This window comes from Fodinicurvata fenggangensis DSM 21160 (genome assembly GCF_000686045.1).
GTDB classification, from domain to species: Bacteria; Pseudomonadota; Alphaproteobacteria; order Kiloniellales; family DSM-21159; genus Fodinicurvata; species Fodinicurvata fenggangensis.
In genome coordinates this window covers 228,799-459,484 of sequence record NZ_JMLV01000001.1, presented here as the reverse complement: position 1 = coordinate 459,484, position 230,686 = coordinate 228,799, and the positions used below count along the sequence as shown (strand labels likewise).

The 230,686-nt window shown below is 56.6% G+C and carries 210 protein-coding genes, 7 tRNA genes and 1 riboswitch (2 of these 218 running past the window's edge); of the genes, 105 read left to right on the top strand and 112 right to left on the bottom strand.

The window, feature by feature from the left end; genetic code table 11:
- The 7 genes from BP38_RS0102175 to BP38_RS23365 all read left to right on the top strand — a co-directional run.
- Positions 1 to 160, top strand: the end of a protein-coding gene (locus tag BP38_RS0102175) for an ABC transporter permease subunit (protein WP_026986388.1). The gene continues 761 nt to the left of window position 1, outside the view; only the last 160 of its 921 coding nucleotides appear in the window; its start codon lies beyond the left edge, outside the window; it ends in the stop codon at positions 158 to 160.
- A gap of 3 nt (positions 161 to 163) precedes the next feature.
- The gene (gene livM / locus BP38_RS0102170) at positions 164 to 1,675 is read left to right on the top strand and encodes a high-affinity branched-chain amino acid ABC transporter permease LivM (protein ID WP_026986387.1); all 1,512 of its coding nucleotides are present in this window, start codon (positions 164 to 166) and stop codon (positions 1,673 to 1,675) included.
- Complete coding sequence (locus BP38_RS0102165) at positions 1,672 to 2,538, top strand: ABC transporter ATP-binding protein (RefSeq protein WP_026986386.1); 867 nt, start codon at positions 1,672 to 1,674, stop codon at positions 2,536 to 2,538. Before livM ends, BP38_RS0102165 begins: the two co-directional genes overlap by 4 nt.
- Positions 2,538 to 3,248: an ABC transporter ATP-binding protein gene (locus BP38_RS0102160; protein ID WP_026986385.1), complete on the top strand. Its 711-nt coding sequence runs from the start codon at positions 2,538 to 2,540 to the stop codon at positions 3,246 to 3,248. Before BP38_RS0102165 ends, BP38_RS0102160 begins: the two co-directional genes overlap by 1 nt.
- Before the next feature lie 11 nt (positions 3,249 to 3,259).
- On the top strand, positions 3,260 to 3,604 hold the full coding sequence (locus BP38_RS0102155; protein ID WP_026986384.1) for a DUF6867 family protein: 345 nt from the start codon (positions 3,260 to 3,262) through the stop codon (positions 3,602 to 3,604).
- A gap of 159 nt (positions 3,605 to 3,763) precedes the next feature.
- Positions 3,764 to 4,876: a branched-chain amino acid ABC transporter substrate-binding protein gene (locus BP38_RS0102150; RefSeq protein ID WP_026986383.1), complete on the top strand. Its 1,113-nt coding sequence runs from the start codon at positions 3,764 to 3,766 to the stop codon at positions 4,874 to 4,876.
- 124 nt (positions 4,877 to 5,000) lie between these two features.
- Positions 5,001 to 5,225, top strand: coding sequence for a DUF6898 family protein (locus BP38_RS23365; RefSeq protein WP_081816395.1), 225 nt, complete (start codon positions 5,001 to 5,003; stop codon positions 5,223 to 5,225).
- Here the strand turns inward: BP38_RS23365 and BP38_RS0102145 are convergent.
- From BP38_RS0102145 to BP38_RS0102095, 11 genes are all read right to left on the bottom strand, one after another.
- Positions 5,191 to 5,964 carry an amino acid ABC transporter ATP-binding protein gene (locus BP38_RS0102145; RefSeq protein WP_026986382.1) on the bottom strand — a complete coding sequence of 258 codons (774 nt, stop codon included), beginning with the start codon at positions 5,962 to 5,964 and terminating at the stop codon, positions 5,191 to 5,193. The two genes, BP38_RS23365 and BP38_RS0102145, sit on opposite strands and share 35 nt — an antisense overlap.
- A 13-nt stretch (positions 5,965 to 5,977) precedes the next feature.
- The gene (locus BP38_RS0102140) at positions 5,978 to 7,084 is read right to left on the bottom strand and encodes an amino acid ABC transporter permease (RefSeq protein ID WP_245602294.1); all 1,107 of its coding nucleotides are present in this window, start codon (positions 7,082 to 7,084) and stop codon (positions 5,978 to 5,980) included.
- A gap of 3 nt (positions 7,085 to 7,087) precedes the next feature.
- The gene (locus tag BP38_RS0102135; protein ID WP_051608864.1) at positions 7,088 to 8,278 is read right to left on the bottom strand and encodes an amino acid ABC transporter permease; all 1,191 of its coding nucleotides are present in this window, start codon (positions 8,276 to 8,278) and stop codon (positions 7,088 to 7,090) included.
- 135 nt (positions 8,279 to 8,413) lie between these two features.
- Positions 8,414 to 9,439 carry an amino acid ABC transporter substrate-binding protein gene (locus tag BP38_RS0102130; protein WP_026986379.1) on the bottom strand — a complete coding sequence of 342 codons (1,026 nt, stop codon included), beginning with the start codon at positions 9,437 to 9,439 and terminating at the stop codon, positions 8,414 to 8,416.
- Between the two features lie 182 nt (positions 9,440 to 9,621).
- Positions 9,622 to 10,611: a GNAT family acetyltransferase gene (locus BP38_RS23060; RefSeq protein WP_281174341.1), complete on the bottom strand. Its 990-nt coding sequence runs from the start codon at positions 10,609 to 10,611 to the stop codon at positions 9,622 to 9,624.
- Between the two features lie 32 nt (positions 10,612 to 10,643).
- The gene (gene sseA / locus BP38_RS0102120) at positions 10,644 to 11,528 is read right to left on the bottom strand and encodes a 3-mercaptopyruvate sulfurtransferase (RefSeq protein WP_026986378.1); all 885 of its coding nucleotides are present in this window, start codon (positions 11,526 to 11,528) and stop codon (positions 10,644 to 10,646) included.
- Complete coding sequence (locus tag BP38_RS0102115) at positions 11,525 to 12,250, bottom strand: alanyl-tRNA editing protein (RefSeq protein ID WP_026986377.1); 726 nt, start codon at positions 12,248 to 12,250, stop codon at positions 11,525 to 11,527. The genes sseA and BP38_RS0102115 overlap by 4 nt, the downstream gene beginning before the upstream one ends.
- A gap of 13 nt (positions 12,251 to 12,263) precedes the next feature.
- A complete protein-coding gene (locus tag BP38_RS0102110) occupies positions 12,264 to 13,262 on the bottom strand; it encodes a cysteine synthase A (RefSeq protein WP_026986376.1) in 999 nt (332 codons plus the stop codon).
- A gap of 67 nt (positions 13,263 to 13,329) precedes the next feature.
- A complete protein-coding gene (locus BP38_RS0102105; protein ID WP_051608862.1) occupies positions 13,330 to 13,938 on the bottom strand; it encodes an NUDIX domain-containing protein in 609 nt (202 codons plus the stop codon).
- Complete coding sequence (locus BP38_RS0102100; protein WP_211250217.1) at positions 13,931 to 14,965, bottom strand: TAXI family TRAP transporter solute-binding subunit; 1,035 nt, start codon at positions 14,963 to 14,965, stop codon at positions 13,931 to 13,933. Before BP38_RS0102100 ends, BP38_RS0102105 begins: the two co-directional genes overlap by 8 nt.
- A 332-nt stretch (positions 14,966 to 15,297) precedes the next feature.
- A tRNA-Ser gene (locus BP38_RS0102095) sits at positions 15,298 to 15,388 on the bottom strand.
- Positions 15,389 to 15,537: 149 nt separating this feature from the next.
- Between BP38_RS0102095 and BP38_RS21590 the strand changes: the two genes are divergently transcribed.
- Together BP38_RS21590 and BP38_RS0102085 are read left to right on the top strand one after the other, a co-directional pair.
- On the top strand, positions 15,538 to 15,849 hold the full coding sequence (locus BP38_RS21590) for a hypothetical protein (RefSeq protein ID WP_051608861.1): 312 nt from the start codon (positions 15,538 to 15,540) through the stop codon (positions 15,847 to 15,849).
- A gap of 90 nt (positions 15,850 to 15,939) precedes the next feature.
- Positions 15,940 to 16,986, top strand: a complete 1,047-nt coding sequence (locus BP38_RS0102085) for an agmatine deiminase family protein (protein WP_026986373.1) — start codon at positions 15,940 to 15,942, stop codon at positions 16,984 to 16,986.
- A gap of 33 nt (positions 16,987 to 17,019) precedes the next feature.
- On the opposite strand, the gene BP38_RS0102080 is transcribed toward BP38_RS0102085, so the two are convergent.
- The 4 genes from BP38_RS0102080 to BP38_RS0102065 form a co-directional block, all read right to left on the bottom strand.
- Positions 17,020 to 18,831 carry an acyl-CoA dehydrogenase gene (locus BP38_RS0102080; protein WP_026986372.1) on the bottom strand — a complete coding sequence of 604 codons (1,812 nt, stop codon included), beginning with the start codon at positions 18,829 to 18,831 and terminating at the stop codon, positions 17,020 to 17,022.
- A 99-nt stretch (positions 18,832 to 18,930) separates the two neighbouring features.
- Positions 18,931 to 20,928, bottom strand: a complete 1,998-nt coding sequence (locus tag BP38_RS0102075; RefSeq protein WP_081816393.1) for a PAS domain-containing sensor histidine kinase — start codon at positions 20,926 to 20,928, stop codon at positions 18,931 to 18,933.
- Between the two features lie 77 nt (positions 20,929 to 21,005).
- Complete coding sequence (locus BP38_RS0102070) at positions 21,006 to 22,424, bottom strand: FAD-binding oxidoreductase (protein WP_026986370.1); 1,419 nt, start codon at positions 22,422 to 22,424, stop codon at positions 21,006 to 21,008.
- 25 nt (positions 22,425 to 22,449) lie between these two features.
- Positions 22,450 to 24,294 (bottom strand): SLC13 family permease, encoded by a 1,845-nt coding sequence (locus BP38_RS0102065; RefSeq protein WP_026986369.1) that lies wholly within the window; start codon positions 24,292 to 24,294, stop codon positions 22,450 to 22,452.
- A gap of 807 nt (positions 24,295 to 25,101) precedes the next feature.
- Between BP38_RS0102065 and BP38_RS0102060 the strand changes: the two genes are divergently transcribed.
- The 5 genes from BP38_RS0102060 (at position 25,102) to BP38_RS0102045 (ending at position 29,655) form a co-directional block, all read left to right on the top strand.
- A complete protein-coding gene (locus tag BP38_RS0102060) occupies positions 25,102 to 25,872 on the top strand; it encodes a response regulator transcription factor (protein ID WP_245602293.1) in 771 nt (256 codons plus the stop codon).
- Between the two features lie 171 nt (positions 25,873 to 26,043).
- Positions 26,044 to 27,393 (top strand): sensor histidine kinase, encoded by a 1,350-nt coding sequence (locus tag BP38_RS0102055; RefSeq protein WP_245602303.1) that lies wholly within the window; start codon positions 26,044 to 26,046, stop codon positions 27,391 to 27,393.
- 124 nt (positions 27,394 to 27,517) lie between these two features.
- The gene (locus tag BP38_RS0102050) at positions 27,518 to 28,021 is read left to right on the top strand and encodes a hypothetical protein (protein ID WP_026986366.1); all 504 of its coding nucleotides are present in this window, start codon (positions 27,518 to 27,520) and stop codon (positions 28,019 to 28,021) included.
- Between the two features lie 71 nt (positions 28,022 to 28,092).
- On the top strand, positions 28,093 to 28,329 hold the full coding sequence (locus BP38_RS22040; RefSeq protein WP_155992149.1) for a YMGG-like glycine zipper-containing protein: 237 nt from the start codon (positions 28,093 to 28,095) through the stop codon (positions 28,327 to 28,329).
- 180 nt (positions 28,330 to 28,509) lie between these two features.
- Entirely contained in the window at positions 28,510 to 29,655 is a 1,146-nt protein-coding gene (locus BP38_RS0102045; RefSeq protein WP_026986365.1) for a mitochondrial fission ELM1 family protein, read from the top strand.
- 52 nt (positions 29,656 to 29,707) lie between these two features.
- Here BP38_RS0102045 and BP38_RS18545 read toward each other — a convergent pair whose 3' ends face one another.
- Together BP38_RS18545 and BP38_RS18540 are read right to left on the bottom strand one after the other, a co-directional pair.
- On the bottom strand, positions 29,708 to 30,610 hold the full coding sequence (locus BP38_RS18545) for a glycosyltransferase family protein (protein WP_035723144.1): 903 nt from the start codon (positions 30,608 to 30,610) through the stop codon (positions 29,708 to 29,710).
- A gap of 93 nt (positions 30,611 to 30,703) precedes the next feature.
- Positions 30,704 to 31,639: a sulfotransferase domain-containing protein gene (locus BP38_RS18540; RefSeq protein WP_051608858.1), complete on the bottom strand. Its 936-nt coding sequence runs from the start codon at positions 31,637 to 31,639 to the stop codon at positions 30,704 to 30,706.
- Positions 31,640 to 31,895: 256 nt separating this feature from the next.
- On the opposite strand from BP38_RS18540, the gene cysD reads away from it, so the two are divergent.
- Both cysD and cysC read left to right on the top strand, forming a co-directional pair.
- The gene (gene cysD, locus BP38_RS0102030; protein ID WP_026986364.1) at positions 31,896 to 32,690 is read left to right on the top strand and encodes a sulfate adenylyltransferase subunit CysD; all 795 of its coding nucleotides are present in this window, start codon (positions 31,896 to 31,898) and stop codon (positions 32,688 to 32,690) included.
- Positions 32,690 to 34,582, top strand: coding sequence for an adenylyl-sulfate kinase (gene cysC / locus BP38_RS0102025; protein ID WP_035723141.1), 1,893 nt, complete (start codon positions 32,690 to 32,692; stop codon positions 34,580 to 34,582). Before cysD ends, cysC begins: the two co-directional genes overlap by 1 nt.
- A 54-nt stretch (positions 34,583 to 34,636) precedes the next feature.
- On the opposite strand, the gene BP38_RS0102020 is transcribed toward cysC, so the two are convergent.
- The gene (locus BP38_RS0102020) at positions 34,637 to 35,632 is read right to left on the bottom strand and encodes a threonine ammonia-lyase (protein ID WP_026986362.1); all 996 of its coding nucleotides are present in this window, start codon (positions 35,630 to 35,632) and stop codon (positions 34,637 to 34,639) included.
- Positions 35,629 to 37,641 carry a lytic transglycosylase domain-containing protein gene (locus BP38_RS0102015; RefSeq protein WP_026986361.1) on the bottom strand — a complete coding sequence of 671 codons (2,013 nt, stop codon included), beginning with the start codon at positions 37,639 to 37,641 and terminating at the stop codon, positions 35,629 to 35,631. The genes BP38_RS0102020 and BP38_RS0102015 overlap by 4 nt, the downstream gene beginning before the upstream one ends.
- 191 nt (positions 37,642 to 37,832) lie before the next feature.
- On the opposite strand from BP38_RS0102015, the gene dapA reads away from it, so the two are divergent.
- Positions 37,833 to 38,723 carry a 4-hydroxy-tetrahydrodipicolinate synthase gene (dapA, locus tag BP38_RS0102010; RefSeq protein ID WP_026986360.1) on the top strand — a complete coding sequence of 297 codons (891 nt, stop codon included), beginning with the start codon at positions 37,833 to 37,835 and terminating at the stop codon, positions 38,721 to 38,723.
- Between the two features lie 24 nt (positions 38,724 to 38,747).
- The gene (gene smpB, locus BP38_RS0102005; protein WP_026986359.1) at positions 38,748 to 39,212 is read left to right on the top strand and encodes an SsrA-binding protein SmpB; all 465 of its coding nucleotides are present in this window, start codon (positions 38,748 to 38,750) and stop codon (positions 39,210 to 39,212) included.
- Here smpB and BP38_RS0102000 read toward each other — a convergent pair whose 3' ends face one another.
- Positions 39,213 to 39,863: a uracil-DNA glycosylase gene (locus BP38_RS0102000; RefSeq protein WP_026986358.1), complete on the bottom strand. Its 651-nt coding sequence runs from the start codon at positions 39,861 to 39,863 to the stop codon at positions 39,213 to 39,215.
- A gap of 37 nt (positions 39,864 to 39,900) precedes the next feature.
- Positions 39,901 to 40,554, bottom strand: a complete 654-nt coding sequence (locus BP38_RS0101995) for a LabA-like NYN domain-containing protein (RefSeq protein ID WP_026986357.1) — start codon at positions 40,552 to 40,554, stop codon at positions 39,901 to 39,903.
- A gap of 107 nt (positions 40,555 to 40,661) precedes the next feature.
- Between BP38_RS0101995 and folK the strand changes: the two genes are divergently transcribed.
- The 13 genes from folK to BP38_RS0101930 all read left to right on the top strand — a co-directional run bounded on the left by folK (position 40,662) and on the right by BP38_RS0101930 (position 53,741).
- Positions 40,662 to 41,219, top strand: a complete 558-nt coding sequence (folK, locus tag BP38_RS0101990) for a 2-amino-4-hydroxy-6-hydroxymethyldihydropteridine diphosphokinase (RefSeq protein WP_211250216.1) — start codon at positions 40,662 to 40,664, stop codon at positions 41,217 to 41,219.
- 60 nt (positions 41,220 to 41,279) lie between these two features.
- A complete protein-coding gene (gene rpoZ, locus BP38_RS18535) occupies positions 41,280 to 41,639 on the top strand; it encodes a DNA-directed RNA polymerase subunit omega (RefSeq protein ID WP_035723137.1) in 360 nt (119 codons plus the stop codon).
- A gap of 147 nt (positions 41,640 to 41,786) precedes the next feature.
- Positions 41,787 to 43,937: a RelA/SpoT family protein gene (locus tag BP38_RS0101980; RefSeq protein WP_026986355.1), complete on the top strand. Its 2,151-nt coding sequence runs from the start codon at positions 41,787 to 41,789 to the stop codon at positions 43,935 to 43,937.
- A gap of 53 nt (positions 43,938 to 43,990) precedes the next feature.
- Positions 43,991 to 44,587, top strand: a complete 597-nt coding sequence (locus BP38_RS0101975) for a DUF2062 domain-containing protein (protein WP_026986354.1) — start codon at positions 43,991 to 43,993, stop codon at positions 44,585 to 44,587.
- The gene (locus tag BP38_RS0101970) at positions 44,584 to 45,372 is read left to right on the top strand and encodes a pyridoxine 5'-phosphate synthase (RefSeq protein WP_026986353.1); all 789 of its coding nucleotides are present in this window, start codon (positions 44,584 to 44,586) and stop codon (positions 45,370 to 45,372) included. The genes BP38_RS0101975 and BP38_RS0101970 overlap by 4 nt, the downstream gene beginning before the upstream one ends.
- Positions 45,369 to 45,779 (top strand): holo-ACP synthase, encoded by a 411-nt coding sequence (acpS, locus tag BP38_RS0101965; protein WP_026986352.1) that lies wholly within the window; start codon positions 45,369 to 45,371, stop codon positions 45,777 to 45,779. Before BP38_RS0101970 ends, acpS begins: the two co-directional genes overlap by 4 nt.
- A gap of 49 nt (positions 45,780 to 45,828) precedes the next feature.
- Positions 45,829 to 46,581, top strand: a complete 753-nt coding sequence (gene lepB, locus BP38_RS0101960; RefSeq protein ID WP_245602292.1) for a signal peptidase I — start codon at positions 45,829 to 45,831, stop codon at positions 46,579 to 46,581.
- Between the two features lie 19 nt (positions 46,582 to 46,600).
- Complete coding sequence (gene rnc / locus BP38_RS0101955; protein ID WP_051608856.1) at positions 46,601 to 47,281, top strand: ribonuclease III; 681 nt, start codon at positions 46,601 to 46,603, stop codon at positions 47,279 to 47,281.
- Positions 47,278 to 48,177 carry a GTPase Era gene (gene era / locus BP38_RS0101950; protein WP_051608855.1) on the top strand — a complete coding sequence of 300 codons (900 nt, stop codon included), beginning with the start codon at positions 47,278 to 47,280 and terminating at the stop codon, positions 48,175 to 48,177. Before rnc ends, era begins: the two co-directional genes overlap by 4 nt.
- Positions 48,178 to 48,239: 62 nt before the next feature.
- Positions 48,240 to 48,965 carry a DNA repair protein RecO gene (recO, locus tag BP38_RS0101945; protein WP_322098932.1) on the top strand — a complete coding sequence of 242 codons (726 nt, stop codon included), beginning with the start codon at positions 48,240 to 48,242 and terminating at the stop codon, positions 48,963 to 48,965.
- A 51-nt stretch (positions 48,966 to 49,016) separates the two neighbouring features.
- Positions 49,017 to 50,261 (top strand): NAD(P)/FAD-dependent oxidoreductase, encoded by a 1,245-nt coding sequence (locus BP38_RS0101940; RefSeq protein WP_035723134.1) that lies wholly within the window; start codon positions 49,017 to 49,019, stop codon positions 50,259 to 50,261.
- Between the two features lie 65 nt (positions 50,262 to 50,326).
- Positions 50,327 to 52,564, top strand: coding sequence for a DNA topoisomerase IV subunit A (parC, locus tag BP38_RS0101935; protein ID WP_026986346.1), 2,238 nt, complete (start codon positions 50,327 to 50,329; stop codon positions 52,562 to 52,564).
- Between the two features lie 52 nt (positions 52,565 to 52,616).
- The gene (locus tag BP38_RS0101930) at positions 52,617 to 53,741 is read left to right on the top strand and encodes a TRAP transporter substrate-binding protein (RefSeq protein WP_026986345.1); all 1,125 of its coding nucleotides are present in this window, start codon (positions 52,617 to 52,619) and stop codon (positions 53,739 to 53,741) included.
- A gap of 2 nt (positions 53,742 to 53,743) precedes the next feature.
- On the opposite strand, the gene BP38_RS0101925 is transcribed toward BP38_RS0101930, so the two are convergent.
- The 8 genes from BP38_RS0101925 to BP38_RS18520 form a co-directional block, all read right to left on the bottom strand.
- Positions 53,744 to 54,523 (bottom strand): arginyltransferase, encoded by a 780-nt coding sequence (locus BP38_RS0101925; protein WP_081816391.1) that lies wholly within the window; start codon positions 54,521 to 54,523, stop codon positions 53,744 to 53,746.
- A 69-nt stretch (positions 54,524 to 54,592) separates the two neighbouring features.
- On the bottom strand, positions 54,593 to 55,537 hold the full coding sequence (locus BP38_RS0101920) for an alpha-E domain-containing protein (protein ID WP_026986343.1): 945 nt from the start codon (positions 55,535 to 55,537) through the stop codon (positions 54,593 to 54,595).
- Positions 55,538 to 55,543: 6 nt separating this feature from the next.
- Positions 55,544 to 57,007: a circularly permuted type 2 ATP-grasp protein gene (locus BP38_RS0101915; protein WP_245602291.1), complete on the bottom strand. Its 1,464-nt coding sequence runs from the start codon at positions 57,005 to 57,007 to the stop codon at positions 55,544 to 55,546.
- Positions 57,008 to 57,099: 92 nt separating this feature from the next.
- A complete protein-coding gene (locus tag BP38_RS18530; protein ID WP_051608851.1) occupies positions 57,100 to 57,609 on the bottom strand; it encodes an RDD family protein in 510 nt (169 codons plus the stop codon).
- A 48-nt stretch (positions 57,610 to 57,657) separates the two neighbouring features.
- Positions 57,658 to 58,794, bottom strand: coding sequence for a flagellar motor protein MotB (locus tag BP38_RS18525; protein ID WP_081816390.1), 1,137 nt, complete (start codon positions 58,792 to 58,794; stop codon positions 57,658 to 57,660).
- 125 nt (positions 58,795 to 58,919) lie between these two features.
- A complete protein-coding gene (metC, locus tag BP38_RS0101900; protein ID WP_245602290.1) occupies positions 58,920 to 60,131 on the bottom strand; it encodes a cystathionine beta-lyase in 1,212 nt (403 codons plus the stop codon).
- Positions 60,132 to 60,162: 31 nt separating this feature from the next.
- On the bottom strand, positions 60,163 to 60,885 hold the full coding sequence (locus BP38_RS0101895; protein ID WP_211250215.1) for a hypothetical protein: 723 nt from the start codon (positions 60,883 to 60,885) through the stop codon (positions 60,163 to 60,165).
- A gap of 275 nt (positions 60,886 to 61,160) precedes the next feature.
- Entirely contained in the window at positions 61,161 to 62,279 is a 1,119-nt protein-coding gene (locus BP38_RS18520; protein ID WP_051608850.1) for a mitochondrial fission ELM1 family protein, read from the bottom strand.
- A gap of 168 nt (positions 62,280 to 62,447) precedes the next feature.
- Between BP38_RS18520 and wecB the strand changes: the two genes are divergently transcribed.
- Complete coding sequence (gene wecB, locus BP38_RS0101885) at positions 62,448 to 63,623, top strand: non-hydrolyzing UDP-N-acetylglucosamine 2-epimerase (protein WP_026986339.1); 1,176 nt, start codon at positions 62,448 to 62,450, stop codon at positions 63,621 to 63,623.
- A 111-nt stretch (positions 63,624 to 63,734) separates the two neighbouring features.
- Positions 63,735 to 64,412, top strand: coding sequence for a DNA oxidative demethylase AlkB (gene alkB, locus BP38_RS0101880; RefSeq protein ID WP_051608848.1), 678 nt, complete (start codon positions 63,735 to 63,737; stop codon positions 64,410 to 64,412).
- 25 nt (positions 64,413 to 64,437) lie between these two features.
- Here the strand turns inward: alkB and glyA are convergent, their stop codons facing one another.
- Complete coding sequence (gene glyA, locus BP38_RS0101875) at positions 64,438 to 65,754, bottom strand: serine hydroxymethyltransferase (RefSeq protein ID WP_026986337.1); 1,317 nt, start codon at positions 65,752 to 65,754, stop codon at positions 64,438 to 64,440.
- A 136-nt stretch (positions 65,755 to 65,890) separates the two neighbouring features.
- On the opposite strand from glyA, the gene BP38_RS0101870 reads away from it, so the two are divergent.
- A complete protein-coding gene (locus BP38_RS0101870; RefSeq protein ID WP_035723128.1) occupies positions 65,891 to 66,970 on the top strand; it encodes an NAD(P)H-dependent flavin oxidoreductase in 1,080 nt (359 codons plus the stop codon).
- A gap of 140 nt (positions 66,971 to 67,110) precedes the next feature.
- Here the strand turns inward: BP38_RS0101870 and BP38_RS0101865 are convergent, their stop codons facing one another.
- The 5 genes from BP38_RS0101865 to BP38_RS21585 form a co-directional block, all read right to left on the bottom strand.
- Positions 67,111 to 68,571: a DHA2 family efflux MFS transporter permease subunit gene (locus BP38_RS0101865; RefSeq protein ID WP_322098933.1), complete on the bottom strand. Its 1,461-nt coding sequence runs from the start codon at positions 68,569 to 68,571 to the stop codon at positions 67,111 to 67,113.
- A gap of 71 nt (positions 68,572 to 68,642) precedes the next feature.
- Complete coding sequence (locus tag BP38_RS0101860; protein ID WP_035723125.1) at positions 68,643 to 69,143, bottom strand: isoprenylcysteine carboxyl methyltransferase family protein; 501 nt, start codon at positions 69,141 to 69,143, stop codon at positions 68,643 to 68,645.
- Positions 69,144 to 69,152: 9 nt separating this feature from the next.
- The gene (locus BP38_RS0101855) at positions 69,153 to 70,208 is read right to left on the bottom strand and encodes a type III polyketide synthase (RefSeq protein ID WP_026986333.1); all 1,056 of its coding nucleotides are present in this window, start codon (positions 70,206 to 70,208) and stop codon (positions 69,153 to 69,155) included.
- 21 nt (positions 70,209 to 70,229) lie between these two features.
- Positions 70,230 to 70,319 (bottom strand) — tRNA-Ser (locus tag BP38_RS0101850).
- 67 nt (positions 70,320 to 70,386) lie between these two features.
- Positions 70,387 to 72,159: an ATP-binding protein gene (locus BP38_RS21585; RefSeq protein WP_081816389.1), complete on the bottom strand. Its 1,773-nt coding sequence runs from the start codon at positions 72,157 to 72,159 to the stop codon at positions 70,387 to 70,389.
- Positions 72,160 to 72,307: 148 nt separating this feature from the next.
- On the opposite strand from BP38_RS21585, the gene BP38_RS18510 reads away from it, so the two are divergent.
- The 12 genes from BP38_RS18510 (at position 72,308) to BP38_RS0101785 (ending at position 83,781) form a co-directional block, all read left to right on the top strand.
- The gene (locus tag BP38_RS18510; protein WP_081816388.1) at positions 72,308 to 73,600 is read left to right on the top strand and encodes a lytic murein transglycosylase; all 1,293 of its coding nucleotides are present in this window, start codon (positions 72,308 to 72,310) and stop codon (positions 73,598 to 73,600) included.
- Between the two features lie 83 nt (positions 73,601 to 73,683).
- Positions 73,684 to 74,622 carry a septal ring lytic transglycosylase RlpA family protein gene (locus tag BP38_RS0101835; RefSeq protein ID WP_026986332.1) on the top strand — a complete coding sequence of 313 codons (939 nt, stop codon included), beginning with the start codon at positions 73,684 to 73,686 and terminating at the stop codon, positions 74,620 to 74,622.
- Positions 74,623 to 74,695: 73 nt separating this feature from the next.
- Positions 74,696 to 75,838: a D-alanyl-D-alanine carboxypeptidase family protein gene (locus BP38_RS0101830; RefSeq protein ID WP_051608843.1), complete on the top strand. Its 1,143-nt coding sequence runs from the start codon at positions 74,696 to 74,698 to the stop codon at positions 75,836 to 75,838.
- 6 nt (positions 75,839 to 75,844) lie between these two features.
- Positions 75,845 to 76,486 (top strand): dTMP kinase, encoded by a 642-nt coding sequence (gene tmk / locus BP38_RS0101825; protein WP_026986330.1) that lies wholly within the window; start codon positions 75,845 to 75,847, stop codon positions 76,484 to 76,486.
- The gene (locus BP38_RS0101820) at positions 76,483 to 77,610 is read left to right on the top strand and encodes a DNA polymerase III subunit delta' (RefSeq protein ID WP_026986329.1); all 1,128 of its coding nucleotides are present in this window, start codon (positions 76,483 to 76,485) and stop codon (positions 77,608 to 77,610) included. Before tmk ends, BP38_RS0101820 begins: the two co-directional genes overlap by 4 nt.
- Before the next feature lie 64 nt (positions 77,611 to 77,674).
- Positions 77,675 to 79,237 carry a methionine--tRNA ligase gene (gene metG / locus BP38_RS0101815; protein WP_026986328.1) on the top strand — a complete coding sequence of 521 codons (1,563 nt, stop codon included), beginning with the start codon at positions 77,675 to 77,677 and terminating at the stop codon, positions 79,235 to 79,237.
- A 1-nt stretch (position 79,238) separates the two neighbouring features.
- Positions 79,239 to 80,039 (top strand): TatD family hydrolase, encoded by an 801-nt coding sequence (locus BP38_RS0101810; RefSeq protein WP_026986327.1) that lies wholly within the window; start codon positions 79,239 to 79,241, stop codon positions 80,037 to 80,039.
- Positions 80,036 to 80,824 (top strand): MBL fold metallo-hydrolase, encoded by a 789-nt coding sequence (locus BP38_RS0101805; RefSeq protein ID WP_035723358.1) that lies wholly within the window; start codon positions 80,036 to 80,038, stop codon positions 80,822 to 80,824. The genes BP38_RS0101810 and BP38_RS0101805 overlap by 4 nt, the downstream gene beginning before the upstream one ends.
- Positions 80,821 to 81,234 carry a DUF1499 domain-containing protein gene (locus BP38_RS0101800; protein ID WP_026986325.1) on the top strand — a complete coding sequence of 138 codons (414 nt, stop codon included), beginning with the start codon at positions 80,821 to 80,823 and terminating at the stop codon, positions 81,232 to 81,234. The genes BP38_RS0101805 and BP38_RS0101800 overlap by 4 nt, the downstream gene beginning before the upstream one ends.
- A 79-nt stretch (positions 81,235 to 81,313) precedes the next feature.
- Positions 81,314 to 82,090 carry a trypsin-like serine peptidase gene (locus BP38_RS0101795; RefSeq protein ID WP_245602301.1) on the top strand — a complete coding sequence of 259 codons (777 nt, stop codon included), beginning with the start codon at positions 81,314 to 81,316 and terminating at the stop codon, positions 82,088 to 82,090.
- A 32-nt stretch (positions 82,091 to 82,122) separates the two neighbouring features.
- Entirely contained in the window at positions 82,123 to 82,947 is an 825-nt protein-coding gene (gene mazG / locus BP38_RS0101790) for a nucleoside triphosphate pyrophosphohydrolase (protein ID WP_281174338.1), read from the top strand.
- Positions 82,948 to 83,004: 57 nt separating this feature from the next.
- Positions 83,005 to 83,781: an SDR family NAD(P)-dependent oxidoreductase gene (locus BP38_RS0101785; RefSeq protein WP_026986322.1), complete on the top strand. Its 777-nt coding sequence runs from the start codon at positions 83,005 to 83,007 to the stop codon at positions 83,779 to 83,781.
- Positions 83,782 to 83,797: 16 nt separating this feature from the next.
- Here BP38_RS0101785 and BP38_RS0101780 read toward each other — a convergent pair whose 3' ends face one another.
- The 14 genes from BP38_RS0101780 to BP38_RS0101715 form a co-directional block, all read right to left on the bottom strand.
- Complete coding sequence (locus BP38_RS0101780; RefSeq protein WP_051608841.1) at positions 83,798 to 84,580, bottom strand: inositol monophosphatase family protein; 783 nt, start codon at positions 84,578 to 84,580, stop codon at positions 83,798 to 83,800.
- A gap of 130 nt (positions 84,581 to 84,710) precedes the next feature.
- The gene (groL, locus tag BP38_RS0101775; RefSeq protein WP_026986320.1) at positions 84,711 to 86,381 is read right to left on the bottom strand and encodes a chaperonin GroEL; all 1,671 of its coding nucleotides are present in this window, start codon (positions 86,379 to 86,381) and stop codon (positions 84,711 to 84,713) included.
- 68 nt (positions 86,382 to 86,449) lie between these two features.
- On the bottom strand, positions 86,450 to 86,737 hold the full coding sequence (gene groES, locus BP38_RS0101770; RefSeq protein WP_026986319.1) for a co-chaperone GroES: 288 nt from the start codon (positions 86,735 to 86,737) through the stop codon (positions 86,450 to 86,452).
- Between the two features lie 152 nt (positions 86,738 to 86,889).
- Positions 86,890 to 88,119 carry a GTPase HflX gene (gene hflX, locus BP38_RS0101765; protein WP_081816386.1) on the bottom strand — a complete coding sequence of 410 codons (1,230 nt, stop codon included), beginning with the start codon at positions 88,117 to 88,119 and terminating at the stop codon, positions 86,890 to 86,892.
- A gap of 114 nt (positions 88,120 to 88,233) precedes the next feature.
- Positions 88,234 to 88,500 (bottom strand): RNA chaperone Hfq, encoded by a 267-nt coding sequence (hfq, locus tag BP38_RS0101760; RefSeq protein ID WP_026986317.1) that lies wholly within the window; start codon positions 88,498 to 88,500, stop codon positions 88,234 to 88,236.
- Positions 88,501 to 88,658: 158 nt separating this feature from the next.
- Positions 88,659 to 89,297, bottom strand: coding sequence for an HAD family hydrolase (locus tag BP38_RS18505; RefSeq protein WP_162175104.1), 639 nt, complete (start codon positions 89,295 to 89,297; stop codon positions 88,659 to 88,661).
- 18 nt (positions 89,298 to 89,315) lie between these two features.
- A complete protein-coding gene (locus BP38_RS0101750) occupies positions 89,316 to 90,167 on the bottom strand; it encodes a D-amino-acid transaminase (RefSeq protein ID WP_026986316.1) in 852 nt (283 codons plus the stop codon).
- Between the two features lie 43 nt (positions 90,168 to 90,210).
- A complete protein-coding gene (gene trkA / locus BP38_RS0101745) occupies positions 90,211 to 91,587 on the bottom strand; it encodes a Trk system potassium transporter TrkA (RefSeq protein ID WP_026986315.1) in 1,377 nt (458 codons plus the stop codon).
- Between the two features lie 30 nt (positions 91,588 to 91,617).
- A complete protein-coding gene (gene ntrX / locus BP38_RS0101740; protein WP_026986314.1) occupies positions 91,618 to 93,006 on the bottom strand; it encodes a nitrogen assimilation response regulator NtrX in 1,389 nt (462 codons plus the stop codon).
- 1 nt (position 93,007) lies between these two features.
- Complete coding sequence (locus BP38_RS18500) at positions 93,008 to 95,311, bottom strand: sensor histidine kinase NtrY-like (RefSeq protein WP_051608840.1); 2,304 nt, start codon at positions 95,309 to 95,311, stop codon at positions 93,008 to 93,010.
- A 61-nt stretch (positions 95,312 to 95,372) separates the two neighbouring features.
- Complete coding sequence (gene ntrC / locus BP38_RS0101730) at positions 95,373 to 96,815, bottom strand: nitrogen regulation protein NR(I) (protein ID WP_026986313.1); 1,443 nt, start codon at positions 96,813 to 96,815, stop codon at positions 95,373 to 95,375.
- Positions 96,812 to 97,933, bottom strand: coding sequence for a two-component system sensor histidine kinase NtrB (locus tag BP38_RS18495; protein WP_035723118.1), 1,122 nt, complete (start codon positions 97,931 to 97,933; stop codon positions 96,812 to 96,814). Before BP38_RS18495 ends, ntrC begins: the two co-directional genes overlap by 4 nt.
- The gene (dusB, locus tag BP38_RS0101720) at positions 97,933 to 98,919 is read right to left on the bottom strand and encodes a tRNA dihydrouridine synthase DusB (RefSeq protein WP_026986312.1); all 987 of its coding nucleotides are present in this window, start codon (positions 98,917 to 98,919) and stop codon (positions 97,933 to 97,935) included. The genes BP38_RS18495 and dusB overlap by 1 nt, the downstream gene beginning before the upstream one ends.
- A gap of 91 nt (positions 98,920 to 99,010) precedes the next feature.
- The gene (locus BP38_RS0101715; RefSeq protein ID WP_162175103.1) at positions 99,011 to 99,703 is read right to left on the bottom strand and encodes a cytochrome C assembly family protein; all 693 of its coding nucleotides are present in this window, start codon (positions 99,701 to 99,703) and stop codon (positions 99,011 to 99,013) included.
- Between the two features lie 191 nt (positions 99,704 to 99,894).
- Here BP38_RS0101715 and BP38_RS0101710 point away from each other — a divergent pair, with 191 nt between their 5' ends.
- The 4 genes from BP38_RS0101710 to BP38_RS0101695 all read left to right on the top strand — a co-directional run bounded on the left by BP38_RS0101710 (position 99,895) and on the right by BP38_RS0101695 (position 102,772).
- Positions 99,895 to 101,055, top strand: a complete 1,161-nt coding sequence (locus BP38_RS0101710; protein WP_026986310.1) for a bifunctional 2-C-methyl-D-erythritol 4-phosphate cytidylyltransferase/2-C-methyl-D-erythritol 2,4-cyclodiphosphate synthase — start codon at positions 99,895 to 99,897, stop codon at positions 101,053 to 101,055.
- A gap of 5 nt (positions 101,056 to 101,060) precedes the next feature.
- Positions 101,061 to 101,543, top strand: a complete 483-nt coding sequence (locus tag BP38_RS0101705; protein WP_051608905.1) for a phosphatidylglycerophosphatase A family protein — start codon at positions 101,061 to 101,063, stop codon at positions 101,541 to 101,543.
- Positions 101,544 to 101,546: 3 nt separating this feature from the next.
- On the top strand, positions 101,547 to 102,044 hold the full coding sequence (locus BP38_RS0101700) for a CinA family protein (RefSeq protein ID WP_026986308.1): 498 nt from the start codon (positions 101,547 to 101,549) through the stop codon (positions 102,042 to 102,044).
- A gap of 137 nt (positions 102,045 to 102,181) precedes the next feature.
- Complete coding sequence (locus BP38_RS0101695) at positions 102,182 to 102,772, top strand: CPBP family intramembrane glutamic endopeptidase (protein ID WP_162175102.1); 591 nt, start codon at positions 102,182 to 102,184, stop codon at positions 102,770 to 102,772.
- Between the two features lie 6 nt (positions 102,773 to 102,778).
- Here the strand turns inward: BP38_RS0101695 and BP38_RS0101690 are convergent, their stop codons facing one another.
- The 12 genes from BP38_RS0101690 to tpiA form a co-directional block, all read right to left on the bottom strand.
- Positions 102,779 to 103,219, bottom strand: a complete 441-nt coding sequence (locus BP38_RS0101690; protein WP_026986306.1) for a type II toxin-antitoxin system RatA family toxin — start codon at positions 103,217 to 103,219, stop codon at positions 102,779 to 102,781.
- Positions 103,220 to 103,328: 109 nt separating this feature from the next.
- Positions 103,329 to 104,285, bottom strand: coding sequence for a lipoyl synthase (gene lipA / locus BP38_RS0101685; protein ID WP_026986305.1), 957 nt, complete (start codon positions 104,283 to 104,285; stop codon positions 103,329 to 103,331).
- Positions 104,286 to 104,289: 4 nt separating this feature from the next.
- The gene (gene lpdA / locus BP38_RS0101680; protein ID WP_026986304.1) at positions 104,290 to 105,690 is read right to left on the bottom strand and encodes a dihydrolipoyl dehydrogenase; all 1,401 of its coding nucleotides are present in this window, start codon (positions 105,688 to 105,690) and stop codon (positions 104,290 to 104,292) included.
- 18 nt (positions 105,691 to 105,708) lie between these two features.
- Positions 105,709 to 107,076 (bottom strand): pyruvate dehydrogenase complex dihydrolipoamide acetyltransferase, encoded by a 1,368-nt coding sequence (locus BP38_RS0101675; protein WP_026986303.1) that lies wholly within the window; start codon positions 107,074 to 107,076, stop codon positions 105,709 to 105,711.
- Between the two features lie 27 nt (positions 107,077 to 107,103).
- Positions 107,104 to 108,507 (bottom strand): pyruvate dehydrogenase complex E1 component subunit beta, encoded by a 1,404-nt coding sequence (locus BP38_RS0101670; protein ID WP_026986302.1) that lies wholly within the window; start codon positions 108,505 to 108,507, stop codon positions 107,104 to 107,106.
- Positions 108,508 to 108,560: 53 nt separating this feature from the next.
- A complete protein-coding gene (gene pdhA, locus BP38_RS18490) occupies positions 108,561 to 109,709 on the bottom strand; it encodes a pyruvate dehydrogenase (acetyl-transferring) E1 component subunit alpha (RefSeq protein WP_081816385.1) in 1,149 nt (382 codons plus the stop codon).
- Between the two features lie 144 nt (positions 109,710 to 109,853).
- Positions 109,854 to 110,192, bottom strand: a complete 339-nt coding sequence (locus BP38_RS23285; protein WP_026986301.1) for an FtsB family cell division protein — start codon at positions 110,190 to 110,192, stop codon at positions 109,854 to 109,856.
- 144 nt (positions 110,193 to 110,336) lie between these two features.
- A complete protein-coding gene (eno, locus tag BP38_RS0101655) occupies positions 110,337 to 111,611 on the bottom strand; it encodes a phosphopyruvate hydratase (RefSeq protein ID WP_026986300.1) in 1,275 nt (424 codons plus the stop codon).
- 58 nt (positions 111,612 to 111,669) lie between these two features.
- Entirely contained in the window at positions 111,670 to 112,518 is an 849-nt protein-coding gene (kdsA, locus tag BP38_RS0101650; protein WP_026986299.1) for a 3-deoxy-8-phosphooctulonate synthase, read from the bottom strand.
- 20 nt (positions 112,519 to 112,538) lie between these two features.
- Positions 112,539 to 114,164 carry a CTP synthase gene (pyrG, locus tag BP38_RS0101645; protein WP_026986298.1) on the bottom strand — a complete coding sequence of 542 codons (1,626 nt, stop codon included), beginning with the start codon at positions 114,162 to 114,164 and terminating at the stop codon, positions 112,539 to 112,541.
- Positions 114,165 to 114,318: 154 nt separating this feature from the next.
- Positions 114,319 to 114,717, bottom strand: a complete 399-nt coding sequence (gene secG / locus BP38_RS0101640; RefSeq protein WP_026986297.1) for a preprotein translocase subunit SecG — start codon at positions 114,715 to 114,717, stop codon at positions 114,319 to 114,321.
- An 81-nt stretch (positions 114,718 to 114,798) separates the two neighbouring features.
- Positions 114,799 to 115,578: a triose-phosphate isomerase gene (gene tpiA / locus BP38_RS0101635; RefSeq protein WP_026986296.1), complete on the bottom strand. Its 780-nt coding sequence runs from the start codon at positions 115,576 to 115,578 to the stop codon at positions 114,799 to 114,801.
- Positions 115,579 to 115,751: 173 nt separating this feature from the next.
- Between tpiA and BP38_RS0101630 the strand changes: the two genes are divergently transcribed.
- From BP38_RS0101630 to BP38_RS0101610, 5 genes are read left to right on the top strand one after another with little or no spacing between them, the layout of a single operon-like run.
- Complete coding sequence (locus tag BP38_RS0101630) at positions 115,752 to 117,629, top strand: peptidylprolyl isomerase (RefSeq protein WP_026986295.1); 1,878 nt, start codon at positions 115,752 to 115,754, stop codon at positions 117,627 to 117,629.
- A 21-nt stretch (positions 117,630 to 117,650) separates the two neighbouring features.
- Positions 117,651 to 119,156, top strand: a complete 1,506-nt coding sequence (trpE, locus tag BP38_RS0101625) for an anthranilate synthase component I (protein WP_026986294.1) — start codon at positions 117,651 to 117,653, stop codon at positions 119,154 to 119,156.
- A 56-nt stretch (positions 119,157 to 119,212) separates the two neighbouring features.
- On the top strand, positions 119,213 to 120,217 hold the full coding sequence (locus BP38_RS0101620; RefSeq protein WP_026986293.1) for an amidoligase family protein: 1,005 nt from the start codon (positions 119,213 to 119,215) through the stop codon (positions 120,215 to 120,217).
- A gap of 6 nt (positions 120,218 to 120,223) precedes the next feature.
- Positions 120,224 to 120,913, top strand: a complete 690-nt coding sequence (locus BP38_RS22035) for a gamma-glutamyl-gamma-aminobutyrate hydrolase family protein (protein ID WP_081816384.1) — start codon at positions 120,224 to 120,226, stop codon at positions 120,911 to 120,913.
- The gene (locus BP38_RS0101610; protein ID WP_026986291.1) at positions 120,910 to 121,668 is read left to right on the top strand and encodes a TVP38/TMEM64 family protein; all 759 of its coding nucleotides are present in this window, start codon (positions 120,910 to 120,912) and stop codon (positions 121,666 to 121,668) included. The genes BP38_RS22035 and BP38_RS0101610 overlap by 4 nt, the downstream gene beginning before the upstream one ends.
- Here the strand turns inward: BP38_RS0101610 and BP38_RS18485 are convergent.
- Together BP38_RS18485 and cueR are read right to left on the bottom strand one after the other, a co-directional pair.
- A complete protein-coding gene (locus BP38_RS18485; RefSeq protein ID WP_051608834.1) occupies positions 121,612 to 122,673 on the bottom strand; it encodes a divergent polysaccharide deacetylase family protein in 1,062 nt (353 codons plus the stop codon). The two genes, BP38_RS0101610 and BP38_RS18485, sit on opposite strands and share 57 nt — an antisense overlap.
- A gap of 94 nt (positions 122,674 to 122,767) precedes the next feature.
- Positions 122,768 to 123,184 carry a Cu(I)-responsive transcriptional regulator gene (gene cueR, locus BP38_RS0101600; protein ID WP_026986290.1) on the bottom strand — a complete coding sequence of 139 codons (417 nt, stop codon included), beginning with the start codon at positions 123,182 to 123,184 and terminating at the stop codon, positions 122,768 to 122,770.
- A gap of 150 nt (positions 123,185 to 123,334) precedes the next feature.
- On the opposite strand from cueR, the gene BP38_RS0101595 reads away from it, so the two are divergent.
- The 17 genes from BP38_RS0101595 (at position 123,335) to BP38_RS0101515 (ending at position 140,748) form a co-directional block, all read left to right on the top strand.
- On the top strand, positions 123,335 to 123,916 hold the full coding sequence (locus BP38_RS0101595; protein ID WP_026986289.1) for an anthranilate synthase component II: 582 nt from the start codon (positions 123,335 to 123,337) through the stop codon (positions 123,914 to 123,916).
- A gap of 23 nt (positions 123,917 to 123,939) precedes the next feature.
- Entirely contained in the window at positions 123,940 to 124,965 is a 1,026-nt protein-coding gene (gene trpD, locus BP38_RS0101590) for an anthranilate phosphoribosyltransferase (protein WP_026986288.1), read from the top strand.
- Positions 124,962 to 125,771: an indole-3-glycerol phosphate synthase TrpC gene (trpC, locus tag BP38_RS0101585; RefSeq protein ID WP_026986287.1), complete on the top strand. Its 810-nt coding sequence runs from the start codon at positions 124,962 to 124,964 to the stop codon at positions 125,769 to 125,771. Before trpD ends, trpC begins: the two co-directional genes overlap by 4 nt.
- Entirely contained in the window at positions 125,768 to 126,247 is a 480-nt protein-coding gene (gene moaC, locus BP38_RS0101580) for a cyclic pyranopterin monophosphate synthase MoaC (RefSeq protein ID WP_026986286.1), read from the top strand. The genes trpC and moaC overlap by 4 nt, the downstream gene beginning before the upstream one ends.
- Complete coding sequence (locus tag BP38_RS0101575; protein ID WP_026986285.1) at positions 126,244 to 127,455, top strand: molybdopterin molybdotransferase MoeA; 1,212 nt, start codon at positions 126,244 to 126,246, stop codon at positions 127,453 to 127,455. Before moaC ends, BP38_RS0101575 begins: the two co-directional genes overlap by 4 nt.
- A gap of 35 nt (positions 127,456 to 127,490) precedes the next feature.
- Positions 127,491 to 128,240 (top strand): SRPBCC family protein, encoded by a 750-nt coding sequence (locus BP38_RS0101570; RefSeq protein ID WP_026986284.1) that lies wholly within the window; start codon positions 127,491 to 127,493, stop codon positions 128,238 to 128,240.
- A 159-nt stretch (positions 128,241 to 128,399) separates the two neighbouring features.
- The gene (locus BP38_RS0101565; protein WP_026986283.1) at positions 128,400 to 128,867 is read left to right on the top strand and encodes a (2Fe-2S)-binding protein; all 468 of its coding nucleotides are present in this window, start codon (positions 128,400 to 128,402) and stop codon (positions 128,865 to 128,867) included.
- Between the two features lie 4 nt (positions 128,868 to 128,871).
- Positions 128,872 to 131,232, top strand: a complete 2,361-nt coding sequence (locus tag BP38_RS0101560; protein WP_026986282.1) for a xanthine dehydrogenase family protein molybdopterin-binding subunit — start codon at positions 128,872 to 128,874, stop codon at positions 131,230 to 131,232.
- Positions 131,233 to 131,246: 14 nt separating this feature from the next.
- Positions 131,247 to 132,041 (top strand): FAD binding domain-containing protein, encoded by a 795-nt coding sequence (locus tag BP38_RS0101555; protein ID WP_026986281.1) that lies wholly within the window; start codon positions 131,247 to 131,249, stop codon positions 132,039 to 132,041.
- Between the two features lie 91 nt (positions 132,042 to 132,132).
- The gene (locus tag BP38_RS0101550; RefSeq protein WP_026986280.1) at positions 132,133 to 135,156 is read left to right on the top strand and encodes an intermembrane phospholipid transport protein YdbH family protein; all 3,024 of its coding nucleotides are present in this window, start codon (positions 132,133 to 132,135) and stop codon (positions 135,154 to 135,156) included.
- A 70-nt stretch (positions 135,157 to 135,226) separates the two neighbouring features.
- Positions 135,227 to 135,433: a YnbE family lipoprotein gene (locus BP38_RS0101545; RefSeq protein ID WP_245602289.1), complete on the top strand. Its 207-nt coding sequence runs from the start codon at positions 135,227 to 135,229 to the stop codon at positions 135,431 to 135,433.
- 34 nt (positions 135,434 to 135,467) lie between these two features.
- Entirely contained in the window at positions 135,468 to 135,806 is a 339-nt protein-coding gene (locus BP38_RS0101540; RefSeq protein ID WP_081816382.1) for a YdbL family probable chaperone protein, read from the top strand.
- Complete coding sequence (locus BP38_RS0101535; RefSeq protein WP_051608832.1) at positions 135,788 to 136,744, top strand: AAA family ATPase; 957 nt, start codon at positions 135,788 to 135,790, stop codon at positions 136,742 to 136,744. Before BP38_RS0101540 ends, BP38_RS0101535 begins: the two co-directional genes overlap by 19 nt.
- A gap of 9 nt (positions 136,745 to 136,753) precedes the next feature.
- A complete protein-coding gene (locus BP38_RS0101530; RefSeq protein WP_081816381.1) occupies positions 136,754 to 138,052 on the top strand; it encodes a vWA domain-containing protein in 1,299 nt (432 codons plus the stop codon).
- Positions 138,049 to 138,396 carry an XdhC family protein gene (locus tag BP38_RS0101525; RefSeq protein ID WP_026986275.1) on the top strand — a complete coding sequence of 116 codons (348 nt, stop codon included), beginning with the start codon at positions 138,049 to 138,051 and terminating at the stop codon, positions 138,394 to 138,396. The genes BP38_RS0101530 and BP38_RS0101525 overlap by 4 nt, the downstream gene beginning before the upstream one ends.
- Positions 138,393 to 139,109, top strand: coding sequence for an XdhC family protein (locus BP38_RS0101520; protein WP_026986274.1), 717 nt, complete (start codon positions 138,393 to 138,395; stop codon positions 139,107 to 139,109). The genes BP38_RS0101525 and BP38_RS0101520 overlap by 4 nt, the downstream gene beginning before the upstream one ends.
- Position 139,110: 1 nt before the next feature.
- The gene (locus BP38_RS0101515; protein WP_026986273.1) at positions 139,111 to 140,748 is read left to right on the top strand and encodes an NTP transferase domain-containing protein; all 1,638 of its coding nucleotides are present in this window, start codon (positions 139,111 to 139,113) and stop codon (positions 140,746 to 140,748) included.
- A 69-nt stretch (positions 140,749 to 140,817) separates the two neighbouring features.
- Here BP38_RS0101515 and BP38_RS21580 read toward each other — a convergent pair whose 3' ends face one another.
- The 7 genes from BP38_RS21580 to BP38_RS21575 all read right to left on the bottom strand — a co-directional run bounded on the left by BP38_RS21580 (position 140,818) and on the right by BP38_RS21575 (position 147,960).
- Complete coding sequence (locus tag BP38_RS21580; protein WP_162175101.1) at positions 140,818 to 141,390, bottom strand: OmpA family protein; 573 nt, start codon at positions 141,388 to 141,390, stop codon at positions 140,818 to 140,820.
- A 580-nt stretch (positions 141,391 to 141,970) separates the two neighbouring features.
- A tRNA-Glu gene (locus BP38_RS0101505) sits at positions 141,971 to 142,046 on the bottom strand.
- A gap of 108 nt (positions 142,047 to 142,154) precedes the next feature.
- Positions 142,155 to 142,907 (bottom strand): DUF1194 domain-containing protein, encoded by a 753-nt coding sequence (locus BP38_RS18475; protein ID WP_051608830.1) that lies wholly within the window; start codon positions 142,905 to 142,907, stop codon positions 142,155 to 142,157.
- A gap of 47 nt (positions 142,908 to 142,954) precedes the next feature.
- Positions 142,955 to 144,751 (bottom strand): single-stranded-DNA-specific exonuclease RecJ, encoded by a 1,797-nt coding sequence (gene recJ, locus BP38_RS0101495; protein ID WP_026986271.1) that lies wholly within the window; start codon positions 144,749 to 144,751, stop codon positions 142,955 to 142,957.
- 11 nt (positions 144,752 to 144,762) lie between these two features.
- Complete coding sequence (glpX, locus tag BP38_RS0101490; protein WP_026986270.1) at positions 144,763 to 145,734, bottom strand: class II fructose-bisphosphatase; 972 nt, start codon at positions 145,732 to 145,734, stop codon at positions 144,763 to 144,765.
- Positions 145,735 to 145,799: 65 nt separating this feature from the next.
- Positions 145,800 to 147,092 (bottom strand): homoserine dehydrogenase, encoded by a 1,293-nt coding sequence (locus tag BP38_RS0101485; RefSeq protein WP_026986269.1) that lies wholly within the window; start codon positions 147,090 to 147,092, stop codon positions 145,800 to 145,802.
- A 133-nt stretch (positions 147,093 to 147,225) separates the two neighbouring features.
- Positions 147,226 to 147,960: an OmpA family protein gene (locus BP38_RS21575; RefSeq protein ID WP_162175100.1), complete on the bottom strand. Its 735-nt coding sequence runs from the start codon at positions 147,958 to 147,960 to the stop codon at positions 147,226 to 147,228.
- Positions 147,961 to 148,291: 331 nt separating this feature from the next.
- On the opposite strand from BP38_RS21575, the gene BP38_RS0101475 reads away from it, so the two are divergent.
- Together BP38_RS0101475 and BP38_RS22465 are read left to right on the top strand one after the other, a co-directional pair.
- On the top strand, positions 148,292 to 150,100 hold the full coding sequence (locus BP38_RS0101475; protein WP_026986267.1) for a PHA/PHB synthase family protein: 1,809 nt from the start codon (positions 148,292 to 148,294) through the stop codon (positions 150,098 to 150,100).
- Entirely contained in the window at positions 150,084 to 150,623 is a 540-nt protein-coding gene (locus BP38_RS22465) for a PLC family EF-hand domain-containing protein (RefSeq protein WP_155992145.1), read from the top strand. Before BP38_RS0101475 ends, BP38_RS22465 begins: the two co-directional genes overlap by 17 nt.
- A gap of 22 nt (positions 150,624 to 150,645) precedes the next feature.
- Here the strand turns inward: BP38_RS22465 and BP38_RS18460 are convergent, their stop codons facing one another.
- From BP38_RS18460 to BP38_RS0101430, 7 genes are all read right to left on the bottom strand, one after another.
- Complete coding sequence (locus BP38_RS18460; RefSeq protein ID WP_051608828.1) at positions 150,646 to 151,437, bottom strand: Hpt domain-containing protein; 792 nt, start codon at positions 151,435 to 151,437, stop codon at positions 150,646 to 150,648.
- An 80-nt stretch (positions 151,438 to 151,517) separates the two neighbouring features.
- On the bottom strand, positions 151,518 to 152,060 hold the full coding sequence (locus BP38_RS0101455) for a gamma carbonic anhydrase family protein (RefSeq protein WP_026986265.1): 543 nt from the start codon (positions 152,058 to 152,060) through the stop codon (positions 151,518 to 151,520).
- A gap of 32 nt (positions 152,061 to 152,092) precedes the next feature.
- Positions 152,093 to 153,136 (bottom strand): N-acetyl-gamma-glutamyl-phosphate reductase, encoded by a 1,044-nt coding sequence (argC, locus tag BP38_RS0101450; RefSeq protein WP_026986264.1) that lies wholly within the window; start codon positions 153,134 to 153,136, stop codon positions 152,093 to 152,095.
- Positions 153,137 to 153,240: 104 nt separating this feature from the next.
- On the bottom strand, positions 153,241 to 153,726 hold the full coding sequence (gene rpsI, locus BP38_RS0101445) for a 30S ribosomal protein S9 (protein WP_035723106.1): 486 nt from the start codon (positions 153,724 to 153,726) through the stop codon (positions 153,241 to 153,243).
- Between the two features lie 4 nt (positions 153,727 to 153,730).
- Positions 153,731 to 154,192, bottom strand: coding sequence for a 50S ribosomal protein L13 (gene rplM, locus BP38_RS0101440; protein ID WP_026986262.1), 462 nt, complete (start codon positions 154,190 to 154,192; stop codon positions 153,731 to 153,733).
- Positions 154,193 to 154,410: 218 nt separating this feature from the next.
- Positions 154,411 to 155,127, bottom strand: a complete 717-nt coding sequence (locus BP38_RS0101435) for a type 1 glutamine amidotransferase domain-containing protein (RefSeq protein ID WP_035723327.1) — start codon at positions 155,125 to 155,127, stop codon at positions 154,411 to 154,413.
- Between the two features lie 184 nt (positions 155,128 to 155,311).
- Positions 155,312 to 155,740 carry a PaaI family thioesterase gene (locus tag BP38_RS0101430; RefSeq protein WP_026986260.1) on the bottom strand — a complete coding sequence of 143 codons (429 nt, stop codon included), beginning with the start codon at positions 155,738 to 155,740 and terminating at the stop codon, positions 155,312 to 155,314.
- Between the two features lie 141 nt (positions 155,741 to 155,881).
- Here BP38_RS0101430 and BP38_RS0101425 point away from each other — a divergent pair, with 141 nt between their 5' ends.
- The gene (locus BP38_RS0101425) at positions 155,882 to 156,541 is read left to right on the top strand and encodes an extensin-like domain-containing protein (RefSeq protein WP_026986259.1); all 660 of its coding nucleotides are present in this window, start codon (positions 155,882 to 155,884) and stop codon (positions 156,539 to 156,541) included.
- A 25-nt stretch (positions 156,542 to 156,566) separates the two neighbouring features.
- On the opposite strand, the gene BP38_RS0101420 is transcribed toward BP38_RS0101425, so the two are convergent.
- Positions 156,567 to 157,364 carry an alpha/beta fold hydrolase gene (locus tag BP38_RS0101420; RefSeq protein WP_245602288.1) on the bottom strand — a complete coding sequence of 266 codons (798 nt, stop codon included), beginning with the start codon at positions 157,362 to 157,364 and terminating at the stop codon, positions 156,567 to 156,569.
- 74 nt (positions 157,365 to 157,438) lie between these two features.
- Positions 157,439 to 158,968: a malonyl-CoA decarboxylase gene (locus BP38_RS0101415; protein WP_245602287.1), complete on the bottom strand. Its 1,530-nt coding sequence runs from the start codon at positions 158,966 to 158,968 to the stop codon at positions 157,439 to 157,441.
- A gap of 47 nt (positions 158,969 to 159,015) precedes the next feature.
- Between BP38_RS0101415 and BP38_RS0101410 the strand changes: the two genes are divergently transcribed.
- From BP38_RS0101410 to BP38_RS0101390, 5 genes are all read left to right on the top strand, one after another.
- The gene (locus BP38_RS0101410; RefSeq protein ID WP_026986256.1) at positions 159,016 to 160,056 is read left to right on the top strand and encodes a proline racemase family protein; all 1,041 of its coding nucleotides are present in this window, start codon (positions 159,016 to 159,018) and stop codon (positions 160,054 to 160,056) included.
- Positions 160,057 to 160,078: 22 nt separating this feature from the next.
- Positions 160,079 to 162,448 carry a penicillin acylase family protein gene (locus BP38_RS18455; RefSeq protein WP_081816378.1) on the top strand — a complete coding sequence of 790 codons (2,370 nt, stop codon included), beginning with the start codon at positions 160,079 to 160,081 and terminating at the stop codon, positions 162,446 to 162,448.
- A gap of 25 nt (positions 162,449 to 162,473) precedes the next feature.
- Positions 162,474 to 163,703 (top strand): threonine ammonia-lyase, encoded by a 1,230-nt coding sequence (locus BP38_RS0101400; protein WP_026986255.1) that lies wholly within the window; start codon positions 162,474 to 162,476, stop codon positions 163,701 to 163,703.
- 109 nt (positions 163,704 to 163,812) lie between these two features.
- Positions 163,813 to 163,965, top strand: a complete 153-nt coding sequence (locus tag BP38_RS22885; protein ID WP_169737825.1) for a hypothetical protein — start codon at positions 163,813 to 163,815, stop codon at positions 163,963 to 163,965.
- A 60-nt stretch (positions 163,966 to 164,025) separates the two neighbouring features.
- Positions 164,026 to 164,478, top strand: coding sequence for an anti-virulence regulator CigR family protein (locus BP38_RS0101390; protein WP_051608820.1), 453 nt, complete (start codon positions 164,026 to 164,028; stop codon positions 164,476 to 164,478).
- 20 nt (positions 164,479 to 164,498) lie between these two features.
- On the opposite strand, the gene BP38_RS18450 is transcribed toward BP38_RS0101390, so the two are convergent.
- From BP38_RS18450 to BP38_RS0101370, 4 genes are all read right to left on the bottom strand, one after another.
- Complete coding sequence (locus tag BP38_RS18450; RefSeq protein WP_155992143.1) at positions 164,499 to 165,248, bottom strand: hypothetical protein; 750 nt, start codon at positions 165,246 to 165,248, stop codon at positions 164,499 to 164,501.
- Positions 165,249 to 165,329: 81 nt separating this feature from the next.
- Positions 165,330 to 165,406, bottom strand: a tRNA-Arg gene (locus BP38_RS0101380).
- 21 nt (positions 165,407 to 165,427) lie between these two features.
- Complete coding sequence (locus BP38_RS0101375) at positions 165,428 to 165,733, bottom strand: ETC complex I subunit (protein ID WP_026986253.1); 306 nt, start codon at positions 165,731 to 165,733, stop codon at positions 165,428 to 165,430.
- A 67-nt stretch (positions 165,734 to 165,800) separates the two neighbouring features.
- Positions 165,801 to 165,877 (bottom strand) — tRNA-Pro (locus BP38_RS0101370).
- A gap of 135 nt (positions 165,878 to 166,012) precedes the next feature.
- On the opposite strand from BP38_RS0101370, the gene BP38_RS0101360 reads away from it, so the two are divergent.
- The gene (locus tag BP38_RS0101360) at positions 166,013 to 167,635 is read left to right on the top strand and encodes a peptide chain release factor 3 (RefSeq protein WP_035723104.1); all 1,623 of its coding nucleotides are present in this window, start codon (positions 166,013 to 166,015) and stop codon (positions 167,633 to 167,635) included.
- Between the two features lie 63 nt (positions 167,636 to 167,698).
- Positions 167,699 to 168,364: an O-methyltransferase gene (locus BP38_RS0101355; protein ID WP_026986251.1), complete on the top strand. Its 666-nt coding sequence runs from the start codon at positions 167,699 to 167,701 to the stop codon at positions 168,362 to 168,364.
- Between the two features lie 12 nt (positions 168,365 to 168,376).
- On the opposite strand, the gene BP38_RS0101350 is transcribed toward BP38_RS0101355, so the two are convergent.
- Positions 168,377 to 168,835, bottom strand: a complete 459-nt coding sequence (locus BP38_RS0101350; RefSeq protein ID WP_026986250.1) for a DUF192 domain-containing protein — start codon at positions 168,833 to 168,835, stop codon at positions 168,377 to 168,379.
- A gap of 9 nt (positions 168,836 to 168,844) precedes the next feature.
- Positions 168,845 to 169,978, bottom strand: coding sequence for an acetoin utilization protein AcuC (locus tag BP38_RS0101345; protein ID WP_245602286.1), 1,134 nt, complete (start codon positions 169,976 to 169,978; stop codon positions 168,845 to 168,847).
- A 79-nt stretch (positions 169,979 to 170,057) separates the two neighbouring features.
- Positions 170,058 to 170,161: riboswitch (TPP riboswitch) on the top strand.
- Here BP38_RS0101345 and BP38_RS0101340 point away from each other — a divergent pair.
- From BP38_RS0101340 to lexA, 9 genes are all read left to right on the top strand, one after another.
- The gene (locus BP38_RS0101340; RefSeq protein WP_035723101.1) at positions 170,156 to 170,911 is read left to right on the top strand and encodes an ABC transporter ATP-binding protein; all 756 of its coding nucleotides are present in this window, start codon (positions 170,156 to 170,158) and stop codon (positions 170,909 to 170,911) included. Its footprint overlaps the riboswitch before it by 6 nt.
- On the top strand, positions 170,908 to 171,678 hold the full coding sequence (locus BP38_RS0101335) for an ABC transporter permease (RefSeq protein ID WP_035723099.1): 771 nt from the start codon (positions 170,908 to 170,910) through the stop codon (positions 171,676 to 171,678). Before BP38_RS0101340 ends, BP38_RS0101335 begins: the two co-directional genes overlap by 4 nt.
- 147 nt (positions 171,679 to 171,825) lie before the next feature.
- On the top strand, positions 171,826 to 174,657 hold the full coding sequence (locus BP38_RS18445; protein ID WP_051608816.1) for a monovalent cation/H+ antiporter subunit A: 2,832 nt from the start codon (positions 171,826 to 171,828) through the stop codon (positions 174,655 to 174,657).
- Positions 174,658 to 174,660: 3 nt separating this feature from the next.
- Positions 174,661 to 175,014 (top strand): Na+/H+ antiporter subunit C, encoded by a 354-nt coding sequence (locus tag BP38_RS0101325; protein WP_026986246.1) that lies wholly within the window; start codon positions 174,661 to 174,663, stop codon positions 175,012 to 175,014.
- Complete coding sequence (locus BP38_RS18440) at positions 175,011 to 176,642, top strand: monovalent cation/H+ antiporter subunit D (protein ID WP_081816377.1); 1,632 nt, start codon at positions 175,011 to 175,013, stop codon at positions 176,640 to 176,642. Before BP38_RS0101325 ends, BP38_RS18440 begins: the two co-directional genes overlap by 4 nt.
- Positions 176,639 to 177,130 carry a Na+/H+ antiporter subunit E gene (locus tag BP38_RS0101315; protein ID WP_026986245.1) on the top strand — a complete coding sequence of 164 codons (492 nt, stop codon included), beginning with the start codon at positions 176,639 to 176,641 and terminating at the stop codon, positions 177,128 to 177,130. The genes BP38_RS18440 and BP38_RS0101315 overlap by 4 nt, the downstream gene beginning before the upstream one ends.
- Positions 177,127 to 177,396 carry a K+/H+ antiporter subunit F gene (locus BP38_RS0101310; protein WP_026986244.1) on the top strand — a complete coding sequence of 90 codons (270 nt, stop codon included), beginning with the start codon at positions 177,127 to 177,129 and terminating at the stop codon, positions 177,394 to 177,396. The genes BP38_RS0101315 and BP38_RS0101310 overlap by 4 nt, the downstream gene beginning before the upstream one ends.
- Before the next feature lie 9 nt (positions 177,397 to 177,405).
- Positions 177,406 to 177,813, top strand: coding sequence for a Na+/H+ antiporter subunit G (locus BP38_RS0101305; protein WP_322098931.1), 408 nt, complete (start codon positions 177,406 to 177,408; stop codon positions 177,811 to 177,813).
- Positions 177,814 to 177,911: 98 nt separating this feature from the next.
- Entirely contained in the window at positions 177,912 to 178,634 is a 723-nt protein-coding gene (gene lexA / locus BP38_RS0101300) for a transcriptional repressor LexA (protein WP_026986242.1), read from the top strand.
- Here the strand turns inward: lexA and BP38_RS18435 are convergent, their stop codons facing one another.
- On the bottom strand, positions 178,635 to 180,758 hold the full coding sequence (locus tag BP38_RS18435) for a ComEC/Rec2 family competence protein (RefSeq protein WP_051608814.1): 2,124 nt from the start codon (positions 180,756 to 180,758) through the stop codon (positions 178,635 to 178,637).
- A gap of 215 nt (positions 180,759 to 180,973) precedes the next feature.
- On the opposite strand from BP38_RS18435, the gene gltX reads away from it, so the two are divergent.
- Both gltX and gltA read left to right on the top strand, forming a co-directional pair.
- Positions 180,974 to 182,392 carry a glutamate--tRNA ligase gene (gene gltX, locus BP38_RS0101290; protein WP_026986241.1) on the top strand — a complete coding sequence of 473 codons (1,419 nt, stop codon included), beginning with the start codon at positions 180,974 to 180,976 and terminating at the stop codon, positions 182,390 to 182,392.
- Positions 182,393 to 182,475: 83 nt separating this feature from the next.
- Positions 182,476 to 183,795 carry a citrate synthase gene (gltA, locus tag BP38_RS0101285; RefSeq protein ID WP_026986240.1) on the top strand — a complete coding sequence of 440 codons (1,320 nt, stop codon included), beginning with the start codon at positions 182,476 to 182,478 and terminating at the stop codon, positions 183,793 to 183,795.
- A gap of 96 nt (positions 183,796 to 183,891) precedes the next feature.
- Here gltA and fabZ read toward each other — a convergent pair whose 3' ends face one another.
- The 17 genes from fabZ to BP38_RS0101200 form a co-directional block, all read right to left on the bottom strand.
- Complete coding sequence (gene fabZ / locus BP38_RS0101280) at positions 183,892 to 184,383, bottom strand: 3-hydroxyacyl-ACP dehydratase FabZ (protein WP_026986239.1); 492 nt, start codon at positions 184,381 to 184,383, stop codon at positions 183,892 to 183,894.
- 77 nt (positions 184,384 to 184,460) lie between these two features.
- Positions 184,461 to 185,045, bottom strand: coding sequence for an OmpH/Skp family outer membrane protein (locus BP38_RS0101275; RefSeq protein ID WP_035723096.1), 585 nt, complete (start codon positions 185,043 to 185,045; stop codon positions 184,461 to 184,463).
- Between the two features lies 1 nt (position 185,046).
- Entirely contained in the window at positions 185,047 to 187,332 is a 2,286-nt protein-coding gene (gene bamA / locus BP38_RS0101270) for an outer membrane protein assembly factor BamA (protein ID WP_245602285.1), read from the bottom strand.
- 62 nt (positions 187,333 to 187,394) lie between these two features.
- The gene (gene rseP / locus BP38_RS0101265) at positions 187,395 to 188,612 is read right to left on the bottom strand and encodes an RIP metalloprotease RseP (protein WP_026986236.1); all 1,218 of its coding nucleotides are present in this window, start codon (positions 188,610 to 188,612) and stop codon (positions 187,395 to 187,397) included.
- A 116-nt stretch (positions 188,613 to 188,728) separates the two neighbouring features.
- Positions 188,729 to 189,928: a 1-deoxy-D-xylulose-5-phosphate reductoisomerase gene (locus tag BP38_RS0101260; protein WP_081816376.1), complete on the bottom strand. Its 1,200-nt coding sequence runs from the start codon at positions 189,926 to 189,928 to the stop codon at positions 188,729 to 188,731.
- Entirely contained in the window at positions 189,913 to 190,731 is an 819-nt protein-coding gene (locus tag BP38_RS18430; protein ID WP_035723093.1) for a phosphatidate cytidylyltransferase, read from the bottom strand. The genes BP38_RS0101260 and BP38_RS18430 overlap by 16 nt, the downstream gene beginning before the upstream one ends.
- A 13-nt stretch (positions 190,732 to 190,744) precedes the next feature.
- Complete coding sequence (gene uppS, locus BP38_RS0101250) at positions 190,745 to 191,485, bottom strand: undecaprenyl pyrophosphate synthase (protein WP_026986234.1); 741 nt, start codon at positions 191,483 to 191,485, stop codon at positions 190,745 to 190,747.
- Positions 191,486 to 191,489: 4 nt separating this feature from the next.
- The gene (gene frr, locus BP38_RS0101245; protein WP_026986233.1) at positions 191,490 to 192,047 is read right to left on the bottom strand and encodes a ribosome recycling factor; all 558 of its coding nucleotides are present in this window, start codon (positions 192,045 to 192,047) and stop codon (positions 191,490 to 191,492) included.
- Between the two features lie 3 nt (positions 192,048 to 192,050).
- On the bottom strand, positions 192,051 to 192,782 hold the full coding sequence (pyrH, locus tag BP38_RS0101240) for a UMP kinase (protein ID WP_026986232.1): 732 nt from the start codon (positions 192,780 to 192,782) through the stop codon (positions 192,051 to 192,053).
- 65 nt (positions 192,783 to 192,847) lie between these two features.
- Positions 192,848 to 193,774, bottom strand: a complete 927-nt coding sequence (gene tsf, locus BP38_RS0101235; protein ID WP_026986231.1) for a translation elongation factor Ts — start codon at positions 193,772 to 193,774, stop codon at positions 192,848 to 192,850.
- A 49-nt stretch (positions 193,775 to 193,823) separates the two neighbouring features.
- Positions 193,824 to 194,678, bottom strand: a complete 855-nt coding sequence (gene rpsB / locus BP38_RS0101230; protein WP_026986230.1) for a 30S ribosomal protein S2 — start codon at positions 194,676 to 194,678, stop codon at positions 193,824 to 193,826.
- 193 nt (positions 194,679 to 194,871) lie between these two features.
- Entirely contained in the window at positions 194,872 to 198,345 is a 3,474-nt protein-coding gene (gene dnaE / locus BP38_RS0101225) for a DNA polymerase III subunit alpha (RefSeq protein WP_026986229.1), read from the bottom strand.
- 65 nt (positions 198,346 to 198,410) lie between these two features.
- Entirely contained in the window at positions 198,411 to 199,100 is a 690-nt protein-coding gene (locus BP38_RS0101220) for an ABC transporter ATP-binding protein (protein ID WP_026986228.1), read from the bottom strand.
- On the bottom strand, positions 199,093 to 200,340 hold the full coding sequence (locus tag BP38_RS0101215) for a lipoprotein-releasing ABC transporter permease subunit (RefSeq protein WP_026986227.1): 1,248 nt from the start codon (positions 200,338 to 200,340) through the stop codon (positions 199,093 to 199,095). Before BP38_RS0101215 ends, BP38_RS0101220 begins: the two co-directional genes overlap by 8 nt.
- A 3-nt stretch (positions 200,341 to 200,343) precedes the next feature.
- A complete protein-coding gene (gene proS, locus BP38_RS0101210; protein ID WP_026986226.1) occupies positions 200,344 to 201,669 on the bottom strand; it encodes a proline--tRNA ligase in 1,326 nt (441 codons plus the stop codon).
- Positions 201,670 to 201,784: 115 nt separating this feature from the next.
- Complete coding sequence (gene mfd, locus BP38_RS0101205; protein ID WP_026986225.1) at positions 201,785 to 205,288, bottom strand: transcription-repair coupling factor; 3,504 nt, start codon at positions 205,286 to 205,288, stop codon at positions 201,785 to 201,787.
- Complete coding sequence (locus BP38_RS0101200) at positions 205,285 to 205,563, bottom strand: FAD assembly factor SdhE (protein ID WP_026986224.1); 279 nt, start codon at positions 205,561 to 205,563, stop codon at positions 205,285 to 205,287. Before BP38_RS0101200 ends, mfd begins: the two co-directional genes overlap by 4 nt.
- 82 nt (positions 205,564 to 205,645) lie before the next feature.
- Here BP38_RS0101200 and recG point away from each other — a divergent pair, with 82 nt between their 5' ends.
- Positions 205,646 to 207,727 carry an ATP-dependent DNA helicase RecG gene (gene recG, locus BP38_RS0101195; protein WP_026986223.1) on the top strand — a complete coding sequence of 694 codons (2,082 nt, stop codon included), beginning with the start codon at positions 205,646 to 205,648 and terminating at the stop codon, positions 207,725 to 207,727.
- A 6-nt stretch (positions 207,728 to 207,733) separates the two neighbouring features.
- Here recG and BP38_RS23055 read toward each other — a convergent pair whose 3' ends face one another.
- The 3 genes from BP38_RS23055 to BP38_RS0101175 form a co-directional block, all read right to left on the bottom strand.
- Positions 207,734 to 209,044, bottom strand: coding sequence for a DUF502 domain-containing protein (locus BP38_RS23055; RefSeq protein WP_245602283.1), 1,311 nt, complete (start codon positions 209,042 to 209,044; stop codon positions 207,734 to 207,736).
- A gap of 385 nt (positions 209,045 to 209,429) precedes the next feature.
- Positions 209,430 to 209,516 (bottom strand) — tRNA-Leu (locus BP38_RS0101180).
- 108 nt (positions 209,517 to 209,624) lie between these two features.
- Positions 209,625 to 209,711, bottom strand: a tRNA-Leu gene (locus BP38_RS0101175).
- Between the two features lie 147 nt (positions 209,712 to 209,858).
- Here BP38_RS0101175 and BP38_RS18415 point away from each other — a divergent pair.
- The 4 genes from BP38_RS18415 (at position 209,859) to BP38_RS18410 (ending at position 214,022) form a co-directional block, all read left to right on the top strand.
- A complete protein-coding gene (locus tag BP38_RS18415; protein WP_051608813.1) occupies positions 209,859 to 210,140 on the top strand; it encodes a hypothetical protein in 282 nt (93 codons plus the stop codon).
- Between the two features lie 279 nt (positions 210,141 to 210,419).
- Complete coding sequence (locus BP38_RS0101165; protein WP_026986222.1) at positions 210,420 to 211,817, top strand: hypothetical protein; 1,398 nt, start codon at positions 210,420 to 210,422, stop codon at positions 211,815 to 211,817.
- A gap of 28 nt (positions 211,818 to 211,845) precedes the next feature.
- The gene (locus tag BP38_RS0101160) at positions 211,846 to 212,805 is read left to right on the top strand and encodes a ketopantoate reductase family protein (protein ID WP_026986221.1); all 960 of its coding nucleotides are present in this window, start codon (positions 211,846 to 211,848) and stop codon (positions 212,803 to 212,805) included.
- Positions 212,806 to 212,819: 14 nt separating this feature from the next.
- Complete coding sequence (locus tag BP38_RS18410) at positions 212,820 to 214,022, top strand: MFS transporter (RefSeq protein ID WP_051608811.1); 1,203 nt, start codon at positions 212,820 to 212,822, stop codon at positions 214,020 to 214,022.
- 79 nt (positions 214,023 to 214,101) lie between these two features.
- Here the strand turns inward: BP38_RS18410 and BP38_RS0101150 are convergent, their stop codons facing one another.
- The gene (locus BP38_RS0101150; protein ID WP_026986220.1) at positions 214,102 to 215,187 is read right to left on the bottom strand and encodes a methyltransferase domain-containing protein; all 1,086 of its coding nucleotides are present in this window, start codon (positions 215,185 to 215,187) and stop codon (positions 214,102 to 214,104) included.
- Between the two features lie 70 nt (positions 215,188 to 215,257).
- Here BP38_RS0101150 and BP38_RS0101145 point away from each other — a divergent pair, with 70 nt between their 5' ends.
- The 4 genes from BP38_RS0101145 (at position 215,258) to BP38_RS0101130 (ending at position 222,433) form a co-directional block, all read left to right on the top strand.
- The gene (locus BP38_RS0101145; RefSeq protein WP_211250213.1) at positions 215,258 to 216,331 is read left to right on the top strand and encodes a GlxA family transcriptional regulator; all 1,074 of its coding nucleotides are present in this window, start codon (positions 215,258 to 215,260) and stop codon (positions 216,329 to 216,331) included.
- Between the two features lie 110 nt (positions 216,332 to 216,441).
- Entirely contained in the window at positions 216,442 to 217,893 is a 1,452-nt protein-coding gene (locus BP38_RS18405) for a glycosyltransferase (protein WP_162175099.1), read from the top strand.
- Positions 217,890 to 221,339 (top strand): NfrA family protein, encoded by a 3,450-nt coding sequence (locus BP38_RS0101135; RefSeq protein WP_026986218.1) that lies wholly within the window; start codon positions 217,890 to 217,892, stop codon positions 221,337 to 221,339. The genes BP38_RS18405 and BP38_RS0101135 overlap by 4 nt, the downstream gene beginning before the upstream one ends.
- Positions 221,339 to 222,433: a DUF4434 domain-containing protein gene (locus BP38_RS0101130; RefSeq protein ID WP_026986217.1), complete on the top strand. Its 1,095-nt coding sequence runs from the start codon at positions 221,339 to 221,341 to the stop codon at positions 222,431 to 222,433. Before BP38_RS0101135 ends, BP38_RS0101130 begins: the two co-directional genes overlap by 1 nt.
- Here BP38_RS0101130 and BP38_RS0101125 read toward each other — a convergent pair.
- The gene (locus BP38_RS0101125; RefSeq protein ID WP_026986216.1) at positions 222,348 to 223,730 is read right to left on the bottom strand and encodes an ABC1 kinase family protein; all 1,383 of its coding nucleotides are present in this window, start codon (positions 223,728 to 223,730) and stop codon (positions 222,348 to 222,350) included. The genes BP38_RS0101130 and BP38_RS0101125 overlap by 86 nt on opposite strands.
- A 53-nt stretch (positions 223,731 to 223,783) precedes the next feature.
- A complete protein-coding gene (locus tag BP38_RS0101120; RefSeq protein WP_026986215.1) occupies positions 223,784 to 225,589 on the bottom strand; it encodes a M3 family oligoendopeptidase in 1,806 nt (601 codons plus the stop codon).
- 160 nt (positions 225,590 to 225,749) lie between these two features.
- On the opposite strand from BP38_RS0101120, the gene BP38_RS0101115 reads away from it, so the two are divergent.
- Complete coding sequence (locus tag BP38_RS0101115; protein WP_155992139.1) at positions 225,750 to 227,513, top strand: AMP-dependent synthetase/ligase; 1,764 nt, start codon at positions 225,750 to 225,752, stop codon at positions 227,511 to 227,513.
- A gap of 46 nt (positions 227,514 to 227,559) precedes the next feature.
- On the opposite strand, the gene BP38_RS0101110 is transcribed toward BP38_RS0101115, so the two are convergent.
- The 3 genes from BP38_RS0101110 to BP38_RS18400 form a co-directional block, all read right to left on the bottom strand.
- Positions 227,560 to 227,808, bottom strand: a complete 249-nt coding sequence (locus BP38_RS0101110; RefSeq protein WP_026986213.1) for a DUF2312 domain-containing protein — start codon at positions 227,806 to 227,808, stop codon at positions 227,560 to 227,562.
- Between the two features lie 131 nt (positions 227,809 to 227,939).
- A complete protein-coding gene (locus BP38_RS0101105; protein WP_026986212.1) occupies positions 227,940 to 228,248 on the bottom strand; it encodes a DUF1244 domain-containing protein in 309 nt (102 codons plus the stop codon).
- A 109-nt stretch (positions 228,249 to 228,357) separates the two neighbouring features.
- On the bottom strand, positions 228,358 to 229,071 hold the full coding sequence (locus BP38_RS18400; RefSeq protein ID WP_162175098.1) for an N-formylglutamate amidohydrolase: 714 nt from the start codon (positions 229,069 to 229,071) through the stop codon (positions 228,358 to 228,360).
- Between the two features lie 213 nt (positions 229,072 to 229,284).
- Between BP38_RS18400 and BP38_RS0101095 the strand changes: the two genes are divergently transcribed.
- Positions 229,285 to 230,295: a 4-hydroxyproline epimerase gene (locus tag BP38_RS0101095; protein WP_026986211.1), complete on the top strand. Its 1,011-nt coding sequence runs from the start codon at positions 229,285 to 229,287 to the stop codon at positions 230,293 to 230,295.
- 92 nt (positions 230,296 to 230,387) lie between these two features.
- On the top strand, positions 230,388 to 230,686 hold the 5' end (the start) of the coding sequence (locus BP38_RS0101090; RefSeq protein ID WP_026986210.1) for a GNAT family N-acetyltransferase. Its footprint extends 859 nt past the window's final position; 299 of the gene's 1,158 nt are visible here — the first part of the coding sequence; it begins with the start codon at positions 230,388 to 230,390; the stop codon falls past the right edge of the window.

Sequence of the window (230,686 nt, the reverse complement as noted above, 5' to 3'; positions counted from 1 at the left end):
GGCCATGCTTGGCGGACTTGCCATCGGCCTGATCGAGGCGCTTTGGTCAGCCTATTTCTCTGTCGAGTACAAGGATGTTGCCGCCTTCTCGATCCTCATTCTGGTGCTGATATTCAGGCCCAGCGGTTTCCTTGGAAAACCCGAAATCGAGAAGGTCTGATCCATGGCTGTAGAAACTCAAGTTTCCTCTTCGGAAGAAAATGGCCGACCAGCCCTCGATTGGCAGGCAATCGGCCGTGAGCTGTTCTTCACGGCCTTGGTGGCCTTTGGCCTGACCTTTGTCCTGGTCGGTATGCAGACAGCCGACCGTGGCGGCGAGCTGATCATAATTCCGCGCTTCACGGATGTGGTCTATGCGATCGTGATGCTGACGCTCGGGCGCTTCGGCTACATCATGTTGCGTTATCGGCGCGCTTCGTTCGTGCTGATTGCCAGCCTTGCCGCCTTTGGCCTGTCTTTTGTCCTGCCGTTTCCGAGCCTGTTTCTGGAAACCATGTGCATGGTGGGCGGGTTGCTCATTGCCCTCATGGCGGTCGTTACCCTGATCCGGCATCGCCCCGGAATCGACATGCGCGAGCGAGATCGCGCCATGGACAGGGCAGCTGCTCGTTTCCAGGAGCTTTCACGCTTCATCGGTCCCATTCTGGTGGTTTTCGCCATCATCCTGCCGTTTCTGCCCTTCATGGACAGGCAGTACATCGATATTGCGACGCTGCTTCTGATGTACATCATGCTGGGTTGGGGCCTGAACATCATTGTCGGCCTGGCTGGTTTGCTGGATCTGGGATACGTGGCTTTCTATGCCATAGGCGCCTATTCCTATGCGTTGCTGGCCGTGTCCTTCGATCTCAGCTTCTGGGTTTGCCTGCCCCTGGCAGGTGTCCTGGCCGCGCTCGGAGGATACCTGCTGGGTTTCCCGGTTCTGCGTCTGCGCGGAGATTACTTCGCCATCGTCACTCTGGGGTTTGGCGAGATCGTTCGAATCATCCTGCTGAACTGGTACCAGTTCACGGGTGGTCCCGATGGTATTGGCGGCATTCCGCGCCCAAGTTTCTTTGGCATTGCAGAATTCCTGCCCGCCTCTCGGGACGGGATCACCTTCGCCGAGCTTTTTGGCATCGACTTTGATCCCATGCACCGTCTGATCTTCCTTTATTTCCTCATTCTGGCGCTTGCATTGCTTGTCAACATGGTATCCCTGCGGCTGAGAAAGCTGCCCCTGGGCCGGGCCTGGGAGGCCTTGCGCGAGGACGATATCGCCAGTCAGTCACTGGGCATCAATCGAACCAACATCAAGCTTGCCGCCTTCACGATATCCGCGGCCTTCGGCGGCTTTGCAGGATCGTTCTTTGCCACACGCCAGGGCTTTATCAGTCCCGAAAGCTTCACTTTCCTGGAATCCGCCATCATCCTGGCAATCGTGGTCCTGGGGGGAATGGGCAGCCAGTTGGGTGTGGTCATAGCCACGATTCTCCTCATCGGATTGCCCGAGGTTTTCCGCGAACTTGAGCAGTACCGCATGCTGGCATTTGGTGCCGGCATGGTCCTGATCATGCTGTGGCGCCCACGTGGACTTCTGGCGCATCGTGACCCCTCCATCCTGCTTCACGGCAGGAAAGGCCCCGGTGCGGACAGGATTGAAGCGGAGCAGAAAGCGGCGGAGGCGACACGATGAGTGCACTGCAGAAAACGCCTCTGCTCGAGGTTCAGCATCTCACCATGCGCTTCGGCGGTCTTGTAGCCATCGATGATGTCTCCTTTGCTGCCAACAATCGCGAAATCACAGCCATCATCGGCCCAAACGGGGCGGGGAAAACAACGCTGTTCAACTGCCTGACGGGTTTCTATAAGCCTACGGTTGGCTGTCTCAAGCTGACACGCGACAACGAGGACTATCTACTGGAGCGCATGCCTGGCCATGATATTACCAAGCATGCCCGGGTCGCGCGGACCTTCCAGAACATCCGGCTTTTCTCCCGAATGACGGTTCTGGAAAACCTGTTGGTTGCACAGCACAACAAACTGCAAAGGGCGTCAGCCTTCACGCTTGCAGGCCTGCTGGGTCTACCGGCCTACAAGCATGTGGAGCAATCTGCAGTCGATCTGGCCCGCTTCTGGTTGGACCGGATCAACCTGACAGCCAGGGCGGATTTTGAGGCTGGCAACCTTCCGTATGGAGATCAGCGCCGGCTGGAAATCGCGCGTGCGATGTGTACGGAACCGGCGCTTCTTTGCCTGGATGAACCTGCCGCCGGACTGAACCCACGGGAATCCGCGGCCTTGAATGACCTGCTGCTCGATATCCGAGAGGAGATTGGTATCGGGATCCTGTTGATCGAGCACGACATGAGCGTGGTCATGCGCATATCGGATCATGTCGTTGTACTGGATTACGGCCGAAAGATTGCAGATGGCGAGCCGGAAGCCGTGCGCAACGATCCCGAAGTCATCAAGGCCTACCTGGGTGAGGAGGACACCGAGGAATTGCCCGATGTCATCAAGCAGGATGTTGAGGCAGCCGCGAAGGAGGAGAATTGATGCTGAACATTTCAGGCGTTCACACCTTCTACGGCGCAATCGAAGCCCTGAAAGGAGTCAGTCTGGAGGTTGAGACAGGCGAGATCAGCACGCTGATTGGCTCGAACGGTGCGGGCAAATCGACACTGCTGATGACCATCTGCGGATCACCGCGTGCGCGTTGGGGAAAGGTTCTCTTCGAAGGCAGGGACATCACGAAGATGCCGACCCATGAAATTGTGCAGCTGGGTATTGCGCAATCCCCGGAGGGACGCCGCATTTTCTCGCGCATGACCGTGTACGAGAATCTCCAGATGGGTGCCATTCGCAACACCGAGGATCGCTTTGAACGCAATATAAGTCGCGTCTTCGAACTCTTCCCGCGGCTAAAGGAGCGCCGGAACCAGCGTGGCGGCACTTTGTCCGGTGGAGAACAGCAGATGCTGGCCGTCGGGCGCGCCCTGATGAGCGAACCGCGCATGCTGCTGCTGGATGAGCCTTCCCTGGGGCTGGCCCCCATGGTGGTGAAGCAGATTTTCGAGGTCATCAAGCAGATCAACCAGGATGACAAGGTAACCGTCTTCCTGGTCGAGCAGAATGCCTTTCATGCGCTCAAACTGGCGCATCGTGGGTATGTGATGGTTAATGGCAACATCACCATGAGTGGCACCGGACAGGAGCTTCTGGTCAATCCAGAGGTGCGTTCAGCTTATCTCGAAGGCGGGCATTGAGGAGAACTCGAATGTACGAATTTCTCGGAACAGAGCCTGCCGTCTTCGTCGGATTGACGCTGATCCTCTTTGGAGGGTTGTCCTATCTGTCCGGGCAAGCGCTTGCGAATAACTGGCTGCCGTCGTGGCAGTCTCTGCCGTATGGTTTCTTGCTGGGGTTTGCGGACCGCTTCTTGACCTATGCGCTTTTCGAAGGGGTTCTGCTGCACCCAGTCGGATATCTTGTGAATTCCCTGATCCTGATCGGCATCATGCTGTTCGCTTATCGCGTGACCCAGGTTCGGAAGATGATCAATCAGTATCCCTGGATCTATGAGAGAGCCGGCATACTGAGTTGGAGAGAGAAAGAGGGCTGAATTTAAGAGGTGGGAGAGATCCACACCACACAACATCGGTGCCCTAAGCAGCCCCATTCTGGGCTCAAGTGACAGCTGCATCATGGGGATCAGCCCCGCCGCCGGAAGATGGTGCAGCTTTGGAAAAGACTTTCCGGTATCTAACAGGGAGTACAAGGAATGAATAAGTTCTCTATAGCCGTTGCCGCGGCGGTCGCTTTTTCCGGCGCCACCCTTGCGGCAGCTCAGGCCGAAGTGCAAATCGCGACTGTCGGCCCATTGACAGGCCAGTATGCGTCCTTTGGCGAACAGATGCAGCGCGGCCTTGAGAAGGCGGTGGAAGATCTCAATGCCAACGGTGGCGTGAATGGTGAAGAGGTTGTCGGGCTGGTCGAAGACGACGCTTGTGACCCGAAGCAGGCGGTGGCTGCTGCGAACAAACTCGCGGGCGAGGGGGTGCGGTTCGTTGCCGGTCATTTCTGTTCCGGATCCTCGATCCCAGCCTCTTCGGTTTATATGGAATCCGATATTCTTCAGATTTCTCCGGCCTCGACCAATCCGGACTTTACGGACAAGCCCTTCGAAGAAGGCTGGTACAACGTGTTCCGTACATGCGGACGCGACGATGCCCAGGGTATCGTTGCCGGGAAGTATCTGGCTGAGAATTATGAAAGCGGCGAAATTGCGATTCTTCACGACAAGACCGCCTACGGCAAAGGCCTGGCCGACCAGACAAAGGCTCAGTTGAACGAACGGGGAGTCGAAGAGGGCGTTTACGAAGCCTATACGGCCGGTGAACGTGACTATTCTGCACTCGTCTCGAAACTGAAATCCGAAGGTATCAAGGCCATCTACGTGGGTGGGTATCACACGGAAGCCGGCCTCATGATCCGCCAGGCGCGTCAGCAGAACTATGAGCCACAGCTCGTTTCCGGTGACGCGCTCGTGACCGAGGAATACTGGAACATTACCGGCGATGCCGGTGAAGGCACCATCATGACCTTTGCACCGGATCCGCGGAAGCTGCCGGAAGCAGAGGAACTGGTTGCGGACTTCCGTGAAGATGGTTATGAGCCCGAAGGCTATACCCTCTACACCTATGCTGCGGTCCAGGTCTGGGCCCAGGCTGCGGAGGAGACCGGTTCCTTCGATACAATGACCCTGTCGGAAGCCATCAAGGGCAACACCTTTGACACAGTGATTGGAGAGATTACCTTCGACGAGAAGGGCGATCCGGCCGATCCGAACTACGTCTGGTATATCTGGGAAGACGGTGAATACAGCGAAATGTAATCACAACACTTCCGCTGGATGAAAGTGAACGGCTCGGTTGAATAAACCGGGCCGTTCCTGTCTCTGGTGAGCTGTATTATCAGCGTTAAGACATATTTTATGAACAGCTATCTATCCTGCTCGTATGCCGAATCGTAAAGCATTGATCGAATTCATACGCGTGGGCGCTTATGTGAAGGTGTCCGCTGTCGACCCCGAGACTCTGATAGAAGTCTCGATCGTGGGGCAGCCCTCGCGTGGAGAGGCTGCATTGAAGGAACTCGCAGTCAAGAAACTGGAGTATGTTTTGAGGAAGAAGGGACTGCGCCCCTCGATCAATGATGCAGGATCTGCCCCAGGAACAGTTTGAGACGATCCGATTCCGGATTGTTGAAGAAACGCTCCGGATCGTTCTGCTCGACGATATCTCCGTAATCCATGAAAACGATCCGATTGGCCACGGTCCGTGCAAAGCCCATCTCGTGTGTGACGACGAGCATCGTCATGCCTTCTTCGGCCAATTGGGTCATGACATCGAGCACTTCCTTGATCATTTCCGGATCGAGAGCCGAGGTCGGCTCGTCGAAGAGCATGATCTTGGGCTTCATGCAGAGAGAACGCGCGATGGCCACGCGTTGCTGCTGCCCTCCCGAAAGCTGGCCTGGATACTTATCTGCCTGTTCAGGGATTTTCACCCTGTCCAGGTAATACATGGCCGTTTCCTCGGCTTCCTTCTTGGGAACCTTGCGCACCCAGATCGGAGCGAGAGTCAGGTTTTCCAAAACTGTTAGATGTGGGAAGAGATTGAACTGCTGAAAGACCATGCCGACTTCGCGACGGACGGCATCGATATTCTTCAGATTGTTGGTCAGGGAAATGCCGTCGACCACAATGCTGCCTTTCTGGTGCTCCTCCAGAGCATTGATGCAACGGATCAAGGTTGACTTGCCCGAGCCGGATGGTCCGCAGACAACGATCTTCTCACCTGACGCGACAGTCATGTTAATGTCGCGCAGCACCTGAAAATCTCCAAACCATTTGTTGAGATCCTTGATCTCGATGATGGGATCACTGCTGCTGGCTGGAGTCTGATTCTTGGCTGTGCTCATGGTTTCGTTTCTCCTAGCGCCGGGTACCAGTATACAAGCGCTGTTCCAGGTACTGCGAATACTTAGACATGAAAAAGCAGAAGACAAAGTATATGATAGCCGTGAAGAGGTAGGCTTCCTTGTAGAAACCTCTCCAGGCCGCATCGGTCAGGGCCGCCTTCGTTGCACCCATCAGGTCGAACAGGCCGATGATGATGACCAGCGATGTATCCTTAAAGAAGCTGATGAAACTATTCACAAGTGCCGGGATTGAAATCCTCAGGGCCTGCGGCAAGATGATCAACCGCATCTTCTTCCAGTAACTCAGCCCCAGGCTGTCGGCTGCTTCATACTGACCGCTAGGCAGGGACTGAAGGCCACCACGCACGGCCTCGGCCAGATAGGCGGATGCGAACATGATCAGGCCGATTTGAGCCCGCAAAAGCTTGTCGATAGTCAGTCCCGTGGGCAGGAACAGTGGAAACATCACCGATGCCATGAAGAGGATCGTGATGAGAGGAACCCCACGAATCAATTCGATATAGGTTATACAGATCGTTCGTATCGTCGGCATGTTCGAGCGGCGGCCCAATGCCAGAAAGACGCCAATCGGAAAGCCGAACATCAGGCCAAGTCCGGAAAGAAGCAGAGTGAGGGGCAGCCCCCCCCAACGAGTATTGGGCACATAGCTAAGGCCCAGAATACCGCCCCACATCAGAATGGCGATGGCCGGAACTCCGATCACCCATGCGAAGATCAGTGACTTTCGCCAGGCTTTCGGATGGCAGCTGAGAGCCACAAGGGATACGAAGATGATCATGGCGATTGTGGGACGCCATTGCTCTTCGAATGGATAGAGGCCGAAGAGTATCAGATTGGCCTTCTCATACAGAAAGGCCCAACAGGCTCCATCTGTCTGTCGGCAGACCGTGGACTCCACATTTCCCCACACGGCATCGAGAATCGCCCAGTCGACGAAGGGAGGAATAGCCTTGTAGAACAGCCAAAGAATCAGAATCGTCAGGAGCGAGTTGTACCAGGTATTGAATAGATTGGCGCGCAACCAGCCAATGACACCGACTCGCGTAACAGGCGGGCGCTGGGAGGTTTCGCTCATGTGCTGAGTGTTGGGCATTGTCATGGGTCAGCGCTCCACCAGGGCAATACGGCTGTTGTACCAGTTCATGAAGACTGAGATTGCCAGACTGAAAGAGAGATAGACGGTCATGAAAATCGTGACAGCTTCGATTGCCTGACCAGTTTGGTTCAATGTGGTGTTACCGACGGACACTAGGTCCGGGTAACCGATCGCCACTGCAAGAGAGCTGTTCTTGGTCAAATTGAGATACTGGCTGGTTGTTGGCGGCACTATAAGGCGCAAGGCTTGCGGCAGGACGATAAAGCGCAAGACACGCACACGCCTCAGTCCCAGTGAAGCAGCTGCTTCCGTCTGCCCATGATCGACCCCGAGGATGCCTCCGCGTACAATTTCCGCGATGAAGGCTGAAGTGTAGGTGGTCAGACCAAGCAGCAAGGCCCCAAACTCGGGAGACAAGGTTATACCGCCCTGGAAATTGAAACCTTCCAGTATCGGGAGTTCGAATACGACCGGGGCACCGCCCACCATCCAGGCGATGATTGGCAGAGCGAGAATCATGGCCAGGCTGCAGGGAAAGACGGGAAATTGGAGTCCGGTGCGGTTCTGACGGCGTCTGGCCCAGGCACGCAATGCGAGGCTCAGTAGAATTGCGAGCAGGAGGGCAATGCCCATGTAGCCATGAACAGGGTCGTCGACAGGCGCCGGGATCATGAATCCGCGGTTGCTGAGGAAGACCCCCGGCATCGGTTCAAAGGCCTGGCGCGGAGAGGGCAGGGTAATAGTGATTACACCATACCAGACGAAAAGCTGGAGGAGAACGGGGATATTGCGCAGGATCTCGACGTAGGCCGAGGCCAACTTGGCAACCAGCCAGTTTGTCGAGAGACGCAGGATTCCTACGATCGTCCCCAGTATCGTGGCCAGGATAATTCCCAGCAGGGCCACCTGAAGGGTATTCAGCAGGCCGACGAGGAAAGCCCGACCATAGGTGTCCGAGGCCTCGTAGCTGACTAGGGATTCACTTATCGAGAATCCGGCGCTGCGATCCAGGAAGCCAAAGCCCGTGGAGATGTTCCGCTCTTCCAGGTTCTGCAGCGTATTGGAAAAGAGATACCAGCCGGCGAGGATTACCAGCCCCAACGCCACCGCCTGGTAGATGATCGAGCGCGCCTGGGGATCATGCCAGAGTGCAGCTACGCCCGTCCGGTTTGTCTCGACTCCGGTGGGTACCGTCACGGTCGAACTCCTCGTTCCCGATCCTGTTCTATCAAGATATTTTTTTGGGCGGGCACGCCCGCCTGTTCAGGGGAAGGGATGTAAAGGCAAAAGGCCGCCCCGCTTATAGCGCGACGGCCCTTTGCACTTCTTCTTTTACCGTACCGGCATGGCGTACATCAGGCCGCCATCAGTCCAGAGCCCGTTGATGCCGCGCTCGAGACCCAGATCGGTATCCGGACCGACATTGCGTTCAAAGATTTCCCCGTAGTTACCCACGGCTTCGATCGCGTTGTAAGCCCAGTCTTCTTCGAGATCCAGGTGTTCGCCCATGCCGGGTTCGGCACCCAGCAAACGCTTGATACCAGGATTCTCGCTGGTCTCGCGCATCTCTTCGAGGTTCTCGGAATTTACGCCATATTCCTCGGCCTCGATCAGGGCATAAACGACCCACTTGACGATGTTGAAGAACTCGTCATCGCCCTGGCGCACGGCCGGCCCCAAGGGTTCCTTGGAGATGATTTCCGGCAGGATCATGTGGGCGGTGGGATCCGGAGCTGTTGAACGAACGGAGGCCAAGCCCGAGGAGTCAGTCGTGTAAGCATCGCAACGGCCTGCGAAATAGGCCGCGTTGACCTCCTCGAAGTCCTCGATGACCACCGGCTCGAAGTCCATCTCGTTGGCACGGAAGAAATCCGCGAGATTCAACTCCGTCGTCGTGCCAGGTTGTACGCAGATGGTGGCACCGTCCAGATCATGCACACTTTCGACGCCAAGCTCCTTTCGCACCATGAAGCCCTGACCGTCATAGAAAGTGATCGGGGCAAAGTGCAAGCCCAGGGAGGTGTCACGGGTCAAGGTCCAGGTCGTGTTGCGAGACAGGACGTCCACTTCACCGGACTGAAGCGCCGTGAAACGCTGCTGTGCGGTTAGAGGGGTGTAACTGACAGCGTCTGCGTCGCCCAGAATGGAAGCTGCTATTGCCTTGCAGACATCCACATCCAGGCCCTGCCAATTGCCTTCACTGTCAGGATTGCTAAAGCCGGCTAGACCTGTGTTCACGCCACAGCGCAGTTCGCCACGATCCCGAACGGCATCGAGCGTTTCGCCAGCTATGGCTGGCATGGCAACCGCAGAGGCGGCGACAAAGGCGCCGGCAGCCAGGAATGATTTGAGAGTCATGAATCTACCCTATCCTGTTCTTCATTTTATCAGTTGTAAGTTTCTGGCTATACAGCCTGATCCAGTTGTAACAGCTATATGAAAAATTTGAAGAGATTCTTGAAGCTAATGACCAACCCATTGAAAAGACTATCGGAAAAGACCGTGAATCGGTAGGCCCGTGGTTGAACTGAATGATGCCTTCATGTCGTTTCGAAGAGTCCCAAGGATCGAGGATGGATGATGCGTTTTGTTTCTCGTGAAGAGGGTGAAAAACCAACCGATTGATACAGTGAGAGTGCGCGCGGATGATCCAGATTGCAGGTATTCACCTTCAGGCACTTTGGCACTGCTGACGGAGCGACCTGCCAGGCAAGTTGAACGATTGACTTGAGAAATGGTCGGCCGAGCGCCTGGCCGATGAACTCTGGCAGGAGTCCGAAATAGGAAAGCTCGACGTTTCCATCCTTTCTGCGTTCAAGTTCCCCGAATCCTGCAGGAACACCCCCACGATAGAGGACATGCAATTCGTGGCCGCAGGCATGAAGGATGCTGTTCAACTCGTCGTCACTGAGAATGCGTCTTTCCCACCAAAGCCACGGCTCACCCACAGTGTTATAGAGATATCGGTAGAATGAAGGTGGTGGCCTGTTTGCCCGGAGCAGGAGGCAGTCGTCGGGAAGCCGCGTCTCATCGGCAGAAAACGAGCGTGGGGATGTCATCTCCAGATAGGTGATTTCCGTATCCAGGTACGCGCTCTCATGCGTAGTGAGTGTGGAACTCGCTTCACCCGAGAGCCACTTTGCCATCATTGCACGGGGCGTGAGTTGGTAACCCTGCTTTTGATAGAAGGTGGCAACGGGCTGATTGTCGGGGCGAATCATCAATTGCACCTTGCGCACATCCTGGCTGGAGAGCCAGTTCTCGGCCACTTTCAGAAGCGTCCCGGCCACCCCTTGCTGCCGATATGACAGCTTGACCGCCAGATAATAGAGCCAGCCACGATGGCCGTCATGGCCGACACAGACGCTGCCCACGATCTGTCCGTCCAGATGGGCAACCAGTATCCGTGCCGAAGGAGCAGCCTGAAAAAGGGCGATATCCTCATGCGGGTCGTTATGCGGGACCAAGAGACCGCATTCGTTCCACAGCGCGACACACGCCTGCTCCTGGCCAGCACGCAGATCGTCGATTTCAATTGGTTTATTAAGTTCTTCTGGAATGGCTATCTTTCCGTGGAAGCTGATGCTTTAGACGCCGGGCCCTTATCGATTGGAAGCTTCTCGGCCAATCCCCATTCAGCCCAGGATCCGTCATAAAGGGCGACATCCCTGTGCCCGAGTATGTCGAGTGCCATGGCAAGCGCAGCTGCGGTGATGCCCGAACCGCAAGACGTGACAATTGGTGCCTTGAGATCGACACCTGCCTCCTCGAATTGCCGGCGCAAGCCGCTAGGGGTTTTCAGGCATCCGCTTTCGGCATCAATGAGATTCGTGTAGGGCACGTTGTAACTTCCGGGGATGCGTCCCGATTGGCGTCCTGGCCAGGGTTCGTGATCCCGACCCTCGAAACGTCCCGTGCTGCGTGCATCAACAACCTGTTCCTCCCCGGCCTCAATATTGCCAAGGATCTTGTGACGATCCCGGATACGCGTGGTATCAAGGCGGGCGGTAAAGTGCCTTTCCTCTGGCAAGACCGGATGATCGTCCAGCGGGCGCTGCTCCGCTTTCCACTTGGGCAGCCCGCCATCGAGCACAAACACATCTCGATGCCCGAAGACGCGAAACATCCACCAGACCCGTGGTGCCGACATCAGACCCTTGCGATCATAAACGACAATGCGTGTTCCGTCGCCAAGGCCAAGCTTGCGGACCTTGGAAGAGAAGACTTCCGGCGGGGGCAGCATGTGCGGAAGCGAATCCTGATTGTCCTTAATGTCATCGATGTCAAAGAAGACGGCTCCGGGAATATGCTCCTGTTCGTACTCAGCCCGGGCGTCTCCGCTCTCCACCGGTAAATAGTAGGTGGCATCCACAACACGTAAATCCGGTGAGTTGAGGTTTCTCTCAAGCCACTCGGTTGAAACTAGCGGGCTGGCTGAATCTGTCATGAACCTGCTTCCTGGCTGGCAAAGCGCAAATTTATACGACGGTTCTGGCGCCCCTTGTTCTCGATCTTTCCGACTTCCAGGCGGCCAATTTCGCTGGTGTTACTGACATGGGTCCCTCCACAGGGCTGCAGGTCGACCCCTTCAATCTGCAGCATGCGTACTCGCCCGCTGCCGCGTGGCGGTTTGACGGACATGGTCCTGACAAGCTCTGGGGTATTGTCCAGTTCTTCGTCGCTTGCCCAGATGACCGAGACAGGAACGGCGCGCCTGACCAGATCATTGAGGTTCTCCGTCAGCCAAGTCTTGTCAGGAGCTCCTTCGGGAAGGTTGAAATCCAGGCGTCCCTTGCCGTCGGAAATCTGTCCCCCCGTGACATCACCCTCGACAAGGGAACAGAGCAGGTGAAGACTTGTATGCATGCGCATCAGCCTGTGACGGCGTTCCCAGTCGATCTGCAACTCAACTTCCTCACCGATGTCCGGAACTGGGGAGTCCGCTGCGAGAAGGTGCAGGACATCCTGGTCATCATCTCCGTGCTTCTGTGCATCAATAATGTTCACTTCGGCACCGGACGACAGACGCATCAGACCGGTGTCGCCCGGTTGTCCGCCCCCTTCCGGATAGAAGATCGTACGGTCGAAACGCACACCCGCGGACGAGCTATCCGTAACACGAGCCCGGCAACTCTTCAGGTAAGGGTCGTCGCGGAACAGCAATTCCATGGTTTCCTACTCCTCAAAGCCAATTGGGAACGGGCAAGGATTTCTCCCTTAGGAATGACGGATTGTAGAGCTTGCTCTGATAGCGGGTACCGAAGTCGCAAAGCACGGTTATAATGGTGTGCCCTGGTCCCATTTCACGGGCAAGACGGATTGCCCCGGCCACATTGACGCCGCTGGAGCCACCCAGGCAAAGACCTTCATGCTCCAGCAGGTCGAAGACAACCGGCAAGGATTCGCTGTCAGGAATCGTAAAGGATGTATCCAGAGGCATGTCCTCCAGATTCTTCGTGATACGTCCTTGCCCTATGCCTTCCGTTATCGATGTGCCTTCGGCTTTCAGACTCCCATGGGCATAATAATGGTGCAGGGCAGAACCGGAGGGGTCGCTGAGAGCGACCTGGACCTGTGGGTTTCTTTCTTTGAGAGCCATGGCCACACCGGCGAGTGTGCCGCCGGTTCCGACCGAACAGGTAAAGCCATTCACGCCACCGTCCGTCTGCTCCCATATTTCCGGACCCGTGGTTTCATAGTGGCCCAGGCGATTGGCTACGTTGTCGAACTGGTTTGCCCAGATTGCGCCGGCTTCTTGGTCCTGCGCCAACTCTTCTGCCAGTCGGCGCGAAACGTGGACATAATTCTGTGGATCCTTGTAGGGCACGGCCGGGACTTCACGCAGGTCGGCGCCGCAGAGACGCAGCATGTCCTTCTTTTCCTGACTCTGTGTTTCCGGAATCACGATGACGGTTCGGTAACCCCGGGCGCGTCCGACCAGCGCCAGGCCTATTCCCGTATTTCCTGCGGTTCCCTCGACGATGACACCGCCCGGTTTCAACAGACCTTTGTTTTCCGCATCTCTTACAATGGCCCATGCGGCCCGGTCCTTTACGGACCCACCGGGGTTCAGGAATTCGGCCTTGCCCAGAATGGTGCAGCCTGTTTCCTCCGAGGCACGTTTCAGGTGAAGCAGGGGCGTTTGCCCAATCGTCCCTATAAAGCCCTCACGAATCTGCATGGATTTACGTAGCCTATCGTTTCAGTTGAATCACAAGTGTAACAGTTTGCACGGCATAGCCGTAAGGTCACGTGTTCCAGCAGTGCTGAACCTCATCATGATTCAGCTTCAGCCAAGCCAGCGCCATCCAGGCCGTCGCGTTCTCGATCCGCCCCTGTTGCAGCAGGGCATAGGCTTCGTCAAACGGTACCATGAAAGCGCGTATGTCTTCGCCTTCCTCTTCAAGGCCATAGAGGCCGTCAACGCCAGGCTCCGCCAAGCGGCCAAGATAGGTCGATATCACTTCGTCACAGCCGCCGGGCGAGGGCAGAACGCGGTTGATTTGCCAAAGCTCCGAGATCTCCAATCCTGCTTCCTCACGACTCTCTCTGAGAGCTGTTTCTTCTTCGCTCTGACCCGGTTCGACAAGTCCGGCAACGACTTCGTACTGCCAGCCCCTCATGCCAGCCAGCCAGGCTGGCAGGCGAAACTGTTCCAGCATCATGATGCTGTCGCTTTCCGGATGATAGGGCAGCACCGCAACGGCCGGCACGCGTTCACAAACCTCGCGCTCGAGCCGCTTGCTTTCCTGACCACTCTGGGTTCGGTAGGTGAAACTGTGACGTGACAGCTTCAGGAAGCCGGAATAGAGGTATTCACTAGAAAACAGCTCAACGGCGGCGTCGCATTCAGTCATTGATCTCATAGGGCTCGATGATGGTAATGCCAATGCTCTCGTAATAACGTTTGGCGCCGGGATGCAAGGGGGTGCCGAGACCGTTGAGTGCAGTATCCAGGGAAATCCTGCGTGCTTGGGGATGCCCCTCCTCGAAGAGTTGCCTGTGTCTCGGGTGCCAGAAGGCCTGGGTCATCTGAAACACCAGTTGCTCTTCCAGGCGGGCATCCACGAGCCATTGCGCCCCCACGGACAGGCTTGGCGTATTTGGAATGCCTTCATAGGTTTCTTCCATCACCTCCGCGACAGAAAAGAAGGGATAACGATTACGCAGACGCTCAACCGGTTCACCTTCCAGTCGGAGCAGACGAATGGGAATCTCTTCTGCCAGATCGCTAATTGCTGGGGTCGGAGTACCTGCCACCATGAAGAAACCATCCAATTCTCCCTTGCGAAGTTGCGAGGCGGCAACGTTGGGAGCCAGGTAGGAAGCCTCAAAATCATCAGGTGAGAGCCCCCAAGCTTCAAGGATAAGAAGGGCATCCACAAGGGAGCCCGAGCCTTGCTGATCCAGGGAAATACGTTTTCCCTTGAGATCGTGAGGACTTTCGATCTTCGCTTCTTCCCGCGTCACGACCTGGATAACCTCAGGATAGAGATTTGCGATCGTGCGCAGATTGCGCAAGGGCTCGCGCCCTTCATAGGGGCCTTCCGCGTGGTAGGCCCAGAAAGCAACGTCAGCCTGGGCCAGGGCTGTTTCCAGGTTTCCTTGTTCTATGGCCTCAACGTTCGAGGCCGAACCTTCTGTTGACTGGGCTGTGGCGATCAGATTCGGAACGCCACAACTGCCACCGCGTTCACATTCTCGGCTGCCGGGCGGACTGCTGATGGCACTGGCAATCAGTCCGCCTATGGGGAAATAGATGCCGGCTGTGGAAGCTGTTCCAATACGCAGGATGCGCGTTTCCTGTGACGAGGCCGCGTTTGTCCAGGGCAGGGCGCAGAGAAGGCCACCTGATATCAGGAACTGACGTCGACTGAAGAACACCGTCTTGTCTCCATCCCAGAATGCAGTTCCCGACAGGATAACCTCAGCAATCGGGCAGGGCCAAGGCAAGCAACCCGTCAGCGCATATGTTATCTCAAAACTGACTTATTCTTTTGGGCTGACTTGCAGTTCCAGGAAAAACTAAACTGATGAGCTTCACATTTATCTCGATTCCTGCTCCCCTCTGATCCTAGAACAGAAACGTCATGACGGAAGCTCGTTAACCGTGAATATGATGCCAAACAGGTAGTCGGAGCAAATTGCTCACATCTGAACACCAGCTTTCAAGGCAAATATCGGAAGAGTTAGGAGAGAGTGAAACTTCAGGAAAATGGCGGTGAGGGTGGGATTCGAACCCACGAAGGGCTATTAACCCTTACACGCGTTCCAGGCGTGCGCCTTAAGCCACTCGGCCACCTCACCCATTTTTTGCGATCTTGTTACCGTGACCGCCCTGAATGGAGCGGGAACATAGCCGAGCCCCTCTGGCTATGCAATGCCGCGCATTGAAGAATTGGCCGTATTTGAACAGCAAGGGTATTCGTGCTGGCACAGACTGGAAAGGATGAAGGATGAGGATCTTGTTCATGATCCTGGGATGGTTTTTCCTGATCGTTGCAGCCGGCTGCCTCTGGCTGGAAATGATTGCCTGGAGAGCGGCAGGGGATGTGACTTTCCGTCAGGGAGGCGCCATCTGGTACAGCCTGGATCCAGGCAGCCTCAATTTGGTCCAGGCCGTTACTGAACGTTATCTATGGTCGGCTCTGTGGGATCCGGCAATGCTGACACTATTGCAGCTTCCGGCCTTGCCGCTCCTTGCTTTCCTGGGAATTGTCTTCCTGTTGCTGTCTTGGATCATGGGGCGGGCAAGGGCGCGCCGCTGAAACTGACGCTAAGATCCCATAGATGGACAAGCCCTGGGGTCTCCGCCTAGACTTTTCGCCCATAAGATTGAATTAGCTGACAGGTGATACGTGATCAGGGATCCACGCACTGACGGTTTTCGACTTCCGGCGGAATGGGAAACACATGCAAGGTGTTGGATGGCTTGGCCATCTCGCGACGATTTATGGGGAGATCGCATTGAAGAAGTGCGGGACTCCTATGCGGATGTGGCGAAGGCCATCGCACGTTTCGAGCCTGTGACGATGATCGCGAATCCGGACCATATGGCGGATATATCCCTCAAATGCGGAACTGGCGTTGCCTGCCTGCCAGTGGAGCATGATGATTCCTGGATACGCGACAATGGTCCCAGTTTCCTGATGGATTCCTCGGGTCATATCACGGGCGTTAAATGGGGATTCAACGGATGGGGGGAGCGCTTCGTACCTTATGAACTGGATGCACAGGTTCCGGATGCGATCCTCGATCATCTGCGCATTAGCCGGTACGCCGCTGACCTGATAACCGAAGGTGGGGCCTTCCATACGGATGGAGAGGGAACGCTGATTGCCGTCGAGCCCAGTATCGTCAACAGCAATCGCAATCCAGGACTCACCCGGGAAGACATAGAAGACCTGCTATTGCGCTATACTGGAACCCAGAAGTTGATTTGGCTGCCCCATGGACTGGCTGGTGATCATACAGATGGTCATGTGGATCACGTCTGCTGCTTTATCAAGCCTGGTGGGGTCGTTGTTCTGGCATGCGATGATGAAGATGATGAGAATCATCAGCGACTGGAAGCGAATCGGCAAGTCCTGGAATCAGCAGTCGATGCCAAGGGGCGCCGGTTGGAGATCATTGACGTGCCGCAACCACGTGCCCGGTATAATGCAAACGGGGACCGTTTGCCGCTCAGCTATATCAATTACTATGCCCCGAATGGCGGCTTGGTTCTGCCGGCCTTCGAGGATCCTGCTGACGATCGCGCCCACAAGGTTCTTTCAGGCCTTTTCAAGGGGCGTGATGTCATACAACTGCCTGTCCTGGATATACTCCAAGGCGGAGGCGGCATTCACTGCATCACCTTGCAACAGCCTAAATTCATGAGCTTTCAGGAAAAGGAAAGCTCGTAATCGTTTGAATTCACGCTATTCAAGCTTTTGCCATCAACAGAAAAAATCTTCAGGTATATCCGTTATGGCAGCTGAGCCTCGTATGGCCGCTGCCGCATATGCCTCGCTGGCGGGCAGTATATTGTCAGCAAAGAAACGAGCCGTGCGAAGCTTGCTGAAGTAATAGCTGTTTTCGCTGTCCTCAGCATCGTTGCGTGCACTGATGGCAGCGGACTTTCGCGCACCTTCTGCCAACAGCCACCCCCCAGCAAGCGTACCAAGCAGATTTAGATAAGGTGTGGCTCCAGCCGCCGCTTCAAGAGGTCGTTCATTCCAGGTATCGACAAGCCAATCCGTAGCCTGCTCAAAGGCTTCACAGGCCTCTTCGAGGCTGCGTCGAATGACATTGAGGTCTTCGCCGCGTTCCTTGTCCATGACCTTGGTGGTTTCCCTGACCTTGTGCAGGAATGCCCAGGCTGGTCGGCCTTGATGGCGCATGATCTTGCGCCGGATCAGGTCAAAGGCCTGGATCCCGTTCGTTCCTTCATAGATCGGGGTGATTCGGGCGTCCCTGAAGTGCTGGGCAGCACCCGTTTCCTCGATATACCCCATTCCGCCGTGAACCTGGATTCCAAGCGATGTGACCCGGCAAGCTGCGTCGCTCGCCCAGGCCTTGGCCACGGGTGTCAACAGATCAAGGGTGTTGATGCGGCTGTCCTCACGTGCAGTCCGGTCCGGCAGATTTCGTGAAAGGTCAATGGCCGTGGCGGTATAGTAGACAAGGGCTCGCGCGGCTTCGGTGGTTGCCTTCATGGTCATGAGCATGCGGCGCACATCGGGATGATGGATGATGGCAACCGGCGCTCCATCCCCCTGATCGCCTACTCGCTTGCCTTGCACACGCTCAAAGGCAAATCGGCGCGCCTGCTGATAGGCACGTTCGGCAACACCCACGCCCTGTGCACCAATGCCCAACCGGGCCGAGTTCATCATCGTGAACATGTATTCCATGCCACGGTTCTCTTCTCCGACAAGGTAGGCGACCGCACCATCCCGGTCTCCATAGGCCATGGCGCAGGTTGGGGAACCGTGAATGCCCAGTTTGTGCTCGAGAGAGGTACACCGCACATCGTTCTTCTCGCCAAGAGTCCCATCTTCACGGGGGAGCCACTTTGGAACGATGAACAAACTGAGACCTTTGCTGCCAGTCGGAGCATCATCAGTGCGCGCCAGAACCATATGAAGAATGTTCTCAGCCAGATCATGATCACCGTAGCTGATGAAAATCTTTTGCCCGAACAAGCGATACGAATTCTCATCACGCACAGCACGCGTTCTGATGGCACCCACGTCGGAACCCGCTTGTGGTTCCGTCATCGTCATGGTTCCAGTCCAGTGTCCCGCAATCAGCGGCGGCAGAAAGGCATGTTTCTGGCTTTCTGAGCCATGCGCCTGAATCAATTCGATCGCGCTCTGGGTTAGAAGCGGACAAAGGCCAAGACTCATGTTCGCCGAGCTGAAAAGCTCCTGGATCGCGACCGCCAGAACCCAGGGCAGTCCTTGTCCCCCATAATCCGGATCGAAGGGCAGGCTGTTCCAGTTACCTTCGACATAACTTTGGTAGGCCTTACAATAGCCCTCGGGAGTGGAAACCTCGCCATCCAGGAGCCTGGCCCCCTGTCTGTCACCTGGGCGATTTGCTGGTGCCATAACATCGCGCGCGAGCCGACCAGCCTCTTCCAGTATACTGTTGGTGAGATCCTGGGAAATATCCCTGTAGATTGGCAGCTTGAACAAGCGGTCTACACCGGCAATGGCATCCAGTGTGAAACGCATGTCCTGAAGTGGAGGGTCGAATTCAGTCATAGGCCATCCCTAATGTCCCGCGCCAAGCGGGAGAGGGTAGATGGCCTGGTTAAATCTGTCGACTCACACGAACGGGCACTCTGGATCTGCAAAGGCCGGTCAGGAGGCCGCCATCAGCCTTGATTCTTCGCTCTCGAGGGGAAAATAAACACGCATTGTGGTGCCTTGCCCAACTTCACTTTCTATTTCAAGGCGCCCCCCATGCAGTTCGGTCAGTGAGCGCACAAGAGAGAGACCAAGCCCCGTTCCGCCAGTGCCTCTTCTGTAAGTATTGTCGGCTTGCTCGAATGGACGAAATATACGTTCCATGTCTTCTTCGGCGATCCCAACACCCGAATCGCGAATGGCAATGACAATCTCATCCTCGGCTGTGCTGCTGATCTTCACAGCAATATCCCCACCTTCAGGCGTGAATTTTATTGCATTCGATAACAGATTGAAAACTATCTGTTTTATAGCCCTTTCATCCGCATATATCTGCTCGCCGCCAGGTACGATCTCCATGCCCATTGTGAGGCTCTTTTCGTTGGCCCGTACGCGGTTGAGCCGCAGGCAAGACTCCAGAATCTCGTCCACATGCAGGAAGACAGGATTGATTTCCAAACGGCCTGCCTCGATCTTCGCCAGATCCAGTATATCGTTGATGAGTTCCAACAGATGGCGACCACTTTCCTGAATGTCGCGGGCGTATTCCGTGTATTCAGGTACGCTGTTCTGGCCGAAGGATTCGTTGGCTATTATCTCGGAAAAACCCAGGATAGCGTTTAGCGGTGTGCGCAGTTCATGACTCATGGCCGCCAGGAAATGGGATTTCGCCCTGTTCGCTTCTTCAGCAGCCTTTCCCTGCTGTTCTGCATCCTGCCGCGCAACTTCCAGGTCTTCTGCCAGACGTCTCAGTTCCTCAGTCTGCGATTCCAGAGTATCGCGGCTGTATAGCAATTCCTGTTCAAAGTGCTTGTGATCGGTGATGTCGAGAACTGTTAACTGCTGGGCGGGCTCACCCATCCATTCGACGGCGCGCCCCATGACCTCAACCCAGATATTAGCCCCCTGGGTGGTGAGGTTGCGTGCTTGTGTCGTGAACTCGTGATTCCTGTTTTCCAGGCTGTACAGCCACCTCTGCCAGGCTATCTCCCTGTCCTGCTCGGGCATCAGGCAGAGAATGTCCGACATCTCAAGAACTTCCTCGGTCGAATTGAAACCATAGATTCGCGCGAACGCATCATTCACGAAAAGGGGTTTATATCCACGGTGGATACATATTCCCTGGAGTGAGCCTTCAATCAGGTCCCTGAACCTTCTTTGACTGGCCTCCAAGGCAGCTTCAGCCGCCTTGCGCTTGGAAATATCACTGATGGTGCCGACAACGCGAACGGCCTCGCCATCCTGGTCATGATAGGCACGTCCCTTGGCCGCGACCCAGATATAATCTCCATTCCGGGTCCTCAGTCGATGGTCATGCTCGAAACTGTCTCTTTCTCCCTTCAGGTGAGCTGCGAGCAGGCGCAAGGCCTCGGAAGCATCCTCTTCATGGATACGGTCAAGCCATGTCTCGACACGAGACGGTAGTTTTTCGCAGTCGTAGCCAAGCAATCGGCACCATACGGGAGAATAATAGACTTGCCCCGATTTGACGTCCCAGTCCCATAAGCCATCATTTGCACTGTTGAGCGCAAGGTGAAAGCGTTCGCGACTCTTACCCAGATCCTGCTCGACCTGCTTCTGTCCCGTAATGTCACTGGATGTTCCGATAATCCGCACAACCCGGCCCGAATCATCGGTTACAGGGGTCAGGCTTGTACGCCACCAACGCCAGCCACTGGGCAACTGGTAATGCTGGACATACTGAATACGTTCACCTTTGGAGACGCATTCCGCATAGCGATCCTGGACGGCAGTAGCCGTTTCTGGCGGCACAACTTCGTGTGGTCGACGCCCCGCAAGGATAGCGTCCTTCAATCCTGTCATTTCTTCATGACAGCTGTTCGACGCAAGATATCGAAAGGACGGTTCTTCCTCGACCTCTACGACGAAGACAGGCACCCCCATTGCTTCAATCAGTTCCTTAAGCGTAGCGTCTGACTGAAAAGCCAGCATATTCGGCTCCGTTTATCTCTTCCCAGTAAATGCAAGCCTAGGAAGAAATGGTTAACGGAGACTTTCCAGGGGTGTACTCAAATTACCTTTCCAGGATTCAGAAGATATTCCGGGTCCAAGGCGTTCTTCAGGGTTCTCATCAGATCGATTTCGACCTCGGACTTGAAACGCATGTTCTCCGTGCGCTTCAATTGTCCGATCCCATGTTCTGCTGAAATAGAGCCCCCCATTTCTACGACGATATCATGGATACGGGCATTGACCTCTGTCCAGCGTGCCAGAAAAGCAGCCGGATCCATCCCTTCGGGTTGTGTGATGTTGAAGTGGATATTGCCATCACCAACGTGACCGAAGGGTACGGGACGTGCACCCTCCACCATTGCCAATACAGCTTCGGTTCCCTTCTCAATGAAGGCAGGAACTTCAGAAACGGGCACAGAAACATCATGCTTGATTGAAGCGCCTTCAAATTTCTGAGCTTCCACGATTCCTTCCCGCAGTCGCCAGAGTTTATGCCGCTGCGTTTCATTGCCGGCTATAACAGCATCACTGAGCAGGTTCTCTTCGAGTCCGTCGCTAAAGGACTCCTCGAGCGTGTCGTGCAAACCACGCCCCTCACGTCCCCCGAACAGCTCCACAAGGACGTACCAGGGGGAGGGGGCATCCAGCGGGATTTGGCCTCCTTCGACATGGCGCTCAGCAAATTCGAGCCCGCGCCGGCACATCAGTTCAAATGATGTCACGCTTTCGCCTGAAGCCGCGCGAATGCGCCCCAGAAGACGGACCGCTGCTGCTGGATCCGGAACAGCGACCAGGGCTGTCGCGACCTCTCGTGGACGCGCATAAAGTTTCAGTACGGCTGCCGTGATGATTCCGAGGGTACCTTCCGCACCTATGAACAACTGTTTCAGGTCATAGCCAGTGTTGTCCTTGCGCAGACCGCGCAGGCCGTTCCAGATGCGCCCATCGGCCAGTACGACTTCCAGCCCGAGCACCAATTCGCGCGCATTGCCGTAACGCAAGACCTGGACACCACCGGCATTGCTGGAAAGATTGCCGCCGATCTGGCAGCTGCCCTCCGCTCCCAGCGATAACGGGAACAGGCGGTCACAGGCAGCCGCAGCTTCCTGGATGTCCTGCAGGATGCAGCCAGCCTCGGCAGTCAGTGTAAAATTATCGGCGTCGATGGCGCGAACACGATTCATGCGCTTGAAGGACAGGATAAGGCTCTTGCCGGTCTCATCAGGCACGGAGCCGCCAACAAGACTGGTATTCCCGCCCTGTGGCACGATGCTGACCTTCTCCTGTCGGCATAGGCGCACCACTTCGGCCACCTGCTCGGTCGAAGAAGGAAAGGCAACGGCACAGGCCTTGCCGTGGTACCTGCCGCGCTGATCCTGAAGGTAGGGTTCTATCTCCTGCTCCGCGACAAGAATACCCCCCTTACCAGTTATTTCCTCCAGGCGGCGAAGGAACTGGTTGTCATGCATTTCCATCTCTTCCAACTCTCTCCAGTCCCCCCTATAGCGGCCAGACAAGCAGCAGCATGGGGATGGCGATACTAACGATCACAATATCCAGCGGAAGACCCATGCGCCAATAGTCGCTGAAACGATATCCGCCGGGCCCGAGGATCAGTGTATTGTTCTGGTGTCCGATGGGGGTTAGGAACGCACTGGACGCCCCGACGGCCACGGCCATCAGGAAGGTATCTGTATTGACCGAAAGTTGAGAGGCGAGCGAAATCGCGATGGGGCTCATGACGGCAGCCGTGGCGGCATTGTTCATGAAATCCGTCAACAGCATCGTGACAACGAGCAATAGCCCCAGTGTCAGGACAGGATCGCCACCGGCCAGGTCATTCACAAGCGTTTCGGCAATGAGCTCTGCAGCTCCACTGCTTCCTACTGCGTTGGCGACTGGAATTAGGGCGGCCAGAAGCACGATAACGGACCCGTCCAGAGCTTCATAGGTTTCCCTTACGGGAAGAATGCGCAGGATCACGGCCAGGACTGCTGCCGTTACAAAAGCCACCGCAGCAGAGACCAGGCCTGAGGCGGCAAAAGCAGCCGCACCGACCATCAGTGCGCCGGCCTTCATGGCTTCCTTGAAATGAGGCAACTTGATTTCGCGTTTGCCTAGGGGGGCGCAGCCAAAAGAGTTGGTGAAGCTGGCAATCCTGTCCTCTTCACCTTGCAGCAAAAGAACGTCGCCAGCAGCGAATACAGTTGAACGAAGCCGCTCTCCTGATGTACTGCCTTGCCGAGAAATAGCGAGAAGGTTGATGCCAAACCGATTGCGGAGTCTCAGGCCTTTCGCTGTGCTTCCGATCAGACGGCTGTTTGGCAGGATGACCACTTCGATCAGTTTGACTTCTTCGGACTGGAGATTCTGGGCCTCTATGCCTTCTCCGTCTTCCTGTACCGTGTCTTCAGATTTCAGTTCGGAATCATGATCGTCGTCGGATCTTTCGCCGACCAGTTCCAATCCGAGCGTGGGAATCGATTTCGCGAGCCCTTCGGGGTCCGCCTCCAGAATCAGGACATCCCCCTCCTGAATCCTTTGATAGCGGTGAGGGGCCAGGATGCGCTGGTTATTACGGACGACTGCAATTACGACAGCTTCAAGCTCATCGAGTTCACGTTCAATTTCAATCAGGCGCTTGCCTTTGGCCTTGGCGTCTTCGGTAACCCGCGCCTCTGTCACGTACGATGCTATGTTCTCGAAGAGATTCTGTCCGGCATGGGCACCATCTCTGGATTTGGGCAGGAGACGCCAGCCAACCAAAACGACAAAACTAACACCGGCCAGCATCAGTGTGGCACCGACAGGTGTGAAATCAAACATTGAGAAGGAAGAACCTTCAGCACCTGCGCGGTAACTGGCAACAATGATATTAGGAGGTGTGCCAATCAGGGTTGTCATGCCTCCCAGTATAGACGCGAAGGAAACTGGCATCAGGAAGCGGCTCGGAGGAATGTTGCTCTTGGCTGCGGCTTGCAGTGTTATGGGGATAAGAAGCGCCAATGCACCGACGTTATTCATGAAGGCGGAGAGAACCGCTGCCAGAATGCAACAAGCGCCAATCATGAGAGTAGGTGAGCCGCGAGCCGGAATAACGTGACGCGCCAGGATGTCCACCGCCCCTGAAAGCGATAGCATGCGGCTGAGAATCAGGATCGCGGCGACCGTGATCACGGCGGGGTGACTGAATCCAGAAAAGGCCTCATCCATGGGAATGAGGCCAGCCAGAACGGCGGAAAGCAAAGCCATCAAGGCAACGACGTCATAACGCCAGCGTCCCCAGATAAAAAGCGCCATGGCGCAGCCAAGTATTCCCAGCACCAACCCCTGTTCGAGGGTCATAGTGTCTCCTGTGGTTGCGGTTCAGTTACCTGTTTAGATGAAGAGAGGCCTGCCAGATTCGGCTTTCTGTAGAGGGTGGATCAACCGAAACTCAGGATATTTTCACTCCTGCAACCTGAAAATAACCTTGGTCCAATTCGGAAGGCAAATCACCATTCTCACAAGTGGCAAAATGCACCCCCTGAATGCCCTCTATATGTCACAGAGCAAAAGCCGTATAATGTCTTGCGGCATGTTTTTCCCCAGAGTAGGGCAATGGCACAAACTGATGGCTGATTGCCAGGTCTCTGGAAAAACCTAGTAATAATGCCTACTTGCGATAAACTGTACATCAAACACAATTCCAGGGCAGCCTTCAGACCTTCATCATGGCTTTGCGAACATGCACCATAATCCTTGCTGTGGCACTGCTTAGCGGATGCGAAGCCTTGCCATGGCAGGATGCTGAAACCAACGCGACAGCTCCCAGCGCCACCGCACCTGCACCTGAATCCGGAGAAGAAGTTTCCGCACCGGCGCCAAGCTCTCCGGAGTCAGCTGGTCCGAGAAAACCTGTAACCCCCCTGAATCCCGATGAATTGGTTGGTCTGAGTGAAGAGGAAATGCTGGGACAGCTGGGACCGCCCCTGGATGTCAGGCGAGAAGCACCAGCCACTGTCTGGAATTACCAGCGATCAAACTGCGAATTGAAGCTGTTTTTCTACCCTTCTTTGCGTGATCGACGTTTGCAAGCGCTCACCTATGAAGTGACCCCGTCGGGAGACGCAACTATGGAGCGCTGCCTGCAAGAGCTTGGGAGTTTTCAAAATGGGTAGTATGGAAACCATGCAAGTGACTCGGAACATAGAGATTGCGGTTGTGGACGACGATCCGCTGTTTCGAGAAACTTTATCCGAAAATCTGAAGGAGGCTGGCTATTCTGTCGAGATATTTGAGGCTGGTGAACCGTTTTTCGAATGGCTGGATAACGATGGATCACCAGATCTGATTCTTCTCGATTGGCGTATGCCGGGAATGAACGGAATCGAGGTTCTGAAACGCATGCGTGAGGAAGGGCACGAGATGCCCGTTATTTTCCTGACGGCTTTGAGTGAACAGATATACGAAGAAGCTGCGCTGTTGAGCGGCGCCGTGGATTTTGTGGAGAAGTCACGCAGTTTTGCCATCCTGCACAAGCGCATCGATCTCATTCTCTCTGGCAACAAGACGCCTCAGGGAAGCGAAGTTGAGGCAGGTGACTCACAGAACCAGGATGTCATACGTCAAGGAGAACTCGAACTTCGCCTGGACAGCAGCCGTGCTTTCTGGCGGGGGGAACGTGTCAATCTGAGCCTGACAGAATTCAAGATCGTTCACTTGCTGCTGCAACGCGCTGGACAGGATGTAACCTACCGGGAAATCTATGATTTGGTTCATGGTCAGGGATTCCTGGCAGGTGCCGGGCCAGAGGGTTATCGCGCAAACGTCCGCACCTTCATGAAACGCATTCGCCAGAAATTCCGGGAACTTCACTCAGAATTCGACGAAATAGAAAACTATCCCGGATTTGGTTATCGCTGGCGCACAACTGAGCGCTAAGGGGTCGACTTGCGCCCTCTCTCCCGGATACCTCGCTCCCTGGCTGCAAAATTCCTTTTGCTGCTGGTCATATTCATTGCTGTTCCGGTTATAATATACGGCCAATTGAAGCTTGCCGATCAAGAGCGGGCGACCCTGTTGTTGCGGAGTGTCCAGGAGCAAGGCTGGTTGGTGGGACGCAGTTTGCGCCCCTTTCTTGAGCGCTTCGAGGGTCAGGATGCACTGGTGCTCCATGAGACACTCTCGGACCTGGGCGTACGGGGAATGCGTGTACGACTGCTGTTCCGTCCAGAGGGGGAGGAGGGGTATGACAGCTTCTACTTCGTGGCCTCGTCACAATCACAGCCAGCCGATCAACTGGAAGACGAACTGGAGCAGCTGGTAACTCCTGATATTCTGGGAAAACTGGAGGATTCCTGCCGTGGGCAGCAACCTCTTTCCGTTCGGTACCGAAACCCGGAGGGAGGGGAGGAATTCCTGACGTCCATCACACCGGTCAATGCGCCCAAGGGCTGCTGGGCCATCATAACCTCACACGCTACGTCCGAGTTGCTGCGTTCTTCCTTGGGCCGACCCTACTGGCAGATGCCCGAAGTGCGCGTAGCCGCCGCCATATACCTGCTCATGGCAATTGTGGTCATGGCAATATTTCTCGGCTTATGGGGCAGCCTGCGCAAGTTCGCGCTTCTGGCGAACCAAATCCGCTCGCATGGAACCCCCTCACTTTCGTTTTCCAGCCTCAATCGTGTGCCGGAACTCTCCGACGTAGCGCGTGAGTTCGATCGAATGGTCAATACACTGCAGAAATCGGCCAAGGATATCCGCGATGCTGCAGAAGAGAATGCGCATGCCTTGAAGGCACCTATCGCGGTGATCTCCCAGGCGACCGAACCACTGCGTCGCGCTATCCCACCAGAGAACATAAAGGGGAAACGAGCACTGGAGGTGGTCGAACAATCGGTGGCTCGTCTGGACAGCCTGGTTGGCGCAGCACGCCGTATGGAAGAGACGGTCGCTGAACTACTGAACCCGCCGCGTGAGCGGATCAACCTGTCGGCTCTCATGCAGACGCTGCTCTCTCCTTATGTCGAGGGAACCGAGGGGCAGCAACAGACCGTCGTGGAGTCCAGGATCTCTGAGGGCATAGAGGTTCTTGGTGGTGCTGAATTGCTGGAAACCGTTGCCGAGAACCTGATCGACAATGCCATCAGCTTTTCCCCGGACAACGGTAAGGTTCGGGTTCATCTGTACAGCGAGAACGACAAGGCCGTATTGACGGTCGAGGATGAAGGCCCCGGGGTTTCACCGGAAAACCTGGAGCGGATCTTCGAACGGAATTATTCCCATCGTCCTGGAGCCAATCCCTCTGCATTGCCTCAAGCCTCCGTCAAGTTGCCGAACTTTGGCATAGGCTTGTGGGTGGTTCGCAGAAATGTCGAAGCGATAGGCGGTATTGTTTGGGCACGGAATCGCAATGAAGGGGGTCTCTGTGTCCGTATGGAGCTGCCACTGGCGACGTGACGTGAGCTCCGCGCAAGCGAGAGACAGGTTCCCGCGCCATTCTTGTCACAGCCTTGCCTCTGACCCGCCTCGGCCTTGAAGGTTACTCTCACCCGGGTTTCACCTAATGCGAGAATAACAGCCAATGGCCACGCTCCACTCGGTACGAGCCAGCAAGAAGTCAGATTTTCATCCTGAAACGGAAACGCACGCCAGCCATCCTCATGATCGGCGTTTACAGGAGACCCTGGCCCGGCTGCGAAATGTCCGGCTGAGCTATCGCTTTTATATCCTGACCTTCAGCGAAGGACTATCGGAAGAGGCCTTGGCCGGGGTCCTTGATACCTTGCATTCACAGGGTTATGTCATTCGCCTTCAGGGATTCAGTCTAGGCCTTCTGGATGTAGGTGAGTCTGCCTTGCAGCGGGAAGGCTTCGCGCAAATCATTCAGAATAAACTGGCTCGGCATGCTCACGACAGGTCATGGCAGCCTTTTGTCGTGGACTGCATTGAAGGCAGAACGGATGAGATTTCCACTGTCACTGACCTCATCCTCATGGCAGCAGATTCTCGCGAGCAGAAAAACCAGCGGAAGGCAAATACTGCCTGTCAAAAGACCTCTGGCCTCAATGCGCTTGCCTTGGGATAATCAAGCTTCTCGCTTATTGCTCTACTGTAACTGAATCACGGACTTCACTGATTTTCGGGGGGAACTATAGGATGACTTCGTCAAGGTTCATGGCAGCCATGATTGTTGTTCTGACACTGGCTGGCTGCTCGGGTATGGATACCAGAACCCAAAGAACATTGAGCGGTGGCGCCATTGGCAGTGCAGGCGGCGCAGCCATTGGCGCACTTGCAGGAGGAAGCCTCTTCACGGGGGCCCTGATTGGCGGTGCGGCTGGCGCTGCAGTAGGGTACTTGACCGGTGAGGATGAAGTTCACGTCGGCAACTGAAGTGCTGTACAGGATTGGATAAAGCTAAGCTTGGCAACGAAGTGGTATATTCCCTGTTCCGATCAGTCCAGATCAGAGGACCGCAGCAGTGTTTGACTGAAGCACCGCAGTCCAGTAATCGGAAGCGTCCGGCGGTTCCGGATAAGCATGCAATTCCTGAAATGGGCAAAGTGATCAGTTTTGAGCGATATCGGGCCTTCAACCAAAAAGGTGCCATCCGTCTGGCTCATGATGGGGCATCGGGCAGGGGATAACTCACAGGTATTGGCTCTGGCTGAAGCACTTGGGTGGCCGTATGAGATTCGGCGCTTTGCCTACAAGAGCTATGAGCTTCTGATCAATCTGACCCATGGCCCAACTCTGTCAGGAACATTACCGGACCAATCCAGCCATCTTGAGCCCCCGTGGCCAGATCTTGTCATTTCTGCCGGACGGCGCAATGAGCCGATTTGCCGTTGGATTCAACAGCAGGCAAAACGGGAAAAACATGTTCGCTTGATTCATATCGGGCGTCCGTGGGCGAATTTCGGGCGCTTTGACCTGATCATTACAACGCCCCAATATCGCCTGCCACAGCACCCCCATATCCTGCAGAACAATACACCGCTGCACAGGGTTTCTCAGAAGCGTCTTGAGAGCGATGCGGCAGATTGGGCGGACAAACTCCAGGGTATGCCACCCCCTTATATTGCCGTTATTGTCGGTGGCAACAGCGGTCCCTACAGCTATGACCGGGAGGCCGCCCGAAGGCTTGGCAAACAGGCCAGCAAGCTTGCCCGCCAGTATGGGGCATCCCTACTTGTTACAACCAGTGCCCGCACGCGCGCCGATACCATTCAGGTTCTGAGGGATGAAATCGACGTGCCTTGTCATTTCTATCAATGGCGCCCTGATGCAGAAGACAACCCCTATTTTGCTTTCTTGGGGCTAGCAGACCGCATCATTGTAACGGGGGACAGCGTCTCGATGATGACGGAAGCCTGTGCCACCGGGAAGCCGGTTTACCTGTTCGATCTGGGGCAGGGGTGGCGTGCCATGCGCAGGCAATTGCCTGGAAAGCCCAAACTGCTCGACAAGTATCTGAAGAAACCAAGGGACAGCTTTGATTTCCGTGCCTTTGTATATCTATCCGGGATGCACTTGGGCCCCAATCGGATCACGCGCGATATCCGGATCATTCATGACTACATGATTTCCAGTGGTCGCGCGGCCTGGTTGGGCGAAGGTCATCCACTGGAGTCACCTCCACCACTTGAGGACATCTCCCGTGCCGTGGAGCGCGTTCATACCCTTTTCCCGGAACTCTCGACGGCCAAGTCGGGGTAGCAAAAAGCCCCCGAAAAGGGGGCTTTTACATGAGCATGAAGGTTGCCGTTAATCATGCAGCCATCTTGGGTGTGCGCTCCATGACCTCGAAGGCGTCATGACGGACGTGGTTTCGCTCCATTTCCTGACGGATCATCTCCTCCGTCACGATGCCTTCATCCATACACTCCTTGAGCATGGCAAAGAAGAAGCGCTCCTGATTGCGATCAGGGTGCCTGAGATAGCGCCCCAGCAGGGCGTGCTCGCCAAAAAGCTTGCGGCGCCAGCGCATCAGCCAGCCAATGATTGGAAAGCGGCGGGATTTGTCAGCTGGCGTGAAATCGATCGGAAGCCCTGTCTTCCAGGGTTGCGTAAGGCGGCGGGTATTGTGCAGCAGCTTGGTGTCCTCTTTCAGGCGATCGAAATCGTTCCAGTAAGGCTCGAGCAAGCCAATGCTTTCGCGCGGTTCAGTGCGCAAGCAGATCCAGTCCATGTAATCCAACTCACCCGTGAACAGCTTGTTGAATTGATCCTCGCATTTCCAATGGGTCAGCTTGGCGCAGTCGAGAAGCATGACCGAACTCGCCATGCAACCTTCGCGGCCCTTTGCTCCGGAACGGGCCCGGCACATGATGGCATGGTCGCCCATGTCCCTTGAAAGCAGCTCCCAGATATCACCGACCGCAAAAATATCGGGATCCATGATCACCGCACGACCTTCGTAGTCCATCAGCTCGGGGGGCATGAAACGAAGCGGCGTAAAGGACTGCAGGTCTTCATAACGCCACGGCCGTGTGTAGCCGTCGCGCAGGAATTCCTGACCTTCCTTTTCCTTCAGGAAGGGATAATCCTTGGTGTGAATGATCTGGACGTCAAACTTGTCCGGATTCTTCGAGTTGCGCTTCATGGTGTACTGAGCCACCAATGCGCCAATCATCTGGCGGTGATTTGTATGGATGAAGACGGTAGCTTTCACAGCAGCCGTAACTCCTGTCGTGTAATTGATAATTGTTCCTAGCAGATGCCGGAAACCCCCGCAAGCTGACGCATTGTCTCAGGCCTGCAAGCTTTAGGCGGAGTTCGCATCCTGCTCTTGCTGGTCGACGCTGTACCCAAAAACCGGGCTGAGATGCTTGCCGATATAGTCCTCAATTTCGCGGAGTTGCGCATCCTCGAAATAGTCACGGTAACCTCCGACCTTGGCCCGCCGAACCTTGTAGGCATTTGGATTGCTCTTGTCCCGGGTCACCATGCGGCTGCCGCTCAACCAGAACGTCCGATTGCTTTCCATGTTGCGCATGTTCTCCACGGATGCAAATCGGACGGACTCCTCGATCTGATCCTCCGTTCCTTCCGTACCTATGAAGTCCGTCACGCGTTTGAGGGCGGATCCCGGATCATCGCGCATATCCTCATAACGGACGATCAATATGTTCTCGAACCGGTCCATCTCTCGCGCCCAGACATTCATGAAGCCGATGATCTTCGGTAACCCCGCCTTTTCGTCCATGACGAAGTCATAGACCGAAAGGTCTTCCATTCCCTGTGGGTACTGGTTGATGGATTTCTTGCGGTCGCGCATGCGATATTTCCACTGGAAGTACTGGGAAACGGCGGTGTCTGCCGGATTGCGTACAAGCAGTACAACCTTGCGATCATAATAATCGGCCTTGTTGTCACTGTTTCCCGTATAATCTTTCAGATAATTGTCATGCGTGAAGAAGAGCTTTGGAATCTTAGGATTCTTGCGGTGAAGGTTGTCGAAACCGATCAAGTGACGTTCGGACAGTCCGTGGCGAACCTGATAGAAACGGGACAGCATGACCCGCAGCCATGTCCGTCCGCTCTTTCCGAAAGAAACGATCACGGCATCTGCCAGGCGCAGTTTCCTGTACTCTTCCTTGCCGCGCAGGCGGCGTTCAATTGCAATCTTCTTTTCCTGCGGGAGGAAAAAGAGAATCAGCAAGGTCAGCTCACGGCTGATCTTCTTCAGTAAGACGCGCATGGATATTTCCAGGAAAAGAGTCAATCAGTAGTATGCGAGCAGCTATAGCAAGCTGCTGTCTATGGTGCAATCCAGCCCAATTTGTGAGAACCGGGCAGATTGCATTCCAACCCAAAATTAAGCGAATAATTAATGTGAAAATAATATAATTACAGGAAATAATGTGGCAATGGCCGTGCTTTGCCCTTGAGCCGCCTCTGCAGAAACGCTAACTCTTGCCCTGTTCCATCACACACCAGCGGATGCATTCCAAGTCATGAACCATCTCGACCAATTGGAAGCGCAGAGCATCTATATCCTGCGCGAAGCCTACAATCGCATCAAACCCCTGTCGATGCTGTGGTCGCTCGGCAAGGATTCCAATGTCATGATCTGGCTTGCGCGCAAAGCCTTCTATGGCCGCGTACCCTTTCCGGTGATCCTGCTGGATACCGGCAACGAGTTGGATGAGGTCTATGAATTCCGGGACCGCTATGTGAAGGAATGGGACCTGAACTACATCAACGCTGAATGCCCGCCGTACGAGGAAACCGATCCCGATTTGACCTACAACGCACGCTCGGCGGCCCGCAAGACCCTGGGCCTGAAGCGTGTGATCGAGGAGCATGATTTCCGAGGTATATTCCTGGGCATCCGCCGTGATGAGCAGGCCGTGCGCAGCAAGGAACGTGTCTTCAGCCCGCGCGGCGAGAGCGGGGAATGGGACTACAAGGACCAGCCTCCCGAGTTCTGGGAACAGTACAAGACCGAATTCCCACCGGGCACGCACGTGCGCATCCATCCGCTGCTCGCCTGGACCGAAGTGGATATCTGGCGCTACATCCAGAGAGAGAATATCCCGGTGGTTCCGCTGTATTTCGCGCGGAACGGCATGCGCTATCGCTCGCTTGGCGAGAAGGACATTACCCGGCCCATCGAGTCCAATGCCTCGACCATCGAGGAGATCATCGAGGAGTTGCAGACCACGAGAACGCCGGAGCGCGCCGGCCGCACAATGGACCATGACAGCGAGGATGCCTTCGAGCGCCTCCGCGCCGCGGGATACATGTAATGCAGGATTCCAGTTCTTCTCTCGACATGCTTCGTGAAACCTTCAAGATCGTCGTGGTCGGCCACGTGGACCATGGCAAGTCGACACTGATCGGGCGCCTGCTGTACGACACCGACAGCCTGCCCACCGGCAAGTTCGAGGAACTGAAGGCGATCTGCGATCGCCGCGGTATGGCCCTGGAGTGGTCCTTTGTGCTGGATGCCTTCCAGGCCGAGCGTGACCAGGCCGTAACCATCGACACCACCCAGATCTGGTTCAAGACGCCGAAACGCGACGTGGTGATCATCGACGCGCCAGGCCATCGCGAGTTCCTGAAGAACATGGTCAGCGGTGCTGCCTCGGCTGACGCGGCCCTTCTGGTCGTGGATGCAGAGGAGGGGGTGCGCGAGCAGACTCGGCGTCACGGGTACCTGCTGCATCTCCTGGGTGTGAAGCAGGTGGCGGTGGTCATCAACAAGATGGATTTGGTCGATCATTCGGAGGCGCGCTACGGAGAGATTGTCCGGGACGTAACGGCCTATCTGCACAGCATTGGCGTCGAGCCCAGCTTTATCGTGCCGATCTCGGCCCGTGAAGGCGACAACATCGCCAAGAAATCCACATCCTCACCCTGGTACAAGGGGCCGACCCTCCTGGAGGCACTGGACCGCTTTCACTCTGTTACGGTCCCATCGGAGCAGGCCCTGCGCCTGCCGGTCCAGGATGTCTATCATTTCGATCAGCGACGCATCATTGCGGGCCGGGTCGAGGCTGGTGTAATCCGTCCGGGCGACGAGATCCTCTTCTCGCCATCCAACAAGACAGCGCGAGTCAAATCGCTGGATGTCTGGGATGCTCCACCGCTCCTGGAGGCTCATGCCGGGCAGTCCATCGGCCTGACCCTGGAAGAGCAGCTCTTTGTGGAACGTGGGGAAGTGATCAGTCATGTGGAAGACCCGCCTGTGCTTTCCACGGTCTTTCGTGCGCGGCTCTTCTGGCTGGGGCACAAGCCGCTGGAGGTTGGTAAGCGCTATACGCTGAAGCTGGCCACCAAAACGGCAACAGTGACAGTGGTCGGCCTCGAAACCCTGATCGATACCGATACGCTCGCCCATCGCCCGGGAACCAAGCTCGAGCGCAACATGATCGGTGAGGTGGTTCTGCGTGCTCGGGAAGTCCTGGCTTTCGACGAGCATGTCGAACTCGACAAGATGGGCCGCTTCGTCCTGCTCGAGGACTATGATGTGGTTGGCGGTGGCCTGATCTCGATGGAGGGTTATCCCGATCAGCGGCAGAGCCTGACCGTCAAGTCGACCAACGTCTATTCCGTCGAGCACACGATAACACGCGAGAATCGTGTGGTGCGCAACGGTCACAAGGGCGGGGTGCTCTGGTTCACGGGCCTGTCGGGGGCTGGTAAGTCGACCTTGGCCATGGAGGTCGAAAAGCATCTCTTCCAGAAGGGGCTCCAGGTCTATGTGTTGGACGGTGACAACGTTCGTGCCGGCCTGAACGCCAACCTGGGCTTCTCACCGGAGGAGCGCACCGAGAACATCCGTAGGGTAGGGGAAGTCGCCGCCCTGTTCGCAGACGCCGGTTTCATCTGCATCACGGCCTTCATCTCGCCTTATCAGGCGGACCGCGATCGGGCCCGCAGTGCCGCCAGTCGTATTGACAGCGAGGCCTTCCACGAGATTCATGTCAGTGCCGACCTGAATACATGCGAGAGACGGGATCCAAAAGGTCTCTACAAGAAGGCTCGGGCCGGTGAGATCCTGGACTTCACGGGTGTGAGCGCACCCTATGAAGCACCCGCCAGCGCCGAACTGGTGGTAGACACCGATGCGAAAGACCTGGCCTCCTGTGTCGAGCAGGTTGTGGATTACATCGACCGTACCTTCCGGGTAGACTAGAAGCCATCGTTCCCGAGGTAATCGAACCTCGGGAACGTAAAGGCCTGCCGGCTGCTATTCGGCGGCTATGATGTCTGCGAGGAAGGCGGGATCGGCATTGCCACCTGACAGCGTGATGGCAACTGTCTTGTTTTCTGCATTGAATTGACCCGAAAGCAAGGCAGCCAGGCAAACAGCACCCCCGGGTTCAACCACCAGTTTCAGATTCCGTATGGCAAATGCCATGGCATTACGCACTTGGTCATCACTGACGACAAGTGCGCCGGATAGAAGCTGCTGATTGATTGGAAAAGTGAGCTCTCCGGGGCTCGGGGTCAGCAGAGCATCACAGATTGACGCGGCGTCAGGATCATTTACCAGTCGCTTTCCAGCTGCCAGCGAGCGTGCTGTGTCTTCAAAGCCCTTGGGCTCGACGGCATAGATTTCGCTGGCCGGTGACAGCTCGCGTGCGGCCAGTGCAACACCCGCTGTCAAACCTCCTCCGCCGCAGCAAACAAGAACAGAATCAATCGACAGTCCCTGTGCATGGGCTTCTTCGAAAATCTCGAGTCCGCATGTTCCCTGACCTGCGATAATCTGGGGATCGTCGAAGGGACGAATGAGTGTTGCGCCGCGCGCATCGAGGAGTTTGCTTGCAATCGCTTCACGACTTTCCGTTTTCCGGTCATAGAGTACGACTTCAGCACCATAGTTTCGCGTGTTTGCTATTTTCAGAGCAGGCGCATCATTGGGCATGATGATGGTGCAATCGATGCCCAGGATCCTCGCAGCCGCGGCAACTCCCTGTGCGTGATTGCCGGAAGAGTAGGCGATAACCCCCTTGGCCTTCTGCTGATCATCCAGCAAGGACAGTCGGTTGAAGGCGCCTCTGAACTTGAAGGAGCCTGTACGCTGCAGAGTTTCGGCTTTCAGCAGCACGCGTCCATTCACAGCCTCATTCAGGTAGGCATTCTCAAGCAATGGTGTCCTGACAGCCTGTCCTGCAAGGCGTTGGCTCGCCCTTTCAATATCGGCAAAGGATGGAACGGGTGTATTGCCCTGATCATTCATTGGTTGGCCTCGTTGTTAGCAACATCATCGAAGTTTCGGGTTGTCTGGGCAGGATGCGGCAAACCCTCGTAGAGGCCACCCTGTTTCTGGAGTTTGCGACGATAGACAACGACAGCTTCAGAAACGCGTTGTACATAATTGCGTGTTTCCTTGAAGGATATCTGCTCGACCCAATCCACCGCGTCTATATTCGGATGACGTGGATCACCGAAGCGCTCGATCCAGTCATTGGCTCGGTGAGGACCGGCATTGTAGGCAGCAAGAACCAACGGCAGGTAACCGCGATAACGTTCCAGCATTTCTTCAAGGTAATTGCGCCCAAGCCTGATGTTGTAGTGCGGATCAGTGGTCAATCGGGCAGGTTCATAGGCTATGTTCATTTTGGTGGCGACCTGCCGCGCTGTCCCCGGCATGACCTGCATCACCCCCCTAGCGCCGGCATGACTGACAGCCGAAACCTCGAAATTGCTCTCCTGTCGCATCAGCGCAAGAAGGATTGGCGACAGGGGGTCATCCTCATCGACCCAGGCAGGAACCGGATAAAGGTACTCCGGCATCATGATGCCGTTATAGGCGGCACGTCTGGCCGTTCTGACGGCCTGGTCCACACGGCCTCTCTTCATGCCCAAATCTGCGATCAGCCTGTATTCATTGGCTGTTTCAGCATTTCGCAGAAGGGACGAAAAGAAATAGTCCGCCAGATCATCCCGTTCGATTGAATCGAGAATCCCTATGGCACGTTGCAATTCGCCACCTTGGAAAGCTTCCCGCTGTTCCGCCGTAACGGTAGTAATGCTCTGCTGGTCACCTCGCGTTAAACCAGTTTCAGCGACGGCAAGCTGTCCATAGTAGTTGTTATTTAACTGGGCTGCAGTTGAAAACCACTTATGAGCGAGCTGCTCGTTCCCAAGAGCATCCGCTGCGCGGCCTGCCCAATAAGCCCCTCTGGAACGGCTGATTTCAGTGGTCACTCCACCGTGCAAGCGCTCGAAATGTTGATAAGCATCTGAGGGCCTGTTCAGGAAACGCAGGGCTATCCAGCCGGCAAGGAATTCCCCTTCAGCAAAACCGACGCCGGAGTTCAGTCCGTGCGAACTTGCAAGATCGTAGGCATCGCGCGCATGCCCGTCTTCCAGCAAGTCCCTGGCGGCCCAATGCTTGAGTGGCCACCAACGCTTATTGGATTCAATATCCTTGCTGGGATCGTGATCCTGTAAAAGAGGAAGTGCTTCATAGATCCGATTCTTCCGCATCCGCCAACGGGCGCGCTCGTACAGCAAGCCGTCATGCCCTTGGAGGTTGCCGGGAACTGCACGGATCGCGTCGTCCACGCCTGGTTGCTGGTGCGCCAGCTTGATCTGAGCTGTAACCAGTCGTTGATAGCCGGGACCTAATCGTGCTGCTGTACGCTTCGCCGCCTGTTGCTGTCCCTCCTGGGTTTGGCGCTCCACGCGTGCAATATGATCTGCGCGTGTCAGATGGGGGGCGAATTCCGCGTAGAAAGCTTCTTCATCACTGCGCGAAAAATCTGTCTCTCTCCAGAGAGGGCGCACGACTTCTGCCAGTCGCTCTGCAGACTCCGTGAAGGCGATGGCCCGCGCATACTTCAAAGCTGCCTGTCCCGAAAGCGGTGGATATCTCTGAAACCAGTCTGCCCTGGGCTGAGGCGGCATGCCCTCTGGCATGACTTTCTCTGCCGCGCGACGAAGTGTTATCTGCCCAGGCCAGTTCGGGTTCGCCTCAAGGAAGGCGCTGACTTCCGCAAAATCCTGTCGGTCACCATAACGCAGAAGCCGGTACCACTGGAGCAGCTTGGCCGCCAGGGGATTGTCAATTCCGGCGGCAATATAGCGTGTTTCTTCCGGTTTCCCCTGATCGATACGTTCCAAGGCGCTTGATAGAATTTCACTGTCCCTGGAATTCAGCTCTGCAGCTGATGCAGATACCATCATGAACAGGGACAAGAGAAAGATGGACAGGCAAGACAGGAAAGACGCAGACAGGCGCATCGACCGAAACTCCCTCGGCACACTTTTGAAAAGTCAATCTAGCACAGCCCTACGGGGGTACAAATGAAACAAGAATGAGGCGTGGGCTATAAAGGTCAGCGACCTTGCGGCAACCCGGTCACAGCGCTATCGTCTCTGCCGATTCAAATCGCCCGAAATTGGGGCGGATCAGCCTGTTAAGTGAGCATTCCATGACCCACCCTCTCTACAAGGGCTCCATGCCCGCGCTTGTAACTCCCTTTCGTAATGGCGCCGTCGACTATGATGGCTTTGCGGAGCTTGTGAATTGGCAGATCGAGCAGGGTTCGAGTGCACTGGTGCCCTGCGGCACGACCGGAGAGTCACCGACCCTGACACACGTCGAACACAAGCAGGTGGTGGAGAAATGCATCGAGGCGGCCGAAGGGCGCGTCCCCGTTATTGCCGGAGCCGGATCGAATTCGACGGCAGAAGCCATTGACTTTATCCAGCATGCTGAAACTGCAGGTGCTGATTCAGCGCTTGTGGTCACACCTTACTATAACAAGCCGCATCAGGAAGGCTTGTATCAGCATTTCAAGGCTGTCCACGATTCCTCCAACCTTCCGATCCTGATTTACAATATACCCGGTCGCTCGATCGTGGATATGACCGTCGAGACCATGGCGCGGCTGGCTGAGGACTGTCCGAGAATTGTCGGCGTGAAGGATGCAAGCAACGATCTGATACGTCCGGCTGCAACACGTCTTGCGATCAAGAAAGGATTTACCCAGCTTTCGGGAGAGGATGGGACGATCCTGCCTTTCATGGCCCAGGGTGGTCATGGCTGTATATCAGTTACAGCGAATGTGGCACCAGCCTTGTGCGCAGAATTTCAGGAAGCTTGGCACAACAATGATCGCAAGCGCGCAGAAGAACTCAACGATCGACTGATGCCATTGCATGCGGCCCTGTTTGCAGAGCCAAGTCCGCAGCCGGTCAAATATGCGCTTTCCCTGTTGGGTAAGCTTGAAAACGAGCTTCGTCTGCCCATGATTCCCGTAACGGATCATACCAAGATCTTGGTCCGGGAGGCCATGTCGTCTGCCGGACTACTCGATTAGATCAGCACTTTCAAAGTTTCCTTCATGAGCAAGCAACCGCAGCGCGTTGTCGCCCATAACCGTCGGGCGACCCATGACTTTTTCATCGAAGAGAAGGTGGAGGCCGGCATGGTCCTCACCGGCTCTGAAGTGAAATCGCTGCGCTCTGGCCGAGCCTCCATCAATGAAGCCTACGCCAGCGAAGAAAATGGCGAGTTGTATCTCATAAATTCGCATTTCTCTGAATACGGTCCGGCCAATCGCTTCGGGCATGAACCCAAACGGCCTCGCAAGCTTCTGGTCCACAGAAAGGAGCGGGATCGTCTGTTCGGAAAAGTGCGGCGTGACGGCTACACCCTTGTGCCTCTCTCCATCTATTTCAACGAACGCGGCCTTGCCAAACTGGCGTTGGGAGTGGCCAAGGGCAAACGGAAACAGGACAAACGGGAAGACATCAAGAAGCGTGACTGGCAACGGCAAAAAGCGCGCCTGCTGCGCGATAAAGGCTGATTAACTCTCGGTCTTTTCCGAGAGCAGCTTCTGAGCCTTCGCGAAGACATCGTGAAACATCGTTTCAGTCAGGCGTCCCGTATTGGTGTTGTAGCGTGAGCAGTGATAGCTGTCGACGAGTTGCACTCCTTTCTGGAGGTCATGGACAGCGGCATGCTCGAATTTGAAATGGCTGCGTTTCAGCCCACTGGCCATCAAGAGGGCATCATGGGCAACACGTCCCAAGGCCACGACGACTGTAAGCTGCTTCAGTGACTCGAGCTCACTTGCCAGGAAGCTGTTGCATGTGCGTATTTCATCCGTTGTCGGCTTGTTCGCTGGCGGTACGCAGCGCACAGCGTTCACGATGCGACAGCCCCGGAGCGTAAGCCCGTCATCCGAGCGCTTTTCATAGTTGCCTTCTGCAAGATTGAACTTCTTCAGGGTTGCATAAAGAAGGTCTCCGGCATAATCACCTGTGAACGGTCGGCCCGTGCAATTGGCGCCCTTGAGGCCGGGTGCCAGACCCAATATCAGCAACTGGGCGTCATCGGGTCCAAAAGCTGCAACCGGTGCATTGTGATAGTCTGGGTACTGGCGCCTGTTCTCGGTCCTGAAATCAACGAGCCTGGGACAGAGACTGCAGTCGAGCGATGGCACTTGAGCCTTCATTCTGAGAGTTGCCCACTTACGGAAAGCAGTTCAAGGTTCAATCCGAAGCGTATTCTTCTTCATAAGCATCGTCGTCATTCAGGAACTCGGCATCCAATTCGTCCTCGTCTTCTTCCATCTCGTCCCGTGACTCATCCTGTCGCCTTGACTTCTCAACAGGCGGGCCGCTGCGCGCGATGCTGCCCCTGAGACTGTTGATGTCGATGAAGTGATCCGCCTGACGCCGCAACTCATCGGCAATCATGGAGGGTTGGGCACGAATGGAGGAAATAACGGTAACCCTCACGCCGCGTCGTTGTACTGCAGCGATCAACGAACGGAAGTCCCCATCTCCGGAGAAGAGAACGGCATGGTCTATCTTGTCGGACAACTCCATCATGTCGACCGCCAACTCGATATCCATGTTCCCCTTCACCTTACGGCGTCCATTCCCATCGGTATATTCCTTCGCGGGTTTGGTGACCATGGTGTACCCATTGTAATCGAGCCAGTCGATCAGTGGGCGGAGAGGTGAGTATTCCTGATCCTCGACAAGGGCCGTGTAATAGAAGGCCCTGACCAGACGGGCTTCATCTGCAAAAACCTGATACAGCTTCTTGTAGTCTATATCGAAATTCAGAGAGCGAGCGGTTGAGTAGAGATTGGACCCATCAATAAACAGTGCAATTTTTTCTTCTGGATAGAAGTTCATTCAAATCAGCCTTTTCTGAAAACAAATTACAGGAATGTCGCGGTAGCATTCGAAATTGGCTTTCACAGTCAATAAATCTGTGAGAAAGCACGGATAATTCGCGCAAAGTGACACGCGTTCGCGTCGAGCGCAATGCTCCCTTTGAACAGAATAAGGCCTTGGCTGTGATCCTGGTTGCTGTCGGATCAAATCTTCCCCATCCAGACTTCGGTAGTCCGCTGCAGGTTTGCGAAGAAGCCTTGAAAGCGCTTCAGCAGATGGATCTGCGTCTTGTTCGCCGCTCGCGCTGGTTTGAAACGGCGCCGATACCCGCCTCCGACCAGCCGAACTTCATCAACGGCGTTGTCGAGGTGGCGTCGGAGAACGAGCTGTCTCCTCGGGATTTGCTGAAGGAATTGCACCGGATAGAAGCCCTTTTCGGGCGAACCCGCGAACGCAGGAACGAGGCGCGCCTGCTTGATCTGGATATCATCGATTTCAATGGCAGAGTAACCGGGGCGGATCAGGTTCCGGTGCTGCCGCATGCACGTATGCGTGAACGGGCTTTCGTTCTATATCCCTTACAGGATGTTGCACCGAACTGGCACCATCCTGAAAGCGGAGAAAGCATCGACGAACTTATTTACCAACTGCCGGAAGGGCAGGGGATACGTGTCCTTGCATGACACCGGCCTGACTTCTATAGTCAGCGCAAATCTGAGAAAACTGTCTCTGGAGTTACCAATATGGCACGCGTTACCGTTGAGGATTGTGTCCTCAAGGTTCCCAACCGATTTGAGCTTGTTATGCTGTCGGCGCAGCGAGCGCGGGAAATTTCTTCCGGTGCCCAGTTGACGGTGGAACGTGACAACGACAAGAATCCGGTCGTCTCTCTGCGCGAAATTGCCGACGGCACGGTTGATCCCGATGAGTTGAGGAATTCGCTCGTGTCCGGCTTGCAGCATCATGTCGAAGCCGACGAGCCGGAAGAAGAGGATATGAACGAAACCGACATGCTGACGGCCAGCCTACAATCGGCCGAGGCTGAAACGGTTCTGCCCAAGACCCCTTCGCCGGATATGGAAATCGAGGAAGAGGGCGAGTAATCCTCTTCCGGACGGTGTCCTTAAGCAACAGACTGTTCTCTCCTCAAGCCTGCGCGAAATGGCCGCTATGCGGGGCGCTTGCGAATAGCGTCCACGTACTTACGTGCTATATTGCTTGCAGGTATATCTATGGGATACGTGAACGGAATGCTGCGGCAGTTTGAGCTTGTGGAGAGGGTCAAGTCCTATGATCCCGGTGTGGATGAGGACCGGCTCAATCGAGCCTATGTGTACGCAACAAAAATGCACGGATCCCAGAAACGTGCTTCCGGCGACCCCTATTTTTCCCATCCCATCGAAGTTGCAGGCATCCTCACCGAGCTGAAACTCGACTGCGATTCGATTATTACAGCACTGCTCCATGACGTTGTCGAAGACACGGATGGAAGCCTCAAAGACATAGAATCGCTTTTCGGTGAAGAGATTGCCAAGCTCGTTGATGGTGTGACGAAGCTTAGCCTTCTAGAACTACAATCCGAGAAGAGCAAGCACGCTGAAAACTTCAGAAAACTTGTCCTGGCAATGTCCGAAGATATTCGGGTCTTGTTGGTCAAGCTGGCAGACCGCCTTCACAATATGCGGACCCTGCACTTCATCAAGTCCGAAGAGAAACGCCGGCGCATTGCCCGGGAAACGATGGATATTTATGCGCCACTTGCAGAGCGCATCGGTCTGCAGCGTTTCAAGGATGAGCTGGATGACCTGGCATTTGCAGAGCTCAATCCGGACGCGCGAAATTCCATTATTGCCCGCCTTGAATACCTGAAGAGCTCGGACGAAGACGTAACGGACAAGGTCGTAGAGGAGCTTGTCCAGGTCCTGAAGAACGAGAACCTGGAGGCCCGGGTTTTCGGACGCGTGAAGGCGCCCTATTCGATCTGGCGAAAGATGCAGCACCGCAATGTCGGCTTTGAGCAGTTGGCCGATATCGTGGCTTTTCGCATTATCGTTGAGTCCGTGGGGGAGTGTTATCAAGCGCTTGGCGCCTTGCATGGGCGTTACCCGGTCGTGCCTGGACGCTTCAAGGACTACATTTCCACTCCGAAGCCAAATGGCTACCAGTCACTTCACACTTCTTTGATAGGCCCCCTGCGCCAACGCATCGAAGTCCAGATTCGCACCCAGGCCATGAATGATGTGGCTGATTTCGGTGTGGCTGCACACTGGCGCTACAAGCAAGCGCCCGATGCTCCGGAACTGCCGATGGAAGGGCGCAAGTTCCGATGGATACGCGAACTCCTGGACATCCTGGAGCATGCATCCAATCCGGAGGAGTTTCTCGAGCACACCAAGCTCGAGATGTATCAGGATCAGGTTTTCTGCTTTACACCCAAGGGCGATCTGATCGCATTGCCACGGGGAGCCACGCCAATCGATTTTGCCTATGCCGTGCATTCGGAGGTGGGCAACAGCTGTGTCGGGGCTCACGTCAACGGCAGAATGGTTCCGCTACGCACAATCCTGCAGAACGGCGACCAGGTGGATATCGTCACATCCAAGGCCCAGAGTCCTTCACCGGATTGGGAAAGCTTCGTCGTCACCGGAAAGGCCAAGGCCGCGATTCGGCGTTTCATTCGCCAGGAACAGCGCCAGCAGTTCGTCAGCCTTGGCAAGGAACTCCTGGATCGCACCTTCCGCCAGGAAGGCTATACGCTGACTGAGAAAGGCGTGGCCGGCGTCCTGAAGAAGCTCAAGGTTGACCAGGTTGCCGATGTCTATGCAGCTGTTGGCCAGGGGAACATGACGGCACGTGAAGTCCTGGTATCGGTATTCCCCGGCGCGAAGGAGGAAGACAAGCCCAACAAGGTTGTCCCGATAAACCGGGCGCGCCGCGGAAAATCCGGCGACCATTCGATCCCGATCAAGGGTCTGATCCCCGGTATGGCGGTGCATTTTGCACACTGTTGCCATCCGCTGCCTGGCGATCGGATTGTTGGAATTGTCACAACCGGCAAAGGTGTGACCGTTCACACGATCGACTGTGAGACACTGCAAGCTTTCCACGACAGCCCGGAGCGCTGGGTGGACATCAGTTGGGAATATGAGTCGAGCGAAGAGGGCTTCACAGGTAGACTACACCTTGTTGTGGCAAATGAACCGGGGACATTGGGTTCGTTGTCGACTGTCATTGGAAAGAGCAAGGGCAATATCACGAATTTGAAGATCGTTAGTCGTTCCACGGATTTCTTTGAACTGTTGATCGATCTAGAGGTTAGCGACGTCAAGCACCTGACAAACATCATCGCCGCACTTAGAACCATGCCTGCAATTTCGTCCGTTGAACGGGCGCGCGGGTAGTTTCCGTGACAACAGCCGAAGCCAATCGCCTCGACGTGATCATGTAGTCCCTGATGCTCTTCCGTCCTCGTTCGCCACTCCCATTTCTGCGGCGCCTGCGTGTAGCCATCTGGCCGCGCCGAAGTTGGAAACGCTCAGCACGTTATGTTGGGCATCGACTAGGGCGCATTCCCTCAACGCCCTACAGCATTGCCGCCGGCTTCGCATCAGGGGCAGCAATTTCATTCACGCCGCTTTTGGGCCTGCACTTCCTGGGAGGCGGCCTCATCGCGCTGATTCTGCGCGGAAATCTACTGGCTTCAGCAATCGGCACAGTCATTGGAAACCCCTGGACCTTTCCCTTCATTTGGGCCTGGACCTTTTCATTGGGTCGCTGGATTCTGGGACACGCCGACATGATCGAGACGCTCCCGCAGCATATCTCGATGAACTACATATTTGACCATCCTAGCCAGGTTTTGCTTCCAATGATGGTGGGAAGCATTCCCACGGCCCTGCTGGTATGGCTTTTTTTCTTCTGGTCTGTCCATCGACTTGTCCAAGGGTACCAAAAGGCCAGACGAATGCGCCTGGAGAGGGCGCAGAAACGCCTGGCCAAAGCACAGCAGGCCGGCAAAAACACAGGCAACGAGATGGGAAAGACCGAATGAATGATGTTCAGTTTCCAGGCAAGCCGAGGCTTGGAGTCAACATTGATCATGTAGCGACCCTCAGGAATGCACGAGGCGGCTTGCATCCGGATCCCGTTGATGCGGCCCGGATTGCCGCGGAAGCAGGAGCTGACGGAATTACCGCTCATCTGCGCGAGGATCGCCGACATATCCTTGATCTTGACATCGCCCGGCTCAGAAAAGAAATCCCGTTGCCTTTGAATTTCGAAATGGCAGCAACTCGGGAGATGCTTGACATCGCTTTGAAGGTTGAACCGCATGCCTGTTGTCTTGTGCCAGAGAAGCGGGAAGAGGTGACCACCGAAGGCGGTTTGGACGCCCTGGCCCAGCAATCCCATTTGAAGAGTTGCATCGCTACGCTTTCGCAAGCTGGGATCCGTGTTTCCCTGTTCATTGACCCTGACCCACCCCAAGTAGAAGCGGCCATGGAAATGGAGGCGCCGGTCGTCGAGTTGCACACCGGAGCTTATTGCGAAGCCGTCCTCTCGGAGGGGATGGAAAGCACCGCTGCGGAACGTGAATTTGAACGCTTACGAATTTCAGCCAAATTGGCTGAAAGCCTTGGCCTCGAATGCCATGCTGGTCATGGCCTGAATTTCGACACGGCCAGGGCCGTGGCAAGGATCGAGGCCTTTATCGAGTTCAATATCGGACACTTTCTGATTGGGCAGTCAATTTTCAGTGGCCTTCCAAGTGTCGTGGAAAGAATGCACGCGGCATTGGAGGATGGCAGGCGCTTCGCGTTAACAGGAGGTGGACCTTGATCCTGGGCATAGGAAACGATCTACTCGATATACGGCGAATAGAGAAAACCCTCGGCCGATACGAGGAACGGTTTACCCAACGTGTCTTTACGGAAACGGAGTGCAGGAAGTCGGAGCGCAGGGCCCAACGCGCAGCCAGCTATGCAAAGCGCTTCGCGGCGAAGGAAGCCGCAGCCAAAGCACTGGGAACCGGTGTCCCGCGTCATGGCGTCCATTGGCAGCACATAGGTGTTGTGAACGAACCGAGCGGCAGACCCACACTGGACTTGAAAGGTGGGGCGAAACAGCGCCTCAAGGAAATGACTCCCGCGGGTATGACGCCACAGATCCACATTACGATCACCGATGATTATCCGTGGGCCCAGGCCCTGGTGATCATCTCTGCAGTTCCCACACAGGACGACTAGCGCTATACCCTCGCGTTGATATCAAGACTTCCAGGTGGGTGGACCAAGGATGAATTCGACCATGACAAAAAAGAAAAGTGAAGGCGGGGGCATCGGCGAAACGCTGCGGACCGTTCTATATGCGGTTCTTATTGCAATTGTATTGCGAACCTTTGCCTATGAACCCTTCTCGATACCTTCCGGATCGATGCTGCCCACGCTGATGGTCGGAGATTATCTCTTCGTCTCCAAGTTTTCCTATGGCTACAGCCGCCATTCTTTCCCGATGAGCCTGGCCCCCATTAATGGACGCGTATTTGCAAGCCAGCCCGAACGCGGGGACGTGGCTGTCTTCAAGCTGCCCACGGATAACAGTACCGATTACATCAAGCGAATTATCGGATTGCCTGGGGACAAGATACAGGTTGAGGACGGTGTTCTGAATATCAACGGTGCGCCCGTGGATCGTGAGAAACTCGGAGAAGGGATGGTCCGAAGCAGCGGCTATCCGATACGAATAGCGGAATATCTCGAAACCCTCCCCAATGATGTTACCCATCAAATTTGGGAGCGCGGAGACGACGAGGTTTTTGACAACACGCCTGTCTTTACCGTTCCGGACGATCACTATTTTGCCATGGGGGACAACCGCGACAGCAGCCAAGACAGCCGCTCACAGAATGTCGGATTCATACCCGAGGAAAATCTGGTTGGACGCGCGGAATTCATTTTCTTCTCGAACAACGGTTCGGCCCGCTTCTGGGAAATCTGGAAGTGGCCTTCCGCAATCCGGTTCGATCGCATTTTTCAGACCATTGACTGAACTCCGGAGCCTGCCGCGCATGCCTGCGATCTCGGCCAAGCGCATATCGGATCTTCTCGAACATGAGTTCTCACAGCCGGAACTCCTGCAAGAGGCACTGACACACTCCAGTCGTGGAGAGAACCGTTCCTATGAGCGCCTGGAGTTTCTCGGCGATCGAGTGTTGGCCCTGATTGTCTGCGAGATGCTCCTGCAGCGCTTCCCAAAAGAACCGGAAGGCATGCTTGCCCGCCGTCTGGCGGCCCTGGTCAAGCAAGAGACCCTTCACAAGATTGCCTCGAACTGGCAGCTGGAAGAGCATGTCATTCTTTCAGGCGGGGAAGAAGAAAGCGGCGGTCGTCAGAATCCCGCAATCCTTTCGGACGTGTGTGAAGCTCTGCTGGGTGCGCTTTATCTTGACGGTGGCCTTGAGGCAGCTCGTAGTGTGATCGAGCGAGACTGGAAAGACCTTCTCGAGGCCGATATCAGCCCACCTCAGGACAGCAAGACACGCTTGCAGGAATGGGCCCAGGCGCGTGGTTACCCCCTTCCAGACTATCGTGAGGTCAAGCGCAGTGGCCCAGCGCATGATCCTGTCTTCACGATCGAGGTGGAGGTCAAGGAACTGGGCTGCGGGCAGGGCGAAGGGCGCTCGAAGCGCGTGGCTGAACAGATCGCAGCCAAGCAGTTGCTATCGCAATTGGAAGGGCAATCGACATGACAAGGAATTGTGGTCTCGTTGCCCTCGTTGGGCCACCAAACGCCGGAAAGTCGACCTTCATCAACAAGGCGGTGGGCGCGAAGGTTTCCATCGTCACACACAAGGCTCAGACAACACGCACGCGTGTTCGCGGTGTTGCCTTGAAGGGGGATTGCCAGGTCGTGTTTGTCGATACACCAGGCATATTCACAGCCCCTAAGAGGCGACTTGAACGTTCCATGGTGCAGGCGGCCTGGGATGCCGTTCGGGACTGTGATCTGGTGTTGTTCCTGCACGATGCCAATCGTGGGTCTGATGACGCACGAACAATGCATGTGCTGGAGAGGCTGAAGTCCAGTAATACCCCCTGCGCACTACTCCTCAACAAGATTGATACCGTTCGGCGTGAAAAGTTACTTGGCTTGGCAGCGAAACTGAACGAAGCCGCAGCCTTCGAGCAGACATTCATGATTTCTGCCAAGAAGGGAGATGGTGTATCGGATGTCCTCGATTGGCTTTGCAAGAGGCTGCCGGAAGGCCCATGGCTTTATCCGGAGGACCAGCTTTCAGATCTCTCCGACCGCCTGATGGCCGCAGAGGTGACTCGTGAAAAGCTTTTCCTGAGCCTGCATGAAGAACTGCCCTATTCACTGACAGTGGAAACCGATAGCTGGGATATCTTCGAAAATGGGGATATCCGTATTGAACAGACGATCTACGTCGAGCGGGATGCTCAGAAACGCATCACCATCGGGGCTCAGGGCGCCACCATCCGAAAGGTCAGGGAACAAGCCCAAAAGGAGCTGGAGTCCTTGCTGGAGACCAAGATCCATTTGTTCCTGTTCGTGAAGGTTCGAGAGCGTTGGGTGGATGATCCTTCCCGCTACCGGGACTGGGGTCTTGATTTCGATATCTGAAATTCCGTCATTTCAAGTGTTTGCCGCTTTTCAAAACGGAGACACTGCCCCATTCTTTTTCCATGATTGAATGGCAGGACAGAGGTATCGTTCTGGCGGTGAAGCCGCACGGAGAGACGGCTGCTGTCGTTCACTTGCTTTGCGAACAGCAGGGACGTCATGCTGGCCTGGTTGCCGGGGGGCAGGGGCGGCGCATGGCCCCCGTGCTACAGGTAGGCAACCTTGTGCAGGCAAGCTGGCGGGCGCGCCTGCCAGATCATCTGGGGCACTATGCGCTTGAGCTTGAGCACGGCTATGCGGCGCGGCTCATGAACAGTCCGGAAAGCCTGATCGCTCTTCAATCAGCCGTGGTGCTCTGCGATTCAGCCCTGCCTGAGCGGCAGTCGCATGCCGCCATCTTCCATGGCTCGCTTGCGTTGATCGAAGCCCTGGACAGCGATTACTGGGGCGAAGTTTATATCAAATGGGAACTGCTGCTTCTCAGTGAGTTGGGATTTGGCCTGGATCTCGAGCGATGCGCCGCGGGTGGAAGCAACGACCACCTCGCCTATGTCAGTCCCCGCAGCGGACGTGCCGTCTCGCTGTCAGCTGGAGAGCCGTACAGCCACAAACTTCTGCCCCTTCCGGGGTTCCTTGCCGGAGGAGGAGAAGGCGGGCCGTCCGAAATTCGTCAAGGGATGGAACTGACTGGCTATTTCCTCGAAAAGAATGTTTTTGCGCCGCGAGATCGCCCTTTGCCAGAAATTCGAACAAGGTTGGCGCAACACTTTTCATCACGAGCGGCTTGAACTAGCCTGCCAGACCTCTAACAAGCCTGTCCCCGGATAAGTAAAAACCTGATGTCTCAAATGCACGCCATAGTGATTGGCGCCGGCATTGTCGGTGTCTGCAGCGCACTTCAGCTTCAGCGCAAAGGATTCCGCGTTACCTTGATGGAACGTGACGAACCGGGTGCAGGCGCCTCTTACGGCAATGCCAGCGTATTGGCGAGTGAATCCGTAACTCCCATTTCCATGCCCGGAATCGTACGAAAGGTTCCAGGCATGCTGTTGGACCCAATGGGACCGCTGCGCATTCGCTGGTCGTATCTCCCCAGACTTGCTCCTTGGCTGTGGCGTTTTGTTTTGGCCGGCCGGAAGGCGGAAGCCGAGCGCATTACAGCTGATTTGGCCAAGCTTCTGGATGGCTGCATTGAAGACTTCCGGCCTCTGCTCAAAGCGGCAAATGCGGAAAACCTGCTGGTGGAACGGGGTTGGATCGGTGCTTTCCTCTCACATGCCACGCTTGAGAAATCCGGATATGCAACGGAACTGCAGGAGCGCCATGGAGTCTCGATCAAGAAGATGACCACGAATGAGCTCAGGGAACTGGAACCGGCCTTGTCCAAGGATATTGCAGGGGGATACTACTACCCGGGTGTGGCGCATGTGGTGGACAGCCACAAACTGACAGTCCGGCTTGCGGACAGCTTTCTTTCTAACGGCGGAACACTTCTGAAGGAAACTGCGAAAGACCTTTCCAAGGATCACAAGGGGCATGTTTGCGCTGTCAGGACAGAAAGCGCCGAACATTCATGTGACAAGCTCGTGATTGCCGCAGGTGCCTGGTCGCGCAGCCTGGCCAGGAAGGCCGGCGTGGTGGTGTCGCTGGATACCGAGCGCGGATACCATTTCAACATCAATCAGCCAAGCATCGGCTTGTCCCGGCCTGTCTACGTCCCGGAGACTGGATTGGCTTGCACACCACTTGATGACAGCATACGGCTTGCAGGAACGGTGGAATTTGGCGGGCTCGAGGCACCACCTGACTGGAAGCGAGCGGAGGTTCTGGCCTCTCGGGGCAGGGAACTCTTTCCCGAACTTGATACGCAACACGGCACATCCTGGATGGGCTTCCGGCCTTCGATGCCCGATTCACTTCCGGTTATCGGACCTGCCACGCCGTCATCGAATGTATATCTGGCATTCGGGCATGGACATCTGGGCCTTACTCTTGCAGCACGGACCGGCCGCATGATTTCTGAAATGGCCTGCGAGAGTTCGGTTTGTGTCGATCCGCATCCCTATCGCAGTATGCGATTCTGAATTCCACTTCTTGTCGTCTGAACCAGGCACGCCTACCATATGTGGCCTGCTGAATAGAGGGTCCAATGGCTCCAACCCCGACCACAGAAAATTCCAACGTTTCCGATGTTCGCTTGGTGGATGCGCTGTCCGAGCGTTACCTTTCCTATGCGCTTTCAACGATCATGTCGCGTTCCCTGCCGGATGTGCGGGATGGTCTGAAACCCGTACACAGGCGTCTGCTGCATGCCATGCAGCTCCTGCGTCTCGACCCTGAGCACGGCTACAAGAAGGCTGCTCGCGTTGTAGGCGATGTGATGGGTAAATTCCATCCGCACGGGGATCAGGCCATCTATGACGCGATGGTGCGTATGGCTCAGGGCTTTTCATTACGCTATCCCCTGGTCGACGGACAGGGAAACTTCGGCAACATCGATGGTGATAACGCAGCGGCCATGCGCTACACGGAAGCACGCCTGACGTCCGTTGCCATGCGCTTGCTGGAGGGCATCGACGAGGATGCTGTCGATTTCCGCCCGACCTATGATGGGGAATCGCAGGAACCGGTGGTCCTGCCGGCGGCCTTTCCCAACTTGCTGGCAAACGGCGCCCAGGGCATTGCAGTCGGTATGGCGACAGCGATACCTCCTCACAATGTTTCGGAAATCTGCGGTGCCCTTCGTCACCTCATTGCGCACCCCGAGGCAGAAGTCGCCAAGCTGGTCGAATATCTCCCGGCTCCGGATTTTCCAACTGGCGGCATCCTTGTTGAAAGTGCAGACAGCATTCTTGAGACCTACTCCACGGGACGTGGGTCCTTCAGGCTACGCGCGCGCTGGGAGACTGAATCCCTGAAGGGAGGAACCTACCAGATCATTGTTACGGAAATTCCCTATCAGGTGCCCAAAGCAAGACTGGTGGAGAAGATCGCGGATCTTCTGGCCGCCAAAAAACTCACGCAGTTGGCCGATGTTCGCGACGAATCCGACGAGAACGTGCGCCTGGTACTTGAGCCGCGCAGTCGGAATGTGGATCCGCAGGTTCTGATGGAATCCTTATATCGGCAGACGGACCTTGAGACCCGGGTATCCCTCAACATGAATGTGCTGGATGCGGATAATACGCCACGGGTCATGACTCTCCGCGAGGTCCTGCAGGCCTTCCTTACGCATCGTGAAACTGTTCTCTTAAGACGAACGCGCAACCGCCTGGAACAGATCGCAAAACGTCTCGAAGTTCTCTCCGGTTATTTGATTGCTTTCCTCAATCTTGATGAGGTTATCCGGATCATTCGTGAGGAGGATGACCCCAAGGCCGAGTTGATTCGTACCTTTGAACTCAGTGATAAGCAGGCCGATGCCATCCTGAACATGCGGCTGCGCTCATTGCGACGCCTTGAGGAAATGGAACTCAGGCGCGAACATGAAAGACTTATCGAAGAACAGGGAGAATTGAATCATTTGCTCGAGGACAGCCAGAAGCGCTGGCAGGTTATCGATAGCCAGATCGCCGATCTTCAGGAAGAGTTCTCGACCGATACGCCACTGGGACGCCGCCATACCGAGATCGGCTCAGCGCCGGAAGCGGTTGTGATCCCGCTTGAGGCCGTGATCGACAAGGAACCCGTGACCGTGCTCCTTTCAGAAAAAGGCTGGATCCGGGCCCTCAAAGGGCATCATGACGACCTTTCCGAGACGCGCTACAAGGATGGCGACCGTGGGAAGCACGCTCTGAAAGCCTACACCACGGACAAGATCCTTCTGTTCGCGACCAATGGCCGTTTCTATACACTGGGAGCCGACAAGCTGCCGGGTGGACGAGGATTTGGAGAACCCCTTCGCCTGAGTATCGATTTGCCAAACGATCAGGATATTGTGGCTTTGAAGGTCTACACTCCGTCCGGCCAGATATTGCTGGCGTCCGATGACGGCCGCGGATTCGCTGTTTCCGAGAATGATGTGGTGGCCCAGACAAAGAACGGTAAGCAGGCACTCAACCCGGCCAAGGGGGCTGAGGCCTCGGTTTGCCGTCCGATTTCAGAGGGCGATGATTCCGTTGCCGTCATAGGAGAAAACCGCAAACTGTTGATTTTCCCACGCAATGAACTTCCAGAAATGGCGCGTGGGCGCGGTGTTATCCTGCAGCGCTACAAGGATGGGGGGCTTTCGGATATCAAGACCTTCCGGCTCGAGGATGGACTGACCTGGGCAGCTGGTCCAGGACGCGTTCGCACGGAGCACAACCTCATGGAATGGCAGGGCAAGCGTGGACAATCCGGTCGCCTAGCACCGCGTGGCTTCTCGAGCTCCAACCGGTTTGACTGATATCCAGGCATGACTTCAATGTGGTGAAGGGACCAGTAGCAGGACCAGTCTCATGCAACGTCGTGCTTTCCTGAGGAATAGCCTGCTTGGTGGCACTGCAGCCGCACTCGGTGGCGGCATGATAGCCTTTCCGCGTCCGGCCATTTCCGAAAACCACAAGAAACTGCGCATGCAGACCGCCTGGCCAGAAGAAACAAGCGGGCCGGGTGCCGGAGCCTTGTATTTTTCGGAGTATGTGACGCTTCTTTCGGAAGGGCGCCTTGTTGTCGAGCTTCACTGGGATACACCGGAACGGTCCGCCTTCGATGCCATGAGCGATGTCCAATCCGGTGATATGGATATGGGACACAGTGCGCCCTACTATTGGAAAGGGGCCTTGCCAGCCGCCGATTTCCTTTCCGGGATTCCCTTTGGCTTCACATCCATGGAAATGGATGCCTGGTTGCAATTCGGCGGGGGCAAGGAACTTACCGAGAGGGCTTATCGAGACGTTGGGTGCAAATTCCTGGCTTGTGGCGTGTCTGGACAGCAAATGGCGGGGTGGTTCAGCCAACCCGTTTCGGAAACGTCCGATCTATCCAACCTGCGTATCCGCATGCCGGGATTGGGTGGGGAAGTGTGCAAGGCGGCTGGTGCGAGCGTCGTGTTGTTGCCTGGCAGCGAAATTCCCAAGGCAATCGAGGCCGGTGTCATTGATGCGGCCTCCTGGATGGGTCCCTATGCAGACGATAGCCTGGGCCTTGCTCAAAGCGGCTGGTCCTACGGCTACCCCGGATGGCAAGCCCCGTCTGTCCTTCTGGATGCCTTCATCAATCTCGATGTTTGGGGACGCCTGGATTCAACGGAACGAACCCTGTTGCAGACTGCAGCCAGACTTGCACATCAGCAGACTCAAAGCGAATTCCAGGCCCACAATCAAAGTGCACTCAGACGCATGGTCGAAGAGCAAGGCATTGAGCTGTTTGCCCTCAGTGACCAGACACTTGCGTCCTTGGCCGACTTGTCGGGAGAGGTCATGAATGATCTTGCGGCCGTAGATCCCTTCAGCCATGAAGTTTTCCAGAGCATACTACGCTTTCGCCAGGACCTGCATGGCTGGTCGAAATACACAGACCTGGCCATGCTGCAAGCGCGGCAGTTGAAGTATAATTTTCCGACAGTCGATGAGGACCGATAAAACTACGTGTCCTCCAGATCTGACCAGCCGTTCGTTTTCAAGGCTTCAATCGGACGGAAATCCGTTTTATAGGCCATCTTCCGAGACTGAGCGATCCAGTACCCAAGGTAAAGGTAGGGGAGCTTTCGTCTCAGCGCTTCCTCAATCAGCATCAATATGAAATAGCGGCCAAGACTGCGTTTTTCATCTTCAGGGGTGAAAAAGCTGTAAACGGCAGAGAGACCATCGTCGAGTACGTCCGTAAGGCAGGCGCCACGCAAATTATCATTGGCATCACGTAGTTCGAGCACCTCTGTACGAATGTTGGTATCCTCTATCATGGCTCTATAATCACTGAAGGTCATCTCGGCCATTTCGCCGTCGCGATGCCGGGCCTGCAGATAGCGGGAGAAAAGCCTGTATTGTTCCCGTGTCGCCATGGCGGGGCGGAATCTCGGCTCCAGGTCCGCATTCTTCCGGTAAATCCGTCTTTGCGACTTGCTAGCGATAAAACGGTCCACCGCCACTCTTACAGGCACACAGGCATTGCAACCCCTGCAGGCAGGGCGATAGGCATAGTGATGACTGCGTCGAAATCCTGCCTGGGAAAGGCGGGAATGGTGGAAAGCTGCATTGCGCCCATGAAGATCGGTCAAGAGTTTGCGCTCATAGCGATCGGGAAGGTAGGGGCAAGGCGATTCAGACGTCACCATGAAATGTAGTTCAGGGCGCGGTTCTCCCTTCGCATTTTCATTTGCAGGGACGCTTGATGGCCCTGGTGCATGTGGGGACTCGTAAGGCATTACCGGCTCACTCCTAGGCGTACCCTGCAGTCCTGCATGGAAAGATAACTTGGCCTCAGCGCATGCTGTTTAGCTGAAAAAATCCGCCGAAAGCTTGTCGCCAACGGAAATAATCCTTTGCTGCGTCCAATCAAGAAACTCGTGTAACCCTCTGGTCATAATGGCATCCACGCTGCTTTCACTCAGAACAGTACGCACGTCGTACAGTTCTCCAAGAGCGTCCGCGCCGCCCATCAGTTGAAACTTCTGCCTCAAGTCCGTCAACTGGCTTTCGAATTGACCTATGGAGGCATGGACTGAACGCGGAAACGAGTCATTGAACAACAGAAAAGCAACAACATTCGGTACAGCAAAACCTGTTGGATATACCCGCCTGAAGGCATGGTAACCGGCAGCCGAGCGCAGCAGTGCATTCCACTGGCTGACATCGAGTGCTGAGCCAACATCGTGAAGACTTGGCAAAAGCATATGGTATTTCACATCCAGGAGACGCGTGGTCTGGTCTGCGCGCTCGATCATGCGACCTAGCTGATAGAAATACCAGCTTTCATCCCGATAGAAAGTTCCCTCCGTTATCCCTGTATGCGCCTGACATTCCTGGCGGACCTGCATGCACAATCGAGACAGACGGCCTTCTTTCAGGTCTTCCTCGCGCGTGCCTCTGATCCAATTGCTGAAGACATTCATATGTACCCACATCTCGGTGGAGATCAGGGGGCGCAAGGTACGAGCGTTCTCTCGAGCGGTCTGGACGGCTGAGACAAGTGACGAAGGGTTGCGGCTGTCGAGCACGTAGAAGCTCAAGACATTTTTATCGTCATAATCTTCATAGAGTTCATCGAACTGATTTTTATCATTGTACAATTCAACGATTGAACGCCAATTCTGCCCGCCACGGCTGTCACGGCTATAGGTTTCGTTGACATCAAGGATACGCGCAAGATTCTCGGCCCGTTCAATATAGCGCCCCATCCAGTAGATGCAGGCTGCGTGGCGTGAGAGAAGGGCCGTCATCGTCGGTTATCCTCGCGATGAGCGAAGAACCCAAGTGTCCTTGGATCCTCCCCCCTGACTGGAGTTCACAATGATTGAACCCGGGCGCAAGGCAACGCGGGTCAATCCGCCAGGCAGAACCCAGGTTTCCTTGCCCGTGACCGCAAAGGGACGGAGATCGACGTGCCTCGGCATGATTCCATCCTCTGCAAGGGTAGGGCAGACAGACAGATTGATCATGGGTTGGCTGATGTAGTTGGCTGGGTTCTCGAGCAAGCTGGCCCGGCAGCTTTCCAACTCTTCCTGTGATGCCTTGGGCCCGACCGTAATGCCATACCCCCCTGCTTCTCCCACAGGCTTGACCACGAGTTCCTCCAAGTGATTCAGGGTATACTGCAACCCTTCCGCCTCACGACAGATATGTGTCTCGACATTGTCGAGGATGGGCTCTTCATCCAGATAGTAGCGGATGATGCGGGGCATATAGGCATATACGGCCTTGTCGTCCGCAACTCCTGTGCCCACAGCATTGGCCAGCGTTACGTTTCCTTTTGCATAGGCGTCCATCAGCCCCGCACAGCCAAGAAGGGATGTAGAATTAAAGACCTGAGGGTCCAGAAAATCGTCATTGAGCCGACGGTAGATGACATCAACAGGAATGAGGCCCTTGATGGTTTTCATGAAAACCCGACTGTCCTCCACAATCAGGTCTCTTCCTTCGACCAAGGGAACTCCCATCTCGCGGGCCAGGAAAATATGCTCGAAATAAGCTGAATTGTAACTGCCAGGGGATAGCAGGACGACGCGAGGGTCGAGGACTTGGGCAGGTGCAACCTCGATCAGTGCCTCATGAAGCTTCTGGCCATAGTTGGACACAGGCTCAATACCCGTGCCCTCCATCAGGTCGGGAAAGGCCCGTTGCATAAGGTGACGATTCTCGACGACATAGGAAACCCCGGAGGGGGTTCGAACATTATCTTCAAGAACCCTGAACTTCCCATCCTCTCCACGTACGATATCTATACCGCTCACGTGCACATAGGTTCCATGAGGCACCTGCAGGTCGCGCATCTCAGGGCGGAAATTGGGATTTTCGAGAATCAGCTCATTAGGAACGATGGCGTCCTTGAGGATCCTGCCTTCATGGTAGATATCCTGCAGAAAATGATTGATGGCGCTGACACGCTGGATGACGCCTGATTCAATTCTTTTCCAGTCCGCAGTATCGATCACTCTCGGCAACACATCAAAGGGCAGTATCCGATCTATGACGTCCCTTTGGGTATAGACGGTGAAAGTAATCCCCAGATTGTAAAGTTCTCGCTCGGCGTCCTGGGCACGTTGCCGAAGCCGTTCTGGATCAAGCGTTGATAACCGCTCTATTATCGCCTGCGTATCAGGTCGCAAACCTCTTTGGCTGTTTCCGAAAAGTTCGCAATAGAAGTCATTCGACTGGTAGTCAGAAAACAGATTTGCCAAATGGTTATTCACCAGCGCTCTCGCAGGATATTCGGAATATTCAGGCGTCCAGTATGCCCCATCCTGATAGCGCGCGTAACCTCAATTCTAGTCAAATCCCAAAATCAGATTTCCTCAGGAGGGGGGCGACGCACCACGACAAGGCTTGAGAAAAAGTCATGCATCAGCCGACGCCGCGGATTGAAAAACGCAACGATCAGTATGATCCAGCTGGTCACACCTATACTGAGATAGAACAGCGCAGTCATGACGAATGCCTGGATGTAATCCGGGGAACTTCCATCCTCGATATTGCGAACCTCAAGGCCCAACAGCCGCATTCCCGGCGTGGCACCATAAGCGCCTATGGTCAGTGTATGGTATGCGATAGGGAGTATTGCCACTCCGACGGCAACCAGGGGCATCAAGAGACCCAGGGAAAGAATGCCAATAATCCATAACACCAACCCGACCAGTCCCGTAAGGATGGCCAGGAAGACAACGTCCATGAAATAGCCCAGAACTCTCAGCAGGACGACGGACTCATAGAGCCTGGGGTCACGCGCATTGAAGTCCTGACCATCCCGATTCCAGGTGGCATCCTGTGTTGAAAGTGTAAGTGAGGTTCCTGACATCTGTCCTTCCGTCACGATCCAATTTCTCAAGATATCGGTATGGAAGGCCTAATTTGCCAGTAGGGAAGGGGCGGGCAAAGGAGTCTCGCGCGATTCGGTCTGACTGTTTTCATCGACGCCAGAAGTTGAGGTCTCGGGGGGATCGACCACTACGATGGGGTTATTTTGCTCCAGATCGCGATCCGGCGTCTCTTCGATAGCTGCGGCGTCATTGTTGTTCTGAAGTGTAGCTGTGCTTCCGCGGCCTTGTCTCAGAAGCACAATGGAAATACGTCGATTGCGCGGAGCTGTTGTATTCTGGGGATCGAGTGGATCGGTATCGGCTTTTCCGACAACGGTTTCCACTCGGCCTTCCTCCAGGCCGGACTCGATCATGGCGCGACGGCTGGCGTTGGCACGATCACTGGAGAGTTCCCAGTTTCCGTAATTGCTTCCGTCCCGATAAGGCGTGGAATCCGTATGTCCGGAGATCGCGACGCTGTTTGGAAGACCGTCAATTGCCGAGCTGACCATATCCAACAGACGCACCGTGTGCTCATGAGGCTCTGCACTGCCAGAAGGGAACATGTCTGTTCCTTGCTGGTCGATCAACTGGATCCTGAGGCCCTCATCCGTCTGATCGACCAGAAGATTCTCCTTCAGGCCGGCCAATTCCGGGCGATCCGCAATCTCACTCATCAATTCATTCTTGGCGGAACGAAAGGCGGCCGCATCCTGTTCGGCGCGACGCTGCCTTATCGTCTCTTCGGCCTTCGACAGGGTGTCCTGGTCCAAGGATTGTGTTTGGTTGCCCTCGCCATCGGATTCATTTGAATTGCTCTGGTCCTGATCGGCTGCGGCGCCCCCTTCGATACGCGTCTCGCGGGATGGAAGCCCTGACCCGAATCCCATGGGACTGCGATCATCCCGGGCCGCACCATCCGCAGTGATCGTCTGTCCGCCGAGAATCCCATCAGAACCGCTTGAGGAGTCTGTGGTCAGGGTGGTGGGAGTAAAGTAGTCCGCGATTCCTTCCTTCTGCTCTTCCGACGTGCTGCTGATCAACCACAGCAAAAGAAAGAATGCCATCATGGCCGTCACGAAGTCGGCATAGGCAACCTTCCAGGCGCCGCCGTGATGCCCGTGACCATGTCCACTCTTCTTTTTCTTGATCAGAATTGGACGCTGGTTGTCGCTATCCGCCATTCACGCCTTATCCAAAAAATCCGCTGGGATCCGGGAGTCGAAAGAGCCGTCCCGAGAGACCCTGCGGACTTTTACAGATTGACCGTTAAGAAGGCGTTACAGCCATTCCCGTCAGGGGCGTGGATTTACGAAGCAGCCCGCAATTGAGCGAAAGCCTGTTCCAGGTCCTGGATCAGGTCATCCGCATCTTCCAGGCCGGCATGAAGACGAAGGGTCGGACCGTGTCCGTCCCATTGCGTGGCTGTTCGATAGTCGCTGGGTTTGGTGGGAATCGCCAGGCTTTCGTATCCGCCCCAGGAGTATCCCATGCCGAACAGCTCCAAGCTGTTCAGGAACGCACCAACTGCATCATCGCTAACGGGATTGAGTTCTACTCCGAACAAGCCGCTGGCCCCCAGAAAGTCCCGCTTCCAGAGTTTATGTCCTGGATCGTCTGGCAGTGCCGGATAAAACAGACGTGCGACCTCATGGCGCTGAGACAACCAATTGCAAAGCGCCAGCGCATTCTTCTGGTGGCGCTCCAGCCGAACGCTCAGCGTGCGTAGGCCTCGCAGTGCAAGGTAGATGTCGTCCGGTCCACAGGCATAGCCAAGCAGGTCGGCCTGCCGTTGCACAGCAGCCGTCGTTTCATCGCTGGTCAGAATCAACCCCAGCATCGCATCGGAATGGCCAACAATATACTTGGTTCCCGCGTGCACCGAAATATCAACACCATGGGCGAAGGATTTGAAATACATGGGTGTTGCCCATGTATTGTCGAGTATAACCTTTGCCCCGTGGGTGTGTGCCACTTCGCTGATGGCAGGTATGTCCTGCATTTCGAAAGTCAGCGATCCGGGTGCTTCCGTATAGACCACACGGGTTTCAGTCCGAAACTTTGAGCGCAGATCGTCAATATCGAGCGGATTGTAGTAGTCGGTCTCCACTCCGAATTTCTTCAGGAATCCTTCGCAAAACCCCCGGGTCGGGGCATATACGCTGTCAGCTACCAGTACGTGATCCCCAGCCTGAACTTGGGACAGGATGGACACTACCACGGCTGCCAATCCGGAAGGCACGCAAAGGGCAGCATGAGCCCCCTCCAGTTCGGCCACGGATTCCTGAAGCGCAATATGGGTTTGTGTTCCACCACGACCATAGTGAATCCAATTGGGATCGGACCGGTTCTGCGTTGCCTCCCTCATCTGCTCGACACTGTCGAACAGTATCGTCGAGGCATGCACCACCGGCACATTAACCGCATGTCCACCCTTCACTGTCGGACGACGGCCAAGATGGGCCAGTTGGGTGTCGAATTTCATTTTGCTGTTGGAAGAAGCGCGATCTGACTTGCTCAATGATATGTTCCGTATCTGACGTGAAGTGGCATCATGAAGCCGCTGATACTGCAGGCCCGTGCCTGGAAATCATGTCCAGCGCATCGTGCCTTATGTGATTGCGGCTCATTTCGTCTTCGAGTTGATCCCGGGTTACGATGCCCTTCTCCAGACATTCCGCGAGGAGGGTGAAGAAGTAGGATTCCTGCTTGGGGTCCGGGTGGCGCCGATACTGCCCGTGATAGGGAGATAGGCCCAGAACCTGTGTACGGATGGACTGAACCCAGCTTTTTGGTTTCAGCAGTTGGAAACGGCGATTGGCCGAGACAAAGTCAACCGGGAGCCCAGTTTTCCAAGGCTGTGTCTGGCGCTTCGTATTGTGTAGAAGCTTCGTAGTGTCATCCAGGTGGTCCAGGTCGTTCCAGCAGTTCTCAAGCAAGCCTATGGCCGAGCGATCTTCCTTGTGCAGACAGATCCAGTCTGCATAGTCGAGTTCATAGTCGAACAGCTTCTGGAACTGTTCGTCGGCCTTCCAGTGGCGCAATTTCGCGCACTCGAGAAGCATGACACTGGTCGCCATGCATTCCTGGCTGCCGGAGCGTTTTCCGGAGCGGGTCCGGCAGAGAATCGCCTTGCCCTGCATATCTCTTTGCAGAAGTTCGTTGATATCCCCCACGGCAAATATATCGGGATCAATTACAACAGCGCGTCCTTCATAGCCCATCAGTTCTGGTGGGGTAAAACGCAGGGGGGTGAAGGACTGCAGGTCATCCATCCGCCAGACCCGTGTCCCGCCATTCCTCAGAAAAGGCTCTCCTTCCTTCTTTGACAGGAAGGGAAAGTCATCCGTGGAAATGATCCTGACGTCGAAAGCATCCGGATTTTGCGAATTCCGCTTGAGGGAGTACTGCGATACCAGCGCTCCAAGCATCTGCTTGGGATTGGTATGTATGAAAACACAGGCCTTTGGTGACACGGGCAACACCCCTTTTTCCTTACTGAAAACTGGATAGCAAATGCGTCTGCTGTCCGCAAAGAAAACCCCAGGCTCTATGATCCGCTCGAGGCAGGCAAACTACTGAAAAGCTGCTTGATGGCTGCGGCCGCCCGATCAAGATCCTGGTCAACGAATGAGGGCGGTTGGACGAAGGGTTGCCCCAGCATGACCGCCCGACCTTGACGTACCAGGCGATCGTGCAGGTCTGGCAAACGACGAGGGTAGCCAATCAGACCTCGATCACTTAGAAATTCCCCCAGCCAGCGCCATGCTTCACGGCCATGCAGAAGGTCGGTCATTTTTTCATAAAGCGAGACAATCGGGCTGCGCCGATAGGGCAGGGGATAGATGGCGAGTGGGCGCTCAAGCCGGGCCACCTCAACCATCATGGAAATACTGTCCCCGGTAACCACAAACCTGTCGGCACAGGCCAGCAGACCGAAATAGGGGTTGTCATCACGGCCGCTCTCCCAACGATACAGCCGCGCGTTCGATGGCAGTCTGCGCGCCAGCGTTTCACCAACGGCACGGGGTGTTCGGCGGCTCGTGGTGATGTAAAGCGTGCCCTCCGACAAGCCCGGAGTCTGGGAAAGTTTCTGCAAGAATTCTTCTGCGGCCTCGCCATCAAAACGAAAAGGGCGTGTCTGCCCGCCGATCAGCACAGCCGTGAGGGGGCGGGGAAGGTCGTTCATCACGCCAGCCCAGTCCTTCTTGCCCTGTTCCAGGCGCTGCATGTCAGCCCGCATGAGCGGCAGATCCAGGGTCACCACATTCTGTCGATCCGGCAGTCTGTACTGAGGAGTGCCCACCACAAGGTCGAATTCGTCAAAGTACCGCTTTGGACGCCCCACAATGACGACCTTGGTTCGTCCGCCTGATTGCCGCTTTATCCAGAGAGCTGCCATTGAGGGGCGCCGGCCAATAGTCAGAACAAGGTCTGGCCAAGGGGGCTCAAGCGAATCGGATGCCCGCCTGTCCAGATGATACAGAGAAGGGCGGAAACGGGGTTTGCCGTATATGTATTGAGACCGGAAGCGAAGATTCCGACTTTCGACAGGCCACCCCAATGCTTTTGCCAGAATTTCAACCTGTGCGTTATCGCCAAGCTTGTCGCCGATAACCAGCCAGACACGCGGCGCGGCCCGTTCTGCACTGTTGAAGGTGGTGCTCATGAACACCTCCCTGCCGTCGCTACAGCTATCACACGGGCCGTCAGTGGCATTTTATCTTCCATTTTATAAAAATATCACTAAAACTAATATTTGCATTGGATCAACTACCACACGCCAAGGATGGAACCCGTCCCACTGTTGGCACAAGAACATAAAAGTCGGGGGCATATGAAGAAAGCCGTTCTTTTCGTGCTGGGCACCAGGCCCGAGGCCATCAAGCTGGCGCCAGTCATCAGGGCGCTGAAGAAGCAACTCCAGACAAACGCCGAGGTGCGTGTCTGTAACACGGGCCAGCACCGTGAACTGCTGCCTCCCGTGCTTGAACTCTTTCGCATTCGTCCGGACTACAATCTGGACATCATGCGGGAAAGCCAGAGCCCTGCACGTTCACTGGCAAGAGCCACCCAGGCTCTGGACCAGGTGTTAACCGAGGACAGGCCTGATCATGTGATTGTTCAAGGCGACACCAACTCAACACTCGCAGGCGCCCTGGCTGCTTTCTACAATCGTATACCCGTTTCCCATGTGGAGGCTGGACTTCGGACCGGAAGTCTTGAAGCGCCCTTCCCTGAGGAGGGGAATCGACAAATCATTTCCAGGCTCGCGGGCTTGCATTTCGCTCCCACGGAACAGAACCGCCAGTCCTTGATAGGGGAAGGAATTGGAGATCAAACCATTCACGTTACCGGAAACCCGGTCATCGATTCCCTGAAGCATCTGGAGCAGCGCTGGCGCAGATATCCAGCCGTCAGGCTTGAAATGGAGCGCGACCTGCAACAGCGACTTGGTCAACCGCCAGATCAGCCCTTCATTCTGGTGACCGGCCATCGGCGCGAGAATATGGGGCACGGCTTCCGCAATCTGGCGCAGGCCTTGAACCGGATAGCCATGAAGTATCCCGCAATCCCGATCCTGCTTCCCTGGCACCCCAACCCGCGGGTCCGGGCCGACCTCAAGGAAGAACTTGAGATGTGGCCCAACATAAGACTCTGTTCACCACTGCCTTACATGGATTTCGTTTACACTCTCAGTTGCGCGGCTATCGTCCTGACGGACAGTGGCGGTGTGCAGGAAGAAGCACCGGCCTTTGCAAAACCTGTCCTGGTCTTGCGCGAGACGACGGAAAGACAGGAAGCGGTTCAGGCCGGTACGGTCAAGCTTGTGGGCACGCAACCTGAGCGCATCCTGGTTGAAGTCACAAAGCTTCTGGAACAGCCGGCCTATTACCGAAGCATGGCAAAAGCAGCCAATCCCTATGGCGATGGAAACGCGGCGCCTCGCATCGCACAGATTGTTCAGAGCAGCCTTATGCCGGTCCATGATGAAGCGGCGCTGGCTGGCTAACTACACTCGTAAACGCTTTAGCCCGCCCTTGCCCATTGCATCTTCGAAAGGCGCTTCTATCTCGCTACCATGGTTGATCGGAATTGTCTGAGACTTGGATCGTGAGACGCTATGCCCTCGTTGGATGGTCAATCTCCTACACTACCCGGCCTTTTCGAGCAGGAGAGGGGGAAAGCTGAAATATGGCATTTTGCCCGCGATTCAGTTTTGCTTCGCGGCTATGCCGGCAGCTGGGACAAGCAACTACTGGCGCTCATAGAGCAAATCACGGAGCAGGCCCCGTTTCGAAGGATGAGCACACCCGGTGGGCGGCAAATGTCCGTGGAAATGAGCAATTGCGGCCAATTTGGCTGGGTTTCCGACAGGAAGGGATATCGTTACGCTGCCAGGGATCCCGCAAATGACCGCCCTTGGCCCCCCATGCCGGCGCGCTTTCTGGATTTGGCCGCAGCCGCTGCCGACAAGGCAGGCTTTGCAGAGTTCAGCCCTGATTCCTGCCTGATCAACCGGTACCGTCCAGGTGCTCGCCTGAGCCTGCATCAGGACCGGGATGAACTGGACTTCTCGGCTCCCATCGTATCGGTCTCCTTGGGCTTGCCGGCCGTTTTCCTTTTTGGCGGTGCAAAACGCAGCGAGAAGCAGACCCGTATCCCTCTGGACCACGGCGATGTACTGGTCTGGGGCGGTGCTTCACGCCTGAACTATCATGGCATTCAGCCCTTGGAAGAAGGCACGCATCCCCTCTTTGGAGCCTGCCGCATTAACCTCACTTTCCGGAAATCCCGGTAGAACAGTCCTGATCGAACAGGCTGGGTCAACGCGCGAAGTGAATCTTGTTGAATGGCCTGCGGAATTCGGAAACTTCCTTGGCGACCGTCTTGGCATGGCGGCGCTGCTTCAGAATATCGGCGATGAAGTCGGCTATTTGCGGCGTGTCATGTTCCGTCATGCCCCATCGAACAATCTCTGGGCTGCCCAGGCGCAAGCCATTCATGTCACCGGGGACGGCATCCATGGGGAGTCCAATGCCGCAACTCAGGATGTTGCCTTGCCTGAGCAGTTTTGCTGCCGCCTGGCCGCCTCCCAGACTGGCAGCCTCAAGCGCAAACTGCTGGGATGTTGTAATCCCTTTCTCCAATCCGAAGACAGGCAAGTCCCGCTCTACCAAAGCACGCGCCAGAGCCTGGGCAACCCTGGCCATGGCGGCGGCATACGCCCGGCCATGATCTTTCCAATCCAGCAGTGTCATGGCCAGTGCAGCGGCCTTGGCCGCATCGAAGTTGGCGGTCAGTCCGGGAAAGGCTATGGAATCAATCCGACGGGCCAATTCGGGCTCGTTGGTCAGGATCATACCGGAGGGTGGGCCCGCCAGAGACTTGTAGGTGCTCAGTGTCATGATATGGGCACCTTCCTTTAGTGGCTGCTGCCAGGCACGGCCTGCAATCATTCCGGACATGTGGGCCGCGTCAAACAGGACCCATGCCCCAACTTCATCGGCAATCGCCCGAATCTCGGAAATTGGATGGGGAAAAAGGTTCAAGCTGCTGCCGACTGTAATGACCTTTGGTCTCACCCGCACTGCCAGTTCACGCAGGCCATCGAGCTCCACCCCATAGCCGCTGGCATCGACAGGGGCGGGGTGTGTTACGACGCCATAGAGCCCGGCGGAGCCATCCTTGTGGTGTGTAACATGGCCTCCCAGGGTTTCTGGAGGGGCAATGATACTGTCGCCTGGTTGGGTCATGGCCATGAAGGCATAGAGGTTGGCGATCGCGCCTGAAGGTACGCGTATCTCGGCATAGCGGGCTTCGAAAACCTGACTCGCCAACTCTGCGGTCATGATCTCGATCTTCTCAATGGCCTCCAATCCCATCTCGTACTTGTCACCCGGGTAGCCAAGCGAAGGACGGGATCCCAGGCCTTGCGACAGCAAAGCCTCTGCTCGCGGATTCATGGCATTGGTGGCTGGATTGAGGTTGATGCAATCCGCTTCATGTATGATCCGGTTCCGGCGAACCAGCGCATGCAGTTCCCCCTCAAGAACATCGCTTGTTCGTTCTGCGTAATCCTGTGCAAGGCCCTGTATGTAGTCTTCACAATCTTCAGGAACCCAGGAGCGTCTTTCCAACATCTGCCATTCTTCCTCTTACAAAGCTTGAATGCTGGATAATGAAGCCGGCTATCAAGGTAAATTCAATCAATGATTTATCCACGAATCAGGATAACATTCAGGGCAGATATTCTTTTAAATGAGAAGGTAGGGGGTCATGGCCAAAAGGGAGACCGACATCGCACGCGCAGAGAAATTCTGCAGCAGCTTGGGACTGCGAATGCCAATCCTGCTGGCACCGATGGCTGGAGCCTGTCCTCCCCAACTCTCGGCAGCCGTTGCCAATGCCGGAGGATTGGGAGCCTGTGGCGCCCTGCTGATGCAGCCCGACGCCATACAGGAGTGGGCCGCAAGTTTTCGCGCTCGCAGCAATGGTGGTTTCCAGATGAACCTCTGGATCCCCGATCCCCCGGCTGAAAGGGACGTAGCGCATGAACGAGCAGTCTGCCGTTTCCTGTCCGACTGGGGACCGGAAGTGGAACCTGAAGCAATCGAGGTCGCTGCACCGGATTTTTCAGAACAATGCGAGGCAATGCTGGAGGCAGGCCCCACAGTCATATCCTCCATTATGGGTGTCTACTCTTCGGAGTTCGTGCATCGAATGAAGGAAAAAGGCATTCGCTGGTTTGCAACGGTGACCACTGTTGACGAGGCAAAAGCGGCGGAAGAAGCCGGCGCGGATGCGCTCGTCGCTCAGGGCATGGAGGCAGGAGGACACCGTGGTGCCTTCCAGGCCGAGTCTGCCGAGACGGCGATGATCGGGCTGTTCTCTCTGCTGCCGGCCGTGGTCGATGCCGTGGAAGTCCCTGTCATCGCCACCGGTGGCATAGCGGATGCGCGCGGAACGGCGGCAGCCCTTCTTCTGGGGGCTTCCGCAGTTCAAATCGGAACCGGTTTCCTGCGGACCCCGGAAGCAGCTCTGCCTTCGGTCTGGAGTGAGGGGATCGGCCGGGCCAACCCTGAAGATACCCGGCTGACCCGGGCTTTCTCGGGCCGGGCAGGGCGCTCCCTGGTCAACGACTACCTGCGTGCAGCCCACAGACCGGATACCCCCGAACCAGCGCCCTATCCAGTCCAGCGCAGCCTGACCCAGGCCATGCGCAGTGAGGCCACGAAGAACAATGAACTGTCGCGCATGCAGGCCTGGGCCGGACAGTCAGCGCACTTGGCGCAAACCCGCCCCGCAGAGGAGCTGGCCGACGCTTTGTGGAAGCAAGCCGAGGAGCTTCTTTCCTAAGATTTTTTTACGAATGTATCTTAGGGGAAAGAAAACCGGAGGCAGCAGTCATAGATTGGCAGGCCCGCTTGCATGACCTGGCGATCATTCCGCAGGAAACAATCAGCAATCGCAACAGCTTCCTCGTCTGTCTGGCTATGTCAGTTGCGGGCGGCAAGCAGCACCAGAAGGCCCGCCGCCATCACACCAGCCAGCACCAGCCATGCCTCGTTGATCGCAAGCGTGAGAGCAGCTGCTTTGATGAGGGGCTGGGCCAGGGCAATATCTTGCGTCGATGGCACCACGCCAGAGGGCGGAAGGAGATTGAGCGGCACGCCAACGAATTTTGCTGCCTCGACGTCCCCCTCCATTAGCTTTCGTCCGAATGCATCGGCATGGTGTGGCGTGCGCTGCCATAGAATAGTGTCCGTCATCGCGATGCCGATAGCACCACCGAGATTTCGCATGAGATTGAACAATGCGCTGCCATCGGGCACACGAGCCGTGTCAAGTTTTCCCAGTGCCAGCCGTGTCGGCGGTATGAGGCACAACATGATGCCAATGCCACGGACGACCTGCGGCCAGAACATCTCTTCATAATCGGTTGTGGGCGTTTGCCAGCCGCTCATGGCGAGCCCCACCGAGAAGATCGCGAGGCCGGCTGCTGTTAAAAGCCGCGCATCGATCCGCAGTTCGAGCTGGACAACCGCTGGGGCGGCGATGAGCTGCGCGACACCTGTCACCAGCATCACCAGCCCAATTGCAAGAGGATCATGAAGCCGTACGAGGCCAAGGAATATCGCCATCAGATAGACGGTCGAGAACAGCCCGATCCCGAACAGGAAACTGATCACACCCGCCACTGCAAAGTTTCGCTCACCAAACAGTCGCAAATCAACTATGGGCTCGCTATAGCGCAGCGATCGTGCCAGGAACCCAAGGCTCGCGAACAGGAAGATGATCGCGAGTGGTAGTGTCGGGGCCGACAACCAGCCCTTTTGTGGCCCCTCCTTTAAAGCGATTTCAAGAGCCGTCAGACCGATGGCGAGGCTGCCAAGGGCGATCCAGTCAATCCGTTTGAACAAGCTCCAGTTACTGCGCTCGCGCGGTGCCAGGACCGCGACCACCACCACCGCAAGAATTCCCGGACCAACGTTCACGAGAAAAAGCCACATCCAGCTGTAAGTCTCGGTAATGTAGCCACCTACCGTCGGTCCAAGAGTTGGTGCCAGAACCGCCATGGCACCGGCGATCGTGGTCGCTGTGCCCTGACTGGATTTTGGAAACATCAGGAAGACGGAGGAGAACACCAAGGGAATCAGGCAACCGCCCGCAAACCCCTGCACGATGCGTGCAGCCACCAAACCCTCGAAGCCTGTAGCGAATGCGCAGGCACTCGAAGCGGCCGTAAAGATTGAGAGCGCGATCAGGAACAATCCCCTGAGTGACAGTGTATGCGTCAACAATCCGGTCAACGGGATGGCGATCACCTCGGCAATGAGATAGGCTGTCTGCACCCAGCTCATCTGATTTTCTGGGATCTCGAGTGCCTGGGCGATTGCCGGCAGCGACGTCACTACGATCTGGATGTCGAGAATTGCCATGAACATGCCCAGGCACATGGCAAGAAAACAGACCCATACGGCCAAGCTGGCAGGCGGAGCAGCACTTCCTGTTGGCGTAGACGGGCTGCTCATCGGTGCGGCTCTGCTTCATCCAGTGCCAGCGCCTCGGCGCGAATGCGAACCCACAGCACTGCAGCATTGAGAAGGGTAAAGACGATGGCGATCAGGGGCTGTCCAAGCGCCATCGGCAAAGCGATGAACTCGGCCACCACAATCAAGTAATTGGGATGGTCGACATAGCGATAGGGCCCGCGACGCACCCGTGCCTCACCCGGCACAACGATAATCCGGGTTGTCCAGCGCTTGCCGAGAGTCGAGATGACCCACACCCGCAGTCCCTGCAGCACACCAAACACAGCCAGCCACGACAGATCGACGGTCGCGCCGGCAGCCATGATCCACAACAGCGCCAACCAGGTGGCATGCAGGATGACGATGACCGGGTAATGGCCGGGCGACTTTTCGACGCCGCCCCGTTCGATCAGGCGTGCTGTATTGCGATTGGAAAGCACGAGTTCAGCGAGACGCTGGAGCGTGACGATGGCCAGAACAAGAGAGGCAAGCGGCATGATCGGGGCTCAAGAGCGGACGGTGACAGGGACCGAAACGGCGCTGAATCCGGGTCCTAGGGCCGACAACAGATTGATGCCGTCAGCCGGCGCGTTTGCCAACAGACGATCAAGGACAAACAAGACAGTTGGCGCCGACATGTTCCCTTGTTCGCGAAGTATATCGCGCTCAATGTCGAGCGATCCTGGCTCGATGTTAAGCGCAGTCTCAAGCGCCTCCAGAACTTTCATCCCGCCTGGGTGGAAGCCGAAGCGAGCGATGTCCTCATGTGTCAGAGAGAGGCGCTCGAGAAAGCTGTGTACGACGTGGGAAATACGACTGCGCACGAACGATGGGATATCGCGATCGAACACAACCTCGAGCCCCTCGCTGGTGACATTCCAGCCCATGATATGGAGCGTCGCAGGCCAGGTGTACTGACACCCCGGCCCCACGATATGGCGATCATCCGGCTGCGCCGCAGCGAGCACTGCAGCGGCCGCACCATCGGCGAAAAGAGCCGTGGAGACAATGTTGGCCTTGGTCAGGGTGTCCTTGCGAAACGACAACGTGCAGAGTTCCACGGCGACGACCAGAATCTTTCCGCCCGTATTGGCACGAGCCAATTGAACGCCAAGCGCCAAGCCACTAAGGCCCCCTGCACACCCCATTCCGAATACGGGCACGCGAAGGACGTCTGGCCTGAAGCCGAGTTCAGCAGCAACGCGAGCCTCCAGAGTGGGAGTGGAAATCCCCGTCGAACTCACCGTAATGATGGCATCGATATCAGCGGCTGGGACGTCAGCCGCCGCCAATGCGCTTCTCGCCGCCTGAGCGAACAGCTGACTTGCAACGTCGACGTAGGCCTTATTCCGCTCATCCCATCCGCGCGGCTCGAGATACCAGTCAAGCGGCATCGCGATCGATCGGCTGTCGATCCCTGCATTGGCAAATACCGGCGCAATGCGATCGAAGTCCGAAAAGCGATTCTGAAACATGTCGCGCGCCAGAATGAAGGCCTCGGATTGCGACAGTCGGTGCTGGGGCAGGGCAGTACCAAGCCCCTTCAGGGCAATATCGATCATTCCGAATGGCCCCAATGGTGATGGCGGAGGGGGTGGGATTCGAACCCACGAGGGGCGTTAACCCCTGCCGGTTTTCAAGACCGGTGCAATCGACCACTCTGCCACCCCTCCGGTACCACCTTTCTAAGCAGCTGGCTCCAGCTCGACAAGAGCATCGAACGATCTGGCCAAAGGTTTCCTAACCAGTGCGTTGCGTGGTGGTCTCGTCCTCAAGCTGCACCACGCGGGATCTCGGCAATATGATGCTTGCCGTGGTCCCCTTTCCTGGCGCCGTGTCTATCTTCAACTCGCCGTCATGCAGCTCGACGAGTTTCTGCGTCAGTGGCAAGCCAAGTCCTGTACCCTCAAACTTGCGGCTCAGGGAACTGTCCAGCTGCGTAAAGGGGGCGAGCGCATCCTCGACTTCGGCTGGGTCCATCCCAACACCTGTATCCTGAACATAGAGGCAAAGGTCTCCACCAGCGCGTCGATAGGCGCCAACTTCGACATGTCCGCCCGTTTCCGTGAATTTAATCGCGTTCGAGAGCAGATTCAGGATGACCTGCCGCAAGCGCAGTACATCCCCGTTGAACAGGGGCAAGGGGCTTTCAATTCGTATTGACAGATGGACACCGCCGCTTTGCGCGCGATCCGACATCAATCGGACCACAGCCTGTATCAAACGCTCGAGATCCACGGGCGCATAATCCAGTTCAATCTTGCCGGATTCGGCTTTTGCCACATCCAGAACATCGTTGATCAATGCCAGCAGATGCTGCCCGCTGTCATTAATGTCCGCTGCGTATTCCTGGTACCTTGCATTGCCCAGAGTTCCGAAGGTTTCGTTACGCAGCAGTTCGGAAAAGCCGATGATGGCATTCAGCGGCGTGCGCAACTCATGGCTCATGGTTGCAAGAAACTCCGTCTTGCTGCGGTTGGCACGCTCGGCAACATCCCTCGCCTGGGCCAACTCGGCGGTCCGCTCGGCCACGCGCGCCCGGATCAGTGCATTCTGCTGAAGCAGCAAGCCGATCAAGAGGGAAAGCAGAAGACTGAGCAGGGATCCGGCACCGGATATCACCCAACCAAGTTCTTCGCCGCCCTGCTTTTCGAAGTCAGGCAGCAAATCCCAGTGAAATCTAAGACTCGCTTGCCCATGAACCAGTCCGTAATCGAAGGTTGCGACTGTCTCTGGGGGTGCAGATTCAGGGCCTTCGATCAGGTTATTTCGAACCGATGCGCCCTGGGCATCCCCTCGCTGTTCCAGCCTGAATTCCAGGCCTTCCGGTACCGCATTCTTGAGGTTCTCGAACAGGTTCGAGATATCCATCAGCCCGACCAGCACACCATCCGTACTGCCGTTCTCGACAGAAAGGGCCATGATGCTCCACCACCGCTCGCTATGGCGGAAAATACGGCTCATTGCCGCATCGCCTTGGCCCGTCATTGCCTGGTAGATGGCACTGCGCGGCTGCTCCTGACTGGCCAGATCCGTGCCGCGCAGAAAAATGCTGGGAATGCCCGTGGTCATGGTGATAACCGCATGCTGCCGTATACGCGGTGCTTCCTTGGCCGGGTTCAGGAAGGAGGTAAGTTCGAAACCCAGCTTCTCCTCCAGGCCGGCCCGCTCCCCCAAAGGGATGATTTCAGCAAAGGCAAGATTATCGAACCCATACGCCAGTTCGCCACGGTCCAGGCTGTGCTCCAGCCGTGCAAATTCTGCGACCGTTACCTCATCTGAAGCATTGAACAGGGAAGAGGTGGCCGTGAGGAAGCTTTCCGCCTGTATCAGGGTCTGATCCACCAGCGCTACAAGCCGTGAAGCCTCTCGATCCGCCCGGGCTTTCCACTGTTGTTGGACAGCCGCTTCAACACGGCTGCCAATGTAAAAAGACAAGGCCGTGCCAACGACAAAAAGCGAGAGTGCGGCGAGCCACAAGACTCCCTGCCTGCGATTATGCGTAAAGCTCATGACCGGACTTTATCGTAAAAAACTTATCAATCCTTACCAGAATCAAGGTGTAGTGCTGAGAATTCCGCAGTTTCAGAGAATGCAGCGTTGCCAGGAATCCAGCTTTCATGGCAATAAGTAAGGGTAGTTTCAATCAGGCAGGGGTTCTATGACCAATCTTGTTCCGCGATTGCGTCCGCTTATTGTGCTGTCTTTCCTTGCCATGGTCGGGGGAGGGTGCAGCGCATCTGCAGTAGATGACCAATCGAGAGGTCAGACAACGTCTGCGTCGACGGACAGATCATCGCTCTCGACAGCCGTGGATCCCTCGTTCCAGAACTGGGTTGACGAACTTCGCAACCAGGCGATTCGCGAGGGCGTTTCTCCAAATACATTTGATCAGGCCTTCGAGCGTGTCCGACCTCTGGACAGGGTGATAGAGCTTGACCGCAGCCAGCCCGAATTCACGCTGAGCTTCTGGCGTTACATGTCCAATGCTGTCAATGATCGGCGTATCGAGGAAGGACGCGACCTCCTGCAGCAACACCGTCCTCTGTTAAGTGAGGTGGAGCAGCGTTATGGGGTGCAGCCGCGTTTCCTGGTGGCGTTCTGGGGGCTGGAGACAAACTACGGCGCTACATTCGGCAATTTCCCGGTTATTTCCTCCTTGGCAACTCTTGCCTATGACGAACGCCGTAGCGCGTTCTTCCGGGAAGAACTGCTGCATGCCCTGAAGATCCTGGATTCCGGAGACATCAGTCCCGAGCGCATGGAAGGCTCCTGGGCCGGGGCCATGGGGCACCTGCAGTTCATGCCCTCCACCTACACGGCCTATGCCACAGATGCGGATGGAGACAGCCGCAGGGACATATGGGGCAGCATGCCGGATGTCTTTGCTTCTGCAGCCAATTTCCTGAGTTCTATTGGCTGGCGTGGAGACCAGACCTGGGGGCAGGAGGTACGTCTTCCGGCAAACTTCGACTGGTCCCTGGTTTCCATAGAAACCATGCCGGAAACCTTGAAGACGATCGATGAATGGAAGGCGCTAGGGTTGCACGGAGCCGACGGTGCCACTCTACCTTCCGATAACCGTGAAGCGGCGGTGATCCTGCCGGCCGGAAGTGAAGGGCCAGCCTTTCTTGTCTATCACAATTATACGCGCATACTTCAGTGGAACCGATCCATTCTCTATGCCGTTGCGGTGGGGTACTTGGCAGACAAGCTGGTCGGTGGACCAGATCTGACCGTATCCGCTCCCCAGGAGGATGTACGTCTGAGCGTCGATCAGGTTAAGGATATGCAGTCTCGACTTGGGAGGCTTGGCTTCAATGCCGGGCCGGCAGATGGCAAGGTCGGACCCATGACCCGCACCGCAATTCGGGATTATCAGGAAAGCCGTGGTCTTCCCGCAGACGCTTTTCCAAGCAGGAAGCTGCTGCGGCAGATCCGCTCTGAGGAATGAAGAAGTCGAACTGGTATGTTTTATGGAAGTATTTGCTTGCTCCGCTCTCGTATAAATGAGGGCTGAATCGGGGGATTTCGACGATGTCGTACAAACGCTTACCGCTTGTTTTTTTGGTTCTTGGTACAGTCAGCCTGATTGCTGCAGGTTGCTCCGAAGTCCAGATGGCTGCCCATACGGCCAAATCTGTTCGCGACAATGGCGATTCCGGACAGATCGGAACATACAAAGTTGGCCAGCCCTATCAAATCAGCGGAGTCTGGTACCATCCAACGGTCGACTACGCATATGACGAGACTGGTATTGCCTCTTGGTACGGTCCCGGATTTCACGGCAAGGCAACGGCCAACGGCGAAAAATACGACCAGCACGCCCTTACGGCTGCACATCCAACTCTGCCGATTCCCAGCCTGGTTCGTGTAACCAATCTTGAAAATGGACGCTCCCTCAAGCTGCGAATCAATGATCGCGGCCCCTTTGCGAATAATCGTATCATCGACATTTCAAAGCGTGGCGCTCAGCTCCTGGGCTTTGAGAAACAAGGAACGGCGAAAGTGCGTATTACCGTTCTGGAAAACGAAAGCCGCCAACTGGCTGCGGCAGCGCAGGGGAAAGATGTACCCGAGCCTGCGGTACAACAGGCTGTTTATCAGCCAGAAGACCTTCAGCCAGCCAAGCAGCAAGTGGCGGCTGCCCCGGTATCGCGTGTAAGTACAGAAAACCTCTCCGGAGTGACGGACAAAGAGGACGCGCCCGAACCGGATGGGATCGTTTCTCAAGAATCCGTCAGTTCCAGCGATCTCTATATTCAGGCAGGATCATTCACCGATTACACGAACGCCACACGCTTGGCAGACCGCCTGTCGACTCACGGCGATGTACGCATAGCACCTGTTTCAGTCGATGGTCGTGATTTCTATCGCGTGCAAATCGGACCTGTTGCTTCGGTGGGAGATGCGGACGGCTTGCTGGAGAATCTGATCTCCAGTGGCTACAAGCAGTCTCATGTTGTTGTGCAGTAGGTCATATTTCAGACCGTTTTGTTGAGTAGGTTTTCCGTTTCCATTGGGAACTGAAGCCAAAGAGGGATTATTGATGCCTGCCTTGCCTCGGTATGTCGCTTTCGTATCCGGCCTCCTGTTGCTCTCAATCGCTTGCGTACCCTTGGCGAAGGCGTTTGAAACAGAAGCGCGCGAAGCCATTCTGGTGGATCATGAAACCGGCAGCATTCTTTACGAAAAGCAAGCTGACAAGGCGATGCCACCGGCCTCCATGAGCAAGATCATGACCGCTTACATGGTCTTCGATCGCCTGGAGGAAGAGCGCCTTTCCATGGATGACAAATTGCCTGTCAGTGAGAAGGCCTGGCGGAAGGGCGGCTCCAAGATGTTTGTTGAAGTGGGCGAGGAAGTCGCGGTCAGTGACTTACTGCGCGGTGTTATCGTCCAGTCAGGAAATGACGCCTGCATTGTCCTGGCCGAAGGCATTTCAGGCAGCGAGGAAGCCTTCGCACGTGAAATGACCGAAATGGGCCGGGAAATAGGTCTACAGGATAGCACTTTTGCCAATGCAACCGGGTGGCCCCACCCGGATCACCGTATGTCAGCACGCGACCTGGCAACACTTGCACGCCGCATCATCGATGAATTTCCCCAGTATTACGAAATCTATTCGGAAACGGAGTTCACCTGGAACGAAATTCGTCAGGGTAACCGCAATCCACTACTCTACAGGAACATTGGTGCGGATGGCCTGAAAACCGGACATACGGAGGAAGCCGGTTACGGCCTGACCGCTTCGGCGGTGCAGGATGGCCGCCGCCTGGTCCTTGTGGTAACTGGCCTGGACAGTGTGAACGAGCGCGCCGAAGAGGCAAGCCGCTTGCTGTCCTGGGGGTTTCGCGAGTTCGATAACTTTAATCTGGCGGAAAAGGATGAGCCTATCGATGAGGCGACCGTGTGGCTCGGAGCCGAAGATACAGTGCCCCTGGTGGCCGAGGACGAACTTGTGGTCACCTTGCCGCATGCGGCCCGGGACGAACTTGAAGCTCGCATTGTCTATGAAGGACCGGTTCCCGCCCCCATAGAAAAGGGGCAAACCATTGGAACGCTGATACTTTCCGCTCCCGGCATGCCGGAACAGGAAATCCCGCTGCTTGCCGCAAAAGACGTGGACAAGGCCGGTTTGTTTGGACGCCTCTTCGCCGCAGGAAAATACCTTGTGCTCGGAAATCCATAAATATTCATGGGGCAGGGGCGTTTCATAACGATCGAAGGCGGAGAGGGCGCCGGCAAGTCGACACAAATCCGGGCGCTGAGCCAGAAGCTTCAAAGCCTGGATATATCGTTCAAGTGCACACGTGAACCTGGCGGTAGTACAGGGGCCGAGGAAATCAGGCGCCTGCTTGTCGAGGGCGTGGCCGGACGCTGGGACGCCACCAGTGAAGCGCTCCTGGTGCTGGCGGCACGAAGGGATCACCTGGTCAAGACTGTCTGGCCCGCCATGGCAGATGGGACCTGGGTTCTTTGTGACCGATTCATTGATTCCACCTATGCATATCAGGGATATGGGCACGGGCTGCCCTTGGAAAGCCTGGATCAGTTACATGCCTTCACGCTGGGGGAATTTCGGCCCGATCTGACCATTCTGATCGATCTGCCGGTTGAAACTGGCCTCGAGCGGGCACACAGCCGACAGGACAGGGAAACACGATTCGAAAGCCTGGAGCGAGATTTTCACGAGCGTGTGCGCCATGGATTCCTGGAAAGGGTCAAGCAGGATCGCGCACGTTTTCTCACCCTGGACGGCACCCAGCCACTTGAACAGGTAACGGATCAAATGATCCAGGCCGTCCTCTCAAGGTTTGAACTGTCTGTTGAAGAATGAGCAAAAGCAGCGGCACACCAGATAAGGAAGAAGTGGATTCACTTCACCCGCGCAACAATAACTCTCTGCTGGGTCAGGAAACCGCCGAAACAACCTTTCGAAAGGCCATGGACAGTGGAAGGCTTCCACATGCTTGGCTGATTTCCGGCCCCAGAGGAGTCGGAAAGGCAACCCTTGCCTATCGGGCGGTCAGGTATCTCTTCACGGAAGACAGCCCCGCAGACGCGGGGTTGTTTGGAGGGATAGCGGAGCCAGCCGCGCAGTCGTCCTCCGGATTGGATATTCCAGCAGATAGCTCCGTGTTCAAGCAGGTTGCCTCAGGCAGTTTCCCTGACCTGCGTGTGCTGGAACGCAGCCCGGACAAGGATGGGCGCATCAAACGGGATATCCCTGTCGATGGGGTCCGACAGCTTGGGGCCTTCCTGCACATGACGGCAACGAATGGAAGTTGGCGAGCTGCCATTCTGGATCCAGTGGACGAGCTTGGAACGCAGGGTGCGAACGCCCTTTTGAAGAGCCTGGAAGAGCCTCCCGAGAAGACGCTGCTGCTTCTGATCAGCCATAATCCCGGCCGCCTGTTACCGACAATTCGCTCTCGTTGCCGCCAGCTGTCCCTGCCACCGCTTGAAGGTACTGTCGTTGAACAGCTTCTGGAACGCTATCTGCCAGACCTGCACGAAAACGAACGAACCCTGCTGACATACCTGTCCGAAGGCAGTATCGGGCGCGCCCTCGATTTGAATCAGGCTGGAGGTGCCGGCCTCTATATCCAGATGGTGGAGATGATGGGACAACTCCCGGCACTGGACAGTTACAAGCTTCACGAGATCGGGGACACCCTGGCACGGGACAGCCAGGGGGTTTTGTTCCGCACCATGAGCGAATTGATGCTCTGGTGGCTGGGACGTCTTGTAAGGCTGCGCGCAACAAAAAGCGCTCCAGTCGGCATCCTTGAAGGGGAAGGGGAGGTCATGCAGCGCCTTTCCGATAGACGTGAACTTGCGGACTGGATGAGCCTATGGGAAAACCTCACTCAGCTCTTTCAGCAGACCGAGCAGGCCAGCCTGGATCGCAAGCAGGCTTTCATAACGGCTTTTGGGCGCCTGCAGGGCATGGCAGCCTGAAGCTCCTGTTTCGGGCTGAATGTTTGAGTTCGCGCTATAGCCAGTCGGGAGTCGACAAAAAGAAATGACGCGTGATCAGGACCGCTACTACGTCACGACACCTATCTACTACGTGAACGATGTTCCACACATCGGGCATGCCTATACAACACTGGCCTGCGACGTCCTGGCCCGCTTCATGCGTCTTGATGGGCGGGACGTCCATTTCCTGACCGGCACCGATGAGCACGGCCAGAAGGTCGAGAAGTCCGCCCGAAAGGCAGGCGTTGAACCCCAGCAGTTCACGGATGAGGTCAGCGAGAACTTCCGCGCTCTTGCACGCCAGATGAACTACTCCAATGACGATTTCATCCGCACGACGGAGCCTCGACACAAGGAAGCCGTGCAAGCCATCTGGAAGGCGCTCGTTGCATCCGGGGACATCTACCTTGGCAGCTATTCGGGATGGTATGCGGTCCGCGACGAGGCCTTCTACAACGAGGATGAACTGACTCGAGACGAGGAAGGACGCATGATTGCCCCTTCAGGCGCAGAGGCCGAATGGCTGGAAGAGCCTTCCTACTTCTTTCGCCTGTCCCGTTGGCAAGAGCCGCTGCTGAAGTTTTATGAGGAGAACCCTGACTTCATAGGTCCGGAAAGCCGCCGAAATGAAGTCATTTCCTTCGTGAGGGGCGGATTGCGTGATCTTTCGGTCAGCCGGACAACCTTCAACTGGGGGATACCCGTACCGGACGATCCCGAACATGTCGTATATGTCTGGCTGGACGCCCTGACCAACTACATCACGGCTGTAGGCTATCCGGATACAGACTGCGCCTCGTTCCGGAAATACTGGCCAGCCGACGTGCATATGGTGGGCAAGGACATCCTGCGCTTCCACGCCGTTTACTGGCCAGCTTTCCTGATGGCTGCCGGACTGCCTCTGCCGCGTCGCATCTACGCGCATGGCTGGTTGATGAATCGCGGCGAGAAGATGTCGAAGTCTCTGGGCAATGTTCTCCGCCCACAGGATCTTGTGGAGAGCTATGGATTGGATCCCGTGCGCTACTACCTTTTACGGGAAGTCCCATTTGGCTCCGATGGCTACATCAGTCACGAGACCATGGTGGCACGCCTGAACGGTGACCTGGCAAACGACCTCGGGAACCTTGCCCAGCGCGTCTTGTCCATGATTCACAAGAACTGTGATGCCAGTGTGCCGGCGCCCGGTGAATATCATTCGTCGGACCGTGTCTTGTTGGACAAGGCAGCCGGTGTCCTGCAAACGGTCAGGCAGGAATTTTCGCAACAGACCTTCCATCGTGGCCTTGAGGCCATATGGCAGATCGTCGGTGATGCCAATCGCTATGTGGATGAGCAAGCCCCGTGGGTGCTGCGCAAGACTGACCGCGAGCGTATGGGGACTGTGCTCTATGTTCTCGCGGATACGGTCCGACGACTGGCTTTGATGATCCAGCCTGTCATGCCGGATGCCATGAGCCGTCTTCTGGACCAGTTGAATGTATCGGGCGAACAGCGCAGCTTCGCATACTTGGAAGCAGGCTTGCAGCCTGGCGAGGTACTGCCCAAGCCTGAAGGCATATTTCCTCGTTATATTGAACCTGAAGAAAGTCAAAAAACCTCTTGATATGCTTGTTGATTCACACTGCCACCTTGATTATCTGGAGCACGATGGCGCCAATCTCGACGAGATCGTCGCCCGGGCACATGCAAATGGTGTCGAACGCCTCGTGACCATCTGTACGAAGCTGTCCGAATTTGACCGGGTTCTTGGAATAGCCCGACGCTATCCCGGCATCTTCTGCTCGGTTGGTGTTCATCCGCATGAAGCTGGTCAGGAAGGCGTGAAGAATGCCGACCGCTTGCTCGAGTTCACAGACGACCCCAAGGTGGTCGGAATCGGGGAGACGGGACTGGACTACTATTATGAAAACAGCCCCCGAGAAGCCCAGCAGGAGTCCTTTCGTGCTCACATCGCAGCTGCACGGGAAAGCGGCTTGCCCTTGATCGTTCATGCCCGCGATGCCGATGACGACACAATTGCCATCCTGCGCGAAGAGCACAAGGCTGGGGCCTTTCCCGGTGTAATCCACTGCTTCACGGCCGGCCCCGCGCTTGCAGAGGCTGCATTGGATATTGGCTTTTATATCTCTCTTGCCGGAATCGTAACCTTCAAGAAGGCGGAAAGCCTGCGCGAGACCGTGCGCGCTGTCCCCATGAACAGGCTTCTGGTCGAAACGGATTCTCCCTTCCTGGCACCGATACCCAAGCGCGGGAAGAGAAATGAACCGTCTTATGTTGTTCACACGGCAGAGAAACTTGCCGAGATCAAGGGCATCACACCCCAGGACTTGGCGCAGAAAACCACGGAAAATTTCAATTGCCTCTTCAGTAAGGCGTCAATGAAAGAGGCATGTCCTTCCACATGAAGGTGAAGGTCCTTGGATGTGGCGGCTCGGGAGGCGTTCCCCTGGCGTCGGGGAAACCTGGTGGGGATTGGCGTTCCTGCAGCCCGGACAACCCCAGGAATAGGCGGCGACGCTGCTCAATACACATTGAAACCGGGCAGAGAGCAGGCATTCTGATCGACACCTCGCCGGATCTTCGTGCACAGGTGCTCAGTGAAGGCATCCAGCAGATCGACATGGTGCTCTTCACGCACGATCATGCTGATCACACGCATGGCCTCGATGACCTGCGTGCCTTTGCCTATGGCCGCTCAACTCCTATTCCGGCCTACATGTCACGCGAGACACATGAAAGCCTGACACCAAAATTCTCCTATGCTTTTGAATCCACGCATACAAACAGCCGTCTTTACCCTGCAATGCTTGCAGACAGGGTCTTTGACTACGGTGATTTCGAAGCTGAAGGCGTCACAATTACAGCTATCCGACAGTCACACGGAAATATCGAGACGACGGGCTTTCGCGTCGGCAATCTTGCCTATTCCACGGATGTTGTAGATTTTCAGGATAAGGAACTGGAAAAACTGAAAGGCATTGAAACCTGGATTGTTGATAGCCTGCGCATGGAACCGCATCCAACCCACGCCCATTTCGAGAAGACCCTCAAGTGGATCAGGGAAGTGCAACCGCGTCAGGCTGTGCTGACCCATATGAACCACACGATGGATTACGATCACGTGAAGGCGCTTTGTCCCAAGGGGGTGGAACCAGCCTATGACGGCATGGTTCTGCAGTGTGAAGGGTGACATCAGGGGCTCTCGAAGACATCAAGGCGCTTGAACCGCCCTCCAGTCCAAACTGGCACTTTGCCGGACCACAAGGTCTTCGCGAGGACATCGCGGGTACCATCGTTCCCAATTTTGGACTTGCTGCCCAGGTGCTCCGGGCCAGCTTCCGGGAGGTCGTCCTTGGACAGCCGCGCACCCGTTGTTTGTACAGCGCCAACAGCAGCGAGGAATCCGATGTCTATGAACAGAAATCAGTGCTGTTCGGCTTCAAGGATATCATCCAGGTCTGGGGACTGCAGCTTAATGAGACGCCTGTTTCCAGCAGTCTTGTGGTCTTCAGCCGCTCTGTAACGGGGTATCATGACTTTGGGGTAAACCGCAGGCGCGTGCGCGCCTGGTTGTCCGATCTATCTAGGGCGCTGAGCTAGGACGAAGATAATGAAATTATTTTCCATAATATACATTATGCGAATTATATCTACGGCTATGAGGCAGGCCGTGAGCGGCATGCGCCTGTCCCTTCTGGCTCTGTCCTTTGCGCTGCTCAGCGTTCATTTCCATCCTGTTGAAGCACAAGATACGCTCTCACTGCCAGGCATAATCGGGAGCGACAACCGCGTTCCAATTGACAGCTCTGCTTGGCCATGGAGTTCCATTGGGCGAATCAATCGAACAGTTGGCGGCTTTTGTACGGGCACCCTGATTGCCCCGCGCCATGTGCTGACAGCTGCGCATTGCATGTTCGACTCCAGGAACGCACGCCCGTTGGCCCCTGAAGAGATTCATTTTGTCGCTGGCTACAAGAGAGACAGCTATATCGCCCACTCCAAGGCACGCAGCATCCACCTGGCAGAGGGATTTCAGTATGGTACCTCGGACGGCGATACGCTTTCCAATGACTGGGCGCTTGTTGAGTTGCGGAAGGAGATCCCGCTTCGACCGTTACCGGTCCACGAGTTCACACGTGACGGACAAAACCTTAAGCTGCCAGCAGAACCGTCAATATTGAGAGCCGGATACAGTCAGGATCGCGCTCACCTCCTGGCTGCGCATAATGGCTGTTCCGTAGAGGGAACGGCCGAGAGCGGACGTATCCTGCTTCATAACTGTGATGCGACCCGCGGAGATTCCGGATCGGCCCTTCTTATGAAGTCCCGGGACGGAGAATACAGGATCCTCGGCGTCAGTGTGGCTGTGCGCCAATACGGAAGCCGGAATTATGGCGTTGCGGTCCCTGCCCTCAATTTCAGCGAAATGTTGAGAGCCAAGGGCCTGCTGCCCTGAAAGGCCGCCATGGAAAGAAGAAAGGTCCAGATGTGAGCAGCACCCCATCCTCCTATTCCTGCCAGAAAAAGAACATTGAGCGCCTTCTTCAGGTCATGTCTGAACTTCGGCACCCAGAGACAGGGTGTCCTTGGGATATAGAGCAGACATTCAGGACCATCGCCCCCTATACACTTGAAGAAACCTATGAGGTGATCGAGGCCATTGAGGATGACGACATGGCCGCCCTGAAAGAAGAACTGGGTGATTTGCTGTTCCAGGTGGTCTTCCATGCTCGCATGGCTGAAGAAACCGGCCACTTCACATTTGATGACGTTGCGAAAACCATTGCCGACAAGATGGTCACCCGTCATCCACATGTGTTCAGCCCTGGTGAAAGCGAGAACGACAGCTCTAACTCACCCTCCTTGCCCCAGAACTGGGAGGAGATGAAGGCTGCTGAACGACAGGTTAAGGGACAGCTGGAACTCTTTGACGATATCCCAAAGGCGCTGCCTGCCCTCGTTCGTGCCCGCAAGGTGCAGTCCCGTGCAGCTCGCACCGGTTTCGACTGGCCAGAGCTTCATCCAGTTCTGGATAAGATAATGGAGGAATGCCAGGAGCTTAAGGATGAAATTTCTTATAACTTTTCAAGGGAACGCATTGAAGAAGAGACAGGTGACTTGTTGTTTTCCGTCGTGAACCTGGCACGCCACCTGAAGGTCGATCCTGAAAGCACCTTGAATCGTGCCACTGCGAAGTTCCAGAAGCGCTTTCTTGTGATGGCCGCTCTACTGGAATCACGGGGGGCCGATCTTCAAGAGAGCCCCCTTGATGTGATGGAGGCGGCCTGGCAGGACGCAAAGAAAGACTCCTGATTTCCCCTTCCTTGAGGCAAAGCGGAACAACCCCAATTTCCAGAACGGATGAACATAATGTACCAAAGGCATGATGCCCAGAATCTCGTCGCATTCATTACCGGAGCAACAGCCGGTTTTGGTGAGGCAATCGCGCGACGGCTGGTCGCCGAAGGCGCCAGGGTCGTAATTACGGGGCGCCGACAGGACCGTCTGGAAGCCTTGAAGGAAGAACTCGGCTCCCAGGCCTGCGCCCTGCCCCTCGATGTTCGTGACGAAGCCTCGGTGAAAGCCGCTGTTACAGCCCTGCCCCAGGAATTCTCTCGCATAAATCTGCTGGTCAACAATGCCGGTCTTGCGCAGGGCGGAGAAGTCTCCCAGAACGCGGACTTGAAGAACTGGCAGACAATGGTAGAGACGAATGTAACGGGATTGCTGCAGATTACGCATGCCTTGCTGCCCAGCATGACCGAGCGAAACGAAGGACATATCATAAACATCGGTTCCGTTGCAGGGAACTACCCAGCCCCTCGGGGAAACGTCTATGCTGCAACGAAGGCCTTTGCCAATCACTTTTCCCTGACGTTGCGGGCAGATCTGGGCGGAACGGATCTGAGAGTCACATCCATCGAACCCGGCATGGCCGAGACCGAGTTCTCAAAAGTCCGTTTCAAGGGCGACGAGGATAAAGCGCGCGCGACGTACGAAGGTTTGAAGGTGTTGAGTGCAGAAGATGTTGCCGAAGCCGTTTTCTGGTCCGCAACCCTGCCCCCGCACATGAACATCAACCGTATAGAAGTCATGCCCACGGCGCAGTCGTTCAATAACTTTGCCCTCTACCCCTCCAGCCAATAACACCGGCTGTCAGTATCTATCCGGAAGAAAGCAGGCTGTCTCTCAGGCTATCCCAGCTCGATGCATCCGGGGCCAAAAGAAGCGGCCCCGGATCGCTCTCAGCGATATCATACGCCTGTCCGGTCGGCAGGTGACGAGCATGACCACCTAGCTCCTGGTAAATCAGAACCCCCGGTGCATGATCCCACGGCTTCGTTCTGGTGAAGAGGGAGAATCTGCTTTCTCCCCTCGCCAGCCGGATATACTCATGGCCAGCACAGCGCAGGCTTTTCAGGGTGCTCAGTTTCGAGCGGTTTCTTTCGAAGCGGCGCAGCAATTCCGGCCTTCCATGGCTTCCGAAGTGCAGGCTACCAATCAACTGCCGAGGATGTGAAACGGGCTCCAATGCTGGAAGTCGCTCTTCATTAATCCAGGCCCCCTTACCTGCCTGTGCCTGCAGCAGGATATTCTGAACAGGTGCGTAAATCCACGCCGACTGCAAGGTTCCCTGCTCGGCAAGCGCGACCATTACGGCAAAACGATCATTGCCTCGAGCGAAGTTTGTCGTGCCGTCGACAGGGTCAATGATCCAGACAGGCTTCTGTGTGGCCAGTTCATCCAGTCCTTCCGGTTTTCGCTCTGTTGCTTCTTCGCCGACCACCACCGAGCCAGGCAAGAGGGAAACCAGGCGATCGGACAGGAAGTCTTCCACTTCTTCATCGGCAACCGTCACCAGGTCGCCTCTCATCTTTTCACGAATGTCCTCTTCTCGCAGCTTGCGAAATCTGGGCAGAACCAACTCTGCGGCGGCCTGCCGCACAAGAGCCGTTACCTTTTCTGGGGCGGGAAGAGACATCGAACTCGTTATCACGTGAGACACACCAAAAGAAACAGAGCCGCAGGATAACTCCTGCGGCTCTGCAAAACCAACGGGTGCTTGGAGGCTAGGCTTAGAAGCCCATGCCCATGTCACCCATGCCGCCCATGCCGCCCATACCAGGGGCACCACCGGCAGCGGCACCGCCGCTGTTATCCTTCGATTCCGGCTTTTCGGCGACCATGGCCTCTGTCGTGACCATCAGGCCAGCGATGGAAGCCGCATCCTGAAGAGCCGTACGCACGACCTTGGTCGGGTCGATGATACCGGCCTTCACGAGGTCGGTGTACTCACCCTTGTAGGCATCGAAGCCGTAGTTCTGGTCCTTGCTTTCCAGAAGCTTGCCGGCAACCACGGCACCGTCGACACCGGCGTTCTCGGCGATCTGACGAACCGGTCCCTGCAAGGCCTTCCGGACGATGTCCACACCGACCTTCTGGTCCTCGTTGGCAACCTTGACCTTGTCGAGCGCCTTGGTGGAGTGAAGAAGTGCGACACCGCCACCCGGGACAATGCCTTCTTCAACGGCTGCGCGCGTTGCGTGCAGGGCGTCGTCGACGCGATCCTTCTTCTCTTTCACCTCGGTTTCCGTAGCACCGCCAACGCGGATCACGGCGACACCGCCGGCCAGCTTCGCCAGGCGTTCCTGAAGCTTCTCGCGGTCGTAGTCCGAGGAAGTCTCCTCGATCTGCGCCTTGATCTGGTTGACGCGTTCCTCGATCTGCTTCTTCTTGCCAACACCGTCGACGACAGTTGTCTCGTCCTTGGTGATGGTGACCTTCTTGGCGCTACCCAGCATATCGAGGGTCACGTTTTCCAGCTTGATGCCCAGGTCCTCTGAGACAACCTGACCATCGGTCAGGACGGCAATGTCCTCGAGCATGGCCTTGCGGCGATCGCCGAAGCCAGGGGCCTTGACGGCCGCGACCTTCAGGCCGCCACGCAGCTTGTTGACCACCAGGGTTGCCAGGGCTTCGCCCTCGACATCCTCGGCAATGATCAGCAGCGGACGGCTGGACTGCACCACCGATTCGAGGATCGGAAGCATGGCCTGCAGGTTGGAAAGCTTCTTCTCGAGAATGAGAATGTAGGGATTCTCCAGCTCGCAGAGCATCTTCTCGGAGTTGGTGACGAAATAGGGCGAGAGATAGCCGCGGTCGAACTGCATGCCTTCGACGACCTCGAGTTCGGTCTCGAGAGACTTGGCTTCCTCGACCGTGATGACACCCTCGTTGCCGACCTTCTGCATGGCATCAGCGATCATCTCGCCGATTTCCTTGTCGCCATTGGCAGAGATCGTGCCAACCTGTGCAATCTCGCTGGAGGCAGAAATCTTGTTGGACTGCTTGCGAAGGCTTTCGACAACGGCCTTCACGGCCAGGTCGATGCCACGCTTCAGGTCCATGGGGTTCAGGCCCGCGGCCACGGCCTTGGAGCCTTCGCGCAGGATCGTCTGGGCCAGAACGGTGGCCGTGGTGGTGCCGTCACCGGCCGTGTCGTTGGTCTTGCTGGCGACCTCACGGACCAGCTGGGCGCCCATGTTCTCGAACTTGTCGGAAAGCTCGATTTCCTTGGCGACCGACACGCCGTCCTTTGTGCTGCGCGGTGCGCCGAAGGACTTGTCGAGGACCACATTGCGGCCCTTGGGGCCAAGCGTTACCTTGACCGCTTCGGCCAGGGTATCAACGCCGCGCATCATGCGCTGACGTGCATCACCGCCGAATTTCAGATCTTTGGCTGCCATTCTCGGTTTCTCCTTGAGACTTGTTGCTACTGGTTTGCTGTGTTTGGTGCGGTTGCTGGATCAGGCAATCAGCTTGTGACGCCCATGATGTCGTTTTCACGCATGATCAGCACATCCTTGCCATCAACCTTGACTTCTGTGCCGGACCATTTGCCGTAGAGCACGGTATCGCCCTCCTTGACATCAAGCGGGATCGCCTTGCCATCATCGCCACGGGCGCCGGGACCGACCGCGAGCACCTTGCCCTGCATCGGCTTCTCCTTTGCCGAATCGGGAATGATGATTCCGCCAACGGTTTTCTCTTCCTGGTCCAGCGGCTCGACGACGACGCGGTCATGCAGCGGCCGAAATTTCATCTGCTATCTCCTCGTTAAGGACGTTTGGTAACGACGGTTATGTTGTGAATGAAAGCTTTAAGCACTCATCCGCATAGAGTGCTAACAAGTCCGGCATACTATTCAGGTCCAAGGGTGAGTCAACCTTTACAGAGGCTTGGAAAATCCCCGTTTCAGGCTTCGAAGGCCTTTAAGCGGGCAGCGTTTGCCGGATCAAGTGACACGCGGATATGTGCCTTGCTTTCGTCATCGTGACGGGAGATGACCCGCCCATGCTCATAGCACCAGGCCAGGGTTGCACCGTCCTTCAGATCTATGGCGAGAGATAAGAGCTCATCCTGCTCACGCAACCTTTGTTCTATAATTTCCTGAAGAAAATCTATGCCCTCGCCGTTAACGGCAGAGACCATGACCCGGCCGGCCCCGCGTTCTGCCAGGGCACGCCAGTTCTCAAGCGCTTCCTGGTCCAGCAAATCTATCTTGTTGAAAACCTCGATGATTGGCTTCGCATCGGGAGAATCCTCCCCCGCCACGCCCAGGTCGTGCAGAACCTGAAGGACACTCTGTTTGTGCAGTTCTGTTTCTGGGTGGGAGACATCACGCACGTGCAGTATGACATCGGCGGCCACCACTTCTTCCAGAGTGGCCCGGAAAGCCGCAACCAGATCGGTCGGCAGGTCCGTTATGAAGCCAACAGTGTCCGAGAGTATTGCCTCCAGCCCCGATGGAAGCCGGATCCCCCGCATCGTCGGGTCAAGAGTCGCGAACAGCTGGTCTTCCGCCTTGACCTCGGCCGATGCCATTCGATTGAAAAGAGTGGATTTCCCGGCGTTTGTGTAACCTACCAGCGCAATCACCGGATAAGGCACACGCTGGCGTGCGGACCGATGTAGTGATCGCGTGCGGCGCACCTGTTTAAGCGCTTTCTTCAAGCGTATGATCTGCTCGTCCAGCATACGGCGGTCCAGCTCGATCTGGCGTTCGCCAGGACCGCCCATGAAGCCCGCACCGCCTCTTTGTCGCTCAAGGTGCGTCCAGGACCGGACAAGACGTGAGCGTTGGTAGTTCAGTGCCGCCAACTGCACCTGCAACCGCCCTTCTTTCGTGCGGGCGCGCGCACCGAAGATTTCCAGTATCAAACCGGTCCTGTCGATAACCTTGCATTCCAGTTCGCTCTCCAGATTGCGCTGCTGGACAGGCGTCAGGGCCGAATCAACAACAACGACGACGGCATGCTCCTCCTGCACCTTTGTGCGAAGGCGCTCTATGACTCCCATGCCAACAAGTGTGGCTGGCCTGGGTTTATCCAGGCGAATCACTTCCGCGTGCGCCACCTGAAGGTTGATCGCGGCCGCCAGGCCCACTGCCTCCTCCAGGCGCGCTTCCGCATGGCTTTGGGCCATACCCGACTTCTTTTCGACAGGATGGATTACAAGGCAGGTCTCTCCCTCGATTATCCTGTCTTTCGCGGGGCCGCTTTCCTCTGTACGTACCCTTTCTGTCAAACGCGTTCCTTGTCAGGTTTCCTCGCCGGTTTCCTCGGCTTCCTTCTCCGCTGGTTCAAACAGCTGGAGAGGGCCGCTCGGCATGATGGTGGATATGGCATGCTTGTATACGAGCTGGGAATGCGCGTCGCGGCGCAACAACACACAGAAGTTATCAAACCAGGTAACGATCCCCTGCAGCTTAACGCCGTTTACCAGGAAGACTGTGACCGGAATCTTGTTCTTTCGGATGCTGTTCAGGAACACATCCTGTACATTCTGGGACTTCTCGCCGGCCATTGGTATTTCCCCCTTTCCTTAGGTCAATTAATTTTCTTTCACGGGGTTTGCTGCTTATATCCTACAGCGCTGTCAACGCTCCGTTTACCAGATAATGGTCATTCGCGATATGGCAGAAACACCTCCGGAAATCGCCGCGCAATTTCCTAGATAGGGATTTATCGCAGCAGCGCCAATAGACAGCGATAATCAGAAGCGTGAAAATGGGTCCAGGTCCGTGGGAACTCTCCCTCTGCCGGAGGTTCAGGTCGCAGGAGGACACCCGTACAGCCCGCATTCTCGGCACAAAGCAGGTCCACATCGGTATCCCCGATGAACCAGACATCACGCGACGGCGAAATCCCGGAACCCTCCAACGCCATCATGACGGGATCAACAGCCGGCTTATCCCTTTCAGCATCTGTTGCCCCAATAACCTTCGAAAAGAATGGGTCCCAGCCTAAATGGGCAACCTCACGACGCAGGAATGAGCCTGACTTGTTACTGACAACTCCCAGATAAAGGCCACGACCATGTAAATCCGCCAGCAGCTCTGTTGCGCCTTCTATCGCTGCCAATTGTTCCAGATGCTGTGCCTTGAATGCCTCATAAAAGACATCCAATGCTTCATCGGAACGTTCGCCAAAAAGATCTGGGAAAGCCTCACGAGCCGAAACACGCACGTTATGACGCACTTCCTCCAATGACCACGGCTGTAAGCCAAAGTTTTCGAAGGTTACATGCAGCGCAGCGTGAATGGTCGGCCAAGTGTTGACGAGCGTATTGTCCCAATCGAAGAGCAGTGCCCGTGGGGGCATACGATCTCCCGGCATGCCTCAAGCACTGGTAATGTGGTTCAGATAGGCTTCGCGCAGATTCAAGGTCACGGAGCCTGGCTTTCCATTCGCAACAGAACGCTCATCAATCCGCGTAATAGGCGTTATGTGGTTCGTGCTGGACGTCAAGAAAGCTTCCCGTGCTTCATAGGCCTCTTCAAGTGTGAAGGGGCGCTCCTCGAACTTCACACCCGTATCTCCCGCCACATCAAGCACGCCCAGGCGGGTAATGCCATTCAGGATGTCGTGATTGGCCTTGCGGGTTACAAGAACCCCGTCCTTGGTCACGATCCAGGCGTTGGTGGAGGAGCCTTCCGTTACGGTTCCATCCCCCTCGACCATCCAGGCCTCGAAAGCCCCCTCTTCCACTGCAGCCTGCTTGGCCATGCAATTCGGCAACAGCGAAATCGACTTGATATCGCGCCGATGCCACCGGATGTCCGGCACGCTTTTGACGGCTACGCCTTCCTCGAGGATCTTGGCGGCCTGGGGTTTCGTCTGCTTGGCGGTAACGACGAGCGCAGGCTTCACGTTCTTTGGATACTTGTGATCCCTGGGGGCGACCCCCCGTGTCACCTGCATGTAGACGAAGCCATTGGTCAGGCGGTTGCGCTCGATCACCTTGGCACAAACAAGCTGAAGCGCACGACGGCTCATGGGCATGGGAATGCTCAGTTCCGATAGCGAATACTCCAGGCGATCCAGATGCCGTTCCTCATCGACCAGTTTACCGGACAAGACGGGAACGACTTCGTAAACCCCGTCGGCAAACTGATAGCCGCGATCTTCGATATGCACGAAGGCATCGTTGTGCGGCACGTACTGACCGTTGACATAGGCTGTGCGAGGCATGGCTTATTCTTCCCAGATGTATCTGCTGTTATTCCCGGTGAGCTTAGAAGAACTCGAGCTTCACGGAGAAAAGACGTTCAACCTTCTTGACGGCGGCCGGCTTGGCAAACAGGACGACCAGGTCGCCTGCCTTGATGACCGTCTTGCCGCGCGGAATGATCACCTCTTTATTGCGTAAGATGGCGCCAATCACAACACCATCCGGAAGCGGTGCATCGCGCAGGGCCTGGTTCGTCAGGGCGGACGTCTCCAGAACCTCGGCCTCCAGAACCTCTCCAACGCCGTCCGAGAGTGAATAGGCCGAACGAATCCGGCCGCGACGAACATGCTGGAGAATCGTCGATACCGTAATAGCCCGCGGACTGACGATGGTATCGATTCCAAGACCGCTTACCAGTTGGTTGTAGGAGCTGGAATTGATCAGCGTGATGGCGCGGTGGCACCCCTGCTTCTTGGCAAGAAGAGAGGCCAGAATGTTGACCTCGTCCTCATTCGAAACCGCGATCACGGTTTCCGCAGTGCTGATATTGCTTTCGTTTAGTATGTCCAGTTCCACGGCGTCGCCGTGAATGACAACCGAACGGGAAAGGCTCTGGGCAACGCGCTCTGCCCTGGCCTTGTCGATCTCAATCAGCTTCAACTGCACCTGACGGTGCTTGTCCTCCACCCGCTGTGCCAGGTTAAGCCCAATATTGCCCCCTCCGATCAGCACAACCCGTCGGGCTTCCTTCTCCTCGTAACCGAAGCTCATCATTGCACGGTCGAGATGATCATTGTGACAGACGAAATAGACGTCATCGCCCGGTTGAAGCTGGTCGTCGCCCCCAGCGACAATCACACTTCCATTGCGATGAATCGCCAGAATCAGAATGTGCAGTTCCGGGAAAAGTTCGGTGAGCTGACGCAGCGGTGTATTGATGATCGGTGTCTCGTCCCGCACATGAACACCGATCAGGCTGATCTTGTCCTTCAGCATGGAAAGTGCGTCAAAGGCGCCGGGCACACGCAGACGCCGCTCAATCGCCTTGGCCACCTCTAGTTCCGGCGAAATGATGACATCGATTGGCAGATTGTCCGTGGAAAAAAGGTCCGACCAGACAGGGTTCAGATAGCTCTGGTGCCTGATGCGAGCAATCTTGGTCGGAATCTCGAAAAGCGAATGGCCAATCTGGCAGGCCACCATGTTCACCTCGTCGGCATAGGTAACGGCCACCAGCATGTCGGCATCCCGGGCACCAGCCTTCTCGAGGATATCCGGATGGGATGCAAAGCCAACGACTCCACTCACATCCAGCAGATCACTGATCTTCTGGATCAACTGCGGGGACTGGTCGATGATGGTCACATCGGCGTTCTCGCTTGCCAGATAGCGCGCGATATTGAAACCGACCTGGCCGGCACCACAGACAATCACTTTCATGGGCGAACCTCTTCACTATGCCGGTTCAATTCACGAGCGCTCGGGATTAATGCCAAGAAGTCGAAGTTTGCGGTGCAGAGCCGAACGTTCCATCCCGACAAAGGACGCAGTGCGTGAAATGTTGCCACTGAAACGATTGATTTGTGCTTCCAGGTACTGCTTTTCAAACTTTTCACGGGCTTGGCGCAGCGGCAGGGCAAGGATATCGCTGCTGCTTGCCCCCGACAACACGGCCGAGGATTTCGCAGTAATCTCCGATGGCAGCATATCGGCCGTGATCGCTTCCGACGCACTTCCGGGCGCCATGATCAGCAACCAGTCAATCATGTTTCGCAATTGTCGGACATTTCCCGGCCAATCGTAAGTCTGCAACATGGCCATGGCATCTTCGCTGATTTCTCGTACGGGCAAACCTGAATTGTCCGAAGTCCGAGACATGAAGTAGCTGCTCAGATGCGGAATGTCTTCCCGGCGTTCGCGAAGCGAGGGAACCTTCAGAGGCACCACGTTCAAGCGATAGTATAGATCCTCGCGAAAGCGCCCTTCCCCAATCAACTCCGAAAGATCGCGATTGGTCGAGGCAATCACGCGCACATCCACCTCCACCCGGCGGCTGCCTCCGACTCTTTCGAAGGTCTGTTCCTGCAGGACACGGACGATCTTGCCCTGGGTTTCAAGAGGCATGTCGGCAACCTCGTCAAGAAACAAGGTTCCACCATGCGCGCGTTCGAAAGTGCCGACCTTGTTGGCGCTGCCTTCAACGCCGTTCTCGCCCTCCTGGCCGAAAAGTTCGCTTTCCATGCGGTCTGGATGCATCGTCGCACAATTCAGCACGATGAAAGGACCGTTGGCACGGCGTGAATTGGCGTGCAGCTGGCGCGCCACAACTTCCTTGCCTGTCCCGGCGGCCCCGGTTACCAGGACACGGCTCCCGGTCGGAGCAACCTTCTGTACGGACTGCCGCAATTGGTTGATCGCCGAACTCTTGCCGATCAATTCCGTTTCCGGAACCCCGCGCAGGCGCAGTTCCTCGTTTTCACGCCGCAAGCGCGATGCTTCTATGGCACGTTCCACAACGAGCAGCAGTCTGTCCGCCTTGAACGGCTTCTCGATGAAGTCGTACGCTCCCACCTTGATGGCTTTGACGGCCGTCTCGATCGTGCCGTGCCCGCTGATCATGACGACAGGGACGCCACTGTGCTCCCTTTCGATCGCCTCCAGCAATTCCAGGCCATCCAATCGAGAGTTCTGTAGCCAGATATCCAGGATAACAAGATGCGGGCGGCGCGTACGAAGCGACTCCAGAGCCGCATCACTCTCCGCGACACTGCGGGTCTCATAGCCCTCGTCCTGCAGGACACCTTCGATCAGCAGGCGTATGTCAGCTTCATCATCGACGATCAGAATATCGTGAGCCATGTCACATCCTTGCCAAGTTACCTGATGACGGATCTTCGGAGAGGAGACCCTCGCTCCTGCCTTGTTCCGGGCGCGGGAGTTGAAGCCTGATCAGGGCACCGCCACCCTCACGGTCGCTCAGGGCAATATCCCCGCCGTGATCCTCCATGATCTTCTTAACGATTGCCAGGCCAAGCCCCGTACCGCCTTCGCGGGTGGTGACGTAGGGCTCCGTCAGGCGTTCTCGCTGGCTTGCCGGCAAACCGCGCCCATTGTCCGCAATCGCTATCACCCAGTGCTCGTTTTCCTCACTGAGTGTGATCTCGATGCGTCCAGGTTCAACATCTTCTGCCCCGCCTTCCCGATCCTGCTGTTGTCGCTCGACAATGGACTCGGAAGCGTTCTTGATAAGATTGGTCAGGACCTGGCGCAGTTGCCCAGGATCAACCTGACAGCCCGCCGACTGTCGGGGCAGGTCTGTTGCAATCTCGATTTCGCTGCCGGACGCCTTGTAGAGATCGATGGCCTCCTGAATCAGTTGCCGTAAATCGTGCTCGGCCATGGCCGGTGTCGGCATTCTGGCAAAGGACGAGAATTCGTCCACCATATGGCCTATATCGCCGACCTGTCGGATAATGGTTTCGATGCAGGCATTGAATGTCTCGGGATCCTGATCGATCTGCTTCAGGTATTTTCGCTTGAGTCGCTCAGCGGACAACTGGATCGGGGTTAGCGGGTTCTTGATCTCGTGCGCAATCCGGCGCGCCACGTCGGCCCAGGCGGCTTTTCTCTGGGCGGACAACAGGTCCGAGATATCATCGAAGGTCACCACATAGCCGATGATATTCTCATCATCCTGTTCCGCGGCAATACGGACAAGAAACGTCCGACTGTATCCATCCCGCCGTGTCAGGGTTACCTGTCGTTCATGCACCTTGCCCGGACGCCGGCCGGCAAGATCGATCAGTGAGCGGACATCCCGGGAGAGATTGCTCAAACGTCGACCATGCAGCTGGGTCTCGCTGAGCGACAGAAGCTCACAGGCCGAACGATTGGCCACGGTTACGCGGTGATGCCTGTCCAAGCCGATCACGCCCGCAGAAACACCGGACAGGACCGTTTCAATGAATCGCCGGCGTGCCTCTATCTGCCAGTTGGCCTTCAAGAGTTCTTCCTGCTGGTGCTGCAGTTCCGAAGCCATGCGATTGAAGGCCATGGCAAGGGAGCCAACTTCGTCATCGGGGTCGAAGCGGTCCACGCGTGCGCTCAGGTCACCCGCGCCCACCTTGTCCGCTGCCATGATCAAATGCCCTATGGGCTTGCTCAAGCGATCGGCAAAAGCCAGTCCCACCCAGGCCGCAGCCAGAAGCAGCAGAATGGCAACGATTAAGAAGATCAGGGCGAAGGTGAGGAGCAGGCCGGCGCGCTCGCCTTCCAGCTGCTCATAGAGCTGTACGGCTGCTGAAGTCTTCTCCAGGTGCGCGAGTACCTGGGGGTCTATCAGGCGTCCAATCAAGAGGTAGGTGTCGACATAGATGTCCAGCTTGATGAGCGCACGTACACGGTTGTCGTTTTCACCGGTCAGGATGACAGCGCGATCTTCGCCCGCCCTCTGAAAGGCGGATTCAGGAACGTCCGGCTTGACCTGGAACAGGGATCCCACCCCAACCTGAGCCATGATCCGGCCTGACGGCTGGAAGACTGTCGCCTCAGTCAGTGAGCGTACGGCAGCTTGGTTGGCCACGAACTGTGCAAACTGGTTGGGGTCCATGGTCAACATGCGCCCCGATCGATTCAGGTCACTTGCCATGGCCTGAACATCGGACATGATGTTGCGCTTGTGTTCCTCTTCATAGGCTTGAGCCACCTGCAAGGATTCGCGGATCGCTGTGCTGACACGATCACTGAACCAGGATTGCAGGCCGAATTCGAACAGGAGAACTGCAAAGATCACGATGATCATGCTGGGCAAGACGGTGACCAGGGCGAACAGTCCCACCAGCCGCGAATGCAGGCGCGCGCCTGCAGCTGCACGTCTGCGCTGGGCCCAGAGCTGAACCAGGCGGCGTGTAATCAGCACTCCCAGGAAAACCAGGAAGACAAGATCGAGCACGAGCAGAAGCAGAATGCTGCGTGGATCCCCTGCCCCGGGCAAACGCCCTGTCATCGCGGCAAAAGTCGCCACGCCGCTCAGCACCGCTGCGACAAGCAGGATTACCGACAGCTTGCGTTCCAGGCCGTGATGCCGCGCCCAGGCCCTGAACCGCTGATACAGTCGGGCCGGAAGCTTACGCTTTTCCTCGGGCTGGGAATCGGAATCGTCCATGGAGCATCTTTAAGCCATGAAGACGGATGCCTTCAAGGAATCGTTGCAGTGAAGCAACAGTCTATTTCGCTCCCTTTACGATGTCGATTTCCAGATCATTGATCTTCTTGCGCAGCGTGTTCCGGTTCAATCCCAGAACCTTGGCCGCCTTGATCTGGTTGCCACGCGTTGCTTCCAGTGTCAGCTCTATCAAGGGCCGTTCGATCTCGCGCAGAACACGATCATAAAGCCCGGAAGCCGGCAGTTCTTCGGCATGGGCATCGAAATACTCCCTGAGCACCTGCTCCACGACACCACCCAGTGACCTGGAAGTCGCAGGTTGTGTGCTTTCGGACACGACCAGTTCACTGAGTTCGGAACGCACGATCTCGGCCGTTATGACATCCTGGCTGTAAAGTGCCATCAGGCGGCTGACGAAATTCTCAAGCTCGCGCACATTGCCAGGCCACTTATGGGACTTCAGAAGCTCCATGCCCTCCGCTTCGATTGCCTTGGCGGTCAGCCCCTGCCTTTCCGCTTCCTGCATGAAATGATGCACGAGTTCGGGGATATCCTCTCTGCGTTCGCGAAGCGACGGCAACCGTATAGGCACCACATTCAAGCGATAGAACAGGTCATCACGAAACAGGCCGCCACGAACCATCTGGCGCAAGTCGCGATGGGTCGCCGCAATGATACGGACATTGGCGCGAATGGGGGTGCGTCCGCCCACGGTCGTGTATTCGCCTTCCTGCAGAACCCGAAGCAGGCGTGTCTGGGCTTCAAGCGGCATGTCACCAATCTCGTCCAGAAACAGCGTGCCCCCCGAAGCCTGTTCGAAACGACCGGCAGAGCGTGTGGTGGCGCCCGTAAAGGCGCCTTTCTCATGGCCGAACAGCTCGCTTTCAATCAGTTCCCTGGGGATGGCCGCCATGTTGACGGGCACAAAGGCGGCATGACTGCGCTTTCCGTAATCATGCAACGCACGCGCAACCAACTCCTTGCCGGTACCGGACTCGCCATAGATCATGGCGGTCAGGTCCGTGCTCATCAGGCGAGCAACGATGCGATAGACTTCCTGCATGGCCGGAGAACGCCCGATAAGCGGCAGGTCTTCTTCAGCCTGGCCATCACCTTCGGACAGTGCAGAGGCCGCCCGCGGCTCTGTCAGGGCGCGGTCGACAACCTGGACCAATTCCCGCAGGTCAAAGGGTTTCGGAAGGTACTCAAAGGCGCCCCTTTCCGTGGCCTTAACGGCCGTCAGCAGGGTTTTCTGCGCACTCATCACGAGGATGCGCAGATCGGGCCTGAGCTTCTTGATCCTTGGGATGAGATCCAGTCCGTTCTCATCCGGCATGACAACATCGGTGATAACCAGATCACCCTCGCCCGCTTCGACCCATTGCCAGAGGGACGCAGCTGTCCCAGTCGAGCGAACCTCATAGCCTTCCCGACCCAACGCCTGGGTGATCACGGTCCTGATGGCACGGTCATCGTCCGCGACCAGTACCGTTGCCTTGGTCATGATCCGGCCTCCTGTGTATCGGCCATGGGCAGCATCATGCGAAAGAGGGTCCGTCGCGGTTCGCTGTCGACCTCGATCATGCCGCCATGATCATCGACGATCTTTGCCACCAGGGCCAAACCCAATCCCTTGCCCCCTGGTTTGCTGGTCACAAAGGGGTCGAACAGGTTCGATTTCAAGTCTTCGGAAATTCCCGGTCCATTATCCTGGACCCCCACCATCAAAGGCAGGTCCACGCGCGCCTCACCTCCGGGCAGGGCCAATCTCACGCCCTGTTGATAGCCTGTGCGCAACTGGATTTCAGGAGCAACAGGATCTGCAGCTTCGGCTGCATTCTTGACCAGGTTCAGCAGGGCCTGGATAAGCAAATCCCTGTTCCCGAGGACCGGAGGGAGCGAGGGATCGTATCTTTCGACAAAACGCACCCGATCGGCAAAACCGTTCTCTGCCAGACGACGGACATGCCCCAGCACTTCGTGAATGTTCACGGGTTTGCGCTCGATCGGCTTCTGGCTGGAAAACATCTCCATGCGATCCACGAGACCGACAATCCGGTCGGATTCCTCGCAGATAAGACGTGTCAGTTCGCGATCTTCTTCGGCTACCGAACTTTCCAGCAGCTGTGCAGCTCCCCGGATGCCGGACAGGGGATTCTTGACCTCGTGCGCCAACATGGCAGCCATGGCAGTCACAGAGCGCGCTGCATTGCGGTGAACCTGCTGGTCCTCCATGCGACGGGCCATCGAGCGTACGGAGAGGCAGACCACGACCGCCCCTGGCTTTTCAGGTATGGGCGACAGTTCCGCCGCAACCAGATGCGTGCCAATTCGGGGCGATTCCAGAGTGATATCTGTTTCGGAAACGGAATATCCACGGCTGCGAACCTGCTCTGCCAGACTGAGCAAGGGACTGTCTGAAGGTAAAACAGAAGTAATGAACTGGCCCGTCAATACAGCCGCCGAGGTGGCCAGCAATTGTTCCGCGGCCAAGTTTACCGAGGCTACGCGATTGTCTGGCTCCAGGACGAGGACCGGAAGAGCGAGTGCACCCAAAACAGCCGAAGAATCCAATCGCTCTTCACCTTGGCACTTTTCCTCCTCTGTACTGCTACGAGCCATCAGGCAGCCATTGCCTCCATATTGTCCGCAAAAACCTGACGGATCTCCGCATGCACCTGGGAAGGCTCTGACATCTTGTTGATCCGCTCGCGGCAGCTGTTGGCACCGCGCAAGCCATGAAGGGACCAAGCAATATGCTTGCGCGCAATGCGAACACCCTGCTGCTGACCATAATGGGACAGGAGTGCATCATAATGAGCCAACAGGGACTCCTGACGTGTCTCCAGGTCAGGCTCCGTTCTGTAGCTCCCGGTTCGCAGGTAGTCCTGTATTCGGCTGATCAGCCAGGGGCGGCCACAGGTGGCGCGGCCGACCATGACCCCCTGTGCGCCAGATTTTTCCAGGGCAAGACCGGCGTCCTCGGGGCTAGCGACATCCCCGTTCACGATCACAGGCAACCGAGTGGCACGCACCACCTCGTTTACAGCCTGCCAATCGGCTTCACCGTTATAGAGCTGACACCGCGTCCGTCCATGAACGGTTATCAACTTGATCCCGCAGGATTCTGCTATGCGAGCCAGATTCGGGGCATTGCGATTCTCATCATCCCACCCCAGACGCATCTTGAGCGTCACCGGGACATTCACGGCTTCAACGACAGCCGAGAGAATATCCCCCGCCAGTTTTTCATCGCGCATCAACGCGGACCCTGCCAGCTTGTTCACCACTTTCTTGACGGGGCAGCCAAAATTTATGTCGATCAGGGCGGCCCCCCGATCCTGGTTCAAGCGCGCGGCTTCTGCCATTGTTGCCGGATCGCATCCGGCCAATTGAACCGCCATCGGGCTTTCCTCATCGCATCCCGTGGCCATTTTCATTGATTGCCGCGTCTGGCGAATCATCGCCTCACTGGCGATCATTTCCGAAAAGACCAGGCCGCAGCCCCACTGTCGCACCAGCCGCCTGAATGGCTGGTCCGATATCCCGGACATGGGCGCCAGGAAAACCGGATCCTGAAGGGTTATGTCGCCGATGGAAATGCTCATTGGTTAGGCATTAGTTCCCTGTGCCTAAAAACTAAGCGGGTTGATAGGCATTCAGCTTCCATCTGTACAGATGAATCTGAGCTTAAGCTGTTCACGTCAGCAGGACACCGCTGACAAACTTCACGCCTGGATAAGCCAAGCTCAGCAGAAGATATCCCACCAGGACCCACCGGCCGGCACGGCGCCCCCTGAACCCGGCATACCATTGCAGGTAAATTACAATCGCAATCAGTGCAAAGGCTGCAAGCGAGAAGAGTGTCTTGTGATTTGAATCCAGCAGGTAACCACTATTAATATATTGTAGGGCCATACCGCTAAGAATGCTCACTCCCAGCACAAGCTCGCCCGTTACGAGAAGGCGACGCTCAAGCCATTCGGCAACAGCCAGGGCTGGAAGCCGGTCGGAAAAGACCCCGGTCTGCTTCTTTTTCAGCCCGCGTTCCTGCAGGAAAACCGCCAAAGCAGAAACAGCCGCCAAGGTGGCAAAGGCATAAGCTCCCAATGCCCCGACAATGTGAACCAGCAACCAGGTTTCCAGATCGACCGAAGTACCGGCGCCGCCGTCAACCTGGTCGATCAAGAGTGCAAGCAAGGAAAGGCCCAACAGATATGGCAGCAACAGAACTGCCAGGCGTTCAGCCTCTCTTCGGCAGATACAAAGCAACAGGAAGATGAGAAGACTCGACGCAACCGAAACCCAAAGAGTAAAAGAAAAGCCGCTATCCCAGCCATCCGATACACGGAGGATCAGGTAGCAGGCTACTCCGCCAAGTGCGGCCAGCAACAGGACAAGGAACAGCAGGGAGCTGCCGGACTGCCCCCGGCGCCACGAAAGCAGGGTGGCCGGCAGCAGGGACAGGACTGCAACAGAAGAAATCAATGACAGGTTCGACATGATCGCCATTCATACAACATTCAAAGGCCCGTGCGACAGCCTGCAATCAAGGCGGGGCAAGAATAGAGGCCACATCTGATATGCCGACGATCGCCGTTCTTGTCGTCGCCGCCGGACGCGGAGCAAGACTGACCCAGGAAAGACCGAAACAGTACCTGCCCCTGGGCGCCTCAATGGTCCTGACACATACACTGCGTTGCTTTACCGAACACCCCGATATCGCACAGGTCCAGGTCGTCATTAACCCCAACGATCAAGACTTCTATGAACAGGCCAGCCTGGGGTTACCACTGCGTCCTGCCGTGGCAGGTGGAACAACGCGCCAGGAATCGGTGCGGGCCGGACTTGAGGCCTTGCGTGATCTGCACCCCGACATCGTGCTGATCCATGACGCAGCGCGCCCCTTTGTATCACGATCCCTGATCGAGCGCGTCCTGAAGGCTCTTACGCATCATGATGGCTGTATTCCCGTTGTGCCCGTGTCGGACACGCTGAAGCAGCGCAGTTCAACCAACACCTTGTCATCGGGGCCCGACCGAACAGGACTTGTTGCTGCCCAGACGCCGCAGGGCTTTGATTATTCGAAGATTTTGGCCGCTCACAACGACTGTGACACAAACAACCTTACCGACGATGCTGCCGTTGCCGATGCGGCCGGACTGACCGTCACTTCTGTCCAGGGAGATCCGGATAACTTCAAGATCACCCTTCCCGACGACCTGCAAAGAGCGGAAAAGATGGTTCATTCAAGCAGAGAGGTTAGGACTGGTTTCGGTTACGATGTGCATCGCTTCGGTCAAGGCACATCCGTGGTGCTTTGCGGTTGCAGCATTCCACACCCTTTCGGCCTCGTTGGTCATTCTGACGCGGATGTCGCCCTTCATGCCATAACGGATGCGCTGTTTGGTGCTCTGGGCGACGGAGATATCGGCAGCCACTTCCCACCCGATGATCCAAGATGGCGTTCTGCCAATTCTGCCTTGTTTCTTCAGGAAGCAGATCAACGCCTCAAGCATCGCAGTGGACGCTTGATTAACCTGGACCTGACCCTCATTTGTGAGACGCCCAAGATCGGTCCCTACAGAGACAGCATGCGCGCCAATCTCTCCCGCCTGCTCGGCATATCCGAATCACGAATCGGCCTGAAGGCAACCACGACCGAGAAGCTAGGCTTCACGGGCCGCAAAGAGGGAATTGCCGCTCAAGCAGTTACAACCATCGAACTGCCGGCAACGGCATGAAGGACATGACCCCTTCGAACAATCGACTTCGACAGCGAACGGCTCACTGCCTGGCGATCTGGTTTGGTGCAGGTCTGTTGCGCCCGGCCCCCGGCACCTGGGGATCGCTTTCTGCCCTTCCTCCTGCTGCCTTAATCGCCTGGCTTCTGGGTTGGCCTGGCCTGCTTGCAGGAACCTTGATCATTTTGGCCGTGGGTTTATGGGCGTCAGCACTCTACATGCGGGACACGGGGCGTCATGACCCCAAGGAAGTCGTCATTGACGAGGTTGCCGGACAATGGCTGGCCCTGTTACCGGTCGCCACCTATTGGGAGCTCTATCCAGCGGCTTTCCTGTTCTTTCGCTTCTTCGACATCGCAAAACCCTGGCCGGCCAGCTGGGCTGATCGGGACCTTCCTGGCAGCCTGGGGGTCATGACGGACGATATCTTTGCCGGTGGATACAGCCTGCTCGCCTGCCTGCTCCTTGTCCTGATTATTGGATATTAGCGGATGTTCGACAAAGATCTTATAGAGATGGCAGCAAAGCTTCTGGAGGACTGTCGGACACGCCAAATACGAATCACGACAGCCGAATCCTGTACAGGCGGATTGCTGGGAGGTCTCTTGACCGAGGCAGCTGGATCCTCAGATGTCGTCGACTGTGGCTTCATTGTCTATTCCAACACCGCAAAGGCACGCTTGTTGGGCGTAGATCCAGGCATAATAGAGAGCTGCGGGGCGGTCAGCCGTGAAACCGCACAGGCAATGGCCGAAGGGGCTCTGGACAATAGCCCCAATGCCCAACTGGCTGTCTCGATCACGGGCATCGCAGGACCTGGCGGCGGCAGCACGGAGAAACCGGTGGGCCTGGTTCACTTTGGTGTAGCGGGAAGCAAATTGAAAACAGAGACCACCCAGCAAGTCTTCCCGGGAAACCGCCAGGCTGTCAGACAGGCCAGCTTGAGACAGGCCCTCTCACTGCTTCAGGCTGCGGTTGCCAAGGCATGAAAGGCTATCACGAGCTTCACAGGGTCACACTTGCGGACACCCTGCTCTTGCTGATCGCTGTCCTGGCAAGTGTCCGATTTGTTCTGCCTTGGTTGCTACAGACTTTTTCCCAGGGCTTCAGAGCCCTTCCGGAATCGATGGAGCCACAGCTTCAGTTGGTGCTTGTCGGCTTCCTGCTCCAGTCCCTGGTTATCCTGTTGGTTCTGTTCCTCGTTATCATTCTTCGACGTGGCCTGTCCTTGAAGGCCCTGGGCTTTGTGCCCAGCAGTCAGAGCTGGATTCTGCGTGGCGTCCTGCTCGCAATTGCAGCCATTCCAGCTGTCGCTGTCGTGAACATCATTGTAAGCAGCTTCAAGGGCGCACCGCTGGAAAATCCACAGATGGATCTTCTGAACCCGGGTGAATTGAGTGCGGGTCCAGTTCTCCTGACCCTGTTCGCCGCTGGTCTTGTCGCCCCCATTGTCGAGGAAGTCGTCTTTCGCGGCTTTTTCTACGGTTGGCTGAGAACGCGCTATGGGCAGGCCTTGTCCATGGTCGTCAGTGCCGGCCTCTTCTCGCTGCTGCACGGAATAGCCATCCTGATCCCCGCCCTCTTCGTGGTCGGTCTCATGCTGTCCTGGATCTACGAGAAAAGCAAATCACTTTGGCCTGCTATCGTGATGCACAGTGCCTTCAACTGCATCATGCTGGGACTGCTCTACATGGCGCTGTTCAGCGGTGCGGCCTGATAGCTATCAGCCGTAAAGCTCTTTTGCGCGTGACTCGAATGCAGCAACCATCCTGCGGACCGCTTCATTGAACAGTGGCTGCATGACGCGCTGAAGCAGGCGTGAACGAAACTCGAAATCGACATAGAAATCGATCAGGCAACCCTCTTCATCGGGAATAAACTTCCAGTGATTGTTCAGGTACTTGAAGGGGCCTTCAACATAGTTGACATCGATCGTCAGGTTTTCGGGGTCTTCCTCGTGCAGTTCCACGCGGCTGGTGAATCGCTCACGCAGCATTTTGAAACCAATCACCAGATCGGCGTAGATGACATTGTCTTCATGTGATTTGATCCGTGCGGCCAGGCACCAGGGCAGAAATTCCGGATAGCTTTTGACATCCGCCACCAGGTCAAACAGCTGACGCGACGTGTAAGGCACTTTCCGTTTTTCCGCATGAACGGGCATGAAGGCGCTATCCGGGTCAATCAGTGTCCAGGGAACAGCTCGGGACTACAGTGAGTAGGGCAAAGCCCTTCATTATCGGCCTGGCTGCATCAGGGTTTTAGATTCAAGGCTAGGCAGAAAGCGCAAGACGTTCTTCTCGTGCCTTCCGCAAACGTTGGAAATCTTCATCGGCATGATAGGAGCTGCGTGTCAGAGGAGAGGCCGAAACCAACAGGAAGCCCTTGTTGTAGGCACGACGCTCATACTCGGCGAACTCATCGGGCGTAACGAAACGATCAATCGGGTGATGCTTCGCTGTCGGTTGCAGGTACTGCCCGATTGTCAGAAAATCCACATCAGCCGAGCGCAGGTCGTCCATGACCTGCAGGACTTCATCACGTCCCTCACCCAGGCCAACCATGATGCCGGACTTGGTGAACATCGAGGGATCCAGCTGTTTGACCTTGTCCAACAAGCGGATGGAATGGAAATAACGCGCCCCCGGCCGAACTTCCGTGTATAACCGCGGCACCGTTTCCAGATTGTGGTTGAAAACGTCCGGTTTGGCAGCAACGACGACTTCCAAAGCATCATCCTTGCGCCTGAAATCGGGGGTCAGGATCTCGATTGTCGTACCTGGCGACGCCTCGCGAATGGCCTGAATGGTGTCCGCGAAATGCTGGGCTCCCCCATCCTCGAGGTCGTCCCTGTCCACGGATGTGATCACGACGTGCTCAAGACCCAATTTCTTCACGGCCGCTGCCACATTAAAGGGCTCAAGCGGATTCAAGTTGTCGGGCCGGCCGGTCGCAATGTTGCAGAAACTGCAGGCGCGCGTACAGATTTCGCCCATGATCATCATGGTGGCGTGCTTCTTGGCCCAGCATTCACCAATGTTCGGGCAAGCCGCTTCCTCGCAGACCGTGGTGAGTTTGTGCTCACGGACAATCTGGCGCGTTTCGTTGTACGCCTTGGAGGTCGGCGCTTTCACGCGCAGCCATTCCGGCTTGCGCCTTTGGACCGGATTGTCCGGCTTGTGCGCCTTCTCGGGGTGACGTTCGCGGGACTTGGTTTCCAATTCAGACATGTCTCTAGAAGTGGATGGCTTGACCGTAAGCGTCAAGCACACTCTCGTGCATCATTTCGGAGAGCGTTGGATGCGGGAAAATGCTGTGCATCAGTTCCTGCTCCGTCGTCTCCAGGTTCATGGCCACAACGTAACCCTGGATCAGCTCTGTAACCTCGGCCCCTACCATATGAGCCCCCAGCAACTGTCCGGTCTTCTTATCGAAGACGGTTTTCACCATACCCTCTGTCTCGCCAAGAGCAATGGCCTTGCCATTGCCGATGAAAGGGAAATGACCGACTTTGACCTCGTGTCCTGCCTCTTTCGCCTGAGCCTCGGTCAAACCGACACTGGCAATCTGTGGCTGGCAATAGGTGCAACCGGGAATCAGGTTCTTGTCCATGGAATGCGGATTGTTTCCGGCAATCTTCTCGACACAGATGACCCCTTCATGGCTGGCCTTGTGCGCCAGCATGGGTGGGCCCGCAACATCGCCAATGGCATAAACGCCAGGTTCGTCAGTGGCACCAAAGCCATCCGTCTTGATAAGCCCTCGATCGGTTTTGACCTTGGTATTATCGAGCCCGAGATTCTCGATGTTGCCCTGCACGCCGGCAGCGGAGATCACGCGATCAACCTTGATCTTCTGCGACTTGCCCTTTTCATCCTCGACGGTACAGGTCACCTCGTCCTTGCCCTTGTCCGCTTTCGTGACCTTCGCGCCGGTCAGGATCTTGATGCCCTGCTTTTCAAGCTGCTTGCGTGCAAACGCCGAGATTTCTGCGTCTTCAACCGGAAGGATCTCGGGCAACATCTCCACCACGGTCACCTCTGCGCCCATGGTGCGGTAGAAGCTTGCAAACTCGATTCCAATGGCACCCGAGCCAATGACAAGCAGGGATTTCGGCATGGTTTCGGGAACCATAGCTTCGAAATAAGTCCAGATCAGTTTCTTGTCCGGCTCTATGCCCGGCAGCACCCTGGGACGAGCCCCGGTTGCAAGAATGATATGCTTGGCCTGGAAATCACCAACCTTCTTGCCATCCTTGTTGACGTTGACCTTGCCCTTACCAGCCAATTGTCCCTCACCGTCTATGACAGTGACCTTGTTCTTCTTCAGCAGGTGCCCGACACCGCTGTTGAGCTGTTTCGAGACATCGCGAGAACGCTTGACGACCTTGGCAATGTCAAACCCGACCTTTTCGGCCGACAGACCGAAGTCCCCGGCATGATTCATGTACCCGTAAAGTTCCGACGTCCGCAGAAGCGCCTTTGTGGGAATGCAGCCCCAGTTCAAGCAAATTCCGCCCAGGTGCTCGCGTTCCACCACGGCTGCCTTCATGCCTAGCTGGGCAGCACGAATGGCGGCAACATATCCACCCGGCCCACTGCCAATGACGATCAGGTCATAAGAGTTTTCCGCCACGGCTTTATCCTTTCTGCCTCAGAGCAGCATTGTCATGGGGTCTTCGATCAGCTTCTTGAAAGCGGACAGGAACTCCGCCCCTACTGCACCATCGACTGCGCGGTGGTCCACGGAAAGCGTACAGCTCATGACCGTTGCGATGGCAAGCGCCCCATCCTTGACCACAGGACGTTGCTCGCCGGCCCCGATGGCCAGGATACAGCCCTGTGGCGGGTTGATGACGGCATCAAAGTGCTTGACGCCGTACATACCAAGGTTGGAAATCGAGAAGGTGCCGCCCTGGTACTCTTCGGGCTTCAACTTGTTGTCACGTGCCTTCTGAGCCAGCTCCTTAGCTTCGCGCGCAATGCTCGAAAGTCCCTTTGCACCGGCATTCTTGATGATCGGCGTGATCAGGCCGGCAGGTGTGGCCACGGCCATGGAGATATCGGCCTGATCGTAATAGAGCATGCCCGACTCGTCATAGGAGGCATTGGCCGCCGGAACCTTCTGCAGGGCCAGAGCAACCGCACGGATAACGAAGTCATTGACCGAAATCTTGCCGTCTTCGTTCTTCTCGTTCAGTTCCTTGCGCACTTTCAGCAAGGCATCCAGTTCGCAATCGATGGTCAGGTAGAAATGCGGCACCGTCTGCTTGGATTCCGTCAAGCGGCGCGCAATGGTCTTTCGCATACCCGAAAGGGGTTCCTGCTGATAGGACAGGCCGAGCATATCGGCCATCTCCTTGGCCCCCGGACCAGCAGCTGCCGCGGGTGCTGGCGCTGCAGGCGAAGCGGCCTCCGTCGAAGGTGCGGCCTTCGCCTTCCCGGCCCCGGTCTCCAGGGCCTTTTCGATATCCGCTTTAACGATCCGCCCATTGGGCCCGGATCCCTTGAGTTGCGCCAGGTCGAGCCCTGCCTGTTCGGCCATGCGCCGTGCCAGGGGGCTGGCAAAGATCCGCCCGCCCTTGTCCGCGCTCTTTTCCTGAGCCGCCTTCTTCTGGGAAGCGGGCTCCGGCGCCTGCTTGTCTTCGCTGCGGTCACCCTTGGCTTCTGACTTGGAGGCGTCCTGCTGCTCTTCTTCCGCCTGCGAGGATTTCGACGTTTCCTGTCCACCGGACTGCTGGGCTTCCTGCACGGCGCCCTCCAGGGCCGATTTATCCTCGCCCTCGTCCAGAAGGATGGCGATAACAGCGTTCACGGCAACGTTCTCAGTACCGTCCTGCACCAGAATCTTGCCCAAGGTGCCTTCATCGACCGCTTCGACCTCCATGGTCGCCTTGTCGGTCTCGATCTCGGCAAGCACATCTCCTGCCGAAACCTCATCCCCTTCCTTCTTGTGCCATTTGGCAAGCGTGCCTTCCGTCATCGTTGGCGAAAGCGCCGGCATGAGTATGTTCGTAGGCATTTCCTGGTCTTCCCTTCTGGCCCGATATCAGCGATAGCACACACCCTTGGCCGCATCGAAGATGACTCCGGATTGCGGCAGGGCCAGTTTCTCGAGATTTGCAGCATAGGGCAGCGGCACATCCGCGCCTGTTACCCTGACGACGGGTGCATCCAGCCAATCGAAGGCCTCTTCCATCATGATGGCGGCGACCTCAGATCCCATGCCCGCAACCGGCCAACCCTCTTCGGCCGACACAATGCGATTTGTTTTCTGGACCGACTTCACGATGGTCTGCGTATCCAGAGGCCGGAGCGTCCGAAGGTCGATGACTTCAGCCTCCAGCCCTTCTTCCTCCGACAAACGCTCTGCGGCTTCCAGCGCGCGCCCGACCATGATCGAAAAGGCGACAATCGTGACATCGCTGCCTTCGCGCACCACCTTGGCCTTGCCAATGGGAACGGTCCAATCGTCACTCTTTGGCACTTCGAAGGACTGGCCATAGAGAATCTCGTTCTCCAGGAACACAACGGGGTTCGGGTCACGGATCGCAGACTTCAAAAGCCCCTTGGCATCACCAGCCGACCAGGGGGAGACCACTTTCAGGCCCGGTATGTGTGCATACCAACTGACGTAACACTGGGAATGCTGGGCGGCCACACGCGAGGCCGCTCCGTTGGGACCGCGAAACACGACAGGATTCTCTATCTGCCCCCCGGACATATAGAGTGTCTTGGCGGCCGAGTTTATGATCTGGTCCATGGCCTGCATGGCAAAATTGAAAGTCATGAACTCGATGACCGGGCGCATGCCATACATGGCTGCACCAACCCCCAGGCCAGTGAAGCCATGCTCGGTAATCGGCGTGTCGATCACCCGCTTGGGGCCGAATTCGGCCAGCAGGTTCTGGGTGACCTTATAGGCCCCTTCGTACTCCGCAATTTCCTCACCGAGCAGGAAAACGCGATCGTCCTGACGCATTTCCTCTGCCATGGCATCGCGCAGAGCCTCACGCACCGTCTGCTTTTCTGTTGGACCGTCCCATTCGGGTTCCGCTTGGGGGGCTTCCTCCCGCCTGGGCTGTGCAGGTGCTTTCTGATCTGAGTCCTCATCAGAGGTTTCAGACTCTTCAGCTGCAGTCTCGCCCTCGGCTGACTCTTTCTTGGCAGCTCCGCCTGCAGTTGCCTGCTCAAGCGCAGACTCGTCCTCGCCCTCATCCAGCAGCAGGGCAATGACGTCATTCACCGCGACGTTGTCCGTACCTTCAGCAACCAGAATCTTACCGAGCGTTCCTTCATCGACCGCTTCGACCTCCATGGTCGCCTTATCGGTTTCGATTTCCGCCAGGACGTCGCCGGCCGAAACCTCGTCACCTTCATTCTTGAGCCATTTGGCCAGCTTGCCTTCCGTCATCGTCGGGGAAAGAGCTGGCATCAGAATCTCTGTGGGCATGTTATCGCTCCGGAAATGCTCTGCCGGGCCGCCGACAGCGGCCGCGTTCCTGTTTATTCAGCCGCTGCAGCTTCGATGTAGACATCCGTCCAGAGCTCAGAGGGATCGGGTTCCTCACTGTTCTGGGCGAATTCGGCAGCCTCGCCGACGACCTCCTTGACCTTCTTGTCGATCTCCTTGAGGTCGGCCTCCGAAACGATTTCGTCCTCTAGCATGACCGTGCGCAGTCTCTCGATCGGATCCTGCTCCGTGCGCATTCGCTGGACTTCTTCCTTGGAACGGTATTTCGCCGGATCGGACATGGAGTGCCCACGATAGCGATAGGTTAGCATCTCCATAATGTAGGGGCCCTTTCCGGACCGGACATGTTCCAGAACTTTTTCGCTGGCTGCCTTGACAGCAAGCACGTCCATTCCATCCACCTGGACTCCCGGAATACCGTAAGCCTGTCCACGATGGTAGAGTTCTGTGGACTTGGCGGAAGAACGCTCGATTGAAGTCCCCATGCCGTACTTGTTGTTCTCGATCACGTAAACGACAGGGATCTTCCATAGCGCCGCCATGTTGAAGGATTCATAGACTTGACCCTGGTTGAGGGCACCATCACCAAGATAGGTGACACAGACGCCATCCTCTCCGGCATAGTTCATGGCAAATCCGATGCCGGTTCCAATCGGAACCTGAGCACCGACAATTCCGTGCCCACCGTAGAACTTCTTGTTGCGGCTGAACATATGCATCGAGCCGCCCTTGCCCTTGGAGTAACCAGTGCGACGGCCTGTCAGCTCCGCCATCACACCCTTGGGATCCATACCGGTTGCAAGCATGTGGCCATGATCGCGGTAAGAGGTCACCACGGCGTCTTCATCGCCCTGAGCAGCCTGCATGCCAACCACTACGGCCTCCTGGCCGATATAGAGATGGCAGAAGCCGCCGATCAGGCCCATGCCATACATCTGCCCGGCCTTCTCCTCGAAGCGTCGGATCAGAAGCATCTCTTCGTAGAGATTGAGAAGGCTCTCCTTGCTTTCCTTCTTCGCAAGGCCGGCCTGGCGCGAAACACCGCCCTTCTGGGAGCTGCGGGCTGTGGTCGATTTCTTCCGGGGAGATTTGCTCTGGGTACTCTTGCTGCTCTTGCTTCCTGAATCGGAGGAGGAAGCGGACGTCGTTGATTTACGCCCTTGTGATGCGCGGGTGGCCATTTGCGTTTCCCCTTGGTCGCCTTTTGTCAGGGAGCTGTCTTTCAAGCCTCTTTCAGACCAAGGTAGGGCGAAAGATTGCCAGAGGCAAGTTATTCATCAAGGTATTGAAAAGTGGATATATTATTGCTTTTAACCGATAAACAGTTAATTGGCGTCTGTACGTGTACGCCCGTCTGGCAGGTATATGACCACTTCATCATCGCGTAAGTAGTTCAGGACACTACGCGCTCTTTCCTCAAGCATGTCAGGGTCAAGGCTGCCTGGCTTCAGCAATGATACCTTGTGTTCCCAGGATGCTCTTCGCTCAGAAAGATCCTGAGCGACGGCCTCCGTCTCATCAAGTTGCTGCGTTAGCTGCAGATAGGCAAGAAGGCCTCGATCCCCCTGTATTGCATGGAAAACGAAATAGACCACGACACAGGCGGCCAACACCTGCGGCGCCACCTGTCTTATGCGGTCACGTATTTCGTTCAGAACAGCCATACAGTGATCGAATCACGCGACGACTCGGTCGTCAAAAGGAAAATGCGATTAAATGCATTTCCCTTTGTGACCTGTGACCAGAAAGACTCGAAACCCTCTACGAAGGGCGCTGTACCCAGGGACGCGTACTGCGCGCCAAGTGTATCAGCGGAAAACGCTTTTCCCGGGAAAGCGCGCTTGATGCCCCAGTTCTTCCTCGATCCGAATCAACTGGTTGTACTTGGCTAAGCGATCAGAGCGTGACAGCGAGCCCGTCTTGATCTGCCCGCAATTGGTTGCAACAGCCAAGTCGGCGATGGTCGTGTCTTCGGTCTCACCCGAACGATGCGACATGACGGCCCCGAAGCCGTGCCGCATTGCGGTATCAACGCAATCGAGCGTTTCCGTAAGGGTCCCAATCTGGTTGACCTTCACGAGGATGGCGTTTCCAGCGCCATCCTGAATTCCCTGTTTCAGGCGACGTGTGTTTGTCACAAAAAGATCGTCGCCGACGAGCTGGACCTGATCGCCGATCTGCTCGGTCAGCAAGCGCCAGCCCTCCCAATCGTCTTCGGCCATGCCATCCTCTATGGAGACGATGGGATAGGATTCGACCAGTTCCTTCATGTAATCAACCATTTCAGAGGCACCAAGGCGCCGTCCTTCCCCGGTCAAATTGTAACCACCCTTCTCGAAAAACTCCGTCGCTGCACAATCCAGAGCCAGCACCACATCTTCGCCCGGCTTATAACCGGCCTGCTCGATCGATGCAGTGATGAAATCCAGAGCTTCACGGCTAGAGCGAAGGCCTGGAGCAAAACCGCCTTCATCCCCGACATTCGTATTGTGCCCCGCCCGCTTCAATGCGGCCTTGAGTGCCTGAAAGACCTCGGCACCGATACGAATGGCTTCACGAATGCCATCAGCACCGACGGGCGCGATCATGAACTCCTGAAAGTCTATCGGATTGTCGGCATGCGCTCCGCCATTGACAATGTTCATCAAGGGCACCGGCAGGTTCGATGCGTAGGCCCCGCCAACATAACGATAGAGAGGGAGCCCGCTGTCTTGCGCGGCTGCCTTGGACGTTGCCAATGAAACACCCAGGATGGCATTGGCGCCAAGGCGCGCTTTATTCTCGGTCCCGTCGAGCGCAATCATGGTAGTGTCGATTTCAGCCTGATTGCTGGCATCCAGGCCGGACAGAGCATCAAATATCTCGTGATTGACGGCATTCACGGCATTCTGAACGCCCTTTCCGAGATAACGAGCGCTGTCAGAATCACGCAGCTCCACAGCCTCGTGAGCCCCCGTCGAGGCCCCGGAAGGCACGGCAGCGCGCCCAAAGGCCCCCGTTTCCAACAGCACATCAACTTCCACGGTCGGGGTGCCACGGGAATCCAGGATCTCGCGGGCATGAATATCGGTAATGGCGCTCATGATTGTCCTCTGGGTAACTGTGTCGACTGCAGCGACAGGAAAGCACTGGCAGAATGGTTCAGGTCAGTTCGACGGGATTGTCCTTGGCCAGCTTATCAAAGGCAACAAGAGTTTCCAGCAGTCCGCGGAAGTCTTTCAGATGGACCATGTTCGGTCCGTCGCTCGGTGCGTTGTCCGGATCCTGGTGCACTTCCATGAAGACCGCCGAAACCCCGACAGCCACCGCTGCGCGGGCGAGAACGGGAACGAATTCCCTTTGGCCACCCGAGGTCCCGCCCTGACCGCCTGGCTGTTGAACCGAATGCGTGGCATCGAAAACGATCGGACAGCCGGTCTGGCTCGCCATGATCGGCAAGCCGCGCATATCCGAAACAAGTGTATTATAGCCAAAGGAAACGCCGCGTTCCGTCAGGAGCACACGGTCATTGCCGACGGCGCGGATCTTCTCGGCAACATTGCGCATGTCCCAGGGCGCAAGGAATTGACCCTTTTTGACATTCACAGCACAGCCGGTTTCCGCTGCAGCAACGAGCAAGTCGGTCTGTCGGCAAAGAAAGGCCGGTATCTGCAAGACATCAACTGTTTCCCCGACAGGGGCACACTGCGAAGCATCGTGCACATCCGTCAGTACGGGACAGCCAAGCGTTTCCCGGACCTCCGCCAGGATCGGCAGGCCATCCGCCATGCCGACACCCCTGTTGGACTTCAGGCTCGTGCGGTTGGCCTTGTCAAAGGACGACTTGTAGATCAGGCCCACACCAAGAGAATCTGTGATTTCCTTGAGTGCCTGGCTCATTTCCAGGGCATGTGCACGGCTTTCCATGGCACAGGGGCCGGCAATGACTGCCAGGGGACGATCATTTGCAATGTTCAGGTCGCCTATGGAAACAGTAATTGGCGCAGACATATCGCTTTGGTCCTTTCCGCCTACATGAGGCGCGATTGCTCGACAGCCGCCTTGATATAGGATGTAAAGAGCGGGTGCGGGTCGAAAGGTTTCGACTTCAGTTCAGGGTGGAATTGAACGCCTATAAACCAGGGATGGCTCGGCAACTCGACGATTTCCGGAAGACTTCCATCCGGTGATAACCCGGAAAAGACCAGTCCGGTCTGCTCGAGAGCCTGCCTGTGATAGACGTTCACTTCGTATCGGTGCCTGTGGCGCTCGCTGATCTGCTGCACGCCGTAAATGCTTTCGACCTTGCTCCCCTCCTGCAGCACGGCTGGATAGGCGCCCAGACGCATGGTTCCGCCAAGATCGCCGGCGGCCGTACGCGTTTCAACCTCGTTTCCACGCAGCCATTCGGTCAGCAAGCCGACAATCGCAGGATCTGCATACCCGAATTCACTGGACCCAGCCTGGGGCATGTTGGCCATGTTGCGAGCGGACTCGATCACCGCCATTTGCATGCCGAGACAGATGCCGAAATAGGGCACCTTGTGCTCACGCGCAAAACGCACCGCTTCAATCTTGCCCTGCGTGCCGCGCTCGCCAAAACCGCCAGGAACCAGGATGCCGTTTACATCCTCCAGCTCATGAATGCGGCTCTTGTCCTCGAATATCTCGGCATCCAGCCATTTGATCTTCACGCGGACACGGTTGGCGATCCCGCCGTGAACCAATGCCTCATTCAGCGATTTATAGGCATCGATCAGGCTGGTGTATTTGCCGACAACACCGATCGAGATCTCGCCATCGGGGTGGCGCACCGTATCCGTAATCCGGTCCCAGATGGCCAGGTCGGGTTCCTTGTTATCCAGCCCGAAGTGACGACAAACAACCGTGTCCATGCCCTCCTCGTGGTAGGCACGTGGCACGGCATAGATCGTGTCAACGTCGAGCGCCTGGATGACGGCTTCCTCGCGAAGATTGCAGAACAGCGCCAGCTTGCGCCGTGCATCCCAGTCAATCTCGTGCTCGGAACGACAGACCAGTATATCTGGCTGAATGCCAACGGCCTGCAGTTCCTTCACGGAGTGCTGGCTGGGTTTTGTCTTCAATTCGCCGGCTGAAGCAATGTAGGGCACGAGGGTCAGGTGCATGTAAAGCGTACTGGACGAGCCCAACTCGTTGCCCAACTGCCTTATGGCTTCCAGGAAGGGCAGGCTTTCGATGTCACCTACGGTTCCCCCGATCTCGCAAATGATGAAATCTTCACCGTCGATATCGCTGCGGATGAACTCCTTGATCTCATCCGTCACATGGGGAATGACCTGAACCGTTGCGCCCAGATAGTCCCCTCGCCTCTCCTTCGCCAAGATGCGTGAATATATCTGACCGGTCGTCACGTTGTCCGTTCGCCGGGATGGCACGCCCGTGAAGCGTTCGTAGTGACCAAGATCCAGGTCTGTCTCCGCACCGTCATCGGTGACGTAGACTTCTCCATGCTGATAGGGGCTCATCGTGCCCGGATCCACATTCAGATAGGGATCGAGCTTGCGCAGGCGAACCTTGTATCCACGGGCTTGGAGCAACGCGCCAAGCGAAGCGGAAGCGAGACCTTTGCCGAGGGATGAAACCACGCCGCCGGTGATAAAAATAAACCGCGTCATGGGCCTTTACTATCTTCGCAATGGCCCTTCACGGCAAGGGCATATTGATCACCACTTGCCGGGGGCACTAACTGTTGAACTTTAAAGGATAACGCAACACCGAGGCCGCGTCGGATGACTGGTTGCGGCACCCCGGCCGCCACCAAAACGGAACCTACTGGATCGGAACACTCGGATCTGAAGAGCCGTCACCATCATCCCCCGATTGTCCGGAGGCATCACCTTCGCCGTCAGCAGCACCGCCATCCTGCAGGGTCGGCGTGTCGCTGTCCTCGTCGATGGTGTCAAGAATGGATGTTGGCTCGGTCTGAGTCCCAGCCAGAATGCTCAGGGTAATACTGGTTGCCATGAAACAGGCCGCAAGCACGGCTGTTGTGCGGCTAAGGAAGTTTGCGGATCCACGACCGGTCATGAAGCCGCCCATACCGCCGCTGGCGCCACCGCCGCCACCGCCTCCAATACCCAGTCCGCCGCCTTCGCTTTTCTGAAGCAAGACGACGCCGATCAGGGCCAGCACGATCAGGAGGTGTACGATCAACAGAATCTGCATCATGACGGAAAAGGGTCCATCAACTTGTGAAGCGGGTTTGGCTATGTGCGCGGGCAGCTATGTAACCTGTCAGGCCTGTGGTTTCTAGGGACAAGATGTAGCAATCGCCCAAAAATCTTCCAATTTCAGGCTCGCGCCCCCAACAAGCGCCCCATCCACATTGTCCAATGACAGCAATTTTGCTGCATTCTCCGGCTTGACAGACCCTCCGTATAGCACGCGAACCCCTTGAGCAAGGTCAGACCCGAAACATTCAGCCAAATAGCTGCGGATACCGGAATGCGCATCCGTCACATCCTGGACATCGGCAGACTTTCCAGTTCCGATCGCCCAGACAGGTTCGTAGGCAACCACCAGGCGCATTGCTTCTCGCCCGTCCAGTTCGGGCAAGCTGCCTTCCAACTGGGAGCGCAGAACAGCCTGAGTTTGTCCCTGCTCACGCTGGGACTCCGTCTCGCCAATACAGACAATGGGGGTCAGCCCGGCCTGAAGGGCCGCATTGGCCTTGGCACGCACGAGGTCATCGCTTTCGCCATGGTCCTGTCTACGTTCGGAATGACCCACAATCACATATTCACAGCCCAGGTCCATCAGCATCGCGGCACTGATATCTCCGGTATGAGCGCCTGATAGTTCCGGATGACAGTCTTGGCCGCCGAGTGCAATTCCAGTTCCCCCCAGAAAAGGACGAATCTGTGCCAGGAGCGTAAAGGGCGGGCATAGCAGCAACTCACAGGCCCGGCTTATCTCTCCGCCGTGTTCAATGTCGCGAAGCCTGCGGTCGACAATGCCCTCCGCCAAGCGAAGCCCTTCTTCGCTCAGGCCATTCATTTTCCAGTTACCGGCGATCAGCTTCTGCCTCATTGCAACTCCCCTGTGCTCTGATGTTGGTTGTCTAGCACGCTGCTCTTCCATTCACCAGAATATGGATATGATATTGCTCCATAGCTGCACCCTTTCTAAGATGCCGCGCCATTGCCGAGACTGTGGGGTCGGCATTCGATCATCAAACCTGGCCGTAACTGGAATCCTTATTCATGGGCAAACTGCGTGGCATCATCGCCAAGGTCTCTCTCTTCGTGCTTCTTGGACTGCTGATCCTGAGCTTTGCTCTCTGGGGTGTGGGAGACATCTTCCGCGGACAGCAAGAGCCTGACAACGTTGCTGTTGTTGGCGAGCGAGAAATTTCCAGCAACGCCTACCGTCAAGCCTTCATGCAGGCTTATGACCGGCAAAGGCAAGTCCTGGGGGAAGACTTCACGATCGAGATGGCCAGGCAGATCGGGCTGGACCGACAGGTGCTAGAACAGCTTATCGCCGATGAACTCTTGATTCAGCATGCCCGCAAGCTTGGCCTGGTCACCACGGAAGAACAGATTCGCGATGTAATCGTATCCACGCCCTCATTTCAGAACAGTGAGGGTGAATTCGACCGACTGCGCTTCCAGCAGCTCCTGCGCAACAACCAGATGAGTGAAGCACAACTGGTTGCATCATTGCGCCAGGACATCCCCGTCAACCAGATCACGTCGGCCCTTGCCGCGCCTCTGAAGGCGCCAGAAGCACTCAGTGAACAGATCAGGCAGTATCGCGAGGAACGTCGTATTGCCGATTACATCGTGATTCCCCGTGCAGACATGGATGACGTTGATCCCCCCGATGAAGAAACGCTGCGCAGTTTCTATGAAGAACGGCGCGATGACTTCATGGCGCCTGAATATCGACGGGTCTCCTACATCCACCTTTCGCCCGCTGACGTGCGGGAGACCGTGGGTGTCGATGAAGGCCGACTGCGCGAGGAATACCAGGCCAGAAAGGACGAGTTCAGCGTCGCGGAAGAACGCTCTGTCGAACAAGGCCTCTTCGATGACCAGGAAACCGCCCAGCAGGCCTATGAAGCAATACAGGCTGGAGAGAACTATTCGGACGTCATTGAGGAAACCAGCGGGGAAGCCCCCATCGAACTGGGATTTGTTCGCTCGGACGACCTGCCCGAGAGCCTTTCCGAAGACGTCTTTGAACTCGAACAGGATGAAATCACACCACCTCTGGAGAGTTCCTTTGGCTGGCACATCATTCGCGTGAAGGAAATTCGTGAAGGCGAGGAACCTGAGTTCGAGGAAGTTCGCGAGCGTCTGCGCGAGGAAGTCGTCGAATACGAGGCCGTTGAAGCAACGGTCAGCCTGGCAAACGAACTCGATGACCTGCTCGCAGGTGGCGCCCCCTTGGAGGAGGCCGCACAGGAAATGAACCTGGATGTAAAGGTTATCGAGGCTCTCGATTCCGAAGGGCGCGACCGGGAAGGCGAAACAATCGAGGGCCTGCCAGATCGCGAACGCTTTCTTTCCGAAGCCTTCAGCCTCTCGGAAGGCCAGGAAAGCCTGCTGATCGAAACCTCCTCTGGGGACAGCTACTTTGTCCTTCAGGTGGATGCGGTGGAAGATCCCGCTCCACGCCCCTTCGAGGAAATTTCCAATGAGATAGAGACTCTCTGGATTCGCGAGCAGCGCGAGGAGCAGGCCTATGCGCTTGCCGAAGAGTTGGAAGCACAGGTTGCCGAGGGTAAGTCGCTGGACACCATCGCAGAGGAAAACGGTGTTGAGACACAGGAAACAGACGCCCTGTTGCGCTCTGACGATGGCCCCTCCCGCGATCTCGTTTCACAACTCTTCTCGGCCGATGAAGGCGATGTTGTCCTTAGCCAGGGACCTCAAGGCCCCATCGTCGCCCGTTTGAAGGAAATCGTGCCGGCCGAAGCAGAAAGCGACGATGAGGAAAGTGGCACAGAACTTCAGACAGAATTGGAACAGGGCCTGGGTAATGATCTCGAAACGCTTTTCCGTCGCGGCCTGGAGAGCGACTATGAGGTTACAATCAACGAAGACCGGCTTCAGCGTGCCATTCCATCCTATTGATCCGTGAAGGAAATCCGTTCCATGCAGACCTATCCCGCGTTTGATGAATTCAGGACGAACCTGGAAACCGGGACACCGCAACTCGTTTGGACAACGCTTGTCACGGATCTCGAGACACCTGTTTCGGCATTCCTGAAGCTAGCAGACAGTCTGCCCTATTCCTTCCTGTTTGAATCCGTAGAGGGCGGATCCACAATAGGCCGGTACTCCTTCATTACCATGAAGCCGGACCTGATCTGGAGAGCCTACCGGGGCACATCGGAAATAAACCGCCAGGCGCTGGCCGAACCCGAGGCCTTCGAACAGGAAAGCGGCAATCCGCTGGAAAACCTGAAGCAGCTGGTCCGCGAATGCGAAGTCGACCTGCCCGAACATCTCCCTCCCATGGCCACCAGTCTGATCGGTTATGTCGGCTACGACATGGTGCGGTACATGGAAAAACTGCCGGACGAGAATCCCGATACCCTCGACCTGCCGGAATCCTTCTTTGTCAGACCCACAGTCACTGCCGTATTCGACCGTGTTGAGGATGTCGTTACGATCCTGACGCCTGTCTGGCCGGCAGAGGAGGTCAGTGCTGAAGAGGCCTATCAAAGGGCCATTCAACGCCTTCAGGCGATCATGGAAGATTTCGACAATCCGCTGAGTCGCAAGCCGGAACAGACGGACCTGCCCGCGGTCTCGCTGGATGTTGATGCCAACATCCCCAAAGAGCGCTATCTCGAAATGGTCGAGCAGGCGCGTGAATACATTGCGGCCGGGGATATCTATCAGGTCGTACTCGGTCAGCGCTTCTCGGTGCCCTTCGACCTTCCCGCCTTCTCGCTCTATCGAGCCTTGCGACGACTCAATCCCTCACCTTTCCTGTTTTACCTGAACTTCGGGGACTTTTCCCTGGTCGGCTCATCACCGGAAATACTGGTCAGACTGCGCGACGGAACCGTCACTATCCGCCCCCTTGCCGGAACGCGCAAACGTGGCGCAACACCTGCAGAAGACCGGGAGCTGGCAGAGGATTTGTTGAGCGATCCGAAGGAACGGGCAGAGCATCTGATGCTGCTCGACCTGGGACGCAATGACGTGGGACGGGTTTCCAAGATCGGGGCAGTCAAGGTTACCGAACAGTTCCAGATCGAATACTACAGCCATGTCATGCACATATCCTCGAATGTCGAGGGCCAGATTGCACCGGAGTATGATGCAATCGATGCTTTGATGGCCGGCTTCCCGGCCGGAACGGTCTCGGGTGCACCGAAAGTCCGTGCCATGGAGATCATTGAAGAACTGGAATCCGACCGCCGGGGCTTTTTTGCCGGTGCCATCGGTTATTTCGGCGCCAAGGGCTCCATGGACACCTGCATCGCCCTGAGAACGGCATTGGTCAAGAATAACCGCATGTATGTGCAGGCTGGAGCCGGTGTCGTTATCGATAGCGATCCTGAATCCGAGTATCAGGAATGCAGGAACAAGGCACGCGCCTTGATCCGTGCTGCCGAGGAAGCCTTGCGTTTTGCCCAGAAGAACTGAAGCGGAAAAGGCCTTGCCGGTTGCGCACAAAGGGGTGTGGGCTATATGACTGAAGCATGACCGAAGAGTTGCAAACGCCCCCCCTTGTCGAGAACGAATCCGGTCAGATTCGTCGAGTCGGTGTGGAGCTTGAATTCAGCAGTCTTTCCGCTTTGCGTTCGGCTGAATTGATTCAGACTCGCTTCGGTGGAGAGGTCATCAGTCACGACCCACATTACTTTCAGGTCAAGAATACAGAACTTGGCGATTTCGACTGCAAGCTGGATGTCCGCTATGCCCACCCTTCCGAAGAAAAGGAAGGGACGGCGAAAAGACTCCTGGGCGGCTTGGTCAAGGAAGAGAAACTCGATGATATGCTCCGGCGCACCGAAGCCTTCATCGGAGATCTGAGCGAAGGCTGGTTGCCGACGGAAATCGTAGGCCCCCCTATTCCCTATACCTGGATTCCGCAGATAGATGAATTGGTCGATGACCTGACGAAAGCAGGTGCCGAGGGCACGGAAAGTTCCTGGGCCTATGCTTTCGGCGTCCAGTTGAATCCCGAAGTCTCTCACAGTGATTCGGATTACCTTCTAAGGCACCTGCAGGCCTATTGTCTTCTGTCGGATTGGTTGCGCGAATCCATCAACATCGACGTCACGCGCCGTATCCTGCCTTTCGTTGATCGCTTTCCCCTGTCCTACATAAAGCTGATCCTGCAAAAGGATTATCAGCCATCGCGTGAAGAATTGATCGATGACTACATAGAGTACAATCCGACACGCAATCGAGAACTCGATATGCTGCCGCTCTTCCGCTTTCTGGACGAACAGCGGGTCATGAGCCAAATCACCAGCTCCCTGGTGAAAGCCAGGCCGACATTCCACTATCGGCTCCCTAACGCTTCGTTCAACAAACCGGGATGGAGCGTAACCGGCGAATGGAATCGCTGGCTGAAAGTCGAGAAGCTGGCTCATGCAAGAGACAGGCTTTCCGAAATGGCACTTGCCTTTCTGGACAACCAGAACAAGCTGTTTCACAACAACTGGGCCAAGATGTCGGCACAGTGGCTGGAGCCGTGAGCCGACGTGAAAAAACCCCTTATAGCTGTTACCAGTTCCCGTCGTCGTGCCCTGTTCACGGCAAATCTCAACAGGTTTGCACTGTGGCGCGCGGGCGCCTCGTCAATCCGCCTGTACCCGGGCAAGACTTGTGATCCACAACAGATTGACGGTTTGCTGATCGGTGGCGGCGACGACATTGATGTTCGCCTCTATGACCATGACCTGTTCCTGGAAACGCGTATCGACCCGGAACGTGATCGCATGGAAATAGAACTGCTCGAGTACGCGCTCAAGCACAGCCTGCCGGTTTTCGGTATCTGCCGAGGGGCCCAGATTCTGAACGTATTCCTGGGCGGAAACCTGATTCAGGACATATACCAGAAATACGAAGGCCTTCGCCGACAGAGCACGACGCTGCCAAAGAAATGGATCGATATCCACAAGGAAAGCAGGCTGGCTGCCATCCTGAAACAGGATCGCTGTCGTGTGAACTCCTTGCACCACCAGGCGATAGACCAGCTTGGTCGTGGATTGACGACCGTTGCCCATGATCAGGCCCGTATCATCCAAGCCGTGGAAAACAGAGACGCGCGTTTCCTTGTTGCAGTCCAATGGCACCCCGAACTTCTGGTCTTTGACAGCGCCCAGCAGAATCTTTTCCGAACCTTTGTTGCGGCGGCTCGCCAGTATCAGCAGGAACGCCACACACAGTGAGTGAGACCCGCAAATCTGTATCAGAAGCGCTGCTTCTTTGGTTCTATCGCAACCGCGGTTGGTTGAAGAAGACAGCAACAGCCCTGTTGTTGATCAGCGGGCTTGCCGCCTATTTCCTTTCGGGCCTCCAGGAAAAGCTGACACTCGATTTTTTTGTCGAGCACCTTGAGCGCCTTCAGGACTTTACGCGTGCGCATCCCGTCAAATCCGGTCTTTTGTATTTTGCTTTCCTGACCCTGGTGACGGCCTTCAATGTGCCAGCCGTCGCCGTCATCACGATCACCAGCGGCGCCATCTTCCCGGTCTGGCAGGCGGGCCTTTACTCTTCCCTGGGGCCTACTCTGGGGGGCCTGCTGCCCTACTGGGCGGCCCGCTATACCTTCCGTGACAGTTTTTCCAGGATCGCAGGTACGCGTGCACAGACCCTGGAAGGCGCCTTCCGGAAGAATGCACTGTTGTACATGATGGTCCTCAGGCTGTTGCCCATCATGCCGGTCTGGCTGGTCAACATCATTGCAGGACTGCTGAACGTCAGGCTCAAGACCTACGTAATCGGCACAGCAATCGGTGGACTTCCCTGCACGCTTGTGTGGGTCATTCTCGGCGATGGCATTGGCCAGACCCTGAAAGACGGACAAAGCATCACGCCTTCGGCCCTTCTGGAGCCGAAGATCGTCGCTGCCCTGACAGGCCTTTCACTATTGGCTCTTGGTGCCGCCTTCTTCAGGCACTTCCGGGGGCGTCGTATTGGATAAACCAGCGATTCTTTCGTAAGCATCGGTAACGATTGAACTGACCGGAACAAGCGTGAAACCGCGATTCTTGAGATCTTCCTGCCATTCGGCAAGCACATCCAGGGTCACGTCGTGGGGATGGCCTATTCCGACTGCGCTGCCACGCTCAAGTGCTATGGTCTCTAGCAATGCCAGTTGGGCTTCCACGAAGGAGCGGGATTGTTCGTGATCGATGAAAACGTCTCGGCCCACGGATGGAACGGAAAGTTCACGCGCGACCTCCAGGGCAACCGTATCCGGAGAGGTTTTCGAATCGACGAAAAGCAGGCCTCGTCTTTTGATTTCGCCTAGAACCTGCTCCATGGCGTCCCGATCGGACGTCAATCGACTCCCCATGTGATTGTTCACACCCACATACTGCCCAAATCGTCCCAATGCCCATTCAAGGTCATGCTGTCGTTCTTCAGGAAGCTGCTCAGATGTCAGCGCCCGGGGGCCGGAATCGATGTCACCATTCATTGGCTCCATGGGCAGGTGCAGCATGATCTCGTGACCACGCGTCCTTGCCTCGGAAATCAATCCCTCCACGTTCTCCGCGTAACTAAGATAAGAAAGAGTGAATGGCGGAGGCAGCTTCGCGGCCTTCTGTGCCGCCGATCTGTTCACCCCGACATCGTCAATAATGATGGCAATACGCGGCGTACCATCCGGTTTATCCGCAGATACACTATAGGTTTTCCAAGGAGAATCATTCACGGGAGAAACATTCACGGCGACGGGCTTCTGCCTGCCCAATTCCGGGGGCGGCAGGACTTCGGGCCTGTCTGTCTGTCTAGCCTCGGGGATTGGCCATACACCAGCCAATTCCCCTGTTCTCTCTTCCGGACTCAATTTAGCGGCCCGGCTCTCGATAACTTTCTGGCCTTCCCCGACCGGTTCTTCGGTTCCCGGAAGTCCGATCGCAACCGCCACCCCCAGGGTAAGCAGGATTCCCAGACCAAAAACGGTGATGCGCTTACCCGTCATGCGTATCGGTCTCCGATAAGGACTTTCTTGATATAAATCACTTCAAGCGTAACTCTCGATTTGGCGCCGGGTAAAGTCCGGGACAGCCGGTTCCTCAGGGTTCAGCCTTTGACCCACTTTCCCCCTCCTTTGCAAGCTCCTTCAGAATGGGGCAATCCGGCCTTTCATCTCCATGGCATTTTTCCATCAAGTCGAACAGAATATCCCGCATGTCAGTCAATTCCTCGATTTTCAGTTCGATCTCCTGCAAATGGTAACGGGCAAGTGCCTTGACCTGAGCACTGCTGCGTCGCCTGTCCCGCCAGAGAGCCATGAGTTCCGAGACCTGTCGTACGGAAAAGCCAAGGCTTCTGGCACGTTGAATGAACCGAAGGATTTGAACTTCCCTTTCAGTATAAACACGATAGCCGGTCGATGTGCGTTTGGCAGGGTCGATCAGGCCCACGGACTCGTAATATCGGATCGTCTTTGCCGGTACGCCTGAGTCCCTGGCCGCTTGGCCGATATTCATGACATGACTTTCTCTGGGTTATGAATGCTCAACTCAACGGTAATACATTGAGTTCACGGACCTAATAAGGTCAAATGCAGCCTTGTCTTGAATGCGGTGCCCTATCCTGCGCCGGCCTGTGAATTCCTCGTGATGGGGTCCAAATACGCCATGTTCGTCCTGATCGATAACTACGACAGCTTTACATACAATCTATACCACTATCTCGGCGAAATTGGTGCCGAGTCTGTTGTGCATCGAAACGATGCAATCACGCCGGACGAAGTCATCGCCATGGATCCGGAGGGAATTGTGCTGTCCCCTGGACCCTGCACACCAAGCGAGGCCGGAATCTGCCTGGACTTGATTACCAAGGTTGCCGGCAGCATACCGATACTGGGGGTCTGCCTGGGGCACCAGGCCATTGGCCAGGCTTATGGCGGTCAAGTCGTGCGTGCGCCCATGCCCTTGCATGGCAAACTCAGCAGTGTGTCCCACAAGAACAGCGATGTTTTCGAAAAGCTGCCTTCTCCCTTCAACGTGACCCGCTATCACTCTCTTCTTCTGGACAGGGACAGCCTGCCGGATGAACTGGAGATAACAGCCGAAACGGAAGACGGGCTGGTGATGGGCTTGCACCATCGAGAGAAACCCCTGTATGGCGTACAGTTCCATCCGGAATCCATCGCCTCGGAATACGGCCATGAATTGCTTGCCAATTTCGTGAGACTGGCCCGCAGAACCAACGCCTGAAGGACGACTGTGTGACAAAGGACATGACGGACTTAAAACAGCTGATCGGAACTGTCGCCGAAGGCACATCGCTCGATGAATCCCAATCGGAAACCGCCTTCGACATCATAATGTCGGGGGATGCCACCCCGGCCCAGATCGGCGGGTTCCTGATGGCCCTGAGGGTGCGCGGTGAAACTGTACCAGAAATCATTGGGGCAGCGCGGGCCATGCGCGGGAAGATGCACGCCATCGATGCCCCCCCAGATGCCATTGATACCTGCGGTACAGGAGGTGACGCCAAGGGGACCTTTAACATCTCGACGGCAGCGGCGTTTGTCGTTGCGGCCTGTGGTGTTCCTGTGGCCAAGCATGGCAACCGGGCGCTTTCCTCGAAAAGCGGGGCCGCAGACGTCCTGACAGCGCTTGGCGTGAACATCGATGCTGAAACGGAACTTGTCAGCCGTGCACTTAGAGAGGCTGGCACCTGCTTTCTCATGGCGACCCGCCATCACAGTGCCATGCGTCACGTGGGACCCGCGCGCGTGGAACTGGGAACAAGGACCATTTTCAACATCCTGGGCCCCCTGTGTAATCCGGCAAGGGTCAAGCGCCAGATACTCGGCGTCTTCAATCAGGATTGGCTTGTCCCCCTGGCCGAAGTCCTGAAAGGGCTGGGACATGAGAAGGCTTGGGTGGTTCACGGCGAGCATGGTTTCGACGAATTGACGTCCGCCGGACGGACCCATGTGGCTTCTCTGAACTCAGGTCGGATCGAAACCTTTGAGATCGACCCACAGGATTACGGCTTGCGCTCAGCGGCCCCGGAAGAACTGCAGGGTGGGGATGCGGAACAGAATGCCGAGGCCGTGCTTAACTTCCTGAAGGGGGCGCCCGGGGCTCTGCGCGACACCATTCTAATGACATCTGCAGGCGCGCTGGTCGTTGCAGGCAAGGTGGAGACCCTGCCCCAGGGCCTGGAAATGGCCAGCGAAGCCGTAGACAGTGGACGGGCCGCATTGGTTCTGGACAGGCTCGTGTCAATCACCAACACGGAGCCCGAACAGTGAGCGACGTTCTCGAACAGATTTGCAGTGAAAAGCGCCAACACATTGAGGAGCGAAAACAGCTTCTCTCGGTGGACGAGCTCGAGAAGATCATCGCTGCCAATGGAAAGCCCAGGGGATTCCATCGCGCTTTGAAGGAGAAGGCTGAAGAGTCAGGCTATGGGCTGATTTGCGAGATAAAGAAAGCCTCCCCTTCCAAGGGCCTCATACGCAAGGATTTTGACCCTACAGAGCTTGCGGAAGCCTATACCCGTGGTGGAGCAGCCTGTCTTTCTGTTTTGACGGATATTCCCTATTTCCAGGGAAGCGACGATCATCTGAGAATGGCCCGGTCGGCAAGCCCCCTGCCCGCCCTGCGCAAGGATTTCATGCTGGAACCCTACCAGATCCTGGAATCCCGCGCGCTTGGGGCCGATTGCGTGCTCCTGATTCTGGCTGCCCTCTCCCAGAAACAGGCCCAGGAAATGGAGCGACTGGCAACGGACCTGGGGATGGATGTGTTGCTTGAAGTCCATGACGAGCTGGAATTGGATCGAGCCCTCAATCTGCATTCCCCGTTGATTGGCATAAACAACCGTAATCTCAAGACCTTGGAGGTCGATATTGAAACGACGGAGATACTCGCCCCAAGGATCACCGAAGATCGCTTCCTGATTGCGGAAAGCGGGCTCTACGAGGCCGATGACCTGCACCGCCTTGCCAAGGCGGGTGCGCGTGGCTTCCTGATCGGGGAATCCCTGATGCGCCAGGACAATGTCGAGGAAGCCGCCCGTGCCTTGTTGCAACCCGAGGAAGCGGGGCGCTCATGAGCAAACTGACCCATTTCGACGATGAGGGGCGGGCCCGCATGGTCGATGTTTCCGAGAAGGCTGAGACAGAGCGCGTCGCGACCGCCAAGGGGGAAATCCAGGTCTCTCCTGAAACCGCTCAGCGCATAGCGGAAGGCACGATCGGAAAAGGAGACGTCCTTTCGGTCGCACGCCTGGCCGGAATCATGGGGGCCAAACGTACACCTGACCTAATACCGCTATGCCACCCTCTATCACTCAGCTCCGTGTCTGTGGAACTGTCTCTGGATCAGCAGCATAATACGGTTTTGATCGAGGCGACCTGCAAGCTGAAGGGACGCACGGGAGTTGAGATGGAAGCCCTCACCGCCGTTAACGTCGCAGCTTTGACCGTTTATGACATGTGCAAGGCCATGGACCGCAGCATGGTAATTGGGAACATCCGCCTGACGCACAAGTCCGGTGGAAAATCAGGCAGATATGAGGCCAGTCAATGATTGCAGTCGAGGAAGCCCTACAGAGGATCCTCGAGAATATCTCGCCCCTGCCTGCGGAACAGGTGTCGCTTGAACGTGCTCGCGGCCGTGTACTGGCGCAGCCTTTAAAGGCGCGTGTCAGTCATCCGCCACGTGCCGTCTCCGCAATGGATGGCTATGCTGTGCGCGCCGCCGACCTGCAGGAACGCCCTACTGAACTGGAGATAATCGGCCACATTGCCGCTGGCGACAGCTTTGAAGGCACCCTTCAGGCAGGGCAAGCGGTACGCATCTTCACGGGCGCCCAACTTCCCCCGGGCGCTGATGCTATCGTGATTCAGGAAGATACGCAGACACAGGGTGAATCAAGAGTCCTGGTCCACCAGGCCGTTCCTGTCGGGCACTATGTTCGCCCCCAGGGCCTGGATTTCCAGGCTGGCGACACTGGCATTGCCACGGGAAAGCGGCTGAATGTCCGCGACGTTGCACTGGCCGCAGCCATGAATGTCCCCTGGCTGCACGTCTCCAGGAAACCCAGAGTTGCTGTCCTGGCCACGGGCGATGAGGTTGTCATGCCCGGAGAAATGCCGGGACCTGCTCAGATCGTCAGTTCCAATGGATTGGCACTTTGCAGCTTTATCGAGGCCTGTGGCGGCACACCACTGAATCTGGGCATAGCACCGGATAACGCCGATGCACTCAACAACATGATTGCAGGGGCCAGAGGGGCTGATCTTCTGGTTACGACAGGCGGCGCTTCCGTAGGCGAACATGACCTGATTCGCAGCGGCCTGAATGATTTGAAGATGGATTTCTGGAAGATTGCCATGCGTCCCGGAAAGCCGCTTCTGTTCGGACAACTTGGTGCCGTGCCGATGCTGGGGTTACCCGGTAACCCTGTTTCAACGCTGGTTTGTGCCATGGTTTTCCTGAGGCCCTGCCTGGAAAGGCTGCAGGGTTTGGAGGAACATGACTCGCCTCAAGAGAAGGCCCTTCTGGAAGAGGGACTGAAGGCCAATGATCGTCGCCAGGATTACGTGCGTTCGACCCTTGGGCAAGATTCTAAGGGTCGGCTGACAGTCAGGGCCGCGACTCTACAAGACAGTTCAATGCTTTCTACCCTGTCGCATAGCACGGCCCTGATCGTGCGCCCACCCCATGATCCGGCACGCGAAAAAGGAGAAATGGTTTCCATTCTACGCCTGGATAACCAAGTCTATCCGATCTGATAATCACACCCTGACAACACCCAAGGGAGGCTGCCATGGAAATGACCGGTGAGTATCGTATCGAAGCACCCCGCGACATCGTATGGGAGGCCTTGAACGACCCGGATATCCTCAGGAATTGTATTCCAGGATGTGAAGAGCTCGAGAAGACGGACGATCATTCCTTCGAAGCCAAGGTGAAGGCCAAGGTTGGCCCCGTGAATGCCAAGTTCACGGGGGCCGTATCCCTGTCGAACATGAACCCGCCAGAAAGCTATACGATCAGTGGCGAGGGCAAGGGCGGCGCTGCAGGCTTCGCCAAGGGCAGTGCGGACGTTCACCTTCAGGCTGAAAGCGACCAGGTGACCACCCTGACCTACAAGGCCGAAGCAAAGGTTGGCGGCAAGCTGGCACAGCTTGGTTCACGCCTGATCGATGGCACTGCTCAGAAGATGGCAAATGAATTCTTTTCTGAATTCGAGCGTCAGGTATCCGAGAAGTATGCCCTTTCCTCCAGTGATCAGGGAACGACTGGAACCGCGGCAGGCACGGACACCATTGCCGATAGCACGCCAAGCGAAAAGGCAGCACCTTCGCCTGATGCAGGCGATACATCAGCGACGACCGCTTCTGCTGGTGCGGATGAGGAGTCGGCCACCCACGCACAGGCACCCCACCCCGGAACAGACAGGGATGCTGAACGGGACACCTCTTCTCCTTCCCAGGGAAAAACCGGTTTGTCCCCGGTTGTCTGGATTGGGGGGGCCGCCATCATTATCGTGCTGCTGCTCATCCTTTTCGTTTAACTCGATAAACTTCGCCTCTACCCCACTTGACCGCCTGAAAGAGGAAGCACAAACTCCTTTACAGTATGCCCCGTGATGGAGGGCCAAACCGCAAGGTATAGCGGGACAAGAATACAGGCGGCATAACCATTACCGCAAAGAACAGCTGGAGAGACGTCTATGCTTACCGTTTCCATGACCGTCAATGGTAAGGAAGTCACGAAAACCGTTGACCCGCGTACCCTGCTCGTCACCTTCCTGAGAGAACACCTGAACCTGACCGGCACTCATGTTGGCTGTGACACCAGCCAATGCGGTGCGTGTGTGGTTCACGTGAACGGCCAATCGGCAAAGGCCTGCACAATGCTGGCGGCCCAGGTCGAGGGCGCGGATGTGACAACCATCGAAGGCGTTGCCAAGAATGGTGATCTTCACCCCATGCAAGCTGCCTTCAAGGAGCATCATGGCCTGCAATGCGGATACTGCACACCGGGCATGGTGATGAGTGCCCTGGATCTTCTGAAGCACAATCCGGATCCGTCGGACGAGGAGGTCCGTCATTGGCTTGAAGGCAACATCTGCCGCTGCACCGGATACCAGAACATCGTGAAGGCCATTCAGTCGGCCGCACAGGAAATGAGGAGTTGAAGCCATGCCTGATACTGGAATTGGCGCCTCCGTCAAGCGCAAGGAAGACTATCGCTTCCTGACTGGCAAAGGGCATTACACCGATGACATCAACAAGGCAGGCCAGGTTTATGCCTGTTTCCTGCGTTCTCCGGTCGCCCATGCAAAGGTGACTTCGATAAACGCGGAAGAAGCCCGCAAGGCCGATGGTGTCGTGGCCGTCTTTACAGGCCAGGACATGGCTGATGACGGCGTTGGCTCCCTGCCCTGCGGCTGGGTTGTCACGGATCGCCATGGCGATCCGCACAAGGCGCCCCCACACTACCCACTTGTGCGCGACAAGGTTCGCTATGTCGGGGACCAAGTGGCCATGGTCATCGCGGAAAGCCTTTCCCAGGCGCGTGAAGCCGCAGACATGATAGAGGTCGACTACGAAGAGCTCGATCCTGTCATTGACATGAAGAGCGCTGAAAACGCCGAACTGATACACGAGGAAGCGCCTGGAAACCTTTGCTTTGATTGGGAATTGGGCGACAAATCAGCTGTGGACGAGGCCTTCTCGAAGGCTGATCGCGTTGCCCAGCTGGACCTGGTCAACAATCGGCTGATCCCCAACGCAATGGAACCGCGCGCGGCCATTGGCGAATACGATTCGGGAACCGACAGCTACACCGTCTATTCGACGAGTCAGAATCCACATCTACTGCGCCTCATCCTCTGCGCCTTCGTTTTGAACCTTCCCGAAACGAAAGTGCGTGTCGTGGCGCCCGATGTCGGCGGAGGATTTGGCTCGAAGATCTTTGCCTACGCTGAGGAGACGGCTTGTACCTGGGCAGCCCGGAAAGTGGGACGACCCGTTAAATGGACAGCCGAGCGCGCGGAAAGCTTCCTGACCGATGCACACGGGCGCGATCACATCACGCATGTTGAACTGGCGCTTGATGCAGGTGGCAAATTCCTGGGCCTGAAGGTTGATACCAAGGCCAACCTTGGCGCCTATCTTTCCAGCTTCTCAACCTGCGTCCCGACCTATCTCTATGCCACCCTGCTGGCCGGCCAGTACACAACGCCTGCAATCCACTGCAACGTAAAGGGGATGTTCACCAACACCGCACCGGTCGATGCCTATCGCGGAGCGGGACGTCCCGAAGCGACTTATGTGGTGGAACGCATTGTCGAGGTCGCTGCGCGGGAACTGGACATGGATCCAGCCGAACTGCGCCGCAAGAACTTCATACAGCCGGATCAGTTCCCCTATCAGACCCCCGTGGCCCTGAATTACGACACCGGGGATTATGAGCCGACGCTGGACAAGGCGTTGCAGATGATCGACTACACAAGCTTCAGTCAGAGGCGAGCTGAGTCCGAGCGTAATGGGAAGTTACGCGGGATCGGTTTCTCAGCCTACATTGAAGCTTGCGGGCTGGCGCCTTCGGCCGTCGTCGGCTCCCTCGGCGCAGGTGTCGGCCTTTGGGAATCGGCACAGGTCCGATTCAACGCAACCGGAACTGTTTCGGTCTTCACGGGCTCGCACAGTCATGGGCAGGGCCATGAAACCACCTTCTCTCAACTGGTCGCCGACAAGCTTGGCATCCCCTACGAGAATGTGGAGATCGTTCACGGCGACACAGGCCAGATTCCCATGGGTATGGGCACCTATGGCTCCCGCTCACTTGCCGTGGGTGGATCCGCCATATCCAAGGCCTGTGACAAGGTTATCGAGAAGGGGCGCAAGATCGCGGCTCATCTCATGGAAGCCAGCCCTGAGGACGTGGAATTCAAGGACGGTCACTTCACCGTATCAGGCACGGACAAATCAAAGGCCATGGCCGAGATCGCGTTCACGGCCTACGTGCCACACAACTATCCGGAAGGCGTGGAACCCGGCCTGGACGAAACGGCCTTCTATGATCCCTTGAACTTTACCTATCCTGCCGGTGTCCATATCGCAGAGGTCGAAATTGATCCGGATACGGGCATGACGGAAATCAAGGACTGGGTGGCTGTCGATGATTTCGGACGCATACTCAACCCGATGATCGTCGAGGGACAGGTTCATGGCGGCATAGCCCAGGGCGTTGGTCAGGCTCTTTACGAGAACTGTGTCTACGACAGTGACAGCGGCCAGCTGATCACCGGGTCCTATATGGATTACTGCATGCCTCGGGCTGACAATTTCCCGACCTTCCGTGTGGGCATGACGACAAGCGAGTGCACCCACAATCCGCTTGGTGTGAAGGGGTGTGGTGAAGCCGGTGCCATTGCCGCACCAGCGGCCCTGATGAATGCCATCACGGACGCGCTGGATCAGGAAATCGACATGCCGGCAAGTCCCGAAAAGGTCTGGCGAATTGCCCAGGCAAAGATCAAGCAGGCTGCTGAATAAGGGAGGCCAGACGGATGTATAATTTTGACTATCATCGCCCGAATTCCGTGGACGATGCCGTACGCGCACGAGGCGGCAGCGAGGATGCGACCTTCCTGGCCGGAGGGATGACCCTACTGCCAACCATGAAGCAGCGCCTGGCCAGTCCCTCGGATATTGTGGATCTAAGTGCCATTCAGGATATGACCGGGGTTTGCGAGGATGATGGGCGCCTCGCAATTGGGGCCATGACCACGCATGCAAGCGTTGCCTCCGACCCTCTCGTCAATCAGAAGATCCCTGCCCTGGCCAAACTCGCCGGCGGAATAGGTGATCCTCAGGTCCGCAATCGCGGCACCCTGGGCGGCTCCATTGCCAATGCCGATCCATCCGCTGACTATCCGGCCGCAGTTCTGGGGCTGGGCGCCACGGTGAAGACGAACAAACGCGAAATCAGCGGCGACGATTTCTTCGTGGATATGTTCGAGACGGCCCTCGAGGAAGGTGAACTTATTCTTTCGGTGAACTTCCCTGTTCCCGACAAGGCTGCCTATGCCAAGTTTCCAAATCCGGCGTCACGCTATGCCATGGTTGGTGTTTTCGTAGCGCAAGTCGGTGGGGAAACACGCGTGGCTGTTACAGGAGCTGCCCCCAGCGCGTTTCGGGTATCGGAGATGGAGGCGGCTCTGAGCAACAGCTTCTCCGCAGATGCCTTGCGCGGCATAAATATCCCGGCAGATGGCATGAACAGCGATCTGCACGGCTCAGCTGAATACCGGGCCCATTTGGTAAACGTGATGGCGCGTCGTGCTGTCGAGTCGCTATCCTGAAAACTTGCGCCTGAAAGGGCGTGTTCCTCGCTGATCACCAGGCCGGGCCTACACAGGCCCGGCCTTATTTGCAGCAGTATGAAGCGGCATCATGTCCCGACGGAAGAAAGGGCTTATTACTGTTCTGGCGCTGCTTGGCGTCGTCCTGATTGCCAGTGCAAGCGCCGTCGCCTTGCGCAAACCGGTCTTGCAATGGGCCGCTGACTATTACCTGCAACAAGCCGGTATCTCTGCCGACCTGACGGTTGCCGAAGTTGGCTTCAAGCAAGCCGTCATCGAGGACCTGGCTGTCCGAGAAACGACGGTGGATCGCATCACTGCAGATCGGGTGATCATACGCTTCAGCCCGGAAAACCTGCTCTCCGGTGTCTTGCCCGAACTGGAGATCCATGGACTCAAGATTCTCCAAAAACAGGCCGGCCATGAAAAGCGCCAGGGCCGTGGAACGGACACAAGTCCCGAGGACGAAGGGCCACCGGAAGGAAGTTCACTTTCCTCTCCGCAGGATGTCCTTGGAAACTGGGAAGTGTCCGATATCCATCTCAACGACGCTGAGTACACCCTTGTTTATGAAGAAAGACGTTACAGCCTTGGGCTGGATGCTCTCTTGCAGCGAAACAGCCAGGAAGAACATGACCTTCAGCTGACATTTCACCCGATCGAGGACAGTGAGGCCAGAGTCGTCGGTAATATTGCGCTGAGCTTGTCCGACCTGCTGCCGGTCTCGATGGAAGGTAACCTGAACACGGTTGTGCCAAGGCTGGGCATCGATGGACAGATTTCATTCTCTGGCCGGGACATCGTTGCCTCTCCAAACCTGGACCTGAACGGCTCCTTGCAGATTACAAAGGGGGATTGGGAAAGTTGGACGGCCAGCCTGCCCATGCAGGATGAGCAGATGAAAGCCATTCTTTCCCTGGACGGCAATGTTCAGTTACCGAAAGCCACGGCGCTGGCTGACGCCTCTGGAAGCCTGGTGGACTGGATCGAGGCACTCGATGCTAAGGGGGAGGTTGGCCTGGAAATCCTGAAGCTCTCAACACCCTTCGATCGCCGCCTCATGGAAGGTTCTGTTGCCGCGGACTTCCTGCTGGAAAATGCGCGTTTTTCCCTCTTCCTGAAGGGCCCGGCCAGCATGTCGCTGGCGAACATTAAGGACGAGACGGCAAACTTATCAGATGACAGCCAGTCAAAAGCACTTCTGGACGACAGCTATAGCCTGCACTTATCGGATGTTCGGGGTGAACGCCCCTTCATGGAAGTGAGCGGACTGTCCAGCACGCCCCGTATCGACGTCCTAACGACTGCAAAACTCGAAGGCGCCCAAGGCGCACGGCTTTCAGGGCGTTTGTCCGGATACTTCCTGCCCCGTGACAAACAGTTTGAAGCCAGGCTTGAAAACCTCCTTGTCGAGGAACTGCCCCTGGACCAGCTTGGTTCTCACGAGATCAGCGGTGAAGCGAGTCTGTCAGGTGCTTATGAAAGCTACGATGGACATGCAAAGCTTTCCGCGACGAGCGAAGGCTTCAACACCCCTTATGCCAGTGCCGGAACCAGCGCAGCGGAATTATTCATTGGTTTCCACGGCAAGGGCACCCAAAAGCTGGAAGTCTCCACCAAGGAACCTGGCGTGGTGCGCGCCAAAGGCTTGTCCCTGCCCGCCGGCCTGGGGATTCCGGAATCAGAGCTCAAGATCGGCGAGTTGAACGTCAGTTTCCAACGTAACGAGGGAGAGTCTGATTTCCACCTTGGGATCAATGGCAAAGCAGAGCTTCAAGACCTGACTTTCCGGCAGTTCCGGACAAGCGGCGCCCCTCTGACAGGGCAAGTGCGCCCCCTATCCGTTGATTTCGAAGTGAAGCACGATTCCAGCTTGCCGCCCGGACAGTCCCCTACTTTCACTGCCACCGGAAAACTGCAAAAGGTGACCCTGGATGAACCGGGGCTGTCACTCGCAGACCTAGCTTTCGAGGCCGAATACCCCCTACCAGATCAAGAGACGCCCCTGCTACAAGTGAATGAGGGACTCCTCAGCAGCACCGCTGATCCAGCCATTTTTTCTGCGCTGGACCTGAACGGTCATGTCTTTTTGCGCAAAGAAGCTCTGGCTTTTTCGCTTGCGGGAGTAGATCCGAACAGCAAGACAAACGTCACAGCGGAAGGATCCCACAGCCTGGAAACCGGTAACGGTTCTCTGGATTTTTCCCTTCCTTCACATCGCTTCTTGATCAATGGGCTGCAACCGACCGGACTGTTCCCCATACTCGATATACTTGAGGATGTCGAAGGCGATGCTGCGCTCAGCCTCAATATTGCCTGGAACGATTATGGACTGAATGGCCGGGGCCGGCTTTACCTCACGGGGCTGGACTTCAGTATTTTCGATACTGGGATCAAGAACCTGAACAGCACCATAGAGCTCGGGAGCTTATTACCTTTGCGTACAACTCAATCGCAGGTCTTCACTGTTGAAGCCGCGGGTATAGGCAATATACAGCTTGCCGATATATTGGGTCGCTTTGAGCTTGCTGAAGGACAAACCGCACTACCTGTCGTAAAGCTTGAAAACCTGCGTTCCAATTTTGCGGATGGTCGTTTGCATATCGAGGACAGCGAATTCGATCTTTCCAAGAATCGACATAAGTTAATCTTGAGACTCGAGAATATCAGCATATCGCAACTCGTCGATCTGCTTGAAATCGAGGACTTGGAAGCAGCCGGGCGCTTTACGGGAGAGATACCTGTCACCATTACTGATGGCGCGTTCGAAATTTCTGACGGGCATTTGGAATCTTCCCAGACTGGCCAGATTGCTTTCAAGTCGGATGAGGTACGCTCTGCCCTTGCTTCGGGAGGGGAAGCTGTCTCCTTGATGCTGGATGCGCTAGAGAATTTCCATTACGACAGACTCCGCTTGGACATTCACAAACCCATCCAAGGAGAAAGCCGGCTTGCCATAAAACTGGAAGGCCAGAATCCGGATGTACTCGACGGTCATCCTTTCGACCTGAATATAAATATGAATGGCGATTTAGCCTCTGTCCTTCAAGCAATCTCTGAAGGTCGCCGCCTTTCCCAGAATGTCCTGGATGATATGCTCGAACTTGTGCAATGACCATCAAGCCACCACAATTAAGAGACAGCATGCATGTACTGTACAATCTTCAACGGAAGAAAGTTTTGAAGTGACCAGACTGCACAAGAACACCTTCGGACTCCTGGCAGTCCTGCTGGCACAGGGCTTGCTGGTCTCCTGTCAACCGACCGTACGAGTTGAGGCGCCGAAGGACCCGATCACGATCAACTTGAACGTCAAGCTCGATGCCGATGTTCGTGTCCGCCTGGAGGAACAGGCGGAAGAGGATATCGAATCCAAACCCGACATCTTCTAAACGGATGAACAGCGTATTTACGGGAAACTAGAGCATGAATATGCGTAGGACTCTTCTGATAGCCCTTCTGGCCATTCTTCTGGGCAGTTTCAGTTTGAGCACCGGTGCCTGGGCGCAATCCGCCCAGGAGCTTCGCAGCAGTGGAGAAGCCGGTGAACGTTGGGACGGCTTGATGGAAGCACGCACGCCCTCTGCCGAGCAGGCCGTGGACGATATAAACAATGAACGCCTCGAGGTTTATCGCGACCGTGCGGAGCAACAGAACGCTCCTGTGCAGGAAGTTGGCAAAGTCTATTTTGAAAAGATCATTAGCAAGGTTCCAAGTGGAACCTGGATCAAGAAGCCAGACGGCAAATGGACACAGATACAGTGAACGAGAGTCACCCCCTTCAGTCTTCCCCCCTTCCCGACAGTGTCGATGCAACCCTGAAGCTTCTGGAGCAAGGCAATTATGTGGCTGGTCGCAACCTTGCCACCATGGTGTACCTGGCCCTGAAGCTGAAACGCCCCTTGTTCCTTGAAGGGGAAGCCGGCGTCGGCAAGACCGAGTTGGCCAAGGTCCTCGCGGCAACACTGGGAAGGCGTTTGATTCGCCTGCAGTGCTACGAAGGGCTTGATTTGGCGAGCTCTGCATATGAATGGAACTATCCCAGGCAGATGATCGAGATTCGCCTTGCCGAGGCCACTGGACACTCTGACGATCGCGCCTCTCTGGTTTCGGATATCTTTTCCGAGGAATTCCTGATCGAACGCCCCTTGCTGCAGGCCTTGAAACCAGCACCGGAAGGGCCTCCGATCCTTCTGATTGATGAACTCGACCGTACGGATGAACCCTTCGAAGCCTTTCTCCTGGAACTTCTGTCCGATTTCCAGATATCGATTCCCGAACTGGGGAATATCCGGGCAAGTGAACCACCAATCGTAATCCTGACCTCCAATCGAACCCGTGAAATTCATGACGCGCTCAAGCGGCGCTGCCTTTATCACTGGGTCGACTATCCCGATATGGAGCGTGAGCAGAAAATCCTGGCCTCCAGGGCCCCGGACGTCCCGGACAGCTTGAGCCGTGAGATCGTTTCCTTTGTGCATGCCCTGCGTGATACCAACCTCTTCAAGTCGCCTGGAATTGCCGAAACCATCGACTGGGCGGAAGCGCTGGTTCAGCTGGACATGATCAGCCTGGACAGTTCAGCCGTCGATGACACGCTTGGCGTGCTTCTCAAGTACCAGGACGACATAGCCAAGATTGAAGGCAGTGAAGCAACCCGCCTGCTACAGCAGATCAAGCGGGATGTCGCCACAGCACAGTAAGGCTTGGCCATGCAACAAAGCGAACCCTCATCAGGAGCCTTTGATACGGTCCAGTCAAAATCCGAGACACCTGACAGCCCGGAAACCGCCGGGACCGGGGGGCGGCTGGCAGAGAACATCCTGCGCTTCCTGCATGTCTTGCGTTCGGCTGGCATACCGGTTGGAACCTCGACTGCGCTTGAGGCTTTCGAAGCTGTGCAGGCTGTAGGCCTCCAGCGGCGAGAAGATTTTTACTGGGCGCTTCATGGGGTTTGCATTACCCACCGGGACCAACAGGAAATCTTCGACCAGGCTTTCGAGGTGTTCTGGCGCAACCCGCATCTGCTGGATCGCATGCGCTCGCTATTCCTGCCCACGATCTTCGACGACTCCTCTGAAAATGATCCGGGGAAGCCCCTCAATCGTCGGGTCGCTGAAGCCATGCGATTCGATCAGGATGAGCAGGAGCAAAAGGAGACTGAAAAGCAGGAGATCGAACTCGATGCGGCCTTGACCTGGTCCCAGAACGACAGCCTGCAGCATCGCGACTTTGAACAGATGTCACAGGCGGAGATAGAGGAAGCCAAGCAGCGCATAGCCCGCATGCGTCTGCCGTTTGAAAGGCTCCGGACACGACGCTTCAAGGCCGCCTCCGCGCCTGGACGCATCGATCTTCGCAACAGTCTCCGGCAATCGCTTCGCAGTGGCAGTGAAACCGTCCGCTTTGCTTGGCGCAAGCGTCGCGAACGGATTCCCCCGCTGGTCATACTTTGCGACATCTCGGGTTCCATGAGCCGCTATTCACGCATCCTTCTGCACTTCATGCATGCCACCACTGGCGAGCGCGAGCGTGTCCACTCCTTCCTTTTCGGAACGCACCTGACCAATGTCACCCGTTCGCTGAAGGAGAAGGATGTGGACATTGCACTCGATGACATAGGGCATACGGCACAGGATTGGGATGGTGGCACGCGTATTGGCAGCTGTCTCTCGGACTTCAACCTTCATTGGTCTCGGCGCGTGCTGGCCCAAGGAGCCACCGTGCTGCTGATTACCGATGGACTGGACCGCGAGGACAACCGCCTTTTGGAGAAAGAAGCCGAGAGGCTCCAGAAGTCCTGCCGTCGCCTGATCTGGCTCAATCCTTTGCTTCGTTATGACGGGTACCAACCCAAAACCGGGGGAGCCAGGGCACTCATGCCGCATATCGACGACTTCCTGCCGGTCCATAACCTGGAAAGCCTGGAGCAGCTCGCAGATGTTCTGCAAACCGGTGCCATGTCCCGGCCGAGTCCGGCGACGATCTGGAAGAAGGAACTGGAAGGATGACGGCAAATCCACTCTATGCCGCAAGCGACGAAATTCTGGGGCTTGCGGAAAACTGGCTGGACCAGAGGCGAACGGCAGCATTGGCAACGGTCGTGGGAACCTGGGGCTCCTCCCCCCGCCCGGTCGGCAGCCATCTTCTGGTAGATGATGCCGGAGACATGATGGGCTCGGTCTCCGGTGGATGCATTGAGGGCGCTGTCGTCGAGGAGGCCAAGCAGGCAATGAAGGATGGCAAGCCTCGCCTTCTGGAATTCGGCGTCACGAATGAGGATGCCTGGGAAGTCGGGCTTGCTTGTGGAGGCACCGTTCGCGTTTACGTGGAAAAGCTGGTGGCAGATCAATGAAGAGGGCGCTCCTGAAAAGCCTGCGCAGGGACATGCAGTCCAAGACGCCTGCCTGCCTCGTCACGAACCTGGAATCTGGCCAACAGTTGCTGATTCATCCCCATGAGCTTGAAGGTGACCTGGAGCTGTCGGAGGCCTTGCTGGAAGAGGCGCGACAGGCCCTGAGCAAAGGAAAAAGTGGCCTGTTGAGTGATGAACGGCATTTTGCCGAATGCCTTCTACCTCCAGCCCGCCTGATGGTCGTGGGGGCCGTCCATATTGCTCAAAAGCTTTGCCCGATGGCCGATCAGATGGGTTATGAAGTCACCCTGATCGACCCCCGGCAGGCTTGGGGCACTGAATCACGCTTTCCCGGCCTTGAGATCCTCCACTCCTGGCCGGACGAAGCCCTGAAAGGCCTTGATCTCGACAGTCGCTCTGCCGTTGTCACCCTCACCCATGATCCCAAGCTGGATGACCCGGCACTTCTGGTCGCTCTTGAAAGTCCGGCATTTTACATCGGGGCTTTGGGGTCCAATCGGACACACCAGAAACGTCTTCAGCGTTTAAGTGAGGCTGGCAGGGGGCCGGACTTCCTGGCTCGAATCCACGGGCCGATTGGCTTGTCCATTGGCGCACAGAACCCTGCAGAGATTGCCGTCTCCATTCTGGCCGAATTGACCGCCGTTCTGCGTGGTGCCGAGATTCCGGGCAAAGTCGGAAGGCAGGGTTGAGATGATATTTGGCCAAATTCCCATCGATCAGGCTGAAGGCGCACTGCTTGCCCATTCCCTGAAACGTGGCTCCGTGAATTTCAAGAAAGGCCGGCAGCTCAGTGCGGAAGACATTCAGGTCCTTCGTCTGGCCCGGATAGAAGAAGTCACGGTCGCGCAAATCGAAGACGGTGACATTCACGAGGATGATGCAGCACAAGCGCTTGCTTCATCAGTTGCCGGCAGTGGGACGGAATTGACCAGTGCTGTAACGGGTCGCTGCAACATCATGTCCACGTGCCACGGTCTCCTCGTCGTCGATAGCGAGACGATCAATACCGTAAACCGGGTCGATGAAGCACTCACCGTTGCCACTCTTCCGGCCTATGAAATGGTGGAACCGCGGCAGATGCTCGCGACCGTCAAGATCATACCTTTCGCTGCACCTCGACACTCCCTGCAGTCATGCCAGGACCTTTGTCGAAAGGCGACGGCGGCCCCTGTAAGGATCGCGCCATTCCAGAGAAAGAAAGTCGGCCTGATCCAGACCAGTCTGGCAGGTATGAAGGAAAGCCTGCTCGACAAGACACAATCGGCACTCAACCATCGTCTGCGACAATTGGGGAGTCCCGATGTTCGTGAGATTCGCTGCGCCCACGATGAAGGAGAGGTTGCAGCAGCCATTTCAAGACTGACAGCAGAAAAGCCGGATATCCTTCTGGTATCCGGGGCCTCTGCCATTATTGATCGCAAGGACACGATTCCAGCCGCCATCGAGCAAGCCGGTGGCCAGGTCAGGCATTTCGGCATGCCCGTGGATCCGGGAAATTTACTGCTACTTGCCGAAATCGGCGGGATCGATGTAATCGGCTTGCCGGGGTGCGCACGGTCTCCAAAGCTGAATGGCTTTGACTGGGTCCTCCAACGTCTATGTGCAGACCTGCCAATAGCGCCTGAGGACATTGCCGGCATGGGTGTAGGTGGCCTGCTGAAGGAAATCCCTTCACGTCCCCTACCCCGTACGCAGGCTGTCTCTCAGGAAGAAACAGCACAGTTTCCCAGGGTCACAGCCCTGGTCCTGGCGGCGGGTCAGTCACGACGCATGGGCCATATCAACAAGCTCCTGGAACAGGTAAACGGGAAAAGCCTTCTACAAACCACCGTGGACACCGCCCTGGACTCCCAGGTTTCAGATTGCCTGGTCGTCACAGGTCACGAATCCGACAAGGTGCAGGAGAAGCTGGACGGCAAGGCTGTGCGATTCATCCACAATCCAAAATATGCTGATGGTCTCAGTACATCAATACAGGCCGGCTTGGCCGCATTGGAAGACAATACGGATGCCATACTTGTCATGCTGGCCGACATGCCCGAGGTCAGCAGCGAAGTCCTGAACCACTTGGTGACAAGCTACAACCCTGTCGAAGGACGTGAGATCTGCGTGCCGACCTGGCAAGGCAAACGTGGCAATCCTGTATTGATCGGAAAGGAGTTCTTTGCGGAGATCATGGAGATTTCAGGCGATATCGGGGCACGTCAATTGCTTGGGGATTACCCCGACCTTGTCGCGGAAGTCGCTGTCAAGGATGACTCGGTACTGGCCGATATCGATGCCCCCCAGGACCTGGAGGCCCTTCGCAAGAGAACGCGAGGAGAGTGAAATAGAACCAAAAAAAAACCGGCGCCCTTCTAGGGCGCCGGTTTCTTCTTGTGCGTTAAGCCAGGAGGCTTACTGCATCACGATCTCAACACGACGGTTGAGCTGCTCGCGAACCTCCGGACCGGTGGGTACGGCCGGTTCGGAGTAGCCACGGCCAGCAACCGAGATTGCATTGGCCGGAACGCCGCGATCAACAAACCAGTCGCGAACCGATTCGGCACGGCGCAGGGACAGCGCCATGTTGTACTCAGCCGTACCAACGGTGTCGGTGTGACCGGTCAGGGCGAAGCCCTGAGCTTCTTCCGCTTCAGCGGTTTCAAGTACGTCGACCAGTGTCTCGGCTGCATCCGGACGGATGTTGGAGCGATCGAAGTCGAAGTAAACCACGAAGGATTCGGGTGCTTCGGGCTCAGGCTCGGGCTCTTCGGCCACCTGTGGCTCGCAAGGATATGAAGAATCCTGGATCACGGCTTTGCCGTTGGAAGAGCGAATCACGTTCTCCGGCTGGATGTTCGTGACGACATTGCACCAGCCATGCTCGCGGTCATCGACCTGAGCGGAGAGGGCCGGGTTGGCCGCAAAGCCCATTGTGAGGCCCACGGCCGCTGCTGTAGCGAAGCAGGTGTTTCGAAGTAAGGTCATCTTTGGAGGTCCCCCTGGTTGGGTTGATAAACTCGTTTGCTCAGGGTTGCGAGGAACCCCATGCGGACGGATCACACCGAAAATCATGCAACAACATAACTTCTGAAGTCCACTAATGGAAGTTCCATTATTGAAACCCTGTATAGTGTGTAGGAATGTGCGACTTTAAAACCACAGTCCCCTGTAACTTCTTTGCACTGTCTACCACAGTCAGGCTTCGAAATCATCCGATTCTTCTGTCTTTAACAGGGCTTAGCCGCCTCTCTCAAATGTGTATTCACGGAGCGTTCCCAAACACACCACAGGGCGCGGAGAGCATCTGTCACCTTTGCGTAACACATCATTATCGTGCTGCAAGCTATGGTCAGCTCTCACTCTTTCAGCGATCACCAAATATTTAGATAAGCATCCATGTATTGTCGAGGTCTTACCAATGCTTTTCTTGGGCCAACCTATAAATGCTATCCTCAGGACAGCAGACTGACTCTGCTTTAGTTAAGAAAAGGTAAGCGCAAAATGCAGGGGCAGACTTTGCCTGTCTGCAGATCTGATCACTGATTGCGGCGCCATGTAAGGGAGGTGGTGTCCCCAACGGGACTCGAACCCGTGTCTTCAGCGTGAAAGGCTGATGTCCTAGACCGCTAGACGATGGGGACGCCGTGGACGGTTGGTGAGATAACTTTACAGACAGGCAAAAGCAACCCCCTGCGGAGCCTTTTCAGCAATTTTCACCTGCGTGCTTTCCTTTTATTGGCTCCCATGAGTCATCTGCGCTGAGAGAACTGCACGCCAAGCCCCTCCTCTTCGGAATCCTGCCTGGAAAGTGGGGCGCCTTCGAGCTCACGCAGGATCTTGTTCCGTATAGCCTCCCCAAACTCTTCGAATCCAGGAGACGAGATAACGAAAGCGCCTGCGCCCCCGATGACCTGCTGGCGGAAATACTGATCAAGTCCCGGTTCCTCATTGAGAATAGCCAGGCCATTGACCGTAACGCCTTTATCGAGAAGCGACTCGCGTCCCCTGGCAACATTCAGTCCCTTGTTGGATTGACCATCACCGGAAACATCGATCACTTGCCGCCGGCCGACGTATGGCGCCGCCTTCATCATGGCCCCGGCAAAAGCAAGCATGTTGCCGATAGCTGTACTGCCGCGCCGTACATAGCGGGGCGTGCGGTCCAACAAGTCGGCAAAGGCCTCAGCATCTCCCGCACCGACAAGCAGTTGCCAGTCCTGCGCAACAACCTGCTCGTCCTCTCCTGCCCAGTGTATCATCGCAACGGCAACGCCACGATCGCCGACACCGCGAATCGCGGCCTGCACCTCCTTGTTGCGGAAAGCATCGGCGTAGCCCTTCATTTGCAAATCGAACTCTCTGGCATCGACACTCGACGAGGAATCCACGGCCAATATAAGCTGCAGGTCGACTTCTTGCGCCGCACGCGCCTCCTGCATGCCAAGCGGGAAAACGAACAGGAAAAGTGTGACTATCCAGTAGAGTTGCGGCCATCTCTTCATGTCATGGACCTATGAGGTGAGCCGAATGCCTTGGGGGACAGTACAGCTTAAGGGGCAATCCGAGCTGCGTCCTCTATGTGCAGCTGGAGGGCTTCGGGGCCTGCCCAGCTATCTCGCCGCAACTTTCCGGCAAGATGAACCGGAAAGTCCTTTGCGGCCTGAAGCAGATCGCCAAGTGGACGCCCTACGGCGCGGAAGGCGATTCCCTTCAGCCGCTCCCCAGTTTCGGTCCTGGCAAAAACACGCAGATGGTCGCTGCCAACCACGTCTGCACGCAGGATCTGCACATTGGGTACGGCAAATCTGGGTTCCGGGTTGCCTGTCCCAAAGGGGGCCAGCTGTTCCAGGGACTGATAGAACGCATAGTGGCCGGCCTGGTACTGCAAGATGCCATCCAGTCGAAGCGTCGGCTGATACGCCAGGCCTGAAAGGACCTGGCTGACGCGTTCGCTCATGAATTCCTGCAAGGCTGCCAATTGATCCCGCGCAACCGTCAAGCCGGCCGCCATTGCATGACCGCCGCCATTGATGAGAAGCCCTTTCTGCCTGGCTGCCAGCACTATGGAGCCCAGATCGACACCGGGAACCGACCGTCCCGACCCTTTGCCGACCCCCTCTTCATCCAAGGAAATGACGATGGAAGGGCGATCAAAACGTTCCTTCAGTCGACTGGCGACAATCCCGATAACGCCTGGGTGCCAGTCCTGCCCCACTGCTATGACAAGATCACGGGGACCGTCCTGCCCTTCCACCTCCTGGATTGCCTGCTCAAGGACGCTGGCCTCAATTTCGCGGCGTTCATTGTTATAGTCATCCAGACGCTGCGCCAGAGTGCGCGCAATTCCTGTATCGGCGGACGTCAGGAGTTCTGTTCCCAGGCCCGCCTCGCCCACACGCCCCCCGGCATTGACACGTGGACCAAGAATAAAGCCCAGGTGATAGGCGCTGGGCATTTCATCCACCCGCGCAACATCCGAAAGCGCCTGGAGCCCCTGATTTCTTCGTTGCGCCAAGACCTTGAGGCCTTGTGTCACAAACGCCCTGTTCAGGCCGGTCAGCGGAACGACATCGCAGACCGTTCCCAGAGCCACCAGGTCCAGGAGTTGCATGAGGCTCGGCTCCCGAACACCCTGGGCCGCATACCATCCACGCTCCCGCAAGGCCCTGTTCAACGCCACCAACAGCAGGAAAGTCACACCCACTGCTGCCAGATGTCCGAGTCCGCTTTCGTCATCGAGGCGATTTGGATTCACCACGGCCTGTGCGGGCGGCAGCCTGGTTTCCGCAACGTGATGATCAACAACGATAACACCGAGCCCCTGATCCGCAGCTGCCTGCAAGGCATCGTAAGCCGTTATACCGCAATCAACTGTCACTACCAGCTCGATCCCCTTGCTGGCCAGGGCATGCATGGCCGCTGAGTTGGGGCCATAGCCTTCACGGATCCGATCCGGAATATACACCTCAAGGGGAACACCGAGGGACTGGAGGAACAGCTTCAGCAAGGAACTCGATGTTGCACCATCGACATCATAATCCCCAAAGACCGCTATGGGACGTTTGTCTTGTATGGCAGAAGCCAGAGCATCGACAGCCTTGTCCATGTCCTTCAGGCACAGTGGATCCGGTATCAGTTCCTTGAGCGTAGGTGAAAGAAAGCTCTCAGCCTGATCGATATCGATACCGCGCGAGGAGAGAATCCGCCCGATGGTGTCGGGCAACCCAAGCCGCTGACTGAGCGCCAATGACTGTCGTTCGTTGCAGGCGCGCAAAAGCCAGCGCTTTCCGGTACAGGAACGCTCCACGCCAAGTAGGCATTCGCTCTCCGTTGCCTGCAACGTCACCTCGCCGATTGTCAGAGCCCAGCCATGGTTTCGTACCAGGTCTTGCGGGTGAAATTGTGGCGCGTTTCGACAAAGCGGATGGTTCCACTCTTTGAACGCATAACCAGGGAATGTGTAATAGCGCCGCCGGGTTGACGGCGAACACCGCGCAGCATGGAACCGTCCGTAACCCCTGTCGCCGCAAACATCACTTCCCCGCCGGCAAGATCTTCAAGCTTGTACTTGCGGTCCATGTCGGTAATGCCCCAGCGTTTCGCACGTGCCCGTTCATCATCATTCCGGAACGTGAGACGCCCTTGGAATTGCCCGCCAATACAACGCAGGGCAGCGGCCGCCAGAACACCTTCAGGGGCGCCCCCGCTGCCCATATAGGCATCCACGCCGCTTTCACTCTGGCTGGTGGCGATGACACCGGAAACATCACCATCACCAATCAGCATGATCCGCGCCCCGGCTTCACGCACTTTCGCAATCAGTTCGCTGTGGCGAGGCCGGTCCAGGATGCAAACCACCAGGTCGTCCACATCCATCTGCTTGGCCTTGGCCAGTTCCTTCAAGTTTTCGGCCGGTGTTGCATCCAGATCGACCAGGTCCTCCGGCAGACCGCCACCAATGGCGATCTTGTCCATGTACACGTCCGGTGCATTCAGGAAGCCACCCTCTTCCGACATTGCAACAACCGTCAGGGCATTGGGGCCACCCTTCGCCGTGATTGTCGTCCCCTCAAGAGGGTCCAGGGCAATATCGACGCGCGGACCACCCGCGCCCACCTTCTCACCGATATAAAGCATGGGGGCTTCATCGCGTTCGCCCTCACCGATGACCACCGTTCCATCGATGGTCAAGGAGTTCAAACCGGCACGCATGGCGTTGACCGCTTGCATATCAGCTGCCTTCTCATCCCCGCGCCCCATCAACTTCGAGGCCGCCAAAGCTGCCAGTTCCGTGACCCGCACGACCTCGAGAGCGAGGTTCCGGTCCATTACGCTTTTGCTATCCAACTCTGACATCATCCAATCCCCCGGGTTCTAGCTTTATTCTGACGTCATCAACTGTTTTCAATACGGATAAAGCGCGGTTCCTGAAGGCAGCTGTCCAACTCTTCAATACGGCGCAGGGCGCGCAAGACCTGAGCCTCTCCCGTTTCATGCGTGACGATAACCAAGGGGACAGCCTCGCCTGGCGCGCGACCACGCTGTAGAAGCGCTTCCACCGATATCTCCTCGTCACGCAAGGCTGTGGCAATGTCCGCAATCACACCGGGCCTGTCGACCACCAGCAAGCGCAGGAAGTAGGCGCCAAAGTGTGCATCACTTTCCAGAGGCTGGGCGCGCTCAAGCTTGTCCGCCGGAACCGCGAAAGGAGGCAGCCGCAATCCACGGGCGATGTCCATCAGATCTGCCACGACAGCCGAAGCAGTAGGGTTTTCACCGGCGCCGGCTCCCTCGATCATGATGGGTCCAGAGAAATCTCCCTGTGCCAATACGGCATTAAAGACACCGTCAACCCGCGACAGAGGATTGTCCAGAGGCACCATGCAGGGATGGACACGCTGTTCGACCTGGCCATTCTTGCGCCGCGCCATGCCCAAAAGCTTGATGCGATAGCCAAGCTCCTCGGCATAGGCAATATCCATGGAGGATATGTTGCGTATCCCTTCCATTTGAATGGAATCGAAATCCACCTCTGTCCCGAAAGCCAAGGCGGTCAGCAGGGCCAGTTTGTGTGCCGCATCCACACCGTCCACGTCAAAGCTGGGATCGGCCTCGGCGTATCCGAGTTTCTGGGCCTCCGCCAGCACTTCACCGAACTCACGTCCCGTATCCCGCATGGTGCTGAGAATGTAGTTGCAAGTGCCGTTCAGGATACCGTGAATCCGAACAAACTGATTTGCCGCCAAGCCCTCCCGCAAGACCTTGATCGCAGGTATTCCACCAGCCACCGCCGCTTCATAGGAAAGAGCCACTTGCCTGCTCTCAGCCAGCCGGGCCAGATCGGTTCCATGATGAGCCATCATGGCCTTGTTCGCTGTCACCACCGACTTTCCGTGCTCCAGCGCTGTTTTTACTAGGTCAAGCGCCACACCATCGGAACCGCCAATTAGTTCGACAATGATATCCAGTTCCGCATCAGCCGCCATGGCAAGCGGATCATCATACCAGCGCACGCCTTCAAGATTGAGGCCGCGGTCCTTGCGCCGATCCCGCGCTGAGACTGCGGAAACCACCAGGGGACGTCCCGTTCGCTCTGCCAGAAGCGAACCATTCTCTTCAATCAGTCGGACGACACCGCTGCCGACAGTCCCCAGACCAGCAATACCGAGTTTAAGTGATGTTGTCACAATACCCACTTTCGCGCTCTATATTCATCAATCATCTGATTCTGGCGCAACAACCCACCGGTGCCCCCCGACCACCGGCAGGGAGCACATCCAGCACCCATTTCCGCCAGAAGGCGATATTCCGCCTTTTTTCTCAATACAGAAGGAAAATCTCCACCCTTCTGTTACCGGCTTCTCCGGTCGGCATGAATTCCGCATAAATGCGGTCGCCCACACCACGCGCCTCCATCTGGACCTGAGCCTCTTCTAGCCCTGCCCGCCGCAAGGCCTCAACCACAGCTTCGGCACGTTGTCGCGACATGACCTGGTTGACGCGTTCGAAACGCTCCTGATCCATGGTCGGGGTATGTGCTGAGGCATGACCGACAACCTGGACACTTGCTCCCTCGCGCTCCGCGACACGCGCTATCTTCGTAATGATGTCATGATCCCTGCTGTCCAGGGCATTCGAGCCATGCCTGAAGTAGATCACACCGGCCAGTTCCATATTACCGGTCGTATAGGTCCGGTTATCCGTCTGTCGACTGTCTGAGATCACATCCTCGTTGATCGTGATCTGGGCCAGCTGCACACCCGTAAACACAGGCTCTTCATGGTCTGTTTCGATAGCCAAGTAGCTGCGCGATGTTTCATTCAGCAGTGATGTCCGGTCCTCTCCATCAGCCGCCCCCCCATTGGGGGCATCCAACGCCTCGGCAGGCTCCTCCTGCCGCAGGTTGGAACGGCTGTGATCCTCCTGCAGGCTGCGCCTCAAACGTTCACGCTCCTCCACAGGTGTTGGTGCGGGACGTTCCATGGGAACTGTCGACAGGTTTGGAATGCTACCACCTTCAATATCCTGTTCATCGACCTGAACCCGTTCCGGCATGGGCTCTTCTCCGAAGAACTCATTGTACGTGGGTTCAAGACTGTTACAGGAAACAAGAAGCGGTAGACTTGCAAATAGAGGCAGCTTGCGGAGAAACGCCTTGGAAAGCTTCACCGGCGTCCTGCCCGAAAGGCCCTGCGTCAGGGAATCTGCACTATCTTGACGCATGTCAGCTCCTGTTCTTTGCGGGCGCCTACATAACCTGCAGAATTTGTTACCCTGATGGACAGGTAAGAGCAAGGTAAGTCGAAAAAATCATCCCTGGCCTTGGCGCCGCTTCATACACATTTATGGCTCAGGGATTCCGATAACGATCTTAGGAGGCCACAGCATGACCGAACAGTCGGACGATCAGGTCAAGCTACCCGATCCGGTTGAGATGAATAAAAACATGGCAGAGATTGCCGAACGCAGCAGCAAACTGGTGAACGATTTCCTGCAACGGCAGGCAGAACAGGCGCCAAATACCCAGATCGATCCTCTGAACATTGGCCAAGCCTTCTTCGACATGACGGCGCAGATGATGTCGAATCCTGCCAAGATTGTCGAAGCACAGATGGAACTCTGGCAGCAATACATGCAGTTATGGCATGTCACGGCCCAGAGAATGATGGGCCAGGAATCCGAGCCGCTGGTGTCTCCCGAGCAAGGAGACAGACGCTTCAAGGACGAAGCATGGGAAGACAACCAGCTTTTCGATTTCATCAAGCAGTCGTACCTGCTGACAGCACGCTGGATGCAGGAACAGGTCCGTGAAGTCGATGGACTCGACGACAAGACAGCACAGAAAGTCGATTTCTATACAAAGCAGTTTGTCGATGCCCTGGCACCTAGCAACTTCCTGATGACCAATCCCCAGGTGCTACGCGCCACCCTGGAAAGTGGTGGCGAGAACCTGGTGAACGGACTGCAGAACCTGCTGGACGACCTGGAACGCGGTAAGATCAGCATGACAGATCACGATGCCTTCGAAGTGGGGGATAACATCGCCATCACCCCCGGGAAGGTCGTCTACCAGAACGAATTGATGCAGCTGATCCAATACGAGCCGGCGACCGAGACCGTCCACAAGGTGCCCCTCCTGATCATTCCGCCCTGGATCAACAAGTACTACATTCTGGATCTGCGCGAGAAGAATTCCTTCGTGAAGTGGGCCACGGAACAAGGACTGACCGTCTTTGTCATCTCTTGGGTCAATCCGGACGAAAGCCTAGCCCAGAAGAGCTTCGAGGACTACATGAGCCAGGGGTTCTTCGAGGCTTTTGATGCGGTTACGCAGGAAACTGACGAGCAAGAAGTCAATGTCATCGGCTATTGCCTGGGGGGCACCATGCTTGCGTCCGCCCTTGCCTATCTTCATGCAAAGAAGCCGCAGGATCCTGGACCGGACCCCTCACAGATCAAATCGGCAACCTTTTTCACGGCCATGACCGACTTTTCCGAGGCCGGCGAACTGGGGGTATTCATCGACGAGGTCCAGTTGAGCGCGCTGGAAGAGAAGATGGAGAAGCAGGGCTATCTGGAAGGCTCCGCAATGGCGACCACCTTCAACATGCTGCGCGCCAATGATCTGATCTGGTCGTTCGTCGTCAACAATTACCTGCTGGGCAAGGATCCCTTCCCCTTTGATCTACTGTACTGGAACAGTGATTCGACACGCATGCCCGCAGCCATGCATTCCTTCTATCTGCGGCGCATGTACCAGGAGAACAAGCTGATCGAGCCCGGGGGTATTACCCTGAAGGGCGTTCCCATAGACCTGCGCAAGATTGAAACGCCCAGCTTCATGCTGTCCGCGAAAGAGGACCACATTGCCCCCTGGAAGGGGACCTACGCCCTGACCCAGCTTGCCAAGGGGCCCGTCAAGTTCGTGCTGGCCGCTTCGGGACATATTGCCGGCGTCATAAATCCGCCGTCTTCAGGGAAGTACTGTTATTGGACCAACAGTCGACATCCCAAGAACCCGGATACCTGGCTGAAGAATGCCGAGGAACATCCGGGGTCCTGGTGGCCGGAATGGTACAAGTGGATCGCGCGCAAGAGCGGGCCCAAGAAGACCCCAGCACGGAAACCAGGCGATGGAAAGCTCAAGCCCATAGAGGAGGCGCCAGGATCCTATGTTCGTGTCAAGGCAAACTAACCCTTTACTGCGAAAGCGGCTCCTGACGGCCAGTGCGGCATTCGCCCTGGCCGCGCTCCCGCCCCTCTTCGCGTTTGCTGATGATCCGGTCGCTTTCGATCAAATGGTTGAAACGGGCGGATGGCTCTGTGAGGAGGCGCCTGCCAAAGAATGCATAGATCATGGCTGGGCGTATGCTGACAGGAATGGGGATGACCAGCTGGACCGGAAGGAACTGGAAGCTCTGCGTTCCGACATGAATGCCTGGGCGGACTGGAGGTCGGACAGCCTGTCTGGAAAGGACAGGACAAAGCTGTCCATTGCGCGCTCCATTGCCAACTCTCTTGAACTGGATGACTTGATTCAGGGGTATGACGAAGATGACAGCGGGACGATCACGCGCGACGAGCTGTTGGCCGATATCAAGGTCGATCAACGGCCTCTTCCCGAAATCCTGGCAGACAAGCAGGCTACGGACTGGCAAGCCATAGGGGAAAGGCTCGGCCCCTTTGGGTCCCTGGTGGGAAGCCTGGGAGCTCCGTAAGTCATGAAACGCTGAAAACGGCTCAGATTATGAACTGGTCACTGAGTGCTGTTGTCAGGTCGTCCGCAAAGGAATTGCCCTTGCGGATTATTGGTACTGTTGGCGGCAGGTACTGCAGGCTGCCATGCTCACGATCATAGGAAGTGATCAATGCCAATCCAGTATTACGTGTCTGCGGCATGGCTTTCAGGCCAGCCGCCAGGTCGACACCTGAAAGATCGGCCAGAACAGCCGAGAGGATCACCAGATCGGGCTGGGTCCGGACAATCATCTCCAGTGCCTCGAATGGCGTTGATACGGCTGTGACCCGGTAACCACATTCGGCGATCTCACGCTCGATCATGCGCCGCACCACTCCACGATCCATCACAAGCAGCACCTCGATTTCGCAAACGGCCATGTCTTGGGCATCGAAACCGCGCCTTGGTGGAAGTCGGCGAACCAGATGCGCCGCACTTTCCCCGCCCACGCCCTGCTTTTCCAAGAGTTCAGTGAGGACATCCAGGTAGATCTCGATGTCGTTTAGATGCCGCTCGTAGGGCTCGTCCACAGCTTCCAGGTAATCTTCCAGGCGATGTGCAGCGATACCCAGCAACGAAAGGTTCATGCTGCCAGCACCACCCTTCAAGTCCAGCGAAAGACGGTGAGCACGCTCGAGAACGGACCGCAGGGAGCCCTCGCCGCCATTCACCTGGCCGATTTGGCGAACGATGGCCGTAATCGCGTCCAGCCCGTCGGCCAGAAACTCGCTCTTGTGCGCAGCCATTCCCTCGGCTGCGATCGTCCTTGCGGTACGTTCCTTGACCTCTGTCATACCTGACACCCGGTTGGATCTTTCTGTCAGGTCAATTCTAAGGCGCCAAGTCTTTGCAATCGGTTAACGTACGAACAGATTCAACTGCGGTAACTGGCGGCAAGCTTGGCATACTGATCGGCTGAACGGCCGAAGTAATCCAGTTCCTCCGGGCGCAGTTGGCGCTGGAGCTTGGCTGGCGTCCCAGCCCACAGCTCGTTGGCTGGAACGCGTTTTCCCGGTGTCACGACGGCACCGGCAGCGACCATGGCGTGGCTTTCCACCACGGCATCATCCATGACAACCGAGCGCATGCCGATGAAACAGTCATTCTCCAGCTTGCATGCATGGATCAGGGCCATGTGACCGATGGTGATGTTGTCGCCGATATGGGTCGGCATGCCGCCTCCGGTTTCCCTGTAATCGCCCTTCGGATCGTGATTGCAGTGAACGATCGTGCCGTCCTGCACATTCGTGTTGCGCCCAACGCGAATGGCATTGACGTCGCCCCGCAGGACACAGCCATACCAAATAGAAGAACCGGGGCCGATTTCGACATCCCCTATGATAACAGCAGTCTCTGCGACGAAGGCATCGGGATCGATACGGGGCGTCATGCCTCTGTAAGGGATAATGGTCGCCATTGATCACTCCATCCTTTTCTCAGCAAAACGGCTCAGGGAAACAGGGGCTGCTGTTCCAGGCCCATAGTCTCCGGCAAGCCAAACATCAGGTTCATGTTCTGGATTGCCTGGCCACTGGAACCCTTCACCAGATTGTCGATCGTGGCAATGACAATGGCACGCCCCGGAATGCGGTCCGCAAAAACGCCAATCAGGCAGAAGTTGGAACCCCGCACATGACGCGTCGCCGGCACTGCACCCTCCGGAAGGACGCGAACGAAGGGTTCATCGCGATACTGTTCATTCAAGGCTGTCCGCAGGTCGGAAACCTCCAGCCCTTCTTCCAGCTTCACATAACAGGTGACCAATTCACCCCGGTTCATCGGAACGAGATGTGGGGTGAAGTTCACGTTTACAGCCTGGCCGAATGCGGCCCCCACTTCCTGTTCGATTTCAGGTGAGTGGCGATGACTGGACACGCTGTAGGGATGCAATCCCTCTGCCACTTCGCAAAACAGGGTGGCCTCCTTGACGGCACGACCGGCCCCGGTCGCACCGGACTTGGCATCGACGATCAGGTCCTCGGAACGTATGGCACGCTTCTGCGCCAGAGGAACCAGGGCCAGCAGCACCGCGGTCGGATAGCACCCCGGACAGGCAACCAGCCGTGCCCGATGGATGGCTTCGCGATTCAGTTCACTCAGGCCATAAATGGCCGAATCCTGAAGATGTGGCGCACGGTGTTCATGACCGTACCATTCGGCATAGGTTTCGGGATTCCTCAATCGGAAATCGGCGGAAAGATCGATCACCTTCACCTTGTCGGGAAGGGTGGCAATGATGTCCTGGGTCGTGCCGTGCGGCAGGCCACAGAAGACCACATCCAGATTGCTCCAGTCGGCATCCTCCCACTTGACCAGATCCGGCAAGTCCAACCCGCCCAGGTGGGGGTAGACTTCGGCCATGGGTTTCCCGGCATGGGAATTTGCTGTCATCAGGTCAATGGAAACGCCCGTATGTGTGGACAGTAGGCGAACCAGGTCGGCACCGGTATAGCCACTGGCGCCCAGGATGCCGGCACGAACAATATCCCTCATGATATGATGGTCCTGCTCAATTCTGTGAATGAAAAAGGGCGGCCACTTGGGGCCGCCCTTTCGTGTTCCGCTTGTTTTCCGGCAGCAGCCGGAACGGGACGGCCTCAGCGCTTGGAGAACTGGAAGCTGCGGCGTGCCTTGGCACGACCGTACTTCTTGCGCTCGACCTCACGACTGTCACGGGTCAGGAAGCCACCCTGCTTCAGGATGCTGCGCAGCCCCGGTTCGTAATAGGTCAGCGCCCGGGAAATGCCGTGACGCACGGCACCTGCCTGGCCGGAGAGGCCTCCGCCAACAACGGTGCAGATCACATCGAACTGCCCCAGGCGATCCGTCACCTGGAAAGGCTGGTTCAAAAGCATGCGCAGGACCGGACGCGCAAAATAGGTTTCCACAGGGCGCTTGTTCACCGTGATCTTGCCGGTGCCCGGCTTGATCCAGACACGGGCAATCGCATTCTTGCGGCGGCCGGTGGCATAGGAGCGACCCTGCGCATCGATCTTCGGCTCGGCCTGAACCTCTTCCACGGCTACAGGACCGCCTTCGCTCAGTTCATCCAGTGAGGTCAAGGTCTGGGTTTCTTCAGCCATGGGATCAGACCCTCTTGTTCTTGGAGTTCATTGCCGCGATGTCGAGCACTTCCGGCTGCTGGGCCTCATGAGGATGCTCGTTCCCGGCATAGACACGCAGCTTGCGCAGCTGCTCGCGACCAAGCGGCCCGCTTGGAACCATGCGCTCGACCGCCTTGTAGATCACCCGCTCCGGGAAGCGCCCTTCCAGGGTCTCTCCCATCGTGCGATCCTTGATCCCGCCCGGATGGCCCGTATGCCAATAGAAGCGGCGGTCACTGTATTTCCTGCCGGTAAGTTTCACCTTTTCGGCATTGATAACGATAACATGGTCGCCGGTGTCGACGTGTGGTGTGTAGATCGCCTTGTGCTTGCCGCGAAGAATGTTGGCCACACGGCTTGCAAGCCGTCCCAGGACAATGTCTTCAGCGTCGATCACAAACCACTTCTTTTCGACCTCGGCCGGTTTGGCGGAGTAGGTCTTCATGGCAGCCTTCATTGATGGACTGAATGGAAAATCATTCGACAGGCAACACCTGTCTTGTGAACGCGGCTTCTAAGTGCACACACGAACTTTGTCAATTCCAAAAACGTTTTAAAAACATGAAGGTTAGGGTGGTGGTACTATAATACCCCAACCCTCACACCACTGATCCTGCCAGTCCCATGACAGGATCAGTGGAAAATAAAAGCCATATCCGGGGGTTATTCAGCCGCCTGGCTGCGAGCCGCGTTCAACATGTCCACCAGTTGGCGTCCCAGAGGCTCAGCCGATGGCGGGTTCTGTCCCGTCAGAAGGTTTGCATCCTGCACGACAATCGGCTTGAAATTATCCGCACCTCGGAAGTTAGCGCCCTGCTCGCGCAAGCGACTTTCCAGCAGGAAGGGGACGACCTTGTCCAACTCAACAGCACGCTCTTCCGCATCGGTAAAGCAGTTGACCTCTCGGCCCTTCACCAAGGCAGAGCCATCCGAGAGCCTGGCCGCCAGCAAGCCGGCCGCCCCATGGCATATCGAAGCCACCACATGACCCTGTTCAAAGCTTTTTGCTAGAAGACGCCCCAAGGTTTCGTTGTCGGGCAGATCCCACATCGTGCCATGTCCGCCCGGCAGGTAGATGGCCGCATAATCGGAAGCTTCGACATCCCCGATCGCCTGGGTCTTTTCAATTTTAGTCATCGCGGTCTGGTCATCCAGAAAGCGCTCGACAGAGGCGGCATTTTGCCCCCTCTCCTTTTGGCTTCCCGGATCAACCGGAGCCTTGCCACCCTGGATCGAAGCGATTTCGACCTCGTATCCAGCATCCTGCAGTAGGTAATAGGGTGTCGAAAGTTCCTCGAAATGAAAGCCGGTGGGCTTGCCCGTATTCCCTAACTTGTCATTTGAAGTTACGACAAAGAGTACCTTCTTGCTTTCGCTCATCATTCGCTCCATTCACATTCGGCGGACCAGCCGCCTATGGCTGGTCCTGTCTGGTAATTCCTTCATGAATAGAGGTGGGCCCCAACATCGACAGAGCCAACAGCTACAGGCAAGATTGGCATAAAAGCATCACAGGCCGGCATGTAATAAGCTTGGCCAGGATAGAGATACAGCAGAGTCGTGTTCACCGCTGGGGTGGGATCGAATAGGTGGCCGTGCAGTGAGCGACAACCTCGTCCGGCCCTAGCGCTGCGCTGGTCAGGATTACTTCCCCATAGGCGAGCCGCTTGCCGCATTTCAGCAAAAGGCAGTCCGCCAGGACATCCCCGACCTCGGGTTTGCGCAGAAAATTGATATTGAGGTTCGTTGTCACGGCCAATTCCACCCGTCCGATGGCCCCCAGGACGGCAATATACATGGCATAATCGGCCAGGGTCATCATGGAAGGTCCACTGATGGTGCCGCCAGGTCTCAAAAGATCTTCGGATCCAGGCATGCGCAGGCGTGCATGGCCTGACCCCACCTCTTCGACCTTCAGGCCCAGCTGGGTGACCCAGCTCAAACCGGCAGAGATCTCGTCGACTTCTTCCAGTGTAACCTTGCCCTGGCTCATGAGTACCCCCGCTTCTTCTGGATTGATCCAAGCATTCCAGCTTGCCCCGACTCCTTCGAAGAAAGCAGATTTATCCTGGTTCTTCAAAAACCACCGTCAGAGCGATCTTTTTAGGAGGGTCTCCTGGGTACACGGCTTCAGTTGCGGCATCTGGCAATTCTGAGCGCACTGGTGTTGGCATCCTGTGCCGGTCCGCAACGTGACCCTGCGCGCGATATGCCGCCCGTCAGCACTGAACGCTTCAACGGCGTGACGATTGCGGAATTGGCGCGTAATACAGAGGTCTGCAGGGCGGCCTTTTCCCTCAGTCATCTGGAAGGCAGGCTTCTGGAGCATCGCCCTCTTCAGGGTGGCTGTGGAATATCCAATGGGGTTGAGGTCGAGCGCACCTCGATCAGCTTGAACAAGGAGTTCAGGTCCACCTGCCAACTGGCGGCAACATTCTCTGTTTTCGAAGAAAAGATTCTGCAGCCTGCAGCAGAACGCCACTTTGACCAGCCGGTGAGCAGAATAGACCATTGGGGAACCTATGCCTGCCGAAACCGGAACAACCGCCAGGCCGGCTCGCGCAGCGAACATGCCCTGGCCAATGCCATAGACATTGCAGGCTTCCGCCTACAGGATGGCCGATCCATCACCGTCCGGGAAGACTGGAATGCGGGCGGAAGCAAGGAGGCATTCCTGCGTGAAGTGCACCAGGGCGCCTGCCAGCTGTTCCAGGGTGTGATAGGGCCTGATGGGGACCGCCACCACCACGATCATTTCCACTTCGACATGGGGCGCTGGAGGTTTTGCCGGTAGAACCGGTCAAGCTTCGTAATCGCTCTCAATCCCGCAGCCAATCGAGGACGGGCTGTATCTGTTCTGCCTGCATGAGAGATGGGGCATGGCCACACTGGGGAATATTCATCGAGGTCGCATTTGGCCCGGTTGTTTGCATGCGGTCCAGCGTATCCGGCGTCAACAAGCTGGACTCGGCTCCACGCAACACCAGTGTCGGACAGGTAATATGCGCCCACTGGTCCCAGAGATCGATATCCTGTCCTGTTTCCTGCCCGAAAGGCTCGGCAATGGAGGGGTCGTAGTGAAGGTAGTATTGCCCGTCCGAGCCTTGACGTGTCGAGACCTCGGCAAGGTGGCGCCACTGATCATCGCTCAGAAATCCGAAACCAGCATGCACCTGGCGCAAATGCCGCTCGACTGAGACCATGTCAGGCCAGGGGCCGACATGTCCCAAGTACTCGGCAATCCCGCCCAGCGCCTGAGCCGGAATGAATGGGCCGATGTCGTTGAGCACAAGTCGGCGGATGGGTGTGCCTGGCTGAGCGGCCAGCAGCATGCCCAATATGCCCCCCATGGACGTGCCAATCCAGTCGACTTCTGAATGGTTCAGGCGCGCAAGTAGGGCAACCATGTCCGAGAGGTATTGCATCATCGAGTAGTTGGAGGGTTCGACCAGCCAATCACTCCTGCCACGACCGACCACATCGGGACAGACAGAGGACCACCCTTCCCCAAGGAGGGCTTCGGCAAGCGGGTCAAAATCGCGTCCTGTCCGTGTCAGCCCATGGACGCAAACGACCATGCGGCTGCTGGTACGGGAAAGCCTCTGATAGTAAGCCATGCGATGAAAGCCCTGAGGAGACAGCCCCTGAATCCAGCAGACTTCATATGTTTGATTGCTTTCCATGCAGAATCTTACCGTGCTTTTTTAAGGAGTGTCTTCACTTCGGATGCCAGGGCAATTCGTCCATCCTTCATATAGGCTTCATGGTTCCGATCCAGTTCGTCTGGGCGGTATCCGTAATTGACCATTATACCCAGGGACTGCTTCAGACCACGTGAGGAGCTGTCCCCCAACCAATTGATTCGCTCCAACCGAGCTCCATTCCGCAGATGGAACCGCGCCACAGGGTCAATCGGCTGCCCATCATCCCTCTTTTCCTGGAAATAACAGGCCGCAAGCGTCAGCAACGGCTCCTTCAAACGCTCTGAAACCTCTGAAACCAGTAAGCCCTCTGGCTGCCTGGTCAGTTCCTGAAGGGCAGACACTGTCGTGTCCGTATTGCTCATTTCACACAAGACTTTACGGTGATCCGTTGACAGAAACGATGCAATCCGCTCATCCGTCAGGGTCTTGAGCCAGGGCACCAGGCCCGGAACGGGGGAGAGAGTTGCATAGCGCCGCACCTGAGGCATCTCGGATTTGAGCCTCTGAACGACCAGCTTTATCAGGTACTCGCCGAAAGCAATCCCCTGCAACCCCTTTTGTGTATTGGATATTGAGTAGAAGATCGCCGTATCGGCCTTGGCTGTATCGAAGGCAGGCGCCGCTTCATCGAGCAAGTGCTGAATGCTGCCGGCATAACCATCTCCCAGTGCGACCTCCACAAAAGCCAAGGGCTCTTCCGGCATTCTGGGATGAAACAGTGCATAGCAACGCCGATCCGAGTCCAGGCGGTTCCGCAGGTCGTCCCAGGAGCGAATCTCGTGCACCGCTTCGTAGGCGATAAGCTTTTCAAGCAGGGCCGCACTGGACTTCCAGGTGATACGCTCCAAGTCCAGAATGCCTGGATCGAACCAGGATGACAGCAGGTCCTTCAAATGAGCGCTCAACGCCTCGGTCGCAGGCTCCTGCTCACTCAGGGTCAGCAGGTCTGCCCTGAGATCTACCAGGAACTTGACACCATTCGGTAAGCTACTGAAAAGTTTTAAAACTCTTATGCTGTCGGGAGTGAGGGCGTTTATCAGTTCTCGTTCGGCCGCATAGTAACCCTTGCTGCCTTCAGGACTGGCCTGAAGATTTTCCAGCGCAGCCTGAACAGCCTCATGCCTGGGGCCAAAATCCTGTGCCAATGTCTTCAGGAAGGTTTCACGTCCCGCCGCATCCTGATGAAGATACAGGCGCCCCAGTTCTGCCGCCTGCGCACGCGCCGAAACCTCGCCTCCACGTGCCTCGAGACATGCCTTCAGGTTCTTCTTCAGATGGTTGAGATCGGACTTTCCGCCCTTCGCGAGATCCAGGTTCACACCCTTCGTTCCGGAGAAGGCGATCTCTTTCCAGTTGCGCGACAGACGCTCCCAGGCCCGCTCGAAAAACGACGTGCTGCTGCCGGGTCTGGCCATAAGCTCAACTCCCTCTTGCATGCCTGACATAGCCCTAACAGACTGATATGTAATCCGTTGGAACAAGCTCCAAAAGTCCTGTCTTGCCTGCAAGGCAAACAACTCCGTCCTGTGCGCCAGCCATGGGACCTGCCGGGGAAGGAATTTCAATGAAATGGGCGCGCAGCATTTCGGTTGTCGGCTGTCATGCAGAGGGCGAAGTCGGGCGTGTGATCACCGGTGGCGTACTTCCGCCACCTGGGAACACGCTTTTCGAGCAAAAGACCTATCTGGAAAATCATGGTGACGAGCTCAGGCGCTTCCTGATCCATGAACCACGCGGCGGCGTATTCGTTCATTGCAACCTGCTGCTCCCGCCACGCAGTCCAGGTGCGCAGGCTGGATTCATCATCATGGAACCCACGGACTATCCCCCCATGTCCGGTTCGAATTCCATCTGCGTCGCGACAGTCCTGCTGGAAACCGGCATGGTCTCCATGCAGGAACCCGTGACTCATATGAAACTGGATACGCCCGTTGGAGTTATTGCGGTCGAGGCGGAATGCAGTGACGGCAAATGCAGAAGTGTACGAACCACCAACATTCCCAGCTTTGTGGCCAGGCTTGATGTTACCTGTGAAGTTCCCGGAATCGGTTCAGTCAAGCTTGATATTGCTTATGGTGGTGCCTTCTTTGCCATCGTGGATGCTGCCAGCCTGGGTCTGGAGCTCACCCGCGAGAATGCAAGGAAACTGGTCGAGATTGGCGAAGCCATCAAGGCGGCTGCCATCGCCCAACACCCAGTGTCCCATCCCGAGAACCCCGCCATACGCGACATAACCTTCGTTCAGTTCACGGAACCTGTCACACGCAACAAAGATGGTATCTGCGAGGGCCGAAACACGGTCGTCATTTCACCAGGAAAGCTGGACCGTTCACCCTGTGGCACCGGCACATCTGCCCGTCTGGCCGCACTTTCGGCGCGCGGGGAGATCCGCGCGGGCGAGAGTTTCGTGTCCCGTTCCATCCTGGATACAAGATTCCTTTGCCGCATTGAGGCCGTAAGCGAACTTGAAGATGGTACAGTTGCCGTCGTGCCGAGTCTGAAGGGGCGCGCCTGGATAACGGGCCTACATCACTATGGCCTCGACCCGGAAGACCCCTTTCCAGAGGGCTACGCACTGACAGACACTTGGTATCGAATGCCCTGATCCTGACACTCGGACTCCTTGCATGACTCGACTGTTTCGCTGGTTGCTGTATCTCTTTTGCGGATTGGCGGCGACCCTCGTTCTGGCCGCAACACTGGGCGGCGCCTGGATGTATGCTTCCCTGCCCGACAGGACGGGGGAGATGGAAACAGCCGAACTCTCTGCCCCGGTCGACATCCTGCGCGATTCCAAAGGGTTGGTGACAATCCGGGCGGATAATCTGGAAGATGGCGCCTATGGCTTGGGGTTCGTCCATGCCCAGGAGCGTCTGACCCAGATGGAGTTCATGAGACGCCTTGGCAGAGGCAAGCTGTCCGAAGTCATCGGCAAGGCCGGCATGGCGAGTGACCGCCTTATGCGCACGCTCGGTTTCGGACAGCAGTCCGACAAGGCCATCGCACACCTTGAACCGGAGACACTTTCACTGCTGCAGGCTTATGCCGATGGTGTGAATGCTTTCCTCCAACAGAGCACTACCCCTCTGCCTTTGAAATTGGCCGTGCTGGGCATCGACCCCGAGCCATGGGAACCATCGGATTCAGTACTCTGGGGAAAGCTTATGGCAATCCAGCTTTCCGGAAACTGGCGCCAGGAATTGCGTAATGCGCGGCTTGATGCGGTGCTTTCGCCCGCGCAGATGCGCACAGTCTTCCCGGACCTGCCATCCGACAGTCCCTCCACCCTCGATGCGGCCGACAGCAAAAAGCATCAAACACACAGCCTGCTGCTCGAAGCCCTCCCGGAAGCCATCCAGGCCTATCGCGGCGCCAGCAATGTCTGGGCGCTGTCCGGAGAGCGGACCGATACGGGCCGCCCCTTCCTGGCCAATGACCCTCATCTCGGACTGCAGGCCCCCGGCACCTGGTTCCTGGCACGTATTGAAACCCCAGAGGAAATCCTTGCCGGGGCAACGGCGCCAGGGGTGCCGCTGGTGGTGATCGGTCACAATGGGCAGGCGGCCTGGGGCATCACCACGACACACAGCGACACCCAGGATCTGGTTCTGGAAACACTGGATCCAGAAGATCCGGGGGCCTACCAAACCCCGAATGGCTCTCGATCCTTCGAGGTGCGGCAGGAAACCATTCCTGTACGCTTCGGGGAGGATATTGAACTGCATGTACGTCAGAGCCGCTTTGGTCCGGTGGTTTCCGATGTTGCGCGCAGCACCACGATACCCGGCGTTGACCAGGACACCGTTGCAAGCCTGGCCTGGCCCGTTCTGCGAGAGGACGATACGACCGCCGATTCGCTCGTTCGGCTCAATCGTGCCGCCTCCTGGTCCGATTTCGAAGCCGCAATGCGCCGCTTCGTGGGACCGCAGCAAAACATCTTCTATGCCGACCGCTCAGGAACCATAGGCTTTTACACACCGGGCCTGGTTCCGATACGGAATGGCTATGATGGCAGCCGGCCCGTTATTGGCCGGGATCGCGAAGAAATCTGGACAGGATTCATCCCTTTCGAAGAGTTGCCTCACGCACGCAACCCGAACTCAGGACAGCTGCTTAACGCAAATAACCGGATTGCCGGCCCGGATTACCCGTATCAACTGGCCACAGAGTGGCCCGAACCGTACCGAGCCAATCGAATTACGAATCAGCTCTCGCGGAACAGCCGCCACGGCTTGCAGGAGATGATCGACCTGCAGAACGACAGCTACTCGCTTATGGCCTTGGACCTGCTGCCGCTGATGCTGGATTTCGAGCCGGATAACAAACTCCTGGAAAGCTCCAGGAAACTGCTGGCCGCTTGGGACGGCAAGATGTCCAGGAACGCCGCCGAGCCCCTGTTGTTCCAGGCCTGGTTGAAGACACTTCAGGACCAATTGTTTGAAGCCCCGCTAGCTCCGCATTTCCAGGAAATGCGGGGCTGGAATCCGCGCGCAGTCAAAACCGTCCTCAAGGAAGACCGAGACTGGTGCCGCGCTCTCGACGAATCCTGTAAGACAATCCTGAAAGACAGTCTTACAGCGGCTTTGACCCTTCTTCAGATCGAGGAACCTGAAGATCTGAGGGAAAAAACCTGGGGGGCGTATCATCGCACCCGAATGAATCATCCCCTTTATGGGCGCCTGCCACTGTTGAATCGCCTGGCCAGCATCGACCTGCCCACGGATGGCGGTGATTTCACCGTCAATCGAGGAACCCCCAGCACAAATGAAGACGGCCTGTTCCGGCACGTCCATGGTCCCGGTCTGCGTACGGTTTTTGACCTGGAGAACCTGGACAATTCCCGCTTCATGGTTGCTACCGGCCAGAGTGGAAACCCCCTGTCCCCCCTGTTCAGCAACTTTGCTGAACCCTGGCGCGACGGGCAGTATGTCAAACTTGTCGCACCGGAGTTAGATCAGGCCGACGTGTTGCGGCTTACTCCACAGTCGACTGAATGAAGAGCCCCCAAAGGAAGGACATGACATGGCCCTCACCCTCCAGGAGATCGAAAAGGCTGCCGAGGGCATTTCCGGGGAAATCGTCCGCACTCCGGTGGTGCCGGCTGCCCGCTTGAGTGAAACACTCGGTTGCGACCTGCATTTGAAACTGGAGAACCTGCAATATACAGGATCCTTCAAGGATCGCGGTGCCTGTTGGAAGCTGTTGAATCTCGAGCCTGGACAGAGTCGTTATGGCGTTATTGCCATGTCAGCCGGCAATCACGCCCAGGGCGTTGCCTATCATGCCAAGAGACTGGGCATCCCGGCCACCATCGTGATGCCCGAATTCGCCCCCTTTTCGAAAGTTGAACGCACACGTTCCTATGGGGCCAAGGTTGTCCAGACAGGCGAAACCATCGACGCTTCGGCCCAGGCAGCACGTGAAATCGCCGAAGCCGAGAATCTGGCGATCGTCCATCCTTACGACGATCCCTTCATTATCGCGGGCCAGGGCACGATTGGTCTGGAGCTGATGACGGACCTTCGTGACGCGGACTGTGTCGTGGTCCCTATTGGCGGGGGCGGGCTCATCTCCGGAATTGCCTCGGCCATCAAGGCGATTAATCCCACCGTCGAGATTATCGGAGTCGAGACCGAACTGTTTCCTTCCATGTACCAGGCCCTGCATGACCTCCCCCCCTCTTCGGGCGGAACAACCCTGGCGGATGGCATAGCGGTCAAGTCGCCGGGCAAACTGACCCGCAGCATCATCGACGAACTGGTCTCGGATATTCTTCTTGTCGATGAAGCCTCCCTGGAAACCGCCGTCCATTACCTGGTGGAGCGACAGAAGATCGTTGCCGAGGGCGCCGGGGCAGCTGGAGTTGCTGCCCTTTTTGCCTATCCCGAACGCTTCCGCGGACGCAGGGTCACATCAATCATCTGTGGCGGTAATATTGACGTACGCCTGCTCTCCGGCGTGCTTGCAAGAGGCCTCATCCGCGATGGGCGTGTCGTTCGCCTGCGCATAGAGATTGTTGACCAGCCAGGTCAACTGGCCCGCTTGTCCGAAATCATAGGTGCGGCTGGCGGCAATATCATCGAGGTCTATCACCAGAGGCTCTTTGCCGATGTACCGGCCAAGCGAGCGGACGTAGATGTGGTCGTTGAGACCCGCAACATCGATCATGTGCAGGAAATCATTTCCGCACTGAAAACTGCCGGATTCGAGGGACGCGCACTTTCGACACGCTCGGTGGACGGGGGCTTCTAATTGGACTGCCCCACCTCAATCGTATCCTTTATGGGGCCGTTGGTGAAATGCCATCGCACTCCCATATATGATGTGGAAGCCAATTCTAGCCGGCCAAGGGAGAGAACTCATGAGCCTGGACAAGGACAAAAAACCCAAGGAACCCGCGAACGAGAACGAGGATCCGAAGGAAGAAGATGAAGAGGAGGATCTGGACGAAGCCCTCGACGAGAGCTTTCCAGCCAGTGACCCGATTTCACCCACCCGTCCTGACAAGAGCTGAGAGCAAACAGCTTTACGGCAGGTATGTGACAGCTTTCGGAACAAGCTGCAGGAGAGTGTCATGATGACAAAGTTCTACCTACCAACCCTGATGGCCGCTGTCCTGGCCATTACCATGTCCGCTGCTCCTGTCGCTGCACAAGGTAATAGCCAAGGCAAGGGGCCACCGACGGGCAAGGGTGCCGGTGCCAAGCAGGAACGCTCGGCACATGACGGTGGCGATGCAGGGGACAGGCTGATCGATGCAGCCTTCTCTGCTGTCGAGATTTCCCTGATTCAGGAGTATTTCGGCACCCATCAATATCAGACTTCGTCACTGCCACCCGGGATCGCCAAGAACCTGGCGCGTGGGAAACCCCTACCGCCCGGAATAGCGAAAAAGGCACTGCCTGGTGACCTTCAGGGCCGCCTGCCGGGACGGCATGGCTATGACCGCATCATCGCCGGCAATGACGTGCTTCTGGTTAAGGCCGCAACAGGGGTCATTGTCGATATCCTGAGAGGTGCCCTCTAACTGATGGATGGATAGACCCTCTAGGCACTTCCGGATAACAAGCTGGTGCCTTGGGCAAGCAGCCTTTCACAGACAAGCCGCATCTCCTGATCGCTTCGACGTAGAGATGCACAGAGATTGGCAGCCAGCGGAATGGATGGGCTTGCATCAACGAGCAGGTTGAGAGCTGTCCTTCCGCCAATCAGAATATCCTGCAACACCGCAGGACTGAAGGCGCCGACAGGCTCAAGAAGCGGAAAGCCCAGGATATTGTACTGGGCAGTCAGGAACTTAGGGCCAAGGATCTGTGGAGGCACGCCGCCTGCGACCCGCTCCATGATCAGCAGACAGGCGTGGATGTAGAAATCCAGGAAAGGATTGTCACGCTGAAACAAACAGACGGCGTTGTGAACATTGCGGTAGGCTTTCAGGCCACCTGAGGTTCTTTCCTGTATCCAGACTTCACGTCCAAAGGCATAGCCAGGACTGTCAGCGGAAATTTCGAGACGGAGCGCTTGTGGCTCGAACACAAGGGTATCAGCATCCAGCCAGATGACCTGATCGACACCCTCTTCCAGGATTTCACGCGCGACAATCAGGCGTCCCAGATCAGCTACAATCTGGTTCCGCCCCTCTGTCTTGCCTACCACCCAGCTGGGCACATGTGCGAGCAGCTCATCCCCCAGGAAGCGGTATTCATGCCCCTGATGAGCAGCCCAGGAGTGCACGCTTTCAAGGCAGAGTTCTATCCACTCCGGTCGCCCCTCATCTCGATAGGATTGAAAGACCACCGAATTCAAAAGACCACCGAATTCATCTGCATTTATCCGCTTTTCGGCAAAGGACCCGGCCGGTATGGACCTTCTGAAAAATGGTGACCCCGGCAGGATTTGAACCTGCGACCTAGTGCTTAGAAGGCACTTGCTCTATCCAGCTGAGCTACGGGGTCCTCAGTAGCCACTCCGGCAAGTCAGTGCGTCCAGCGCAGCAGGCGAGAGTACTTGAAGTTGTCCGCATAGGCCTTGGGATGAATCTCACGTTCATGCTGGTGGTCAACTGTATACATGTAGCCCTTTCCACGGGCGTACTCTTCGGCTTCTTCGCGCGTATCGAACCAGATTCGCAGCTGCTGGCGCGTGTCTCGCGAGGAACTCCATCCCATGAGCGGCTCTATGGACGAGGACTCCTGTGGCTCGAATTCCAGAACCCAGCGCTTGGTCAGTGCACGACCGGACTGCATTGCCGTCTTGGGCATCTGATAGATACGCACCTGCATCGCTATCCCTCGTCTGTACCTGCTTCCGCCAAAGCCACTCAAAGCCGGCCCTGCGCGGAGTGAAACCTGGTCGGGGCGGCAGGATTTGAACCTGCGACCCTCTGCTCCCAAAGCAGATGCGCTACCAGACTGCGCTACGCCCCGATCCGATGAGCCGCAAATTATGCGTTCGCAAGGTGGCTGGCAAGCACGAGACTCATCTTTTGCTCGATGCAGCAGCCTTTTCCACGGAGCCGTTTTGGGATAAACCCCCAAAGCAATAGGAGCTTCAGGACAATCATGAACGATCAGGCCACCGAGCAAACCACAGGCACACCCCTGCCCCCGGAGATTGACCGCAGGCGGACCTTTGCCATCATCTCGCACCCGGACGCAGGCAAGACCACACTTACGGAGAAACTGCTGCTGTTTGGCGGCGCGATCCAGATGGCGGGCGCGGTCAAGGCTCGTGGCGCACAGAGGCGCGGCGCGCACTCCGACTGGATGAAAGTGGAACGCGAACGCGGTATCTCTGTGGGCACCTCCGTGATGACCTACGACTATGGAGACAACACCTTCAACCTGCTCGATACCCCGGGCCACGAAGATTTCTCCGAGGACACCTACCGCACCCTCACAGCCGTCGATTCCGCCGTCATGGTGCTGGATGCCGCCAAGGGCATCGAGGCCCAGACCTTGAAGCTGTTCGAAGTCTGCCGACTTCGGAATGTTCCCATCATAACCTTCATCAACAAGCTGGATCGTGAAAGCCGAGACCCCTTCGAGCTGCTTGAGGAAATCGAGGAAAAGCTGGCTCTGTCCGTCACGCCTGCAAGCTGGCCGATCGGCATGGGGCGACACTTCAAGGGCTGTTATGACCTGTTCAAGGACCAGCTGATCCTGATCGAGCGCAGCAAGGAGGAAAAACCGGACGAGGGCGAATCCTGCAAGGGTGTCGACGACCCGAAGCTGGATGAGCTGCTGCCAGCGGACACCTTGGCCGAATTCCGCGAGGGCGTTGAAATGGCCCGCGGGCTCTGCCCCGAGTTCGACCTCCAGGAATATCTGGGCGGACATCAGACGCCCGTCTACTTTGGAAGCGCCATCAACAATTTCGGCGTTCGTGAACTGCTTGAGGGTGTGGGGCGCCTGGCCCCGCCCCCACGGCCGCAGGTCGCGTCCGAACGCATGGTTCAGCCTTCCGATCCAAAGGTGTCCGGCTTTGTCTTCAAGATCCAGGCGAACATGGATCCGAAGCATCGCGACCGAATAGCCTTCGTGCGCCTTGCTTCCGGCCACTTCAAGCGTGGCCTCAAGATGAAGCAGGTACGTACCGGAAAAACCCTGAATATCCATAACCCCCTGCTGTTTCTCGCACGGGATAGAGAGTTGGCGGAAGAGGCTTGGGCCGGCGATGTCATCGGCATTCCCAATCACGGGAACCTGCATCTTGGTGAAAGCCTGACCGAAGGCGAGGAACTGCACTTCAAGGGCTTGCCGGCCTTCGCCCCCGAACTCCTGCAGAAAGTCCGTCCAAAGGACCCCATGAAGGCCAAGCATCTTGGCCGTGCCCTGCAGCAACTCGCCGAGGAAGGGGCGGCACGTGTCTTCAAACCGATGATGGGGGCGGACTGGATCGTCGGAGTCGTCGGTTCACTTCAGTTCGACGTCATGGCGGATCGTATACGCACCGAATATGACATCCCGGTTATCTTCGAACCCACAATCTATTTCACAGCCCGCTGGCTGGAAGCCGACACGCCCGCCGAGTTGAAGGGTTTCGTCGACTCCAATCGTGCAAACGTGGCTGAGGATCACGAAGGCGAACTCGTATTCATGGCACGCAATGCCTGGCACCTTCAGGATGCACAGGAGAGCAACCCAGCCTTGCGGTTCCTGGCCACACGCGACGGAACAGTTTGAGTGTCCGGGGCTGGCTGTAACGATAATCCTTGAATGTAGTAGGAAAAGCTCAAGGAGACAGAGATGTCCACCGAACACATCCAGGTCACGCCTGAACTCTTTGCCTACATGAGAAGCGTCTCATTGCGAGAAACAGAGTTGAGGCGAGCCCTGCGCGAGGAAACCGCGGAACTGCCAGATTCGCAGATGCAGATCATGCCGGAACAGGGTCAATTCATGGCTCTGTTGTTGCAGCTCATGAAGGCAAGGCGTGGCCTGGAGGTCGGAACCTTCACGGGATATAGCGCTCTTTGTTTTGCAGAAGCCTTGCCCGATGACGGTCTGATCGTCTGCTGTGATGTCAGTGCGGAGTATACGGCCATCGCCCAACGGTACTGGGAGAAGTCCGGGCTGCGCCACAAGATGGATCTGCGTCTTGCGCCCGCCTTGGAAACCCTGGACCAACTTCTTCAGGATGGTCAGAAGGCTTCCTATGATTTCTGTTTCCTGGATGCCGACAAGGAGAACTATTCAGAGTATTACGAGAAGGCATTGATACTGCTGCGCCCGGGCGGACTTCTGATGGCCGACAATGTGCTCTGGAGTGGTCGTGTCGCAGGAACGTCAGACGATGAAAGCGCTTCCACGAGTGCCCTCAAGGACTTCAATCAAAAACTTGCGACAGATCAGAGGGTCGCTTTGTCCATGCTGCCACTGGCGGATGGCCTGACACTGGCCATCAAGAAATAACCCTGTACAAGCTTATTCAAAGGCCGGGTGGTGAACCCTGTCGCCTTTGGCAATGCCCAGCCGTTCGCTAACGCCCGCATTAATTTCCAGAACAGCTTTGGCCCGTCCACCCGAAGGAATCGACTGAGTTGATTCAGGCACGGTACGATGGGCAATTCGTATAATCTCCCCGCTTTCATCGATGAAGATCATATCCAGTGGGATAAAGGTATTCTTCATCCACATGGATATGCGCTGCGACCGAGGATAAATGAACAACATGCCTGTGCCTTCATCCAGAGTGCGTCTGTACATCAGCCCCTGTGCCCGTTCGGCATTTGTTGTGGCCAGTTCCACCTGAAAATCGTGCTTTTCACCAGTTTCCGTTTCTATAGACAGAAACTCTTCTTCCTGCGCCTGCGAAAGAGCCACATCTCCAACCGGAAGAGTGACTAAGTAGAACAAAAAAAACAGATAGTACATTCTTTTCATTGGTTATTCCTATGAAAGTACGGCTTGTGCTGCAGTCTTGACCTCGTCACGTATCGCACCATAGCGCGGTCGGTCGGCGAGCGTATCATACCAGCTTGGCGGCGGATTTTTCCCCCAACTATGACGCCATGTCAGACCCGTTAGAATAGCCCGAGCCTGCTCCGGCAGGAGGTCGGGAACTTCAAATCCGTTCAGGGTTGCCCACACACCACTCCAGGCGCGCGCGACTGACCAGGGATTGTATCCGCCGCCCCCCAGCACCAACAGCTTTCGCGTCATCAATCGCAAGTTGGCCACCGTATTCCAGAGGGAAAGGTTGGAGAGGCCGAGACGACTGAGCGGATCTTCGTACAAGGCATCGGCGCCACACTGCAGCACGATGACCTCGGGATCCATGCGCTCTATCAAGGGCAAAACAGCAGATTCCAGAAGAAAGGCAAATTCACTGTCGTTGAAGCCTTCGGGTACTGGAATGTTCCTCGCATGTCCCAAAGCTCTGTCCTGCAGGCTTCCCGGCCCCGTGGCAGGATCCCCCCTGTTCATGGGCCATCGACTGGCTTCATGGATGGAAAGCGTGAAAACCCGCTCATCGTCATGGAAGGCATCCTGCACACCATCGCCATGATGCGCATCGATATCCAGGTAGAAGACAGATACTGCCCCTTGGTCGAGAAGGCTCAAGATCCCGAGCACCGGATCGTTGAAATAACAGAATCCGCTCGCATGATCGCTCCGGCCATGGTGCGTACCACCGGCCGGACTGTGCACCGGGGTTTCGTTCAGTACCCAGTCAGCAGCGGCAATCGAAGCACCGCAGGCTGTTGCCGGCCGGCTGAATATCTCTGGGAAGACCGGATTTCCATTTACCCCCAGTCCATAGCGCTGTTTGATCTCGTCACTACAGTGCTGAGTCTTTTCGGCCTGCTGAACCGCGGCAATATAGTCCGGGTGATGGAAACGGGCGAGTTGCTCGGGCGTGGCCCGTGGGCTGTCGATATAGACTGCATCCGGTAACCAGCCAAGCGCCCTGCAGAGATCAATACAGGTGGATACGCGCGGAATGGCCAGCGGATGGAGACGGCCATAACTTGATTTACGGTATATTTCACTGCCAATGAAACGTGGCGCGATCTGTCTGGACATCATCTCTCTTTTTAACCCGTCACATCCGCAAAACAAACGAACCACTTGGCATATCACTGGGCTCCGGGCATAGTGCCCATCGTATCACCGGGGGAGCCGTAACGGCTGAGAGGCACCGCTAAGGTGCGACCCCAGAACCTGAACCGGTTCATGCCGGCGTAGGAAGTGTGTCTCTTCATGTCTGCATCTGCCATATCGCTCGAGGGAATCAGCTTGTCCTACAAGGGGCAACCGCTGTTCCAGGACTTTAACCTTGAGCTTCCAGCCGGTTTGACAAGCTGTCTTCTCGGGCCCTCTGGTGTCGGGAAGAGCAGCTTGCTGCGCGTTATAGCCGGCCTGGAAAGAGGCGCAAGTGGAGTGGTGTCACGGGAAAACCGGAGTCCACTCACCGGAAAGCTGGCCTATATGGCGCAACAGGACTTGCTGCTGCCCTGGCTGCAACTCATGGACAATGTGGTGCTTCCCGATCGCTTGGCAGGACGGGAAGTCGACATGAAGCGCGCCAGACGCCTTCTTCAATTGGTTGGCTTGGACGGACATGAAGCAAAACTTCCATCAGCCCTGTCCGGAGGCATGCGTCAAAGGGCTGCGCTTGCACGCACCCTTTATCAGGATCGCGAGGTGATCCTGATGGACGAGCCATTTTCCTCCGTTGATTCCATAACACGCCTGGAACTTCAGGAACTGACCGCCGAACTCCTGCGCGACAGAACAGTCCTCCTGGTCACCCACGACCCGTTCGAGGCGTTGCGAATTGGTCACCGCCTGATCGTACTTGCCGGACAACCGGTTCATATAGCTGAGCAGGTCGATCTCGTGCAGGCTCCTCCACGAGATATAGGCAGTCCGGAAATAACGAGCCTGCACAAGCAATTGATAGACAGTCTTCGCGGAGTGCGTCAGAACTTGCCAGCAGCGAGCCTGACCTCATGAAAGCGACCCAGTTCGGGCCAAAACTGAGGCCATTGGGGATTCTCATAGGCCTGCTCTTACTGTGGCAGGCCCTGGTCTGGGTCACAGGCGCACCTGCATATATTCTTCCGGCGCCTGGTCAGGTCGGAGTTGTCCTGCTCGAGCGTTGGAACAGCCTTGCCTTCCATGCAGGCGTAACCCTTGTAGAAATCCTTTTGGGCTTCCTCATCGGAAGCCTTGTCGGGGTTTTCTCGGCACTGATGATTGCGATCTTTCAACCGTTGCGGTCCTGGCTGCTTCCTCTGCTTGTCATGAGCCAGGCCATCCCCGTGTTCGCCTTGGCGCCCGTTCTGGTTCTCTGGCTAGGCTATGGCATGGCCAGCAAGATTGCCATGGCCAGCCTGATCATCTTCTTCCCGGTCACAACATCCTTCCATGATGGATTGCAGCGCACAGAAACAGGTTGGCTGGATCTTGCCCAGACTTGTGGCGCATCAAAATGGGCCACCTTTCGTCATGTTCGTATACCGGCCGCCTTGCCAGCCTTGGCATCCGGGCTGCGCGTTGCGGCAGCCGTCGCCCCTATAGGCGCCATCATTGGTGAATGGGTTGGCTCCAGTGCCGGACTGGGACATCTGATGTTGAATGCCAATGCGCGCATGCAGATCGATGTCATGTTTGCTGCCCTCACTGTTCTGGCCGCCCTGGCCCTCCTGCTCTACTTCTTGACCGACCGGTTCTGTCGCTGGTTATTGCCCTGGTCACCGGAAGCAGGTGGCAATTCCTGATAGCCCCATGAGTGCACGCTGACAGGGCAAAAAACGTATGGCGATGTACGGGTTTTCTTGATTCCGTCGCGCGTGTCACTAATCTGGCGCGGCACTTCATGGCGGCTAGGCCGTCCGGATCGAACGCTTTGTGCTTGCAGGGGGAGCATGAATCTCGCACTGATTGTCTTATTGCCCTTCATCGGCGCCTTGTTCCCGGCCTTCCTGATTCGTTCCGGCCGCAATGCCTGCGCCTATGGCACCGGAGTCTTCACGCTCGTGGCCTTTATCCTGCTGCTGGTTCAGGCGCCTGCTGTCTTTTCCGGCCAGGTAATTCAAGCCCGATTTGAGTGGCTCCCGCAGCTCGGCCTGAACGTGAATTTCTTCCTCGATGGCCTGGGATTCCTGTTCGCCCTGCTGATCCTGGGTATCGGGCTGCTTATCATACTCTATGCCCGCTTCTACCTAAGCCATAACGACCCGATGGGGCGCTTTTACGTTTATCTGATGCTCTTCCAGGGAGCGATGGTCGGGATTGTGCTCTCCGACAACATCCTGTTGCTCCTCATCTTCTGGGAATTGACCAGCCTGAGTTCCTTCCTGCTTATCGGTTACTGGCGCCATCTGCCCGAAGCGCGCCAGGGGGCGCGAATGGCTCTGGCTGTAACCGGCGGGGGCGGCCTGGCTCTGATAGGTGGCATGATCCTGCTGGGACAGATTGCCGGCTCCTATGACCTGAGCGAGATACTGCAGGCTGGGGACCAGATTCGTAGCTCAAGCCTCTATATCCCAGCCCTTCTGCTCATCCTGACGGGTGCATTTGCCAAGTCTGCGCAGTTTCCCCTGCACTTCTGGTTGCCGCACGCCATGGCAGCTCCAACGCCTGTCAGCGCCTATTTGCACTCTGCGACCATGGTCAAGGCCGGCGTATTCCTGCTGGCCCGCGTCTGGCCCGCGCTTTCCGGAACGCCCGAGTGGTTCTACATCGTGACCAGCTTCGGCCTCGTCACCATGATCATCTCGGCCTGGATTGCAATCTTCAAGGATGACCTCAAGGGCCTGCTTGCTTTCTCGACGGTCAGCCATCTGGGGCTGATCACCATGCTGTTCGGTTTCGGGACACCCCTGGCAGCGATGGCAGGCGTCTTCCACATCCTCAATCACGCCACTTTCAAAGCCGCACTCTTCATGAGCGCCGGCATCGTCGACCATGAAGCGCATACACGCGACATCCGGCGTTTGGGCGGATTGCTTTTTCTTATGCCGATTACGGCAACCCTGGCCCTGGTCGCGGCAGCGTCGATGGCAGGCATCCCCTTGTTGAACGGCTTCATTTCCAAGGAAATGATGCTGGAGGAGGCCGTGCATACCACCTACCTGGGGCAGGATTGGATACTTCCTGTCTTCGCAACGCTCGGCGCCCTGTTTTCCGTCGCCTATGCAGCCCGCTTTGCCTTTCATACCTTTCTTGGCCCTGTCCGGGACGATTACCCGCACAAGCCGCATGATCCGCCGTTTGGCATGTGGCTTCCCGTGTTCATCCTGGTTTCCCTGGTTGTGCTGATTGGCCTTCTACCGGGGTTGATTGCCGAACCTCTGGTCAAGATCACCACGGATGCCGTGACCGGTGGGAATACGCCGGACTATCATCTGTCGATCTGGCACGGTTTCACGCCCGCCCTGTTCATGAGCATGATTGCATTGGCTGGCGGCCTGACCCTCATGGCTCTTTACCTTCCCGCCAAATCCTTCCGCGAACGCTTCCCACGGCCGGAAGCCAAGGTAATATTTGAAGCTATCATCGAGGCCATAGCCAAGGTCAGCGGGCAGATCACGGCCCTTGCACATAACGGCTCACTGCAGCGTTATCTGGCCGTGATGGTTTCAGCCATCATTGCCGTCGGTTTTGCGGGCTATCTGGGAAGCACACCACTGGGTGCCGGAGAGCGGGCGATGGTGCCGGTCAATTGGCCCGGGCTTGTGGCCTGGGTGCTGCTGGTCGCAGCCCTCGGCGCCACATTGATGTACCACCACCACCGGCTGTTTTCCCTGATTCTTATCGGTGTTGTCGGTATGGTGGTTTCGCTTACCTTCTTCTACTTCTCGGCGCCTGATCTGGCCCTGACGCAGATATCCGTCGAGGTCGTGACCGTGGTCCTGATGCTGCTGGCCCTGAATTTCCTGCCCAAGGAGACCCCACGCGAAAGCTCAAGTTTGCGAAAACTCAGGGATCTGGTTCTTTCCGGACTGGCGGGCCTGGGGGTTGCGGGTCTGGTCTATGCCGTGACCACCCGTGGCTTCGAAAGCATCTCGGACTACCATCTGGCAGAATCCAAGCCGGGCGGCGGCGGCACCAATGTCGTGAACGTCATCCTGGTCGACTTCAGGGGTTTCGACACCTTTGGCGAAATCATCGTACTGGGTATTGCGGCCCTGGCCATCTATGCACTCCTAGACAGTGCCCTGCATGGCGCTGCTCAGCGACGCCTGTCCAAGTGGGTCCCCGAGGGAGTGCGTGCCATGGATCCGCATCCCTTCATCCTGGTAATTGCAACACGTGTCCTTCTGCCACTCGCGTTGATGGTCGGTGTGTATATCTTCCTGCGTGGTCACAACCAGCCGGGTGGTGGGTTCATTGCCGGTCTTGTGGTTTCCATCGCACTTCTCATGCAATACATGGCCAGCGGATTTTCCTGGGCACAACACAGGCTTAAGCTCGATTATCACGGCCTGATTGGAGCTGGTGTCCTGGCGGCGGGCTTGACCGGTGTTGGGGCCTGGTTTGCCGGGCGCCCCTTCCTGACCAGTGACTATACCTATGTACATCTGCCGGTGATCGGCGAGTTCGAATTGGCGACGGCCCTGGGCTTCGACGTTGGAGTCTTCCTGACCGTTGTCGGTGCCGTCATGGTGGCCCTGGCCAATCTGTCGCGTGTTGGCAGGCGTGCGGATGCGGCCTACGAGGCTCAGGAACAAGCAACCGATGGAAAGGAGGCCTGATTCATGGAAATGCTCGTGTCTTCCGGGATCGGGCTGATCGCCGCCTGCGGCGTCTACCTTCTATTACGTGGACGGACCTTTCCGGTCATCCTTGGTCTGACACTGCTGTCCCATGCCGTGAATCTCGTGCTGTTCTCGATGGGGCGCCTGAACGTTGGCCTGCCCCCAATCATATCCAAGGATGCGACAGGCTATGCCGACCCCCTGCCCCAGGCACTCGTCCTGACAGCGATTGTTATCGCGTTCGGTATGACGGCGCTTGCCGTGGTGCTGGCATTGCGCGGATATCTTGAGACAGGTGAAGACAGCATCAACGCAACCAGGTCAGAAACCGCGGAGCAGCGGGACCCCTCATGACACACTGGACCATTCTCCCCATTGTTGTGCCTGCTCTGACTGCGGCACTGATTGTCTTGCTGGCACGTCAGGACCTGGTCTTGCAACGCTTCCTGTCGGTCCTGTCTGCGCTTGCGGTATTCGTGATTTCCGTAGGCCTGGTCGTTCATGCCACGGGCAATCCGCCCTACAGTTACGAACTTGGCAACTGGCCGGCTCCCTTCGGCATTGTCCTGGTTCTGGATCGACTGTCGGCAGCCATGGTCCTGGTCACCATGCTGCTGGTCCTAGCTGTCCTGATCTACAGCTTTGCCGGCTGGGACAAGCGAGGCAGACACTTCCACGCCCTCTTCCAGTTCCAGATCATGGGGATCAACGGAGCTTTCCTGACAGGCGATCTTTTCAACCTCTTCGTCTTCTTCGAGGTGCTGCTGATTGCCTCCTACGGCTTGATGCTACACGGCAGCGGCGCAACACGTCTCAAGTCCGGCATGCAGTATGTCGTCGTCAATCTTATGGGCTCCTCGCTGTTCCTCGTGGCAATGGCCCTGCTGTATGGCGTGACTGGAACGCTGAACATGGCCGACCTGGCACTGCGTGTGGGCCAGGTCGAAAGTGGTAACCTGGCACTTGTCCAGGTTGGTGCACTTTTGCTTCTCACGGTCTTCGCCATCAAGGCAGCCCTTGTGCCACTGCATTTCTGGCTGCCTGCGACATACGCAGCTGCAGCTGCTCCCGTTGCGGCACTGTTTGCGATCATGACCAAGGTGGGGGGCTACTCGATCCTGAGAGTCTACACACTTATCTTTGGTGAGCATGCAGGCGACATCGCCTGGATTGCCCAGGACTGGATCATGCCGGCTGCCCTCGTGACCCTTGTCGTGGGAATGTTCGGCGTTATGGCCGGCCGTTCCCTGCGTGATCTGATATGCTTTTCCGTTATCGGCTCAATGGGCACACTGATGGTGGCCTTTGCCCTTTTCAACGAAGCGGCCGTTTCGGCAGGCCTCTATTACATGGTGCACAGCACCTTCATCGCCGGCGCGCTCTTCCTCATAGCCGAGATGGTCATCAATGGCCGCAGCGACGGCCAGGATACACTGGCTTTCGGCTTGCCGTTGCACCGAGAGGCCCTGCTGTCAGGACTGTTCTTCCTGGCGGCAATCGGCATGGTCGGCATGCCACCCCTCAGTGGATTTGTCGGAAAGCTGCTGATACTCGACGGTGCCACCGGCACACCCTATGTCGCATGGATCTGGGTCGTGATCCTTTCGACCAGCCTGTTCAATATCATAGGCTTTTCACGCGCTGGCAGCATACTGTTCTGGAAAAGCCAGGCAGAGGCAGCTTCCCAGTCAGGTCCATCCGTTCCCATGGAAAGCGTGAGCCGAAAGGATAACGGGCATGGTCCCGAAAGCGGACTTGGCATTTCGTCCGCGGCATTCCTGTTGGGGCTGATCGGACTGCTGACAGCCTTCTCAGGCCCCGTCAGCCAGTATTTTGATACAACGGCTGCACAGCTTCTGGATGGTCGCCCTTATATAGAAGCCGTCCTGGGAAGCGATGCACTTGTCGAATCCGGGTTTGGCAGTTCGCCCGAGGCTGACGGTATGGAAGATGGCCTTGGCGAGGAAGGAGACATGCAATGATACGCAAGGTCTTTCCTCATCCCATCATGACCGCGGTATTGACCCTGGTCTGGATGATGTTGATGAACGCCTTTACCCCGGCCACCTTCGTGCTGGGGCTAATATTGGGCATTATACTTCCCATCCTGACCAGCTGTTTCTGGCCGGACAGGCCGACCATCCGCAATCCCTTGAAGGTTGCCGAATACATAATTGTTGTTCTCTACGATATTGTCGTTGCGAATGTACAGGTTGCTTACCTGATCCTCTTTCGCCGGAATCGCGATTTGCGTTCACGCTTTTTCACGGTTCCCCTGGAAATCCGCACACCGGAAGCTATCGCCATCCTTGCTGGCACGATTACGATGACACCAGGAACTGTCAGCAGCGACATCTCGACAGATGGCAAGAGTCTTCTCGTCCATGGCCTGAATGTCACCGACGAACAGGAAACTGTGACCGGTATCAAGTCCCGCTATGAAAAACGGCTGAAGGACATCTTCGAATGATCGAGTATGCCACTTACTTCGGTTTCATCAGCATAGGCCTGGCCGTGTTGATGAATCTTCATCGCCTGATTGTCGGTCCGGATTCCATCAACAGAATCCTGGCGTTGGACACCTTGACCATCAACACGATTGCCCTGTTCATCCTTTTCGGCATCTGGCAGGGATCGAGCACCAATTTCGAGGCAGCGCTGTTGTTTGCCATGGTCGGCTTCATTACCACGGTCGCCTTCTGCAAGTACCTCCTGCGCGGCGATATCATCGAATAGAAAGTGGGCATGGCAATGGAATTTCTGATTGAGCTGCTGATATCCGCAATGATCGTGGTAGGCGGAGTCTTTGCGCTGGTTGGCTCCTTTGGTCTCAGCAAGTTGCCGGATCTGATGGCTCGCCTGCATGCGCCAACCAAGGCAACGACCCTGGGTATCGGGGGTATGTTGATTGCATCTATTCTCTATTTCGCGTTTATTGAGCGAACGCTTTCTGTTCACGAGCTGCTTATCACGATATTTCTCTTTCTTGTCGCACCGGTAACAGCCTATCTTGTCGCCAAGACCCACCTTCACAAAAACAGGGATCGGCAGGATACGGCGCAGTTCCAGTTACCGCCTCCTGCCGGTACACACAAAGCCGGGTGGGCCACCTTTAACAAAAGTGAAAAGCAAAGCCGGACCGAAATTCGGTAACCCTGTTCTGGCAGCTTGACGAATCACTGGAACAATACTAGAACATCAAGAAAGTTTACGTTTCGTTCTTTTTTAAGTCATTGGCGTCGGAGGCTGCGATGCTCACCAAGAAGCAGCATGAACTCTTGCTTTTCCTGCATCGTCATCTGAATGAGCATGGCGTCTCCCCTTCCTTTGACGAAATGAAGGAAGCGCTTGGGTTGAAGTCCAAGTCTGGAATCCATCGTCTCATAAGTGGCCTGGAAGAGCGCAATTTCATTCGTCGCCTGCCCCACCGGGCCCGGGCGATTGAAATACTGCGCCTGCCAGGCGAATTGAATACAGGCAATGGAAGCTTTTCACCAAGTGTCATAGAAGGCGGACGGCAAAACGCAAATGCTCCGGACGAACTAGCTGCCGATCCTGTGATTGCGGCTGGATCGGGCGGTGCCGATTCGGATCCCGCATCCCTGCCACTCTATGGCAAGATTGCCGCCGGTACGCCCATAGAGGCTTTGCGAGACCCGGACAGCTACACGGAAGTTCCCCATACACTCCTTGGCCATGGCCAATACTATGCGCTTCAGGTTGAAGGCGATTCCATGGTGGATGCCGGTATTCTCGATGGGGACACGGTGATAATCGAGGTCACGGACCAGGCCGCCAATGGTGAAATTGTCGTTGCCCTGGTCGATCGAGAGGAAGTCACCTTGAAGCGCCTGCGCCAGCGCCAAGGAGCTATCGCATTGGAACCCGCCAACACGCACTATGAAACGCGCCTCTTTCCTCCGGACCGTGTCCAGATTCAGGGGCGCTTGGCCGGACTGATCCGTAAGTACTGATTATTCCGGGCGCCCCCGATAAGCAGCCCAAGGCCTGTCGCCCTGCCACTGCCTGACCGTCAGCTGCTCTATACCGTCATCACGCAACCAGAATGCATGACCTCCTTTACGCCAAAGATCGAGGCGTGTGACCAGCGTCTCTTCCTCTATATGCTGTTGGCACATAATGGGAGGATCCTTAGCTGTGATGACCAGATCGGCCGGCTGGCAGTCCTCTGCCATGGCCTGCGTCGTCAGGGGAAAAGCTACCCTCTTGTCTTGCCTGTCATAGAGACACCCCAGATCATCGCAGGCCAACCATTCACCATAATGGCGGCCCTCTTCAGGCCAGACCACGGAACCGTGCTGTGCACGCCTTTCAAGCCATTGGTCGGAAGAAAACCGCGCCTTGCGTCGGTTTGACAGCACCAACAGGTCCTCTGGCCCAGCCACTGCCATCACTTCCATACTCTCCTCAATCAGAATGTCCGGTGGGTTGTGGACTATCGGCGTTGCCAAGCCAGCAAGGAAAACCGGCAATCCGGCAAAACGCCAATTACTACGCCAGAGACACAGCCACAGCCCGCCAGTGACACAGAATGCAAGGCCCCAGGCTGGCATTTGTGGGACAAGCACACGGGCACCCGGCAGAGAAGAGATGTACCCAGCCACAAGCAGGACCAATTCCACGCCCTTGCCCATCAGGGGCAAGACTTCCCCAGCCAGGCCAAACGGATAGGCCAGCAGGACCAGCAGCGCAGCCGGCATCACCCAGAATGCGGTAAGCGGTACGGCCAGAAGATTTGCGAAAAGGCCATAACTTGTCAGTGCATTAAAATGGTAGAGCGCAAAAGGCGCCGTGGCGACGGTTGCTATCACTGTGGTGAGTGCGACACCCAACAGGTAGTGAAACGCGGTTGAAAGGTGTCCCTGATTATTCCGTCCACGATCAGAGAAGACCCTTTGCTCACGGAGGATTTCATAACCAGCGATAAGGCCCGTGACAGCAGCAAATGACATCTGAAAGCTTGCACCGAGCAGGCTCTCGGGAGACAGGACCAATACCAGCAATGCTGCCAGCGCGACCAACCTGAGAGTCAAGGCCGTTCGGTCCAGCAACACAGCGACGAGGACAAGTGAGGTCATAATGAAGGCGCGTTGAGTGGGAATCGTGGCCCCGGCCAGGAAAAGATAGCAGAAAGCAACGATAAGAGCTGAAGCTGCTGCAATCTTCTTCGTTGGCAGACGCAGCGCAATGGCCGGCCAAAGACAGAGGAGAGCACGCAAGGCAAAGAAGGCTGCCCCTGCAATGAGGCCCAGATGTAACCCGGAAATAGCCAGTAGGTGCGCAAGCCCCGAATGACGCATCGCCTGGTTTGTCTCTTCGGATATGGCACCACGCAGCCCAGTCAGCAGTGCTGCCGTGACGGCCCCTGTTTGCGCAGGTAAGCGCGCAACAGTAGTATCGGCCAACCGACGCCGGGAATCGCTCCACCATTGCGCCCAGGCTTCCAGGGGTGTCCTCCAGCTGTCCTGCTCAGCACCCGCTGAACGCTGTCCAATAAGGTCTGGAGCTCCATAGGTAAACCCGACCGCACCAATTTTCTGGAAGTAAGCCACGCGCGAAAAGTCGTAGTCTCCGGGAACAGCCGGTGGAGGCGGCGGCGCCAGTGACGCCAGAGCTTCAATTCTCTGGCCCGCTTCCAACTCTGGGACTTCACCACGACTGACCAAGCGCAGGAAATGCGGATACCTTTTATTTTCAATTCCTTCAATGTTTTCTGGACGCAGAAGCAGCCTAACACCGCCTGCTACAGGCTCTGAAGAGACCACTTCTGCAACCAAGCTAACAGCGCTCAGCTCCTCCTGCAGAACCGGAGCAGCGACCTGATGGGTCCGGAATTGAGCAAGATGAAATCCGCCCACGAATGTCAGGAGAATGACAAGGGGGTAGAGTATGCCCCATTGGCAACGCCATGCCAAAAACAGGGGGACGAGAACAGTTGGAAATGTTGCCAGAAAAAGCAGCGGGACAGGCTCTGTTGGTAGTGAAAAATATCCGACAACGCCGCCACCCAGGCAAACAATGCACCATAGCCCCCAGCGATCCCGCTCGCTCTCCACCCAATCACCTAGCAGCAGCACCTCCCAAGCCCCCAGAGGATCTTCCTGGAAAGAAACAAAGCTTTTAATAAATTGCCCCTCAAAGCAACTATAATATGCATTCCTGACATAACACCATCTCGGTCCCTGCGTAGGTCATGCTGCTGCGTGCGTCGCCAGAACAGATGTGCTAGATAGCGCCCACAGCAGTTTCAGCAGCTTTGCCTAGCACTGAGAAAAGGATCTCGGAAAAACGCATGACAGTGGTGACACGCTTTGCCCCCTCTCCCACCGGTTTCCTGCATATCGGTGGGGCGCGAACGGCCTTGTTCAACTGGCTATATGCACGCCACCATGGTGGTGTCTTTCGTCTGCGCATCGAAGACACGGACCGCAAGAGATCTACCGATGACGCCATTCAGGCTATCGTGGACGGACTTGAATGGCTGGGCCTAGATTGGGACGAAGAGACCGTTTTCCAGTCCGCGCGTTCAGAGCGTCATGCAGAAGTTGCTCGTAGCCTGCTCGGAACAGGACAGGCCTACTACTGCTATGCCTCTCAGGAAGAACTGGAGGAGATGCGGCAAACGGCCAAGAAGGAAGGCCGGCCCATGCGCTATGATGGGCGCTGGCGCGATCGTGATTCCTCAGAGGCACCACAAGGCGTGGATCCGGTTATTCGCTTGAAAGCCCCTCAGGAAGGGGAAACCGAAATCGTCGATCAGGTTCAGGGAACTGTGCGTGTCGCCAATGAACAATTGGACGATATGGTGCTGCTGCGCGCTGACGGATCTCCAACCTACATGCTGTCCGTGGTTGTCGACGACCATGATATGGGGATATCTCACGTCATCAGGGGGGACGATCACCTCACCAACGCTTTCCGCCAAACCCTGCTCTACAGGGCTATAGGCTGGGAGGCCCCGAGTTTTGCGCATATCCCCCTGATACATGGCCCGGACGGGGCAAAGATGTCGAAACGGCATGGCGCTCTGGGAGTGGAAACTTACAGGGAAATGGGCTTCTTGCCCGAGGCCCTTCGAAACTACCTTCTTCGCCTTGGGTGGGGACATGGTGATGACGAAGTGATTTCCACTGAACAAGCTATCGAATGGTTTGATCTGAATGGAGTCGGACGTTCCGCCGCGCGCTTTGACTTCGCAAAGCTCAGCAATCTCAATGGACATTACCTCAGAGAGGCGGAGGATCAACGTCTCGTAGATATCCTCTGTGCAGACTTCTATGGCGAGGTTACCCCCCTTGGCCGGAAGCGATTGCTGGCCGGGATGGCCGGACTGAAGCCACGCGCCAAGACCATGAAGGAGCTGGCTGACTTGGGACAGTTTTACGTTTCCGGGCGCCCGCTGGTTTTCGAGGAAAAGGCACAGAAACTGATTTCCAAAGGGGGCGCCGATCTGATCGCAGCCATCGCAGAAGCGCTACAGAAAGTCGAAAACTGGAACGAAGACGAACTGGAGAAAAGCATAAGAGCGCTTTCCGAACAGCGCGAAATGAAACTAGGAGCCGTTGCGCAGCCATTGCGTGCAGCGCTTACCGGTTCCAGCGTTTCGCCAGGTATCTTCGAGGTTGCCGCGATTCTTGGCCGCGAGGAATCCTTGGGCCGGTTAAGCGACGCACAGGAACAAATGCAAACTTTTAGCATTTCTGCTGATTGATCGGCGCTTGATCCGGACTTATGCTGCGCCGCAAAAGTTCAGGTGGAAATGAATAGACCACAGCCTTTTACAAGGATAGCAAGATGACCAACGCGAACAGTGAAAAAAGCCAGAATTCGGTTACCCTGACCGACAACCAGTCAGGTCAGCAGTGGGAACTGCCGGTCATCGATGGCACTGTCGGCCCGCGCGTCATAGACATACGCAAGCTGTATGGGGAAACGGGCATGTTCACATATGACCCCGGCTTCACCTCGACAGCCTCCTGCGATTCCGAGATCACCTATATTGACGGCGACAAAGGGATCCTTATGCACCGCGGCTATCGGATCGAGGATCTGGCCGAACATTGTGATTTCATGGATGTCTGCCATCTGCTCCTGAACGGCGATCTGCCCGATTCCAAACAGAAGACGAAGTTCGAGCACGACATTACCTATCACACCATGCTCCACGAGCAGATGATCTACTTCTTTCGTGGATTCCGGCGCGATTCCCACCCGATGGCGGTGATGGTAGGTGTGGTCGGTGCCCTCTCCGCCTTCTATCACGATTCAACGGATATTACCGATCCTCACCAGCGCATGGTCGCTTCGCATCGCATGATCGCGAAGATGCCGACTATCGCAGCCATGGCTTACAAGTATTCCGTGGGACAGCCCTTCGTTTATCCGCGCAATGACCTGAGTTACGCGGAAAACTTCCTGAACATGACCTTTTCCGTTCCGGCTGAAGAGTACAAGATCAGCCCGACCCTGGCGCGCGCCATGGATCGCATCTTCATCCTGCATGCCGATCATGAACAGAATGCCTCGACATCGACAGTAAGGCTTGCCGGGTCTTCTGGTGCCAATCCCTTTGCCTGCATTGCATCAGGCATTGCCTCTCTCTGGGGACCGGCACACGGCGGCGCCAATGAAGCGGTTCTGCGCATGCTGCAGGAAATCGGTTCAAAGGACCGAATTCCCGAGTTCATCGAACGCGCCAAGGACAAGAACGATCCCTTCCGCCTGATGGGCTTTGGCCATCGCGTATATAAAAACTATGATCCGCGTGCCAAGGTCATGCAGAAGAGCTGCCATGAAGTCCTGGATGAGCTCGGCATCCGCAAACAGGAACCACTGCTCGATCTGGCCATGGAGCTTGAGCGGATCGCCCTGGAGGATGATTTCTTTGTCGAGAAGAAACTGTTCCCCAATGTGGACTTCTATTCCGGTATCATCCTGAAGGCCATGGGTTTCCCCACCTCCATGTTCACTGCTCTCTTTGCCGTGGCAAGGACAGTAGGCTGGATTGCCCAGTGGAACGAAATGGTTGAGGACCCCAATCACCGCATCAGCCGGCCACGCCAGCTTTATCAGGGCAACACGGGACGCGAGCTGCCGGAGTCTTTCAAGAGCTGAGATTCTGGATAAGCGTCGATACTCAACGCGAAAAGGGCGCCAGATGGCGCCCTTTTCATTTGAACTTCATTCATATCCCATGCAGGAATAATCCCGTTAGTCGTCCTCGCGTATCATGGCACTAAAGCCGGCCTCGGCCGCCACCTGGTCATCCACACGGACCTCGCCTTCGAATTTCCAGACCGGTCCACGATTTCGTACTTTGCTCACATGTATATGCAACTGGTCTCCAGGAACGACAGGGCGCCTGAAGCGTGCTTGTTCGACAGACATGAAATAAACCAGTTTTCCTGCAGCCGCACCTTCAAGAGTTTCCACGACAAGCACGGCCGCTGTCTGAGCCATAGCTTCGACGATCAGGACACCGGGCATGACGGGCTGTCGCGGAAAGTGACCCTGGAAAAAGCCCTCGTTGATAGTAACGTTCTTCAGCCCCAGGGCATGCTTGTCGCGTTCCAGTTCCAGGATACGGTCCACCAGCAGCATGGGATAGCGGTGCGGTATCATCCGCATTACGTCCATCACATCAAAGCTGAGTTCAGGTTTATCCTTGGAAGTTTCGGAACCAGATTCCCGTGAGGCCGTCATGCCAGAAATCCCATAACTTGCCATTTCCTAGAGGACAGCCCGCTTCTTTTGGCGAGCATCCGTGTAATGTGCGTTTGTTACTCTGAATCGACGTCTTCCAGGGACAATGAGACGCTTGGAAGCTCTTCATTCAGACGGGAGATGACTTCTTCCGTGATCTCGAAGTCATCTCCGACAAGCAGAAGCGTGGACTTGGGAATAACCATGTTTGCACTACGCTCGCCGGCAATATCATCCGAAATCTTCACGATGGTGAACTCGACCTCTGCCACAGACTCTGAATAGGCTTCTTCCAGACGTCCCATTTCCGTATTCGCCGAGGATTGGAACTGGCTGAACCTCTGCTCAAGCTGTCCGCGCTTTTCTTCGAAGGCTTCCTGTGAAAGGACCGTGCGTTGCCGGGACAGAGCTTCATCTTCCTCCCGCAAGGACTCTTCCTGCTGCTTGAGGTTCTGCTCCATTTCCGATCGCAGTCCCTCGGCTTCTTCACGCAAGCCTTTCATGGCGTCGGCCTCGCGCATGACCTGCTGCAAGTCGACAACAAGAATCTTCGGTGTCGGCATTTCATCCTGCGCCGAGGCCTGGTTAACCATGCCCAGACTTGCCATGACGGTCATGGCGGATACGACAAAGCCGGCAATGAAAGTGTTTCGAAAGGTCATGTCAGAACTGTGTCCCAAAACTGAAGTTGAATATCTGGGTCTCGTCGTAACTTTCCTTCTGGATGGGGAAGCCTAGATCCACGTTGATCATGCCAAGCGGCGAATCCCATGAAAGGCCCGGACCAACGGAAACACGTATTGAACTGTTATCCCCAATAACATCCGTGTCGTCGTCCACGCCCCAGACGGTACCGACGTCGGAAAACAGGCGACCTCGGACATCGAACTCGTCTGGAAGCCCCAGCGGAAAGATGAACTCGACGGTTCCCTTTGCGAAGTTGTTGCCCCCAAGCGGATCCTTGCTGCCCTCATCCCTTGGCCCAATGCCGCCATAATCGAAGCCCCGAAATTCGTCGGCCCCGAGCTGGAAGCGGTCACTGATGCGCGTGTCCTGGCCCAGGCCATACATCGTGCCACCACGCGCACCCAAGGACAGTGTCCATTCATCCCCCAGCGGGAAGTAATAGCGCCCCCCCACACTGCCCCTGAGGAAACGAACGTTGCCACCCAAGCCCGTGAATTGGGTCGTCAGGTCTGCAATAAAGCCTTCTGTCGGGCGGCGGGAGTTGTTGCGTTTGTCCCAAATCAGGGACTGGCTGATGCTGGAGCGCCAGGAGGCACCCTCTTCCTTCTTGGCAGAGATCGGCGCATCATCATCAACATCATCGATCTCCCGGCGTTCAAGCGTATAGCGCCAGACATTCCGTGTATGTTCCGTCAGGTCATAGCCCGCCCGCAAACTTCCACCTCTGCGCTCCTCCTTGAAGGAGAGTTCGCTGCGATCACGCGTGATGCGGAAAATGTCAAAGCCCGCGGAAATGGGCCGATCCATGAAATAGGGTTCCGTAAAACCAAGATTGAACTCGGACCCTGTACCACCAAGACTGACCGACGCCCGCAGGTCCTGGCCCTGGCCGAGCAGGTTGCGCTCACGCAACTGCACGCTACCCAAGGGACCAACAGCCGTCGAAAAACCCGCACCGAAGGTCAGGTCGCCAGTTGGCTGTTCCTCAACATCGGTCTTGATTATGACCCTGTCTTCAGCAGAGCCATCTTCCGTATCCACCTCGACCGTACGGAAGAAGCCCAGGTCCTCGATACGCTGCCTGGACCTGCGCACGCGGGCGCGATTGAAGGCATCGCCTTCCGCCAATCGAAATTCGCGCCGTACGACTTCGTCAACTGTGCGTACATTGCCTTCGATGTCGATACGTTCCACGAAGATCCTGGGCCCTTCGCCAATCTCGTAGACAATGTCGACGACCTCGTTTTCCCGGTCGGTATTGGCGCGTGGCTGAACATCCACAAAGGCATACCCCATTTCACCAATGCGATCGGTCAATTCCTGGACATCATCTTCCACAGTGGTGGCGTCGTACCAATCTCCCTCCTGTGCGTCGATCAGCCCCTCCACAGCCTCCGGTTCCAGGTCGCGAAGGTTGCTCTCGAGCGTGATCTCACCGAACTCGAAACGGGGCCCCTCTTCGATGGTAAAGGTTATGATGAAGCCCGAGCGATCCGGATTGAGTTCGGCATTGGTGGAAAGCACCTGGAAGTCGGCATAGCCTTCCTCAAGATAAAAGCGCCGCAAGAGTTCTCGATCAAAGGCTAGGCGGTCCGGATCATAGACGTCGGAACTGGACAGGAAACGGTACCACGCCGATTCCCGCGTCGAGATTTCACCCCTTAGGGAAGACCCGGAAAAGGCTTCATTGCCAACGAAATTGATGGATTCCACACCCGTCAAGGGACCCTCGTCGATCTCGTAGACAAGATCGACGCGGTTCTGGTCCAATTCAATTATCTTCGGTTCCACGGTGGCCGCAAAACGCCCCTGGCTGCGATAGATGTCCTGGATCGTCTCGACATCATTCTGAACCTTGGTTCGCGTGTAGACCACGCGGGGACGCAGTTGAACCTCCCTTTGCAGCTCTTCGTCATCGATGCGCTGGTTTCCCTCGAAGGCCAACCGATTGATCATCGGATTCTCGGAAACCGCTACGATCAGGGCACTGCCATCCCGCTGCAGTGTCACATCTTCGAACAAACCGGAATCATAGAGGTTTTTCAGTGATTGATCGAGAGTCAGCGGATCAAAATCATCGCCAGGCTCAACCTGCATGTAACTTTGTACAGACGCAGGGTCGACGCGTTGCGTGCCCTCGATGCGAATCTCTTCAATGATCCCGCCTTCATTGATCGATTGTGCCTGCGTACTGTTCGGCATACCGGTCAAGGCCACGGCTACAACCAGCATCCCCCCGAAGAATAGAGTTCTGAGCCCCACGAAAACCTCCCTAGCCGAATTCGGCAACCAGATCTGCATGCTGTCGCCAGTCCCCTGCTGCGTCACGAGCCTGCAAGAAAATCGAATACACGCAATCTTACCAGATCGTTCCAAGTCACGAATACAAAGAGTGTCAGTACTAGCCCCAGGCCGATTCTAAAACCGATTTCCTGTGCCCTTTCGCCCAGGGGGCGCCCACGTACAGCTTCAAACGCATAGAACAGCAGGTGTCCCCCATCCAGCATGGGTACAGGAAAGAGATTGATTAGGCCAAGGTTTATTGAAAGAACCGCCATGAACCAGAGGACAGACACCATACCGGTATCGGCGACATAACCCGACATTTCGGCAATCCGAACCGGGCCGCCCAGTTCGTCGGTGCTTCGAGATCCCGTTATGATTTGCCCGAGCGCCTTCATCGTAGCTCCGACAAGGCTGACGGTTTCCTCGCCGGCCATCCAAGTGGACTGCAGCAGGCCATAACGCACAAACTCGGTGCCACTGGCCGTGATTCCGAGGCGGGCAACCTCCTGAACATTACCAAAGCCGTCCTCGGCTTCCACAATCTCAGGTGTGACCGTAAGGGTCAGATTCCGACTGTCACGAACAACTTCCATGTCCAGGGGCGCAGAGAGATTCAATTGCACTGCACGCTGAATCTGCTCGAAGCGTTCAACTTCGGATCCGTTGATGGCGACAATGCGATCACCGCTCTGAAGACCGGATTCTGCGGCAGCACTCTCCGGCAAGACCTGCCCTATCACGGGTGGGGTAGTCGGCTGCCCGAAAGTAAAGAAGAAACCGGCCAATACCACCAGGGCAAAGAGGAAATTCGCCACTGGCCCGGCCGAAACGATCCAAACGCGTTGTGCCAAGGACTTGTGATGAAAGGAGACAGCCTTTTCCTCCGGTGTCAGCGGTCGTTCGCGACCGCCCGCCCAGCTTCCCGTTTCTTCACCGGCGCCGACGCCTTGGCCCTGATGATCATCCTGTTGCGCAGAACTCGCGGCCGAACGGCTGGGCGCTGGACGGCTGGTCACGTCCGCGTCACCGAACATCTTGACGTACCCCCCGAGCGGGATCGCACTGAATTTCCAGCGTGTGCCGTGGCGGTCATTCCAGCCGAACAGTTCCGGCCCAAAACCAATGGAAAAGGCATCGATGCGCACACCGCACCATCTGGCCACAAGATAGTGGCCCAACTCATGAACAAAGACCAGGACGGTCAGGATGATCAGGAACGGGATTACAAAGTCACCGATACCGCTTAGGAACTGCATAAAAGAACTTCAACTCCTTGGAGCAAGGTAACTGCCGCGAAGAGCAGGCAGCAGAGGTTGTCTCCTTTTACACCACCTGCAGACCCTTGGGAAAGCGCCGACAGTTGAACTCTTCATTATCGTGCCTCGACCCCTTGTTCCACAGAAAGCTCAGCCCTTGCCCTCATCCGAGCCTCCTGGTCGATTTCCAGAACGGATTCGAAGCTGGACGGTTCCACTGGACGGTAACCATCCAGCACCCGGGCCACCAATTGCGCAATAGCCGTGAACCTCAGGCGACGCTCCAGAAAGGCCTCCACTGCTACTTCATTGGCTGCGTTGAAAACAATGGAGGCTCCCCCCCCTTGCCGCAAGCTGTCGCGCGCCAGACGCAGAGCCGGGAAGCGCACTTCGTCCGGTTGTTCAAACGTCAACTGAGTCATTTCCGTCAAATTGAGAGGGTAAACGTCAGAGCGCATGCGATCGGGCCATGCCAAGGCATGAGCAATGGGAGTTCTCATGTCCGGGTTACCCATCTGGGCCAACAAAGACCCATCCGAATAGCGGACCAGTCCATGTACAATGGACTGCGGATGTATGACAACGGAAACCTTGGTGTCCGGAAGATCAAAGAGATGGACGGCTTCGATCAGTTCCAGGCCCTTGTTCATCATTGTTGCGGAATCAATGGTAATCTTGGCTCCCATTAACCAATTAGGGTGTGCCAACGCTTGCTCAGGCTTGGCCGCTTCCATCTCAGCCGAGCTCCAGTTCCGAAAAGGCCCGCCTGAGGCCGTAAGAACGATTTCCTCGATTTCAGCTACCTGGTCGGCGGCAAAAACCTGAAAAATGGCATTGTGCTCAGAATCAACGGGCAACAGGGTCGCGCCTGACATACGGGCGGCTTCAACAAGAAGCTTCCCGGCACATACCAGGGATTCCTTGTTGGCCAGCGCAACGATAGCACCGCGTCGAACGGCTTCCAGGGTGGCCGGAAGACCCGCAGCACCGACAATCGCAGCCATTACCCAGTCACTGTCACGCGCAGCAGCCTCCACCAGCGCCTCAGGTCCCGCGGCGACCTCTGTATGCGTACCGGCCAGCGCTTCCTTGAGGTCCGCGTAAAGCCGGGGATCACCAATTGCTGCAAAAGCAGCCGAGGTTGCCCTTGCCTGATGCGCAAGATGGTTAACCGACCGATTGGCGCTCAGGGCTTCTACATGGAAGCTTTCCGGATACTGGGAAAGCAACTCCAGTGTACTCTTTCCGACCGAACCGGTCGAACCGAGTATGGAAATGCGCCTTGGTCCGCTTGCTCGGGTCATCCGGTCATCCATCCTTCGAACACTGGCCACTGTAGCAGAATCAGCAAGAAAGGAGAGGCTGTCACCAATCCATCAACACGGTCCAATATACCTCCATGCCCGGGCAACAACCGGCCGCTATCCTTGGCATTAAAGTGCCTCTTGACCAGAGATTCGAGCAGGTCGCCAGCTTGGGCAACGCATGCAAGAAGCATGGCGATCAGAAGAAGAATCAGTGGTCTTTCGTAAGAGAAGAACAGTGCTGCAATCATGCCAACCACACCTGCAAATGCGGCACCCCCCAGCAGGCCCGCCCAGGTCTTGTTAGGACTGATTCCAGGACAAAGTCTTGGCCCACCAATGGTTTTGCCCGCAGCCATAGCAGCCGTATCCGTCGACCAGACAACAAGCAGAAGCCATATCGCCAGCAATCCCCCGCTGTCCGTCCTTGAAGCTATGCTCTGAAAAGCCAGGATGGGCAGAACAGTATAGAGCAAACCGAGTACCAACCATGTCCCGGCGTTACCCGCTATTGCTTTAGGGTTCATTCGTCCAAGGATCAATCCTGCCGCGACTGCAAGGCCGGATACCAACCCTGCCGTTAGCGGTGCAGTGTAAACCCACGATAGAAAACAAAGACCTGCTGTTGAAGTGAATGTGATATGCAGCGCCATCGGTACGGCCTCGGGCAACACGAGATGAGACCATTCCCAAGCCATGACTAGGACCACGAGCAAAAGCAGAAAATTGCTGTAAGGCGCCCCAATCAGGAACACTCCGACCACCAGTGGGATAAGCACCAGTGCCGCCAAGACACGCCGCACCAAATTGGCCATGGCAGAGGATCCCCTACCCCGTGGAGACAAGGGCACCGTAGCGGCGCTCGCGCATCTGATATTCCTCCAGGGCAGCAAGGAATGCGTCACGGTCGAAATCGGGCCAAAGGCAATCCGAAAACACCATCTCGGCATAGGCCAATTGCCAGAGAAGAAAATTGCTGATCCGCTTCTCTCCGCCTGTGCGTATCAAGAGATCAGGGTCAGGAATGGCGTTGGTTTCAAGATAGCGCTCCAAGAGGGTTTCGTTGATTTCTCCTGGGTCCAATTCTCCGTCCTGAACCTTCTGTGCCAAGCGCCGTGCGGCCGTTGCAATCTCGACCCGGCCACCATAGCTGATGGCGATCACAACGCTTAACCCCTTGTGATGAGCCGTCTCGTCTTCAATGCGCTCAATCTGACGCAATGTCGACTCAGGCAAGCGCTCACGCTGGCCTATGACACGCAGGCGTATCCCCAGTTCTTCCAGCTCTTGCCTATGCTCACCGCCAAGATAACGCTGCAGCAAGCTCATGAGTTCGGAAACTTCACTTCCCGGACGACGCCAGTTCTCGGATGAAAAGGCAAACAACGTCAGATAGGACAGGCCAACTTCGCTCGCGACACGCACGATCTTTCTGGCCGCCTCGGCACCCTGCAAATGTCCCAGTTTGCGTGGGCGGCCGCGTTGCGTTGCCCAACGGCCATTCCCATCCATGATGATTGCAACATGCCGAGGACAGTTCGCATGAAGCGAAAACGGCTGGGCCGTCATGGAATCAAACCTGCATGATTTCGGTTTCTTTGGCGGCAAGAGCGTCATCGATGCTCTTGACGTGCTCGTCTGTCAGCTTCTGGATTTCATCGGAACGGCGCCGCTGCTCATCTTCCGAGATCTCGCCTTCCTTTTCCAGCTTCTTCAAAGCCTCCATGCCATCACGGCGGATATTACGCACGGCTATCCGGGCCTGCTCGGCGTACTTGGCCGCCACTTTGACCAGTTCGCCGCGGCGCTCCTCGGACAGAGGCGGTATGGGGACACGCACCACACTGCCATCGGAAGCAGGGTTCAGGCCCAGACCTGCATCGCGAATGGCTTTCTCGACGGAACCGATCATCTTCCGGTCCCATACCTGAACCGTCAGCATGCGAGGTTCCGGTACGTTGACCGTTCCAACCTGGGTGAGTGGCATCTGTGTGCCATAGGCTTCCACCATCACCGGGTCCAGCAGGCTGATCGAGGCGCGACCGGTACGCAGTCCGCCAAATTCGCGCTTCAGGGCCTCCAGTGCGCCGTCCATACGGCGGCGCAATTCTTTGATATCGGTATCAGCCATTCTCTAGTTTTTCCCATCGCTTACGATTGTATAGAGTCCTTCGCCACAGAGGACTTCGGCAAAGGCTCCCGGCTTGGCTATGCTGAATACGATCACCGGAATGCGGTTTTCTCGTGCCAGAGATATGGCGGAATGGTCCATAACGCCAAGATCCCTCGAGAGCACTTCAAGATAGCCGAGTTGGTCATAGCGCTTCGCCTCCGGCACCTGGACCGGATCAGCCTCATACACGCCGTCTACCTTGGTTCCCTTGAAAAGGGCACTGCAGTTCATCTCCGAAGCTCGCAAGGCAGCTGCCGTGTCCGTGGTGAAGAAGGGATTGCCGGTGCCCGCAGCAAAGATGACCACACGGCCCTTCTCCATGTGCCGGATCGCGCGGCGGCGAATATAGGGCTCGGATACAGCGGACATTGGGATTGCCGATTGCACCCGTGTCGGAACCCCCAATGTTTCGATGGCATTCTGCAAGGCCAGGGAATTGATGACCGTGGCCAACATTCCCATGTAATCCGCGGTCGACCGATCCATGCCTTGGGCAGCACCGCTCAATCCTCGGAATATGTTCCCGCCCCCTATTACGAGACAGAGTTCAACTCCCATCTCGTGGACCGTTTTCACCTCTTCAGCAATGCGCTGAACCGTTGAGGAATCCAATCCATAGTCCCGCTCGCCCATAAGGGCTTCACCGGAGATCTTGAGCAAAACCCTGCGATACTCAGGTTTGCCGGCAGTCATTGGGGGCCTACTCCCTGCAGCTCCATACAAAATCGGGCGGCCCTTGGCCGCCCGATGATCAATTCTCAGTTGCCAGCCGCTGCTGCAACCTCGGAGGCAAAGTCACTTTCCTGCTTTTCCTTACCTTCACCGAGTTGATAGCGCACAAAACCTGTCAGTTTCACTGGGGCGCCTACATCCTTGGCAGCCTGTTCAAGCACATCGCTCACCTTGGACTCGCCATCTATGACGAAGACCTGTTCAAGCAGAACGGATTCCTCATAGAACTTGCGCAGACGCCCTTCCACCATCTTGTTGATGATATCCTCAGGCTTGCCGCTGGCACGCGCCTGATCCGCCAGGACCTGACGTTCGCGATCCAAAACAGCCGTATCCACACCATCCCGGTCCAGAGCCAGCGGATTGGTGGCGGCTACGTGCATGGCAATCTGCTTGCCCAGTGCGGAAAGCTTTTCAGCGTCCCCCTCGGATTCAAGAGCAACGATCACACCGATGCGGCCCAGACCTTCGGCCACCTGACTGTGAATGTAGCCTGAAACGACACCCTTATCGACGGAGAGGACCTCAGCCCGGCGCAGGCTCATGTTCTCACCAATCGTGGCAATCAACTGCGTCAGTTCATCGCCCACGTTGCGACCTGTGCCCGGATAATCGGCGGCGGCCAGCTTTTCGATATCGCTGCCCTTGTCCAGGGCAATACCGGCAACCTTGCTGACATAGGCCTGGAACTGTTCATTGCGGGAGACAAAGTCGGTTTCCGCATTCACCTCCAGGACCGCCCCGCGGGAGCCATCAATCGCGATCGCGACCAAGCCCTCGGCTGCCGTACGGTCTGCCTTCTTGGCAGCTGCAGAAAGGCCCTTCTTGCGCAGCCAATCCAGAGCCTCCTCCAGATTGCCTTCGGTTTCCTTCAGTGCTTTCTTGCAATCCATCATGCCGGCACCGGTCTTTTCGCGTAGCTCCTTTACGAGCGACGCAGTAATTTCAGCCATCTCTCAATCCCTCAAGTCGAATTCTATCGTGACAACACCTGTTGCCGGCTCATGAACCGCTGGGCTTCTCGGCTTCAGCCAAATCCTCACCTTCGGGTGCCACATTGCTTTCCGCTGCCGAAGTCTCGGGCGCCGGAAGATCTGTTTCAGCACCTTCCTCAGGCAGGGTCTCAGTGACTTCCTCGGCTGCACCGACATCCTCTCCCCGGCGCGCCATGCTTTGCTGCAGGCCATCCAGGATGCTGTCGGCCGCCAGGTCGCAATAGAGGTTGATGGCGCGCACAGCGTCGTCATTACCCGGAACAGGATATCCCACGCCCTTTGGATTGCTGTTGGAATCCAGCACCGCAATGACGGGAATCTCAAGCTTGCGTGCTTCCTGAAGCGCCAGGTGCTCCTTGTTTGTATCGATCACAAACAGGGCATCGGGCAGTCCGCCCATTTCCTTGATGCCGCCCAGAGCCCGTTCAAGCTTGTCACGCTCACGGTTCAGGTTCAGGTTTTCTTTCTTCGTAAGACCCGTCTCTTCCTGCGAGAGGATCTCCTCAAGCTCCTTGAGGCGACGGATCGAATGAGAAACAGTCTTCCAGTTTGTCAGCATCCCGCCCAGCCAGCGTTCGTTGACATAATACTGTCCGCACCGCTTAGCTGCGTCGGCAACGATCTCGCTCGCCTGGCGCTTTGTCCCAACGAAAAGGATACGCCCGCCACCGGCGGCCACTTCGCGCATGAAAACCAGGGCCTGGTGCAGCAGAGGAACCGTCTGCTCGAGGTCGATAATGTGGATGCCGTTACGTTCACCGAACAGGAACGGTGACATGTTCGGATTCCAGCGACGTGTCGTGTGGCCAAAGTGGACACCAGCTTCCAGGAGCTGGCGCATGGAATAACTAGGTACTGCCATTTTCATTTCTCCGGTTGTGCCGCCGCAGGCCAGTGATCCGGGAGATAAAAGATCCCGAACACCGGAGCGATGCCCATGCGCTGGGCCTGATCGCATAAAGCCTGCGTGAGTTTTTCAGACGGTGCGGGTGATACCGCCGAAGCAGGGAAAAAGCAAGGGCCTGAAATGTCTCCCTGCCAGCAATTGCGGCATATCAGAGGTCCTCCACGACAACCCCGGGTATCGATTTGATGGCTTGTCGCCCACTGGCGGAGAGTGAGAAGCCTCCGGGCAGGTCAAGTTCCACTTCACGCCCATCGGTCAGCGTCAGTACCAGGGTCACTTGGCTACGCCCCCGGGATTCCCTGTCCAGAAGATTGCGCAGATCCTTCAAGGGTCTCTCGTCTTCAAGGCAAACCCTCAATCCAGCTGCCGTCTTGGCCAGGGATTCCTCCAGATCCTCGAAGTCCTGTGCTGTCAGGCGCAGCTCGTCGCCTTCAGACTGTCGTTCGACGGATACCGTCACAAGCAATGGACGGCCGCCCTCAAGCAACTCCCGACACCGCACCAGCAATTCGGAAAAGACAGTGACTTCGAAGACACCGCTGGCATCGGACATCTGAACAAAGGCAAAGCGACTGCCCTTCTTAGAGGTTCGCTCTTGCTTGGCCACCACGATTCCGGCAAGCGCCTGACGGGTTTGCCCTCCTACAATCGCCCGCGGCAACTCGGCAAAGGAAACAACACGTCGACGCTGCAGAAGATTTTCGTAGGAATCCAGGGGATGGGCGGAAAGATAAAAGCCAATGGCTTCGAATTCGTGCTTGAGCCTTTCCATTGCAGGCCAGTCATTCACTGGCGAAAGGCGAATATCCTCCTGGGTTTCGGTGCCATTTCCCCCAAGCAGACTGAACTGGCCGGCATCGCGCTCAGTGGCTGCACTGGCGGCCTGGCGCACCAATGTTTCAGCCGCCAGGAAAACCTGTTGGCGATTGCTGTTCAGGCTGTCAAAGCCACCGGCACAGGCCAGGTTCTCAATGGCACGCTTGTTGATCTGTCTTGCATCAAGTCGTTGCGCCAGGTCCGAGAGAGACCGGAAGGGGCCATTGGTCTCCCGCTCCTGAACCAGCGCTTCCATGGCAGAGGACCCAACATTCTTGATTGCCCCAAGGGCGTAACGAATTCCCTTGCCCTGTCCGTCCGGAAGCACTTCCACGGAAAATTCAGCATGCGAGCGGTTGATGTCCGGGGTCAGCAACGGGACGCCCATGCGCACCAACTCCTGACGAAAAACATTGAGCTTGTCGGTGTTGCCCAGTTCGAAGGTCATGGAGGCTGCCATGAACTCCACTGGATAGTTCGCTTTCAGGTATGCTGTTTGATAGGCCACAAGCGCATAGGCGGCAGCGTGGCTCTTGTTGAAACCATAGCCGGCAAACTTGTTGACCAATTCGAAGATGGAACGCGCTTTCTGCTCCTCCACCCCCTTGGCGACAGCGCCTTCCACGAAGATTTCGCGCTGGGCATCCATTTCCGACTTGATCTTTTTGCCCATGGCCCTGCGCAGCATGTCGGCGGCGCCTAGCGAATAGCCCGCCAGTTCCTGCGCGATCTGCATGACCTGTTCCTGGTAGATCATGATCCCGAAGGTCTCGCGCAGGATGGGCTCCAGAGTGGGATAAAGATAGTCCGGCTCCTCCTCGCCTTTCTTGCGGCGGATGTAGGAGGGAATGTTCTCCATCGGACCCGGGCGGTAGAGCGCGACCATCGCAATCACGTCTTCGAAACGGTCGGGCCTCAAGCGACGCAGCGCATCCCGCATGCCCGAGGATTCCAACTGAAAGACACCAACCGTTTCACCCCGACTCATCAATTCATACGCCGCCGTATCGTCAAGCGGCATGCCTTCCAGGTCGAATTCGGGCTGTTGCTGGCGGATCAGGTCTCTTGCCCTGGCCAACACAGACAGGGTCTTGAGCCCGAGAAAATCGAACTTCACCAGGCCGGCCAGTTCCACATACTTCATATTGAACTGGGTCACCGGCATGTCCGAGCGCGGATCACGATAAAGCGGAATCAATTCGTCCAGGGGACGGTCACCAATGACAACACCAGCGGCGTGAGTCGAAGCATGGCGATAAAGCCCTTCCAGCTTCAGCGCGATGTCAATCATCCGGCGTATCTGCTCTTCGCTCTCCATGGCTTCCTGCAGACGCGGCTCACCATCGATCGCTTCCTGCAGGGTTACGGGATTGGCCGGATTGTTGGGCACCATCTTGCAGAGTCGGTCGACAAGACCATACGGCAACTGCAACACCCGGCCGACATCACGCAAGACGGCGCGCGCCTGCAGCTTTCCGAAAGTGATGATCTGAGCAACCCTGTCACTTCCGTATTGCTGCTGGACATAGCTTATGACTTCGTCGCGGCGCTCCTGGCAGAAGTCCACATCGAAGTCGGGCATGGAGATGCGTTCCGGATTCAGGAAGCGCTCGAAAAGCAGCCCCCAGCGCAATGGATCCAGATCGGTAATGGTCAGGGCCCAAGCCACAACGGAACCTGCCCCCGACCCTCGCCCGGGACCAACCGGAATGCCCTGATTCTTGGCCCACTTGATAAAATCAGCCACGATCAGGAAATAGCCGGGAAAACCCATCTGCTCGATGATGCCCAGTTCGTATTCCAGACGACTGCGATAGGGTTCCGCCTTCTCCTCCACAGCAGCGTCTGCTTCATCCGGAAGAAAAACATGCTCCTGTAGACGCTGCTCCAGCCCCTCCCGCGCCTGGGCCTTCAGCTCTTCGATCTCGCTTCGACCGGCCTCGCTGGGAAAGGGGGGAAGAATGGGATCCACCTTTTCCGGAAAATAGGCACAGCGGCGTGCAATCACGAGGGTGTTGTCGACAGCTTCCGGCAGATCGCTGAAAAGCGCGCGCATCTCCTCGGCTGACTTGAAATAGTGTTCGGGCGTCAATTGCCGACGGTTGCTTTCCACCACATAGGTGCTCTCAGCAATGCAGATCAGGGCGTCATGGGCTTCATGCTGGTCCCGCGTGGGAAAGAAGGCATCATTCGTGGCGACAAGCGGGATCTCGTGCTTGTACGCCAGCTCAATCAACTGCTCTTCAACCTGATCCTGTTCGGGCAGGCCATGGCGCTGCAATTCCATATACAGGCGATCCGCAAAGCTTTCCTGCAGCTGCAATAAAACACTCTCAGCCTGCTCGCTCCTGTTTCCCAGCAGGCTGTCCGCGATCGGACCATCAGTTCCACCGGTCAGGAGGAACAGGCCGGCACCGTGCTGTTTCAAGGTTTCAAGCAGGACATGCGGATGATCGCCATCCGGGGTTTCCAGGAAGGACTTGCTGACCAGCTTCAGCAGATTGCGGTAACCCTCTTCGTCCCGGACAAGCAGAACGACCTTGTTGGGAGTGCCACTAGGCTCACCAAAGGGACCCGCAGTTTCGAGCCTCACCCCCATAACGGCTCCCACGATAGGCTGCACACCGGCATCGGTCGCCGCCATGGAGAACTCCAGGGCACCGAACAGGTTGCCGGTGTCAGTCATGGCAACGGCTGGCATGGCCTGATCCCGACAAAGAGAGATCAACTGCTTCAGCCGAATGGCACCTTCAGAAAGGGAATAGGCGCTGTGGACGCGCAAGTGCACGAAATCTGAATGTGCCATGCCCCAGGACTCCGTTCATGGGCGAAACGATCCGCAGTTCCTCTCTGCCAATCGTTGGTTATGGATCAGCCTCCGACCAGCTGGCCGTCCTCGACAAGCAGTATCCTGTCCATGCTCCTGGCCAGCTCCAGATTGTGCGTGGCAATCATGGCAGCAACGCCCGTTCCACGGACCAGTTTCTGGAGCAGGTCGAACACGCTGTCGGCAGTTTCCGGATCCAGGTTCCCCGTGGGCTCATCCGCCAGCACAAGTGATGGGCGATTGATAATGGCCCGCGCCAGAGCCACGCGCTGCTGCTCGCCGCCGGATAGCCTTGCCGGCCTGTGTTCGACACGCTCGCCCAGACCAACCAGATTCAACAGTTCCCGGGCGTGCTCCGCTGCCTTGCGCTTCTTCAGGCCTGCGATCATCTGGGGCACAATAAGGTTCTCCAGGGCGGTAAACTCTGGCAGCAAGTGGTGGTACTGGTAGACAAACCCGATGCGGCGTCGACGTATTGCCGTTCGCTCGCGATCCGCTAGATCCTGTGTTTCCTGCCCGGCAATCTCAATACGACCCGCGTCCGGCTTTTCCAGAAGTCCGGCTATGTGCAGAAGCGTTGATTTCCCAGACCCCGAAGGCCCGACCAGGGCGACGATCTCACCACTGTAAAGGGTCATGGAGGCACCTTTCAGCACCTCCAGACCGCGATCGCCCTGTTTGTAGCGCTTGACGACTTGGTCCAGCTTCAGGCGCTCGACTCTCTGCTCACTCATAGCGCAGCGCCTCCACCGGATCCAGGCGAGCGGCTTGCCATGCTGGCAGCAACGGCGCCAGGAAGGAGATGCCAAGCGCCATGAGCACAACTTGCAGCACTTCTGCGGGATCCCGCTCAGCCGGCAGCTTGCTCAGGAAATAGACCTCCGGATTGAACACGGCCGTTCCGAAGAGTTGCTCCACCCAGCTCTGGATCGTCTGGATGTTGTCCGTGAACACAATGCCGATAAGCACCCCGGCCAGGGTTCCGATCAGCCCGATAGAGGCACCGGACATGAAGAAGATACGCAGTATCATGCCACTGGTCGCTCCCATGGTGCGAAGAATGGCAATATCGCGCCCCTTCCCCTTCACGAGCATGTACTGACCGGACAGGATATTGAAAGCGGCCACCAGAATGATCAGGGACAGGATGATGAACATTACATTCCGCTCAACCTGGATGGCGTTGAAGAAGCTGGAGTTGGCTTGCTGCCAATCCACATATCGATAGTCGTTGCCCAGGACAGACGCGATCTCCTGACGGATCTCCCAGACCTGGTCCGGATCATCCACAAAGACCTCTATGGCATTCACGGAATCCTGGTAGCGAAAGAAGGTCTGCGCCAATTCGAGCGGCATATAGATGAAACTGCTGTCATACTCGTACATTCCGACCTCGAAGGTCCCCGAAACGGGATAGCCCTTCATGCGTGGGACGGTCCCCACCACAGTCTCGGAACCTTGTGGAGACAGCAGGGTAAGTGTGTCACCAGGCTGCTTTTGCAGATTCTGCGCCATTCGGCTGCCTATCAGGATACCTGACTGCTCGCTGAATTGTTCCAGAGAGCCCTGCATTACATTGTCGGATATAACCGTGCGCTCTTTCAGATCTTCGAGGGACACCCCGCGGACCGCTCCCCCGATGGCGCGGTCTCCTGCTGTGACGATGACCTGCCCCTGTACCTGCGGGGTGACGAGTTGCACACCTTCCACGCTACGAATTTGATCGGCAATGGTGTCGTAGTCGGTCATTTGGCCTTGGTTGCTGTAGACCGTCATGTGCCCGTTGACGCCCAGAATGCGGCCAAGCAGCTCTTCACGAAAACCGTTCATGACCGCCATGACAATGATCAGGGTCGCCACACCCAAAGCAATGCCCATCAGGGAAAAACCGGCTATGACCGATATGAACCCTTCCTGCCGCCTGGATCGCAGATAGCGCAGGGCTAGAAGGCGTTCGAAGGATCCGAAAACCATGGGTCAGCCCGCAAGTTGCGTCAGCGCCGAATCAAGTGAAAGCTCCTGGCGCTCACCTGTGGCCCGGTTCTTCAACTCCACGACTCCTTTCTTCAGGCCCCTGGGTCCGATGGTCATTTGCCATGGCAAGCCAATCAGATCCATGTCCGCAAACTTGGCGCCTGCGCGCTCTTCACGATCATCGTAAAGGACATCCAGTCCGGCTTCCTTGAGCCGTGCATAGGCATCTTCGCAGGCATTCGTGCAATCTTCGTTGTCCACTTGAAGGTTGATCAGCCCGACATCAAAGGGGGCAACAGACGCCGGCCAGATAATGCCGTCATCATCATGACTGGCCTCGATGATACCGCCGACCAGACGCGAGACACCGATGCCATAGGATCCCATGTGGACAGGGGCTTCCTCCCCATCACGGGTGGCATAGAAGGCACCCAGGGGCTCGGAATACTTTGTCCCGAAATAGAATATGTGCCCCACCTCGATACCACGGCCTTCATAGCGCCGTTCGGACGGAACATCCGCTTCAAAGGTCGCAGGGTCGTGCTTCTCGTCCGTGCGTGCATAAAGGCGTGTGAAATAATCGACCACTTCGGCCGCCTGAGTGGTGTTGCTGGCATCAATGTCCGTACCAAGCACATCGTATTCCACAAAGTTCCTGTCGCAGAAAACCTGGCTCTCTCCGGTTTCGGCCAGAATGATGAACTCGTGACTGAGATTGCCGCCAATCGGCCCCGTATCCGCCTCCATGGGAATAGCCTTCAGACCCATGCGGGCAAAGGTCCTGAGATAGGCCACGAAGAACTTGTTATAAGATTCTCTGGCCGCTTCATAATTCGGATCAAAGGAATAGGCATCCTTCATCAGGAATTCCCGGCCGCGCATGACGCCAAATCGCGGGCGCACTTCGTCACGGAACTTCCACTGGATGTGATAAAGCAGCTTGGGCAGTTCCCGATAGCTGCGGACCGAGTGCGCAAAGATATCGGTGATCAGTTCCTCATTGGTCGGACCATAGAGCATGTCCCGGTCATGGCGGTCGCGAATGCGCAGCATCTCAGGGCCGTAATCATCGTAACGCCCGGACTTCTCCCATAACTCGGAAGACTGGATGGTCGGCATCAGCATTTCCTGACAGCCAGCGCGGTCCTGTTCTTCACGGACAATCTTTTCGATATTGCGCAGGACTCGATACCCCAGAGGCAACCATGAGTAGATTCCAGCGGAAGATTGCCGGATCATGCCCGCCCGCAGCATCAACCTGTGGGAGGCAATCTCCGCTTCCTTGGGGGTATCTTTCATAGTCGGCAGGAAAAAAGCTGATCGGCGCATGAATTGCCTCGGTAAGTGTGAGCCGGATAATGAAGACCGTGGACTGATTGCAGCGGAGAGTAGGCAAAGCCCAAGGCCTTGTCCATGACTTCGCCGGATCAGGAAAACAACAAATTCAGGCCGCCTGCTTCATTGCGGCCTGCGCCAGCTTGTCCAGCAATTGGCGGACACCCTTCATCCTGTCCCTCGGCTCTTCCCAGGCCCGGCGATAGACAAGCTTGTGATCCGGGCGCAACTGTATCTTACCAGGATTACGTTCGATGAAGTTAACCAATGCACCCGGATTGGCAAAGCTGTCTCCACGAAAGGAAAGAACGGCCCCCTTCGGTCCTGCGTCAAGTTTCTCGACTCCAGCATCGCGACAAAGCTGCTTGATAGCTATGATTTCAAGCAGGTTCTCCACTTCCTCGGGCAAGGGTCCGAAGCGGTCGATCAACTCCGCCGCAAAAGATTCGATTTCGCTGCGATCCACAAGAGTTGAGAGTCTGCGATAGAGTCCCATGCGTACGTGCAGGTCACTGACGTAGTTCTCCGGAATCAGGACAGAGGTCCCCAAGTTGATCTGGGGCGTCCAACTGTCCTCGCCCATTGATTCCGGCTGTATATCTTCCTGTCGAGACCGGGCCGCCGCCACAGCCTCTTCCAGAAGCTGCTGATAGAGTTCGACCCCGACTTCGCGTACATGACCGGATTGCTCCTCGCCCAACAGGTTTCCGGCACCGCGAATATCCATGTCGTGGCTGGCCAGGGTAAAACCGGCCCCCAGGGTATCCAGGGTCTGCATGACCTCCAGGCGCTTTTCCGCCGTCTTGGTCAGTATCCGGCCCTGCGGCAAGGTCAGATAGGCATAGCCTCTCTGTTTGGAGCGCCCCACCCGGCCGCGAAGCTGATAAAGCTGCGCCAACCCGAACATGTCGGCCCTGTGAATGATCAGGGTGTTGGCAGCGGGTATATCCAGACCGGATTCCACAATGTTGGTCGACAACAGCACGTCATATCGGTGGTCGACAAAGGCCGACATCACCTCTTCCAGCTGTGTGCCCGGCAATTGCCCATGAGCAACACCGATACGCACCTCGGGCACCAATTTCCTGAGTCGCTCCTCGACACCAGCTATATCCTCAAGTCGTGGACAGACATAGAAGCACTGTCCGCCGCGAAAGTGCTCGCGCAGAATCGCTTCTCGAATGACAACGGAGTCATAGGGCAGGACAAAGGTTCTGACAGCCAGGCGATCCACTGGAGGTGTAGCAATCAGGCTCATCTCCTTAACGCCCGACATTGCCAGTTGCAGGGTGCGCGGGATTGGCGTGGCCGTCAGGGTCAGGACGTGAACCTCGGCCCGCAATTCCTTCAGCCGCTCCTTCTGCTTCACCCCGAAGTGCTGCTCTTCATCGATGATGAGCAGGCCCAGATCCTTGAATCCAACGGACTTGCCCAACAACGCATGCGTTCCGACAACAATGTCCAGGGTGCCGTCCTTCAGGTTCTGGCGAACCTGGGCCGCTTCCTTGCTGCCGGTCAGCCGTGAGAGCTGGCCAATGCGAACCGGCAGCCCCGCAAAACGTTCCTTCAGTGTTTCGTAATGCTGGCGTGCCAGAAGTGTCGTCGGCACAACCACCGCCACCTGCCTTCCCGACATTGCAACGATGAAGGCAGCGCGCAGGGCAACCTCGGTCTTGCCGAAACCCACGTCTCCGCAAATCAAGCGATCCATTGGTTTGCCGCTGCCCAGATCGTTCAGCAGGTCTTCAATAGCGCGCAGCTGGTCATCTGTTTCCGGATAGGGGAAACGGGCACAGAATTCCTCGTAGAGGCCTTCGGGGGGATTCATGGTTTCGGTCTGCTTCAATTCCCGCTCGGCTGCCACTGCGATAAGGTGATCGGCGGTTTCCTTCAGCCGCTCCTTGACCTTGGCCTTGCGTGCCTGCCAGTTGCCATGGCCCAGGCGGTCGAGCTCGGCCACCGTGTCTGCCGAGCCGTAGCGGGAGAGCACTTCGATCGATTCGACAGGCACATAAAGCTTGTCGCCACCGTGATAGACGACTTTCACGCAATCATGGGGCGCACCACCTACATCCAGTGTCTCCAAGCCTTCATAACGGCCGATGCCATGATCCACATGCACCACGTAATCGCCAGCGTGGAGGGTTGAAACTTCTGTCAGGAAATTGTCGGAACGGCGTTTCCTCGTCTTCGAGCGGACGATCCGTTCGCCCAGGATATCCGCTTCCGAGATGACCGTCAGGTCGCCAAACCCAAATCCCTTCTCCACACCCAGGGCAACAAGCGCAGCCTGTTGTGCTGGAAGGCTCTGGGCTTCCTGCCAATCAGAGACAGGCGCCACACGCGTTAGTCCATGCTCCTTGAGAACCGTGTGCAGGCGATCGCGGGATCCTTCGCTGTAGCCGGCAATAAGAATCTGTCGCCCGGCCTTCTGTTCCTGACTGACGAACTGTGCCAGGGCCTTGTAGAGAGACCCTTCCGAATCCTTGCGCTCTGCAGTGAAATCAGCTGGCCGCCGTCCCCCCGCATCAACAACGCGCCGGTCTTCATCGGAAGGCTGGTCGAAAGGTGTAAAGAACAGACTGGGCCGGGCCTCGACAATCTGATCCCATTCAGAGGCGGTCAGGTAGAGTCTATCGGGCGGCAGGGGGTGGTAGGGGGCACCGTCCAGCTGCTCCTGCCCTTCCATCTGCCGGCGTGCGTCATAGAAATCCTGTATGGATTCAAGGCGCACATCACGTGCTTCCCCCACCTGAGGGTCAAAGGATAGAGGCGCATTCGGCAAGTAGTCTGTCAGGCGCTCCAGCTTTTCGTAAAAAAGCGGTAACCAGTGTTCCAAGCCAGGGTGGCGGCGTTGTTCGCTGATTGCCTGATAGAGAGGATCTTCACTGACTCTTGCTCCGAAGGCCGATCGGTAGCCACTGCGAAAACGTTCGGCCGTATCTTCGTCAAGAACGACCTCGTTGACTGGAAGCAGCGTTAGAAGGTCAGACTTGCCAGTTGTCCGCTGGGACAGCGGATCGAAGACACGAATGCTTTCCAGTTCATCGCCAAAGAAATCCAGACGCAGCGGGTTTTCCTCACCGGCCGGGAATAGGTCGATGATGCCGCCGCGCAAGGCATATTCACCAGGCTCCGCCACGGTTTCCACGCGTTGAAAGCCATTCTCGTTAAGGAAGGCCGTCAAGTGTTCGGGAGGGAGACTCTTGCCGGGACGTGCCGACAAAGTACGCCCCTCGAACAGATCGCGCGGCGGAAGGCGCTGCAAAAGCGCATTGACTGTTGTGAGTACGATTTCAGGCGGTTTGTCCGAAATCAAACGGCTCAAGCCAGCTATTCGCTGGGAGACTATATCCCTGTGTGGGCTGACCCTGTCATACGGCAGACAGTCCCAGGCCGGTACGGACAGAATATCCAAATTCGGCGCAAAGAACGACAGCACCTCGGCCAAGCGTGCCATGCGCGCATCATCCCGGCAGACATGAAGCAGCGGCACCTTCTTGCTGGCGGCTTCTTCCAAAAGGCGCAGCAGAACACAGGCATCCACGCCTTCCGGTACATTTCCAAGCGTGCTCCGCCCGGGTGTTTTCAGGAGATCTTCTCTCAATTTCAATCCAGTTGCGGCTTGTACTCGAATTGGCGCATCATCTGCATGACATCGTGGTTGAGTTCGTCCGGAGGCTCCGCCCGGCCGGTCATCCAGGCATAGAGGTCCGGATCACTTTCCAGGAGCAGCTCTTCGTAACGTGAAAGCTGCTCGGCATCCAGTTCCGCAAGCCGCTTATCGGCAAAGCTTCCCACCAGCAAGTCCATTTCCCGAATGCCACGATGCCAACTGCGAAACCGCAAACGCTTGCGCTTGGTTTCAAGGTCCTCGGTGTCTTTCATTTTGTGCTTCCCTTCGCTCCGGCTAGGATATAGGCCGTCAGAACCGCAATGTCAGTGAACAATCAAGCACCACACCAGCATCGTGCGCCCGGATATCCTCAATCCCCTCTTCGCGGAAACAGAAACACTGCCCGGTGTTGGTAGCCGTGTCGCCAAGCTGTTCGCCAAACTGGCCGGCAACAAACTGATCGATCTCTGTTGGCTATTGCCCAGCAATGTAATCGACCGCCGCTACCGTCCTAAGCTTCAACAAGCAGAGCCCGGACATGTTGCAACCCTGAAGGTGACCGTTGCTGCCCATCGTCCAGGAGCCAACGCCCGGCATCCCTATCGCATCGACTGCCATGATGAGACAGGGGAACTGGAGCTGGTCTTCTTCCATGCCAGGGAAGATTATCTCAAGCGCATTCTGCCGATTGGAGAAACACGACTGGTTAGCGGAAATCTGGACAGCTTCCATGGGCGCCTGCAGATGGCACATCCGGATTTCATCCTTCCTCCAGAAGAACAGGCACGCCTGCCCCTGGTCGAGGCAATCTACCCCTTGACGGCAGGCCTCAAGCCCCGTGTTGCGGCCAATGCCATCCGGGAAGCCGTTCAACGGGCACCAGACCTTCCGGAATGGCAAGATCCCGCCTATCTGCAACGTCAGGGCTGGACCGCATGGAAAGCTTCACTGCAAAAGGCCCATCACCCAGAGAACAGGGAAAACCTCTCACCGCTGGCCCCGGAACGCTCAAGGCTGGCTTATGATGAACTGCTTTCAAACCAGTTGGCGCTGGGTATCATTCGCCTGAACCAGAAGAAATTGGCTGGAATCGGCAGGAAGGCACCAGGACACCTGGCCGAAAGGGCTGTATCAACGCTGCCGTTTTCCCTGACCCACAGCCAACAGGTGGCACTCGGCGAGATTCGCGCAGACCTGGCCGATGAGAGCCGCATGCTTCGCTTGCTGCAGGGCGACGTGGGTAGTGGCAAGACACTGGTGGCCCTTTTGGCCATGCTGGACGTTGTTGAATGTGGTTACCAGGCCGCCCTCATGGCCCCGACTGAAATTCTGGCACGCCAGCATTACAAGACCATTCAGCCCTTGGCGGACGCTGTTGGCATCTCGACGGTCATCCTTACAGGACGCGACAAGGGCAAGGCACGCGCCGCTCTGCTTGAGCAGCTCGAAAACGGTGAAGCGCAACTTGTCATCGGCACACACGCATTGTTCCAGGAAACGATCAAGTTCCACAGTCTGGGAATGGCCGTTATTGATGAGCAGCATCGCTTCGGTGTGCATCAACGTCTGTCCCTGGCCGGCAAGGGAAAGGCAATCGATACCCTGGTCATGACGGCGACCCCTATCCCTCGCACGCTGCTGCTGACCAGTTATGGCGACATGGAGTCCTCGCGACTGACTGAGAAGCCGCCCGGACGCCAGACGGTGGACACCCGCACGCTTCCACTGGAACGCCTGCCTGAAGTGGTGCAGGCCGTTGGGCGCGCATTGAGCAGGGGCGCACGCGTCTATTGGCTGTGTCCCCTCGTGGAAGAATCCGAGACGAGTGATCTGGCTGCGGCTGAACAACGTTTTGAAACCCTTGAGCAGGCATTCCCTGGCAAGGTTGGATTGGTTCACGGAAGGATGAAGGCCGCCGAAAAAGACGAGGTCATGCTGGCTTTTTCGGAGGGGCGCCTCCTCGTTCTTGTCGCAACGACCGTGATCGAGGTTGGCGTCGATGTCCCCGAAGCCACGGTCATGGTGATAGAACATGCCGAACGCTTTGGCCTGGCCCAGCTGCACCAACTGAGAGGACGTGTGGGACGCGGGAGCGGGAAATCCACCTGCCTCTTACTGTATCAAGCGCCTTTGGGTGAGGTGGCCAGCGAACGATTGCGTGTTCTCAGGGAAAGTGACGACGGCTTCCACATTGCGGAGGAAGACTTGAAATTGCGGGGATCCGGCGAGATTCTGGGCACACGCCAAAGCGGCTTCCCCGAATTCCGCCTGGCTGACCCAGCCGCTCACGCAGATTTGCTGATGGCAGCGCGCGACGATGCCAGCTTGATCCTTCAGCGTGACCCTCAGCTTGAATCAGAACGGGGCAAGGCCCTGCGCGTACTACTCTATCTGTTTGAACGCGACAGTGCCGTTCGGTATCTGCGCTCCGGCTAACCTGCTTCAACCGACAGCCTGAGGATGGCCTTCGGGTAGGTTTTCTTCCGTTTCCGGTTCACCACGATCAGGCGGCACAACCAGACCGCCAGAAACAACCATCTTCAAGCCTTCCTCGACCGTCATGGTCAAGGGCCTGACCTCGTCCTTGGGCACGAACATGAGGAATCCGGATGTGGGGTTCGGGGTTGTCGGCATGAAAACGTTAATGACGTTGGCCTCGGTCAGTCCCTGCACCTGTCCTTCGGTCTTGCCCGTCAGGAAACCAATCACCCAGGAACCGCGACGTGGATACTGAAACAGGACGCATTCCCGGAATGCATCCGATTGGCTGGCCAAAATGGTTTCCACAATCTGGCGCAAAGCTCCATAGATACTGCGTATCACGGGCAGACGTCCGAAAATCCAGGACGCTGTCCGCAAAACCGCACGTCCGATTATGCCGGCACCGAACATGCCGATGATGGTCAGACCAACGATGGCCACCAGCAGCCCGATTCCAGGTATCTCGGGAAAGCCGACAGGCAGATAATGCGTGGGCTGCAGTTCCAGGGGAATCATCGGCTTCACTCTGCCATCAACGAAAGTAATGATCTCCCAAACCAGCCAAAAGGTAATTACCACAGGTGAGGTCACCAGCACCCCGGTCAGGAAGTAGTTCCGCAATCGCGCTGCAAAACCCAAGCCAGCCGCCTTGACGGTCTTTTGCTCCTTGAACATTTCCGGCAAGGAGCGAGGCTCTCCGCGCGGCGGTACGACAATTCCTCCGGAAATGACAAGCTTGAGACCTTGTTCGACCGTCATGTCCAGGTGATGAACCTCATCCTTTGGAAGGAAAAGCAGGAAACCCGTTGTCGGATTGGGCGTGGCCGGTACGAAAACAGAGACAACTTCTCCCTCCGTCAACCGCTGGACCTCGCCTGTTGTTTCCGAAGTCACGAAACCAATTGCCCATACACCCTGATAAGGATATTCCACCAGAACGACATCTCGAAAAGCGCGTGAATTCTGGGCAAGAACCGTCTCGAAAACCTGTTTCAAAGAGCCATAGATACTGCGGACAATAGGTACTCTGGCCAACAGGTTCTCGCCAGAGTCCATCAGGGCACGTCCGACCAGACCGGCGGTGAACATGCCGATGAACGTCAGAAAAATCAGAACCAATAACAGCCCCAGCCCAGGAACCGAGAAAGGCAGATAGGTGTCTGGATTCCAATCCGCGGGCACCAGGGGTCGTACGCGTGTATCGAAAAAATCGATAACACCCCAAGCAATCCAAATCGTGATGGCGATGGGCGCCGTAAGCAGAACTCCCACCAGAAAATAGTTCCGCAGCCGTCCTATGAAACCGCTATGAGGCGCGATCTTGGACAGGGGATCATCTTCGGGGTGGGAGTCAGATTCTTGCGATTCTTTTGGACCGGGCTTTTTCGCCATTCATTTTCCCAGTGCAAAACAGGTGCCTAGCCACTGCTCATCGCAAACTGGCCGGAAGTAGTACAGGGAACCCTTGCTTGTGTCTTCCTTTTCACAAGACGGACAGGCACACACAACAATCTGCCCTGCTTCGGAAAACCAAGGATACATACATCAGTCGACTAGGCTGCCATCAAGGCAGGAGAATGGCAACCTGACTTGGCGCGAAGCAATTTCGATTTTGCATTTTCTAGGCATTCCCTTGCGAGACTTGCTTCGCAAGGATTGGTGCGGCTGAGTGGACTCGAACCACCACGGTGTTTCCACCACAGGTACCTGAAACCTGCGCGTCTACCAATTCCGCCACAGCCGCGACGCTCAAGGCTCCGAGCATGGGCTCGGAGGGTAGGCCCTTCTTTCACTCCATCGACCCCGGCTCTGTCAAACCCTTTTTGCGGGTTCCTGTAGCGGGACAAAAATTTGGTGCGGCTGAGAGGATTTGAACCTCCACGGGGTCTCCCCCACAGCGACCTCAACGCTGCGCGTCTACCAGTTCCGCCACAGCCGCACGTCCATTTTTCATCAAGCGGCAAGCCGTTCGATGGTGGCGACTAATTAGCGATCTTGGCGCCAAAGCACAAGAGCAAGAAACGCTTTTTTACATCTGCCAAGGAGTGTCTGGCAGCATCCTCTTCCAGATGCTATTCAAGCTGTCATGAAGAACCTGGTTCTATACCTTCTCCTGGGCTTCCTGCTGTTGCTGGCCTGCATTATCGGCATCTCCACCTGGACCAACCTGGGGGACGTAAGTCTGGGCACCCACGGGTGGATCGCCCTGACCGGAGGCGTCGTCCTGACTCTGCTGGTGGGGGGCGGCCTCATGGCTCTGGTGTTCTACAGCAACCGCAGCGGTCACGACACGCGACATCATGAGCAGGCACGTGAGCAGAGTCCCGAGCCTGAGCCGGAACAGGACGACAGGCACTCCCGCGACTAGACTCGGCACGACCGTATCCTTGGTGATTGAGCCAAACTGATAGAGCTCCCCCGCGTTCCGCGAAGAGCCGTTATGCAAGCTTGTGAGAGCTCAGGCAATTGCAGGCAAGCTCTATCCATTCTAGCAATAGAAGGCTGCAAGGGTTTCTGAACCACTATAACAAGGCAGTCCACTGCCCCAGTACGGGAAAGACCGATCGTCAACCCACACTCACCAGCTATCGGACGACTTCGTCGCATCATTCTCAGCGCTTCTGGCCTAGCCTGCGTGGCAACGACTGTGGCAGACGGACTCTTCAATCTTGCAGGCGCCGAGTCACTGGCCGCTGTTTCCTTCTTGATCTTTGTGCTGACCGCCCTGCCCGGCAGCCGCAAAGCCCCTTACATCTATATCGTCACGAGCGCCGCATTGATCATCCTTGGCTGGTTCCAGGAGCAGGATGGCTGGACCTGGGCCGTTGAAGCCGGTGCACGTGGTGCGCTCATTGCGTCGCTGTTTGCCGTCATGGCTCTGCTGAGCGCCGTGGCCGAATACTCCAGGCTGATCGCGAACTGTGGGGATGTCATCGTCCATCAGCCGCCCGGGCGCCGGTATATTGTGCTTTCCGCCGGCGGGCACTTGATTTCCCTGCTTCTCAGCATCGGTGCGATGAGCCTGTTGGGCGAACTGGTGCACCGCGCCCTGGCCTCCCATGAGGACCAGGGCACAGCCGAGGAGATCGAGCGTCGTCGCCTGATTCGCAGGCGGCGCATGATTACCGCAGTCCAACGCGGCTTTGCGACGATATCGGTCTGGTCACCGCTGTCGGTCTCCTTTGCCGTGGTCATGGCAAGCTTGCCGCAAACCGATACCACGGCCTTCATTCTGAGTGGTTTCAGCCTGGCCATGCTGACCCTGTTGTGGGGCTGGGTCCTTGACCGTCTGACCAGTCCCCGCCCACGTCCCGGCTCAAGTCCCGGTGCCCCGAAAGAAGGACGCTGGATCGATTTCCTGCCCCTGCTGGGCCTTGTTGCCGCAATATTCATCATGGCCTTTGGCCTGTCGGAACTCTTCAACTCTGCGATTATCGTGGGCGTCATTGCCTCGATACCCTTCCTCGCACTCGCCTGGCTGATGCGACAGTCACGTGCAGCCACTCACATCCCTTTGGAACGACAAGAGGACCCCGAGCACGGGCACAGCTATACGCTCAGCACCCTGCGTCGTTATCTGTCACGCCTCCTGCCCAGCCAGAGGTCCGAAATCGGTGTCAGTGGCAACACGGCTGCTTTGGGCGTCCTCCTGGCCTTTGCGATCCCTAACGACTGGCTGGTCGGTGTTGTCGATCTTTTGCCGCGCCCCCTCACTCTGGCCGCTTCAATCTGGATGGTGATCCTGTTGGGACAGTTGGGCCTGAACCCCATCATCACGACAACTCTGATCGGAACGGCCCTGGCTGAAACAACACTGCCGGGCGCCAGCACTCTGCCCGCAGCCTTGGCCCTGTCATCGGGCTGGTGCATGGCGGTTGCCAGTTCCCCCTTCACGGCAGGCGTCCTGGTTGCTGCTCGCTACGGTAATGTCGGTCCCTGGGTCATCGGGCACCGCTGGAATCTGCTTTTCTGGATCACTGCGAGCACTGGCCTTGGCCTGACCGTAGGCACAATGGAAATCATCATCAATGGGGCACACCCCTGAATAGCCATAAAGCACGGGAGACACAGCAATGAAGATCGCCATACTCGGCGCAGGTGCGATGGGATCCATTTACGGAGCATTGCTGGCCCGCAATGGAAACGACATCTGGCTCATCAACCATTGGGCAGAACACATGGAGGCTGTGCGTGAATCCGGGCTCCAAGTCTCAGGCGCTACAGGAAACTGGATTGCGTACCCAAAGGCCACCACAGATACGGCAGAACCTGGCGCTTGCGACCTTGTAATTGTTGCCACGAAGACACGCGACCTGGAATCGGCTTTGGCCGATGTCGCCCCCTTGCTACAGGAACATACGGCCGTGCTCTGTGTGCAAAACGGCCTCAATGCACCACGCATTGCCGAGGAAATCGTTGGACGCGACCGTGTCCTTCTGGGAATTGCCGGGGGATTTGGTGCATCCATTCCTGCTCCTGGGCATGTCGAACATACCGGATGGGAGATCGTGCGCATCGCCGCACGCAACCCGGAGAAGTTTGCATTGGCCCGAAAGGTGGCTCAGGTCTGGAAAGACGCCGGTTTCAATGCCGAGGCTGATCCCGACGCCAACCACATGATCTGGACCAAATTGATCTGTAACTCCGCCTACAGTGCCATCTGCTGCGTCACAGGGCTTCTGATCGGCGAGGTTGCCGATGATCCGCACGCCCATCAGGTCTCTGCTGCCTGCGCACAGGAAGCTTGGCAGGTTGCGCTGGCTTCCGGCGTGAAACTCGACTTCGACGATCCTGCCAAGTATGTGCGCGCCTTCGGACACAAGATTCCCGGTGCACGTCCTTCAATGCTGCTGGACCGACTGGCCGGTGATCCCAGCGAAGTGGACGATATTAATGGTTCTGTCGTCGAGGAGGGCAAGCGACTGGGCATCGCCACGCCGGTCAACGCAACCCTGGTAAACAGCATTCATGCCATGGAAAGGCATGACCTTCGCCCATCCCGCAAGAACAGGCAGCCCGTCTTCACGGGCTGAAGGAACGACCTGATATGCGCGGTCTCGGCGTGATAGCAGGAACCATTGGCGTTCAGACGGTCAGCACAATGGCCACAATGATCCTGCCTGCTATCGCTCCCCTGGCCGCACACGCCCTGCAGGTGGATGCTGCCCTGATTGGCCTGCAGGTCAGTCTTGTCTATGGCATCGCCATGATCGCCAGCCTGTTTGGAGGACCGATGGTGCGAAGCCTGGGAGCCTGTCGCACCAGCCAGATCGGCCTTCTATTGGTGGCAGCCGGCTGTCTCGTTGCCTTCTTGGCTACCATTCCCCCCATAACCCTGCCCGCCCTGGCAGTTGCTTCCATCCTGTTGGGCATGGCCTATGGGCTGCCGAACCCCGCAGCAGCGCATCTGCTGATGCGTTTTACGGAACCGGAGAAACGCAACATGATCTTCTCCCTCAAGCAGACGGGCGTGCCGCTGGGTGGCATGCTGGCCGGTCTGATCGGGCCTGGCATGGCCGAGTGGATGGGATGGCAGGCACCGGTCATGCTTAGCGCGCTGCTGGCCGTGGTCCTGGCAGTTGCGATTCAACCCTGGCGCCGCTTATGGGACAGCGACCGTGCAAGCACCGGCAAGGCCCCTAAGCTGCCCATAGAGGCTATCCGCCTTGTCTTTGGACAGCCTGCCCTGCGCCTGCTGTCCCTCTCGGCCTTTCTGCTAGCTGGCATACAGCTTTGTATCGTCACTTTCCTCGTCGTGATCCTGGTCGAGGACCTGGGGTACAGTCCAATCCATGCCGGCATTCTTCTGGCTTCGGTACAGGTGGCGGGTGCCATCGGACGCATCGGATGGGGTATGCTGGCAGACCGCTTTGGAAATGGGGCGGGAACCCTGCTGGTCCTGTTGACCTTGCTGGCCGTCACGGCGCTCGCCGTAACCCAGATCACGGCAGATACCCCGGCCAGTCTGACAACAGGCATCTTCCTTATGTTGGGCGCCACGGGAATCAGCTGGAACGGAATCTTCCTTGCAGAGGTCGCCCGTCGCGCACCGGAAGGGCGCGCCGGAGATGTAACCTCCGCAGCTCTTTTCCTTACCTACATGGGCGTGTTGGTGGGGCCGGCCCTTTTCTCGGCCGCAGGCCGCCAACTCGACAGCTTCCTGCCGCTTTACGGTGCCCTTGCTGCTGCCGCCATCCTCGCCTTCGCGATGGTCCGCGCCGCCCAGAGAAGAGGCGGGCACAAGGACTGATCCATTGTCCTTGTGCCCGCCACGTCTGTCTGCAAGAGCAGCCGTCCGCCACATTCCGGTGCAGACCGCCGGCCGCATTTCATGCTCGACTGACAAACCAGACGTTCATGGGATCGTGCGGCAGGACATGGCGCTGAATCTCTCGGAATCCAGCGGCTTTCAACATCGCTTCTGCGGTCTCCCACCCCCACATGGTGCCCAGTCCCTTACCACCTTGCCCCAGCGAGACCGGCATGCAATGCACACAGGAAACAGCATAGAGCAGCGATGCCATTGGAAAATCCAGGTTGTTCTCCAACCTGGCCGATCCGCCAATGTCCTGCATCAGATAGATACCGCCAGGTTTGAGCGCATCATGCAGGCTCTGGATCAGGGCTTGCGGATCCTTCTGGTCATGCACGGCATCGAAGGAGGTGATGAAGTCAAAACGCGCCTTTTCGTCGTACCCCGTCAGGTCGCGAACTTCGAAGCGAACGTTCTCCAGCCCCTCTTTCCCTGCTACGAAGCTGGCATGGTCAATGGCATCTGCGCAAAGGTCGTAGCCCAAGAAACGGCTGCGGGGGAATTGCCTTGCCATGGCAGTCAGGGCCGAGCCTCGTCCACAGCCGGCATCAAGGACGTCGATTCCTTCTTCCAGGCGCGCTTCCACACCCTCGGCCAGTGGCAGGATTGTATCGAACAGCTGTCCCGTAACAGTCTGGTTGCTGTCCTCCGCCATGATCTGATGAAAGCAGGGATAATCCCCATAGACCATTCCTTCACCGCTGTGGAACCTGTCCAGAATTTCCTCCTGCATTGCGCCCATGATGGCCACATGCTGTCCATAGACCGCCAGGTTGCCCAGAACCGCATCACGCGTCAGGCACGCGGCATGTTCTGGCAGAAGATGGTAGCTTTGTGTCTGCGGCTCATAGGTTACCAAACCTCCGGTCACCATGACTGCCAACCATTCCCGGACATAGCGCTCGGCCATGCCGGCACGTTCTGCGATTTCTGCACTGCTTGTTGGCGGCAAGCCGGCCAGGACATCGAAAAGGCCGGCACGATGGCCAATCGAGATCATGACGGACACCGCCCCTGCGTTGAGCAGGCCCATTATGCGTTCGGCAAAAGCCTCTGCCTGCCCCTGGTCCGGAGCAATGAAGTTAGTTACTGCGGAAGACATCTTCTTTCCTTTCTTTGCATGAAGACAGCGCGTGACATACGCCCGATGTCCCCCTTCCACGAGGGGCTCAATGGACAGGAACAGGGCCTTTGTGCCATTGTTTTCCATGCATGCGCGCAAGACTCATCCACCGCTGACCGTCAGTCTTCTTGCACTGCCGGAGACGACGCCGGCTATCCTCTACAGCCTTTATGAGGTCTTCCTCTCCGTGGGTGTAACCTGGAGCGAACTGACAGGTGAGCGGAGCGATGTCCGTCGCATGGCGCCGCGGATCGTGGCCGCGACCAAAGACCCCTTCATCTCGGCTATAGGCCTTCCAGTCACCCCTCAGGCAACGCTCGACGAGGTTGATGTGAGCGACCTTGTCGTCGTGACTGATCTGGTATTTCCGCCAGGACAGTCCCCCAGGGGACGCTGGTCGCTGGAAACCGCGTGGGTTCGCGATCAGTTCACGAATGGAGCCATGGTGACTTCGGTGTGCACCGGCTCTCTCTTCCTGGCCGAGGCCGGCCTCTTGGACGGGCAACCCGCCACCACGCACTGGAGCGCTGCGGAAACCTTTCGCGCGAGCTATCCCGAAGTCGAGCTGGCAGCCGAACGCACTCTCTGCCCCGCTGGTACGGAACATCGCCTCGTAACCAGTGGAGGGGCTGCCGCGTGGGAGGATCTGGCACTCTATCTGATCGCGCGCTTCTGTGGTGAGGCCGAAGCCTTGCATATCGCCAAGATTTTCGTTCTCGGCGACCGCAGTGAAGGCCAGCTCGCTCATGCGGCTATGACCCGGCCACGCAAGCATTCGGATGCCGTAATTGCCGACTGCCAGTCCTGGATCGCGCAGAACTATGTGGAATCACATCCCGTCAGCCGCATGATTGAACGTTCCGGTTTGGCACAACGTACTTTCAAACGCCGCTTCCAGGCGGCCACAGGCTACACCCCGGTCGACTACGTTCAGGCCCTGCGGATTGAGGAGGCAAAGCAGTTGCTGGAAACGGGGGACCTCTCAACTGAAGAGGTTGCACACGCTGTCGGATATGAAGACCCCGTCTACTTTCGCCGCCTCTTCAAGCGACGAACCTGCACAACGCCAGCCAGATATCGGAAACGATTCCAAAGACTTGTGCGTGGGGATAGTCCAAACTGATTCTTCAAATAAATTTTATTGATTTTTGCCATGAATTGTATACTACTAATAACTGTATAGTTATTATCTCGCTATGAAAAGCTGTTCAGGGCTGCGCCATGGACCCTTTCTTGAGCTATGATCTCTATTTCACGGCGCAGGCTTGGATACTCGCCCTCTTTGTGCTGGCCGCCCTGATCCAGTTGATTTCAGCCATCGATGATCTCGCGATGGACCTGATGGCACTGGCCTGCAAAGCCGGCTTGAAGCCCGCAGAGAATTGCCACAGCCACAATCTGCACAAGCTCCTTTCCCAGAGAATTCCTGAAAAACCTCTGGCCATAATGATGCCGGCCTGGAAGGAAGCGCCGGTTATCCGGAAATCAGTGACCCAGCTTTTGAGTGTTGTTTCCTATGGGAATTTCCGGATCTTTATCGGTTGTTATCCAAACGACCCCGCTACCATCAGTGAAGTCATGGATCTTGCCGAGACATACTCGAATGTCGAGATGGTTCTCCTCCCGCATGATGGAGGGACGAACAAGGCTGACTGCCTGAACCATATCTACAGCGCCATAAATTCTCATGCCACCGTAGCTGAGCAGCCATTTGAAGCCTTTATCCTGCAGGATGCAGAAGACGTGGTGCACCCTTACGCATTTCGCGTCTGCAATTATTTTCTGGATCATTATGATGTTGTGCAGTTACCGGTGGTTGCCTTGCCGCGCGGCTGGTTCGACCTGACCACCGGGCACTACCAGGATGAATTCGCTGAAATGCACGCCAAGGAGCTGGTTGCTCGCGCCGCGTTCAGCGGGCTGGTACCAGGCGCAGGAGTGGGAACGGCTTATTCAGCCACCACCCTGTCTCGACTTGGCGGCGACGAGGACGTTTTTCGCAATGGCTCCCTGACCGAAGACTATGACCTCTCCTTCAGGCTGCACCAGACCGGCGCCCGCTTTTGCTTCCCGCGTGTATACGACAGGCAGCAGCAAGGCATTGGTACACGTCACGACCTTGTGGCTACACGCGAATACTTTCCCGACAGTTTCTACCGCGCGGTACGTCAAAAATCCCGATGGACTATCGGCATAGGACTGCAGGGCTGGTCGCAACTTGGTTGGACAGGTTCTTTCTGGCTTCGCCATCAGCTTTGGCGAGATCGCAAGGCACTTCTTTGCGCTCATGCAGCACCCGTCTCATACGCCGCCATGCTTCTCCTGCTATGGCAAAAGCACATGGAAGCGCAACTTGGCTATACGCCTCATGCGTTTCTCCCTCCCAGTCAACTCATCTGGATACTGCTCCTCGCCAACCTGGGCCTGATGATCTATCGGCTCGTGCTGCGCGGCTATTGGACCTGGAACCTCTATGGTTGGGGAGCCTTGCTCACTCTTCCTCTGCGCTATGGCTGGAGTGTTGCCATCAACTACTCCGCACTGCTTTGGGCCAACGGGCAGTACTGGTGGTCTCGTCTTCGCGGCAAGCCCCTCACCTGGGTCAAGACAGATCATAGCTTCCCGGATGAAACGATCCTGAAAGGCAAGTCCCCGCCACCCACACCAGGAAAGAAGCAGCCATGAAATGCATGACTGTAGCCTTCGCGTCTGCCGTGGGCAGAAGCCTGTTGCTTGCCTTTATCCTGTTGGTTTTCTACAGCCTGCTGACACTGGAGTTCAGCACGGCATCCTCTCAGTCGAAAACCAAGCGTTACCTACGCATTCATGGCGCAGACGTTCTGGAAATGAAGTTGGAGACACACCCTGGCGCCAGCAGTGACGACATTCTCCTCCGGCATCTTTCCGAACATCGCGCAACCTCCTCACCCTGGAAAGAGATGCTTTATCTCTACCAGGCACAACGTACCGATGGTCTGATTGAGAAGCTGCAGGAACAAGACCAGGCGCGGCTCATAGCAGCGAGCTATGAACAAAATCCAGCCAACCCTCTTCTCCTCTACCGGAACCTCCTGCGTTCAATCGCCAATGAGGAACACAGGACCGCTATAGAACAAAGCCAACAGCTTCTCGCGATGGTACCGCAATTCGGTCCCGCAGCCCGGATTGCTGCAAGACTGCTGAATAAGGCACACAGCAAGAATGATCAGGTTGTCCCCGACCTTTACCAACAATCTCTTTCAGCATGGCAAAGTCCCAAGGATTTCAACGACAGTTTATTGGAATTGTTCCGCATCTTGCGTTCGCAGCAGAGGGATAGGGATGTCGTCAGGATTCATGCTCAGATAGGTGATAACGTTTCCATTTCTCCCGCGCATGAACTGGTCGTGGCCTACAGTCATTTGGCCCTCGGTCAGCAGGAGCAGTCCCACAAGCTCTTCAGGACCGTGGCACAGTCCGAGAAAACGGCAGACAAGACGGCCAGACAAGCCCTCTTCATGCAGGCCGTCATCCGCGAACAACAAGGACGCTTCACAGACGCACTTCTGATCCTGACTGGCAGCACTGCGGAAGCACGTTTTCATTCAGCCTTGCCACACGAGCTCCATCGAAAAGCCAGCATGGTCGGCCACCTTGCGGACAAGCTGGACGCCAAGACTGTTGCTCCAGTCTATTTCACCAAGGCAACGGCGATTTTGCCAGGACCTACAAGTACAGCGACTCTTGTGGCTTCTCTTGCCCAAAGCAATGAAGCCAACCAGGCTTTGAACATTCTACTCTCAAGAACCAGCCGCCAGAGCTGTTGGCAGGAAGCTCGCAACATCAATGACTGCATGATTCAACTTGCCTCCAGCACTGCGGCAGAGACCGCTCAACCAGCTCTCAAACGGCTGCTCCTTTCCCCTGAAGGGCGCAAGCAGCTTCTCGACATTGCTCATGGTCTGCGACGTAGCAAAGAGTTCCTGGCGGCTTTGTCCCTTTATGGCCAATTGGGAGAGACAGCTCCAAACCGTGAACTGCGCAAGGTTTATCTACAGGAGAAGGCCATCACCCATGCGCAAGCTGGCCAGCATCAAAGCGCCGCACGTTCCTATCTTGATGCGCATGAGCTCTCACCTGACCCGCAAAGTTGGCTTAAAGCCCTTCGCGCCAGCCACCGCATCAAGGACTGGGAGGCCCTCAAACACCTCTTTGGACAGGAGGAAAAACCGCAGAAGGTCTCACGACAGATCCAGGCACTGGCATGCAGAACCCAAGCCGAACTTGGAAAACTCGACTCTGCCTTTGCCTGTTATCACGGCTTTGCAAAACAGAACCCTCGCGCCGCTCAGCTTATTCGTGAAGGTGTAAGTCTTGCTGACAGCCATGACCGGCCGGAAACGGCAATTTCCCTCCTGGAGCTTATCAAGGTCAGGAAAAGCCCGGAGGAATTACTCGACCTTGGCTACAGGTATGCCGCCATCAAGTTTACTGAGAAGGCCGAAACCAACTTCCAACTGGCCTACCGGAATGGCGCTCTTGCCGAAGCCGGTCTTGCTTTTGCCCTGTCGGCACTGAAACGCGGCCGTATTGCCCTGGCCGAATCCTACCTGCAGGAACTCCAGGATGCGCCCGATTTATCACGAACGGACCAAAGGCTGCTGAATGCCAGTCTTGCGCATATCCATGCTGAAAGTGCAAACCACCGGAAGGCCGTCCATTACTGGCAAGAGGCGCTTGCTTATAACGACAATCCCGAATTCAGGGTCAAGCTTTCCTACTCTCTCCTTCAAATCGGCAAGCTCAATGACAGCTGGAAGCATCTTGAACGTGTTGAAGCAGATGAAATCACAGGACGCTTCAGGGGACTTTATCATGACTTGCAAGCTGACCATGCGTTTCACAGAGGCGACTCCAACCTGGGGTTGATTCATCGCAAATATGCCCTTGATCTCGAAGCAACAGCAGCTCGCTATCTTGCGCTGGCAAATGCCCTGAAGCAGGCGGACCAGCTTGAGGAAGCGCTCTATTACCTCAGCCAGGCCGAAACCGCTTTTCCGGGGAAAACCGACTTCAAGGTTGAGCAGGCCTATTTGTACAGCAAGCAGAAGGACGATGCGAAAGCAGCCAAGGTCCTAGAAGAGGCCCTTGTGCAAGACCCATATTATCCGGGAGCCCGAGCAAACCTGGCCTTCACCTATCTGCGTCTCGGTCACACGGAACAGGCAGGCCAAGCCTTCCGCCGAGCCATGGATGAAGGTAACTATGCCGTCATTGAGACCGCGAAGACTGACGGAGCCTCGCCCCGTTCTGTCCTTCAGGGCCAACACAGGGAAATGGACCGCCCGTACTCTCTAAGTCTTACAAACGGTTTCTGTTTTCCCAGAGGCAGTGCCTGCCGACGCCTGCTCAATCCATTTGGTGACAGCCACGACCTTTCCTACGGTCAGCTTGCAATGAGCTGGCGTCCCCTGGGTGGGAGCGGCTTGCACCGCTGGTCCCACCTGTTCGAACTCACCGCACGCCTGTATTGGAGTAACAGCCCTGGCTTAAGCATAATGAACTCCGAGTCCGCCCAAGCGGCACTGGGGATCAGAACCTACCCTTTCCCCGGGAAGAACTATTGGCTGGGGGCAGAAAGGATATTGCCAATCGGAGACGCTGCAATAAGCGGTTGGTTGCTCCGGGCCGGCTTCTCCGAAAGCCTGGGTGACAACTGGAAGCGTCCGGACCGTCCTTTCCGCTTTTATGCTCACACACATAGTGAAGCTTCTCGCCTTTTCTCCAAGGACGAGCAAACATCCGCCTTTTCCGAAGGGCGTGCCGGCCTGACCTGGCAGCCAAACCGGAAACTCATGTTTCTACCTTTTGGTTACGTCCGCGGTGGTGGACAGATTACCCAATCCTCTGAGCGGCGCCGTGAGGAATATGAGCAGGAAAACACCCGCACTGTCGTCCTTTACCCTGATACGACGGGCGACGTCTGGATCGAAGGCGGAATGGGATTGTCCGCGCGTTGGCGTTTCAATCATGACCGCTACAATGGCTACCTTTCGCAGGGCGAAACACTTCTGCGCCTGGGCCGCGATCTCCACACCACCTGGAGTGATCCCGCAACTCGTTTCTCGCTGCTTTTCAAGGTCAGCTTCTGATGAAGGCCATAGCCGGTTTCTTCCTGCCTTGCCTGGTGCTCTTCCATGCCAGCATGAGCATTGCGGAAGACTGCCCCTACTTCTTCCAGGAAACCTTCCTGCAACCCACCACAAGCCAGTCCAAGTGGGACGACGAACGCTGGGACAGCCTATTTCATGACTGGCAGCGCCTGGGCATTCAACGCGTCGTCCTGCAGTGGTCACGTTATGGGGATACCAGTTTCCATGCCTCCAATTCCCCGACAGGACCGGAAACCCTTGTCGGCAAGCTATTCAAGGTGGCGGAGAACAATGACATCGAGCTTGTCCTGGGACTGAAGTACGACCCGGATTTCTGGGGACGAATCTCAGGTGGACTCCAACATCGATCCGTCTACTTCGAACAACGCGCCATGGAGCGGCGCCTTCTGATCGATGAACTCACGGAACTGGCAAAACAGGACAGTTTTGCTGGGTGGTACATAGCGGATGAGGTCGACGATCTGAATTGGCGTGGAGATGGTCGACAGGAACAACTGATCGCTTACCTTTCCCGAGCTGTCAGGCAGATCCGGCAGAGCTCGGAAGCTCCGATCAGCATCTCGGCCTTCTCCAATGGAAAGCTGCCCAGCAGGCAATGGGCAGACTTCTGGAACGACGTACTAAATGCCAGCGGTATCGAGCAACTCTACTTTCAGGATGGACTTGGTGCGGACAAACTCAATCGTGAGGAACTGAAACTCTATCTCGATGCCCTCAAGACCGCCCTGTCAGCGAGTAACAAGAAGCTCACGGTTATCTCTGAACTGTTCCGAATGCAGGGAGAGTCCGGCTTTCAATCAGCCGACTGGGGCTGGGTGAAAGACAATCTCTCGCTGGTCCGGGAAATCGATCTCGAGGCCTCTGCCTTCGCCTTTCATCCCTACCTCGATCCAAAGGAAGGGGACGCCGCAAAACAGCTATATGAGCAGTACAGGAACGCGCAATGGCTCTGTACTGAGACCAGACCGCAACTGGATTCCGCTGATCTCAAGGAGCTTCCTCAGGAAGACCGACAGCCTCGAGCAGGCCTTTCTGGCGCCGATCCAGAACTTCGGAGTCGAAATCCTGAATGATTTCATGAAACAACTGGTACCAGTTTATCTCGGCTTTCAAGTGCATGAAGACCGATCCCAGTCCAATGGCGGCACGGTCCATCAGGACGAACTCTCGTGGCGGCTTCACGCCACCAAGTCGGCGCAACTCCTTGTGCACCTGCCCCACTGTCTCCGCACCCTTGGCCCCACCGGGGTCATCCAGGATGGGCTGGGACCTGTCCTCCAGTAGCGGCCTGTAGACGAACTTTGCCCAGATGTTCAACGCTTCCAGAAGGTCGGGACGGTCTCCCACATCCTTGAAGCCCCAGGTCTGATAGGCCGATATCGCCAGATCCCGGTCATTGTCATGAAGGGCGTGATAGAGGTCGATGACCCCCTTCACGAAGGAGGCGTCGAAAACACGGATACATCCGAAGTCCAGCAGGTTGATACTGCCGTCCTCGCGAACCGTGTAATTGCCCAAATGCGGATCCCCATGGATCACGCCGTAGTAATAGAAAGGCGTATACCAGGTGCGAAACATGTTATAGGCAACCTGGTTGCGTAGCTCCTGGTCTGGATGGGTCTCGATGAAATCCATCAGGGACTGCCCTTCCAGCCAGGTCATGGTCAGCAGGCGCCGGGTTGTCAGGTCCAGGAGCGGCTCTGGCACATGCACGGTCTTCTCTTCCGCCAGCATGCGCCGGTAGAGTTCCATGTGCTTGGCCTCGCGCTCGTAATCCAGCTCCTCACGCAAGCGATCTGTCAATTCGTGATAGATGTCCGAGGTATCGATGGCCTTGTCGTACTGGCGATAGACGCGAAAGGCCCACTTCAGTTGCGCCACGTCCGCTTCCACAGCCGAGGCCATGTCCGGATACTGCAGCTTGCAGGCCAGCTTACGATCATCCTTCTCCGCGCGATGCACCTGCCCCAGTGAGGCAGCCGCCGCAGCCTCCTTCTCGAAACTGTCGAAACGCTTTTCCCAGCCGGACCCCAGTTCGGTACGCATGCGCCGGCGCACGAAAGGCCAGCCCATAGGCGGAGCGTGCGACTGCAGCTGCCGCAACTCCTCGGCATATTCCCGCGGCAGGGCCTCGGGAATGGTGGCCAGTATCTGCGCCGCCTTCATCAGCGGACCCTTCAGGCCCCCCAGGGCTGTCTTCAGGCCTTCGGAATGCTGCTGCCGGTCGATCGGGCGGTTGAAGACACGCGCGCCGGCCAACTGGGCCGCAAGCATGCCCACTTCGCCACCGACCTGGGCATAACGCCGCCAGCGACGGGAAAAGCGGGGATCCTCATCCTCGAAAGACCTGTCGTCTTCTTCATCTGTCATATGAAAAAGTTTCCGTTCCACCTGAAAGCACAGACATATTGAAGCGGAAATTCTCAGTCATCGAGGCTTTCCAGTTCGTCGATCATCCCCTCGATCACCGAAAGGCCCTTCTGCCAGAAGGCCGGATCGGAGGCATCCAGACCGAATGGCGCCAACAGCTCCCGATGCCGCTTGGTGCCTCCGGCACGCAGCATGTCCAGGTACTTTTCCGCGAAGCCCTCATCGGCCTGCTGATAGACGGCATAGAGCGAATTCACCAGGCAGTCGCCGAAGGCATAGGCATAGACGTAGAAGGGTGTATGGATGAAATGCGGGATGTAGGACCAGAAGATGCGATAGTCCTCGTCCAGGTCGAAGGCCGGGCCAAGGGCCTCGCGCTGGGTTTCCATCCAGATGTCGGCCAGATCCTGCTGTGACAGCTCGCCTCCACGTCTCCGGTCATGGACGCGGGTCTCGAAGTTATGGAAGGCGATCTGTCGCACAACGGTGTTCAGCATGTCCTCCACCTTCGAGGCCAGCATGGCCTTGCGCTTCGCCGGATCCCAGGTGGAAGCCAGAAGCGAGCGGAAGGTCAGCATCTCGCCGAACACGCTGGCCGTTTCCGCCAGGGTCAGGGGCGTGTCGGCCATCAACGGTCCCTGCGGCCCGGCCAGCACCTGGTGCACGCCGTGACCCAGCTCATGCGCCAACGTCATGACATCCCGGACATGGCCCTGGTAGTTCAGCAGCAGGTAGGGATGGGCCGCCGGTACGGTGGGATGGGCAAACGCCCCCGGCGACTTGCCCTGGCGGGCCGGCGCGTCGATCCAGTCCTGTTCGAAGAAGCGCTTGCCGACGTTGGCCAGGTCATCCGAAAAGGCGGCATAGGCGTTCAGGACCGTGTCCTGGGCTTCTTCCCAGGGAATGATTCGCTCGTCGGTTTCCGGCAGCGGCGCATTGCGATCCCAGAAGGCCAGCTTGTCCAGGCCCAGCCACTTCGCCTTCATGGCATAATAGCGATGGGACAGGCGCGGGAAGCTCTCCGTGGCCGCAGACACCAGGGCATCCACCACCTCGTCCTCGACGAAATTGGCCAGGTTGCGTGAGGAGACGGGACGCGCGAACCCGCGCCACTGATCCTCGATCTGCTTGTCCTTGGCCAGCGTGTTGGTGATCAGGGCGAAGCTGCGCTCGTTTTCCTTCAGGCCGGCCGCGAAGGACCGTGCCGCGCGCTCGCGAAGCGCTCGATCCGGGGAACTCAGCTTGTCCAGGATTTCCGTGCTGGACAGGGCTTTGCCGTCCAGTTCGAAACGCAGATCGGCAAAGGTCTCGTCGAACAGCCGTGTCCAGGCGGCCCGACCCGTTATGTGCTTCTCGTGCAGCGTGCGCTCGACTTCGTCGCTCAGCTGATAGGGCTGATAGGCACGTAAATCGCGCAGCCAGGGTTTATAGTACGACAGCCGTTCGGAGGACTCGAGCATCGACTGAATCTGTGAGTCCGAAAGGCGATTCAGCTCCAGCTCGAAGAAGAGAAGATGACTGGAGATATCCGTCGCCCGCTCCTGCATGGACTGATAGAAACGGCCGTTCTCGCCGTCCGTCATGTCCGCGGCGTAGACCAGCTGGGCATAGCTCATGATGCGCCCCAGCTTTTCCTGGATGTCTTCGTAAACCTCGATCGCATCGCCCAGCTGATCGCCGGTCAGGGCTGCAAGACGCCCGGCATGACCCGCTTCGAAATTGTGTGCTTTCTCATCGGCCTCAGAAAGATCCCGCTTCAGTTCTGCGCTGTCCTTGCTGGGATAGAGGTCGTTCAGGTCCCAGACCGGCAGCTGTCCCAGGTTCTGGCTTTCGACGGTCGAATTCTGTGCTTTACTCATGAACGTTGTTCTTTTCCTGCCTTGAAACTGTCTGATCCTTGTTACGCCATATAGCCTTGGCAGCCCCTTGCACCAATAGCCTTACAGATCATTTCCGGACTCTGTGATATGGCTGCACGCAAGGCTTTTGCTACGAACAAGACCTGAAATGGGAGGGGACATGGATTACGACAGGGTTACAAGCCTTCCGAGCGCCTTTTTCCAGAAGGCCAATGAAATGGGAGATTTGCCCTTCCTCTGGGTCAAGACCGGAGGAAGCTACACACCCTGGACGTGGCATGACGTTCGCCTTCAGGTCCTTGCCCTGGCCCACGCCCTGCAAGATATGGGCGTAAAAAAGGGGGACCGGGTGCTGCTCGTCTCCGAGAACAGACCCGAGTGGTTCATAGCTGATTTCGCCATCATGACCTCTGGTGGGATCACTGTGCCCGCCTATACGACCAACACCAGTGAAGATCACGAATATCTGCTTAAGGACAGCAGCTCCGATCTTGCCATTGTCTCGACGGCCGCACTTGCCAAACCGTTGCTGAAGGCCATTACGCAGACCAACCTCTGCAAGCAGGTCATCACCATCGAGCCTCTTGAAGACAATGCCACCAATAGACCCGAGTCACTCTACGTTTGGGAGGAACTGCTGAACAAGTACCTGCCTGGCGCGCCTAATGAGGCGGTGCTTCAGGACCTCAAGCGAGAGGACACGGCCTGCTTCATCTATACCTCAGGCACTGGCGGTGCCCCCAAAGGGGTCATGCTCAGTCATGCCAGTATCCTTGCGAACTGCACAGGAGCTTATGATCTCCTGGCGGAATATGGCCTGGGCCGGGAACGTTTCCTGTCCTTCCTGCCACTGTCCCACTCCTACGAACACACGGTTGGTCAGATCTTCGCAATGTCGATCGGTGCGGAAATCTACTATGCGGAAGCGGTGGAAACCCTGCTGACGAACATCTCGGAAAGCCGACCGACCATCATGACCGCCGTTCCTCGCCTCTATGAAATGCTTTATCAGCGCCTCAATCGCAAGGTCGACAAGGGAAACCGGATCAACAAGCTTCTTTTCCGACAAGCTGAACGGCTGGGTAAAAAGAAATATTACAACAATGGCAAGCTTCCCCTTTGGGAGCGCCCTCTGGATCTGTTGGCCGAACTGACGGTTCGCCAGAAAATTCGGGCCCATTTCGGTGGACAGCTCAAAGCCATGGTGTCGGGCGGAGCCGCACTCAATACCGATGTCGGCCTCTTCTTCCATGCACTGGGACTGCCGATCCTTCAGGGCTATGGACAGACCGAAGCCTCTCCCGTCGTTTCCGTGAATCGGCCCCATCACATCAAGATGGAAACCGTGGGACCGCCCCTGAAAGGCGTACAGGTCCGCACGGGCGAAGACGGCGAGATCCTCGTTCGCGGAGAGCTTGTCATGCAAGGCTATTGGAACAGGCCCAGGGAAACCAAGGAAACCATACGCGATGGCTGGCTGCATACCGGGGACATTGGGGCCATTGATGAAGATGGCTACATACACATAACAGACCGAAAGAAAGACCTTATCGTGCTGACCGGGGGGGACAACATCTCCCCCGCCCGTCTCGAGACGCTACTGAACCTCCAGCCGGAGATTTCACAATCTCTTATCTTCGGAGACAAACATTCTCATCTGGTCGCCCTGATCGTTCCGGACCCTGAATGGGCCGGGAAGTTCGCCAGCGACAATTCGGACACACACAGTGAAGAACTCACGACTTCGATCCGGGAAGCGGTCGATCGCGTGAACGCTGGACTTTCCGTTATCGAAAAGATACGCCGCTTCAGCTTGTCAGATGAGGCTTTCACAGTCGAAAACGATATGCTGACACCGACCATGAAAATCCGGCGTCACATCATCCTGGAAAAGTACAGGGCTCGACTGGAAGCCCTGTACTGACGACCGATTTGTGCTGAATGCTTTGTCCTTTTCCTGAAAGCAGGAATCAGACAGTCATGCCAAGCGCCTGTTTGTAGACCTCCAGGACGGTTTCCTGTTCTTCACGATCCGACTGGTCCATTTTACGCAGCCGCACGATCTGGCGCATGATCTTGGTATCGAATCCGGCAGACTTGGCTTCCGAGTAGACTTCGCGGATATCGTTGGTGAGACCAGCTTTCTCCTCTTCCAATCGTTCGATTCTTTCGATGAAGGATTTCAGACGATCCCCCGCAACGCCGCCGACATCGCTCATGTCCCAGGCTCCTGAACTGATGGTGTAGTGAAAGACGTGACAGGTCCGCCTACGCCGGGCGGACCGGCCGCGAACCTACTCCGTCATGCCCCCGCGGACAACGGAATAGGACGCTATCAGAACGAGTGCCCTCAGTGACTTCCACCTCCGGTCTGGAAGGCTTCCTTCTGGGCATCTGTCGCCTCGTTCTGATACTTTTCCTTCCATTCGCTATAGGGCATGCCATAGACGATTTCCCTGGCCGATTCCTTGTCCATTTCGATGCCCTTCTCCTGCGCGGATTCCTGATACCAGCGGGACAGGCAGTTGCGGCAGAAACCGGCCAGGTTCATCAGGTCGATGTTCTGCACATCCTTGCGCTCATCCAGATGCGCCAACAGCTTGCGGAAAGCAGCCGCTTCCAGTTCGGTCCGGGTTTGGGAGTCGAGTTCAGGTTTCATTCTTTACCTCCAATAGGTGACCAGACGGCACCATGCCGTATTAAATCCATGGCCCATTACCTTCTATGAAGCCTCAAGCGAGGCTGCTTTCAAGCCCTCTCCGGCACGGCTAACTTTCCTGTCCCTGCAGACGGCCAGCCTGCTCCACCAGCGGCGTCAGGACCTGCGCTATGATCTGGGCCCACTGCTCGGCCCCCTCATGGCTGTCGATCAAATCCTGACGCACTTCGAGCAGCACCGGTGCAAGGCCGCGTCCCTCGCCATGCTTATGCAGACTGTAATCCTCGGGAGAGGCTCCCGAATAGGGTTCGTTCTCACCCACCGTACAGCCCTGGGCACGAAAGCCCTCAATGACCGGGCGCGCCAGTCGGTCATCCTCGTTCCACAGGACTCCTACCTCCCAGGGACGCCGGAATTCCTGTATGACCGGCGTGAAGCTGTGCAAAAACACCAGAAGCGGCCGTACGCCCTTGGCAATCTGCGCCTCGATCAGGCGCGCCGCCGCCGCATGATAGGGCTTGAAAAAGGCCTGCACGCGTTCTTTGCGTGCTCTTTCATCAAGGTTCTGATTTCCCGGAATCGGCGTTTCATCGCTGACCTCGGGTATCGATCCCCTCGAACCAAGGTGACGGTTTGCGTCTATGACCAGGCGCGAAAAACCAGCCAACAGTGTTGGCGCATCCAGCAGGCGAGACAAAGGCCGCGCCACCTCTGCAACGCCTATGTCCCAGGCAATATGGCGTGACAGATTATCCCCTTTCAGACCCAATCCGCGGAAAGCTGGCGGGATATGACGAGAGGCATGGTCGCAGAGTACCAACACCGGCGCCTGCCCTGACAGTCGTAGAAATTGGAAGGGCGTATACCACGGCACTGTCTGCTCACCTGACGCAAAAGGTGGATGATCATGCCCCCTGTAGAGTTCGTGGACAGGTGGTTGTGTTGAATCCTGTTCCATACCGGCACCAAAACCCTGTAACTGTTCAAGCCTGCGACATCGATTGACCTTGGAAACGGCATAAGACTAAATCTCGCCATGGAGATAAAGCCCAACACTTTCTTCTGCGTGGACGGCCACACCTGCGGCAATCCCGTGCGCCTGGTCGCCGGCGGCGCCCCGCTCCTGGCCGGCGCGAGCATGAGCGCCCGCCGTCAGGATTTCCTGAAACGCTACGACTGGATTCGCACCGCGCTCATGTTCGAACCGCGCGGACACGACATGATGTCCGGCTCGATCCTGATGCCCCCGACACGTGATGACTGCGACATCGGCATCCTCTTCATCGAAACCAGCGGCTGCCTGCCGATGTGCGGTCACGGGACCATCGGGACTGTTACCTTCGCCCTGGAACGTGGCCTGGTACAGCCCAGTGAACCGGGCCTTCTAAAGCTGGACGCCCCTGCCGGCCGTGTGGATGCGCATTACAGGCAGGACAGTGAAGGCCGGATCGAAGCCGTGCGAATCCGTAACGTGAAAAGCTACCTGGCTGTGGCAGACCAGAAGGTCGACTGCCCCGAATTGGGTCCGTTGAAGGTGGATATCGCCTATGGCGGAAACTTCTACGCCATCGTCGAACCACAGCAGAACTACCCCGGGTTGGAGAGTTTCACACCCGCCCAGATCCTGAAGGTATCGCCCCTTCTGCGTCGCACGCTGAACGAATCGGTCGAGGTGGCACATCCGGAGGACCCCACCATTCGCGGAGTGAGCCATATCCTCTGGACCGGGAAGCCTCGTGCCGAGGGCGCACACGCGCGTAACGCTGTCTTCTATGGCGAGCGCGCGATTGACCGCAGTCCCTGCGGCACCGGCACCTCGGCCCGAATGGCGCAGCTCGCGGCGCGTGGTGTTCTGAAACCGGGAGACGAATTCGTGCACGAGAGCATTATCGGCAGTCTCTTTCGCGGTCGCGTCGAGGAAGCAACCGAGATCGCAGGCACCCCGGCCATCGTGCCGTCCATCGAAGGCTGGGCGCGCATGACCGGACTGAACACGATCTTCGTCGAAGAGCGCGACCCTTATGCCCACGGCTTTCAGTTGACCTGATCCGGACAGGTCGCCCTTGTCGTACCGGCTGAGTCGTTCCAGTCTTTTGAGCCTCAAGAAGGCTTATTCAAAACAGTGAGTGATCAATGGACATGTCCGAGAGAGACAGCAGTTTTCATGCCAGGATCACGCACAGCCTGTCCGACATTTCCGCTGCCGACTGGGACGCTTGCGCCGGTACCGACAATCCTTTCCTGACACATGCCTTCCTCTCGACACTCGAGGAAAGCGGTTGCGTATCGCCAGAAACCGGGTGGCAACCCTTTCACGTCCTTCTTTCCGATGAGGGGGGACGCCTTCAGGGGGCGGCCCCCCTTTACCTGAAGAACCACTCCTTCGGGGAATACGTCTTCGACTGGGGGTGGGCCGATGCTTATGAACGCGCCGGCGG

Excerpts from the sequence above, each read along its gene's own strand:
- livM (WP_026986387.1), top strand. The coding sequence starts at position 164 with ATGGCTGTAGAAACTCAAGTTTCCTCTTCGGAAGAAAATGGCCGACCA.
- BP38_RS0102165 (WP_026986386.1), top strand. The coding sequence starts at position 1,672 with ATGAGTGCACTGCAGAAAACGCCTCTGCTCGAGGTTCAGCATCTCACC.
- BP38_RS0102160 (WP_026986385.1), top strand. The coding sequence starts at position 2,538 with ATGCTGAACATTTCAGGCGTTCACACCTTCTACGGCGCAATCGAAGCC.
- BP38_RS0102155 (WP_026986384.1), top strand. The coding sequence starts at position 3,260 with ATGTACGAATTTCTCGGAACAGAGCCTGCCGTCTTCGTCGGATTGACG.
- BP38_RS0102150 (WP_026986383.1), top strand. The coding sequence starts at position 3,764 with ATGAATAAGTTCTCTATAGCCGTTGCCGCGGCGGTCGCTTTTTCCGGC.
- BP38_RS23365 (WP_081816395.1), top strand. The coding sequence starts at position 5,001 with ATGCCGAATCGTAAAGCATTGATCGAATTCATACGCGTGGGCGCTTAT.
- BP38_RS0102145 (WP_026986382.1), bottom strand. The coding sequence starts at position 5,964 with ATGAGCACAGCCAAGAATCAGACTCCAGCCAGCAGCAGTGATCCCATC.
- BP38_RS0102140 (WP_245602294.1), bottom strand. The coding sequence starts at position 7,084 with ATGACAATGCCCAACACTCAGCACATGAGCGAAACCTCCCAGCGCCCG.
- BP38_RS0102130 (WP_026986379.1), bottom strand. The coding sequence starts at position 9,439 with ATGACTCTCAAATCATTCCTGGCTGCCGGCGCCTTTGTCGCCGCCTCT.
- sseA (WP_026986378.1), bottom strand. The coding sequence starts at position 11,528 with ATGACAGATTCAGCCAGCCCGCTAGTTTCAACCGAGTGGCTTGAGAGA.
- BP38_RS0102115 (WP_026986377.1), bottom strand. The coding sequence starts at position 12,250 with ATGGAATTGCTGTTCCGCGACGACCCTTACCTGAAGAGTTGCCGGGCT.
- BP38_RS0102110 (WP_026986376.1), bottom strand. The coding sequence starts at position 13,262 with ATGCAGATTCGTGAGGGCTTTATAGGGACGATTGGGCAAACGCCCCTG.
- BP38_RS0102105 (WP_051608862.1), bottom strand. The coding sequence starts at position 13,938 with ATGACTGAATGCGACGCCGCCGTTGAGCTGTTTTCTAGTGAATACCTC.
- BP38_RS21590 (WP_051608861.1), top strand. The coding sequence starts at position 15,538 with ATGAGGATCTTGTTCATGATCCTGGGATGGTTTTTCCTGATCGTTGCA.
- BP38_RS0102080 (WP_026986372.1), bottom strand. The coding sequence starts at position 18,831 with ATGACTGAATTCGACCCTCCACTTCAGGACATGCGTTTCACACTGGAT.
- BP38_RS0102075 (WP_081816393.1), bottom strand. The coding sequence starts at position 20,928 with ATGCTGGCTTTTCAGTCAGACGCTACGCTTAAGGAACTGATTGAAGCA.
- BP38_RS0102070 (WP_026986370.1), bottom strand. The coding sequence starts at position 22,424 with ATGGAAATGCATGACAACCAGTTCCTTCGCCGCCTGGAGGAAATAACT.
- BP38_RS0102065 (WP_026986369.1), bottom strand. The coding sequence starts at position 24,294 with ATGACCCTCGAACAGGGGTTGGTGCTGGGAATACTTGGCTGCGCCATG.
- BP38_RS0102060 (WP_245602293.1), top strand. The coding sequence starts at position 25,102 with ATGGGTAGTATGGAAACCATGCAAGTGACTCGGAACATAGAGATTGCG.
- BP38_RS0102050 (WP_026986366.1), top strand. The coding sequence starts at position 27,518 with ATGGCCACGCTCCACTCGGTACGAGCCAGCAAGAAGTCAGATTTTCAT.
- BP38_RS22040 (WP_155992149.1), top strand. The coding sequence starts at position 28,093 with ATGACTTCGTCAAGGTTCATGGCAGCCATGATTGTTGTTCTGACACTG.
- BP38_RS18540 (WP_051608858.1), bottom strand. The coding sequence starts at position 31,639 with ATGCGCGTCTTACTGAAGAAGATCAGCCGTGAGCTGACCTTGCTGATT.
- cysD (WP_026986364.1), top strand. The coding sequence starts at position 31,896 with ATGAACCATCTCGACCAATTGGAAGCGCAGAGCATCTATATCCTGCGC.
- cysC (WP_035723141.1), top strand. The coding sequence starts at position 32,690 with ATGCAGGATTCCAGTTCTTCTCTCGACATGCTTCGTGAAACCTTCAAG.
- BP38_RS0102020 (WP_026986362.1), bottom strand. The coding sequence starts at position 35,632 with ATGAATGATCAGGGCAATACACCCGTTCCATCCTTTGCCGATATTGAA.
- BP38_RS0102015 (WP_026986361.1), bottom strand. The coding sequence starts at position 37,641 with ATGCGCCTGTCTGCGTCTTTCCTGTCTTGCCTGTCCATCTTTCTCTTG.
- dapA (WP_026986360.1), top strand. The coding sequence starts at position 37,833 with ATGACCCACCCTCTCTACAAGGGCTCCATGCCCGCGCTTGTAACTCCC.
- smpB (WP_026986359.1), top strand. The coding sequence starts at position 38,748 with ATGAGCAAGCAACCGCAGCGCGTTGTCGCCCATAACCGTCGGGCGACC.
- BP38_RS0102000 (WP_026986358.1), bottom strand. The coding sequence starts at position 39,863 with ATGAAGGCTCAAGTGCCATCGCTCGACTGCAGTCTCTGTCCCAGGCTC.
- BP38_RS0101995 (WP_026986357.1), bottom strand. The coding sequence starts at position 40,554 with ATGAACTTCTATCCAGAAGAAAAAATTGCACTGTTTATTGATGGGTCC.
- rpoZ (WP_035723137.1), top strand. The coding sequence starts at position 41,280 with ATGGCACGCGTTACCGTTGAGGATTGTGTCCTCAAGGTTCCCAACCGA.
- BP38_RS0101980 (WP_026986355.1), top strand. The coding sequence starts at position 41,787 with ATGCTGCGGCAGTTTGAGCTTGTGGAGAGGGTCAAGTCCTATGATCCC.
- BP38_RS0101975 (WP_026986354.1), top strand. The coding sequence starts at position 43,991 with ATGCTCTTCCGTCCTCGTTCGCCACTCCCATTTCTGCGGCGCCTGCGT.
- BP38_RS0101970 (WP_026986353.1), top strand. The coding sequence starts at position 44,584 with ATGAATGATGTTCAGTTTCCAGGCAAGCCGAGGCTTGGAGTCAACATT.
- lepB (WP_245602292.1), top strand. The coding sequence starts at position 45,829 with ATGAATTCGACCATGACAAAAAAGAAAAGTGAAGGCGGGGGCATCGGC.
- rnc (WP_051608856.1), top strand. The coding sequence starts at position 46,601 with ATGCCTGCGATCTCGGCCAAGCGCATATCGGATCTTCTCGAACATGAG.
- era (WP_051608855.1), top strand. The coding sequence starts at position 47,278 with ATGACAAGGAATTGTGGTCTCGTTGCCCTCGTTGGGCCACCAAACGCC.
- recO (WP_322098932.1), top strand. The coding sequence starts at position 48,240 with ATGATTGAATGGCAGGACAGAGGTATCGTTCTGGCGGTGAAGCCGCAC.
- BP38_RS0101940 (WP_035723134.1), top strand. The coding sequence starts at position 49,017 with ATGTCTCAAATGCACGCCATAGTGATTGGCGCCGGCATTGTCGGTGTC.
- parC (WP_026986346.1), top strand. The coding sequence starts at position 50,327 with ATGGCTCCAACCCCGACCACAGAAAATTCCAACGTTTCCGATGTTCGC.
- BP38_RS0101930 (WP_026986345.1), top strand. The coding sequence starts at position 52,617 with ATGCAACGTCGTGCTTTCCTGAGGAATAGCCTGCTTGGTGGCACTGCA.
- BP38_RS0101925 (WP_081816391.1), bottom strand. The coding sequence starts at position 54,523 with ATGCCTTACGAGTCCCCACATGCACCAGGGCCATCAAGCGTCCCTGCA.
- BP38_RS0101920 (WP_026986343.1), bottom strand. The coding sequence starts at position 55,537 with ATGACGGCCCTTCTCTCACGCCACGCAGCCTGCATCTACTGGATGGGG.
- BP38_RS18530 (WP_051608851.1), bottom strand. The coding sequence starts at position 57,609 with ATGTCAGGAACCTCACTTACACTTTCAACACAGGATGCCACCTGGAAT.
- BP38_RS18525 (WP_081816390.1), bottom strand. The coding sequence starts at position 58,794 with ATGGCGGATAGCGACAACCAGCGTCCAATTCTGATCAAGAAAAAGAAG.
- BP38_RS0101895 (WP_211250215.1), bottom strand. The coding sequence starts at position 60,885 with ATGGATGACCTGCAGTCCTTCACCCCCCTGCGTTTTACCCCACCAGAA.
- BP38_RS18520 (WP_051608850.1), bottom strand. The coding sequence starts at position 62,279 with ATGAGCACCACCTTCAACAGTGCAGAACGGGCCGCGCCGCGTGTCTGG.
- wecB (WP_026986339.1), top strand. The coding sequence starts at position 62,448 with ATGAAGAAAGCCGTTCTTTTCGTGCTGGGCACCAGGCCCGAGGCCATC.
- alkB (WP_051608848.1), top strand. The coding sequence starts at position 63,735 with ATGCCCTCGTTGGATGGTCAATCTCCTACACTACCCGGCCTTTTCGAG.
- glyA (WP_026986337.1), bottom strand. The coding sequence starts at position 65,754 with ATGTTGGAAAGACGCTCCTGGGTTCCTGAAGATTGTGAAGACTACATA.
- BP38_RS0101870 (WP_035723128.1), top strand. The coding sequence starts at position 65,891 with ATGGCCAAAAGGGAGACCGACATCGCACGCGCAGAGAAATTCTGCAGC.
- BP38_RS0101865 (WP_322098933.1), bottom strand. The coding sequence starts at position 68,571 with ATGTGCCTGGGCATGTTCATGGCAATTCTCGACATCCAGATCGTAGTG.
- BP38_RS0101860 (WP_035723125.1), bottom strand. The coding sequence starts at position 69,143 with ATGCCGCTTGCCTCTCTTGTTCTGGCCATCGTCACGCTCCAGCGTCTC.
- BP38_RS0101855 (WP_026986333.1), bottom strand. The coding sequence starts at position 70,208 with ATGATCGATATTGCCCTGAAGGGGCTTGGTACTGCCCTGCCCCAGCAC.
- BP38_RS21585 (WP_081816389.1), bottom strand. The coding sequence starts at position 72,159 with ATGAGCTTTACGCATAATCGCAGGCAGGGAGTCTTGTGGCTCGCCGCA.
- BP38_RS18510 (WP_081816388.1), top strand. The coding sequence starts at position 72,308 with ATGACCAATCTTGTTCCGCGATTGCGTCCGCTTATTGTGCTGTCTTTC.
- BP38_RS0101835 (WP_026986332.1), top strand. The coding sequence starts at position 73,684 with ATGTCGTACAAACGCTTACCGCTTGTTTTTTTGGTTCTTGGTACAGTC.
- BP38_RS0101830 (WP_051608843.1), top strand. The coding sequence starts at position 74,696 with ATGCCTGCCTTGCCTCGGTATGTCGCTTTCGTATCCGGCCTCCTGTTG.
- tmk (WP_026986330.1), top strand. The coding sequence starts at position 75,845 with ATGGGGCAGGGGCGTTTCATAACGATCGAAGGCGGAGAGGGCGCCGGC.
- BP38_RS0101820 (WP_026986329.1), top strand. The coding sequence starts at position 76,483 with ATGAGCAAAAGCAGCGGCACACCAGATAAGGAAGAAGTGGATTCACTT.
- metG (WP_026986328.1), top strand. The coding sequence starts at position 77,675 with ATGACGCGTGATCAGGACCGCTACTACGTCACGACACCTATCTACTAC.
- BP38_RS0101810 (WP_026986327.1), top strand. The coding sequence starts at position 79,239 with ATGCTTGTTGATTCACACTGCCACCTTGATTATCTGGAGCACGATGGC.
- BP38_RS0101805 (WP_035723358.1), top strand. The coding sequence starts at position 80,036 with ATGAAGGTGAAGGTCCTTGGATGTGGCGGCTCGGGAGGCGTTCCCCTG.
- BP38_RS0101795 (WP_245602301.1), top strand. The coding sequence starts at position 81,314 with ATGCGCCTGTCCCTTCTGGCTCTGTCCTTTGCGCTGCTCAGCGTTCAT.
- BP38_RS0101785 (WP_026986322.1), top strand. The coding sequence starts at position 83,005 with ATGTACCAAAGGCATGATGCCCAGAATCTCGTCGCATTCATTACCGGA.
- groL (WP_026986320.1), bottom strand. The coding sequence starts at position 86,381 with ATGGCAGCCAAAGATCTGAAATTCGGCGGTGATGCACGTCAGCGCATG.
- groES (WP_026986319.1), bottom strand. The coding sequence starts at position 86,737 with ATGAAATTTCGGCCGCTGCATGACCGCGTCGTCGTCGAGCCGCTGGAC.
- hflX (WP_081816386.1), bottom strand. The coding sequence starts at position 88,119 with ATGGCCCAAAGCCATGCGGAAGCGCGCCTGGAGGAGGCAGTGGGCCTG.
- hfq (WP_026986317.1), bottom strand. The coding sequence starts at position 88,500 with ATGGCCGGCGAGAAGTCCCAGAATGTACAGGATGTGTTCCTGAACAGC.
- BP38_RS18505 (WP_162175104.1), bottom strand. The coding sequence starts at position 89,297 with ATGCCCCCACGGGCACTGCTCTTCGATTGGGACAATACGCTCGTCAAC.
- BP38_RS0101750 (WP_026986316.1), bottom strand. The coding sequence starts at position 90,167 with ATGCCTCGCACAGCCTATGTCAACGGTCAGTACGTGCCGCACAACGAT.
- trkA (WP_026986315.1), bottom strand. The coding sequence starts at position 91,587 with ATGAAAGTGATTGTCTGTGGTGCCGGCCAGGTCGGTTTCAATATCGCG.
- ntrX (WP_026986314.1), bottom strand. The coding sequence starts at position 93,006 with ATGGCTCACGATATTCTGATCGTCGATGATGAAGCTGACATACGCCTG.
- BP38_RS18500 (WP_051608840.1), bottom strand. The coding sequence starts at position 95,311 with ATGGACGATTCCGATTCCCAGCCCGAGGAAAAGCGTAAGCTTCCGGCC.
- ntrC (WP_026986313.1), bottom strand. The coding sequence starts at position 96,815 with ATGACCAAGGCAACGGTACTGGTCGCGGACGATGACCGTGCCATCAGG.
- BP38_RS18495 (WP_035723118.1), bottom strand. The coding sequence starts at position 97,933 with ATGGCTCGTAGCAGTACAGAGGAGGAAAAGTGCCAAGGTGAAGAGCGA.
- dusB (WP_026986312.1), bottom strand. The coding sequence starts at position 98,919 with ATGAGCATTTCCATCGGCGACATAACCCTTCAGGATCCGGTTTTCCTG.
- BP38_RS0101710 (WP_026986310.1), top strand. The coding sequence starts at position 99,895 with ATGCCGACGATCGCCGTTCTTGTCGTCGCCGCCGGACGCGGAGCAAGA.
- BP38_RS0101705 (WP_051608905.1), top strand. The coding sequence starts at position 101,061 with ATGACCCCTTCGAACAATCGACTTCGACAGCGAACGGCTCACTGCCTG.
- BP38_RS0101700 (WP_026986308.1), top strand. The coding sequence starts at position 101,547 with ATGTTCGACAAAGATCTTATAGAGATGGCAGCAAAGCTTCTGGAGGAC.
- BP38_RS0101695 (WP_162175102.1), top strand. The coding sequence starts at position 102,182 with ATGGAGCCACAGCTTCAGTTGGTGCTTGTCGGCTTCCTGCTCCAGTCC.
- BP38_RS0101690 (WP_026986306.1), bottom strand. The coding sequence starts at position 103,219 with ATGCCCGTTCATGCGGAAAAACGGAAAGTGCCTTACACGTCGCGTCAG.
- lipA (WP_026986305.1), bottom strand. The coding sequence starts at position 104,285 with ATGTCTGAATTGGAAACCAAGTCCCGCGAACGTCACCCCGAGAAGGCG.
- BP38_RS0101675 (WP_026986303.1), bottom strand. The coding sequence starts at position 107,076 with ATGCCTACGAACATACTCATGCCGGCGCTTTCGCCAACGATGACGGAA.
- BP38_RS0101670 (WP_026986302.1), bottom strand. The coding sequence starts at position 108,507 with ATGCCCACAGAGATTCTGATGCCAGCTCTTTCCCCGACGATGACGGAA.
- pdhA (WP_081816385.1), bottom strand. The coding sequence starts at position 109,709 with ATGGCCACCCGCGCATCACAAGGGCGTAAATCAACGACGTCCGCTTCC.
- BP38_RS23285 (WP_026986301.1), bottom strand. The coding sequence starts at position 110,192 with ATGGCTGTTCTGAACGAAATACGTGACCGCATAAGACAGGTGGCGCCG.
- eno (WP_026986300.1), bottom strand. The coding sequence starts at position 111,611 with ATGAGCGCCATTACCGATATTCATGCCCGCGAGATCCTGGATTCCCGT.
- kdsA (WP_026986299.1), bottom strand. The coding sequence starts at position 112,518 with ATGTCTGCGCCAATTACTGTTTCCATAGGCGACCTGAACATTGCAAAT.
- pyrG (WP_026986298.1), bottom strand. The coding sequence starts at position 114,164 with ATGACGCGGTTTATTTTTATCACCGGCGGCGTGGTTTCATCCCTCGGC.
- secG (WP_026986297.1), bottom strand. The coding sequence starts at position 114,717 with ATGATGCAGATTCTGTTGATCGTACACCTCCTGATCGTGCTGGCCCTG.
- tpiA (WP_026986296.1), bottom strand. The coding sequence starts at position 115,578 with ATGAGGCAGAAGCTGATCGCCGGTAACTGGAAAATGAATGGCCTGAGC.
- BP38_RS0101630 (WP_026986295.1), top strand. The coding sequence starts at position 115,752 with ATGGGCAAACTGCGTGGCATCATCGCCAAGGTCTCTCTCTTCGTGCTT.
- trpE (WP_026986294.1), top strand. The coding sequence starts at position 117,651 with ATGCAGACCTATCCCGCGTTTGATGAATTCAGGACGAACCTGGAAACC.
- BP38_RS0101620 (WP_026986293.1), top strand. The coding sequence starts at position 119,213 with ATGACCGAAGAGTTGCAAACGCCCCCCCTTGTCGAGAACGAATCCGGT.
- BP38_RS18485 (WP_051608834.1), bottom strand. The coding sequence starts at position 122,673 with ATGACGGGTAAGCGCATCACCGTTTTTGGTCTGGGAATCCTGCTTACC.
- cueR (WP_026986290.1), bottom strand. The coding sequence starts at position 123,184 with ATGAATATCGGCCAAGCGGCCAGGGACTCAGGCGTACCGGCAAAGACG.
- BP38_RS0101595 (WP_026986289.1), top strand. The coding sequence starts at position 123,335 with ATGTTCGTCCTGATCGATAACTACGACAGCTTTACATACAATCTATAC.
- trpD (WP_026986288.1), top strand. The coding sequence starts at position 123,940 with ATGACGGACTTAAAACAGCTGATCGGAACTGTCGCCGAAGGCACATCG.
- moaC (WP_026986286.1), top strand. The coding sequence starts at position 125,768 with ATGAGCAAACTGACCCATTTCGACGATGAGGGGCGGGCCCGCATGGTC.
- BP38_RS0101575 (WP_026986285.1), top strand. The coding sequence starts at position 126,244 with ATGATTGCAGTCGAGGAAGCCCTACAGAGGATCCTCGAGAATATCTCG.
- BP38_RS0101570 (WP_026986284.1), top strand. The coding sequence starts at position 127,491 with ATGGAAATGACCGGTGAGTATCGTATCGAAGCACCCCGCGACATCGTA.
- BP38_RS0101565 (WP_026986283.1), top strand. The coding sequence starts at position 128,400 with ATGCTTACCGTTTCCATGACCGTCAATGGTAAGGAAGTCACGAAAACC.
- BP38_RS0101560 (WP_026986282.1), top strand. The coding sequence starts at position 128,872 with ATGCCTGATACTGGAATTGGCGCCTCCGTCAAGCGCAAGGAAGACTAT.
- BP38_RS0101555 (WP_026986281.1), top strand. The coding sequence starts at position 131,247 with ATGTATAATTTTGACTATCATCGCCCGAATTCCGTGGACGATGCCGTA.
- BP38_RS0101550 (WP_026986280.1), top strand. The coding sequence starts at position 132,133 with ATGTCCCGACGGAAGAAAGGGCTTATTACTGTTCTGGCGCTGCTTGGC.
- BP38_RS0101540 (WP_081816382.1), top strand. The coding sequence starts at position 135,468 with ATGAATATGCGTAGGACTCTTCTGATAGCCCTTCTGGCCATTCTTCTG.
- BP38_RS0101535 (WP_051608832.1), top strand. The coding sequence starts at position 135,788 with ATGGACACAGATACAGTGAACGAGAGTCACCCCCTTCAGTCTTCCCCC.
- BP38_RS0101530 (WP_081816381.1), top strand. The coding sequence starts at position 136,754 with ATGCAACAAAGCGAACCCTCATCAGGAGCCTTTGATACGGTCCAGTCA.
- BP38_RS0101525 (WP_026986275.1), top strand. The coding sequence starts at position 138,049 with ATGACGGCAAATCCACTCTATGCCGCAAGCGACGAAATTCTGGGGCTT.
- BP38_RS0101520 (WP_026986274.1), top strand. The coding sequence starts at position 138,393 with ATGAAGAGGGCGCTCCTGAAAAGCCTGCGCAGGGACATGCAGTCCAAG.
- BP38_RS0101515 (WP_026986273.1), top strand. The coding sequence starts at position 139,111 with ATGATATTTGGCCAAATTCCCATCGATCAGGCTGAAGGCGCACTGCTT.
- BP38_RS21580 (WP_162175101.1), bottom strand. The coding sequence starts at position 141,390 with ATGACCTTACTTCGAAACACCTGCTTCGCTACAGCAGCGGCCGTGGGC.
- BP38_RS18475 (WP_051608830.1), bottom strand. The coding sequence starts at position 142,907 with ATGAAGAGATGGCCGCAACTCTACTGGATAGTCACACTTTTCCTGTTC.
- glpX (WP_026986270.1), bottom strand. The coding sequence starts at position 145,734 with ATGGACCGGAACCTCGCTCTCGAGGTCGTGCGGGTCACGGAACTGGCA.
- BP38_RS21575 (WP_162175100.1), bottom strand. The coding sequence starts at position 147,960 with ATGCCGGAACGGGTTCAGGTCGATGAACAGGATATTGAAGGTGGTAGC.
- BP38_RS0101475 (WP_026986267.1), top strand. The coding sequence starts at position 148,292 with ATGACCGAACAGTCGGACGATCAGGTCAAGCTACCCGATCCGGTTGAG.
- BP38_RS18460 (WP_051608828.1), bottom strand. The coding sequence starts at position 151,437 with ATGACAGAGGTCAAGGAACGTACCGCAAGGACGATCGCAGCCGAGGGA.
- BP38_RS0101455 (WP_026986265.1), bottom strand. The coding sequence starts at position 152,060 with ATGGCGACCATTATCCCTTACAGAGGCATGACGCCCCGTATCGATCCC.
- argC (WP_026986264.1), bottom strand. The coding sequence starts at position 153,136 with ATGAGGGATATTGTTCGTGCCGGCATCCTGGGCGCCAGTGGCTATACC.
- rpsI (WP_035723106.1), bottom strand. The coding sequence starts at position 153,726 with ATGGCTGAAGAAACCCAGACCTTGACCTCACTGGATGAACTGAGCGAA.
- rplM (WP_026986262.1), bottom strand. The coding sequence starts at position 154,192 with ATGAAGACCTACTCCGCCAAACCGGCCGAGGTCGAAAAGAAGTGGTTT.
- BP38_RS0101435 (WP_035723327.1), bottom strand. The coding sequence starts at position 155,127 with ATGAGCGAAAGCAAGAAGGTACTCTTTGTCGTAACTTCAAATGACAAG.
- BP38_RS0101430 (WP_026986260.1), bottom strand. The coding sequence starts at position 155,740 with ATGAGCCAGGGCAAGGTTACACTGGAAGAAGTCGACGAGATCTCTGCC.
- BP38_RS0101420 (WP_245602288.1), bottom strand. The coding sequence starts at position 157,364 with ATGGCTTACTATCAGAGGCTTTCCCGTACCAGCAGCCGCATGGTCGTT.
- BP38_RS0101410 (WP_026986256.1), top strand. The coding sequence starts at position 159,016 with ATGAAATGGGCGCGCAGCATTTCGGTTGTCGGCTGTCATGCAGAGGGC.
- BP38_RS18455 (WP_081816378.1), top strand. The coding sequence starts at position 160,079 with ATGACTCGACTGTTTCGCTGGTTGCTGTATCTCTTTTGCGGATTGGCG.
- BP38_RS0101400 (WP_026986255.1), top strand. The coding sequence starts at position 162,474 with ATGGCCCTCACCCTCCAGGAGATCGAAAAGGCTGCCGAGGGCATTTCC.
- BP38_RS22885 (WP_169737825.1), top strand. The coding sequence starts at position 163,813 with ATGAGCCTGGACAAGGACAAAAAACCCAAGGAACCCGCGAACGAGAAC.
- BP38_RS0101390 (WP_051608820.1), top strand. The coding sequence starts at position 164,026 with ATGATGACAAAGTTCTACCTACCAACCCTGATGGCCGCTGTCCTGGCC.
- BP38_RS0101375 (WP_026986253.1), bottom strand. The coding sequence starts at position 165,733 with ATGCAGGTGCGTATCTATCAGATGCCCAAGACGGCAATGCAGTCCGGT.
- BP38_RS0101360 (WP_035723104.1), top strand. The coding sequence starts at position 166,013 with ATGAACGATCAGGCCACCGAGCAAACCACAGGCACACCCCTGCCCCCG.
- BP38_RS0101355 (WP_026986251.1), top strand. The coding sequence starts at position 167,699 with ATGTCCACCGAACACATCCAGGTCACGCCTGAACTCTTTGCCTACATG.
- BP38_RS0101350 (WP_026986250.1), bottom strand. The coding sequence starts at position 168,835 with ATGAAAAGAATGTACTATCTGTTTTTTTTGTTCTACTTAGTCACTCTT.
- BP38_RS0101345 (WP_245602286.1), bottom strand. The coding sequence starts at position 169,978 with ATGTCCAGACAGATCGCGCCACGTTTCATTGGCAGTGAAATATACCGT.
- BP38_RS0101340 (WP_035723101.1), top strand. The coding sequence starts at position 170,156 with ATGTCTGCATCTGCCATATCGCTCGAGGGAATCAGCTTGTCCTACAAG.
- BP38_RS0101335 (WP_035723099.1), top strand. The coding sequence starts at position 170,908 with ATGAAAGCGACCCAGTTCGGGCCAAAACTGAGGCCATTGGGGATTCTC.
- BP38_RS18445 (WP_051608816.1), top strand. The coding sequence starts at position 171,826 with ATGAATCTCGCACTGATTGTCTTATTGCCCTTCATCGGCGCCTTGTTC.
- BP38_RS0101325 (WP_026986246.1), top strand. The coding sequence starts at position 174,661 with ATGGAAATGCTCGTGTCTTCCGGGATCGGGCTGATCGCCGCCTGCGGC.
- BP38_RS18440 (WP_081816377.1), top strand. The coding sequence starts at position 175,011 with ATGACACACTGGACCATTCTCCCCATTGTTGTGCCTGCTCTGACTGCG.
- BP38_RS0101315 (WP_026986245.1), top strand. The coding sequence starts at position 176,639 with ATGATACGCAAGGTCTTTCCTCATCCCATCATGACCGCGGTATTGACC.
- BP38_RS0101310 (WP_026986244.1), top strand. The coding sequence starts at position 177,127 with ATGATCGAGTATGCCACTTACTTCGGTTTCATCAGCATAGGCCTGGCC.
- BP38_RS0101305 (WP_322098931.1), top strand. The coding sequence starts at position 177,406 with ATGGCAATGGAATTTCTGATTGAGCTGCTGATATCCGCAATGATCGTG.
- lexA (WP_026986242.1), top strand. The coding sequence starts at position 177,912 with ATGCTCACCAAGAAGCAGCATGAACTCTTGCTTTTCCTGCATCGTCAT.
- gltX (WP_026986241.1), top strand. The coding sequence starts at position 180,974 with ATGACAGTGGTGACACGCTTTGCCCCCTCTCCCACCGGTTTCCTGCAT.
- gltA (WP_026986240.1), top strand. The coding sequence starts at position 182,476 with ATGACCAACGCGAACAGTGAAAAAAGCCAGAATTCGGTTACCCTGACC.
- fabZ (WP_026986239.1), bottom strand. The coding sequence starts at position 184,383 with ATGACGGCCTCACGGGAATCTGGTTCCGAAACTTCCAAGGATAAACCT.
- BP38_RS0101275 (WP_035723096.1), bottom strand. The coding sequence starts at position 185,045 with ATGACCTTTCGAAACACTTTCATTGCCGGCTTTGTCGTATCCGCCATG.
- rseP (WP_026986236.1), bottom strand. The coding sequence starts at position 188,612 with ATGCAGTTCCTAAGCGGTATCGGTGACTTTGTAATCCCGTTCCTGATC.
- BP38_RS0101260 (WP_081816376.1), bottom strand. The coding sequence starts at position 189,928 with ATGGATGACCGGATGACCCGAGCAAGCGGACCAAGGCGCATTTCCATA.
- BP38_RS18430 (WP_035723093.1), bottom strand. The coding sequence starts at position 190,731 with ATGGCCAATTTGGTGCGGCGTGTCTTGGCGGCACTGGTGCTTATCCCA.
- uppS (WP_026986234.1), bottom strand. The coding sequence starts at position 191,485 with ATGACGGCCCAGCCGTTTTCGCTTCATGCGAACTGTCCTCGGCATGTT.
- frr (WP_026986233.1), bottom strand. The coding sequence starts at position 192,047 with ATGGCTGATACCGATATCAAAGAATTGCGCCGCCGTATGGACGGCGCA.
- pyrH (WP_026986232.1), bottom strand. The coding sequence starts at position 192,782 with ATGACTGCCGGCAAACCTGAGTATCGCAGGGTTTTGCTCAAGATCTCC.
- tsf (WP_026986231.1), bottom strand. The coding sequence starts at position 193,774 with ATGGCTGAAATTACTGCGTCGCTCGTAAAGGAGCTACGCGAAAAGACC.
- rpsB (WP_026986230.1), bottom strand. The coding sequence starts at position 194,678 with ATGGCAGTACCTAGTTATTCCATGCGCCAGCTCCTGGAAGCTGGTGTC.
- dnaE (WP_026986229.1), bottom strand. The coding sequence starts at position 198,345 with ATGGCACATTCAGATTTCGTGCACTTGCGCGTCCACAGCGCCTATTCC.
- BP38_RS0101220 (WP_026986228.1), bottom strand. The coding sequence starts at position 199,100 with ATGAGTGAGCAGAGAGTCGAGCGCCTGAAGCTGGACCAAGTCGTCAAG.
- BP38_RS0101215 (WP_026986227.1), bottom strand. The coding sequence starts at position 200,340 with ATGGTTTTCGGATCCTTCGAACGCCTTCTAGCCCTGCGCTATCTGCGA.
- proS (WP_026986226.1), bottom strand. The coding sequence starts at position 201,669 with ATGCGCCGATCAGCTTTTTTCCTGCCGACTATGAAAGATACCCCCAAG.
- BP38_RS0101200 (WP_026986224.1), bottom strand. The coding sequence starts at position 205,563 with ATGAAAGACACCGAGGACCTTGAAACCAAGCGCAAGCGTTTGCGGTTT.
- BP38_RS18415 (WP_051608813.1), top strand. The coding sequence starts at position 209,859 with ATGAAGAACCTGGTTCTATACCTTCTCCTGGGCTTCCTGCTGTTGCTG.
- BP38_RS0101160 (WP_026986221.1), top strand. The coding sequence starts at position 211,846 with ATGAAGATCGCCATACTCGGCGCAGGTGCGATGGGATCCATTTACGGA.
- BP38_RS18410 (WP_051608811.1), top strand. The coding sequence starts at position 212,820 with ATGCGCGGTCTCGGCGTGATAGCAGGAACCATTGGCGTTCAGACGGTC.
- BP38_RS0101150 (WP_026986220.1), bottom strand. The coding sequence starts at position 215,187 with ATGTCTTCCGCAGTAACTAACTTCATTGCTCCGGACCAGGGGCAGGCA.
- BP38_RS0101145 (WP_211250213.1), top strand. The coding sequence starts at position 215,258 with ATGGACAGGAACAGGGCCTTTGTGCCATTGTTTTCCATGCATGCGCGC.
- BP38_RS0101135 (WP_026986218.1), top strand. The coding sequence starts at position 217,890 with ATGAAATGCATGACTGTAGCCTTCGCGTCTGCCGTGGGCAGAAGCCTG.
- BP38_RS0101130 (WP_026986217.1), top strand. The coding sequence starts at position 221,339 with ATGAAGGCCATAGCCGGTTTCTTCCTGCCTTGCCTGGTGCTCTTCCAT.
- BP38_RS0101125 (WP_026986216.1), bottom strand. The coding sequence starts at position 223,730 with ATGACAGATGAAGAAGACGACAGGTCTTTCGAGGATGAGGATCCCCGC.
- BP38_RS0101120 (WP_026986215.1), bottom strand. The coding sequence starts at position 225,589 with ATGAGTAAAGCACAGAATTCGACCGTCGAAAGCCAGAACCTGGGACAG.
- BP38_RS0101115 (WP_155992139.1), top strand. The coding sequence starts at position 225,750 with ATGGATTACGACAGGGTTACAAGCCTTCCGAGCGCCTTTTTCCAGAAG.
- BP38_RS0101110 (WP_026986213.1), bottom strand. The coding sequence starts at position 227,808 with ATGAGCGATGTCGGCGGCGTTGCGGGGGATCGTCTGAAATCCTTCATC.
- BP38_RS0101105 (WP_026986212.1), bottom strand. The coding sequence starts at position 228,248 with ATGAAACCTGAACTCGACTCCCAAACCCGGACCGAACTGGAAGCGGCT.
- BP38_RS0101095 (WP_026986211.1), top strand. The coding sequence starts at position 229,285 with ATGGAGATAAAGCCCAACACTTTCTTCTGCGTGGACGGCCACACCTGC.